158 protein-coding genes and 1 pseudogene (1 of these 159 only partly in view) are annotated in these 230,686 nt (G+C 71.6%); 76 read left to right on the top strand and 83 right to left on the bottom strand.

The window, feature by feature from the left end; all coding sequences use genetic code 11:
- Positions 1–623, top strand: the 3' portion of a protein-coding gene (locus NQZ70_RS42740) for a hypothetical protein (RefSeq protein WP_272826765.1). It extends 181 nt beyond the left edge of the window; the window shows 623 of its 804 coding nt (coding positions 182–804); its start codon lies beyond the left edge, outside the window; its stop codon occupies positions 621–623.
- A gap of 128 nt (positions 624–751) precedes the next feature.
- Here the strand turns inward: NQZ70_RS42740 and NQZ70_RS42735 are convergent, their stop codons facing one another.
- The gene (locus NQZ70_RS42735; protein WP_129579344.1) at positions 752–2,164 is read right to left on the bottom strand and encodes a DUF4331 domain-containing protein; all 1,413 of its coding nucleotides are present in this window, start codon (positions 2,162–2,164) and stop codon (positions 752–754) included.
- 32 nt (positions 2,165–2,196) lie between these two features.
- Positions 2,197–3,276 carry a hypothetical protein gene (locus tag NQZ70_RS42730; protein WP_237244573.1) on the bottom strand — a complete coding sequence of 360 codons (1,080 nt, stop codon included), beginning with the start codon at positions 3,274–3,276 and terminating at the stop codon, positions 2,197–2,199.
- 276 nt (positions 3,277–3,552) lie between these two features.
- Here NQZ70_RS42730 and kbl point away from each other — a divergent pair, with 276 nt between their 5' ends.
- Positions 3,553–4,743, top strand: coding sequence for a glycine C-acetyltransferase (gene kbl / locus NQZ70_RS42725; RefSeq protein ID WP_129579343.1), 1,191 nt, complete (start codon positions 3,553–3,555; stop codon positions 4,741–4,743).
- 5 nt (positions 4,744–4,748) lie between these two features.
- Here kbl and NQZ70_RS42720 read toward each other — a convergent pair whose 3' ends face one another.
- The 4 genes from NQZ70_RS42720 to NQZ70_RS42705 form a co-directional block, all read right to left on the bottom strand.
- Complete coding sequence (locus NQZ70_RS42720) at positions 4,749–5,918, bottom strand: zinc-binding dehydrogenase (protein ID WP_129579342.1); 1,170 nt, start codon at positions 5,916–5,918, stop codon at positions 4,749–4,751.
- Between the two features lie 137 nt (positions 5,919–6,055).
- Positions 6,056–6,721: a hypothetical protein gene (locus tag NQZ70_RS42715; RefSeq protein ID WP_165374449.1), complete on the bottom strand. Its 666-nt coding sequence runs from the start codon at positions 6,719–6,721 to the stop codon at positions 6,056–6,058.
- Positions 6,722–6,835: 114 nt separating this feature from the next.
- Positions 6,836–8,290 carry a signal peptidase I gene (gene lepB / locus NQZ70_RS42710; RefSeq protein WP_129579341.1) on the bottom strand — a complete coding sequence of 485 codons (1,455 nt, stop codon included), beginning with the start codon at positions 8,288–8,290 and terminating at the stop codon, positions 6,836–6,838.
- A gap of 235 nt (positions 8,291–8,525) precedes the next feature.
- Positions 8,526–9,599, bottom strand: coding sequence for a hypothetical protein (locus NQZ70_RS42705; RefSeq protein WP_165374448.1), 1,074 nt, complete (start codon positions 9,597–9,599; stop codon positions 8,526–8,528).
- 118 nt (positions 9,600–9,717) lie between these two features.
- Here NQZ70_RS42705 and NQZ70_RS42700 point away from each other — a divergent pair, with 118 nt between their 5' ends.
- From NQZ70_RS42700 to NQZ70_RS42685, 4 genes are all read left to right on the top strand, one after another.
- Positions 9,718–10,716 (top strand): NAD(P)H-dependent glycerol-3-phosphate dehydrogenase, encoded by a 999-nt coding sequence (locus NQZ70_RS42700; protein WP_129579339.1) that lies wholly within the window; start codon positions 9,718–9,720, stop codon positions 10,714–10,716.
- A 93-nt stretch (positions 10,717–10,809) separates the two neighbouring features.
- Positions 10,810–11,874, top strand: a complete 1,065-nt coding sequence (locus tag NQZ70_RS42695) for a hypothetical protein (protein WP_129579338.1) — start codon at positions 10,810–10,812, stop codon at positions 11,872–11,874.
- Positions 11,875–11,924: 50 nt separating this feature from the next.
- Positions 11,925–13,868 carry a sigma 54-interacting transcriptional regulator gene (locus tag NQZ70_RS42690; protein ID WP_129579337.1) on the top strand — a complete coding sequence of 648 codons (1,944 nt, stop codon included), beginning with the start codon at positions 11,925–11,927 and terminating at the stop codon, positions 13,866–13,868.
- A complete protein-coding gene (locus NQZ70_RS42685; RefSeq protein WP_129579336.1) occupies positions 13,868–16,327 on the top strand; it encodes an endonuclease MutS2 in 2,460 nt (819 codons plus the stop codon). Before NQZ70_RS42690 ends, NQZ70_RS42685 begins: the two co-directional genes overlap by 1 nt.
- A gap of 70 nt (positions 16,328–16,397) precedes the next feature.
- On the opposite strand, the gene nusB is transcribed toward NQZ70_RS42685, so the two are convergent.
- The 8 genes from nusB to NQZ70_RS42645 all read right to left on the bottom strand — a co-directional run bounded on the left by nusB (position 16,398) and on the right by NQZ70_RS42645 (position 25,994).
- Positions 16,398–16,820 carry a transcription antitermination factor NusB gene (gene nusB / locus NQZ70_RS42680; protein ID WP_020740334.1) on the bottom strand — a complete coding sequence of 141 codons (423 nt, stop codon included), beginning with the start codon at positions 16,818–16,820 and terminating at the stop codon, positions 16,398–16,400.
- Positions 16,821–16,836: 16 nt separating this feature from the next.
- Positions 16,837–17,346, bottom strand: coding sequence for a 6,7-dimethyl-8-ribityllumazine synthase (gene ribE / locus NQZ70_RS42675; protein ID WP_129579335.1), 510 nt, complete (start codon positions 17,344–17,346; stop codon positions 16,837–16,839).
- Between the two features lie 109 nt (positions 17,347–17,455).
- Positions 17,456–18,643, bottom strand: a complete 1,188-nt coding sequence (gene ribB / locus NQZ70_RS42670) for a 3,4-dihydroxy-2-butanone-4-phosphate synthase (protein ID WP_237244571.1) — start codon at positions 18,641–18,643, stop codon at positions 17,456–17,458.
- A gap of 37 nt (positions 18,644–18,680) precedes the next feature.
- The gene (locus NQZ70_RS42665; protein WP_129579334.1) at positions 18,681–19,424 is read right to left on the bottom strand and encodes a riboflavin synthase; all 744 of its coding nucleotides are present in this window, start codon (positions 19,422–19,424) and stop codon (positions 18,681–18,683) included.
- A gap of 17 nt (positions 19,425–19,441) precedes the next feature.
- On the bottom strand, positions 19,442–19,804 hold the full coding sequence (locus NQZ70_RS42660) for a PilZ domain-containing protein (protein WP_020740330.1): 363 nt from the start codon (positions 19,802–19,804) through the stop codon (positions 19,442–19,444).
- 6 nt (positions 19,805–19,810) lie between these two features.
- Positions 19,811–22,507 carry an Rne/Rng family ribonuclease gene (locus NQZ70_RS42655; protein ID WP_129581912.1) on the bottom strand — a complete coding sequence of 899 codons (2,697 nt, stop codon included), beginning with the start codon at positions 22,505–22,507 and terminating at the stop codon, positions 19,811–19,813.
- A gap of 1,060 nt (positions 22,508–23,567) precedes the next feature.
- Positions 23,568–24,107: a hypothetical protein gene (locus NQZ70_RS42650; RefSeq protein ID WP_165374446.1), complete on the bottom strand. Its 540-nt coding sequence runs from the start codon at positions 24,105–24,107 to the stop codon at positions 23,568–23,570.
- 321 nt (positions 24,108–24,428) lie between these two features.
- Positions 24,429–25,994 carry an acyl-CoA carboxylase subunit beta gene (locus NQZ70_RS42645; protein WP_129579333.1) on the bottom strand — a complete coding sequence of 522 codons (1,566 nt, stop codon included), beginning with the start codon at positions 25,992–25,994 and terminating at the stop codon, positions 24,429–24,431.
- A 694-nt stretch (positions 25,995–26,688) separates the two neighbouring features.
- Here NQZ70_RS42645 and NQZ70_RS42640 point away from each other — a divergent pair.
- Positions 26,689–29,436: a bifunctional serine/threonine-protein kinase/formylglycine-generating enzyme family protein gene (locus NQZ70_RS42640; RefSeq protein WP_129579332.1), complete on the top strand. Its 2,748-nt coding sequence runs from the start codon at positions 26,689–26,691 to the stop codon at positions 29,434–29,436.
- 9 nt (positions 29,437–29,445) lie between these two features.
- Here the strand turns inward: NQZ70_RS42640 and NQZ70_RS42635 are convergent, their stop codons facing one another.
- From NQZ70_RS42635 to pyrH, 3 genes are all read right to left on the bottom strand, one after another.
- Positions 29,446–30,681: a KamA family radical SAM protein gene (locus NQZ70_RS42635; protein ID WP_129579331.1), complete on the bottom strand. Its 1,236-nt coding sequence runs from the start codon at positions 30,679–30,681 to the stop codon at positions 29,446–29,448.
- Positions 30,668–31,729 carry a peptidylprolyl isomerase gene (locus tag NQZ70_RS42630; protein WP_237244570.1) on the bottom strand — a complete coding sequence of 354 codons (1,062 nt, stop codon included), beginning with the start codon at positions 31,727–31,729 and terminating at the stop codon, positions 30,668–30,670. Before NQZ70_RS42630 ends, NQZ70_RS42635 begins: the two co-directional genes overlap by 14 nt.
- Positions 31,730–31,865: 136 nt before the next feature.
- Positions 31,866–32,627 carry a UMP kinase gene (pyrH, locus tag NQZ70_RS42625; RefSeq protein WP_237244569.1) on the bottom strand — a complete coding sequence of 254 codons (762 nt, stop codon included), beginning with the start codon at positions 32,625–32,627 and terminating at the stop codon, positions 31,866–31,868.
- A 167-nt stretch (positions 32,628–32,794) separates the two neighbouring features.
- Here pyrH and rpoZ point away from each other — a divergent pair, with 167 nt between their 5' ends.
- Together rpoZ and NQZ70_RS42615 are read left to right on the top strand one after the other, a co-directional pair.
- The gene (gene rpoZ / locus NQZ70_RS42620) at positions 32,795–33,037 is read left to right on the top strand and encodes a DNA-directed RNA polymerase subunit omega (protein WP_044966694.1); all 243 of its coding nucleotides are present in this window, start codon (positions 32,795–32,797) and stop codon (positions 33,035–33,037) included.
- Positions 33,038–33,142: 105 nt separating this feature from the next.
- On the top strand, positions 33,143–34,012 hold the full coding sequence (locus NQZ70_RS42615) for a bifunctional 2-polyprenyl-6-hydroxyphenol methylase/3-demethylubiquinol 3-O-methyltransferase UbiG (protein ID WP_129579329.1): 870 nt from the start codon (positions 33,143–33,145) through the stop codon (positions 34,010–34,012).
- A 191-nt stretch (positions 34,013–34,203) separates the two neighbouring features.
- Here NQZ70_RS42615 and NQZ70_RS42610 read toward each other — a convergent pair whose 3' ends face one another.
- Positions 34,204–34,941: a metallophosphoesterase gene (locus tag NQZ70_RS42610; protein WP_020740319.1), complete on the bottom strand. Its 738-nt coding sequence runs from the start codon at positions 34,939–34,941 to the stop codon at positions 34,204–34,206.
- Between the two features lie 370 nt (positions 34,942–35,311).
- Here NQZ70_RS42610 and NQZ70_RS42605 point away from each other — a divergent pair, with 370 nt between their 5' ends.
- Together NQZ70_RS42605 and tssM are read left to right on the top strand one after the other, a co-directional pair.
- Positions 35,312–35,995 carry a hypothetical protein gene (locus NQZ70_RS42605; RefSeq protein WP_237244568.1) on the top strand — a complete coding sequence of 228 codons (684 nt, stop codon included), beginning with the start codon at positions 35,312–35,314 and terminating at the stop codon, positions 35,993–35,995.
- A gap of 78 nt (positions 35,996–36,073) precedes the next feature.
- Positions 36,074–39,031 carry a type VI secretion system membrane subunit TssM gene (tssM, locus tag NQZ70_RS42600; RefSeq protein ID WP_237244567.1) on the top strand — a complete coding sequence of 986 codons (2,958 nt, stop codon included), beginning with the start codon at positions 36,074–36,076 and terminating at the stop codon, positions 39,029–39,031.
- A gap of 10 nt (positions 39,032–39,041) precedes the next feature.
- On the opposite strand, the gene rimI is transcribed toward tssM, so the two are convergent.
- From rimI to NQZ70_RS42570, 6 genes are all read right to left on the bottom strand, one after another.
- Positions 39,042–39,566 carry a ribosomal protein S18-alanine N-acetyltransferase gene (rimI, locus tag NQZ70_RS42595; RefSeq protein ID WP_129579328.1) on the bottom strand — a complete coding sequence of 175 codons (525 nt, stop codon included), beginning with the start codon at positions 39,564–39,566 and terminating at the stop codon, positions 39,042–39,044.
- Positions 39,563–40,756 (bottom strand): vWA domain-containing protein, encoded by a 1,194-nt coding sequence (locus NQZ70_RS42590; protein ID WP_129579327.1) that lies wholly within the window; start codon positions 40,754–40,756, stop codon positions 39,563–39,565. The genes rimI and NQZ70_RS42590 overlap by 4 nt, the downstream gene beginning before the upstream one ends.
- A gap of 64 nt (positions 40,757–40,820) precedes the next feature.
- Positions 40,821–42,101, bottom strand: a complete 1,281-nt coding sequence (alr, locus tag NQZ70_RS42585; RefSeq protein WP_237244566.1) for an alanine racemase — start codon at positions 42,099–42,101, stop codon at positions 40,821–40,823.
- 98 nt (positions 42,102–42,199) lie between these two features.
- Complete coding sequence (locus NQZ70_RS42580; protein ID WP_129579326.1) at positions 42,200–42,745, bottom strand: hypothetical protein; 546 nt, start codon at positions 42,743–42,745, stop codon at positions 42,200–42,202.
- Between the two features lie 390 nt (positions 42,746–43,135).
- Positions 43,136–43,726, bottom strand: coding sequence for an ATP/GTP-binding protein (locus NQZ70_RS42575; protein ID WP_020740311.1), 591 nt, complete (start codon positions 43,724–43,726; stop codon positions 43,136–43,138).
- Positions 43,727–43,737: 11 nt separating this feature from the next.
- Positions 43,738–44,220, bottom strand: coding sequence for a roadblock/LC7 domain-containing protein (locus tag NQZ70_RS42570; protein WP_012239856.1), 483 nt, complete (start codon positions 44,218–44,220; stop codon positions 43,738–43,740).
- A gap of 731 nt (positions 44,221–44,951) precedes the next feature.
- Between NQZ70_RS42570 and NQZ70_RS42565 the strand changes: the two genes are divergently transcribed.
- The 4 genes from NQZ70_RS42565 (at position 44,952) to NQZ70_RS42550 (ending at position 52,487) form a co-directional block, all read left to right on the top strand.
- Positions 44,952–48,800, top strand: a complete 3,849-nt coding sequence (locus NQZ70_RS42565) for a DUF3857 domain-containing protein (RefSeq protein WP_237244565.1) — start codon at positions 44,952–44,954, stop codon at positions 48,798–48,800.
- Positions 48,801–48,992: 192 nt separating this feature from the next.
- Entirely contained in the window at positions 48,993–49,190 is a 198-nt protein-coding gene (gene rpmI / locus NQZ70_RS42560; RefSeq protein ID WP_020740309.1) for a 50S ribosomal protein L35, read from the top strand.
- A 26-nt stretch (positions 49,191–49,216) separates the two neighbouring features.
- The gene (gene rplT, locus NQZ70_RS42555) at positions 49,217–49,576 is read left to right on the top strand and encodes a 50S ribosomal protein L20 (protein ID WP_020740308.1); all 360 of its coding nucleotides are present in this window, start codon (positions 49,217–49,219) and stop codon (positions 49,574–49,576) included.
- A 1,426-nt stretch (positions 49,577–51,002) separates the two neighbouring features.
- A complete protein-coding gene (locus NQZ70_RS42550; RefSeq protein WP_165374445.1) occupies positions 51,003–52,487 on the top strand; it encodes an RNA polymerase sigma factor RpoD/SigA in 1,485 nt (494 codons plus the stop codon).
- A 162-nt stretch (positions 52,488–52,649) separates the two neighbouring features.
- Here the strand turns inward: NQZ70_RS42550 and dacB are convergent, their stop codons facing one another.
- Positions 52,650–54,224, bottom strand: coding sequence for a D-alanyl-D-alanine carboxypeptidase/D-alanyl-D-alanine-endopeptidase (gene dacB / locus NQZ70_RS42545; protein WP_129579323.1), 1,575 nt, complete (start codon positions 54,222–54,224; stop codon positions 52,650–52,652).
- Between the two features lie 158 nt (positions 54,225–54,382).
- On the opposite strand from dacB, the gene NQZ70_RS42540 reads away from it, so the two are divergent.
- Complete coding sequence (locus tag NQZ70_RS42540) at positions 54,383–54,898, top strand: hypothetical protein (RefSeq protein WP_129579322.1); 516 nt, start codon at positions 54,383–54,385, stop codon at positions 54,896–54,898.
- The gene (locus tag NQZ70_RS42535; RefSeq protein ID WP_129579321.1) at positions 54,895–55,368 is read left to right on the top strand and encodes a hypothetical protein; all 474 of its coding nucleotides are present in this window, start codon (positions 54,895–54,897) and stop codon (positions 55,366–55,368) included. Before NQZ70_RS42540 ends, NQZ70_RS42535 begins: the two co-directional genes overlap by 4 nt.
- A 38-nt stretch (positions 55,369–55,406) precedes the next feature.
- On the opposite strand, the gene NQZ70_RS42530 is transcribed toward NQZ70_RS42535, so the two are convergent.
- Complete coding sequence (locus tag NQZ70_RS42530) at positions 55,407–56,306, bottom strand: fumarylacetoacetate hydrolase family protein (RefSeq protein ID WP_237244564.1); 900 nt, start codon at positions 56,304–56,306, stop codon at positions 55,407–55,409.
- A gap of 444 nt (positions 56,307–56,750) precedes the next feature.
- On the opposite strand from NQZ70_RS42530, the gene NQZ70_RS42525 reads away from it, so the two are divergent.
- Positions 56,751–58,436 (top strand): CTP synthase, encoded by a 1,686-nt coding sequence (locus NQZ70_RS42525; RefSeq protein ID WP_129579320.1) that lies wholly within the window; start codon positions 56,751–56,753, stop codon positions 58,434–58,436.
- A gap of 164 nt (positions 58,437–58,600) precedes the next feature.
- Here the strand turns inward: NQZ70_RS42525 and NQZ70_RS42520 are convergent, their stop codons facing one another.
- Positions 58,601–59,485 carry an acyl-CoA desaturase gene (locus NQZ70_RS42520; RefSeq protein ID WP_129579319.1) on the bottom strand — a complete coding sequence of 295 codons (885 nt, stop codon included), beginning with the start codon at positions 59,483–59,485 and terminating at the stop codon, positions 58,601–58,603.
- 208 nt (positions 59,486–59,693) lie between these two features.
- Positions 59,694–60,686, bottom strand: coding sequence for a diacylglycerol kinase family protein (locus NQZ70_RS42515; RefSeq protein WP_129579318.1), 993 nt, complete (start codon positions 60,684–60,686; stop codon positions 59,694–59,696).
- A gap of 95 nt (positions 60,687–60,781) precedes the next feature.
- On the opposite strand from NQZ70_RS42515, the gene NQZ70_RS42510 reads away from it, so the two are divergent.
- Positions 60,782–62,104 carry a hypothetical protein gene (locus NQZ70_RS42510; RefSeq protein ID WP_129579317.1) on the top strand — a complete coding sequence of 441 codons (1,323 nt, stop codon included), beginning with the start codon at positions 60,782–60,784 and terminating at the stop codon, positions 62,102–62,104.
- A gap of 36 nt (positions 62,105–62,140) precedes the next feature.
- Here NQZ70_RS42510 and NQZ70_RS42505 read toward each other — a convergent pair whose 3' ends face one another.
- From NQZ70_RS42505 to NQZ70_RS42495, 3 genes are all read right to left on the bottom strand, one after another.
- Positions 62,141–64,012, bottom strand: a complete 1,872-nt coding sequence (locus tag NQZ70_RS42505; RefSeq protein WP_129579316.1) for a hypothetical protein — start codon at positions 64,010–64,012, stop codon at positions 62,141–62,143.
- 68 nt (positions 64,013–64,080) lie between these two features.
- Entirely contained in the window at positions 64,081–64,608 is a 528-nt protein-coding gene (locus NQZ70_RS42500) for a peroxiredoxin (protein WP_020740296.1), read from the bottom strand.
- A gap of 145 nt (positions 64,609–64,753) precedes the next feature.
- The gene (locus tag NQZ70_RS42495) at positions 64,754–65,281 is read right to left on the bottom strand and encodes a TlpA disulfide reductase family protein (protein WP_129579315.1); all 528 of its coding nucleotides are present in this window, start codon (positions 65,279–65,281) and stop codon (positions 64,754–64,756) included.
- A 350-nt stretch (positions 65,282–65,631) separates the two neighbouring features.
- Here NQZ70_RS42495 and NQZ70_RS42490 point away from each other — a divergent pair, with 350 nt between their 5' ends.
- From NQZ70_RS42490 to NQZ70_RS42480, 3 genes are all read left to right on the top strand, one after another.
- A complete protein-coding gene (locus tag NQZ70_RS42490; protein ID WP_165374443.1) occupies positions 65,632–66,939 on the top strand; it encodes a hypothetical protein in 1,308 nt (435 codons plus the stop codon).
- A gap of 144 nt (positions 66,940–67,083) precedes the next feature.
- Positions 67,084–68,184 carry an Mrp/NBP35 family ATP-binding protein gene (locus NQZ70_RS42485; protein ID WP_129579314.1) on the top strand — a complete coding sequence of 367 codons (1,101 nt, stop codon included), beginning with the start codon at positions 67,084–67,086 and terminating at the stop codon, positions 68,182–68,184.
- Positions 68,185–68,312: 128 nt separating this feature from the next.
- On the top strand, positions 68,313–70,391 hold the full coding sequence (locus tag NQZ70_RS42480) for a S1 RNA-binding domain-containing protein (protein WP_129579313.1): 2,079 nt from the start codon (positions 68,313–68,315) through the stop codon (positions 70,389–70,391).
- A gap of 78 nt (positions 70,392–70,469) precedes the next feature.
- Here the strand turns inward: NQZ70_RS42480 and NQZ70_RS42475 are convergent, their stop codons facing one another.
- The 4 genes from NQZ70_RS42475 to NQZ70_RS42460 are packed head-to-tail and all read right to left on the bottom strand — an operon-like array spanning position 70,470 to position 75,174.
- Positions 70,470–71,702: an ABC transporter permease gene (locus NQZ70_RS42475; RefSeq protein ID WP_129579312.1), complete on the bottom strand. Its 1,233-nt coding sequence runs from the start codon at positions 71,700–71,702 to the stop codon at positions 70,470–70,472.
- Positions 71,699–72,919, bottom strand: a complete 1,221-nt coding sequence (locus NQZ70_RS42470) for an ABC transporter permease (protein ID WP_129579311.1) — start codon at positions 72,917–72,919, stop codon at positions 71,699–71,701. The genes NQZ70_RS42475 and NQZ70_RS42470 overlap by 4 nt, the downstream gene beginning before the upstream one ends.
- Positions 72,916–73,713: an ABC transporter ATP-binding protein gene (locus NQZ70_RS42465; RefSeq protein WP_061628280.1), complete on the bottom strand. Its 798-nt coding sequence runs from the start codon at positions 73,711–73,713 to the stop codon at positions 72,916–72,918. The genes NQZ70_RS42470 and NQZ70_RS42465 overlap by 4 nt, the downstream gene beginning before the upstream one ends.
- A 6-nt stretch (positions 73,714–73,719) precedes the next feature.
- Complete coding sequence (locus tag NQZ70_RS42460) at positions 73,720–75,174, bottom strand: efflux RND transporter periplasmic adaptor subunit (protein ID WP_237244563.1); 1,455 nt, start codon at positions 75,172–75,174, stop codon at positions 73,720–73,722.
- Positions 75,175–75,234: 60 nt separating this feature from the next.
- On the opposite strand from NQZ70_RS42460, the gene NQZ70_RS42455 reads away from it, so the two are divergent.
- From NQZ70_RS42455 to NQZ70_RS42425, 7 genes are all read left to right on the top strand, one after another.
- Positions 75,235–75,876: a peptidylprolyl isomerase gene (locus NQZ70_RS42455; RefSeq protein WP_237244562.1), complete on the top strand. Its 642-nt coding sequence runs from the start codon at positions 75,235–75,237 to the stop codon at positions 75,874–75,876.
- A gap of 40 nt (positions 75,877–75,916) precedes the next feature.
- On the top strand, positions 75,917–76,147 hold the full coding sequence (locus NQZ70_RS42450; RefSeq protein ID WP_129579310.1) for a hypothetical protein: 231 nt from the start codon (positions 75,917–75,919) through the stop codon (positions 76,145–76,147).
- Complete coding sequence (locus tag NQZ70_RS42445) at positions 76,144–76,446, top strand: DUF1844 domain-containing protein (protein ID WP_061628276.1); 303 nt, start codon at positions 76,144–76,146, stop codon at positions 76,444–76,446. The genes NQZ70_RS42450 and NQZ70_RS42445 overlap by 4 nt, the downstream gene beginning before the upstream one ends.
- A complete protein-coding gene (locus NQZ70_RS42440; protein ID WP_237244561.1) occupies positions 76,443–77,594 on the top strand; it encodes a S1C family serine protease in 1,152 nt (383 codons plus the stop codon). Before NQZ70_RS42445 ends, NQZ70_RS42440 begins: the two co-directional genes overlap by 4 nt.
- A 113-nt stretch (positions 77,595–77,707) precedes the next feature.
- Positions 77,708–78,514, top strand: coding sequence for a sigma-70 family RNA polymerase sigma factor (locus NQZ70_RS42435; RefSeq protein ID WP_237244560.1), 807 nt, complete (start codon positions 77,708–77,710; stop codon positions 78,512–78,514).
- Positions 78,511–79,215: an anti-sigma factor gene (locus tag NQZ70_RS42430; RefSeq protein WP_129579309.1), complete on the top strand. Its 705-nt coding sequence runs from the start codon at positions 78,511–78,513 to the stop codon at positions 79,213–79,215. The genes NQZ70_RS42435 and NQZ70_RS42430 overlap by 4 nt, the downstream gene beginning before the upstream one ends.
- On the top strand, positions 79,215–79,733 hold the full coding sequence (locus NQZ70_RS42425) for a hypothetical protein (RefSeq protein WP_237244559.1): 519 nt from the start codon (positions 79,215–79,217) through the stop codon (positions 79,731–79,733). Before NQZ70_RS42430 ends, NQZ70_RS42425 begins: the two co-directional genes overlap by 1 nt.
- A 22-nt stretch (positions 79,734–79,755) precedes the next feature.
- Here the strand turns inward: NQZ70_RS42425 and NQZ70_RS42420 are convergent, their stop codons facing one another.
- The 7 genes from NQZ70_RS42420 to NQZ70_RS42390 all read right to left on the bottom strand — a co-directional run bounded on the left by NQZ70_RS42420 (position 79,756) and on the right by NQZ70_RS42390 (position 91,099).
- The gene (locus NQZ70_RS42420) at positions 79,756–80,916 is read right to left on the bottom strand and encodes a sensor histidine kinase (RefSeq protein ID WP_237244558.1); all 1,161 of its coding nucleotides are present in this window, start codon (positions 80,914–80,916) and stop codon (positions 79,756–79,758) included.
- A 35-nt stretch (positions 80,917–80,951) separates the two neighbouring features.
- Entirely contained in the window at positions 80,952–82,979 is a 2,028-nt protein-coding gene (locus NQZ70_RS42415; protein WP_237244557.1) for a PAS domain S-box protein, read from the bottom strand.
- A 133-nt stretch (positions 82,980–83,112) separates the two neighbouring features.
- Complete coding sequence (gene ruvB / locus NQZ70_RS42410) at positions 83,113–84,135, bottom strand: Holliday junction branch migration DNA helicase RuvB (RefSeq protein ID WP_129579307.1); 1,023 nt, start codon at positions 84,133–84,135, stop codon at positions 83,113–83,115.
- A 92-nt stretch (positions 84,136–84,227) separates the two neighbouring features.
- On the bottom strand, positions 84,228–86,147 hold the full coding sequence (locus NQZ70_RS42405; RefSeq protein ID WP_129579306.1) for a HAMP domain-containing sensor histidine kinase: 1,920 nt from the start codon (positions 86,145–86,147) through the stop codon (positions 84,228–84,230).
- Complete coding sequence (locus NQZ70_RS42400) at positions 86,144–87,706, bottom strand: HAMP domain-containing sensor histidine kinase (RefSeq protein WP_237244556.1); 1,563 nt, start codon at positions 87,704–87,706, stop codon at positions 86,144–86,146. The genes NQZ70_RS42405 and NQZ70_RS42400 overlap by 4 nt, the downstream gene beginning before the upstream one ends.
- Positions 87,707–87,786: 80 nt before the next feature.
- Positions 87,787–88,362, bottom strand: coding sequence for a GNAT family N-acetyltransferase (locus NQZ70_RS42395; protein ID WP_129579305.1), 576 nt, complete (start codon positions 88,360–88,362; stop codon positions 87,787–87,789).
- A 4-nt stretch (positions 88,363–88,366) separates the two neighbouring features.
- Positions 88,367–91,099, bottom strand: coding sequence for a serine/threonine-protein kinase (locus NQZ70_RS42390; protein WP_129579304.1), 2,733 nt, complete (start codon positions 91,097–91,099; stop codon positions 88,367–88,369).
- Between the two features lie 663 nt (positions 91,100–91,762).
- Between NQZ70_RS42390 and NQZ70_RS42385 the strand changes: the two genes are divergently transcribed.
- From NQZ70_RS42385 to NQZ70_RS42375, 3 genes are all read left to right on the top strand, one after another.
- The gene (locus NQZ70_RS42385; RefSeq protein WP_129579303.1) at positions 91,763–92,101 is read left to right on the top strand and encodes a P-II family nitrogen regulator; all 339 of its coding nucleotides are present in this window, start codon (positions 91,763–91,765) and stop codon (positions 92,099–92,101) included.
- Positions 92,102–92,242: 141 nt separating this feature from the next.
- Positions 92,243–93,655, top strand: coding sequence for a type I glutamate--ammonia ligase (gene glnA / locus NQZ70_RS42380; RefSeq protein ID WP_129579302.1), 1,413 nt, complete (start codon positions 92,243–92,245; stop codon positions 93,653–93,655).
- Between the two features lie 345 nt (positions 93,656–94,000).
- Complete coding sequence (locus tag NQZ70_RS42375) at positions 94,001–95,080, top strand: serine/threonine-protein kinase (protein ID WP_165374442.1); 1,080 nt, start codon at positions 94,001–94,003, stop codon at positions 95,078–95,080.
- Positions 95,081–95,212: 132 nt separating this feature from the next.
- Here the strand turns inward: NQZ70_RS42375 and NQZ70_RS42370 are convergent, their stop codons facing one another.
- Complete coding sequence (locus tag NQZ70_RS42370) at positions 95,213–96,985, bottom strand: permease (RefSeq protein WP_129579300.1); 1,773 nt, start codon at positions 96,983–96,985, stop codon at positions 95,213–95,215.
- A 242-nt stretch (positions 96,986–97,227) separates the two neighbouring features.
- Positions 97,228–97,680 (bottom strand): Fur family transcriptional regulator, encoded by a 453-nt coding sequence (locus NQZ70_RS42365; RefSeq protein WP_020740272.1) that lies wholly within the window; start codon positions 97,678–97,680, stop codon positions 97,228–97,230.
- 780 nt (positions 97,681–98,460) lie between these two features.
- Between NQZ70_RS42365 and NQZ70_RS42360 the strand changes: the two genes are divergently transcribed.
- Entirely contained in the window at positions 98,461–99,378 is a 918-nt protein-coding gene (locus NQZ70_RS42360; protein WP_165374441.1) for a zinc metalloprotease, read from the top strand.
- An 86-nt stretch (positions 99,379–99,464) separates the two neighbouring features.
- Here NQZ70_RS42360 and NQZ70_RS42355 read toward each other — a convergent pair whose 3' ends face one another.
- The 6 genes from NQZ70_RS42355 to NQZ70_RS42330 all read right to left on the bottom strand — a co-directional run bounded on the left by NQZ70_RS42355 (position 99,465) and on the right by NQZ70_RS42330 (position 105,780).
- Positions 99,465–100,226 carry a hypothetical protein gene (locus NQZ70_RS42355; RefSeq protein ID WP_237244555.1) on the bottom strand — a complete coding sequence of 254 codons (762 nt, stop codon included), beginning with the start codon at positions 100,224–100,226 and terminating at the stop codon, positions 99,465–99,467.
- A 400-nt stretch (positions 100,227–100,626) separates the two neighbouring features.
- Complete coding sequence (locus NQZ70_RS42350) at positions 100,627–101,463, bottom strand: type II CAAX prenyl endopeptidase Rce1 family protein (RefSeq protein ID WP_129579298.1); 837 nt, start codon at positions 101,461–101,463, stop codon at positions 100,627–100,629.
- A complete protein-coding gene (locus NQZ70_RS42345; protein WP_165374440.1) occupies positions 101,445–102,605 on the bottom strand; it encodes a peptidase MA family metallohydrolase in 1,161 nt (386 codons plus the stop codon). Before NQZ70_RS42345 ends, NQZ70_RS42350 begins: the two co-directional genes overlap by 19 nt.
- The gene (locus tag NQZ70_RS42340) at positions 102,602–103,564 is read right to left on the bottom strand and encodes a hypothetical protein (RefSeq protein WP_237244554.1); all 963 of its coding nucleotides are present in this window, start codon (positions 103,562–103,564) and stop codon (positions 102,602–102,604) included. Before NQZ70_RS42340 ends, NQZ70_RS42345 begins: the two co-directional genes overlap by 4 nt.
- A gap of 58 nt (positions 103,565–103,622) precedes the next feature.
- The gene (locus NQZ70_RS42335; protein WP_129579297.1) at positions 103,623–104,615 is read right to left on the bottom strand and encodes an NAD(P)-dependent oxidoreductase; all 993 of its coding nucleotides are present in this window, start codon (positions 104,613–104,615) and stop codon (positions 103,623–103,625) included.
- A gap of 28 nt (positions 104,616–104,643) precedes the next feature.
- Positions 104,644–105,780 carry a hypothetical protein gene (locus NQZ70_RS42330; protein ID WP_129579296.1) on the bottom strand — a complete coding sequence of 379 codons (1,137 nt, stop codon included), beginning with the start codon at positions 105,778–105,780 and terminating at the stop codon, positions 104,644–104,646.
- A gap of 153 nt (positions 105,781–105,933) precedes the next feature.
- Between NQZ70_RS42330 and NQZ70_RS42325 the strand changes: the two genes are divergently transcribed.
- On the top strand, positions 105,934–108,177 hold the full coding sequence (locus tag NQZ70_RS42325) for a cyclic nucleotide-binding domain-containing protein (RefSeq protein WP_129579295.1): 2,244 nt from the start codon (positions 105,934–105,936) through the stop codon (positions 108,175–108,177).
- A gap of 12 nt (positions 108,178–108,189) precedes the next feature.
- On the opposite strand, the gene NQZ70_RS42320 is transcribed toward NQZ70_RS42325, so the two are convergent.
- Positions 108,190–109,791, bottom strand: a complete 1,602-nt coding sequence (locus NQZ70_RS42320; protein ID WP_129579294.1) for a serine/threonine-protein kinase — start codon at positions 109,789–109,791, stop codon at positions 108,190–108,192.
- Positions 109,792–109,876: 85 nt separating this feature from the next.
- Positions 109,877–110,911 carry a serine/threonine-protein kinase gene (locus NQZ70_RS42315; RefSeq protein WP_237244553.1) on the bottom strand — a complete coding sequence of 345 codons (1,035 nt, stop codon included), beginning with the start codon at positions 110,909–110,911 and terminating at the stop codon, positions 109,877–109,879.
- A 340-nt stretch (positions 110,912–111,251) separates the two neighbouring features.
- Here NQZ70_RS42315 and NQZ70_RS42310 point away from each other — a divergent pair, with 340 nt between their 5' ends.
- Entirely contained in the window at positions 111,252–111,962 is a 711-nt protein-coding gene (locus tag NQZ70_RS42310; protein WP_129579292.1) for a helix-turn-helix domain-containing protein, read from the top strand.
- A gap of 97 nt (positions 111,963–112,059) precedes the next feature.
- Here NQZ70_RS42310 and NQZ70_RS53590 read toward each other — a convergent pair whose 3' ends face one another.
- Entirely contained in the window at positions 112,060–112,566 is a 507-nt protein-coding gene (locus tag NQZ70_RS53590; RefSeq protein WP_129579291.1) for a hypothetical protein, read from the bottom strand.
- Positions 112,567–113,260: 694 nt separating this feature from the next.
- On the opposite strand from NQZ70_RS53590, the gene NQZ70_RS42300 reads away from it, so the two are divergent.
- Positions 113,261–114,814: a hypothetical protein gene (locus tag NQZ70_RS42300; RefSeq protein ID WP_129579290.1), complete on the top strand. Its 1,554-nt coding sequence runs from the start codon at positions 113,261–113,263 to the stop codon at positions 114,812–114,814.
- A 24-nt stretch (positions 114,815–114,838) separates the two neighbouring features.
- On the opposite strand, the gene NQZ70_RS42295 is transcribed toward NQZ70_RS42300, so the two are convergent.
- Complete coding sequence (locus NQZ70_RS42295) at positions 114,839–116,596, bottom strand: PE-PGRS family protein (protein ID WP_129579289.1); 1,758 nt, start codon at positions 116,594–116,596, stop codon at positions 114,839–114,841.
- Between the two features lie 286 nt (positions 116,597–116,882).
- Here NQZ70_RS42295 and NQZ70_RS42290 point away from each other — a divergent pair, with 286 nt between their 5' ends.
- The 4 genes from NQZ70_RS42290 to NQZ70_RS42275 all read left to right on the top strand — a co-directional run bounded on the left by NQZ70_RS42290 (position 116,883) and on the right by NQZ70_RS42275 (position 125,782).
- On the top strand, positions 116,883–118,010 hold the full coding sequence (locus tag NQZ70_RS42290) for a vWA domain-containing protein (protein ID WP_129579288.1): 1,128 nt from the start codon (positions 116,883–116,885) through the stop codon (positions 118,008–118,010).
- A gap of 419 nt (positions 118,011–118,429) precedes the next feature.
- Positions 118,430–120,796 carry a hypothetical protein gene (locus tag NQZ70_RS42285; RefSeq protein ID WP_129579287.1) on the top strand — a complete coding sequence of 789 codons (2,367 nt, stop codon included), beginning with the start codon at positions 118,430–118,432 and terminating at the stop codon, positions 120,794–120,796.
- 88 nt (positions 120,797–120,884) lie between these two features.
- Positions 120,885–124,949, top strand: coding sequence for a hypothetical protein (locus NQZ70_RS42280; RefSeq protein WP_129579286.1), 4,065 nt, complete (start codon positions 120,885–120,887; stop codon positions 124,947–124,949).
- Positions 124,950–125,041: 92 nt separating this feature from the next.
- Positions 125,042–125,782 carry a Crp/Fnr family transcriptional regulator gene (locus NQZ70_RS42275; RefSeq protein WP_129579285.1) on the top strand — a complete coding sequence of 247 codons (741 nt, stop codon included), beginning with the start codon at positions 125,042–125,044 and terminating at the stop codon, positions 125,780–125,782.
- A gap of 31 nt (positions 125,783–125,813) precedes the next feature.
- On the opposite strand, the gene NQZ70_RS42270 is transcribed toward NQZ70_RS42275, so the two are convergent.
- Positions 125,814–125,990 (bottom strand): hypothetical protein, encoded by a 177-nt coding sequence (locus tag NQZ70_RS42270; protein ID WP_165374438.1) that lies wholly within the window; start codon positions 125,988–125,990, stop codon positions 125,814–125,816.
- On the opposite strand from NQZ70_RS42270, the gene NQZ70_RS42265 reads away from it, so the two are divergent.
- From NQZ70_RS42265 to NQZ70_RS42250, 4 genes are all read left to right on the top strand, one after another.
- Positions 125,989–126,297 carry a hypothetical protein gene (locus tag NQZ70_RS42265; RefSeq protein WP_129579284.1) on the top strand — a complete coding sequence of 103 codons (309 nt, stop codon included), beginning with the start codon at positions 125,989–125,991 and terminating at the stop codon, positions 126,295–126,297. The two genes, NQZ70_RS42270 and NQZ70_RS42265, sit on opposite strands and share 2 nt — an antisense overlap.
- Before the next feature lie 138 nt (positions 126,298–126,435).
- Positions 126,436–126,816, top strand: coding sequence for a dihydroneopterin aldolase (locus tag NQZ70_RS42260; RefSeq protein ID WP_129579283.1), 381 nt, complete (start codon positions 126,436–126,438; stop codon positions 126,814–126,816).
- Between the two features lie 43 nt (positions 126,817–126,859).
- Positions 126,860–127,579 carry a molybdopterin-dependent oxidoreductase gene (locus NQZ70_RS42255; RefSeq protein WP_129579282.1) on the top strand — a complete coding sequence of 240 codons (720 nt, stop codon included), beginning with the start codon at positions 126,860–126,862 and terminating at the stop codon, positions 127,577–127,579.
- A gap of 38 nt (positions 127,580–127,617) precedes the next feature.
- On the top strand, positions 127,618–128,007 hold the full coding sequence (locus tag NQZ70_RS42250) for a YidH family protein (RefSeq protein WP_129579281.1): 390 nt from the start codon (positions 127,618–127,620) through the stop codon (positions 128,005–128,007).
- 588 nt (positions 128,008–128,595) lie between these two features.
- Here NQZ70_RS42250 and NQZ70_RS42245 read toward each other — a convergent pair.
- The 6 genes from NQZ70_RS42245 to NQZ70_RS42220 all read right to left on the bottom strand — a co-directional run bounded on the left by NQZ70_RS42245 (position 128,596) and on the right by NQZ70_RS42220 (position 136,903).
- Complete coding sequence (locus NQZ70_RS42245; RefSeq protein ID WP_129579280.1) at positions 128,596–129,354, bottom strand: hypothetical protein; 759 nt, start codon at positions 129,352–129,354, stop codon at positions 128,596–128,598.
- Between the two features lie 800 nt (positions 129,355–130,154).
- The gene (locus NQZ70_RS42240) at positions 130,155–133,997 is read right to left on the bottom strand and encodes a YhaN family protein (protein ID WP_237244552.1); all 3,843 of its coding nucleotides are present in this window, start codon (positions 133,995–133,997) and stop codon (positions 130,155–130,157) included.
- 122 nt (positions 133,998–134,119) lie between these two features.
- Complete coding sequence (locus NQZ70_RS42235) at positions 134,120–135,151, bottom strand: MvdD family ATP-grasp ribosomal peptide maturase (protein ID WP_129579279.1); 1,032 nt, start codon at positions 135,149–135,151, stop codon at positions 134,120–134,122.
- Positions 135,148–136,146: an MvdC family ATP-grasp ribosomal peptide maturase gene (locus NQZ70_RS42230; protein WP_129579278.1), complete on the bottom strand. Its 999-nt coding sequence runs from the start codon at positions 136,144–136,146 to the stop codon at positions 135,148–135,150. The genes NQZ70_RS42235 and NQZ70_RS42230 overlap by 4 nt, the downstream gene beginning before the upstream one ends.
- Before the next feature lie 34 nt (positions 136,147–136,180).
- Positions 136,181–136,408, bottom strand: a complete 228-nt coding sequence (locus NQZ70_RS42225; protein WP_129579277.1) for a microviridin/marinostatin family tricyclic proteinase inhibitor — start codon at positions 136,406–136,408, stop codon at positions 136,181–136,183.
- A gap of 282 nt (positions 136,409–136,690) precedes the next feature.
- A complete protein-coding gene (locus tag NQZ70_RS42220) occupies positions 136,691–136,903 on the bottom strand; it encodes a microviridin/marinostatin family tricyclic proteinase inhibitor (protein WP_129579276.1) in 213 nt (70 codons plus the stop codon).
- Positions 136,904–137,071: 168 nt separating this feature from the next.
- Between NQZ70_RS42220 and NQZ70_RS42215 the strand changes: the two genes are divergently transcribed.
- The 5 genes from NQZ70_RS42215 (at position 137,072) to NQZ70_RS42195 (ending at position 147,782) form a co-directional block, all read left to right on the top strand.
- Positions 137,072–138,238 carry an HlyD family secretion protein gene (locus NQZ70_RS42215; protein WP_129579275.1) on the top strand — a complete coding sequence of 389 codons (1,167 nt, stop codon included), beginning with the start codon at positions 137,072–137,074 and terminating at the stop codon, positions 138,236–138,238.
- Positions 138,235–141,123, top strand: coding sequence for an ATP-binding cassette domain-containing protein (locus NQZ70_RS42210; RefSeq protein WP_272826712.1), 2,889 nt, complete (start codon positions 138,235–138,237; stop codon positions 141,121–141,123). The genes NQZ70_RS42215 and NQZ70_RS42210 overlap by 4 nt, the downstream gene beginning before the upstream one ends.
- Entirely contained in the window at positions 141,120–143,459 is a 2,340-nt protein-coding gene (locus NQZ70_RS42205; protein WP_129579274.1) for an ATP-binding cassette domain-containing protein, read from the top strand. The genes NQZ70_RS42210 and NQZ70_RS42205 overlap by 4 nt, the downstream gene beginning before the upstream one ends.
- Before the next feature lie 311 nt (positions 143,460–143,770).
- Positions 143,771–145,720, top strand: coding sequence for a malto-oligosyltrehalose trehalohydrolase (treZ, locus tag NQZ70_RS42200; RefSeq protein WP_129579273.1), 1,950 nt, complete (start codon positions 143,771–143,773; stop codon positions 145,718–145,720).
- Positions 145,710–147,782 carry an amylo-alpha-1,6-glucosidase gene (locus tag NQZ70_RS42195; RefSeq protein WP_129579272.1) on the top strand — a complete coding sequence of 691 codons (2,073 nt, stop codon included), beginning with the start codon at positions 145,710–145,712 and terminating at the stop codon, positions 147,780–147,782. Before treZ ends, NQZ70_RS42195 begins: the two co-directional genes overlap by 11 nt.
- A gap of 62 nt (positions 147,783–147,844) precedes the next feature.
- Here NQZ70_RS42195 and NQZ70_RS42190 read toward each other — a convergent pair whose 3' ends face one another.
- Entirely contained in the window at positions 147,845–149,062 is a 1,218-nt protein-coding gene (locus NQZ70_RS42190; protein WP_237244549.1) for a cytochrome P450, read from the bottom strand.
- A 230-nt stretch (positions 149,063–149,292) separates the two neighbouring features.
- Positions 149,293–150,552, bottom strand: a complete 1,260-nt coding sequence (locus tag NQZ70_RS42185) for a DNA repair exonuclease (protein ID WP_129579270.1) — start codon at positions 150,550–150,552, stop codon at positions 149,293–149,295.
- 202 nt (positions 150,553–150,754) lie between these two features.
- Between NQZ70_RS42185 and NQZ70_RS42180 the strand changes: the two genes are divergently transcribed.
- On the top strand, positions 150,755–152,044 hold the full coding sequence (locus NQZ70_RS42180; protein ID WP_129579269.1) for an NTP/NDP exchange transporter: 1,290 nt from the start codon (positions 150,755–150,757) through the stop codon (positions 152,042–152,044).
- Positions 152,045–152,664: 620 nt separating this feature from the next.
- Here the strand turns inward: NQZ70_RS42180 and tnpC are convergent.
- The 5 genes and pseudogenes from tnpC to NQZ70_RS42155 all read right to left on the bottom strand — a co-directional run.
- Positions 152,665–154,707, bottom strand: coding sequence for an IS66 family transposase (tnpC, locus tag NQZ70_RS42175; protein ID WP_165374004.1), 2,043 nt, complete (start codon positions 154,705–154,707; stop codon positions 152,665–152,667).
- A gap of 257 nt (positions 154,708–154,964) precedes the next feature.
- Complete coding sequence (tnpB, locus tag NQZ70_RS42170; protein ID WP_165374362.1) at positions 154,965–155,309, bottom strand: IS66 family insertion sequence element accessory protein TnpB; 345 nt, start codon at positions 155,307–155,309, stop codon at positions 154,965–154,967.
- Complete coding sequence (locus NQZ70_RS42165) at positions 155,306–155,719, bottom strand: helix-turn-helix domain-containing protein (RefSeq protein ID WP_129575099.1); 414 nt, start codon at positions 155,717–155,719, stop codon at positions 155,306–155,308. The genes tnpB and NQZ70_RS42165 overlap by 4 nt, the downstream gene beginning before the upstream one ends.
- Positions 155,720–156,128: 409 nt before the next feature.
- Positions 156,129–156,632: a hypothetical protein gene (locus tag NQZ70_RS42160; RefSeq protein WP_165374437.1), complete on the bottom strand. Its 504-nt coding sequence runs from the start codon at positions 156,630–156,632 to the stop codon at positions 156,129–156,131.
- Positions 156,633–157,730: 1,098 nt separating this feature from the next.
- A pseudogene (locus NQZ70_RS42155) lies at positions 157,731–158,231 on the bottom strand (oxidoreductase); the annotation flags it as partial.
- On the opposite strand from NQZ70_RS42155, the gene NQZ70_RS42150 reads away from it, so the two are divergent.
- A complete protein-coding gene (locus NQZ70_RS42150; protein ID WP_129579268.1) occupies positions 158,131–158,970 on the top strand; it encodes a LysR substrate-binding domain-containing protein in 840 nt (279 codons plus the stop codon). The pseudogene NQZ70_RS42155 and the gene NQZ70_RS42150 overlap by 101 nt on opposite strands.
- A gap of 83 nt (positions 158,971–159,053) precedes the next feature.
- Here NQZ70_RS42150 and NQZ70_RS42145 read toward each other — a convergent pair whose 3' ends face one another.
- Positions 159,054–176,837, bottom strand: a complete 17,784-nt coding sequence (locus NQZ70_RS42145; RefSeq protein WP_129579267.1) for a hypothetical protein — start codon at positions 176,835–176,837, stop codon at positions 159,054–159,056.
- A gap of 1,657 nt (positions 176,838–178,494) precedes the next feature.
- Between NQZ70_RS42145 and NQZ70_RS42140 the strand changes: the two genes are divergently transcribed.
- From NQZ70_RS42140 to NQZ70_RS42130, 3 genes are all read left to right on the top strand, one after another.
- On the top strand, positions 178,495–178,689 hold the full coding sequence (locus NQZ70_RS42140) for a hypothetical protein (RefSeq protein ID WP_129579263.1): 195 nt from the start codon (positions 178,495–178,497) through the stop codon (positions 178,687–178,689).
- A gap of 12 nt (positions 178,690–178,701) precedes the next feature.
- A complete protein-coding gene (locus tag NQZ70_RS42135; protein ID WP_129579262.1) occupies positions 178,702–178,980 on the top strand; it encodes a hypothetical protein in 279 nt (92 codons plus the stop codon).
- A gap of 410 nt (positions 178,981–179,390) precedes the next feature.
- Positions 179,391–180,512, top strand: a complete 1,122-nt coding sequence (locus tag NQZ70_RS42130) for a DUF4419 domain-containing protein (protein WP_129579261.1) — start codon at positions 179,391–179,393, stop codon at positions 180,510–180,512.
- A 66-nt stretch (positions 180,513–180,578) separates the two neighbouring features.
- On the opposite strand, the gene NQZ70_RS42125 is transcribed toward NQZ70_RS42130, so the two are convergent.
- Positions 180,579–182,906 (bottom strand): AAA family ATPase, encoded by a 2,328-nt coding sequence (locus NQZ70_RS42125; RefSeq protein WP_129579260.1) that lies wholly within the window; start codon positions 182,904–182,906, stop codon positions 180,579–180,581.
- A gap of 354 nt (positions 182,907–183,260) precedes the next feature.
- Here NQZ70_RS42125 and NQZ70_RS42120 point away from each other — a divergent pair, with 354 nt between their 5' ends.
- Positions 183,261–184,994, top strand: coding sequence for an MYXO-CTERM sorting domain-containing protein (locus NQZ70_RS42120; RefSeq protein WP_272826706.1), 1,734 nt, complete (start codon positions 183,261–183,263; stop codon positions 184,992–184,994).
- Between the two features lie 21 nt (positions 184,995–185,015).
- Here the strand turns inward: NQZ70_RS42120 and NQZ70_RS42115 are convergent, their stop codons facing one another.
- A complete protein-coding gene (locus tag NQZ70_RS42115; RefSeq protein WP_129579258.1) occupies positions 185,016–185,576 on the bottom strand; it encodes a hypothetical protein in 561 nt (186 codons plus the stop codon).
- Between the two features lie 272 nt (positions 185,577–185,848).
- Between NQZ70_RS42115 and NQZ70_RS42110 the strand changes: the two genes are divergently transcribed.
- A complete protein-coding gene (locus tag NQZ70_RS42110; protein WP_237244547.1) occupies positions 185,849–188,329 on the top strand; it encodes a PAS domain-containing protein in 2,481 nt (826 codons plus the stop codon).
- A 55-nt stretch (positions 188,330–188,384) separates the two neighbouring features.
- Here NQZ70_RS42110 and NQZ70_RS42105 read toward each other — a convergent pair whose 3' ends face one another.
- On the bottom strand, positions 188,385–189,530 hold the full coding sequence (locus NQZ70_RS42105) for a BON domain-containing protein (RefSeq protein ID WP_165374436.1): 1,146 nt from the start codon (positions 189,528–189,530) through the stop codon (positions 188,385–188,387).
- Positions 189,531–189,815: 285 nt separating this feature from the next.
- Here NQZ70_RS42105 and NQZ70_RS42100 point away from each other — a divergent pair, with 285 nt between their 5' ends.
- Positions 189,816–189,944, top strand: a complete 129-nt coding sequence (locus NQZ70_RS42100; protein WP_257792746.1) for a hypothetical protein — start codon at positions 189,816–189,818, stop codon at positions 189,942–189,944.
- A 187-nt stretch (positions 189,945–190,131) separates the two neighbouring features.
- Here the strand turns inward: NQZ70_RS42100 and argF are convergent, their stop codons facing one another.
- The 3 genes from argF to NQZ70_RS42085 all read right to left on the bottom strand — a co-directional run bounded on the left by argF (position 190,132) and on the right by NQZ70_RS42085 (position 193,527).
- On the bottom strand, positions 190,132–191,067 hold the full coding sequence (gene argF, locus NQZ70_RS42095) for an ornithine carbamoyltransferase (RefSeq protein WP_129579255.1): 936 nt from the start codon (positions 191,065–191,067) through the stop codon (positions 190,132–190,134).
- A gap of 164 nt (positions 191,068–191,231) precedes the next feature.
- Entirely contained in the window at positions 191,232–192,251 is a 1,020-nt protein-coding gene (rtcA, locus tag NQZ70_RS42090; protein ID WP_129579254.1) for an RNA 3'-terminal phosphate cyclase, read from the bottom strand.
- Positions 192,252–192,300: 49 nt separating this feature from the next.
- Positions 192,301–193,527: an RtcB family protein gene (locus tag NQZ70_RS42085; RefSeq protein WP_129579253.1), complete on the bottom strand. Its 1,227-nt coding sequence runs from the start codon at positions 193,525–193,527 to the stop codon at positions 192,301–192,303.
- Between the two features lie 222 nt (positions 193,528–193,749).
- On the opposite strand from NQZ70_RS42085, the gene rtcR reads away from it, so the two are divergent.
- From rtcR to NQZ70_RS42055, 6 genes are all read left to right on the top strand, one after another.
- Complete coding sequence (rtcR, locus tag NQZ70_RS42080; RefSeq protein WP_129579252.1) at positions 193,750–195,381, top strand: RNA repair transcriptional activator RtcR; 1,632 nt, start codon at positions 193,750–193,752, stop codon at positions 195,379–195,381.
- A gap of 50 nt (positions 195,382–195,431) precedes the next feature.
- Positions 195,432–196,499, top strand: a complete 1,068-nt coding sequence (locus tag NQZ70_RS42075; protein ID WP_129579251.1) for a ChaN family lipoprotein — start codon at positions 195,432–195,434, stop codon at positions 196,497–196,499.
- A gap of 389 nt (positions 196,500–196,888) precedes the next feature.
- Positions 196,889–197,692 (top strand): hypothetical protein, encoded by an 804-nt coding sequence (locus NQZ70_RS42070; RefSeq protein ID WP_129581893.1) that lies wholly within the window; start codon positions 196,889–196,891, stop codon positions 197,690–197,692.
- A 338-nt stretch (positions 197,693–198,030) separates the two neighbouring features.
- Positions 198,031–199,344: a GDSL-type esterase/lipase family protein gene (locus NQZ70_RS42065; protein WP_129579250.1), complete on the top strand. Its 1,314-nt coding sequence runs from the start codon at positions 198,031–198,033 to the stop codon at positions 199,342–199,344.
- Positions 199,345–199,479: 135 nt separating this feature from the next.
- Positions 199,480–200,073 (top strand): TIGR00725 family protein, encoded by a 594-nt coding sequence (locus NQZ70_RS42060; protein WP_129579249.1) that lies wholly within the window; start codon positions 199,480–199,482, stop codon positions 200,071–200,073.
- 223 nt (positions 200,074–200,296) lie between these two features.
- Positions 200,297–202,177 carry a serine/threonine-protein kinase gene (locus NQZ70_RS42055; RefSeq protein WP_129579248.1) on the top strand — a complete coding sequence of 627 codons (1,881 nt, stop codon included), beginning with the start codon at positions 200,297–200,299 and terminating at the stop codon, positions 202,175–202,177.
- A 54-nt stretch (positions 202,178–202,231) separates the two neighbouring features.
- Here NQZ70_RS42055 and NQZ70_RS42050 read toward each other — a convergent pair whose 3' ends face one another.
- From NQZ70_RS42050 to NQZ70_RS42040, 3 genes are all read right to left on the bottom strand, one after another.
- The gene (locus tag NQZ70_RS42050; protein ID WP_129579247.1) at positions 202,232–203,011 is read right to left on the bottom strand and encodes a DNA polymerase beta superfamily protein; all 780 of its coding nucleotides are present in this window, start codon (positions 203,009–203,011) and stop codon (positions 202,232–202,234) included.
- The gene (locus NQZ70_RS42045; RefSeq protein WP_129579246.1) at positions 203,008–204,309 is read right to left on the bottom strand and encodes a DNA polymerase beta superfamily protein; all 1,302 of its coding nucleotides are present in this window, start codon (positions 204,307–204,309) and stop codon (positions 203,008–203,010) included. Before NQZ70_RS42045 ends, NQZ70_RS42050 begins: the two co-directional genes overlap by 4 nt.
- Positions 204,310–204,559: 250 nt before the next feature.
- Positions 204,560–205,579: a hypothetical protein gene (locus NQZ70_RS42040; RefSeq protein WP_129579245.1), complete on the bottom strand. Its 1,020-nt coding sequence runs from the start codon at positions 205,577–205,579 to the stop codon at positions 204,560–204,562.
- A gap of 203 nt (positions 205,580–205,782) precedes the next feature.
- Here NQZ70_RS42040 and NQZ70_RS42035 point away from each other — a divergent pair, with 203 nt between their 5' ends.
- From NQZ70_RS42035 to NQZ70_RS41995, 9 genes are all read left to right on the top strand, one after another.
- A complete protein-coding gene (locus NQZ70_RS42035) occupies positions 205,783–206,541 on the top strand; it encodes a hypothetical protein (RefSeq protein ID WP_129579244.1) in 759 nt (252 codons plus the stop codon).
- Positions 206,542–206,880: 339 nt separating this feature from the next.
- Positions 206,881–208,020: a PAS domain-containing protein gene (locus NQZ70_RS42030; RefSeq protein ID WP_237244545.1), complete on the top strand. Its 1,140-nt coding sequence runs from the start codon at positions 206,881–206,883 to the stop codon at positions 208,018–208,020.
- 287 nt (positions 208,021–208,307) lie between these two features.
- Entirely contained in the window at positions 208,308–208,958 is a 651-nt protein-coding gene (locus NQZ70_RS42025; RefSeq protein ID WP_237244544.1) for a hypothetical protein, read from the top strand.
- A 202-nt stretch (positions 208,959–209,160) separates the two neighbouring features.
- Positions 209,161–209,460, top strand: coding sequence for a hypothetical protein (locus NQZ70_RS42020; RefSeq protein WP_129579242.1), 300 nt, complete (start codon positions 209,161–209,163; stop codon positions 209,458–209,460).
- A gap of 59 nt (positions 209,461–209,519) precedes the next feature.
- The gene (locus tag NQZ70_RS42015; protein WP_237244543.1) at positions 209,520–210,221 is read left to right on the top strand and encodes a phytanoyl-CoA dioxygenase family protein; all 702 of its coding nucleotides are present in this window, start codon (positions 209,520–209,522) and stop codon (positions 210,219–210,221) included.
- 394 nt (positions 210,222–210,615) lie between these two features.
- Complete coding sequence (locus tag NQZ70_RS42010) at positions 210,616–211,902, top strand: pectinesterase family protein (RefSeq protein WP_207217620.1); 1,287 nt, start codon at positions 210,616–210,618, stop codon at positions 211,900–211,902.
- Positions 211,903–211,941: 39 nt separating this feature from the next.
- Positions 211,942–214,668, top strand: a complete 2,727-nt coding sequence (locus NQZ70_RS42005; protein ID WP_129579241.1) for a hypothetical protein — start codon at positions 211,942–211,944, stop codon at positions 214,666–214,668.
- A 78-nt stretch (positions 214,669–214,746) separates the two neighbouring features.
- The gene (locus tag NQZ70_RS42000) at positions 214,747–215,619 is read left to right on the top strand and encodes a DNA-formamidopyrimidine glycosylase family protein (RefSeq protein ID WP_129579240.1); all 873 of its coding nucleotides are present in this window, start codon (positions 214,747–214,749) and stop codon (positions 215,617–215,619) included.
- A 171-nt stretch (positions 215,620–215,790) separates the two neighbouring features.
- Positions 215,791–217,077, top strand: coding sequence for a thrombospondin type 3 repeat-containing protein (locus tag NQZ70_RS41995; RefSeq protein WP_165374434.1), 1,287 nt, complete (start codon positions 215,791–215,793; stop codon positions 217,075–217,077).
- A 56-nt stretch (positions 217,078–217,133) separates the two neighbouring features.
- Here NQZ70_RS41995 and NQZ70_RS41990 read toward each other — a convergent pair whose 3' ends face one another.
- The 3 genes from NQZ70_RS41990 to NQZ70_RS41980 are packed head-to-tail and all read right to left on the bottom strand — an operon-like array spanning position 217,134 to position 220,440.
- Positions 217,134–218,360: a kelch repeat-containing protein gene (locus NQZ70_RS41990; RefSeq protein WP_129579238.1), complete on the bottom strand. Its 1,227-nt coding sequence runs from the start codon at positions 218,358–218,360 to the stop codon at positions 217,134–217,136.
- Positions 218,264–219,499 carry a hypothetical protein gene (locus NQZ70_RS41985; RefSeq protein ID WP_129579237.1) on the bottom strand — a complete coding sequence of 412 codons (1,236 nt, stop codon included), beginning with the start codon at positions 219,497–219,499 and terminating at the stop codon, positions 218,264–218,266. Before NQZ70_RS41985 ends, NQZ70_RS41990 begins: the two co-directional genes overlap by 97 nt.
- Positions 219,496–220,440, bottom strand: a complete 945-nt coding sequence (locus NQZ70_RS41980; RefSeq protein WP_129579236.1) for a PEGA domain-containing protein — start codon at positions 220,438–220,440, stop codon at positions 219,496–219,498. The genes NQZ70_RS41985 and NQZ70_RS41980 overlap by 4 nt, the downstream gene beginning before the upstream one ends.
- 72 nt (positions 220,441–220,512) lie before the next feature.
- Between NQZ70_RS41980 and NQZ70_RS41975 the strand changes: the two genes are divergently transcribed.
- Positions 220,513–222,102, top strand: coding sequence for an IS1182 family transposase (locus NQZ70_RS41975; RefSeq protein ID WP_129572542.1), 1,590 nt, complete (start codon positions 220,513–220,515; stop codon positions 222,100–222,102).
- Between the two features lie 219 nt (positions 222,103–222,321).
- Here the strand turns inward: NQZ70_RS41975 and NQZ70_RS41970 are convergent, their stop codons facing one another.
- Positions 222,322–223,845: a serine/threonine-protein kinase gene (locus NQZ70_RS41970; protein ID WP_129579235.1), complete on the bottom strand. Its 1,524-nt coding sequence runs from the start codon at positions 223,843–223,845 to the stop codon at positions 222,322–222,324.
- Positions 223,846–224,652: 807 nt separating this feature from the next.
- Between NQZ70_RS41970 and NQZ70_RS41965 the strand changes: the two genes are divergently transcribed.
- The 3 genes from NQZ70_RS41965 to NQZ70_RS41955 are packed head-to-tail and all read left to right on the top strand — an operon-like array spanning position 224,653 to position 229,082.
- Positions 224,653–225,462 (top strand): cyanophycinase, encoded by an 810-nt coding sequence (locus NQZ70_RS41965; protein WP_129579234.1) that lies wholly within the window; start codon positions 224,653–224,655, stop codon positions 225,460–225,462.
- Positions 225,463–225,486: 24 nt separating this feature from the next.
- The gene (gene cphA, locus NQZ70_RS41960) at positions 225,487–228,171 is read left to right on the top strand and encodes a cyanophycin synthetase (protein ID WP_129579233.1); all 2,685 of its coding nucleotides are present in this window, start codon (positions 225,487–225,489) and stop codon (positions 228,169–228,171) included.
- Positions 228,171–229,082 (top strand): cyanophycinase, encoded by a 912-nt coding sequence (locus NQZ70_RS41955; protein ID WP_237244541.1) that lies wholly within the window; start codon positions 228,171–228,173, stop codon positions 229,080–229,082. Before cphA ends, NQZ70_RS41955 begins: the two co-directional genes overlap by 1 nt.
- An 84-nt stretch (positions 229,083–229,166) precedes the next feature.
- Here the strand turns inward: NQZ70_RS41955 and NQZ70_RS41950 are convergent, their stop codons facing one another.
- On the bottom strand, positions 229,167–230,351 hold the full coding sequence (locus tag NQZ70_RS41950; protein WP_129579232.1) for a hypothetical protein: 1,185 nt from the start codon (positions 230,349–230,351) through the stop codon (positions 229,167–229,169).
- Between the last annotated feature and the right edge of the window lie 335 nt (positions 230,352–230,686).

Here is a 230,686-nt window from a genome sequence, read left to right as displayed (position 1 = left end):
CGTCCTCGCCGGACACGGGCTCCTCACCGAGCGGTTCCTCGCCGAGCGGCTCCTCACCGACGCCGCCCGCCGACACCCCGGTCGGCGACGAGATCGCCCCCGTCTACCCGAAGGCCGAGGGCGCGCCGGATCCGCTCGCGGCGCGGCTGTGCGAGGCGCTGCACGCGCTCCCCGCGCGGCGCAAGGCGGCGTGCTGCGGCGGCGGTCCGGGCTTCCATGCCGGCGCGGAGTGCGCGCGCGCGCTGAGCTTCGCGCTCCGCGCGAAGGCCGTGACTTTGTCGACCGATGCGGTCGGCCGCTGCGTCGAGGCGATGGCGCGATCGCTCGAGGGGTGCGACTGGGTCGCTCCGGTCGCCGCCCCGGTTCCATCGGCGTGCGAGGGGATCGTCCGGGGCGCGCTCGGCGAGGGGGCGCGGTGCCGGTCGTCGCTCGAGTGCGCGGACGGGCTGCGTTGCGACGGCGTCGGACCCACCGACGCGGGCATCTGCCGCGCCCCGCGCGCCGCGGGCCCGTGCGGCCTCTCCGTCGACGCGCTGGCCGCGGTCACCCGCCAGACGCGCTACGCCGAGGCGCACCCCGAGTGCCGCGGCCGCTGCGCCGGGCGCGCGTGCGCGGCGCCGTGACGCGCGCGGCGCCGTGACGCGCGCGGCGCCGTGACGCGCGCGGCGCCGTGACGCGCGCGGCGCCGTGACACACGCGGCGCCGTGACCGCGCGGCGTCGTGACGGGCGCGCGGCGCCGCGACGGCCGGCTCAGGGCCGGAAATGCCCCTGGGTCGCGCCTTCCCAGGCGGTCGCGAGGTACGGGAACGCCGGCAGGAACCGCGCGTCGTTCGCCGCGACCCCGTCGCCGGCCGTCGCCCCGGGCGCGCCGGTCAGGAGCAGCGTGAGCACGGCGTCGGTGACGTCGGTCTGCTCATGATCCGCGCCGGGCACCAGCGCGCGGCCGTTCGGAAAGGCCGACGGCATGCCCAGATCGATCCGGAGCACGTCGCCGACCGTCTCCAGGTTGTGCCCCCCGAGGCGCGCAGGCTTCAGGTTGAACAGATCGATGAGGTCGGTCCGGTTCTGCTTCAGCGCCTCGGGATCGAACCCCGCGAGCGGCTGGCCGGCCCGGTAAAGGCCGGCGAACTCGGCGTCGCGCACCAGGATCGGGTTCAGGAAGTACGCCCCGAAGTTGGCGAGGTCGTCGCGCGGGTGCGCGCGGTTGTACTTGTCCTTGTCCTGCAGGCCGATGATCCAGGTGTTGACGAGCGGCAGGCCGACCCGCGACACCTGCACCCACGGCCCCAGGCCGTCCTCCTTGCCGTTCGCGCGCAGGATCCGCACCTTGCGCCGGCTCGCGGAGGCCCAGACGCCGAGCGTCTGCCGGTCGCTCGGCCCCGGCGTCGGCGCCGACCCACCGTTGACCACCGCGAGCGGGATCTCGAGCGCGAGCGCGTAGACGTTGAAGCCGGCGAGGTTGTCGCGCCCGGCGCACGACGGGTTCGGCGCCGCGAGGAGCGGGCACAGCCCCGCCAGGTCGAACGCGCGGCCGAGGTCGGCGTAGAAGCCGTCGTCGCGCGGCCCGGCCCAGGCGCGCCCCTCGCCGCCGGCCATCTGCTTGAGGAACTTCGAGGACGTCGCGAAGGCAGGGTAGCCGCCGCCGGTGATCTGGTAGGCGAGCTGGTTCGTCCGCCTCCCGATGTTCGGCGGCGCGACCGGCGCGTCGGCCAGGATGACCTTCGACGCTCCGCCCTCGATCTTCGTGATGGTGTACGTCTGCTCCGCGCCGGCGAGCTGCGCGAAGAACTCGTTGCCGCCGCTCGGCGCCGGCGTGAGCCCCGCCGGATCGGCCGCCCGGTACGGCGTGGTCGAGAACCGGAACTGGTAGGTCAGCGCGTCCTCGAGGCTCGACGGCCCGCGGGCGATGTGCACCTCGTAGAGCACGTCGTCCGAGAAGCCGTGGAAATTCGGCCCGCCGGCGGGCTCCTCGAGCGGGATGTAGCTCGCGAGGATCACGAGGTTCGCGCCCTCGACCCACGCGTAGAGATCGGTGTTGTCGGCGGCCGGATCCCCGGCGATCGCCGGCGCCTCGCGGTGGCTCGACGCGGCGGCGAGGCCGGGTGCGCTGAGCGCGGCGCACGCCGCGATGGCGGCGGCGACGCGCGACGGTCGGTGGATCATGCGTGCGGGTCCTCCCATCGCTCCTCTGCGGCTCACGGCCCGAGCAGGAACACCGAGCCCTGCTCCTGGGCCTTGTGATCGACGAACGCGAAGACGTCGGCGCCCTTCGCCCGGTGCAGCCCGCCGGGCTCGTCGTGGCCCGGGGCGCCGGTGGGCGTCGCCGAGCGCGCCCCGGACGCCACCTCGATCCGCACGACCTCGTCGGCGCCTCGGGCCACGTCGCGCGCGAGCACGAGCAGCGCCGCGTCGTCGCGCGTCAGCGCGAGCCCGCACGGATAGCCGACGTGGAGCCCGGTCGCGAACGCGCTCGCGAAGCCGTCCTCGATCCGGAAGATCGTCGCCGTCCGGTCGGGGCTCGCGAGGGTGTCGCACACGAACACGGCGCCCCCGTCGGCGACGGCGACCCCGCTCGGATCGACCAGCGGGCTCCCCGTGGCGATCGCGGAGGCCTCGCCGCCGCGCGCCGGCAGGGCGAACACGCCGGGCTGGCCGCCCTCGCGATCGCGCCCCGAGAACACGATCCGCTCCTCGCCGTCCGCGCCCCGGACGATCTCGAGGCCGCGCGCGCGCATCCCCTCGCCGCCGCGGACCGGCGCGACGGCGCCGCCGGGCACGTCGATCGCGAAGAGCGCGCCCGCGTCGAGCGCGCCCGCGTCGTCGAGCGCCGCGCTGCCCGCGCCCGGATCGGCCACGAAGAGCCGGCCGCCGTCCGCGCTCGCCGCGATCCCGAGCGGCGCGACGAAGGGCGGTCCGACCGCGATCTCGGTGGAGCCCGCGCCGCCGCGCGCGCTGGTCCTGAAGACGCCGGCCCTGCCGTCCGCGTCGATCCCGGTGAAGTACACGTACGCCGCGCCCGCGTCCGGCGTCGCGTCGAACGCGATCGCCGGGGCGAGCGTCGAGATCGCGTAGGGAGCATCGCCGCCTGCGCCCCCCCCGCCGCCCGCACCGCTCGTCGTGGTCGCGCCCACCGTGCCCGCGGCGGAGCCCGCGATGGTCCGTCCCGGCGCGTCCTCTGCGCGGCTGCAACCCGGGTTGCCCGCGGCGGCCGACAGCGACGCGACGGCGCACAGCACGCCGGCGCTCCGCCGGAAGTCCCCCCTGGCTTCCGTCATGCCTGCTCCTCCCGGCGGCGCTCGTGCGCCCGGCGCGTCGGCGCACGCACGCGCGCGCCGCGCGGCGATCGCGCGGCGCCGAACGCGGCCGTTCTGCCACGGCGCTCCGGGATCGAGTAGGCCTCTGCCGCGCCGCGCGCGACAAAGGCGCGCGCACCCTGCCTCTCGTGTCCGGGTCCGCCCGCCGGCGCTCAGGCCGGCGAGCAGCGCCGCGCGGCAGGACCGTACGGCGTTCCCCCGTCGACCCGCTGAGAGCCCCGTTTTATAAAGACATCCATGTTCGATGTCGCTCGGTCATTGTACGCACGGGCGTTGGAGGACATCCGTGCGGCGGGTCTCTACAAGGAAGAGCGGATCCTCGCGACGCCGCAGGGGCCGGCGATCCGGACCGAGGGGGGCGCCTCGGTCCTCAATTTCTGCGCGAACAACTACCTTGGCCTGTCGTCGCACCCGGCCGTGATCGGCGCGGCGAAGCAGGCGCTCGACTCGCACGGCTTCGGCCTCTCCAGCGTCCGCTTCATCTGCGGCACGCAGGACCTGCACCGCCGGCTGGAGTCAAGGATTGCCCGCTTCTTCGGCACCGAGGACGCGATCCTCTACTCGTCCTGCTTCGACGCGAACGGCGGCCTGTTCGAGACGCTCCTCGGCGAGGAGGACGCCGTCATCTCGGACGCGCTGAACCACGCCTCGATCATCGACGGCATCCGCCTCTGCAAGGCCGAGCGGCACCGCTACCCGAACGGGGACATGGCCGCCCTCGAGGACATCCTCCGCAAGACGAAGGGCAAGCGGCTCCGGCTCATCGCCACCGACGGCGTGTTCTCGATGGATGGATACCTGGCCAAGCTCGATACCATCTGCGATCTCGCCGACAAGTACCGCGCGATGGTGATGGTCGACGACTCGCACGCGACCGGGTTCATCGGGCCGACGGGGCGCGGGACCGCGGAGCTCTGCGGGGTCATGCACCGGGTCGACGTGATCACCTCCACCCTGGGCAAGGCGCTCGGCGGGGCGAGCGGCGGCTTCACCACCGGCCGGCAGGAGATCGTCGACCTGCTCCGGCAGCGCTCGCGGCCGTACCTGTTCTCCAACACGCTCGCGCCCGCGATCGCCGGCGCGTCGATCGCCGTGTTCGACCTCATCGACGCCGAGCCCTCGCTGCGCCAGCAGGTGATGGAGAACGCGCGCCGCTTCCGGCAGGGGATCACGCAGGCCGGGTTCACCGTCAAGCCGGGCATCCACCCGATCGTGCCCATCATGCTGGGCGAGGCGCGGCTCGCGAACGAGATGGCGAAGGCGCTCCTCGCCGAGGGCATCTACGTCATCGGCTTCTCCTACCCCGTCGTGCCGAAGGGCGAGGCCCGCATCCGGGTGCAGCTCTCCGCCGCGCACGAGCCCGCGCACATCGATCGGGCGATCGAGGCCTTCCGCGAGGTCGGCCGGCAGCTCGGCGTCGTCGGCTGACCGGCTCAGTACCGGAGGATCACCTTGGGGTGGTTCGAGATCGCCTCCTGGAAGGCCGCCGGGTCGTAGTCGTTGAAATCGAACACCGTCTCCTGGCCCCGGTTCAGGATGACCTCCCAGATGAGGTCGTGGATGTTCGGATCGCGCGACTCGAGCAGGTGGCGCGTGATGTGCCACGTCTCGAACATGCGGCGGCCGATCACGCTGTGGAGGCTGATGCCGTCGACGATGAGGCGATCGAAGTTCTCGATCACCGCGTCGCCGCTCTTCAGGCCGAAGAGGATCACGTCGCCCCCGCGCCTCGCCGCGTGGATCGCGTTGTTCACGCTGCTGTTCACGCCGCTCATCTCGAGCACGACGTCGACGCCGACCCCGTCCGTCAGCTTGCGCACCCGCTCCGTCAGCTCGGGATCGCTCGCGTGTGGCCGCTCGGGGCTCGCCCGGTGCGGGCGCAGGACCACGTCGGCGCCCAGGCGGCGGGCCATCTCGGCGTTCCGCTCGAGCGGCTCGACGCCGATGATGTAGATGGCCCCCATCGCGCGCGCGATCGCGACCGCGAACAGGCCGATGGTGCCGCAGCCGAAGATGGCCACGCGCTTGCCGCGGAGGTTCACCTTGGTGCACGCGTGCACGGCGTTGCCGAACGGCTCCTGCACCGCGGCGACCTCCGGCCGGATCCTCGCGATGTCCGTGCGCCACAGGTTCTTCGCCGGCAGCTTGACGAGCTCGGCGAAGCAGCCATCCTCGCTGATCCCGATGATCTTGTCGTCGGCGCACACGTGGGTGTCGCCGACGCGGCACTGGTAGCAGGCGCCGCAGGCGATGTGGCTCTCGGTCGACACGATGTCGCCGACCTCCAGCCCGAAGGTCCGCCGCGCGTCGCTCCCGAGGTCGACGACCCGGCCGAGCAGCTCGTGGCCGATCGTGCGCGTCGCCTTCCGGTCGCGATCGAGCGACTTGAAGATCATGTCCTTGAAGGCGCCGCGGAACCAGATGCCGCGATCCGAGCCGCAGAAGCCCGTCATGATCGGCTTCACCAGGACGCTCGCGCGATCGTGGTAGTCCTTCGCCTCGTTGATCGCCGGGCGCTCGACCTCGTCCTTCGACAGCCCGACGGTGGACTCCCACGGCTGCTTCTCGCGGTTGTACGTCAGCGCCCACATCGTGTCGCTCATGCACCAGGCTCCTGTCTGGAGGTTCGAGGCGCACGCAGCTGGCGCTCGGGCGCCTCGGGCCTGTGTAGCGTGGCGCGCGAACGAGCGAGCGCCCATCAGAAAATTGCGCTCGGGCTGCTCACCCCGTCGGCACAATCCTACGGCTTCTTCAGGATGATCTTGCGCCGCGCGCCGCCGTCCGCCGCGCCCGCGTCGGGGGTGGTGCCGGAGCCGGTCGCCCCCGCGTCGGCGCCGCCGGTCGTCCCCGCGTCGGGGGTGGTGCTGGAGCCGGTCGCCCCCGCGTCGGGGGTGGTGCCGGAGCCGGTCGTCCCCGCGTCGGTGCCCGTGCCCCCGGCGGTCGGTGCGCCCGCGTCGGCCGTCTTGGGCGCAGCGGACGCGGACGCCGCCGCCGGGCGGGGCTCGGCGTCGGTCACGGCCGTCGCGCGGCTGTCGGTCACCTTGAGCTCGATCCACCCCAGCGTGGGCTGGCCCCCGCTCTGGAAGGCCACGAGCATCCAGTCCTGGTAGCTCGCCTTGAGGTCGACGACCGCGCCGCTGTCGAGCCGCGCGAGCTCCTTCGACGTGGCGTCCGCCGACTGGTACACGGCGAACTGCTGCGCCAGGCGCCGGCGCCCGGGCTGGGGCTCCATGGTCGGGTACGTGGCCACGTACCCGACGAGGTCCGTCGCCGCGGGCGCCACCGGGGGCGCCGAGGCCGCCGAGGTCGCTGCACTCGTCGTCGAGGCCTCCTCCCTGCTGCACCCGGCTCCAGCGAGCAAGCTGCCCGCGAGCACCAGGTTCCACATCTCGACCGCACGTGCCATCGTCTCCTCCGTCGCCTCGGGCCGGGGGACGCGCTGCGTCGGCCCGAGGGCCGGGGCAACGTACACGACCGCCGCAGGGAGCGCAGCTCCCCACGCTCGCCCGTTTTGGCGGCCTCAGCGCTTGGATTGCCCGCGCGCGGGCGCGGGCGGCGGGGTCGTCTCGGAGACGGGCGGCCGCTCGCGCAGGCACTTGTCGAGGCCGTCCTGCAGCGTCGCCTCGTGCGCGCCGGGGAGCTTCGGGCGGCCCATCACGTTCACGAAGAGGCGATCCTGCGCGATGCCGCCGCCCGGCCCGAAGCTCATCCACACGAACATCGCGCGCCCCTTGATGTTCTCGAAGGGCACGCCCGCGCCGAGCCCGCCGCGCCAGCTGCGCGAGTCGTGGCTGTTGTTGCGGTTGTCGCCCATCACCCACGCCTCGTCGGCGGCCACCTTGAAGGGGCCCTGGAGCATGCCGCAGATGCCGCCCCGGCACGTGGAGCCCGGCGTGCAGTCGTCGTTCGCGACGCACATCGTCTCGTCGGGGTTCGTGTCGTAGAGCGTGAAGTACGACTTCTCCCCGAGGAACTCGACGAACAGCTCCGCCTGCCGGCCCTCGTAGCGGTAGGGGCCGACGTGACAGTGGGGGACGAGCCAGCCGTTGAGGATGGGGCGGCCGTTGATGGCCTCCAGCGTGTCGCCCGGGATGGCGATCGTCCGCTTGATGAAGTCCTGCTCCTTGTTCTCCGGGAACTTGAACACCATCACGTCGCCCCGCGACGGCGGCAGGCGAGGGAAGAGGCGCTGGTCGGTCCAGGGGATGAGCGGGCCGTAGGTGAACTTGTTGACGAAGATGTGGTCGCCGACCATGAGGGTCGGGATCATCGAGCCGCTCGGGATCTTGAACGCCTCGACGACGAAGGCGCGCAGGATGAGCGCCACGGCGACGGCGATGCCGATCGACTCGGCGTACTCGCGCATCTCGCCCTTGCGCCAGCGGCCGAGGTGCTCGCCGACCGTGCGATCGGCGCGGCTGAGGGCGGCGTCGAACTCGTCGGCGTCGAACGTCTCGGCGCTCATCGCGCGCTCGAGGGCGGCGATCGCCTGCATCACCTGCTCGCGCTCGCCGCTCGTCAGCTCGCGCTCGACCTCGCGCTTCCGGCTGCGCAGGATCCGGTGCGCCTCCTCGAGGAGCGCCGCGGCGTCCTCGAAGCGGGCGCGCACCTTCGGCGGGATGTCCCGGCGGCCGCCGACGCCGATCGCCGACGCGAACGGCAGCTCGTAGCGGAACCGCCAGAGGATCATCGCGAAGATCGTGAAGAGCACGATACCCGCCGGGATCTGCTGCTCGGCGACGAAGACGCGGAGCGGCTGGGTGCTCCCGCTCTCGGACGACGGGGTGAGCAGCCAGACGTTCACGACCGCGAGCGCGAACGGCACGAGGCAGATCCACACGAGGTGGAACAGGAAGCGCAGCACCCGGCCGTCCCGGCCGCCCGGCGGAGGGGAGCCGCCGGCCCCCCGCGCATCAGCGCCTCCGGTCGCCTTGGCCGCGCTGACGCGGGGCTCCGAGCTCGAGCTACCCCTCATCGGGGATCGAAACTCCGAGCTTGCGGGCCGATTGGCCGCGACCGACGGGACGCTCTGGGGTTGTTCATCGGGGCGCGGCGGCAAGAGAGAGCTTATGTATACGCCGACCCTCGCCGCGGCAAGTGCGCAGGCGCGGCGGGCGGCGAGCGGTCCGTCGTCGCCGGCCGCGTTACCGTCCGAGCCGCCGGCGCTGGCGTCCGCGCCGTCGGCCCTCCCGTCCGCGTCGCCGCCGCCGTCACGGCGCGTCCCCAGTCTCGACGGCGTAGCTCACCAGGGCGGCCCGGTCGTCGCGGGCGTACGTCGTCGGCTGCGTCCGCCCAGCGGTGTTCGTGTTGTCGATGACCAGGTAGTACTGCCCCTGGGGCAGCGGCACCGTCCGCCGCCAGGGGGCGCCGGAGTACACCGGCTCGTCGAGCAGGGGCGCCGCGGAGAGCGGCGGCGGCGCGGCCTGCGTCAGGTACGCCTGGAGCCACTGCTCACCGGCGGTCCGGGGCACGAGGATCACGTCCACGCCCGGCGCGCCGTCGACGGCGACCGTGAGCGTCATGGCCTCGCCGCTGTCCGTGATCTCCAGCGGGCCGATGTAATCGCGCTGGCCCTGGTGCACCTCGGTGCGCTCGTTCGCCAGGAGCAGCCGGCCGTTGTCGCGCCGCGCGTAGGGGGCCTGGGGCCGCTGCCCCTTCTCGATGATGCCGAGGCCGAACTGCACCGCGCCGTCGTCGTCACGGATGACCGTGAACCCCCGGGCGATCTCGGTCTTCACGAGCTGGGCGCCGAGCGCGTTGGCGTACGCGCTGCCCTGGGCCAACGACACGCCGCCGAGCGAGATCGCGGCGGGCTGCTCGATGAGCTTGGTCGTGAAGCTCGCCGCCGTGGTCGACCGCTGACGGAAGTACACGTACATCGTGTCGCCATCCATCAGGAAGTCGTGATCGTACTCGACGGCCGCGCTCGCATCGAAGCTCATGCGCTTGGTCAGGTTCGTCCAGACCACGCCGCTGCCGCCGAACTGGAGGAAGAGGTTGCCGTTCGCGAGCTCCTGGGCGACGCAGGTGCCCGGGTAGAACCGGCCGGTCACCGGATCCTCGTCGCGGAGGCGCAGCGGCACGCTCCGCTTCCGCATCTCGCTGCAGAGCTGGCTCGTCGCGAAGGACAGGATCGCCCTGCGGAGCGACAGGTTTCCCGGATCGTTGACGACGCCCGGCATGACGCCGAGCGCGCCCTGGCCGCACGCGCCGCCCACCGTCCCGAGCACGGAGAGGCAGAGCGCGAGGCCGAGCGCGCGCAGCGCGGCGGTGCGGAAGAGCATGGGCGCAGCATAGTCGAAATGCCGGCGGATCGAGCGGCGCGCCGCGTGCGTCCGCCCAGCCGGGCGCGCGGGGCACGCCGCTTTCGGCCCGGCGCGCCGGTGGTGGTAGGGTCGCTCCATGGCGAACGTCGCAGTGATCGGGGCCGGGGCCTGGGGGACGGCGCTGGCGAAGTTGCTGGCGGACAAGGGCAACCCCACCGCGCTCTGGGCGCACCAGGGGGAGCTGGCCGAGCGCATCGAGCGCGAGCGCCAGAACACCCGCTACCTGCCCGGCGTGGAGCTGCCCGGGAGCCTGCGCGCGACGGGCGATCTCGACGGCGCGCTCCGCGACGCGGAGCTCGTCGTCGTGGTCGTGCCGTCGCACGCGCTGCGGGAGGTGGTCCGCGAGGCCAGGCGCCACATCCCGGAGGGCGCGCTCGTCTGCAGCGCGACGAAGGGCATCGAGAACGACTCGCTGATGCTGATGAGCGAGGTGCTCGTCGACGAGCTCGGGCGCGAGGCCGAGCCGCGGCTGTCGTACCTGTCGGGCCCGAGCTTCGCGCGGGAGGTGGCGGCCGGCCAGCCCACCACCGTGGTGGTCGCGGGCAGGAGCCCGCGGGAGACGCACGCGGTGCAGCGCATGCTCGCGACGGATCGGTTCCGGGTCTACTCGTCCGATGACGTCGTGGGCGTCGAGGTGGGCGGCGCCCTCAAGAACGTCGTCGCCATCGCGGCCGGCATCTGCGACGGCCTCGGCCTCGGCCACAACGCGCGCGCCGGGCTCATCACGCGCGGCCTCGCGGAGATCGGCCGCATGGCGGCGGCGAAGGGGGCGAACCCGCTCACGCTGGCGGGGCTCTCCGGGATGGGCGACCTGGTGCTCACGTGCACGGGCGAGCTGTCGCGCAACCGCACCGTCGGGATCGAGATGGGCAGGGGACGGAAGCTCGAGGAGATCCTCGAGGGCCTCGGGCACGTCGCCGAGGGGGTGAAGACGGCGAAGAGCGCGTACGACCTCGCGGACAAGCTGGGCGTGAGCGCGCCGATCACGGTCGAGGTGTACCGCATGCTCTACGAGGGAAAGCCGCCGCCGCAGGCCGTCGTCGACCTCATGACCCGCGCGCTGACGAAGGAGTGAGAAAGAGCGAGGCGCGGGGGCGGCTCGGGGGAAGGCGCTTTCTCGCGCCGCGCGCGCGCCTCGCCGTGCGCGAGCGTGTAAAGTGGCGGCGCGATGCACACGCGACCTCTCGTGAGTCTCCTCTCCGCGATCCTCATGTCGAGCGTCAGCTGGACGGCCTCTGCCCAGTACGGCGCGTCGCCCTACGGTCAGCAGGGCGGCGCGTACGGGGGCCAGTACGGCGCGCCGTATGGAGGTCAATACGGCGCGCCGTACGGCGGCTACGCCTATACGCCGCCGAAGAGCCAGCCCAAGTCGACGCCGCTCGAGGTAGGCTATCTCTACGCCACGTCCGTGGCCTACGGCGTGGGGACCGGCATCTGGTTCGACGCGCTCGTCGGCATCGACGATCCCGGGGTGCAGTTCATCGCGCCCGCGCTCCTCGGCGTCGCGGCGCCCGTCGGGGTCTACTTCCTCGACTCGCCGCCGATGCCGCGCGGCATGCCGTCCGCGATCGCCACCGGCATGGTGATCGGCGCGGGCGAGGGGCTCGGCGTCGCCTCCTACCAGTACGTCAGCGCGCGCAAGGGCGAGGAGTGGGGCTTCCTCGGGCTCGCCACCTCCGAGGTGATCGGCTCCACCGTCGGCGGCGCGCTGGGCTGGGGCTTTTACCATCTGCTCCGGCCCAAGCCGCAGACCAACATGCTCATCGCCTCGGGCGCGGTGTGGGGCTCCCTCGTCGGCAGCGCGTTCGGGGCCGCCGCCAGCAACGGCGGCTGGAGCGAGGCGAACGACAGCATCTCGCTCGGGGGGCTGATCGGGTTCAACGTCGCGACCGCGGGCGCCGTCGGCCTGTCGATCGCCTGGACGCCCTCGTGGAATCAGCTCGCGTGGATGTGGGGCGGCCTCGGCATCGGCACGGTGGTGTCGCTGCCCATCTACTTCGCGTACATCGGCAGCGATCACGACCCGCGCCGCGGCCTCATCGCCCAGGGCGCGGCGGGCACCCTCGGCATCGTGGCGGGCGCCTTGTTCCTCGGGAAGCCGGAGCCGCGCGGCGAGGTCGCCCTGGACGAGCCGGAGGAGCGCGGCGATCCCCCGTTCGCGCGCGTGCTCGGCGGCGGCATGGTGCCTTACCAGGGCGGCATGGGCGCCGTCGTCATCGGAGAGCTCTGGTAAGCCGCGGTGCGCAGGCCAACACGGCTGCATGGGGCCGCGGCGCGCCTGCTATGCTGCTGGCGATGCCGACCCTGAAGTATTTCGCCTCCGAGGGCGCGCCACGCCTGTACAGCGTCCACAAGCCGGTCACGACGATCGGCAAGGCGCTCGGAAACGACGTCGCGGTCGCGGGGGCCGGGGTGCTGGAGCATCACGCGCAGATCGTGTTCGACGGGCGCGACTTCGTGCTCGAGGAGTGCGAGCGCGACGGCGAGATCGCGATCAACGGCAAGAAGAAGCGGCGCGCGCGGCTGGTGCACGGCGACCGGCTCCAGCTCGGCTCGATCGAGATCGGGTTCTCGATGTTCGCCGAGGCGCCGACGGTCCAGGAGCGGCTCCCCGCGTGCGACGGCGAGGCGGAGCGGCCCGCGCCGGCGCAGGGCTCGTCGGAGCTCGCGGGCGTCCGCAAGCTGTTCGCGTTCAGCGAGAAGCTCATCAACCGGCGCAGCGTCGACGAGCTCCTCGAGGCGATGCTCGACGACGTCATCGAGCTGACCCACGCCGACAAGGGCTTCCTGCTGCTCCTCGAGGGCGCGGAGGCGGCGGCCGACACGGCGGTCCGCGGCGGCGCCCCGGCCGCGGCCACGGCCGGCGACCGCAAGCTCGCGGTGCGCGCGTCGCGCAACATCCGCAAGGAGGCCATCACCGACGCCGCCGGGGGGATCTCGGACAGCATCGTGCGGCAGGTCATCTCCTCGGGCCGCCCCGTGATCGTCTCCGACGCGCTCGCCGACACGCAGTTCGGCCGGAGCGACAGCGTCATCGCGATGAAGCTCTCCAGCGTGATGTGCGCGCCGCTCCTGTCGCAGGGCCAGATCATCGGCGCGCTCTACGTCGGCAACGACAAGATCAAGCACCTCTTCGATCGCGCCCAGCTCGACCTGCTCAGCATCTTCGCGTCCCAGGCCTCGCTCATCCTCCAGAACGCGATGCTCCTGAACGCCCTCCGGGCCGACAAGGCCAAGCTCGTCGCCGAGCTGCACGACAAGAAGTTCGGCGAGATCATCGGCGCCTGCCCGTCGATGCTCGAGGTGTTCCGCAAGCTGCAGAAGGTCGCGGCGACCGACATCAGCGTGCTCATCACGGGGGAGACGGGGACCGGGAAGGAGCTCATCGCGAGGGAGCTGCACCGGCGCAGCCCGCGCGAGGGCGGCCCCTTCGTCACCATCAACTGCGGCGCGATCCCCGAGAACCTCATCGAGAGCGAGCTCTTCGGCCACGTGAAGGGCGCCTTCACCGGCGCCATCGCCAGCCGCCCGGGCAAGTTCCAGGTCGCCGACAAGGGCACGCTGTTCCTCGACGAGATCGGCGAGCTCCCGCTGAACCTCCAGGTGAAGCTCCTCCGCGCCCTCCAGGAGCGGGTGGTCTTCCGCGTCGGCGACTCGAAGCCCGAGAAGGTCGACATCCGCATCGTCGCCGCCACGAACCGCAACCTCGAGGACGAGATCCGCGCCGGCAACTTCCGGGAGGATCTCTACTACCGGCTCAACGTCGTGAACCTGTGGCTCCCGCCGCTGCGCGAGCGGGGCGACGACGTGCTGATCATCGCCAAGGTCCTGCTCTCGAAGTACGCGGACGAGCTCGGCAGCCCCGTGCGCGGCTTCAGCCCGGCCGCCCTCGCCGCGATCAAGAAGTACTCCTGGCCGGGCAACATCCGGCAGCTCGAGAACCGCATCAAGAAGGCGCTGGTCCTCTGCGATCAGGCGCTCCTCGCGGTGGAGGATCTCGATCTCGGCCCCGGCGCCGAGACGGCGATCATGCCGCTCGAGAAGGCCAAGGAGGAGTTCCAGCGGCGGTACGTGCTGGAGGCGCTCGAGCGCAACAACGGCAACCGCACGCAGACCGCCCGCGACCTCGGCGTCGACCCGCGCACCATCTTCCGCTACCTCGAGAAGGAGCAGAACCCGATGCCGAGCGGGGCCGGCGGCGTGGCCCGCGATCCGACCGAAGCGTGATGGAATACAACCCCGAAGGGCCCTTCGCAGATCCCTGTCCGACCAAGACCCGCGCCGATCTGGAGTGGGACCGCATCCTCGAGGCGCTCGCGGAGCGCTGCGCGTCGCGCGCCGGCAAGCGGCTCGCGCGGGCCCTGCCGTTCGCGTCGACGCGCGCCGAGGCGATGACGGTGCTCGCGGAGGTGCGCGAGGCGGTCGAGCTCGCCCGGACCGGGGAGCCGGTGCCGGCGCGCGACGTCGCGGAGCTCGAGGACGCGCTCGACCGGGCGCGCATCGGCGCGTCGCTCGCCAACGAGGAGCTCCGCGCCGTGCTCGGCCTGCTCGAGGCCGCCCGGACCGCGCGGCAGTACCTGCAGGGCCGGCGCCAGATCGCGCCCGCGCTCTACGCGGCGTGCGCGACGAACCCGGAGCTCGACGCCGTGGCGCGCGAGCTCGCGTCGGCCTTCGATCCGGACGGCACGCTCTCGGATCGCGCCTCGCCCCGCCTGGAGGCGCTGCGCGCGGAGCGGCGCGCGGTGCGCGATCGGCTCGTCCGCCGCCTCGAGGACCTGATCAACAAGCACGAGGACATCCTCCAGGACCGCTACTGGACCGAGCGCGACGGGCGCTACGTGCTCCCGGTGCGGTCCGACGCGCACGAGCGCTTCCCCGGCATCGTCCACGCGACCAGCGCGAGCGGCGCCACCGTGTTCGTCGAGCCCCGGGTGCTCGTCGAGACCGGCAACCGGATGAAGATGGTCGACGCCGAGGTCGCGCGCGAGGAGCAGGCGATCTACGCGGCGCTCACCGCCCGCGTGGCCGAGGACATCGAGAGCGTCGCGGCCGCCGCCCGCGCGCTGGCCCACGCCGACGTGCGCGCCGCCGCCGCGCGGCTCGCGAAGGACCTCGACCTCACCTTCCCGGAGGTCCCCGAGGGCGCCTTCGCCGTGGATCGCGGCGCCTCCGAGGCCGCGGCGCGCCCGACCTCCATCGAGCTCGTCGGCGGCCGCCATCCGCTCCTCGCGCTCGACGGCGTGAAGGTGGTCCCGAGCGATCTCTCGATGAGCGCGGGCCGCGCGATGATCGTCTCCGGGCCGAACGCCGGCGGCAAGACGGTGGCCCTGAAGACGCTCGGCCTCGCGGCCCTGATGATCCGCGCGGGCCTGCCGGTCGCGGCGCGGGAGGGCTCGCGGGTCGCGCTCTTCGACGTCGTGCTGACCGACGTCGGCGACGACCAGAACCTCCACAAGAACCTGTCGACCTTCAGCGCCCACGTGAAGAACCTCGGGCGCATCCTCGGCGAGACGCGCCCCGGCGCGCTCGTCCTGCTCGACGAGCTCGCCGGCGGCACCGATCCGCGCGAGGGCGAGGCGCTCGCCGCGGCCGTGCTCGACTCGCTCTGCGCGCGCGGCGGCACCGTCGTCTGCACCACGCACTACGAGGGCCTCAAGGCGCTCGCGCTCGGCGATCAGCGCTTCGAGAACGCCTCGGTCGGCTTCGATCTCGCCACCATGAGCCCGACCTTCCGGCTCGTCGTCGGCGTGCCCGGCGCCTCGAGCGCGCTCGCCGTCGCGCGTCGGTTCGGCATCCCGGGCACCGTGCTCGAGCGGGCCGAGCGCTTCCTCACGAAGGAGGCGGTCACCTTCGAGCAGATGGTCGAGAAGCTCGCCGCCGAGCGCCGCGCGCTCGAGCTCGCGCGCGAGGACGCCGAGCGCGAGGCGGCCGCCTCGCGGGCGAAGCGGCGCGAGCTGGAGAGCGAGATCGAGCGGCTCCGGGACAAGGAGCGCGGCGTGCTCACGCGGGAGGGGGAGGCGCTGCTCGCCAGCCTGCGGCGCGCGCGCGAGGACCTCAAGGCGGCGCAGTCGCGGCTGCGCGGCAAGCCCACCGAGGAGGACCTGCGGGCGGCCGCGCGCGCCATGGATGCGGTGGGGCAGAAGACGTCGATCGGCGGCGAGCTCGAGCTCCGCCCGAAGGACGAGCCGCCGGCGCGGCCGGCGGTCGATCCGGCGGCCATCCGCGTCGGCGCGCGCGTCTACGTGCCCCGCCTGCGGGCCGAGGCCGAGGTGGTCGAGGTCCTCTCGGGCGGCCAGCTGCGGGTCGCCGCCGGCGCGCTCAAGCTCACGACCTCGATCGCCGAGCTGCGCGGCGCCGGCGCGCCGCCGGCGGCCCCGGCGCCGCCGCAGCGCCGCGTCGACCTGGACGCGGCGGCGGACCCCGACGTGCCGATCCAGACGGCGGACAACACCGTGGATCTCCGCGGCCTGCGCGCGCACGAGGCGGTCGCGATGGCCGAGCAGTTCCTCGACCGCTCGCTCGGCGCGGGCCGCCGGGTCACGTTCTTCGTCCACGGGCACGGCACGGGCGCCCTGCGCGACGCCGTCCGCGAGGCGCTGCGCGGGAGCCCCTACGTGGCGCGCATCCGCCCGGGCGGCCCCAGCGAGGGCGGCGACGGCGTGACGGTCGCGTGGCTGAAGTGGTGAGCGGCCGTCGCCGCGGCGCTCAGCGGGCCGCGGCGCTCAGCTGGCCGCGGCGCCCAGCTGGCCGCGGCGCTCAGCGATCCCGGTCGATGCGGCCGAGGTTCTCGGCAACCCGGTCGAGCACGCCGTTCACGAAGGCGCCGCTCTCCTCGCTGCCGTAGCGCTTCGCGAGCTCGACCGCCTCGTCGAGGATGACCGCGCGGGGCACCTCCGGGTGCTTCATGAGCTCCCACGCGCCGAGCCGGAGCACGTTGCGGTCGACCCGCGCCATCCGCTCGAGGCGCCAATTCGTGCTCGCCTTGCGGATCGCCTCGTCCACGGCCGCGAGGTCCTTGGCGACGCCGTGCACCACCTCGTCCGCGTAGGCGCGCCCCTCTGGATCCCCCGGCGTCTCGCGCCAGAAGGTCGCGACCACGCGGGACGCCGGGTTCCCGCCGGCCTCCAACGCGAACAGCATCTGCAAGGCCGCCTCGCGGCCTGTCGAACGCGCACCCATCGCTCAGAACCTTCGTCTACAGGCCGGCGGCGTCCAGCGACGCGCCGAGCGAGAGCATCTCGATCGCGCTGACCGCGGCCTCCCACCCCTTATTGCCATGCTTCGTGCCGGCGCGCTCGATCGCCTGCTCGATCGAGTCGGTCGTGAGGACTCCGAACGTGACCGGCACCCCGGTCTGGAGCGACACCGTCGCGATCCCCTTCGTGACCTCGGCCGCCACGTAGTCGAAATGCGGCGTCGAGCCCCGGATGACGGCGCCCAGGGTGATGATCGCGTCGACGCTCTTCTTGTGCGCGAGCCGCCCCACGATGGTGGGCATCTCCCACGCGCCCGGGACGCGCACGATGGAGGTCCGCTCGAGCGCGCCGCCGTGTCGCGCGATGGCGTCGAGCGCGCCCTCGACCAGGCGGTCGACGATGAAGTGGTTGAAGCGGCTCGCCACCACCGCGAAGCGCGCCCCCGGCGGGACCACCAGGTTGCCTTCGATCACCCTCGCCTGTGCCTGCCCGACCGCTTGATCTGCCATCCGCCGTTCCTCTCTCTCGCCGCGCTGGGTGCGCGGCCTTCGCGCTCGCGATCCTCGTCCGAGCGCCCTTGCTCTCCGCGCGACCCGGCGCGCCAGCGCACCTCGCGCGTCAGGCTTCGCCCTTCATCGACACGAGCGGCACCCGCTCGGTCACGGTGAGCCCGAACCCGGTGATCCCGACGATCTTCGGCTGGCTGTTCGTGAGGAGCCGGATCTGGTGCACCCCGAGGTCCGCCAGGACCTGCGCGCCGAGGCCGAACTCCCGCAGCGTCGACGGCTGCTGCGTCCGCACGACGGGGGCGCTCTCGTCGGGGCCGGGGCCCTTCAGCTGCTCCAGCTCGCGGCCCAGGTCCCCGCGCGACGGGATGTAGACGACCACCCCGACGCCGGCGCCCTCGATCGCGAGCAGCGCCTCGCGCAGGTTCGAGCCGCCGTCGAAGGGCGTCGAGCTGAAGAGGTCCGCGATGGTCGAGCCGGAGTGCACGCGGCAGAGGATGGGCTCCTGCGTCGCGACCACGCCCTTCGTGAGGGCGAGGAACTGCCGCTGCTCGTTGATCACCTCGTAGACGTACGCGGTCCACTCCGTGCCCGTGAGGTCGAGCCGCAGCGTCCGGTCGCTCACGCGGCGGACCAGGCGCTCCGTCTGGAGCCGGTACTGGATGAGGTCCGCGACCGTCACGATCAGGAGGCCGTGCTTCGCGGCGAACACCTCGAGGTCCGGCATGCGGGCCATGCTGCCGTCGTCGTTCATGATCTCGCAGATCACGCCCGCCGGCCGCAGCCCGGCGAGCCGCGCGAGATCCACGGACCCCTCGGTCTGGCCCGTCCGCACGAGCACGCCCCCGCGGCGCGCCTTCAGCGGGAACACGTGCCCCGGCGTGACGAGATCCTCGGGTTTCGCGTCGCGCGCGCTCGCGACCCGGATCGTGTGCGCCCGATCGGCGGCGCTGATCCCGGTCGTCACCCCGGTGCGCGCCTCGATGCTCACGGTGAAGGCGGTGCCGAGCGGCGGCCCGTTGCGCCCGGGCGCCGACATCATCGGCAGCTCGAGGCGCGCGACCTGCTCCTCGTCGAGGGCGAGGCAGATGAGGCCGCGCCCGTGCATCGCCATGAAGTTGATCGCCTCGGGGGTCACCGCCTCCGCCGCCATGCAGAGGTCGCCCTCGTTCTCTCGGTCCTCGTCGTCGACCAGGATCACCATCTTGCTGGAGCGGATGTGGTCCAGCGCGGTGTTCACGCGGTCGAGGACCGCCTTGTCGATGGTCAGCCGGTGAGGCATCGGACCCCCGGAGGTCATGTCGTGGCCGAGCTTGCCGCTCGAGGCTGACAGGGCCTCACCAGAATCCCCCCGCGCGCAGCTTTGCGAGGAGTCGTTCGTCGTGATCCGCATTCTCTCCCGTATTTCCACGCTCTTCGTCGCGCTCGGCAGAGGCATCGCCGTCGCGCGCGTCCCTGCTCGAGAGGCTCTGCAAGCCGGCGATCGACGCGACCTGGAGCGTCCGCGCCACGTAGCGCGCGAGCACGTCAACTTCAAGGTTGACGGCCGCGCCCGAGCGGAGCTCGCCGAGGAGAGTCCGGCCGATGGTGTGCGGCACCAGCATCACATCGAACCACGTCTCCGCGGAGCCCGGCGCGGACACGGCGTTGAGCGTGAGGCTCGCGCCGTCGACGGCGATCGAGCCCTTGGGAGCGAGGAATGGCGCGAGATCGGTCGGCGCGCTCACCCGCATGCGGAGCGCGTCGCCGGCGCGCGATTGCTCGACGACGCGGCCGAGCCCGTCGACGTGGCCCAGCACCACGTGCCCGCCCATGCGGGCGCCGAGCGGCGTCGCCCGCTCGAGGTGGACGCGCGCGCCGACCGAGAGCGCGCCGAGCGTGGTGCGGGCGAGGGTCTCGGAGGACATGTCGCACTCGAACCCGCCGGGCGCGATGCGATCGACGGTGAGGCAGGCGCCGTTCACGCTCACCGACTCGCCGAGCGTCAGCGGCCCGAGGCTCGCCTCGATGAGGGCGCGGGCCACGGCGCCGCCGCTCCGGCGGCGGAGGACCCCGATCGTCTCGATAAGCCCGGTGAACATCGCCGCAGCCCCTCTGCCTATTCCTTCGAGGCGCGGTGCCCCTGGCTCGTCAGGAGCTTGTCGATGAGCCCCTGCGAGTAGCTCGACAGCTCGGTGAAGACGACCCCCATCCCCTGCGGATCGTCGTGCACGCGCACGACCTCGCCGACGCCCTCGATCGTCTCGATGTCGTCCATGATCACGGTGAACCGCAGGTTCACCTTCGTCCCGACGGCGAGCGGCGTCTTCGACCGCACGAACACGCCGGTGCGCGAGATGTTCGTCACGTACTCGTTGATGAACGCGTCATAGGACTCGAACTCCTTGTTGATGGTGACGCGCTCTTCCCTGCGTCCCGTCTTCGCGTCGATGCTCTCCGGAGAACCCTGATCGTCCGCCATGGCGCCTTACCTGCCTTGCAGATCGAACTGCTCGAGGTGGTACTCCTTTCGGGGCACGAGATCGATCCGGCGCTGGAACAGCCGCTCCGCCTCCTGCACGGCGATGCGCTCGTCGTTCTTCAGGAGGTCGATCACGGCCGGATGCGCGTTCACCACGACCGAGTAGCCGGGCAGGTTCATCCGCTCGCGCCGGATCTGCCGCAGGATCTCGTACGCGACGGTCTGCTTCGATTGCAGCTGGCCCGTCCCGTCGCAGTAGAAGCACGGCTCGAGGATGGTGCGCCCGAGGCTCTCGCGCGTCCGCTTCCGGGTCATCTCGATGAGGCCGAGATCGGAGATCCGGTTCAGCGTGGTCTTCGCCTTGTCCTTGGCGAGCAGCTCCTCGAGGCGGCGGCGCACCTTCTCGCGGTTCTGGGCGCGCTCCATGTCGATGAGGTCGAGGATGATCAGCCCGCCGATGTTGCGGAACCTGAGCTGATAGGCGATCTCCTCGACCGCCTCCATGTTCGTGGTCAGGATCGTCTCCTCGAGGTCCTTCGACCCCTTGCCGACGAACCGCCCGGTGTTCACGTCGATCGCGGTGAGCGCCTCGGCCTGATCGATGATCAGGTGCCCGCCCGACGGGAGCGGGACCTTCCGCGACAGCGCGCGCTGGATCTCGTCCTCGATGCCGTACGCGTCGAAGATCGGCTCGGCCCCCTCGTAGAGCTCCACCGCGTCGGCGCGCTCGGGCATGAACATCTCGACGAAGCGCCGCAGCCGGATGTACTCCTCGCGGTCGTCGATCACGATCTTCTCGATGTCGTCGGTGAAGAGGTCGCGGGCGGTCTTCAGCACGAGGTCGAGCTCGGTGTAGAGCACCGCCGGCGCCCTCACGCCGCTCTCGCGCTTCTTCGCCACCTCGCCCCAGAGGCGCACGAGGTAGCCGACGTCGGCCTTGAGCTGCTTCTTCGTGAGGCCCTCGGCGAGCGTGCGCACGATGAGCCCACCCTGCGGCGGCTTCATCGCCTCGATGGCGTCGCGCAGCCGGGAGCGTTCTTTCTCCGAGCCGATGCGCTTGGAGATCCCGATGTGATCGACCGTCGGCAGGTACACGACGTAGCGGCCGGGGAGGGAGATGTGGCTCGTGACCCTGGCGCCCTTCGTCCCGATGGGCTCCTTCGAGACCTGGACGATGACCTCCTGCCCTTCGCGGACGACCTCGCGGATGGGGGTCGATTTCGAGATGCGCGGCGGCTCGTTCTGCCAGCTGCGCGCGCTCTGCTGGCCGCGCGCGGCGCTCTTGCCCTTGCCGTCCCGCGCCTGCTCGCGCCCGCGCTCTCGCGTCCGCTGCTCGCCGCGCCCGCGCTGCTCGCGATCGCGTCCGTCGCGTCCGCCCTGCTGTCCACGTCCGCCCCGGTCGCGGGGTTCACGGCCCTCGCGGGGTTCGCGTCCCTCGCGGGGTTCGCGTCCCTCGCGGGTTTCGCGGCCCTCGCGGGTTTCGCGTCCCTCGCGGGTTTCGCGTCCCTCGCGGGGCGCCTCGCGCGCTTCCGTGGCGACGGCCCCCTCGGGCGCGGCGCTGCTCCCCTCGAGGTTGGCGCGCCGGTCGCGCGTTCGTCCCGAGCGGCGCACGCGCGCCTCGCGCCGCCCGCGTGCGCGCCCGTTGCGCGCCCGCGCTGCCGGCGGCACCTCGTCGCCCGGCGCTTCGGGCGCTGCTTTCGCGACGGCGCCCTCGGCGGCTGGCGACGCGCCCGCCTCCTGCCCGGACGGCCACTCGCCGGAGGCGCGCGCAGCGGGCTCCGCGGACGCGGTCTCTGCGGCGGCTTCCGTCTCCCCGCGATCCGCGGCGTCGCTCGTCGCCTCTTGGCGCTCCTCGGCCGCGCTCCACACGTCGGCGGCGTCCTCCGGCGGCGGCGAGGCCGGCTCGACGTCGTAGGCGGGCGTGTCGAGCTCGTCGTCGTCCTCGGCCTCGGCTTCCTCCGGCCCAGCGTCGTCGGGTCCTGACTCCTCCGGACCGGCCTCGTCGACGTCGCTGCCGCTGCCTGCCGCGACCAGCTCCTCGTCGTCGTCGTCCGCGCCGTCGTGCTCGTGTCCGCCGTCGAGCCCCGGCACCGGCTCGTCGTCGGCCTCGTCGAGGGTCACCATCGAGCCCACGCCGGCGAACGCCTGGCCGGAGGGGCTTCCGAGCACGTCGAGCGCCGTGGGCAGCTCGATCGGCACGTCGCTCGTTTCGTCGAGCGGGCTGTCCGCCTCGAGCGGGCTCTCGGCCTCGAACCCTTCATCGGCCCCGAAATCCGCCCCTTCGTGGGGCTCGTGGTGTTCGGCTGCCGCGTCGGGGCCCTCGGGCGCGGCCTCCTCTGCGCCGGATAGCTCGTGAACCTCGCTTTCTTCAGGCCCGGGCGCCTCGCTGGCGCGCGCGGCGCGGCCTCGGGAGGAGGCGCGCTCCTCTTCGGCAGGACGGCGGTGCCCAGCCAGGTATGCCTCGAAGTCGTCGGGCCGGATGAGGTCCTCGACGTGCAGGAAGGCGGCTCGCTCGAGCCCCACGTCGATGAACGCGGCCTGCATCCCGGGCAATACGCGGCTGACCTTGCCGAGGTAGATGTTTCCGAGCGTCCCCTTGGAGCTCTCCCGCTCGAGATGCAGCTCAGCGATGATCCCATTTTCGATCAGCGCGACGCGTGTCTCGCGGATGTCCACATTGATGACGAGAAGGTTCTTTCCCATGTCGGATGCCGCACATCGGCGGCGCCGCCAAGCGTTACCACGGGTTGCCCGAGCCATGAAGGCGCAACCCGGCGCGCGCTGCGCGATTGAGGGCGTCGGGGGGTCGCAGGTCGCCGAGGTGGTCCGGCCGCCAGCACGTGAGCTACCTCGCGTATCCGCGGCGACGCCCCGAGGCGCGGCGGCGGCTGCTGCCGGCCCCGGGGCGCGGCGGCGCCTGGGGCCGGACCAGCCCTGGCCGGGGGGCGCCGGACCGCGTAGCGGCGCCGGCTGAGGCGCCGGCGGCGGTGGAACGGGGGCCCCAACCTGGGACGGGGCCCCAACCTGGGACGGGGCCCCAACCCGGGACGGCGGGGCCCCAACCTGGGACGGGGCCCCAACCTGGGACGGGGCCCCAACCTGGGACGGGGCCCCAACCTGGGACGGGGCCCCAACCTGGGACGGGGCCCCAACCTGGGACGGGGCCCCAACCTGGGACGGGCGCCCCAACCCGGGACGGCGGGGCCCCAACCCCGGACGGGCGCCCCGCAACTGGGACGGCGGGGCCCCAACCTGGGACGGGCGCCCCAACCCCGGATGGCGGCGCCCCGACCTGGGACGGCGAGGCCCCAATCTGGGACGGGCGCCCCAACCCCGGACGGCGGGGCCCCAACCTGGGACGGGCCGCCCCAACCCCGGACGGGCGCCCCCGCCCCAACCCCGGACGGGCGCCCCCGCCCCAACCCCGGACGGGCGCCCCCGCCCCAACCCCGGACGGGTATTCCCAGCCGCGAGCGGCCGGCTCTTGCGCGGCCTCCGACCGCCCCCGTCCTCTCGTCCCCCCCGGCATCCTGCCGCCGTCGCCTGCCGTGCTGCCTCGCGCCCCGCCCCCCGCGCCGCATGGTCCCGTCCGGCCCAGGCGAGCCCCGCGCCGAGCGCGCCTGTCTCGCGAATGCAGCCACAGCAGATTCCACGCAGGCTGCAGAGCCCGGGCGACGCCCGCCGTGCCGGCGGCCGTACAAAAGGCCGAAGGGGGCGGCCATCGGACGCCCCCTTCGGAGATGACCTGCTGCTGGTCAGCGCCTCACATCGCGCACAGCGGCTCTTCGGATGCTCCGCAGCTATCGGCGCACTCCTGGCAGATCGTGCATTGGATCAGGGCGTCGAAGGCCTCCACGCCGTTCGCGTGATCCGTCCGGCACCCCTCGATGCACGTCTCCGGCTCTGCCTCGTCGCTGCACTTATCGACACACTGCGCGAGCTTCAAACAACCGCCTTGTTCTCTGTCGCTCACGCAGCTGTCGAGGGCCTCTTTGCACGGCCCATCCGTGGCGCACTTGTAGCAGCCCGAATTGTCGCTGCGGCCGCACTCGTCCGTCGTGTCATCACACGTCGGGATCCCTGTCGAGGAAGAGCTCGCGGCGCCCGCGCCTCCATCGCCGCCCGAACCGCCGCCGCCGGCCTCGCCGCCGTTGCCGCCGTTGCCGCCGCTGGTGCCGGAGCCGCCGCTCCCGTTGCTGCTGCTGGTGGTGGTGCCGGTGTTCGGCGGGTCGGTGTTGTCGTCACCGCACGCCACGAGGGCGCAACCGGAAATCAAAAACGCAGCGAATACCCAAGATTTCATGCTCAATACCTCCACAGAACCCAGCCGACCCCTCATTCGTATACTCGGCGACCCCCCAACGCTCGGTATGCCCGCCAAACCACCCGTCCTCCTGCAACCGGCCCCCGGGTGCGCTTGTGCAGATCGTTGGTCAGAGAGAAGCATCGCGCGTGGAGAGCAAAGAAAAACAGCCACGCAAGTTGTTTTTACACGCTTGGGATCGGCCGCGCAACGGCGTCGCTCGATCCGGCTCCCTCCTTCCAAGGCGTTCTAAGCGGTTTTGCAGGCCGATCTCTCGCTGAGCCGGGCTCTCGTGGGGCTCCCCGTCGCCCCAAAATTCTACTAAAGCGGGATGTTTCCGTGTTTCTTCGCTGGGTTCTTGTCCCGCTTGTCGCGCAGGAGGTCGAGGGCCCGCGCCAGCCGAATGCGGAGCATCCGAGGGTAGATCACCTCGTCTATGAAGCCGAGCTCGGCCGCCTTGTACGGGCTCGCGACGTTCGTCTTGTAGTCCTCGACGAAGCGTGCGCGGGCGGCGGCCGGGTCCGCCGCCTGCTGGATCTCCCTGCCGTAGACGATGTTCACCGCGCCCTCGGGGCCCATGAGCGCGATCTCGGCCGTCGGGAAGGCGAGGTTGTAATCGGCCCGGATGTGCTTGGACGCCATCACGTCGTAGGCGCCGCCGTAGGCCTTGCGCGCGATCACCGTGATCTTGGGCACCGTGGCCTCGGCGAACGCATAGAGCAGCTTCGCTCCATGCGCGATGATCCCCCCATATTCCTGGTCGAGCCCCGGGAGGAAGCCGGGGACGTCCACGAGCGTGACGAGCGGGACATTGAAGCAGTCGCAGAACCGGACGAAGCGCGCCGCCTTGATGCTGGCCTTGATGTCCAGGCAGCCGGCGAGCACCTGGGGCTGGTTCGCGACCACCCCGACGGGCGCGCCCCCGATCCGGGCGAGCCCGACCACGATGTTCTGCGCATAGCGCGCGTGGATCTCGAGGAAGCGGCCGTCGTCGATCACGGCGCGCACGAGCCGCCTGACGTCGTACGGCCCGGGCGGCTCGATCGGGATCATCGTGTCGAGCTCCGGCACCTCCCGGTCGACGGGATCGATCGCGGCGCGGCGCGGCGGAGCCTCGGTGTTGTTCGAGGGCAGGAACGAGAGCAGCTCGCGGACCTGCGCGAGCGCCGCCCGGTCGTCGGGAGCGGTGAGGTGGCATAGGCCGCTCCTGGCGGCGTGGGCGGCGGCGCCGCCGAGGTCTTCCGCGGTGACGTCCTCGTTGGTCACCGCCTTGATGATCTCGGGGCCGTTGACGAACATGGTGCTCGTCCGCTCGGTCATCAGGATGAGGTCGGTGATGGCGGGCGAGTAGACGGCGCCGCCGGCGCACGGCCCGAGGATCGCGCTGATCTGGGGGACGACCCCGCTCGCGAGCGTGTTGCGGAGGAAGATGTCGGCGTACCCGGCGAGCGACTCGAGCCCCTCCTGAACCCGCGCGCCGCCCGAGTCGTTCAGCGCGATGACGGGGGCGCCCACCTTCATCGCGAGGTCCATCACCTTGCAGATCTTCGAGGCGTACGCGCCGGAGAGCGAGCCGTCGAAGACCGTGAAGTCCTGCGCGAACACCACGACCTTGCGCCCGTCGACCAGGCCCCAGCCGGTCACGACGCCGTCGCCGAGGACCTTCCGCTCGTCCATGCCGAAGTCGGCGCACCGGTGGACCACGAACCGGTCGATCTCGACGAACGATCCCGGATCGAGGAGCAGGTCGATGCGTTCCCGCGCGGAGAGCTTGCCGGCCTCGTGCTGCTTGGCGACGCGATCGCTCCCGCCCCCCTCGAGCGCGCGGCGGTTCATCTCGTCGAGACGAGCGAGCGCCGGACGCCCCAGGGCCGCCGAATCAGCCATGCCGCGCCCTACCACGGCTCCCCCCGGGGATCGAAACACCGTCGCGCGACAGCGGGCCAGCGCGGCGGCGGGCGGGCATGAGTGCGGAGCGGCGGAGCGGCGCGACCGCGGCGGCGGACGGCGCCGCGGGGGACGGGCCCACCCGCTGGTACGACAACGACGACAATGGGCGAGGTCGTCGGAAATGTGCCCGACGTGCGGGAGGCGCGAGCCGGCGGCAAGCACGCGAGGGGCGGCGAGGGGCGGGGCACGAGGCGCGAACCGCGGAGACGCGCGGGACATGCGACGAAAAATGACCGGGCCCGGACGCCATCCGCCCTACTCTCTTGCACAGGCGAGGGGACACCACGTAACCTGGGCAGCGCCCATTTATCGCTGGTAAATGCAGGAATTTCCGACACATAGAGTCTGTGAGGACCGGGGCGCGCGGGCGGCCTTCGCCGCTCCGGCCCTGCCGCGTCGCGACTTCCAACGGGGCAGCTCGGGCCGGCGTGGCAGCAGAGCGGTCGCCTGCCACGGCGGCTGACGTGCGCCGCCTCGTGGGACGCGCACCGAGCGGCGGCACCGGCAGCCCTGCATCCGCCGCGGGAGCGCTGCGCCCTCGCGGCGCGCGCCGCCTTGCGCTCAGCGGTCCCAGCGTGGCCTTCCGCCTCGCGTCGCGCGGTGAGATCGTTTCGGACGAGAGGTCGCTCGAGTGAAGCTCGCTCAGACTCGCGAGGCTCGTGCCCTGGCCGTCGCCGCCGTGGCGCGAGGGCTCATCGAGCCCAACGCCCTTTGGGACATGGCCTGCCGATGGACCCTCGGCGGCGCGTCGACGCCCCAGGAGCTCTTCGAGGGGATCCTCACGCCGGAGCAGCTGGCAACGCTGCCGGAGCTGCTCGCGCAGGAGGGGCGCAGCCCGTCGGCCGCGCGCGCCCTCGCGCCGCAGTTCGAGGATCCGGACGCGCTGCGCTTCGACACGCAGCGGGAGATCGATCTGCCCGGAGAGGAGGTGGTGGCCGATTTCCCGACGCTCGCGACCTCCGCCACGCGCGCCGTGAACGCCGGCGGCAGCCGCTACGAGGTCGGCGAGGCGCTCGGGGCCGGGGGCGCCGGGAAGGTGGTGAAGGCGCGCGACCGGGAGATCGGGCGCGTGGTGGCGCTGAAGACGCTGAAGCCCGGGGCCGAGGCGGACTCCGCGGTGGGCAACCGCTTCCTGACCGAGGCGCGCATCACGGCCCAGCTCGAGCACCCGAACATCATCCCGGTCTACGACCTGGGCACGCTGCCGAACGGCCAGCCCTACTACTCGATGCGGGTCGTCAAGCGGCAGAGCCTGCAAAACGTGCTGACGAACCCCGAGCTCCGCAAGCAGTGGCCGCTCGTCCGGCTCATCGGCGCGTTCGTGCAGATCTCGCGGGCGCTCGCCTACGCGCACCGGCGAGGCGTCGCGCACCGCGACATCAAGCCGGAGAACGTGCTGCTCGGCGACTACGGCGAGGTGTACCTCGGCGACTGGGGCAACGCGAAGCTGCTCTCGAGGGCGGAGGTGAGCGAGCCGATCAGCATCGACCCGGGCGGGCAGGACTTCGGCCGGAAGCGGCACGAGGCGGTCGCGAGCGCGCTCTCGGGCACGCCCGGGTACATCGCGCCGGAGCAGATCCGCGGGGATCAGAAGCGGATCGATCACCGCGCGGACATCTTCGCGCTCGGCGTGGTGCTCTACGAGATCCTCACCGGCGAGCACCCGTTCGACGCGCCGACCGTGCTCGCTGTGATCCTCGCCACGCAGACGCGCGACCCCAAGCCGCCGCGCTCGATCTCGCCGAGCTGCCCGCTCCTGCTCGAGGACCTCTGCCTGGCGATGCTCGCGAAGGATCCCGATCAGCGGCCGCCGACCGCCGACCGCGTCGCGGCGGAGGCCGAGGCGTTCCTCGAGGGCGCCAAGGAGCGGATGCGCCGCCGCGAGGAGGCGATCAAGCTCTGCGAGCTCGCCAAGGCCCCGCTCGAGCGCGACCGGCGGCTCGACGGCGAGCGCGAGCGGCTCGTCGAGGAGGCGCGGCGGCTGCTCAAGGACGTGAAGGAGTACGAGCCGATCGAGCGCAAGCGGGCCGGCTGGCAGCTCGAGGACAGGGCGGCCGGGGTCGAGCGCGAGCAGGCGCGCGCCGCGGCCGAGGCGATCGATCTCTACACGAAGGCGCTGGCGTACGATCCGGACCTGGTCGAGGCGCGCGCCGGGCTCGCGGACCTCTACTGGTCGCGCGCGGTGCGGGCGGACCAGGAGCACCAGCACGCGGCGCGCATCTACCACGAGGCGCTCGTCGCGGAGTTCGACGTGGGCCGCTACGCCGCGCTGCTCACCGCCGACGCGGTCCTCTCGGTCGACTCGTCGCCGCCGGGCGCCAGCGTCCTCGCGTACCGGTACGTCGAGAAGGACCGCATCCTCGTGGCGAGCGACGAGCGCGCCCTCGGCCGCACCCCGCTCCGCGAGGTGCACCTCAAGCCGGGCAGCTACCTCTTCGTCCTGAAGCGCGCCGGCTACCGGGACGTGCGCTACCCGCTGCTGCTCAAGCGGGGCACCCACCACCGCGTCGAGGTGAACCTCTACACCGACGCGGAGATCGGCGAGGGGTTCGTCTACATCCCCGGCGGGACGTTCATCGCCGGCGGCGACGCGCAGGCCTACGATCCGCTCCGCCGCGCCGAGCTCCACGTCCCCGACGTCGCGATCGCGAAGTTCCCCGTCACCTTCCGCGAGTACTGCGAGTTCTTGAACGAGCTCGAGACGCGCGATCTCGATCTCGCGCTCAAGCGCGCGCCGCACGGGACGCGCGGCTCCGAGGGCTACGTCGCGCGGCCGGCCAGCGGCGGCGGGTGGGAGCCGCTGCCCACCGTGGTCGAGGGCGACGCGCAGAAGCGGTTCCCGGCCGAGGAGGGGCACCTCTGGAACCTGCCCGTCATCCTCATCGACTGGTTCGACGCCGTGGCCTACTGCCGCTTCCGGAGCGAGCGCGACGGGATCGAGGTCCGGCTCCCCACCGAGCTCGAGTGGGAGAAGGCGGCGCGCGGGACCGACGGCCGGTTCTACCCGTGGGGGGATCATTTCGATCCCACGTTCTGCCTGATGCGCTCGTCGCGGCCTTTCCTCGCGCAGCCGGAGCCGGTCGGGACGTTCCCCATCGACACCTCGCCCTACGGCGTGCGTGACATGGCGGGCGGCGTGCGCGAGTGGGTCGCCGACGTGAACGGCGAGAAATCGTGGGCGGAGACGTCGCGCGAGATCGAGTCGACCGCCGACGCCGGCAGCGACGCGCCGCCGTGGCGCATCGCCCGCTCGGGGAGCTGGGCCGCGGACTCGCAGCAGTGCAGGAGCGCGTCGCGCACCCGCTTCTTCGGGGTCACGCGGGCCCTGAACCTGTCGTTCCGGATCGCGAAGCCGCTCTCGCGCGGCCCGGGCCGCTGAGCGGGCGGCTCAGCCGTCGGGCTGCGGCGGGGGGTCGACGTACTCGACCTCGACGCCGCGGTGGGTGCGGAGCACGGTGCGCCCGGGCCGGCGATCGACGACGTAGTCGGGGCCGACGGGCACCTTGCCCATCCCGCCCGGGGTGTCGACGATCAGCTTCGGCAGCGCGATGCCGGTGAGCCGTCCCTGGAGCTGCTCCATGAGGGAGATGCCGGCCGCGAGCGGCGTGCGCAGGTGCGCCGTGCCGCGCACGGGGTCCATCTGGAGCAGGTAGTACGGGCGCACGCGCCAGCGCACGAGCCCCCGGAAGAGCGCGGCCAGCGTCGTCGCGTCGTCGTTGATGCCGCGCAGCAGCACGGTCTGGTTCATCACGGGGAAGCCGTTGTCCACCAGCCGCTTGCAGGCGCGCTCGGCGGCGGGCGTGAGCTCCTTCGGGTGGTTGAAGTGCGTCATCACCCAGAGCGGATGGTGCGGCCTGAGCGCGCGCACGAGCTCCGCGGTGATGCGCTGCGGCAGCGTGACCGGCACGCGCGTGGCGATGCGGATCGTCTCGACGCTCGGGATCTGCCGCAGCCGGGCGATCAGCCGCACGATGCGGTCCGTCGAGACGGCCAGCGGATCGCCGCCGCTCACGATGACGTCGCGCACCTCCGGGTGCGCGTCGAGGTAGGCCATGGCCGGCGCGAGGCGCTCGAGCGCCACCGCGCCGCCGCCGTCGCCGACCATGCGCGAGCGGGTGCAGAACCGGCAGTACACCGCGCAGCGATCGGTCGCGAGCAGCAGCGCGCGATCCGGGTACCGCTGCACGAGGTGGGGCGCGACCTCGTGCGCGACCTCGCCGAGAGGATCGACCAGATCTCCGGGCACCTCGGCGGCCTCGTCGGCGAGCGGCACGCACTGACGGCGGATCGGGCACGCGGGGTCGCTCTTGTCGCAGAGGCTCAGGTAATACGGGGTGACGCGGATGGGCAGCCCGGCCTTCTCGGCGCGCCGCGCGCCCGCGAGCTCGTCCGGCGTGAGCGACAGCGCCCCGTGCAGCTCGTCGGCGCTCGAGAGCGCGTGGCGCAGCTGCCATGTCCAGTCGCTATGGCGCGCCCTCGCGCGGGCCGGTCGCGCGCCCTGCTGATCGCCCGCGGCGGGCGCCGCGGGGCGCTCCGGCGGCGCGACGGCGCGGGCGCCAGCGCCGTCGTCGCTGGGCCGCCGGGTGAGCTGCGCCGGGGCGACGAGCGCGCTACTTGCCCGCATCGCTCGACGGGGGCGCGGCGCCGCCGGCCTGCTCCGGCTGCGGCGCGCTGGGCTTCGCGGGATCGGGCTGCGGCGCGCTCCCGGGCTGCGTGAGCTGCTGCGGCAGCTTCACCGAGGAGAGCGCCGCGTCGTTGATCTCGACGGGGAACTTCTTCCGCAGCTCGTCCTCGAGGGCGCGCTCCTGCTCCTGCATCTTCTGCTGGAGGAGCGCGACGCGGATCGAGCGCTCGGCCTCCGCGAGCGCGCGCCGGTGCCCGCCCGTGAGCCCGCTCAGGCGGACGACGTAGAACCGGCCGTCGGCCTCGACGAGCTCGTCGCTGACGGCCCCCACGCTGGCGATCCGGAAGACGGCCGCGCGGACCGGCTCCGGGACCTGCGGGTGGGCGCCGCGCGGATCGCCGGGCGGGCTGACGATGCCGAGCTCGCCCGCGAGATCGAGCGGCGGCGCCTTGCTCTTGTCCTTCGGCGCGCTGAGCGAGTGCTTGAGGAAGAGCTCTCCCCACGCGCTGCTGCTCCCGGCCTTCTGCGCCTCCTTGAGGACCTTCTCCCCGAGCGCCCTGTCGCCGACCACGATGGCGGAGACGCGCCTTCGCTCGGGCTCGCTGAACTTGTCGGCGTTCGCCTCGTAGTACGCGCGCACCTCGGACGCCGGGATGTCGGCCGGCGCGGGCAGGCCCTTGCGCGCCTGGGCGATCATCGCCTCGCGGAGGATCTGCCGGATCGCGTCCTCGACCGCGGCCTCCTTGTCGAGGCCGCGGCGCTTCGCTTCCAGCGCGAGCAGCTCCGCGTCGATGATCTCGCTGAGCAGCTCGCGGCGCCGCTCCTTCGTCTGGTAGCGGAGCCGATCGAACTGGTCCATTCGCTCCAGCGTCCTGCCGAAGTCGCCGAGGGTGATCACCCGGTCGCCGACCTTCGCGAGCGCGCGCGCCGACTGCTCGGCGCTGAGCCCGAGGACCGGCTCCCCCGCGTCCGCCGGGACCTGGAGGGCGGGCTCATCGCAGCTCGCGACGAGCGCGGCGAGCGAGATGGCGAGCAGGGGTCGGCGCACCGGAGCTCGGATCATTGCTGGCTCGGGGTCTAGCACGGTTTCCTCGCGGCTCGAGGGCGCGCCGGCCTGGCTCGCGCCGGCGGGCGCCTCGGTTCGTCGCCCGCGGCGGGGCGCTGCGGGCCGATCGAGCGCGCGCTCAGTCGACGATCGTGCCGATCTCCTCGCCCCTGCACACGCGGAGGATGTTGCCGCGGGTCATGAGCTTGAAGACGCGGATGGGCATCTTGTTCTCGCGGCAGAGGGTGACCGCGGTCGAGTCCATGACCCCGATCCTGTCGGCGAGGAAGCGGTCGTAGCTCAGGTGCGCGAACATCTGCGCGCCCTCGTGGCGCACGGGATCGCGGTCGTAGATGCCCTCGACCTTGGTCGCCTTGAACAGCGCCTGCGCCTGGATCTCCATCGCCCGCAGCGCCGCCGCCGTGTCGGTCGAGAAGAACGGGTTGCCCGTGCCCGCGGCGAAGATGACGATGCTGCCCTTCTCCAGGTGACGCATCGCCCTGCGGCGGATGTACGGCTCGGCGACCTGCCGGATCTCGATCGCGGTCATGACGCGCGTCGGCACGCCCGTCTTCTCGAGCGCGTCCTGCAGGGCGAGCGCGTTGATGACGGTGGCGAGCATGCCCATGTAGTCGCTCTGGGAGCGGTCCATGCCCGCGCTCGCGCCCTTCAGCCCGCGGAAGATGTTGCCTCCGCCCACGACGATCCCGATCTGCACCCCCATCCGCTGGAGCTCGGCGATCTCGCCGGCCACGTGGTGGAGCGTCTCGGGGCGTATGCCGAACCCGCCTTCTTGGCCGCAGAGCGCCTCGCCGCTCAGCTTGAGGACGATGCGACGGTATTTCAGCCCTGGGGCCGGACGGGGGGGAGGGGGAAGGAGGGAATCCTGCTCAGCGGCCACGGGGGCACCTCGTAGCCGGGACCTGCGTCGAGGGCAACGAGCAACGTGCGCCGCCGACGGGCGAGCGGAGCGATGCGGCAGCGCGCCGCGGCGCCGCAGAGCCGCGGAGCCGCCGAGCGGCATGTACCTTGCGCTGGCCGGAGCAGGGCGCTACTCTCGGCCCCCCTATGGCGCGTGTGACTGTGGAAGACTGCCTCGAGCGCGAGGAAAACCGTTTCGCTCTCGTCGTGCTTGCGGCCAACCGGACGCGGCAGCTCATGAAGGGCTCGGACGCCCTCGTGAAGACGAAGAACAAGCCTGCCGTGACCAGCCTTCGGGAGATCGCGGCGGGCAAGGTGCACTTCCACCGGAGCTCCCACGAGGTCGTGTCCGAGTGGCTCCAGCAGATGAACGCTGGCGGCCAGCGCTGAGGGCGCATCGGGCGAGCGTGCTCTCATGACGCACGCCTCCGTCGGCCCGGCTTCTCGGGGCGCTCCCGCCCGAGTGCCAGCGCTGCGCTCGATCCGTTGCTTCCTATGAAAGGTGCGGCCACGCCCAGGTCGAAGCGGCCTTCGCGCTCCGGCCAGCGTCGCGATCCGGAGCTCGATGCCGGGACGTCGGCCCACTACGAGGACCCGGCGTACTACGCGAAGACGTACGCGCGCCGGCAGGACGACGTCCGCTACTACGTCGATCTCGCCGTGGCGTCCGGTGGGCCGGTGCTCGAGTACGGCTGCGGCAACGGGCGGATCACGCTGCCCGTCGCGAGGGCGGGGGTCCGGATCACGGGCGTGGATCTGTCGGCGCCGATGCTCGGCGATCTGCGCGCGCAGCTCGGGCGGGAGCCGCGCGGCGTCTCGTCTCGCGTGAGCGTCCGGCGAGGGGACATGCGGGCGCTGCGGCTCGGGCGCCGCTTTCCGCTCGTGATCTGCCCCTTCAACGCGTTCCTGCACCTGTACACGCGCCCGGACGTCGAGCGCTTCCTCGCGCGGGCGCGCGAGCACCTGACGCCGCGGGGCGAGCTCGTCTTCGATGTGTCCATGCCCGAGCCGGCTGAGCTCGCGCGCGATCCGGATCGCGCCTACGCCACGCCGCGCTTCCGGTATCCCGACAAGGACGGCCCTGGCACGGTCGTCCGGTACACGGAGCGGTTCGACTACGACAAGGTCCGGCAGCTCCTGTTCGTGTCCATGGAGTTTTCGCCCGTCGACGGCGGCGAGCGCTGGATGACGCCGCTCGCCCATCGTCAGTTCTACCCGCAGGAGCTCGAGGCCTTGCTCCACTACAACGGCTTCGAGATCACGGCGCTCCGCAGCGACTTCTCCGCAGCGCCGCCCGACAACCAGACGAGCATGCTGCTCTATCACTGCCGGCCCCGGCGCTCTGTTCGCCCCGGCCGCGCTTGAGCGCCGAGCGGCCGCGACGCGGACGGGCGTCCAAGGGAAGACCAGGACCGCAGGTCAGCGCCAGAGCCATGCGCGATCCCGCCTCGCGGCGGCGCCGGGTCGCCGTCGCACGAGCGCACGCCGGACGTGGCAGCCGCGCGCGTCTACCAGATCGAGGGCCGCGCGCGTCGCGCGCGGATCGCGCGTCGCTCTCAGACCCCGATGTAGAGCCGGTGGGCGAAGTTGCGCTCGAGCTTGGCGCGCAGCACCTTCTCCGCCGCCGTCTCGATGTCGTACTCGACGCGCTTGAACTCGAAGCGCTTCGTCTCGCTGTCGTAGATCGTGTAGCTCGCGCGGTTGTCGTAGTCCCGCGGCTGTCCGACCGACCCGACGCTCACGATGTACTTGCGCCCCTGCTCGAGCTGGAAGTCCACCGCCGGGAGCTCCTCGACGCTGTTCGGCGTGAGCGCGAACACCTTGCAGAGGTGGGAGTGGCCGATCAACGTGATGTGACCGAGCTCGTTCCACATGGGGAGGCACTCGCGCGCCTGCTCGGGGGCGAAGATGTACTCGAACTCCTCGAGCCGGACGGGCGACCCGTGGCAGAGGTCGACGTTGATGTCCGTCAACTTCTCCTGGTACGTCAGGCTCCGGAGCCACGCGGCGTTCTCGGAGGAGAGCATCGCCGCGTGCGTGTCGAGCGCCTGCCGGGCAGCCTCGTAGTAGTACGAGTAGTCCATCCGACCTGCGACGGCCGCATCGTGGTTGCCGAGGATCGTCTTCTTGGCCACCTTCCGGACGAGGTCGGCGCACTCATTCGGCGAGCCGCCGTAACCGACCGTGTCCCCGAGGCAGTAATAGACGTCGATGCGTTCGTGGCGGTAGGACTCGAGCACAGCGCTGAGCGCCTCGTAGTTGGCGTGCGTATCGCTGAAGATCCCGAGTCTCATTTCGACGCGAGGGCGGAGCTTAGCACGATGGCCTCGACTTCCGTTAGGAATTCAAACCCGAATCCACGGCCGGGCTGGTCAGGGCGGGGCTCAGGGCGACCGGCTTTCCGGAGCAGCTTCGGCGGCCCATGCTTCCGCTGCGCCGGCACCCCCTTCGAGCTGGAGTGGGGGCCGGCGGCGTTCCATCCCAACGATCCGAACGATCCGACCCGACGACCCCGGCCTGACGACCCCGACAATCCTGAAGAAGTCACAGGAGCTGTCTGGATCGTTGCGACCACCGAGCCTGCGGAGGCGCTTGCTGAGTCGCTCCCAGCACGACCACGTTGACGAGCGGCCACCCGCACCGGAGAAGGATAGCGTGGAGCCCATGGATACCAAACAGAACGGTGCAGGGTCCTCTCCGATTTCTCCGGAGCGGCCGGCCGAGCCCGCTCCGTCCGCTGCAGCTGTCGCGCCGCCGCCGCCGGCCGTGGAGGATCTCGCCGAGGGGTGCGTGCGGTTCGTGGAGCGCGCTCTGGGTGTACGGCTTGACTATCGGCCGGAGACCCTGCCCGTGCTCGACCACTACCTGGAGCAGGCGCGTGGGGCGACGTCGGAGAGGGTCGAGGCGTTGCCGGTGGTCGCTCACATGGCGGGCGTGTACTTCGGCGAGGTCATCCGGCGCCGGCACGCGTCGTGGTGGCGCATGGACGGCGAGGACCCGACCTACTGGCAGCTGGAGTTCGAGTCCGTCTACCTCGCGTTCAGCCCGGTGCTCTTCATCCGGGAGGCGCTCACGCGCGGCCGCGCCGGCGAGGCCGCGCGCGACCTGGCCGAGGACTCGCTGAGCGGCGATCCGGCGGCGCTCGAGCTGGAGGAGGAGGACCGCGAGGCGGTCGCCGCCAGGCTCGCGGAGCTGCCGCAGGTCTCCGAGGACGAGTACTACGCCCCGTCGACGCGGCTCGAGGTGATCGACATCGCCATGGACGCGATCCGCTCGCGCCGGCTCGCGGCCGGCGAGGAGACGGACGCCGCGCTCGAGCCGGGCGACTACGAGCGCGGCGACGGCTGATCCCGGTGTCGCCGCGCGCGAGCGGCGCTCCCGCGCGCGGCGGCGTCACGAGGCGCGCCGCCGATCGCCGCGCGGCGCGTGGGACGTGCTCAGGAGGCGGCGACCGGTGATATCGTCGCCGTCGTGTTGTGGGTCTTCTTCGGGCTGTTGCTCCTCATCTCGTGGGCGGCGTACTTCACCTTCGGGCTGTCCACCGCGGTCCCGATCGCGACGAGCGTCGTCATCGCGCTCTCCGCGGTCGCGCTCTTCGTGTTCCGCCGCGTCAAGGCGGGCCGCGCCGCGTCTGCCCTGGAGCGGGCGATCGTCCAGCAGGGGGCGCAGCAGGCGCTCAACGCGCGGCCCGAGCGGCGCGCCGAGATCCAGGAGCTCCAGCGGCAGGTCCAGGGCGGCATCAGCGCGCTGAAGACCTCGAAGCTCGGCAAGGGCAAGAAGCACGGCAGCGCCGCGCTCTACTCGCTGCCCTGGTACGTCATCATCGGCCCGCCGGGGGCGGGGAAGACGACGGCGCTGAAGCACTCCGGCCTGGTCTTCCCCTACGCGCACCCGAGCAACGGCGGCGGCGTACGCGGCGTCGGCGGGACGCGGAACTGCGACTGGTGGTTCACCAACGAGGCGATCCTCCTCGACACTGCGGGGCGCTACACGACCGAGCAGGACGACCACGACGAGTGGATCGCGTTCCTGCAGATGCTCCTCAAGCACCGCGCCCGCCGTCCGCTCAACGGCATCCTCGTCGCCGTGAGCGTGACGGACGTCATCGACGCGAGCGAGCAGCACATCGAGCAGATGGGGAAGAAGCTCCGGGCGCGCATCGACGAGGTCATGACGCAGCTCCACATGGTGCTGCCCGTCTACCTCCTGTTCACCAAGTGCGATCTCATCGCGGGCTTCTCGGAGTTCTTCGGCGACATGCGCAAGAGCGACCGCGCCCAGGCGTGGGGGGCGACGTTCAAGCTGAGCGCGGACAAGGTCGACCCGGGGAGGCTCTTCGACGCCGAGTTCGACGCCCTGGCGAAGCAGATCCACGGCCGCGCGCTGAAGCGGCTCGTCATGGAGCGCAGCCGGGAGGTGCGCGAGCGCGTCTACCAGTTCCCGCTCGAGTTCTCGGGCATCCGCCGGAACCTCTCCGATCTGGTCTCGACCGTCTTCATGGTCAACGCGTTCCAGGGCACGCCCATCTTCCGCGGCTTCTACTTCACGAGCGGCACGCAAGAGGGCAGGCCGCTCGACCGTGTGCTCCAGCGCATGGGCCAGGCCATGGGCATCCGCACGCACGAGGCGGCGGCTCAGCAGAACGTGGAGTCGAAGAGCTACTTCCTCCACGACGTGTTCATGAACGTCGTCTTCCCGGACGGCGACATCGCCGCGAGGAGCGCGAGCGAGATCCGGCGCCAGCGCATCGTGCGCGGCGCGATCAGCGCGGCGGCCGCGACCCTCGGGGTCATCCTCGCGATCCCGAGCGTGGTGTCGTTCGGCAACAACCGCGAGTTCCTGCGCGCGGTCGAGGCCGACGCGCGCGCCGTGAGCGCGCTCCGGTGGGAGGACACGCGGCCGCTCTCGGACAAGCTCGCCGCCCTCAGGCCCGCGCTGGATCGGCTGCAAGAGATCGACAGGGCGCGCGAGGAGGGGCCGCCGGACGGGATGGGCTGGACGATGTTCCAGGGCGAGACGGTCTACCCCCCGCTCTTGCACGTCTACGTCGCGAGCCTCCAGAACGGCTTCGTGATCCCGTGCAAGCAGCGGCTCGAGGACCGCCTCAAGCTCGCGAAGGGAGACCACTACCTGCGCGAGCGGAACGACCTCAAGCTGTACCTGATGCTGAGCGACGTCGAGCACCTCGACGTCAACTGGGCCAAGGACAGGCTCACCTCGCTCTGGGCCGAGGTGCTCCGGCCGACGTCGAACCTCAACGAGAGCGACCTGAAGAAGCAGCTCGAGCCGCACGTCAGGTACTACCTGTCGCTCATCAAGCAGAAGAGGGTCACGCCTGTCGCGCCCAAGGCGGAGCTGGTCGCCAGCGTGCGCGCGACGCTGCAGGCCGTGCCGGTGCGGAAGCGCTACTACGACTTCTTCGTCAACTCGATCATCGAGGAGAAGTACGACGAGACGGGCGACAACAGCCGCGCGAACCGCAAGTACCCGCCGCTCACGCTGGCCGACATGTTCGCCGACCGCGCCGACGTGCTGAAGGTCATCAGCAGCAAGCAATTCGCCAAGGAGAAGCGCTGGAAAGAGGTCGACGGTCCGTACACCGAGAGGGGGCACTTCGAGGTGCTCGACAAGATCAGCCAAGGCGCCGATCTCTTGAGGGCAGAGGAGTGGGTCGTGCCGCTCGCGCCCGGAGAGAGCGCCGCGATCGACAAGGATCTGGACGGCCTCGCGGCCGACTACGACGCCCGGTACATCGCGCAGTGGACCGACTGGATGGCGGACCTGACCGTGCGGATGCCGGCCAACCTCAAGGAGGCGAAGGAGCTCTACATGGAGCTCGCCAAGCCGGACTACCCGTACCTCCGCATCCTCCGCGCGCTCGAGGACAACACGCAGTGGAAGCGGGATCGCAGCGCGATCGAGGACTCGGGCTTGCTCAAGCTAGGGAAGCAGCGCGTCGAGAGGAAGATCGAGCAGAAGACGAGGTTCAAGGTCCCCATCGACGTAAAGCTCATCCGGAACCGCCCGAGCCCGGTCCCGGACGAGTTCAAGCGGACCGTCGAGTTCGGCGTTCCCACTGCGCCGAGCGGCTCCGCGCCCATCACGGACACGCCGCTGGCGCGGTACATCTCGCTGCTCAGCTCCCTCCGCGACGAGATCCAGCGGCTCGAGGATGTGAACCCCAACGTCGACGCGCGCCTCATGGCCGAGCGGCTGGTCGAGGCGATACGGCAGGCGGACGCCCTCCTCCAGCCCTTCGACGAGCGGGCCAAGACGCTGCTCCGGCCGCTCTTGCTGACCCCGCTTCAGGTGGTGGCCGCGCGGCTGCCGCCGCTCTCGGCTACCTCCCGCTTTCCCACGGCGCCTTCGGCCGCGCCGCGCTGAGCGGCGCCGCTCAGACCTCGATGCGGATCTCGTCGCGGCCTGGCTCCACCGCGCCGGTCGCGGGGTCGAACGTGAGGACCATCTCGACCGCGTCCTCGCCGTTGTCGCTGTAGTACCGGGGGCGCACGCCCATCGCCGTGAAGCCGAGCTTCCGGTAGAGCCGGATCGCCGCCCGATTGGACCGGCGCACCTCGAGCAGGACCAGCCGCACGCGCTGCTCCTGCGCGTACTCGAGCGAGCGGCGCATCAGCGCCGTCGCGAGCCCGCGCCGCCGCGCGGTCGGGCAGGTGGCGACGTTGAGCACGTGCAGCTCGTCGGCCACGTGCCACGCGATCAGGAAGGCGAGCGCGCGCCGCTCCTCGCGCGCGACCCAGCACCGCGTCCAAGGGCGGCGCAGCTCCTCTCGCGCGGAGAACTGCGGCACGTCGAAGGCCGCGGACGCGACCGCGTCGATCTCGTCGAGCGAGGCGTCGTCGGCGGACTCGGCCGTCAGCTGGCTCAGCGAGGGCGCGCTCTTCGCCGCGTCGCGCCTCACCTCGCCACCTCCGTGGGGCAGCCGGAGACGATCTGCACCTGCCCGACCCGCCCGCTCTTGAGCTTCTGGCACGCGTCCCCGAGGAGCTCGACGACCGCGGGGGACTTCCAGCGCCAGCCGTCCTCCGGGTCGTACGGGACCAGCTCTTCGTCCAGGTAGACGTTGGTCTGCCCGTCCTCGGGCGGCGGGTCGACGAGGTCGAACTCGCAGGAGACGACGATGCTGGCGATCTTCGAGAGGACGTTGCCGAGCGTGTCGAGGTCGTCCACCTTGAAATAGAAGGGGCTCACGAACTGCGCCGTGCCGCCCGCGAGCGCCATCTGGTCGAGGACGTCTCCGTAGAACTCGCTCCCCGGGATGCCGACGACGTAGACCTCGATCCCGCTCGCCGCGAGCCGCTCGATCGCGGCGACCGTATCGTCGCGGTCGAGGCACCCTCCTGGCCCCGAGAGGCCTGACGGCGTGCAGCAGTTCTCCTGCGGGCATTGTTGCTCGATGTTGGCGATGCACTCCTCGGCGCCGCACGTCGCGGCGCTGTTGCAGTTCGGGCCGCCGTCGGTCGCGAGCACGACGATCGTCTTGCCCGGGAGCTCCACGAGGCTCGGCGTGAGCGCCGCGAGCGTCGCCGCGGTAGGCGTCCCGCCGAGCGGATCGACGCGCGTCGCCGAGCGGAACCTCGACGTCGTGGCGCCTTCCTGCGAGGCGGCGAAGGGATCCCCCGGCGTGACGGGGAACACCTCGCCGCCGGGCTTGCACGGCGCATCGGCGGTGGCGTCCAGCGGGAACACGGCGGCGCCGACGTTGATCAGCGGGCCCAGGTTGCGCACGAGGTCGACCGCCGATTCGCGCACCCTGTCGTAGCGGGTCGCGCGCGACGAGGCAGGGCTGAGCATGCTGCCCGACGCGTCGAGGACGAAGTAGAGGTTCGGCGCCTCGGCGATCGTCACCTCGTGGATCTGGTTGCCGCAGAGCCCACCCGCGTCCACGGGCGGCGGCCCGCTCGAGCCCCCGGGTCCGGGGTCGAACTCGTCCTCCGGCTCCTGCGCGCCCTGGCCGCCGCCGTTGCGTGGACGCTGCTCCTGGCCTTCGTCTTCGCAGGCGGACAGCGCCGCGCCGCCGAGCGCGAACACGGCCGCGAGGCCGCAGAGCATGCCGTGGACGCCGGCGCGCTGCTTCACGGCCGTCTTCATGGAGAGCAGCGTACCACGCCCGTTCGCACCGGCAGCGCCGGCGCGGGCGGCGCCGCGCGCGAGCTCAGGGCTCTCGGTAGAACCTGGGCACGCGGCGAGAGATGCTCGTCAGCACCTCCCAGGCGATCGTCCCCGTCAGACCGGCGATCTCTTCCGCGCTGATCGTGGCGCGCCCGAGCGGGCCGTCCTGTGTCCCGAGGAACACCACCTCGTCGCCCACGCGGGCTCCCGGCACGTCCGTCACGTCGAGCATCGTGAGATCCATCGACACGGCGCCCGCGATCGGCGCGCGCTGACCGCGCACGAGGGCCGCCCCGCGGTTCGACAGCTGGCGGCTCAGGCCGTCGGCGTACCCCATCGGCACGGTCGCCACGACGCTCTCCCGCGGCGCCTGCCAGGTGTGGCCGTAGCCGATCCTGTCGCCCCTCGCGATCGTGCGGAGCGCGACGATCTCGCTGCGCACCCGGATCACCGGTTTGAGATCGGGCGCGAGCCCCGGGCACGGCGAGATGCCGAACAGCGCGACCCCGGGTCGAACGACGTCGAGCCACGCGGCGGGGAGGCGCAGCATGGCCGCGCTGTTCGACGCGTGCCGGACCCGCGGCGCGAGGCCGAAGCTCTTCGCCCGCTGCTCGATCTCCTCGAAGCGCCTCATCTGCTCGATCGTCACGCCGAGATCGTCGGCGTCCGCGCAGGCGAGGTGGGTCATGAGCCCGTCGAGCCTCACCTCCGGGTGCTTGGCGAGCATCGCGAACACCGCCTCGATCTCCGAGCTCGCGGCGCCGAGCCGACCCATGCCGGTGTCCACCTTCAGGTGCACGCCGACGCGGCCGCGCTGCTCGAGCCGCACCACGTTCGCGAGGCGCTCGATCTGCCCGGCGTCGTAGACGACGGGCACGAGATCGCGCGCCATGATCTCCTCGAACCCCTCGCGGCGGGGGCCGTAGTAGCCGCCCATGACGAGGATGGGCAGCCGGATGCCGGCGTCCCGCAGCTCGATGGCCTCCTCCAGGAGCGCGACGCACAGACCGGGGATCCCGGTGCGCTCGAGCGTCCTCGCGACGGCCGGCGCGCCGTGCCCGTAGGCGTCGGCCTTCAGCACGCCCCAGATCTGCGGCCGCTTCGCGCCGGTCAGCGCGCGCTCCAGGACCCGCAGGTTGTGCCGCAGGTGGGCGAGGTTCACCTCCGCGCGGGTCGGCCGCACCGCGTCCGCTGGCGCCGCTCGGCGCGGCCGCAGGACCCGCACCGGGCCGGGGCTCGCTCCGAGCCCTTCGGCGGGCGACGCCGTGCCGTTGCGATCGGGAGTCGTGCTGCTGAGCTCTGTGGGCGCGTGCGAAGCGGACATCGTGTACGCGGATAGCCCTACGCTCGATCGAGGGTCAAGATTCCAGGCCATCTTGGTGCGACAAGGTGAGGCATGTTCGCAGAGCGCAGCGCCGCCGGTCAGAAGCAGCCGCGCATGCACCGCGTGTACTTGCCGGAGCACCCCTTCTCGCAGCCGGCGGTCCTGCAGTCCTGCAGGCACCCCTTCCAGCTCGCCTCGCACGCCGCGCTGCACTCCGCCCCCGGCGGCGCTGCGTCTTCGGCGGAGCTCGGCGCCGCGTCGGAGGCGCCGGCGTCCGCCTCCTCCGCGGGCGCGGCCACGTCGGTGGTCAGGAGCCTGGGCGGCGGGGCGAGCGCGCTCGTCGGCTCCGGCACGGCGGGAGCCCGGCTGCTGGGCGGGCTCCACTCGCCTTCGTCGAAGTCGCTGGCGTGGCTCAGCTGCCTCGCGCGGAGCGCGGCGTACTCGACGCGATCGCGCGTCTGCCCGAACGTGTAGAACTGGAGCCACTCGTCCCAACACGCGCGCCGCAGCGTCGGCTTGACGTCGGCCAGCGAGTCGAGCGCCATGCAGTGCTCGAAGCGTACGTCCCCCTCGTAGACCGCGTTGATGCTCGCGCCGCACGCGGTCACCGAGGCGGCGAGGCAGAGGAGGGTCCTGAACCGCACGAGCTACGAACACCGATAGCAGAAAAGCTCGGCCCCGGTGTGACCCCTGGCTCGCCGCCTCTGGTACCGCGCGGGTCGTCGGGCCGAGGTGCTCTCCGGTTGAACTTTGCCCTGCGATGCCGTACCTTGCCGCCCCTTCGCACCGGCGGCGGCGGCACGACGCCTCCGCGCCGGGCGCCTCAACGGAGCCTGTCCATGTTCCTCATGCTGTCGAAAGGTCCTCGGAAGACCACGCGCTCCAAGTCGAAGCGCTACCGGTCCAAGCTGAAGGCGAAGAACCGCAACCGGCGGAACCGCATCTACCAGCGCGCCTGATGGTTGCAGCGAGCGCGAGCGGGCCCTCACGCCTCGCTCGCCGCGCTGTGCTTCGCTCGTGGGGCTGCCCCTTGCTTAGGGGCCGCCCTTTTTCAGCTCGGTCAGCACCAGCTTCGCGACCGCCTTGAGCGTGTCGAACACGCCGACGCCGGTCCGCGCGACGCCCTCGAAGTCGGGGACGTTGGTCGGGTTGAGCAGCGCCCGGAGCTCCTCGACGGTGCCGATCTCCGGCAGGTCCCGCTTGTTGTACTGGATGACGTACGGGATCTTGTCGAGCGAGTAGCCCTGCTCGGCCAGGTTCGTGCGGAGGTTCTCCACCGACTCCTGGTTCGCCTCGATGCGACCGAGCTGCGAGTCCGCCACGAAGACCACGCCGTCGACGCCCTTCAGGATGAGCTTGCGGCTCGCGTCGTAGAAGACCTGCCCCGGCACCGTGTACAGGTGGAACCGCGTCTTGAAGCCGCGGATCTCGCCCAGCGCGAGCGGGAGGAAGTCGAAGAAGAGTGTCCGGTCGGTCTCGGTGGCGAGGGAGATCATCTTCCCCTTCGCGTCCGGGTTGGTGCGCTCATAGATGTACTGCAGGTTCGTCGTCTTGCCGCAGAGACCCGGGCCGTAATAGACGATCTTGCAGTTGATCTCGCGCGCCATGTAATTGATGAAGCTCATCGACCGCGCTCCTAGTCGTTGAAGAGGTTGTCGATGTCCTCGTCGGTGATCTCGGCGAACGGCGAGTCGGCGCCCGGCTCCTGCACCTTCTTGAGCAGCGCTTCGAAGATGTGGTTGAGCTCCTCGCTCGCCTTTCGCACCCGGAGCCTCACCAACCCGAGGCTCGACTTTGAGTCGAAGATCACCACGAGGATGACGCGGTTCCCGACCAGCTGGATGTGGATGTTCGCCTTCTCACCCTCGTGGAACTGAGTGGCGAACTCGTTCTCCTTGAGGAGCTTCGCCATGCCGCCCGTGGCGGCGATGTTCCCCGCCGTCAGCGAGGCGAGCGACGTGGTGTCGAGGTTGTCGACGTCCCCGCTCGCGGCGATCAGTTGCCCGTTCTTGTCAACGATGAAGACGACCTTCGCATTGGCGTCCTTGACGAGGCGATCCACCACGCTCTGGATCTGATTGAATTCCTCCTCGTACATCACCATCTGAGGGTTGACCATCGTTCCTCCGCCAGCGCTCTCGCGATGGGGCCCTGGGCATTGCGGGCTCTGTAGCCCTTGTCATCACCGGGCGCCGCACGTGCGGTCCCCGACCATCGTCATCCAACCGGCTTCCCGCTGTGCGGGTCTGCCTTACCACCGGTACCACGTTCGCGGCGCCACGCTCGCTGCCTGGGGCTTGCATGATCGGTTCGCGGCGCGCAGTGCCGCTGCTCCTCGACCGTGCGCCCGTACATCTTGGGACGTTTCTATCCGAAGCAGGTGCGGCGGAGCAAGGCGGCCCTTTCTGGAAGTTGGAGGATCGCGCAGCGGGGCCCCTCCGAGCGCTGCTCGAGGTCGACGGACCTCGCTCCCACCCCTGCCCCCGTCGGCCCCCGGTTCCGGTGCTTTCCAGGCGCCGCTCCGCGGCTGCAGGTCGGGCGACCTTATCGTCTAAATATATGAATTAAAAGACTTTTTTGATGACCAAGGGGCGCGGCGGGCCGACGGCCGGACCGCCGCTGCGCCCTGGTCCGGGCCTGCTGGCCGCGGGCGCGCCGACCAGCGCTCCTGTGTGCTGGGCAGAAGGTCCGGAAAATTCCTGGGATCAGCGCGGGCGGCGCGGCGGGCTCATGAACGCGCTCCTCGACGTGCGAGATCCCGGGATCGCCGCCTGCGGGCGCGCTTTGCTGGCCGTGAGCGTCAGCGCTTGACCTGGGCCGCTTCGTCGCCTGTGCGGGCGAGGCTTGCGCTTGACCGATGGCTTCGGCCACGGGATAGCGCCGTGGATGCGTGACGTGCTCAACCGGACCGAGCCCCGTGGAGTCGAGCTCGACGCGGGGACGACGAGGAAGCGCTTCTCCTGCGCGTTCGCCGCGGGGGCGGCGGCCCTGGCGTGCGCCGCGTCGATCGGCTCGGATGCTCGCGCGGAGCTCGGCGCGGTCCACCCCGAGGTGCTCGCCGCGCACGCGGCCGTCCGCGCCGCAAGGGGTCCGGAGGTCTACGGCGCGCTGCGCGAGCTCTGGCGCACATGGGACCGCGCCGATCCGACGCAGGTCGAGGAGGCGATCGCGTCGATCGCGGAGAGCGGCGCGACCAGCGCGCCTGCCCGCGTCTACGCGGAGCTCCTCTCGGCGTACGCGCGCAGGCGGCGGGGCGATCTCGACGGCGCGGTCACGAAGGTCCAACGGCTCGGGTTCATCGGTCGCTGGGCGACGATCGGCCCGTTCGACAACGAGAACAAGGGGGGCTTCGATCGCGCATTCGGGCCCGAGGAAGAGCTCGATCAGCCGATCGTGGCGGGCAGGACGTACGACGGCAAGGCGCGGGCGGTCCGCTGGCGCGTGCCGCCCGAGGCGCCGCAATACGGGTGGTTCGATTTCGGCGATTTCATCCGGCCGGTGGAGGGCGTCTGCGGCTACGCGACGACGTTCGTGCGCGCGAAGCCAGGGACGCGCGCGCCTCGGCCGATCTCGGTCTGGGTCGGCGCGGACGGCGCCTTCAAGCTGTTCTGGAACGGCGAGAAGGTCCTCGCCGATCCGGGGTACCGCGAGCTCGACATCGATCGGTTCGCCGCGCTGGTGTCGCTGAAGCCGGGCTACAACCGCCTGACGATCAAGGTCTGCGGAGGTGCGTCGGCGCCCAAGTTCGCGCTCCGCATCGGCGACGAGAAGGGGGCTCCGGATCTCGATCTGGAGGTGACCTCCGACGTCGGGACGCAGGTGACGGCGCCTCAGGGGCAAGCGGGCGGCGCCAGGCGGCCGGGCGACGCGCGGGCGCAGGCTGGAGCGCCGGCCTCGGGCGCGACGCTCGCCGCGCGTGCGCTCGCCGTCGAGGGGCCCATGCAGGCGTTCGAGCGCGCCGCGGGCGCGGCCCGGCCGTCGCCTGCGCTGCTGGAGGCGTTCGCGCGCTACCTGATGCTCACCGGAGGCGACGCCGAGGGCGAGCACAGGGCGCGCGATCTCGCGCGCCGCTCCGCCGAGGCCGAGCCGAGCGTGCGCCGCTACCTGCTCGCGGGCCAGCTCTCGGAGGACAGGAACCAGCAGCGCGCGTGGATCGAGCGCGCCGCTCTGCTCGCGGGCCGCGGGCGCGAGGACGTCGACGTCCTGCTCGCCCAGGCGCGCCTCGCGCAGACGAGCCCGAACTGGCGGGAAGCGGCCCCCATCTACGAGCGCATCCTGGCCGCAGACCCCGACCACGTCATCGCTACCCTCGGGCTCGTCGACCTCTACGTGGAGGCGGGGCTGAAGCGCACCGCCCTCGCCACGCTGGAGCGAGCGCTGTCGCGCCAGCCGAGCAGCGTCTCGTTGCTCCGCGCGTCGGCGGCGCAGCTCCGCGCCCTCGGCCGCGACACGGAGGCCGCCGAGATGGAGGCGCGCTACGCGGCGCTGCGCTTCGACGACTCGAGCTTCTTGCACCAGCAGGTCGAGCTCGCGGTGGCGCGGCGCGATCCTGCCGGCGCAGAGCGCTGGATCGAGCGCTTCCTCCGCAGCGAGCCCGACTCGGTCTGGGCCCGGTCGGTCGCGGCGCGCACGTACCGGGCGCTCGGTCAGGGTGATCGCGCCCTCGCCGCCCATCAGCGCGCGCTCGCCATGGCGCCGGAGGACATCGGCACGCTGCGCGCGCTCTCGGATCTCTACGGTGAGGAGGGCAACCGGGAAGCGCAGCTCGAGATGCTGCAGCAGATCCTGGCGATCAGCCCTCAGGCGAAGGACGTGCGCGAGTACATCGAGCACATCGAGCCGCCGAAGCCGCGCGCTGACGAGGCCTACGCCTGGGCGCCGGACCGCTTCCTCCCGATGCGGCGCAGCGCTGACCGGCAGTATCCCAAGCGCACGCTCCGCAGCCTGACGGTCACCACCGTCTTCCCGAACGGCCTCGCCAGCCGCTTCCGTCAGGTGGTCTTCCAGCCGCTCACGGACGAGGCCGCGGCGAGCGCCCGGCAGTACGCGTTCGAGTACCAGGCCGATCGCCAGACCGTGAGCCTCCGGGCCGCGAAGGTCTACCGGGCCGACGGCAAGGTCGACGGGGCGATCGAGAGCGGCGAGGCGGGCGCGAACAACCCGGCGCTCGCGATGTACACCTCGGCGCGCACGTTCTACGTCAGCTTCCCGCGGCTCAACGCCGGCGACGTCGTCGAGCTGCGCTACCGCATCGACGACGTCAGCCCTCGCAACGAGATCGCCGATCACTTCGGCGAGATCGAGTACCTCCAGAGCGACGAGCCGATCGCCAGCAGCGAGTACGTGCTGATCACGCCGAAGGCGAAGCCGTTCCACGTCTTCGCGTCCCCGCTGCCAGGCCTTGTGCGTGAGACCAAGGAAGACGCCGAACGGCGCATCTTCCGCTTCTCCGCCGCCTCGGTCCCGGCGGTCGCCCCCGAGCCGGCGATGCCCGCGTGGTCCGAGATCCTCGCGCATGTCCACGTCTCGACGTTCAGGAGCTGGGACGAGGTCGGCTCCTGGTACTGGGGCCTCGCGCGGGAGCAGTTCGATGTGGACGACGAGGTGCGCAAGCGGGTGCGCGAGATCACGAAGGGCCTCAGCGACGATCTGAGCAAGGTCCGCGCGATCTACAAGTACGCGACCGAGACGCGCTACGTGGCGCTCGAGTTCGGCATCGAAGGCATCCGCCCGAGGAGGTGCGCCCAGACGCTCGCTCGCGGCTGGGGTGACTGCAAGGACAAGGCGACGCTGATCGTGACGATGCTCCGCGAGGTCGGCATCCCGGCGACGATCGTGCTCGTACGCACCCGCATGCGAGGCGGCATCGAGCCGGAGCCCGCGAGCCTCGCGCCGTTCGACCACGCGATCGCGTACGTGCCCTCGCTCGACCTCTACCTCGACGGAACGGCGGAGCACTCCGGCTCGACCGAGCTGCCGATCATGGATCGTGGCGCGATCGCGCTTCAGATCAACGAGGGCAAGCCGAAGCTCGTTCGCCTCCCGGAGCCCCCGCCGGGAGCTTCCGTCGTGCAGCGGAACGTCGACATCGCGCTCGGGGCCGACGGGTCAGCCCAGCTCGGGGTCGACGTCCAGGTGGCCGGCGCGTTCGCGCCGGAGTGGCGGACCCGCTACATGGCCGATGGGACGCGCCGCGATCGGGCAGGTCGGGACCTCGCCGTGGACTTCGGGACGGTCGAGCTGGCTCCCGGCAAGGCGGGCGTCGAGGTGAACGACCTCGAGGACATCGAGCAACCGGTGAGGCTGCGGGCGAGGGGAAAGGCCGTCGCGCTCGCTCGCCGGGAGGGCGACAGCCTGTCGATTCCCGCCGTCCCCGCCCAGCGCCTCGCCACGGAGTTCGCCTCCCTGTCGGTACGCACCCGCGACGTGATCATCCCTGCGCTCACCACGCGCCGGGATGAGTGGTCGATCCGCCTCCCTGCGGGGTGGCGCGTCACCAGGGCGCCGCTGCCCCAGGACGTGGACACCCCCTTCGGCAAGTTCTCCATCTCGGTCGAGCAGTCCGCGGGGAAGGTCGTCGTTCGCAGCCAGATCTCCCTCACCAAGTCCCGGATCAAGCCGTCCGAGTACATGGAGTTCAGGATGTTCTGCGAGACCGCTGACCGTGCGTTCGGCCAGCGGGTCGTGCTCGGCAAGTGAGCGACCGCCGAACCATGCCCGACCCCTAGCAGTTCATCGACGGCCGGCTCCGGCCCCCGCCTTGGCCTTGACAATCTTGCGGCGGGTCGCCATAAAGCGCCCCCTCTACGCATCCCTGCGGCACAGAACAGCCGCTCCGGTGGTTCGGAGCGGTGGCCGCTGGGAGCGATAGGCACTCGGATCGAGGGCGTCATGCCGAAGATGAAGACGAACCGCGCCGCGGCCAAGCGGTTCAAGGTGACCGGCTCCGGCCGGATTCGCCGCAGCAAGAGCGGTCTCAACCACTGCATGCAGGAGAAGAGCAAGAAGCGCCTGCGTCGTCTCCGCAAGAACGACATGGTCGATTCGGCGATGGAGAAGCGCGTCAAGCTGCTTCTTCCCTACGGCTGACCCTGGATCAGTGAGGTAGAGCTCCGATGCCGCGTGTAAAAAGAGGGTTCAAGGCCCGTCGCCGTCGCAACCGCGTCCTCAATCAGACCGAGGGCTACTTCCTCGGCCGGAAGAACCGCTTCCGCCAGGCGGTCGAGGTCCTGCGTCACGCCTGGGAGTACGGCTACATCAGCCGCAAGCTCAAGAAGCGGGATTTCCGTCGTCTCTGGATTACTCGGATCAACGCCGCCGCGCGCCTGAATGGCACGACCTACTCCCGCCTCGTCAGCGGGCTCAAGAAGGCGGGCATCGCGCTCGATCGGAAGATCCTGTCGGAGATCGCGATCCACGACCCCGCGTCGTTCGGTGCCGTGGCGAAGCTCGCCGCGCCCTCGTCGGCCAGGTGACGGTTCCGGGCGGTCTGCACGCTCATCCGGCCGCACCTTCCTGAGTCGGTCGAGCCTGCCAGACCGCCGCATCTGGCGCTGTGAATCTCAAAAGTGTAACATTTTTCACATCAAGCTGCCTGGTGAAGCAGGCTGCCCTGGCACCGCCCCTGTGGGCTGGAGATCCAGATCCGTCTTCATGGTGGGTGAAGGCAAGCCGCTGTCCGTTTGTGGTACGAACAGCTCTGCCGTTCTTGTCCGGTGAGGCGAATCGGTACCGAACGGATGCACAGTGTGCACATCGTGCACGCCGGCTACGCATCTTTGATGGCACCCTATGACCCTGCTGCCAGGGTCATCCGAGACCCAGCTCGCAGAGCTTCGACGGCTCCAGCGCTGGAACGTCGTCCTCGCGACGGGCGCTTCGCACCCTCGGGGCCGGAGGAGCCTAAGGCTGTTCCCGGCCCTTCTCCCTGGGGTCACACGTAGCTGCGAATTCCGCTGCGCCTGATCCGCCGCCTGGAAATACTAACTTTCCAGGTGATCTGTCGGGAAAAATAACCTTCTCCGCCTTCGGCTGTCGGGTGAGGGCTCGACATTGGCATCGGGAGGCCCAGGTTCAGGAAACATCGAAGCTCACTGACAGGACGGCCTCAACGGTCGGGTCCGGCCCTCTAAGGGCCGGAAAGGATAGCATATTCCCTTGCCCGTGCCGCGAGGTCGACCCTGCCACGCCCATGGGAGGCCGGCGAGCTCGATGTGTCCCCAAGGAGACAGGTTGCCGATGTTGTTGCGTCCCCGAAAGCGTACCCAGCCATGCAGTTCGGCTCGGTCGCAGCGAAATGTTTCGCTCGACACGACACGGACGGCACCTTCCACTCTACATACCGCACCCAGGGCGAGCTCTCAAACGGGAGAACACGGAACGCACGCTAAAAAAGGCACTGTTCTTGCTTCTGGAGTTGGGCTGCCATCGGGAGCCGGCTCGAGAGCATCACTCTGCAAGAGCAGGTCTGCCTCAGGCGAGAAGAGTTCGACCGGAATCAAAAGAAAGCACCAGCGGTTGCCGGTTTCAACAGGGGCTCCTTCGGTCAGCTCCTGCTCCCTGTTTGGCACGAAATCGTCTCGCTCGCCGTCGAAAGGTGGCGAGGCATTTCAATCTCGCAAGGTCAGCCGTTTAGAAGTGAACGCCGACACAAAGACCAAGATGAGCACGTCGACCGCCCGCCGTCCAGAAACTGCGCGGAGAAACGCCAAGTCCTCTGCTGTAGGTACCTCTGCGCGGCTCGCGGCATCCAAGAGCTCGCAGGGAGCCGAGACCGCATCGGCTCCCCGGCGGGCGGCATCGCAGACCACCGATCCGGGGGTCTCCGATGTCGAAGAATTCGGGGACAGCCAGTCGCCGCGCTCGCACTTTCAAGGAGCTACCACCGTGGAGGGAGCCGCCATGAGGTCGACCAAGAGCAACGCCACTGTAGTGAAGGGCGACCCGCTCGCTCAGGGTGGGACGGCCACGCCGGAAATCGCGGCCCTCAGCCTTCTGGAAGACGACCAGACGGAGGAGACCGTCGTGCGACCCCGCCCGGCGGAGATCCTCGACGAGGATCGGTCGGCTGACTTCATGGATCTGGACCTCGGACCGCTCGATCGGCTGCCGCAGCCCGAGCGGGCGAGGAACCAGGATCGGGAGCTGAAGGATGTCGAGGACGGCGGGGGCGACTCGATGCTCGCCCGCTACTTCCGCGACATGGCGCTGCACCCCGTGATGGGGCCGGACGAGGAGCTCGACACCGCGCGCGCAGTCGAGCGCACCGAGGTGGACCACTGGGTGGCCCTCCTCTCGTACCTGCCAGCGGCCGAGCACATCCTCACCGCGCTCGAGGAGGACGTCGCCAAGGCCGGCGAGGACGAGGTGAAGGCTCCGCAGATCGCGGAGATGCAGAAGCTCGTCCGCCTGGCGAAGAAGCAGAAGGGGAAGCTCCTGCCCGAGCAGGAGAAGCCGTGGACCCAGCTCTCCGAGGAGCTCGCTGCGGCCGTCCGGCTGCCGGACTCGGATCGCCTCTGGATGGCGCGGGCCTTCACCATCGCGCGCGATCTCGTGCGCGAGCCGGACTTCGAGGACGACGTGAGCGACCCCGAGGAGACGCGTCCCACGCGGCCGAGGCTCCCGATGTCCAGCTCCTACCGCCGGTACCTCGATCGGGTCGAGCGGAGCTTCCAGGCGCAGCACGACGCGAAGAACCGCTTCGTGAAGGCCAACCTGCGGCTCGTCGTGTCGATCGCGCGCCGCTACAACCGCGGGCGTCTGCCGCTCATCGACCTGATCCAGGAGGGCAACATCGGGCTGATGAAGGCGGTCGAGCGCTTCGACCACAGCCGCGGCTACCGCTTCTCGACCTACGCGTCCTGGTGGATCAGGCATGCGATCAGCCGCGCGCTGGCCGACAAGGGCCGCGCGGTCCGCATCCCGGTCCACATGCTCGACACGTACAACCGCGTGGCGCGGGCGACGCAGGCGATCATCGCGCGCACGGGGCACGAGCCGACGATCGAGGAGCTCGAGAAGGAGACGGGGGTCCCGCGCGAGAAGCTCGACAAGGTGAAGGACTTCTACGCGGAGACGCCGTTCTCTCTCGACCGCCCGGTCGGCGACGAGGACGGGCGGAAGTTCATCGACTTCCTCCAGGAGGAGAACGCGCTGTCGCCGTTCGATCACCTGGCGAACAGGAAGTGGAGCGACGAGGTCCGACGGCTCCTGACCACCCTCACGCCGATCGAGTCGCGGATCATCCGCTGGCGCTTCGGTCTCGACGATGAGGATGAGCTCACGCTCAAGGAGATCGGCGACAAGTACAACCTGTCGCGCGAGCGCATCCGCCAGCTCCAGGAGCAGGCGCTCGGTAAGATCCGGAAGCAGATGCGCGACTACTGAGCGACGAGCTCAGCAGGTGAGACGATGCGGCCGCGCAGCGCAATGCTGCGCGGCCGCGCTGCTCGAGCCGCCGGATCCCGACCGTCCGTGCGGCGCGTCGAGGCGAGCGGGGCTCGGGAGCTCGCCTCGGCAGCGACGTGACGGCAGCGGCGGGCCGCGACCTCACGGCGCGCGTGCATCCCGCCAGAGCTCGTCGGCGAGCGCTCCGACGAAGTCATCGATGACCCTCCGCACCGGATCGATCTTCCCCGGGACTTCCGCGACCAGGACGGCGAAGGCGATCGGGGATCGGCCGGGCGGCGGGAGGATGTAGCCGGAGAGGGCCACGACCGAGGCGAGCGTCCCCGTCTTGGCCCGGATGGCGCGCTCCTTCGACCACCCGCGGAAGCGGCCGCGCAAGGTCCCGTCCACGCCGCCGATCGCGAGCTGCGCGGTGAAGTCCGCGCCGAGCGCCGGATCGAGGAAAGCGGCGCGGAGCAGCCGGACGATGGCCTCTGGCGACGCGCGGGCCGCGTCGAACAAGCCGGAGCCGTTCCGCAGGACGACGCCCTCTGTGAAGGCGTCGAGCTCGCCGAGCGTCTCGCCGACCAGCGTCGCCGCAGCCTCGGCCGTGCCGGGGCGCCCGCGCTTCTCGGCGGCGAGCGTCTTGAAGATCGTCTCTGCGTAGAAGTTGTCGCTGTCCTTCCCGAGGGCAGCGAGGAGCTCGCCGAGAGGCGCCGAGCGGTGAGCCACGAGGAGCCGCTTCTGACGCTCGCCGCCGAGCCGCACCTCTCCGGAGACCTCGACGCCCACTTCCTGCAGCATCTCCTTGAGCGTGTAGGCCACGAGGAGGCGCGGATCGTCGACGCGCCTCGCCACGCTCACCGCGCGGCCGCCCTCCGGGACGTGCCCGCTGAGGTGCGCGACGAGGCGCTGTCCGCTCGGCTCGAGCCGGACGCCGATCCGCTCTGGTGTGTCGCGCTTCGCGGTGGTCACGGCGCCACGGAGCACCACGAAGCCCGGGGGATCGATCGCCACGGAAGCGGGCTGGCCTGCCTTGGATGGCCGCACCGTGAAGAGCAGGGCGTTCGCGTTCAGCGATGCCGCCGCGACGGGGGCGCGGAAAGCCGCCCACTCGTCCGGCTGCTGCTCGAACGCTGGAGGCACGAAGCGCGCGTCGAAGTAGCCCTGATCGATCGCGATCGCCGCGACCTTGCGGACGCCGGCCGCGCGCAGGTCGCGCGCCATCTCCCAGAGATCGCGCGTCCTGAGCGACGGATCTCCCGAACCCCGGAGCACGAGCTCGGCGACGCTTCCGTTCGACGCGTCCCCGTAAAGGCCGGTCAGGTAGCGGTAGCCCGGGCCGAGCAGGCGCAGCGCAGCGGCCGCGGTGAAGAGCTTCGCGTTGGACGCAGGGTTGTACAGGCCGCGCTCGTCGACGGCGGCGAGGGTCGCTCCGCTCGCGACGTCGAGCGCGAGCACGCCGACCCGCCCCCCCGCGCGGCGCACGTCGGCGGCGAGCTTCTCGACCTGCTCCCGAGCACGGCCAGGGTCGAATTTTCGAGGCCCAAGCGCGCCGAGCGTCGAGCGGGGGGCGCTCGGGTCCTCGGGTACGTCGAGCGTGGGCTTCGCGGTGCGGGTCGAGCGCTCCGCGGGAGCCGCGCCGCCGTCGAGCGGCTGCGAGCCGCCGGGGCGGGCGAGGATCGACGAGAGCACGAGCGCGACCACGGAGAGGGCGCGGTGGGGGTGTCGAGGCATGACGGCTCTCCGGCTCTACAATGTCTCCGCCGCGGGCGCCTCCTCTGGTCGACCGCTCGGCGCGGGGGGGCGATGCTTCTCGGAGTTGTCCTCGCAAAGGAGAGCTTGCTAGGGTGCGCGCAGGCACTCCTTCACGCTCTGTTCGAAGGGAGGACACCGTGTCCCAGCAGCATTCGACCCGCGCGCTCTTGCCGCTCATCATCGTCGCGGCGGCGGCATGCTCCGGCGCCAAGCCCAAGCAGGCAGGGGAAGACTACAACTTCGACCAGGCATATACCGGCGAGGCCGCACCGGCCGAGACGGGCAGCTCCGACGCCGCCGAGGCGAGCGCGCCCTCGGACAGCGGCGGCGGGCTCAACGCCGACCAGAAGAAGCAGATGGAGATCGCGCTGCGGCGCGGCGGCGACAAGGCGGCGAACTGCGCCGAGGTCGTGCCCAACGCGCCGACCGGCGAGGGCGAGGTCAAGGTCGTGTTCGACGGCCAGAAGGGGCGCGTGACCGACGTGCTGGTCGGACCGCCGTTCGCAGGGACGCCCGCCGAAGCGTGCGTCAAGCGCGCCTTCGTCGGAGAGATCGTGCTGCCGTTCGAAGGCGAGCCGCTCGAGGTCCCCTACACGGTGAAGCTGCCGTCGAAGAAGTCCGGCTCCGCGTCCTCCGGCACGAAGGCCCCATGAAGAGCGTCGCCCTCGCCGTCGCCGCTGCGCTCGCGCTCTCCGCGGCTTCCGCCGGCGCGGAGGAGCCAGCGGCGCCTCCGCGGTACCCGCCGTCGTCGGCGCGCGCGAAGGTCATCGTCGGCGGGGTGGCCGTGACGGCGCTCTCCTATGGTGCGGCGTTCCTGGCCGCGACCTCGTGGCCCGAGGTGCCCGGGTCGAGCGAGCTGAAGATCCCCGTCGCGGGCCCCTGGATGGCGCTCGCCAAGAACGGCTGCGCCCCGGATGATCCGGACTGCGGGGCGAAGCTGTATCTGCGCGGGGCGCTCACCGTCGTCGGCGGGCTCGCGCAGCTCGCTGGCCTCGGCCTCGTCGCCGAGGGCATCTTCATGACCACGGAGGCGCGCTCTGTGCAGCCCGCAGCGGTCACGGTGCGGCCGGCCCCGGTGATCACCGCGACCGGCATGGGCGTCGGCGTCGTCGGCACGTTCTGATCCACGGAGGACCACGCCTCGGCGATGCGCCGGCGCGCTCACCCGCGGCGCCACGGCAACGGGGCAGGGCCGCGGACCGGCTTCCCGCTCAGTCGTCCGATGCGCTCGATCATCAGCTCCACGCTGGCTCCGTAAGGCACGGGCTGGCCGGCGCTCCCGCCGAAGACCCGTCCTGCTCCGACCACGTCGCCCGCGCGCAGCTCGACGTGGTTGCTGATGTACGCGACGGATTCGACCAGCGAGAAGGCCCACTCGCCGATGCGAGAGCAGGGGCGCGACTCGGCGCCGACGCGTACCTTGGTCCGCAGGACCTCGACCGGGCCGAGCTCGTCGGGCGTGACCAGCACCGGACCGAGCTGCGTCGCGAAGTCCCTCGCTTCCGACGGCGGAAGCCCGCACGCCAGCGAGCGCGCTTCCAGGCCCCGCGCGGTCCAGTCGTTCAGCACGGTGTACCCCGCGATCGCGCGCTCCACATCGTCCGGCGTGGCGTGCCGCAGATCCTCGCCGAGGAGCGCCGCCAGGTTCAGCTCGTAGTCGGGCTCGTCCTCGAGCGCGGGGAAGGGGATCGCTGCCTCATGCCCGAGCAGCGCGCGGCTGTTGCCGAACCGGTACCAGGGGCGCTCCGCGCCGTGCGCATAAGGGCCGAGCTGGATGTACGCCGCGCGATCCGTGGCGCAGGGCGGCAGCCAGAGGACGGTGGACGGGTGCAGCTCCGTCGAGGAGGGGCGATCTCCGCTGAGGAGCCGATCGTCCAGCGCGTGGAGGCCGGCGCAGCGGAGCGCCACCACGCGCGTGTGAAAGTCGGACACGCCGCGGAGCTCCGCGAGCTTCGTCCCGAAGTGGCGCTCGAGCTCCGCGACGTCGTAGAGCGCGCCGTCCCGTTCCAGCGCGACGATCGGGGTGGACGTCGCGAGCTGGAGCACGTGGGCGATTCTCATGGCGTGGCCAGGTCGCGGAGAGCCGGCGGAGCGTATCATCCCGGTCCGCCGAAGCCCCGGGCCGACGGAGCCCCCGCGCCCGCGGCCGCGGTCGGGCCGATCCGGAGGGGTCCGGCCCCTTCTTGGGAGATCGGATTGCCCTTTGCATTGACGAGCTGAGAGAGCGGCCTAGAATGCCGGCGGATTCAGAGCGGCATCACGTCGCGCAGGCTTGCCTCGAGCTCATCCGGTTGCAGACGGGCTCGCACGGTAGGTCAGGTTCTGTTGCCGGCGCGGGCTCCCCTTCGCGGGGATTCCTCCGGCTTCGGTCCTGTTGACGGGGCCGTGCGGCTTGTAAGCCGGGCAAGGTATTTGCCGTGGACAGCCGAACCTCGCGGCGCTCACCTTTGAGCGCCGCCGAGGAACTGGTTACAGGCGCGCACACGGCGCAGCGGAGCGATGGTCATGAGCAAGCGGACCAAATTCGTCTTCGTCACAGGCGGAGTCGTATCGTCGATCGGCAAGGGACTGGCCGCGGCCTCGATCGGGGCGCTGATGGAGTCCCGTGGGTTGAAGGTCACCCACCTCAAGCTGGACCCGTACATCAATGTCGATCCCGGCACGATGTCGCCCTACCAGCACGGCGAGGTCTTCGTCACGGACGACGGCGCCGAGACCGACCTGGATCTGGGGCACTACGAGCGCTTCACGCTCGCCCGGATGACGAGGCAGAACAACTTCACCACGGGCCGCGTCTACGAGGCGGTCATCTCGAAAGAGCGCCGCGGCGAGTATCTCGGGGCGACGGTGCAGGTGATCCCGCACGTCACGGACGAGATCAAGCTCCGCATCCGCTCCGCGGCGGATGGGGCCGACGTGGCGATCGTGGAGGTCGGCGGAACCGTGGGCGACATCGAGTCGCTCCCGTTCATCGAGGCGATCCGCCAGCTCAAGGTGGAGTCGGGCGCGCAGAACGCCATCTCGGTGCACGTCACGCTCGTGCCGTTCATCGCGACGGCGGGCGAGCTGAAGACGAAGCCCACCCAGCACTCGGTCAAGGAGATGCGCGAGATCGGCATCCAGCCGGACATCCTGCTCTGCCGCTGCGATCGGCCGCTCCCGCGCAGCATGAAGGAGAAGATCTCCCTCTTCTCGAACGTCGCCGTCGATTGCGTGATCGCGGCCGTCGACGTCGACTGCATCTACGAGCTCCCGCTGGTCCTCCACGCCGAGGGGATCGACGAGAAGATCACGGAGCTGCTCAACATCTGGGCGAGGCAGCCGGACCTGTCGTCCTGGCAACGCATCGTCGAGCGGTTCAAGAAGCCGTCTCGCGGCATCGTGAAGATCGGCGTCGTCGGCAAGTACGTGCACCTGCGCGACTCCTACAAGTCGCTCCACGAGGCGCTCGTCCACGGCGGGCTCCACAACGACGTGCGGGTCGAGCTCGAGTACATCGACTCCGAGCAGATCGAGGCGCGCGGCGCGCCCGAGCTGCTGTCGAACCTCGACGCGATCCTCGTGCCCGGCGGCTTCGGGGATCGTGGGACCGAGGGGAAGATCGAGGCCATCCGGTACGCGCGCGAGGAGAAGATCCCGTTCTTCGGGATCTGCCTCGGCATGCAGCTCGCGGTCGTCGAGTTCGCGCGGCACGTCTGCGGCATGGCGGGAGCGAACTCCGTGGAGTTCGATCGGAACGCTCCCTACCCGGTGATCGATCTGATGCCCGACCAGAAGGGGGTCGTCGAGAAGGGCGGGACGATGCGCCTCGGCGCGTACCCGTGCGTGCTGGACAAGGGCTCGGTCGCCGCGGAGGCGTACGGGCAGACGAGCATCAGCGAGCGGCACCGCCACCGGTACGAGGTGGCCAACAAGTACCGCGAGGCGATGGTACAGAAGGGGCTCGTGCTCTCTGGAACGTCGCCCGATCAGCGGCTCGTCGAGATGATCGAGCTGCGCGAACACCCGTACTTCATGGGCTGTCAGTTCCACCCCGAGTTCAAGAGCCGCCCCCACAGCGCGCACCCGCTCTTCGCTCGGTTCGTCCGCGCCGGTCTGGAGCGCCAGCGCGAGCGCAGCAAGGCCGAGAAGCCGAAGCCCGGCGATTCCGCCACCGCTCACAGCCAGCAAGCTGTCTCGTCGGTGAATTAGTCAGCGTCCCACGCCGGAGATCCGCAGCGGATCTCCGGTCGCCGCATCTCTGCAGATGCGCGGCGATGGCGCTGGTGATCGAGCGGGCTGTCGCGAGCGCTCCCGGCGAAGGCTGACCAAGAGCCTCCGACCGGGAGAGGTTCGATGCCGAGCGGTGTGGGCGGTCAGACGTCGCCGAGGCTCGGCCGGCCCAGCGGCGGGGCGTCGAGCGGCTCGACCGGCGCGGCCTGAGGGGCGAGGAGCGGCGAGCGCTCGCCGACCTCCTTGATCAGGTTCCGCTGCAGCACGTGCGCCGGCGCCGTCCTGAGGTCCCAGATCAGGCCGAGCTTCTCCATCCCGCGCAGGATGTAGAAGCTGACGTCGATCTCCCACCAGAAGAAGCCCTGGTTCGCGCTGCTCATGTAGTGGTGGTGGTTGTTGTGCCAGCCCTCGCCGAGCGTGATCAGCGCGAGCCAGAAGTTGTTGCGGCTCGTGTCGGTCGTCGCGTAGCGCCGCGAGCCGAACACGTGCGCGAGCGAGTTGATCGTGAACGTGCCGTGCATGAGGGCGCACGTCGACACGACGTAGCCCCACAGGAAAGCATCGTAACCGCCCAGCGCGAAGAGCAGCGCGATCATGCCGAGCGGCCCGACCACGTGGTAGCGATCCAACCAGCGGAGCTCAGGGAAGCCCGCGAAGTCAGGGATCCGCTTCAGATCCAGCTCCTCGTGCTCGCGGCCGAGCCACCAGCCGATGTGCGCGTACCAGAACCCCCGACGGAGCGGGCTGTGAACGTCGCGCTCCGTGTCCGAGTACTTGTGATGGACGCGGTGCGTGCCCCCCCACCACAGCGGGCCCTTCTGCGTCGCCGTGGTCCCGAGCAGCGCGAGGAGGAACTGGAGGCCACGGCTCGTCCTGTAGCTCCGGTGCGAGAAGTACCGGTGGTAGACCGCCGTGATCGCGAACATCCGGACGAAGTACGTCGCCGCAGCGAGCGCCGCGAGCTTCCACGTGGCGCCTCGGACGATGGCGACCACGGTGCCCACGTGGATCGCGACGATCCCCAGCACGTTGAAGACCTGACCTAAGCCCGGGCCAGGCTTCGGTACGACGACTCGTGTGGGGCTCGATGCAGGGGCTTGCGTGATGGTTTCCAAGGTGCATGGAGCATCGAGCACGCCCGTCACTGGGGTTCACGACGCCGGTCATGATTCCGTCACGCAACGCTCCGCCCGGCACCCGGTGGATCGAGCGCACATCGCCGGCGAGCGCGCGGGCTCAGGGACGCAGGGTCAGGACGTCGACGGCCGGACCGGCGGAGATCCGGATCTCGCTCGCCCGGAGGGGATCTCCGTCGAGGATATAGGGGCCGTCGCCGGGGGCTGGCGCGCCGGGCACAGCGTCGAACCGGACCGTGAAATCGCGGACGAGATCGTCGAAGTGATCCCGACCGCCGATCCGCCGCCCCGCGAGGACGAGCGGGGCGCGCGGGCCCAGCTCCCGGGGGGGAAGCGCGCTGGCGACGAGGTGCGGGCGCTCGAGATCCTCACCGGCCCGGTAGGTGACCCGCATGTGGATGCCGAGATCGCGCACCACGGACGAGCAGACGAGCGACCAGGCGCGCGGGGCGAGCCGCCGCCCCTCCACCTCGATCGTGCAGGGCAGCGGTTCGAGCACGCGCCGCGCGTAAGAGCCGCCGTAGAACGACTCGATGAAGACCCGCGACACGATGCGCGCGGCGGCGCCGTATCCGTCTCCTCCGCGCTCGTAGTAGACATCGAAGAAGCTGGCCACGAGCCCGGTGCCGAAGATGAAGCCGATGCGCTCCTCGACGCCACCGCCGCGCGCCGTCGCTCGCGCGCGCAAGGTGGGCCGACGGACAATCCCGGGGAGGGCGGCGCCACCGCGAAGGCTGCGAGCTTCGTGGATGATCCGCTCGAGGAGCACGGCCGGATCGCCCGTCATGCCCCAGTTGCGCGCGACGGTCGCCACGGTCCCGCCGGGCAGCAGGACGAGGGGCGGCAAGGAGCGCTCGCCGAAGGCGCGGGCGAGCGCCGTGACGCCCGCCATGAAGCTGCCGTCTCCGCCGGAGAGCGCGACCAGATCCGTGCCACGCCGCGCGATCCGGTCGCAGACCTCCGCGAGCTCCGCGACGTTCGAGGTCGGATGGAGCTCCGCAGCGCCAGCGCAGGCGGCCGACATGCGGTCGATGAGCGAAGGCTTCGCCCGGTACCGGCGCGCTGTGGTGTTGACGATGACGTCGATACGCATGGTGCCGGGGCGTGTGCGCCGTATAGAACGGATTCCCCGGGTGGTCGAGCCGAAGGGGCTTCGAGCGCGAACTTCGGCGCGGTAAGAGTCGCCTCATGCACCGCGCGCTCCCCGGGTCGATCCTCGCCGGCCTCCTGTCGCTCGCCGCGGTCGTCGGCTGCGCGAGCTCGGCCTCGATGCGCGCGGCCGAGGCGGGCAGGTTCGACGAGCTGCGCCGCGCGCTCCACGACGAGCTGCGCCGCGGTGCGCTCGACAGCGACGACGCGCGCGCGATCGCCCGAGCGGTCGCGGAGGGGGAGATCGCGCGCGCGACGCCGCCGTCCGGGGTCGATCTCCTGCGCGAGCTCCGGACCTGCGCGCGTCCGCTGGAGGACGCGCTCGCCGAGCGCGCCGCGGGCTCGGACGCGGTCGCGACAGCCGCAGCGATGATCCTCCTCGAGGCAGGGCTCACCGAGCCAGAGCGCGCGAAGCTGTACGCAAACGACGCGGGGGCGGGGAGGTCCCCTGACAAGAACGCGGCGCTCCGCGCGCTGGAGGCGCGGGCCCTCGTCGCAGCCGAGGACGGCGCGGCGCGGCGCGCGCGGATGCTCGACGGAGATCAGGACGTGCGCGTCTCGGCGCTCCGCGCCGCGATCGCGGCGGCGGACCCGAGCGACCGAGGTGCGCTGCTCGAAGCGGCGCGCCTCGACCCGTACCCGCTCGCGCGGACGCTCGCGATCCGCGCCGCCGGCGCGCTCGGCGGTCGAGAGGTCGTGCTGGCGTTGCGCGATCTCTGGACCCTCTCGGATGAACCCGGGCGTGAAGCGATCGCCGAGGTGTGGGCCGCGCCGCGCGCGATCGACGCCGGCGGGCGCGCGCAGCTCCTCTGGGCGATCTCCACCCAGCGCGGCGCGCCCGCGATCGCCGCCGCGCGCGGGCTGGTGCGCGCCGGCGGCGACGGCGCCGGGGAAGCCGTCGCCGTCCTTGTCAGCGCGATCCGCACCAGCCAGACGAGGGACCGCGTCTACGCCATCCTCTCCGCGCCGCTCGAGGATCCCACGGTGCGATCCGCGCTCCTCGAGGCGCGGGACGATCCGGATGACGCCGTCGCCTTCGCCGTCCATGCCCGCCACGTCGCTGCCCCGCCGCACCTCATCGCCGCGCGCGAGCGCGCCGCCGCGAGCGCGTGGCTGACGAAGCTCGCCACGGGCACGTCGACCCGCGCGGTGCTCGCGCGGGGCGTCCTCGCCCGCGCGGGCGTCAGGTCCGTCGTGCCGCTCCTGGAGCGCGATCTCCAGTCCCGGGAGATCCCGGTCCGCGAGGCGGCCGGCGTCGGCCTGGTCGATCTCGGCGAGATCCCGCGCGCTGCCCCGCTGGTCGCCGACGCCGATCCCCGGGTCAGGAGCGCGGTGGCCTGCGCGATCCTCAGCGCGTCCTGACCGCCGCCGGTGGCCGCGCGCGGCGCGCTCGTCCGCTCAGAACCTCGAGACGAGCTCGAGCCGCGCGCCCTCGAACGGCGGGAAGGTCCGGCACACGCCGGAGACGCAGCGCAGTCCCCCGCGCCGCTGGCCGACGAAGAGCTGCGCCGTGTCGACGATCTGATCGAGCGCCGTCCTCCTCGAGCCGGATTTCCATTGCAGCCCCCCGCTGAAGAAGTGGCAGAGCTCGCCGTCCTTGCCGGGCGCGCAACCAGGTTGAGACGTGTACTCGTAGCCGAAAATTGCTGCCAGGTGAGGCGACCACTGGAGCGCGAGGTAGTTGTCCCCTTCGACCCAGGACGACTCGAAATTCTCTGGCCTGTAGCGGCGGCGGCTGTTGCCCTGCACCTGGACAGAGAACGCGCCGGCGAGGTGCTTCACGATGTCGTAGCGGACGTAGCCCTCGCTGTAGAAGGTGCGTTCCGGCTCGGCCTCGTCGGAGTGTCGAGCTCCGGCCCACGCGCGCACGTGCGAGCGGCTGCGGTCGAAGTGGAGCTCGGTGCCTGCCGCGACGTCCCACGTGTCGGTGCGGTTCGCGTCGTCCTCGATGCAGCCCTCGCTCGCCTTCTCCGTGAAGCTCACGTAACGACCGACCCAGGCGTACACGGCCAGGCTCCGGTCGAAGCGGTAGTCGACCCGCCCGCGCCCGCCCGTCACGCAGACGTTCGGCGAGCCGATCGGCTCGACGTAGACGGGCTCCGCCGTGGGAGGTTGGTTGTACGCGAGGCCCTTGTACTCGGGCGCGCTGAAGCCGGGGTTCAGCGGGTCGACATCGATGTTGGCCAAGAGCGACGCGAAGCGGCGATAGTGCTTCCCCTCGAGCGACACGGCGACCGGCCCGCTGCGGGCGTTCGCCGACGCGTAGATCGCGTAGCCTGGCCGGACGCGCTGGCCCTCTTCCGTTCGGCCCGGCTGGCCGGCCACCTCGACGTACACGTCCCCGTGCTCCGCGATGGAGGGGACGCCGATCGAGCCGCTGAACGTGCCTAGTTCGCCGCGGAGGAGCGCTCCGTTCGCGGCGAGGTGCACGCCCTTCACGGCCACCTCCAGGCTTCCGCCGAGCACGGTGTCCTCGACGTAGTTCGGCTGCGCCTCCGCGACGTTCCTGACCGGGCGCGGATTCCCCTGCGGGTCCACGGTCGACTCGTGCGTGATCAGGTCGCCCGCGCTGTCCGCGTCGGGGAACCCGAAGAAGAGCGGTGACCCGGAACCGTGCAGCCGCCTGCCGCTCGCGCTGTCGATGCGCAGCGGGTTCAGCTGCCCGGCGAAGGCCGTGGCCTTGAGCCGGAGCAGCGTGAAATCGTGCTCGAGCGCGAGCCTGCCGCCTCGGACCGTCGTGTCGATGGCCAGCTCGTCCATCTTGCGCACGCTGAAGACCAGGCCGCGCCCGAGCTGGGCGTAGAAATCACCCGCCGTCGCCTCGATGCCTGGCTGCGTGTAGGTCACCCAGAGCTTCGCCGGATAGACCGTGTTCCGGTACCGCGAGTGGAGCTCCCGCCTGGCGTCGTTGAGCTCGAACAAGACCTCATCGTGCAGGATCTTCTGCTGCAGGTCGAAGCTGGTCGCCGACGGCGTGCCGACATAGAAGGCGGCGTCGATCCGGGCGCCGAGCTGAAGACGCCACCAGCTGATCTGCGCGTCCAGCCGGTCGAGGATCTCGCCGTAGTGGTCGTCGAGGTAGCGCGACGCGTAGCGAGGATCGTCGTTTCGGTTGTCGAAGTGGTACACCGCGGCCGCGGTGTTCACGACGTCGACGGCCATCGGCTGGCCGCCGACGTCCTGGAAATCGACCGCCGCCGCGGAGCCGGCGGCGAGGAGGAGGGACGCTGCGGGCAGACCGGCGACGGCGGCGTGGAGCAGGGAACGCACCTCGGTTTCCTACCACGGACCTACCGCCCGTGGAGCCCAGCGCGGCGCCGGGCGCGAGCCCTCCGCGCCTACGGCTGGCCGAGCGCCTTCTCGACGTGCTCGGCGAGCAGCGCCTCGTCGCCGGGCTGGTACCCGCCGCGCTTGTGAAGAATCGAGCCGTCTCGGCCGATGAGCACGGAGAACGGGAGCTCGCGCTTCGGGTTGTACTTGGCGGCCACGGTCGTCTCCTCGTCGAGGAGCACGGGGAAAATCATCTCTCTGTCGTGCGCCGTGCTGCTCACCTGCGCGCGGGACTCCGGTCCATCGAGGGATACGGCGAGCACGACGAACCCCTTGTCCTTGTGCTTCTTGTAGAGCTCGACGATGTGGGGCATCTCCGCCAAGCACGGATCGCAGGTGGTCGACCAGAAGTCGATCAATACGACGCTCTTGCCGGCGTAGTCCGAGAGCCTGACGGTCTTGCCGTCCAGGGCGGGGAGCGAGAAGTCCGGCGCAGGGCTCGCCGCCGGGCCGCCAGAGGCGGCGCCGCACGAAGTGGTCGCGAGGCCGAGGACAGTGAACGCCAGCGAGAGCGCGCAGCGGGTAATTCGGTTCATCGAGGGCTTCCGTCGCGGAGGGCCGGCCTGAGCGGCCGACCGGCTTGAGGTCTCAACGTTGCGGACGCCGCGAGAGGCGCCCTGACAGGTTCTCCCGCGGGCGCGCCGAACGGTGGCTCGGCGGCGCGCCCGCGCGGCGGTTCGTTCAGAGCTCGCCGTTCATGATCTTCTCGAACTTCCGCCAGAAACTGCTGTCCTCCGCGGGCACGCCGGAGACGACCTCGATGATGGTCATGTCCTTCGTCCTGACCAGCATGTTCGCCGGGAACGCATCGGCCTGGAAGAGCGCGCCGAGCTTGTACGAAGGGTCGATCGCCGACGGGTACTGCACGTCGTACGTGGTCGTCCAGCGGTACAGGTCGCGCGGCACCGCGGGCTCACCCGGGTTCCTCCCGTCGGCGAGCTGGACCAGGAACTCGCCGCCGAGCGGTTGATACTTCTCGTAAAGCCTGGGCAGGACGGACTCCGCCTCGATCTTGCAGGGGCCGCACCACACGGACGAGACGTCGATCAGCAGCACCTTCGGCTTCGGCTCGCCGGCGCCGTAGGGCGAGCCCTCGGGAAAGACATCCTCCCCGGTCGGGTTGTAGAAGTCGGCGAGCTGAATGGGCTGCATCGTGTCTTTGTGTTCGGCGGCGTTGGCGTACCCGACGAACTGATAATTCGCGATCACCCGGTCGGGGCTGATCCCATACGGCCCAGCCGGATATTGAGCAGCGTTGGCCGCAGGCTGACCCGTCCCTTCGGGAAAAGGAGGAGCCGGGATGGGATCCTCTTCTCCCCCGCAGCCGACGAGCCCCAGGGCTGCGACGACGCCAAGGCCCATCCAAACGAGAACTGCGTCCATTCGCATGATGCCACCGCCTGAAGTATGGTGTAGGAGTGCTCATTCTTCTGGGCGGCACGGGGGGCGTCAAGGGCAACCTTGTCGCCGCCGCTTCGCTCGGGGGCTCGTTTCCGCAATCTCCGGCCAGGCCCGCCGTGCCTGCCCCGATCCGCGGGTGTTTCCCGCGCTGAGGTCCTATGCAGCAGGTTGTCGCCTCTCACAGCGCCCGTCGGCCCCGTCTCCGTCGTATCCACGCCTTCCTGACGCTGGGCTTCCTGGCGAGCGGGGCGGCCCTCGCGATCGGCGCCTGCTCGTCGTCGGACGCGCCGCGGGACGAATGCTTCGGAGGCGTCGTCGTCAACGGCGTCTGTGAGGGCAAGTGCAGGCCGGAGCTCTGCCTGGCGGGCAACACCTGCGTCGGAAACCGCTGCGTGCTCGAGTGCGGCAGCCACCTCGAGTGCACCCCGGGTCTCCAGGACTGTGTGCCCGCCGTGGAAGACGACACAGAAGCCAAGATTTCCGTTTGTAGGCCGAACGGGAAAATGGTGGGTTTTGGGGCACCGTGTCCGTTCGGTTTCGAATGCGGGCACTTCGGGCGCTGCCCCGACGACACGCCGTGCGACCCGATGCAGTGCAACGGTAATCCCGGCGAGTGCCAGCGCGACGCCGTGGCATGCGGCGACAACCCCGCCTGCACCGCCGGCAAGTGCGGCGACGGCAGCTACTGTTTCATCCCGACCTGCGCTCCCGACCAGTGCACCCCGCTCGGCCTGGAGTGCCTCGGCAAGGGAGAGGGCGACGCCGAGGCGTACTGCACGCAGCCGCATTGCGAGAGCGACGCCGACTGCCCCGGCGGCTTCGAGTGCGCCGTGACCCGCGATGCTCACGCGATCTGCGGCACCGACAAGGGGAATAGCAGCTTCTGCGGCGAGACCGACGAGGAGTGCATCGACCCCTCCACGTTCGGCGAAGGCAACACCTATGAGGAGGGCTCGCTCTGCCTGCTGCGCAAGACCTGCGTCAAGCGCACGCAGTGCGCGCCGTGCAGCTCCGATCTCGACTGCTCGCTCGTCCTGGGGCAGCGCTGCGTCACGATCGGCGGCGAGAGCCGGTGCGCCAGGTCGTGCAGCGAGGACTCCGACTGCGACCTCGACTACAGGTGCGACGGCGACGTGTGCAAGCCGCGGTTCGACCGCTGCGTCGGCGATCCCGGCGGCTTCTGCCATCCGTGCCGCAACGACACCGACTGCGGCGACGCGGACTCCACGATGGAGTGCGCCACCACGCTGCGCGGCCAGCGCGTTTGCCTCGACGCGGCGCTCCCCATCCGGTGCACCCAGGAGAACGCGGACGAGGTCTGCCCGAAGTCGCCCAGCGGGCTCCCCGGCGCGTGCGTGTGCGTCGAAACGAACGCGAGCAGGGAGTGCGTGGACTCGCGGTGCTACCTGCCGTCGCGCCAGCTCGACCCGAGCGACCCGCAGTCCGTGGTCACCTCCTGCTGGTGACGGGGCCGGCCGGACGCGGGGTGGCCGGTGCGCCGCCCGCGGCGAGGCGAAGGCGAGGCGAAGGCGAGGCGAAATCGAGCGGTCGCGAGCGTGGCGCGCTCGCCGGTTGACGGGAATCCGGAGCGGTCCTAACTCCTTCGCCCCATGCCCATCACGAAGGATGCCGCGCTCGCCGCGCTGGCAAAGGTCATCGCGCCGGATCTCCAGCGCCCGCTCACAGACCTCGGGCGCGTCCGGGAGCTCTCGATCGAGGGCGAGGCCGTCTCGCTCACCGTCGAGCTGACCAGCTACTTCAAGCAGCGGCTCGCCGCGGACATCGAGGCGGCGCTGAAGGGCGCCGGCGCGAAGGACGTCCGGATCGCGTGGGACGTCGCCGTCCCGAAGCGCACCATCCTCCCGGACGACCCGTCGCCGGGCGTGCGCAACATCGTCCTCGTGATGAGCGGCAAGGGCGGCGTCGGCAAGAGCACGGTCGCCGCCAACCTGACGCTGGCGCTGAGCCGCGAGGGGGCCAAGGTCGGCCTGCTCGACGCGGACATGTACGGGCCGAGCGTCCCGACCATGCTCGGGGTGATGGGCCGCCCGACCTCCGCCGACGGCCAGAAATTCCTGCCGCTCGAGCGCTTCGGCGTGAAGCTCATGTCGATCGGCTTCCTGCTGGAGGATCCGAGGTCAGCCGTCGTCTGGCGCGGCCCGATGCTCCAGAACGCGCTGCTCCAGTTCATGCGCGATGTGGAGTGGGGTGAGCTCGACTACCTGGTGCTGGATCTGCCGCCCGGGACCGGTGACATCGCGCTGACGATCTCCCAGAAAATGAGGACCACGGGCGCGATCGTCGTGACGACGCCGCAGGAGGTGGCCCTCCAGGACGTGTACAAATCGGTCTCCATGGCCCAGAAGGTCGGGATCGCCCTGCTCGGAGTGGTCGAGAACGAGAGCTACTTCGTGTGCGACGGGTGCAGCAAGCGGCACGAGCTCTTCGGGGCCGGCGGCGGGCAGAAGATCGCCGAGTTCGCCGAGGCGCCGCTGCTCGGCCAGATCCCGATGGACCCCGCCATCCGGGAGTGGGGCGACGCCGGCACGCCGGTCGTTCAGGCTGCCCCGGCCAGCCCGATCGCGCGCGCGTTCCTGGATGTGGCGGAGCGGCTGGCCGGCCAGATCAGCGCCCACAACCTCGCGAGCGGGGGCGGCCTGCGCATCGACCGGAGCGGGGGGACGAACAAGCACCTGCCCATCATGCGGTAGGCTCTCGCGTAAACGTCCCGGGTACGTTATGGTTCCGGCCCCTTCCCCCCAATTGAACCGAGGGGGCCGCTGGAGAGAACGCGAGCACGTTTCGCCCCCATCGGCATGCGTTGTCGCGCGAGGCGCGGATGAATACCCACGAAAATACCACCACGCCGGCGGACGCGCCGGCAGCTCCGGCCGACCAGGGCGGCGCGCTCGAGGCGTCGAACGCGGCGCCCGAGCAAGCAGCCCAGGCTCATGAAGCGGGGTCCACCGCCCCGCACGAGGCGAGCGGCGCGTCCGGCGGAGAAACCCCGCCGCAGGCGAGCTCGACCCAGCCCGAGGCAGAACCGGCCGCAGCGGCACCCGCCGCCCCGGTGAGCGCTGCCGACGACGACGACTGGGAAGAGCAGCCCGGCGACGACATCGGCAACCGCGTCCCCGGCCTGCCGCGGGATGACATCGGCAACCGCAAGCCGGGGGCCCCCCAGGGCCAGGGCAGGCGGGGCGCTCCGGCGGGCGGGAAGCCCGCGCAGGGCGCGAAGCCAGCCCAAGGCGGGAAGCCCGCGCAAGGCGCGAGGCCCGCGCCGGCGGGAGAAGCGGGCGCGGCCGCAGAGGCGGAAGGGGGCGCTGGAAAGAAGCGCCGCCGTCGCCGCCGCCGCAAGGGCGCGGAGGAGGCCGGTCAGCCGGGCGCCGAGGCGGCCGACGCCGCGGCCGAGGCCAGCGATGCCGAGGCGGCCGATGCTGGCGACGAGGAAGGCGAGGAGGAGCAGGCGGCCGACGAGGCGGGGGGACAGCCCCAGCCCGGAGGCGAGAAGCGCAAGCGGCGCAAGGGGCAGGGAGCGCCGCCGCCGCGCGAGCGCCCGGCCTTCAGCATCGGCGAAGAGGTGTTCGGCAAAGTCAGCAAGATCACTGACCACGCCATCTGGATCGACATCGCCGGGAAGGCCACGGGGCTCTTCGACCGCCGCGAGATCCTCGATGAAGAGCCGCCCGTCGAGGGCGATCAGTTCATCGCGACGGTGGCGAGCACCGGCGTGCGCGGGGGCATGCTCCTCCTGTCGAGGGCGCCGGTGCAGCTCGATCAGGCGCGTGCGCGCGCCGAGGCCGCGCTCCAGAGCGGCGAGCCGATCGAAGGGTTCGTGACCGGGGCGGTGAAGGGCGGGCTCGAGGTCGACCTCGGCGGCCTCCGCGCCTTCGCGCCGGCGTCGCACGTCGATCTGCGCCACGGCGCCGACCTCAACTACCTCGTGGGGCAGCGGCTCGATTTCATCGTGACGCAGTTCGCGAAGAAGGGGCGCGACATCGTCGTGTCCCGCCGCAAGATGCTCGAGGAGGAGAGCCGGAAGGCGCGCACCGAGGCGCTCACGTCGATCGAGCCCGGCTCGCTGCACAAGGGCGTGGTGCGCAAGGTCGTCGCGTGGGGCGTGTTCGTCGCGCTCCCCGACGCCGGCGGCGTCGAGGGGTTGGTCCACATGAGCGAGGCGAGCCACGACCGTGGCGCCAAGCTGGCCGACCTGTTCAAGCCGGGCGCGGAGATCGACGTGAAGGTCCTGCGCGTCGACGACAAGGGCAAGCTCTGGCTGAGCCGCAAGGCCGCCACGGTCGATCCTTGGGACGCGGTGAAGGACAAGTACGCGGTGGGCTCGCGCCACAAGGGCAAGATCGCCCGCCTGCAGCCGTTCGGTGCGTTCGTCGAGCTCGAGCCGGGCATCGATGGGCTCATCCACACGGCCGACCTCTCGATGAAGCCGATCCAGCACCCGAGCGAGGTGGTGAAGGTCGACGACGAGGTCGACGTGGTCGTCGCGAGCTGCGACCCGGCGGGCCGGCGGATCGGGCTCCACCCCGCCCCGCCCGAGGGCGAGGAGAGCGAGCCGCGCCAGCGCGTGCAGCAGGGCAGGGCGGTGAAGGTGGCCGTCACGCAGGTGACCGAAGGGGGGCTCGTCGTCCGGGTGCTCGGCACGACGGGGCGAGCGGCCCGCGGCTTCATCCCGGCCGGCCACACCGGCACGCAGCGCGGCACCGACCTGCGCAAGGAGTTCCCCATCGGGACCCAGTTCGACGCGAAGGTCATCGAGGTGGATCCGCGCCGGGGAGAGGCCAAGCTGTCGATCCGCGCCCTCAAGGAAGACGCCGAGAAGCAGGCGTACCAGCAGTACCGCGCCGGCGTCGCGCGCGAGGCCAAGTTCGGCACCTTCGCCGACCTCATGAAGAAGAGCTGATCCCGGGAGGCGCGCGCCGCCTGCGCGGCCGCGCCCCCGCCTCCCTCCGGCCGCCGAGGCGGTCCGCAGGGGTTCGCGCTACTCGCGCCCGAGCGCGTTCACGGGATCCATGCGCGCGGCCCGTCGCGCCGGGAAGAACCCGAAGACGATCCCGATCGCCGTGCTCACCCCGAGCGCGACGCCGAGCGCCGTCGGCTCGAGCCTCATCGGCCAGCCGAGGGCGGTCGAGAACCCGAGGATGACGCCGTACCCGAGCGCGCTGCCGACGATGCCGCCCAGCGTGGCGAGCACGAGCGCCTCGAGCAGGAACTGAAGCAGGATGTCGATCTCCCGGGCGCCGATGGCCATCCGGATGCCGATCTCGCGGGTGCGCTCGGTGACCGACACCAGCATGATGTTCATGACGCCGATGCCGCCGACGACGAGCGACACCGCCGCGATGCTGACGAGCAGCGCCGAGAGCGCCGCGAAGATCGCGTCCTGCATGGCCTGGAACTCCGCCTGGCTCCGGACGGCGAAGTCGTCCTCCTCGCCCTCGTCGATGCGGTGCCGCTGGCGGAGGATCGCCTCGGCCTGCTGCTTGGCGCGCTCGGACGTCTCCGCGGACGTCGAGCTCAGGAGGATCGCGTGCACTTCCCCGGGCCGCGTGGCGACGACGTGCGATCGCATCGTGGTGATGGGCATCAGCACGATGTCGTCCTGGCTCTGCCCGAAGGGCGACGCCCCCTTCTCCTCCAGGACCCCGAGCACGCGGTAGGTCTGTCGGCCGATCCGCACCATCCGGCCGATCGGATCGAGCGACCCGAACAGGTCGCGCGCGGTCTGGGCGCCGATGACGACGACCTTCTCGGAGAGGTTCTCCGAGGCGGGGCTCCACGGCTCTCCCCGCGCCACCTTCCAGCTCCGGATCTCGAAGTAGTTGAGGCGGGTGCCGACGAGCGTCGGGCTCGAGTTCTGGCCCTCGTAGATGACCTGGGCGCTCGACCTGAGGAACGGCGCCGCGATCCGGATGCTCGTCGACTCGCGCACGAGCGCCTGGCCATCGAGCTCCGAGAGCCGGACGCCGGTGGTGCTGCGGACGCCCGAGGCGCGCGCGGAGCGCGCGAAGACGATGAGCGAGTTGGAGCCGAGGTTCGAGATCTGCGCGTTCACGTTGGCGCGCGCGCCGCTCGCCAGCGCGGTGACCGTGACCACGGCCGCGACGCCGATCGTGATCCCCAGGATCGTGAGCCCCGCGCGGAGCTTGTTCCGGCGGACGGCGCGCAGCGCGATCACGATCGCCGACAGGACGCGGGTGAGCGTCGACCTCATTCGTGCCTCAGGGCGGTGATCGGGTCCTGGCGCGCGGCGCGGCGCGCCGGGAAGAACCCGAAGACGACCCCGATCGTCGCGCTCGTCCCCACCGCGACGACGACCGCGCTGGCCGGCAACGTCATGCTCCAGCCGAGCGCCGCGGCGAAGAGCTGGATGACGACGAGCCCCGCGCCGAGCCCCATCACGCCGCCGATGAGCGACAGCGTGATGGCCTCGACCAGGAACTGGACCAGGATGTCGCCCTCGGAGGCGCCGATCGCCATGCGGATGCCGATCTCGCGCGTCCGCTCGGTGACGCTGACCAGCATGATGTTCATGACGCCGATCCCGCCGACGAGGAGCGACACCGCGGCGATCGACGACAGGAGCATCGTCAGGGTGTCCAGGATCCGCTCCTGCGACGCCCGGAACTCCGCCTGCGTGCGGATCACGAAATCCGGCTCGCCCTCGGGGTCGATCTCGTGGCGCTGCCGGAGGATCCTGTCGATCTGCTCGACCGCGCGATCGACGGTCCGCTCGCTGGTCGCGGCCGCGACGAGCATCTGCACCCTGCCCGGCGCGCTCGGCACGACGCGCGACCGGAAGCTGCCGATCGGCATGAGCAGCCGGTCGTCCTGGTCCTCGCCGAACGGCGATTGCCCCTTCTTCTCGAGCACCCCGATGACCCGGAACGGGTGCTTGCCGATCCGGACGTACTGCCCCACGGCCTCGCCGGAGCCGAACAGGTTCTCCCGGACGGTCTCGCCGATCACGCAGACCTTCGTCTTGAGCTGCTCGTCCGACTCAGTCCAGCCGTCGCCCTTGGCGACGCGGTAGGAGAGGATCGTGAGGTAGCTCCGCGTCACGCCCATGACCTGGGTCGCGACGTTGGCCTCTCCGGCCACGATCTGCGTCGACGTGGAGCTGAACGGGCTCAGCGCGGTGACGCTGGTCGACTCCTTCAGGATCGCGAGCCCGTCGGCCTCCGACATCCGCACGACCTCGCGGCGCTTCAGCCCGGAGGCCTGCGTCGACTGCGGGAAGATGTAGACCGAGCTCGCGCCCAGGCCCGAGATCTCGCCCAGGACGCGGTTGCGTACGCCCGTCCCGAGCGCCACCACGATCACCACGGCCGCGACCCCGATCAGGATGCCGAGCACCGTGAGGGCGGCGCGGAGCTTCGAGCGGACGATGGCGCGCAGGGCGATGCGGATGGCGGCAAGGTAGCCCCTCACGGCGCCTGCTCGTCGAGCTCCGCCCCGGAGGGCGGCAGCGCGGCCAGGGCCACCGCCGCGTCGACGGGGCGCTCGTTCCTGAGATCGCTGCGGACCTCGCCGTCGCGCATCGTGATCACGCGGCTCGCGCAGGCGGCGATGTCCGGCTCGTGGGTCACGAGGACGATGGTGATCCCTTCCAGGTTGAGCCGCTGCAGGAGCCCGAGCACCTCGTAGCTCGTGCGGGTGTCGAGGTTGCCCGTGGGCTCGTCGGCGAGGAGCAGCGGCGGGGAGGTGACGAGCGCTCGCGCGATGGCGACGCGCTGCTGCTGGCCACCCGAGAGCTGGTTCGGGGTGTGGTGCAGGCGCTCGGCCAGCCCCACCGCGCTGAGCGCCTCGAGCGCGCGCCCGCGCCGCTCCGCCGCGCCGACGCCCCGGTAGACGAGCGGCAGCTCCACGTTCTCGAGCGCCGTGGTGCGCGGCAGCAGGTTGAAGCCCTGGAAGACGAACCCGATGAGGCGATTCCTCACGATCGCGCGCGCGTCGTTGCTGCGCCGGGTCACGTCGAGCCCGTCCAGCCGGTACGTGCCTCGGGTCGGCCGATCGAGGCACCCGATGATGTTCATCAGGGTGCTCTTGCCCGAGCCGCTCTGCCCGACGATGGCGACGAAGTCGCCGTGCTGGATGGTCAGATCCACGTGGCGGAGCGCCCTCACGACGACCGCCTCGGTCGTGTAGTCCTTGCCGACGCTCGAGAGCTCGATGAGCGGCTCGTCTCGGAGCACCGCGGCGACGGCCTGGCTCTGGGGCAGCATCGCGCCTCAGAACAGCCGGGGGCCGCGCCCCCTGCCGCCCGTGGATGGACCGTCGTTCTCGTCGATGACGAGCTTGACCGGCCCGAGATCGGTGAGCAGCGCGGTGAAGATGCCGTCGGTGATCCCGACGTCGACGACGCGCGGCTCGATCTTCTCCGCGCCCGGCGTGGCGTCGGTCAGCACGTAGACGCGGCCCTTCTTCGGCGGGAGCGGCTCGAGGGGCGGCGCCTTGATCTCCTTGCCGTCCTTGTCCCGCTCCGGGGCCGGCTTGAACCGCAGCGCCGCGTTCGGCAGCCGCCGCACCCCCTTGGCCTCGGAGGACCGGATGCTGACCGTGGCCGTCATGCCCGGCCGCAGCTTGACGTCCGGGTTGTCGACCTCGACGACCGCCGCGTACGTCACGACGCCGGACTGGTTGAGCGGGCTGTAGCGCACCTGGCTCACCGTCCCCCGGAACGTCTCGCCCGGAAAGGCGTCGACGCTGACGTCCGCCTCGATGCCCTCGCGGAGCCGCCCCACGTCCGCCTCGTCGATGTCGGCGAGCACGCGCATCTTGCGCAGATCCTGGGCGATCACGAAGAGCGTGGGCGCCTGGAAGCTCGCCGCCACGGTCTGCCCGGGATCGATCGCGCGGCTGATGACGACCCCGTCGATGGGCGAAAAGATGCGCGTGTACTGGAGGTTCGTCGTGGAGGAGCGGAGCACCGCCCTGAGCTGCGCCACCTGCGCCTTCGCGGCCGCGAGGTCGGCGAGCGCCACGTCGTAGGCGCCCTGCGCCGTGTCGAGATCGGCCTGTGAGCCCACCCCCTCCGCGACCATCTTCTTCGCGCGTTCGAGCCGCTGCTTGGCGGTCCCCAGCGAGGCCTCGGAGCGCACGACGCTCGCGTTGGCCGCCTCGAGCTGCGCCTGGTTGGAGTCGATCTGCGCCCCGAAGAGCGTCGGATCGATCTCGGCCAGCACGTCGCCGGCCTTCACGATGCTGTTGAAGTCCACGTAAACCTTGGTGATTCGCCCCGAGACCTGCGCGCCGACCTGCACCTCGGTGAGCGGTTTGACCTGCCCCGTCGACTGCACCACCTCGATCACGTCGCCCGTCGTGATGTCGCCCGTGACGTAGCGGGGCGGCGGCGGTGGGCTCGTCCGGATCCTCCACACGACGATCCCCGCGACGAGCGCGGCGACAATCGCCAAGACGCCGAGCCGCCCGAGCCAGCGCCTCGTCCCCACCCGCGCGAGCTCCTGCTCCAGGCTCTCCCGCCCGCGGCCGGGAGGCGGTCCAGCCGCGCGCGGGCCCTGGGCCGACGCGCCGCCGCGCGGGGGAGGCGCTGCCGAGGCCGGTCGGGTCCCGCCCGGCTGCGCCTCCTCGGGGCGGACGCGCTCCGCTTCCGGGGTGGCCTGCGTCGCAGGGGCCGACGCGTCGAGAGGGTCGCGACCGGTCGCCCGAGCCATGGAATCGGCCATCGGACGTCCTCATAGCATGCCGCTGCGCGGGCGCGGCTCGCTTGAAACCGCGGAAGCGCCATGGCAGACCAACCGCCGCCTATGGAGTCGCTGCCCATCGCAACGGACACGGTCGTCACGCTGTCCTACGTCCTGTTCAACGAAAACGGTGAGGCGGTGGACCAGGCGTCGACCGCGGAGCCGCTCATTTACGTGCACGGCTATGCCCAGATCGTGCCTGGCCTGGAGCGCGCCCTGGAGGGCCTGCGCGCCGGCGAGCAGCGCGAGATCACCGTCGAGCCGGCAGAGGCGTTCGGCGAGCGCGAGGACTCCGGCGTCTTCGAGGTCGACAAGGCCGATTTCCCCGACGCGGGCGAGGTCGAGGTCGGCGACGAGTTCGTCGCCCAGGGGCCGGACGGAGAGCCGGTCGCGCTCCGGGTGGTCGACATCCTCCCCGACGGTTTCCGGGTCGACACGAACCACCCGCTGGCAGGCCAGAAGGTGCGCTTCCAGGTCCAGGTGAGCGATGTGCGCGCCGCCAGCGAGGAGGAGATCGCGCAGGCTCAAGCCGAGCTGGAAGAGCGCATCGAGGAGTCCGAGAGCGGGTGCTGCGGCCACGATCACGACCATGACCACGATCACGGCCATGACCACGAGCACGGCCATCCTCACGAGCACGGCCATGGAGAGGTGCTCGTGACGCTCTCGAAGAAGTCGTCCTAAGCCCGCCGCGAACGGGCGGGTTGTCCGAGGAGATCACATCATGACCGTAGGTGAGAAGGGCAAGCTGACGGAGCTGCAGCTCGACCGCCGGGTGCGCGAGCGCCTCCTGGCGAGCGGTACGCTCAGCGCTGCGACCATCGAGACGCACCTCGCGAGCTTGCCGGACGTGGAAGAGCAGGCCGAGACGATCGCGGTCGATCAGCCGGCGCTCGGCGGAGCAGCGCACGCGCCGCGGGTCGAGCCTGAGCTCGACGACGAAGGGTCCGAGTGAGCGACGCGAAGGAACAGGAGGATCTCCCTCCGGCCGGGGGCCCCCCGGAGCTGCCGACGCTCGACTTCTCGACGTTCGTGCTGTCGATCATCGGCTCCGCGTACGTGCACCTGGGCGACGCGCCCAGCCCTGACGGCAGGGAAGAGCAGAACTTGGTCCTCGCGCATCAGGACATCGATCTGCTCTCCCTGCTCCAGGAGAAGACCAAGGGGAACCTCACGGGTGACGAGGAACGCCTGCTCGAGCAGGCGCTCTACGATCTGCGGATGCGCTACCTCGAGGTCTCGAAACGCTCGTGACCGCCGGCGTCAGGGCTCTTTCGTGGGTCCTCCTCGCCTGGCTGGTCGCCGCGTGCAGCAAGGCCTCTCCCGGCCACTCTTCCGGCGCGAACAGCTCCGCCGTCCCTCCGGGCGCCGTGCCGGTGGTCAGCCTCCCCCCGTCTCCTCCTACGCCGTCGCCTCCTCCGATCGTCCGCTCCGAGGGCATGCCCGGCTCCTTCGCGCCGCTCGCGCGCAGGGCCGACCCAGCCGTCGCCACGGTCAAGGCCCGCGTCGAGCGGCAGCAGCACCCGGGCGGCCGCCGCCGCACGGTCGCCGAGGGGCTCGGGACGGCCTTCGTCTACGACCCCGAGGGCTTCCTGCTGACGAACAACCACGTCATCGAGGGCGCGACGGACATCCTCGTGAGCTTCGTCGACGGACGCGACATCAAGGCGACCGTCGTCGGCCGCGACAAGCACACGGACGTCGCCGTGCTGAAGGTCGAGGAGAAGGGGCTCCCGTCGCTGCCGCTGGGCGACTCGGACACCATCGAGGTCGGCGACTGGGTGGTCGCGATCGGCAACCCTTTCGGCCTCTCCCACACGGTCTCGGCGGGCATCCTCTCGGCCAAGGGCCGCACCCGGGACGACGTGAAGGGGCTCGACCCGAGCGGCTATTTCAACTTCCTCCAGACGGACGCGAGCATCAACCCGGGCAACTCCGGCGGCCCGCTCCTGAACCTCAAGGGCGAGGTGGTCGGCATCAACGCGGCCGTGCGCGCCAACGCGAACAACATCGGGTTCGCGATCCCGATCAACATGGTGCGGCAGCTCCTGCCGATGCTGCTGCGCGACGGGAAGATCCGCCGGAGCCAGGTCGGGGTGATCGTCGATGTCCTCAACTCGATCGAGGCGGGGCGGCTCAAGCGGCCGGATCGGAAGGGGGCGTGGGTGAAGACCGTGGTGGCTGGGGGGCCCGCGGACCGGGCCGGCATCGCGCCGGACGACGTGATCATCGGCTTCGAGGGAAAGCCGATTTCCGACCCGAACGAGCTCAGGTGGATGGCCAGCATCGCCGGCGTGAACAAGGTCGTTACGCTCCGCGTCGCGCGGCTCGAGCGGGTCTTCGATGTGCGCCTCACGCTTGGCGAGCTCCCCGAGCTCAACGAGGAGACCGATGAGCCGTGAGCCGGGCGACCCCGACCTTGTGCCCGGCACGCCCGCCGGCCGCCGCGCGCCCGGCCGGGGCATCCGCCGCGCGACGTTCCTCGTCCCCCAGCCCTCTCAGGTAAGCTGACCCCGTGGCCTCTCTACCTTCCTCCCCGGACGAGCTCGAGCCGGTCGCTCCTCCCGGCCATCCCGGCGACGCGCCGGGCGACATCGAGGGCGACGTCCTGCCCGCGGGGGGCGACCACCGCGGAGCGCAGCAGCTCCACGCGCGCCTGAATAGCGCTTCCGCCCGTGCGTCCAATCGCGAGGCGCGACGGCGGGAAGCGGAGGAAGATCGTGAGCTCATCGAGCGGGCGCAGAAGGGGGACCAGGCGGCGTTCCGCTCGCTCGTGGAGCGGCACCAGCGCCGGGCGTTCGCGATCGCGATGGGGCTCGTCCGCGACGAGAACGACGCGCGCGAGCTCGTGCAGGACGCGTTTCTCCGCGTCTACAAGGGGCTCGGCTCCTTTCAGGGCGGCTCCTCGTTTTTTACCTGGCTTTACCGGATCGTCACCAACCTGGCGATCGACCTCATGCGCAAGCCGGGGCGCCGCGACCTCGAGCTCCAGGAAAACCAGGCAGCTGAAGAGCAGTCCGACTTCCCGCTCGTCGCCCGGATCGACGGCGCGGACCCCCTCAACGTCGTCCGCCGCCGGGAGATCGCCGGGCGCATCCAGGCCGCGCTCGACGCGCTGCCGCCTTACCACCGAGGCGTGATCCTGATGCGGGAGGTCGAGGGCATGTCCTACGAGGAGATGGCGCAGGCGATGGGGGTCTCGAAGGGGACGATCATGAGCCGCCTGTTCCACGCCCGTCAGAAGCTTCAGCGCGCCCTCGCTGACTGCTACGCGGAGGAAGAGGGCAAGGGAGCCGCAGAGGACCCGGAGGAGATCGCGTGAGCACCGCCAACAGCAGCAAGGCGAATCACGGGGATGCGAGCGCCCCGCCGACGGATCTGGAGCTGATGCTCTATGTCGACGGTGAGCTCGATGAGGCGCGCCACCGGCAGGTGGAGGAGTATGTGCTCCACGATCCGCGCTGCCGAGCGAAGGTCGCAGGGCTCGTCACCGCAGCCGACATGATCCGGGACAGCGCGCTCGCCTCCAGCGCGGCCGACGGCATCGCCGACGGGGTCATGGCGAAGATCCTCGAAGGGCAGGGGGCGGTCGCGAAGGCCAACGGAGGCGCTGTCGTGCAGCCGCTCGCGGCGTCGCCGCCGGCCGCTCCGCCGCGCGCGCGGGCGCGGCTGCAGGGATCGCCGGCCAACGACAACGCGCGCGGGATCTTCGCGCTGACGGCGCTCGCCGTAGCCGCGGCCGCCGCGATGATGGTCTGGGGCCGGACCGACGTGGAGGCGCCGAGCGCGGCGCTGACCGCGACGGCGCCCTCCGCGGAGCTCGCCCCGCCGCCCGCCGCACCGACGCACGAGCCCGTCGCCGCGCCCACCGCCGAGGGCGAGATCGAGCCGGGCGTCGAGATCGCCGCGGTCGACTTCGGGGCGCGCATGGGATCGATCTTCTACGTTCCGCGGGAGGCCGCGGCCTCAGGCCCGACGACCACGGTGGTTTGGCTCTCCGATGAGGGTCCGGGAGGACAGTGATGAGATTTCTTGCGAGTGCGATCACCGCGATCATGGTCCTGGCGCTCGGCGTGAGCCCTTCCCCCGCCGTCGCGCAAGGCAAGGCGCCGACCCCCGCCCCGGCGGCGCCGTCCGACGCCGCGATCACGACCGAGGTCGTGGTCCTCCACGCGACGAACGACGGATCCGGCATCGATCCGAAGATCGGCAAGATGCCCGAGCTCGGGAAGCCGCCGTTCTCGGCGTACAACAGCTACAAGCTCCTCGATCGGCTGAAGATCAGCCTGCAGAAGGGCAAGCCGACCACCACGAAGCTGCCGAACGGCAGCGTCCTCATGGTGTCGCTGAAGGACGTGGTGGCCGCGAAGAAGCAGGACGAGCCGAAGCGCTTCGTCGTCAGCGCGAGCATCCAGAAGCCAGGCGGCAACACGTTCCTGCCGCTGCTCGAGGTGAACGCAAAGGCGGGCGAGAATTTCTTCGTGGCGGGTCAGCAGCACCAGGGCGGCGTGCTCGTGCTCGGCATCAAGGTCGCGCCCTGAGCCGAGGGCGCTCGGCTCCCGCTCAGCGGCGGCCCGAGGACGGCAGCGCGACGGGCAGGTCGAGGTAGAAGGCCGTCCCGCGCGGGGCGCACGCCTCCGCGCGGATGCTGCCGCCGTGCGAGGCGACGATGTTCCTGACGATGCTCAGGCCGAGCCCGGTGCCGCTCCCGTCGGTCTTGGTCGTGAAGAAGGGGTCGAAGATCCTCGGCAGGTGCTCGACGTCGATCCCGTGCCCCTCGTCCTGGATGGTCACCGTGATGTAGCCGTCCTCCGGCGACATCGCGGTGGTGATGCCGAGACAGCCGCCGTGCTCGTGCATCGCGTGCGCGGCGTTCGTGAACAGGTTGACGAACACCTGCGTCAGCGGGTCGATGACGCCCCGCACGGGAGGTATCTCGCCGAAGCATCGCTCGACGGTGACGCCGGTCTGGTCGAGCAGGTGCTCGCAGAAGACCAGCGCGCGCTCGATGATGTCGTGGAGGGAGACGGCGCCCGGCTTCTCCGTGGACGGCCGCGCGTAGGTGATGAGGTCGCGCGAGAAGCGGAGGATGCGGTCCGCCGCCTCGTTGATCCGCGCGAGCCGCTCGATGTCCGAGGGATCGAAGCCGCTGCGCTCGCCCTTGCGGCGCAGGTACTCGGAGTAGGCGAGGATCGAGGTGAGCGGGTTGTTGAGCTCGTGCACCACGCCGGCGGCCATCTTCCCGAGGGAGGCCAGCTTCTCGGCCTGGATGACCTGGGCGCGCAGCGACTCGTGCGCGCGCGCCTCGCGGAGCGAGGCGCCCAGGGTGAGCACGAGCCGGTCGACCAGCGCCTGGATCGGCGCGCTGTCGAGGTGCCCGGCGTCGTCGGCCGCGATGTGCATCGTCGAGCGCCCTTCGGGCTCGATGGCCGCGACGCGCTCGAAGGCGAACTCCGGGAGGAGCCGCGCCGGATCGCGGCCGTCGTCGCGGCGCGGGCGCGGCGATACCCGGACGACCACCTGCGCGCCCGTCGCGCCCGGGATGTACACGCCGAGACCGCAGCCGGGGAGCATCTTCGCGGCTGCGCCGAGCAGCGCCGAGGCGCGCTGCTCGGCGGAAGCGGACGGATCCAGCTCGCTCGACGCGATCAGCAGGTTGTCGATCCACTCGAGCGGGAGGTCCCGGGTGAGGGGCTTTCGAAGCGTGACGGGAGCGTCGGACAACGGCCGCTTCCCCAGGCGCTCCGCGCTCCTCCCGCTCACCCGATCACCCTGTTCGGGTCGTCGCCGCTCGACCGGTCGAGATCGATGATCTTCGCGGCGCCGACGTAGGATTTCGTCTCATAGCGGGTGATCTTGCCGATCTTGCGGACGATCTCCGCCATCCGCTCGGCCTCGCTGCGGATCGTGGCCGCCGCCCCCTTGATGGGGGACGCGTCGTCGATCCGGCGGCAGATCAGCTCGGCGTAGCCGAGCACGCTGGTGAGGGGCTGGTTCAGCTCGTGCGCGGCCGCGCCCGCGAGCTCCGCGATGATGGCCTGCTTCTCGCGAGCGCGGAGCTCCTCCTGCGCCTCGGTGAGGCGGGCCTCCATCCGCATCCGCTCGCGCAGGTCGGTGAAGATGCCGACGGAGCCGACCGGGACGCCGTTCTCGAAGATCAACGCCGCCGAGAGGTGCACCGGGATGCGCGACCCGTCCTTGGCGAGGACCTCGGTCCGGTAGCCCTCGAGCCGGCCGGGGCCGCCGTGCTCCTTCGCGTGGATGAGCCTCATGATCTGCTCGGCGTTGTGGTCGGGGTAGAGCGCGCGGACGTTCATCGCGCCGACGACCTCCTTCGCGTCATAGCCGTAGATCCGCTCGGCGGCGCGGTTGAAGAGCAGGACGACGCCCTCCATGTTGGCCGAGACGATCGCGTCGACGGAGCTCTCGATGACCCGCTCCAAGAACTCCTTTGTCTTGGTGAGCTCCGCCTCGGTGGCGCGCTCCGTGGTGACGTCGCGGAAGCTGACCAGGACGGCGCCGCTCTCCTCCCGGAGGACGCTGCTGAAGCTGAAGCTCAGGATGAGCTTCTCGTGCTCGGGCTCGCCCCGCCTCACGGTGAAGTCCACCATGTGCGGGAACGACCCCTTGGCGAAGCCGGCCCGGATCTCCTCGAGGAGCGGGTGCTCGCGAGGGTCGACGAGGTCGGCCAGGTTCGCCTTCTCGAGGTCCTCCGCCGTGCGCCCGGTGATCGCCTGGGCGCGCGGGTTGGAGAAGAGGATGTGGCCGTCGGGATCGACGACGATGATGCCGTCCGCCGTCGAGTGGAAGAAGTCGGCGTAGCGCTGGAGCGCCTTGAGCCGGCGCTCCGCCTCGAACCGGGCGAAGGTGCTCTGCTGCGTCTGATCGCGGAGCGACTGCAGGATGCGCGCGTTGCGCAGGGCGATCGCCGTGGCGCTCGCGACCGTGCGCGCGAGCGAGAGCTCGTGCGCGTGGGGGGCCACCGGCTGCCGCCCGCGCAGGAAGAGCACGCCGAGCGGCTTGTCCTCGAACAAGATCGGCAGGAGGGCGAGCGAGCGGAACGCGTTCTCCGGGAGCTCGGCGCGCACGATGTCGAACAGCGGGTGCGCCTTGGCGTCGTCGATCACGAGCACGTCGCCCGTGCGCATGACGCGCTGGATCTCCGGGTACTTCCCGAGATCGATCGGCAGATCGCGGAGCTCCTTGTCGTCGCTCGCGGCGACCACGTAGCCGACGTCGCCCGAGTCGCGCACGAGCACGATGCTGCAGCGGTCGACGCGCGCCACCTCGGCGATGCGGCGCACGACCGTGAAGAGGATGTTCCGGAAGTCGAGCGTCGAGGAGAGCGCCTGCGTCAGCTCGAGGACGACCTTCGCGTCGTGCTCCTTGCGCGCGAGCGCGTCGACGTAGTCGCGGATCCGGAGCTGCCCGCGGATGCGGGCGATGAGCTCGGCCGGGCGAAACGGCTTGCGGATGAAGTCGTCCGCGCCGAGCTCGAAGGCGCGGGCGACCTCCTCGTCCGCGTCGAGCGCCGTCAGCACGACGACCGGGACGTCCTGCGTGCGGCGATCGTCCCGTACGGCGCTGAGGACCACGTAGCCGTCCGGAGGCGGCATCACCAGATCGAGCAGCACGAGCGCGGGCACGCTCGCCTTAAGCCAGGCGAGCGCCTCCGCGCCCGAGGTGACGGCGACGGTCTCGATGCCCGCGTCGGCCAGCGCGTGCAGCAGCATCTGCCGGCTGACGGCGTCGTCATCCACGACGAGCACAGGATCACGGCGAGACACACCGCAAGCTTATCGATTCCACGCTGGAGCGATGAGAGAATTCCGGATCACGGCGCAACGCCGGCGCGCTCACCAAGCGTGGGGACGACGCGTGGCGGCGCGGCGCATCGGGGCGCCGCGCGCGCGGCGCGGGTCACGAGAAGAGATCCCCCTGCTTCGACGCGGGAGCCGCGACGCCCAGGTGCTCGTACGCGCGGCGGGTCGCGATCCTGCCCCGGGGCGTGCGGCCGAGGAAGCCCTGCTGCAGCAGGAACGGTTCGTACACGTCCTCGATAGTGTCGCGCGGCTCACTGAGCGCCGCGGCCAGGGTGTCGACGCCCACAGGGCCGCCGTCGTAGTGATCGATGATGACGCGCAGCAGCCTGCGGTCCATCTCGTCGAGGCCGGCCGCGTCGATCTCGAGCCGCTCCGAGGTCTTGCGCGCGATCGCCATGGTGATCGCGCCGTCGCCGAGCACCTCGGCGAAGTCGCGCACCCGGCGCAGGAGGCGGTTGGCGACGCGAGGGGTACCCCGCGAACGCGCGGCGATCTCGCGCGCTCCCCCGGCGTCGATCGGCACGTCGAGCAGGCCGGCGCTGCGCTGCACGATGCGCTCGAGCTCCTCGACGGGGTAGAAATCGAGGCGGACGACGTGGCCGAACCGCGACAGCAGCGGCGCGGTGAGCAGCCCGGTGCGGGTGGTGGCGCCGACGAGCGTGAACGGCTTCAGCGCGAGCTGGATCGTCGTCGCGTACGGGCCGTCGCCGGTCATGATGTCGATCTTGAACGACTCGATCGCGGGGTAGAGGCTCTCCTCGACCGCCGGCGTGAGCCGGTGGATCTCGTCGATGAAGAGCACGTCGTTGCGCTCCAGCTTGGTGAGCAGCCCGGCCAGCGCGCCCTTGTGCTCGATCGCCGGCCCGCTCGTGACGTGGAGGGTGACGCCCATCTCGCGGGCGAGGATGTGGGCGAGCGTCGTCTTGCCGAGCCCGGGCGGACCGCAGAAGAGCATGTGGTCCAGCGGCTCGTGCCGGCGGCGCGCGGCCTCGACGAAGACCTTCAGGTTCTCCGTGTGCTTGGCCTGGCCGACGTACTCGGCGAGCGAGGCAGGCCGGAAGAGGCGGTCGAAGCGATCGTCGTCGCCTGTCTCGGCAGGAGAGAGCGCCCGTTCAGGCATGCCCCGGGAGTACCGCGGGCGGAGGGCGAAGGGAAGCGATCCCGCGCGCGGAAGGAGCGTGGATCGCGCGCCGCCGGCGGCCGCGGGCGAGGTCAGCCGAGCGCGGGGACCGATGACAGGCGAGGGCGGCGCGGCGGCGGGACGCGCGGCAGACGCGCGCGGCAGAGCGGGCGGCCGTCCGGGGCGCCGTCCACCTCGAGCGAGCCGCCGTGGAGCTCGATCACCGAGCGCGCGTGGCTGAGGCCGAGGGTCAGGCCGCGCCCGCGCGCCGTGGTCTGCCGGCTGAACAGCGCCTCCAGCTCGTCGGGCGGCACGTCGCGGCTGCCGTACTCGATGTCGATGCGGACCTCGCTGTTGAACTCGCCCGCCATCGTCGCGGTGAGGCGCACGAGGCGCGCGGACGGGTCGGCCGCGCCGGTCCTGAGCGCGTGCGCCACGATGACGGCGATCGCGCGCGTCGCGTACGCCTGATCGACCGGGATCAGCGGCAGCGTGTCGCCGACCTCCACGACGACCTCCCCGTCGGCGTCGCTCGCGAGCTCGCGCGCCTTGCGGATCGCGCCCGCGATGAGCGCGCCGACGGACGTCGGCTGAGGCTCGAGCGTGAGCTGGCCGGCCTCGACGCGCGCGGCGTCGAGGATCGACTCGATGAGGCCGAGGAGCTCGCGGCCGCGCGTCGAGATGAGCTCCAGGCTCTCGCGCTGGGCGGCGGTCAGGTCCTCCTGGCCCACGAGCTCGGCGAACCCGAGGATCGCGTTCAGCGGGCTCTTGAGGTCGTGGCTCACGCTCGCGAACAGGAGGCCGCGCATGCGCTGCGCCGCCTCGCGAGCCTCGAGCGCGCGCTCCTGCGCCGCGGCGAAGACGCGGAAGCGCTCGGCGAGATCCTCGATCGCGTGCCCGAGCCGGGCGACGACGGCGAACCGGGCGGGGCGGGCGATCTGCGTGGCGCCGCGGAGCACGCTGTCCGTGCCGAGCAGGCGCACCTGCTTCGTGGCGTGCACGAGATCGGCGGCGAGGACGCGGCCGAACAGGTTGCCGAGCACGCCGGCGACCAGCACCGCGAGCAGCGCGACGAGCGCGCCCCAGATCGCGGCGGAGGGCTCGAGGTCGGCCGAGAACCGGATGTTGGCGCAGCCGCCGTCGAGCGGCGTGATCACGGCGATCTGACCGTCGGCCTCGCGGCCGAAGGAGGGCTCCGCGCTCACGCAGTCGTGCTGCACGCGCGCGAGGAACCCGTACTCCGCCGCGGCGGCCACGACGTCGTTGCGATCGGCCTCCGCGATGGCCCCGAGCGACGGATCGAGCGCCGTCCGCGCGATGAGCCCCGCGGTCGTGCGCCGGCTCCGCTCGATGAACGTCTGGAGGTGCGCGTTCGCGATCAGCACCGCCCCGACGCCGACGAGCAGCACCGGCGCGGCGACGGCGAGGAGCAGCTTGTAGGTGACCCGCCGGCGCGGCGTCTGGTAAAACTCGGCCGTCTCGAGCAAGGCGCCGATCGCCTCGACCGGGCTGATCTCGAAGAGGCTGAACGTCGTGGCACGCGTCAACACGTAGTGCGGGATCGCGGACGCGCAGAGGATCGTGATCGCGAGGATGAGCAGGCTGACCGCCCGGCCGTCGTCGAGCTTCTCCGGCCTGATCCCCGGGATCATCGTGAGGCTCGAGATCGTCGAGCTCGCCAGCACGAACCGCAGCGCCAAGGACGGCGGCAGCTCGGCGAACCGCTCGAGCTCCTCGTGATCGATGTCGCGCGAGCCGATCATGAGCGACCGCAGCAGGTTCCGGTGCGTGCGCAGCCGGAGCAGCGTCAGCAGCGTGGTCGCGACGATCGCGGCGAGCGCGATCTTGGCGCCGACCGAGAGCACGCTCGCGGCGACGTCCTGCTCCAGGATGAGCAGCTTCGGCGCGAGCGCCGCGATCGCCCCGAACGCGGCGACGCCGACGAGCGCCTGGCGGACGAGCACGCGCCGCGCGAAGTGGATCGCGTCGTCCCTCATGCGCTCTTCGTTCATGCGATCCTCCCTCCTGGCCGGCCGCTGCCCGGCTCGCTCACGGGCGTCACCGCCGCGTCCGGCGCGGGCGGCTGGACCTGCGCGGGCTGGGGGGGCGGGGCGACCCAGAGCGGCAGGGTGATCGTGAAGGTCGAGCCCCGCCCGAGCTCGCTCTCCAGCTGGATCGTCCCGCCGTGCATCATCACGAGGCGCCGCGCGATCGAGAGCCCGAGCCCCGTCCCGGCCCGGCGAGAGCGCACGTCGCCGGTCTGCCGGTACTCCTCGAAGACCGCCGACGTCTCCTCCGGCGGGATGCCGGGGCCGGTGTCCTGGACGGCGATGGTCGCGTAGCGGCCGCGCGCCGCGATGTGGACCGCCACCGAGCCGCGCGCCGTGAACTTGACGGCGTTCGAGACGAGGTTCGTCAGGATCTGCCGCACCCTCCGCGGATCGGCGTGCGCGAGGAGGCCGTGGTCCCCGGTGACGCGCAGCTGGATGGGCTTGTCGCGCGCCGCGGCGGACGCCTCCCGCATGACCTGATCGACGAGCACGCGGAGGTTGACGGCGCGGCGGGAGAGCTGGAGCTTGCCCGTCTCGAGCGCCGACAGATCGAGGATGTCGTCGATGAGCGTGCGCAGGTGCTCGCCGCTCTGCCGGATGACGGACAGCGCCTCGCGCGCGTCCTGGCTGAGCGGCCCGTCGACCTCGCTCTCGAGCACGTGCGCGAACCCGAGGATGGCGTTGAGCGGCGTGCGCAGCTCGTGGCTGAGCCCCGCGAGGAACGCCGAGCGCTCGCGGTCCATCGCGGACGCCTGCTGGAGATCCGCCCGGTAGGAGCGCTCCGCCGCCGCGAAGCGGGTGATCAGCAGGTTGAAGGCCGCCGTCAGGAGGCCCACCTGGTCGAGCGACCTGATCGGCACCGGCTCGGTCTGGATGAGGTCGGTGCTCGACGCGCTCCGGCCGTGGCCGTGCGCCATCGCGGTGATGCGCTCGCGCAGGTAGTCGACGTCATCGCGCGCCGCCTTGGTGAACGAGAGCGCGACCGCGACCGCCACGCCGAGCAGCAGCGTCGTGAGCGCCGCGACCGCGTTGCCGAGGGCGAGCGAGTCGGGCGGCGGGCTCGGCGCCGAGACGAAGGTGATCACCGAGAGGTGGGACAGCGGCGGGCGGAGCGGGCGCGCCGCGAACCGGACGCGGCCGAGCGAGGTCGTCTCCTCGCCCTTGCCCCGCGTGAGCATCTGGAAGATGTCGGCCTTGGCCGGCGCGCCGAAGCTCTCGTTCACCAGCACATGGCCGTTCTGCTCGACGAGCAGGATCTCCGACCCGGTCCGCCGCGCCGCCTGCCCGAGGACCTCGGTCCGCTCGGCGTCGGCGGTCCCATGGAGCCGCGCCGCGAGCGTCGCGGCCAGCACCTCCGCGCGCAGGCTCGCGGCCTGATCGCTCATCCTGGCGAGCTGGCGGATGCCGATCAGCGCGATCGCCACCGCCGTGGCGATCCCCACGACGATCACGATCGCGGGCGCGAGCGGCACGAGCGGCATCGTGCCGCGAGGCCAGCGGAGGAGGCGACGGCGAGCCACGGCGAGGGCAGGATGCTAGCGCGCTTCGGGCGGCGGACGGGCCGCCTCGGGCGCCCCGAGCGCGATGGGGCTTACCCGCCTCACCTGGGGTCGGTCGCCAGGAGCGCGAAGACGGAGTGGTCGAGCCAGCGGCCGTCGCACCACTCGGCCTGCCGGGCGATGCCCTCGAAGCGAAAGCCGAGCCGACCGATGACCGCGAGGGAGGCGTGGTTGTCCGTGGCGGCCGCGACCCGCACCCGGTGCGCGCCCATGTGGCCGAACGCGAACGCGAGCGCGGCCTTCGCCGCCTCGGTCATCAGGCCGCGCCCGGTCGCTTCCTTGCGCAGCCAGTACCCGAGCTCGCAGGAGCGGTGCAGGTGCACGCACGACTCGAGCCCGACCACCCCGGCGAGCGTGCGGTGCGCGCGCTCGCGGATGACGAAGCGCAGCGCCCTGCCGTGATCCCAGTCGGCCGCGCACGCCTCGGCGAAGCGCACGCTCGCGGCCGGATCCGTGTGGAACTGCACCCACGGCAGCCAGCGCTGGAGCGTCGCGCGCGAGCCGCTGACCGCGAGCCAGAGCTCCGGTCCGTCCGACGGGTCGATCGGCACGAGGAGCAGCCGCTCGGTCTCGATGGGACGGGCGCGGACCTCGCTTCGAGGTGGGAGGATGAGCATGGGGTCACCGGCACTGGATGCGAGCGGCGTAGGGCTCGAGATGACCCGCCTCGTAGTCGAGCCAGGCGACATACCACTCTCCGGGCTTCGCGCCGGGGCTGATCGATGGCGCCGGCTGATCGCCGCTGACGCGAGCGAACTTCGTGGGCGCGCCGATGCCGTCGCGGTTGATCGATGCGGTCAGCATGCGGCCCTGCTCGAACCAGACGAGCTGGGCCTGACCGCTCGGCGCGATCGCGACCGACGGGCGCGCGCCGGTCTTCGAGAACCTCTTGCGCCAGAGCGGCTGCCCCTTGGCCGGATCGATGTACGCAGCCGACGCGCCCCCGATCGGCGCCTCGCCGTGCCAGACGACGAAGCAGCCGGCCGCGCCGCAGGCGAGCGAGGGGCTGTCGCTGCGGGCCCGGTCGCTGTTCACGAGCGACAGCTCGCCGAGCGCGCGATCGGCCCGCTTGCCGGGCGCGGCCGGCGGGAGCCCCTTGTCGGCGTTCGCGAGCGGCAGGCGCATGTACTGGATGACCCGCATCGGATCGCGATCGAAGCGGAAGGCGAGGTGCATCACGTCGCTCGTCACCGCGATCGAGGGCAAGCGGACGCGCGGCTTCGACGGGCCCGTCGGCGTCACGTCCGTGAGCCGGATGATCTCGCCGACCGGATCGAGGTTCGGCGAGAGGCGGCGCATGAAGAGGTCCTCGGAGGAGGCGTTGTCCCCGTCGTCCGACCACGCGATCACGAAGCCCTCGGAGGCGCGCGCGAGCGAGGGCCAGGAGTTCCCCCCGCGAGGGAAGCGGGCGACCATCATCGCGGGGCCGTCGATCCGGCCGCTGGCGTCGAGCCAGCGCACGTACACGCCGGCCTCCGGCCCCTTGCCGTCCCAGTACGTGAGCACCAGCCGATCGCCGGCGGTGGTCAGCTCGGGGCGCCCGATGGCGCGGCCCTCGGGCGTCACGTCGAGCGCGGGGGACGACGGGCGCATCGCGCTGTCGAGCGCCGCCGTGTACGCGTGCTCGGTGCCCTCGTGCGAGTCCGTCCAGGTGATCACCGCGCCGCGCGGCCCGAGCGCGATCGAGGGCCGGCTGGCGCCGATGGCGCGGCCGCCCTCGCGCACGAGATCGTGCGTGCGCGGCCGGGCGAGCCCGGTGAGCTGGCAGGGCGCCTTGCCGCTCGCGTCCTTCAGGGCGACCTGCACGTGCTCGATCAACGTCCGAGGCACGGGGTGGTTGCCCTTCTCCTGAGCGTCCCTCAGCAACCGGAGCGAGGCCTTGAGATCGCCGGCGGCGATCGACTCCTGCGCCTGCGCGACGAGCGGCGGCCACTGCAGGCCCGGCGGCTCGGGCTGGGCGTCGGCGCGCGCCGGCACGGCGGCGGCCGCCGACGCGGAGGACGAAGGCGCGCTGACGACCGGCGGCGGCGCGGCGCTCGACGAGACGGGCGGCAGCGCCGTCGGCTTGAGGAACTGGCGGTAGCCCGCGTACGCGGCGCCCGCGGCGAGCACGAGCACGCCGAAGACGACGAGCGCGCGACCGGCGCCGCCGCGCCTCGGCGGCGAGCGCTGCGCGAGCGGATCGGACACCGAGGCCTCGCCCGAGCCCCCGGAGAACGTGATCTGCTGCCCCGCGCCCTGGCTCACGCGCCCGGCCGGCGTGCCGCCCGGTGAGCTCGAGAAGTCCAGCCCGGCGAACGGATCCATCCCGCGCTCCGCCGGGCCCGAGGGGACGGTGCGCCGCGCTTCGTTGGGGGTCACACGGACGACCCCCGGCGGATCGAACGTCACGTCGGCCGGCGGGTCGCCGCCGGTCGGCAGGAGCCCCGCCTGCGACGGCTCCGCGCCGCGCGGGGGCGTCGGCTGCGCGACGCCGAGCGCGATCGAGAGCTCGTCGGCGAACTCCTTCGCGGTCTGGAAGCGGCGATCGATCGAGCGGTCGAGCGCCTTCTCGAACCACGCGGTGAAGCTCGGCGGCAGATCCGGGCGGAGCGCCGAGGGCTGCGGCAGCGGCGCGTTCGCGATCTGCGCGAACGTCATCGCGACGCCCTGCTCGGTCTGCCAGACGGTGCGGCCGGTGAGGCACTCGTAGGTGATGCAGCCGAGCGCCCAGAGGTCGGCGCGATGATCGACCGCTCCCTGTCCGCGCACCTGCTCCGGGCTCATGTACGCCGGCGTTCCGAAGACCGCGCCCTCGCGGGTGAGGCGCGCCTGCGCGTCGCCGCCGTCGACGGGCGCGTAGAACTTCGCGAGCCCGAAATCGAGGATCTTCGCGCAGAGCCGGCCCTCCTCGTCCTTCGTGAGGAAGATGTTCTCCGGCTTGAGGTCGCGGTGGACGATCGAGGCGGCGTGCGCCTTGGTGAGCCCTCGACACACCTGGGAGACCACCGTGACGGTGGTCTCGGGGTCGAGGTACCTGACCACGGTCATGCGCTCGTAGAGCGACTCGCCTTCCAGGAGCTCGAGCACGAGGAAGGGCCGCCCGTCGTCGAGCTTGCCGGAGTCGTAGACGTCGCAGATGAACGGGCTGCGGATCGACGCGGCGGCCCGGGCCTCGCGGAGGAAGCGCTCGACCACAACGGCGGAGGTCGTCAGCTCCTGTGCGAGCACCTTGATCGCGACGCGCTTGCCGATGTCGATGTGCTCGGCCTCGTACACGGCAGCCATGCCGCCGCGCCCGATCTCGCGTGTGATGCGGTATTTTCCGGCGAGGACCGTGCCTACCGGGATCTTCGCTTTGTTCGGCAAAGCCATCAGGCAGGGCTGTCCCGCGACTGGATTCGCCAGCGGAGACTATTCGAGCCGCGTCGCAAGAACAAGGCGAGCGCGGGGGGACCCGTCCGGGAGGGGGGAGCCACCCCTCGGGGGCGCCGTGGAGGCGGGCTCTGCCATCCCCGGATGGAGCCGGGGGGGTGGGTCCGTGCCGGCCCGGGCAAGGAGGAGGGGGCGGACCCCCCACCCCGGGCACCTCGGCGAGGGGAGCGGGCGCGCTCCCGCTCCGGGGCCCTCCTCGGGCTCCTCGGGGCCGGTCCCGGGAGCGCTGAAAAAAGTAAGCGGGCTTTGATTTCCGGAGGCCGGAACCACTTTTCTCACGCACGCGCAGTGCGCGAAACATTCCGGAAACATGAGCTTGAGTACACCAGCCTGGACCTCGGGTTGCTGCGCCAGCGCCCGGGGTGAAGGATCGCCGATCCAGCTCTGCTGGATGGGCCCCTGAGTCGTTGACAAGCGTCGGGGCAATGCTCGGCAGGCCGGGCGGACCCCGTCACGGATCGGAGGCCGGGCGGCGCCCGGCACATCGACGGGAGGCCGCCGGCGGAGGCGTCCCCCCTTTACCGGCTCTGCTCCGGCGGGGCTTTTCGGGTGAGCGTCCGGGATTTTACCCCGGCGGGCGCCCGGTCACCACAGGCGTGCGCAATGAAAAAGGTCGAGGCGATCATCAAGCCGTTCAAGCTCGACGAGGTCAAGGACGCCCTCGCCGAGGTCGGGATTCAGGGCATGACGGTGACCGAGGTAAAGGGCTTCGGTCGGACCGGCGGCAAGAAGGAGGTCTATCGAGGGTCGGCGTATGTCGTCGACTTCGTCCCGAAGGTGAAGGTCGACATCGTCGTGCCGGACAGCCTGGTCGGCGACGTGATCGACGCCATCGAGAAGAGCGCCAAGACGGGTCGGATCGGCGACGGCAAGATCTTCGTCGTCCCCGTCGAGGAGGCCGTGCGGATCCGCACGGGGGAGCGCGGCGAGGACGCCATCTAGGCGAGCCGCGGGCAGAGCGTCACAGGGCATTCGCGGCGGGTCGCAGGCTCGACAACCCAGGCAGCTAGCAGCCAGCAGGAGCCCGCGCGCCGTAGAATCACATCCAGCGAGAGCAGCGAGTCAGCGAGGAAAGAGAAGATCATGAAGGCCAAAGATGTCGTCGCGTTTGCGAAGGAAAACGACGTAAAATTTGTCGATCTCAAGTTCATCGATCTGCCCGGCATCTGGCAGCACACGACCGTCCCGGCGTCCCGTCTGAACGAGGACATCTTCGAGGAGGGGATCGGCTTCGACGGCTCCTCGGTGCGCGGGTGGCAGCCGATCAACGCGAGCGACATGCTGATGACGCCCGATCCGTCGACGGCGAAGCTCGACCCCTTCCACGCCCAGAAGACGCTCAGCCTGATCTGCAAGATCAGCGACCCCGTCACCGGCCAGCCCTACGGCCGCGACCCCCGTTACATCGCCCAGAAGGCGGAGAACCACCTCCGCCAGAGCGGCATCGCTGACACGACCTACTTCGGGCCCGAGGCCGAGTTCTTCATCTTCGACTCGATCCGCTACGAGAGCTCGCCGCGCGGCGCCTTCTACGAGATCGACAGCGACGAGGCGGTCTGGAACACCGGCAAGGCCGGCCCGAACCTCGGCCACAAGATCCGGTCGAAGGAGGGCTACTTCCCCGTTCCGCCGACCGACACGCTCGCGGATCTGCGCGCCGACATGATGACCACGCTGATCGAGACCGGCATCGCGGTCGAGGTCGGCCACCACGAGGTGGCGTCGGCCGGGCAGTGCGAGATCGGCATCAAGTTCTCGACGCTGACCGCGATGGCCGACAACCTCATGTGGTTCAAGTACGTCATCAAGAACGTCGGCCGCAAGCACGGCAAGTCGGTGACGTTCATGCCGAAGCCGCTCTTCGGCGACAACGGCAGCGGCATGCACTGCCACCAGTCGCTCTGGAAGGAGGGCAAGCCGCTCTTCGCCGGCGACGGCTACGCCGGGCTGTCCGACACGGGCCTCTGGTACATCGGCGGCATCCTGAAGCACGCGAAGTCGATCGCCGCGCTCACCAACCCGACGACGAACAGCTACCGCCGGCTCGTCCCGGGCTACGAGGCGCCCGTGAACCTCGCGTACTCGAGCCGCAACCGCTCGGCCTCGATCCGCATCCCGCTGCCGCCCGGCAACAGCCCGAAGGGCCGCCGCATCGAGGTCCGCTTCCCGGACGCGAGCTGCAATCCGTACCTCGCCTTCGCGGCGATGATGATGGCCGGCCTCGACGGCATCCAGAACCGGATCGACCCGGGCGACCCGCTCGACAAGGACATCTACGCGCTCTCGCCCGAGGAGCTCAAGGAAGTGCCGCACATGCCGGGCTCGCTCGACGAGGCGCTCAGCGCCCTCGAGCGCGACCACGAGTTCCTCCTCCGCGGCGACGTCTTCACCCGCGACATCATCAAGACCTGGATCGACTACAAGCGCGAGCGCGAGGTCGACGCGATCCGGCTCCGCCCGGTCCCGCACGAGTTCTTCCTCTACTACGACGTCTGATCGCCCCCGCGCGAGGGGCAGCGCAGGGTCCGGCGCACGGGAGACCGCGCTGTGACCCTCGCTGCCCGCGCTCTTCATCGCTCGCCGCCCCGTTCGTCGAGCGCCGGTGACGCCGAGGAGAGGCGCCGCGGCGCCTCGAAGTACTTTTCCGTCCATCGCTGCGGCCCCTCGGGGCGCGAAGCCGGCCGCCGTCTCCGCGCCTCGCGAACTTTTGCTTCCTGCTGGACCGAGCGGCCCGCGGTACCGCTCGCCCATGCGCCGGGTTATCCTCCGACCCGTCTCTGTTGTAGGTCGGGGGTAAGGCATCCCCTCCCGGAGCTTCCCCGGAGACACCTCGGCGCAGCAGTGAACCCCGGCGATCTCATCCAGTCTCGCTACCGGCTCGTGAAGCTCCTGGGCCGAGGCGCCAGCGGGTCGGTGTGGGCCGCGAAGAACGAGCTCATCGATCGTGACGTGGCGCTCAAGGTGATGCGCCCCGAGGTGGCCGAGGACGCCGTCGCGCTCCAGCGCTTCTTCAACGAGGCGAAGGCGAGCGGGCGCGTGCGGAGCCCCAGCATCGTCGAGATCCTCGACCTCGGTCAGGCCGAGGACGGCTCGCCGTTCCTCGTGTTCGAGCTGCTCGTCGGCGAGGGGCTCGACGAGTGGCTGCGCCGCGAGCACACGATCGAGCCGGAGACGCTCGTCGAGATCTTCATCGGCCTCGCGCGGGCGCTCGACATGGCGCACCAGCAGGGGATCATCCACCGCGATCTCAAGCCCGCGAACATCTACGTGCACAGGAACCACCTGGGCGAGCTCGTGGGGAAGATCCTCGACTTCGGGATCAGCAAGGTGCTGGAGAGAGAGCACAACTTCGCGCTGACCCACACGGGCTGCGTCGTCGGCTCGCCGGCCTACATGTCGCCGGAGCAGGCCGCGGGGCGCGAGGACCTCGACGGCCGCGCCGACATCTGGTCGCTGGGCGTCGTCATGTACGAGGCGCTGACCGGGACGCTCCCGCACCAGGCGCCGAATTACAACGCGCTCATGGTCCGCATCCTGAGCAAGGACTGCGATCCGATCGCCTCGCGCAGGCCTGGGCTCCCGCCGCGCCTCTGCCGCATCGTCGACGCCTGCCTCCGGCGCGAGCGCGACGATCGGAGCGCCTCGGCGGGCGTGCTCGCGAAGGAGCTCGAGGCCGTGCTCCGCGAGCTGCGCGCCGCGCGCTTCCGGGGGCAGCGGGGGCGGCGCGCCTCGGACGTCGTGCTGGGCGACACCCTCGCGCCGGAGAGCGCCGCGATGCGCGGCGGCGGCGCGGTCGGGACGCTGGGGCGGCTCGTGCAGCACGGCAGGCGGCTGCCGCCGGCCATGCTCGTCGCGGCGGGGCTCGCCGTCGTGTTCTGGGCGATGGTGCTCGTGCTCCTCGGCAGGTACTGGACCCGCTGAGCGGCGCCACTCGGCCGCGGTCCCCTGCCACCGCGAGTGGCGCTCCCGCGCCGACCAGCGGCGGGCTGCGCGCGGGCCGGCCGCGCGCTGCGCGCGGCGTTTCGTAGAACGAAGGGTCGCGCGCGCTCGGCGTCAGATGCGCGGCGCGCTGGTGCTCGCGGCGGGCGGGTGCGCGCGGCGGTCGCCCGGCGCGCCGTGCGCGTCGCAGCGATGCGCGTGCGCGTGCGCGTCGGTCGCGTGCGGCTCCGCCGGCCCGGGCGCAGGCGCGTCGCCGTCGCCGAGCATGCTGGCGAACCACGCGCGAGGCCCGAGCCGCGCGAAGCTCGAGAGCAGGAGCGCGCCGAGCGCCGCCGCGCACATCCACGCGATCGGGGCGTGCTCGCGGGCGGCGAGGCCGTGGAGCTCAGGGACCGCGGCGGCGGGGACGAGCGCGTTCGCGACGAGGCCGATTGCGACGGCGAGGACGACGCTGGAGACCGCGAAGGCGGCGGCGGCGCGCGCGCCGAGCGACCGCTTCAGCGCGGCGAGCGCCGCGGCGCTGGTCGAGGGCCCCGCCACGAGGAGCGCGACCGCCGCGCCGACCGAGAGCCCCTTGTGGACCATCACGGCGGCGAGCGGCGCCGCGCCCTGCGCGCACACGTAGACGGGCGTCGCGACGAGGGCGCTCACCACGACGCCGGCCGGCGCGCCGAGCGCGCGCGCGGCGGCCGGATCGAGCGTCGCCTCGAGGACGGCGGCGAGCACGAGGCCGACGAGGTACCACGCGGCCACGCGGTCGAGCGCCGGACCGGCGGCCTCGGCGGCGGCGGCGCGGAGCCGCGCGCCCAGCGACGCGGCAGCGCCCGCGACGCCGGCCGGCGCGCTGTTGCGCGGCGCCGCGCCGGGAGCCCCGGACGCCCTGGCGACGAGGAGCGCGAGCAGCACGGCGAGGAGGGCGCTGCCCGCGACGCGCGCCGCTGTGAGCGGCAGGCCGAGCAGCCGCAGCGACAGCAGCGCGCCGCCCACGTCGAGCGCGGGCGCGAACGCGGCGAGGGAGACCATCGCGGCGACCGGAGCGCCGCCGCGCGGCCGTCCGGTCGCGCGACGCGGGAGGAACGCGCGCAGGAGCCCCGCCGCGGCGAGCCCTGCGAGCATCGCGGGCGCCGTCGCGACGAACAGCGAGCCCAGCGACTCGGCGATCGACAGCTCGGACCCGTGGGCGTGCCCGAAGACGCTCTCCTCGCCGGGGAGCGCGAGCGCGGCGCAGAGCCCCGAGACGAAGGCGACGGCGCTCGCGGCGCGCGCCGTCTGGCTCCGGGGCGGCGCCTCGTGCGTGTGGACGACGAGCCGCAGGAGGACGCCGAGGCCGAGCGCGATGAACACCTCGAGCGACGCGTGCGGGAGGCTGTCCATGAGGCGCTGCCCGAGGAGGGCGCCGAGGAGCGTGAGCACCCCGAGCAGACCGAGGCGCAGGGCGAGCTGCCGCCACCCCCAGGCGGGCAGGAAGCGCGCCGCGAGCGACAGCCCCTCGGGGAGCCGATGCACGAGCACGGCGCTCGCGATGAGCAGCCCGTCTGCGCCGCCGTCGACCGCGGCCGCGGCCAGCGCGAGCCCGGCGCCGTCGAGCAACCCGTGGACGGCGAGCGCCGAGAACGCGATCTCCCGGCCCAGGACCTCGCCGGTGTCGCGCCGCCGGTGCTCCGTGAGCGAGAGCGCGACGTACCCGAGCGCCGTCCAGAGGACCGCCTGCGGCCCGATCTCCTCGACCGCGTGCGGGAGGTGGCGCGCGAGGACCAGGGTGGGGACGAGCCCGAGCGTCAGCCCGTCGAGCGCCGACATCGGCAGCGCCCTTCGCCGGCCGAGCGCCACGAGGAGCGGCCCCGTGGCGAGGCCGACGATCGACAGGGCGACGGCGAGCGCGAGCATGGGCGCGGGGGCTATGCCCGAGCCACGGACCCCAATCAACATCAAATTGATGTTGCAATCGAGATGCAATGATCCGTCGCATCCCCGCAGGCGGCGCGTTTCGCGCGCCTCGGGCTCGCCACGCAGCTCCGGCAGGCCTGAGCTCAGGGCTGCCGCGCGGCGCCGCAGGCTCCGGCTCGGACGGGCGCGCGGCTCAGCCCGGCGCGCGGCTCAGGGCTGCCGCGCGACCCCGCGCGCACGGCTCAGGGCTGCACGCACCGGTCGCAGCGGCCCTTGATCTGGATCTGGAGACCCTTGCGGCGCAGCGCACGGGGCGCGCCGCGCGCCGCCTTGATCTCGATGCTCTCGTCGGGGAGGCAGAGTACATCTCCGCACGTATCGCACATGAAGTGCGGGTGCTCGTCCTTCGCGTGCTCACCGCTGCCCTCCCGCAGCTCGAACCGCCACAGGTGGTCGCCCATGTCGGTGCGGCGCACGAGCCCCGCATTCGTGAGATCGATCAGGTTCCGGTAGATGGTGGCGCGATCCCACCCCTTGGGGGCGAGCTCGGCCGCGAGCTCGGCGTGGCTGACGGGCGTGCGCGAGCGGCCCAGGCTCTGCAGCACGGCGATGCGCGGCGAGGTGGCTCGTAGGCCGGTCGCCCGGATCTGCTCGCGGAGCTGCTCCGCGGACTGACCTGCTTTTGTACGCGCCATGCGAGACATCTACCGTCGCCAGGACAGTACTGCAATCGGGATGCACGGAGCTCGCCGGACGCGCGCCCCCGGCAGCCGCGGGGGCGAGCGAGATCGCCCGATCGCCGCGCGGCTCGTCCGCCGCGCCCGCGCTGGGCGAGGCCGCCGCCGAAGGACCACCAGGCCCGGCGAGCGCGCCCTCTCCCGCCGCGGCCGCGGGCTCCCGCCGCGGCCGCGGGCGCGCGCGCGCCGCGCAGCCCGGAGCGAGCCGGCGCAGCGAGCGCGGCCGTGGGCCCGAGGTCGAGAAGATGGCAGATGGCGAGTTGGACAACCTCGTGGGGTCTCGATTCGAGCGTGGCTCAAACTGCACAGGCCAGGCGGATGAGCCGCGGCGCGGTGTCCTCAGAAGGCTTTTCGAAACCTGGGTGAGCTCCCCGAGCCTGCTGCTGAATACGCAGAGGACATGGAACGGGCGGAACCGCCATCGTCCCGGTCGTTGCGTCTGGTCTCGACTCGAGGGCCGCTCCTGGAAAGCGCCGATCTCGCCGCGTGCTCCATAATGGAGCGATCGCTCCATGTTGGAGCAGCCGAGGTGTCGCTCCGCGCGTGTCGTTGCGCCGCGTCATCGGGGCGCGCGCTCGAGGGACCCGCTGGCGTTCGTCGAGATGACGCAAGATGACCAAGACGTGGAATCTCACCATGTCGTCGTGCGTGAAATCAGCCCTTTTGGAATTGAACTGATTGTCATCGCGGATATATATTCCTGCTTCCTTTGCGGGGCCTGAACCAAGGAGAATGTCCATGCGAGCTCGGACGTGTGCGGAAGTACTTGCCTTAGTCTTGATCGCTGGCTTGAGCGCCGCCGCGTGCAACGGCGAACCCTCGGCCCCGGCGGAGCAGGAAGCGCCGGCCGTCGTCGACGCCGAGCCCGAGCAGGTGGAGGCCGCGCCGGCTCCCCTCCGGCGCAGCTGCGCGACCGTCGAGCTGAGCGAGGCTGAGAGGGATGCGGTCGACCAGTTCGTCCGCAGCCGGGTGGCGGCCGGATTCACTGCGGATGCGCCCGTCGAGATCCCCGTGCACTTCCACGTCATCAACAAGGGAACGGGTATACGGAACGGCGACGTGCCCGATTCCATGATCAACGACCAGATCGCGGTGCTCAACGACGCTTACGCGACCACGCGCTTCAGCTTCGTTCTGGCCTCGGTCGACCGGACCACGAACGCGACCTGGTACACCATGTCGCTCGGCTCCGCGGCCGAACGGCAGGCCAAGACGGCGCTCCGCAAGGGGGGGCCCGACCACCTCAACCTCTACACCGCCAACCTGGGCGGCGGTCTACTCGGCTGGGCGACGTTCCCCAAGGACTACGCGGCGAAGCCGAGCGACGACGGCGTCGTCATCCTGTACTCCTCGTTGCCGGGCGGCAGCGCGGCGCCGTACAACCTGGGAGATACCGGGACGCATGAGGTCGGTCACTGGCTCGGCCTCTACCACACCTTCCAGGGCGGCTGCAGCGCCAAGGGCGGTGACGGGATCGACGACACCGAACCTGAGCGCAGCGCCGCGTATGGCTGCCCGATGAGCCGCGACACCTGCAGGGGCGGCGGGCTCGACCCGATCACGAACTTCATGGATTACACCGACGATGCGTGCATGGACTCGTTCACCGCGGGCCAGACTGCTCGCATGTCGGCGCTCTGGGACGCGTATCGTTGAACAGGAGATGATGTGGGAGCGCAGCCGGCGAGCGGCGGAGGGCTCCGCCGCTCGCCGGCTGGCGAGGCGCGATCGTCAGAGGACGATCACGCCGACTTGATCTGCGTCCGGCCCTCGAAGCGCTGGCTCTCGGGGAGGATGCGGGGCGCGGGCTTGGGCTGCGCCGCGCTCGCGCCGTCGTCGCCCTGCGCGAGGCGCTGCTGGCGGCGGGTGCCGGCCTGGACACCGAAGTAGACGCCGAGGAACGTCACGAGACCCCAGCCGAGCAGGCCGGCGGCGATGAGGCCGGTCTGGCGCGAGGCGTCGCTCCCGAGCTGGCTCATCTCCTCCATCGGCGCCGACAGCTTGCTCACCTCCTGCATCGGCTCGCGCAGCGTCGCGACCTGCTCCATCGGCTGCCTCAGCCCGGCGACGTCGCGCATCGGAGCGTTCAGGGCGGCGACGTCGCGCATCGGAGCGTTCAGGGCGGCGACGTCCTCGAGCGGGGCGCGGATGCCCGCGAGGCTCTCGTTCATCGCCGCGATCGTCGCCTTCATCTCGCTCAGCCGGTCCATCGACTGCTCGAGGCTCGCGGTCGCCCGCAGGCTCTGCTGCATCGCGTCCATCGACCCCTTGAGCTCGGCCAGCCGCTCCATCGCCTCCTGCATCTCGGCGACCTTCTCCATCGGCTGGCGCAGCTCGGCCAGCCGATCGAGGCTCTGCTGCGAGTCCCGCAGCGTCCGATTCGAATCCTCGATCGTCGACCGCGTGCGCCTCATCTCCTCGGTGGTCGCCTGGATGGAGCGCGTGTTCGTGTCGACCATCGTCGCCATGCCGCAGCCCGTCGACGCGAGAACGAGCAGCGTCACCGGCGCAATCTGACGGATTCCCTTCCAATGCATATCCGATCGTTGATGCCGCGAAGGCGTCGCGTCAACGTGCATTTGACGCGGTGCGCTGAAATATGACATAGCCGTGTCCGGGTGGTGAGGCGCTGTGCGATGGTGCGCAGGGCGTTACACGGGTTTCGCAGCGGCGCGGCCCGTCCTCGCACGGTGCTGTGAACTGTCGGTGTCGGTTCGGCGGACGTTGGCGCGCCGAGCGCCGGAAGTTGGATGAGGGAGATGAGGGAGAGGTCGAGCGCCCGGACAGCGGCGCTCGCGGCGCCGCGAGCGCCGCTGTCCGGGGCTTCAACGCGGGCGAGGGGCGTCTCATGCCGGCGCGGCGAGCGTCAGGGAGGGCCCGGCGGCGGCCGCGGGGCGGGGGCGCTCACGGCGCCGGGCGGCGAGGGCGGGGCGCGCCGGCGCGCAGGACGAGCGCGGCCAGGACCGCGAGCGCGGCCGCGGCGAGCCAGGCAGGCCGGCCGAAGGCCCGCGCCCCCGCCGCGAGGGCGCCGTCGACCCACGTGACGTCGAGCAGGGAGCCGCGCAGGCCCGCGCCCGCGAGCGCGGTGAAGCTCGCGTGGGCGGCGATCGGCGCGAACGCGCCGCGGCTGCGCAGGAAGAGCGCCGCGGCGAGCGCGCCGAGCGCCGCGGCGAGGGCGAAGCTCGACGCGGTCGCGCCCGGCGCGAGCCCGAGGGCGGCGCCGTGCGCGAGGGCGGAGAAGGCGATCGCGTAGCGGCTCGAGATGCCGGCGCGCGCCGCGGTGGCGAACGGAATGCCGGTGAGCAGGAGCTCGTCGCGGACGGCGAGGGCGACCGCGCGCGCCACGGCGAAGCCGAAGCTCGCCGAGGGCGCGCCAGCGTCGACGGTCGCCCAGCCGAGGAGCGCGGAGACGCCGAGCGTCAGCAGCACGGCGAGGGCGCCCAGCGCCGCGCCGAGCCCGACGCGGCGGGCGAGGCGCGCGCGGCGGCCCGGGCCCTCCGGCTCCAGCGGGTCGATCCACTGCACGCCCGCCCGCGACGCGACAAGGTCCGCGACGACGGCGCCGGCGAGCGCCGCGGCGAGCGGGCTGGACGACAGGAGCGCGGAGACGATCTGCAAGGCGGCGGCGAGGCCGACGAGCCACGCCGCGCCGAGCGCGAGCTCGACCAGGCGGCGCCGCGGCTGGGCGCGGCCGGGCCGGGGGCGGCCTTCTTCCGCGGCGTTCAGTGGAGCGTGTGCCACTGGCCGTTGTGCTCCACCTTCGGGACGTCCGTGTCGCCGTCCCCGTCGCTGCGATGCCGGGCGCCCAGGGTGGCCACGAGCTGGGCCGTGGACGGGCGCGAGGACCGGTGGCGCAGCTCCTCCGCCTCGCGCGCCGCGCGGAGCCGCCGGCGCGGCGCCGGCGGCGGCAGCGACCTGCGGGCGCGGAGCCGCTGCACGGCCAGCTTGCCCGCCACGACCAGCGCGACCAGCAGCAGCGAGCCGGCCAGCACCGGGACGAAGCCGTAGCGGCGCGCGACGTCGGCGCGCCACGCGAGCTCGAGCTCGCGGCCGGTGGAGGCGTACGCGGCCTCGAGCGCGGCCTCGAGCGGGATCCCGGCGCGCACATCCTCGAGGGCGCGCGTGAAGCGCTGCCGGCGCTCGACCTCGACGAGGTAGCGGACGACGTCGGCCGCCTGCGCGTGAGCCAGGGAGCCGGCCGTGTCCTCGGCGTCCGAGAGGCTCGCCTCGAGCTCGTCGAGCGGGAGGAGGCGCCCCCGGAGCGCGGCGATGGAGAGCCGCTGCGCGCGGCGGGCGACGCCGTCGCCGGCGGCGTGGGCGGCGAACCCCTCGTGGAACCAGCGCGGGATCGGGGCGCCGCCCGTCGCCTCGTCGAGGGCCAGGTGCGCGAGCGCGTGGCGGAAGGCGCTCTCGAGATCGGGCGCGTCGACGCCGAGCCGCGGGGCGTCGCTCAGGACGGCGAGCCGCAGCGCGCCGAAGGAGACGGCGGTCGCCGGGCCCGCGACGCCGCCGGGGACGAGCCGGCCGAGCTCGGCCGGGGAGGCGGCGATCCGGACCTTCACCGGGGCGACGAGCGCCTCGCGGCCGAGCAGGGCGCCGAGCTCGGCGCGGACGGCGTCGGCTCGGGAGAACAAGGGGCGGACGCGATCGCGGGTCGACGGGTGGTAGGCGAGCTCGATCCAGCCGAGATCCTGGGTGAGGTACTCCGGCGGGGACGGCGGGACGGAGGGAGCGGCAGCGCCGCTCTCCACCGCGGCGGGCGCGTCGTAGACGCGGGGCGCGGCGCTGGCGGCGCGCGAGGGCGCGGCGGCGAGCGCGAGGCACAGGAGCGCGGTGAGTCGCAGCCCCAACGCCGCCGAGCTGCGCCGGCCGGAGCGCGTCATGGAGCGATCCGACCCCGGAGGTGCACGGTGTCGCCGTCGCCGTCGCTCGTCTGGGCGAGCACGAGCACCACGATGCCGGTCGCGACCACGCCCGCGAGCGGACCCCAGAACCAGGGCGAGCTCCACATCGAGCGCTGCGCCGGCGCGCCCTGGTCGCCCGCCGGCGCCTTCGACGCCGTCAGGTCGACGCCCGCGCGAGGGCCCACGGGGCCGCGCTGCGGCGCTGCGTGGGCGGACGCGGGCGGCGCTGCGGCGCGATCGGTCGCGCCTGCCGCGCGGGCGTCGCCGGCGAGCAGCGCGCGGACGGCCGCGCCCGCGCCGGGCCAGTCGAACGTCGCAGCGGCGGGGGCGGCCGCGCCGTCTGCGGTCGTCGCGGCGGGGGCGGCCGCGCCGCCCGCAGCGCGCTGGACCGTCGCGCCGAGCTCGAGCGGCGCGTAGCTCGCGCCCGCGACCCGGAGCACGCGGGCCACGGGGTGGCCGTGCGCCGTGGTCACCGCCACGACGAGCGCCGCGCCCGCGCCCGCGCCGAGCGACGCGAGCAGGCTGCGCGCGACCGGCTCGGACTCGGCGCGACCGGCGGAGCGGCGCACCTCGGCGAGCTCCTTCACGGCGGCCGGCGCGTCGGGCCGCGGCGGATCGCCGGTGAGCACCTGCGCGGCCGCCTCGTCGATGGGCGGGCGCAGCGCGGGGTCGCGGTAGAGCGCGCGCGCGAGCGCTCGAGCGGCCTCGGCGCTCGCATCGTCCACTGCCACGACGACGGCGCCGCGCAGGGCCGACCGGGGCGCCGCGGCGCTCGGCGCGGCGCCCGATGGGGCCTCCGCCGCCGCGGCGCCGCCGTCGCGCGGCGCGTGCGGCGCGGCGGCGCCGCCGCCAGGCGGATCGTCGGCCAGCGCCGGCGCGGCCGCCAGGCCGAGCGCCATCGCGACGAGGCCCGGGGCAGCCGGCGGACAGCGGGACATGCGTTTACCGTACGGAGGCCGCGGGCGAGCGTCAAACGGCGCGCGGCGCGGCGTCACGTCACAGCCAGCCGTGCTCGCGGTACCAGGCGACCGCCCTGCGCGTCCCCTCGGCCCATCCCACCTGCGGCTCCCAGCCGAGCTCGCGGCGGGCGTCGCCCGAGTCGCAGACCCAGTGCGACGCGGCGAGCTCGTTCAGCTTGTCGCGCGTCAGCATCACGGGCTTGCCGGTGAGGCGGCCGATCCCCTCGCTCGCGAGCGCCGCGCCCCGCATGAGCGGGAACGGCACGCCGAAGCGGACGAGCGCCCGCGCGCCGAGCGCCGCCTCGACGTGCGCCAGCATGTCGCGCCACACGTACACGCTGCCGTCGTCGATGAAGTAGGCCCGGCCGCTCGGCACGTCGGCCTCGAGCGCGCGGATGCACGCGGCGGCAGCGTCCGAGGCGTAGATGACGCTGAGCGTGTTCGTGCCGTCGCCGAGCATCGGGAGGAAGCGGCGCGCGACGCTCTGGAAGAACGCGAACGACTCCTGATCGCGCGGGCCGTAGATCATCGGGGGGCGCAGGACGACGACGGGTAGCGCGTCCTTCTCCGCGAGGACCAGCCGCTCGGCCTCGAGCTTCGAGCGCCCATAGCGCGTCACTGGGGACGGGCGCGCGTCGGCGAGGACGGGGCGCCCGTCGAGGCTCGGGCCGATGGCGGCGAGGCTCGAGACGAACACGAACCGCTTCATGGACGGCGCGGCCTTCGCGGCGTCGAGCATGTTCCGCGTGCCGCCGACGTTGACCCGGAAGAACTCCGCCTCGTCGCGCGCCTTGACCAGCCCGGCCGAGTGCACGATCGCGTCGACGCCCGGCGCGCCCATGACCGCGCGGCGGACGCTCTCCGCGTCCTCGATGGCGCCGTACGCGAGCTCGACGCCGCGCAGCGACGACAGGAATTTCGTGCTCGACGAGCGCCGCACGAGGGCCACCACGCTGTGCCCCTTCTGCACGAGCTGCTCGGCGACGTGCGAGCCGAGGAACCCGCTCGCGCCCGTGACCAGCACCCTCATCGATCCGCTCCTCCCGCGCCCCTGTCGATCAGAGCGCCCGCTCGTAGACCCGGTACTTCTTGTAGAGCCGGCCGCCCATCAGCCGGATGCCCGCGTTGATGGCGGCGTTGTCCTCCAGCGTCCACCCGAGCTCCCCGCCCGTCATGCCGAGCAGTTGCGCCGCGCGGTTCATCTCGACGTAGAGGAAGGCGCTGAGCCCGGCGTAGCGCCGCACGTGGCGCCACTTCTTGCGGATGCCGAGCACGACGAGGCGCCCTCTCTTGGGGCCGCGCACGCGCAGCCGCCACAGCAGCTTGAAGATCCCGGTCGGGAGGAGCTTGCCGTGGAAGTCCTTGATCAGGTCGTTGAGGTCGGGCAGCCCGAGCGACACGGCGGCCGGCTCGCCGTCGATGAACGTGAGCCTCGTGAGCTCGGGCAGCAGGATGAGCCGCACGTCGTCCGCCCACTTGACGAGCTCCTTCTCGGTCATCGGGACGAAGCCCCAGTTGTCGCTCCAGGCGTCGTTGAAGACGTCCATGAGGATGCGGATGTCGCGGAGCAGGTTCTTCGGATCGCCGCAGCGCGTGTGCACCTCGGGCATCTCCAGGATCTCGGCGTGGGCCTTCTGCGCCCGGGCGGGGATGTCGCCGACCTCGTAGCGCCACGCGTAGAGGTCCTTCACCTTCTCGAGCCCCGCGGCCTCGATGAGCCGGCCCTGGTGCGGCCGGTGGTAGGGCATCATCAGCACCGCCGGGTGCTCGAAGCCCTCGATGAGGCAGCCGATCTCCTCGTTGATCGAGAGCGAGTAGGGCCCCCGCATGCGCTTCATCCCGCGCGCGCGCAGCCAGCCCGCGGCCTCGGCGAGCAGCGCCTGCGCCGTCTCGGCGTCGTCGATGGAATCGAAGAAGCCGAACATGCCCGTCTCGTCGCGGTGGACCCGGAGGTGCTCGTGGTCGACCTGCGCGGTGATCCGCCCCGCCGGCCGTCCGTCCTTGTACGCCACCCAGGCCGTGCCCTCGGCGTGCTCGAAGAACGGGTTCTTCTTCTTGTCGAGCCGATCGGAGATGTCCAAGTCGAGCGGCCGGATATAGTTGGGCTCACCCTCGTAGACCGTGTCGACCACGTTGATGAAGTCCTTGAGGACCTTCTTGTCGCCCTTCCGAAGCTCGCGGATCTCGATGGCCATACGGCGCAAGCCCGTACCTTCCGGGGCGCGGCGCCGCAAGGGGATCGCGCGGGCGCGGGCCGGCGCTGATCGCAGCGCGCGGCGCGCGCGGAGCCGGTAAGCTCTCGCGGAGGGCGGCTGTCCGGCCTCCCCGGCAACTCAGGTGGACGCACCATGATGACCCCGAAGGAGTTCCAGAGGCAGTTCAAGCGGCTGCTGATGAGCCGCGTTGAAGGCATGGATTGGGAGGACAAGCTCGCCCGGGTCCGCCAGTACCTGCGGCAGCTCGAGGCGCGCCAGAGCCCGGAGGAAGAGTCGGCCGAGCTCTCGCCGTCGCTGGAGCTCATCCCGTTCGAGCCGGGCAAGCGGCCGGTCGACGAGGCGCTCTACCCGGGGCACGGGTGCAGCGAGCGCGTCGGCTGCATCAACACCTCGGGCGACCCGTCGGAGCTCGGCGACGAGGTGTGGCTGCTCTACCGGCTGCGCGACCTCTACGCGTTCGTCGCGCCCTTCGAGCGATCGTTCGAGGTGACCCTGTCGGCGTGGTTCCTCCCGGCGAGCCCCGGCGAAGGCGAGCCGTGCCCGGTGCCCGGCATCTTCGACCTGCCGCTCAGCCCGCAGATGGTCTCGACGTCGTCCTACCCGGTCCCGATGCTCGAGCCCGCGCCGTGGAACTCGTTCCACCAGACGGTCTACGTCGCCACCATCGCCCCGGCGCGGCAGCTCGTGCCGCACCCCCCGGGCGAGGACACCGGCGGCGGCTATCACTGGATCGACCTGCCCGAGTCGTTCCGGCGGCGCATCACCGACGGCGCCGATCCGTTCACCTTCGCGAGCCTGTTCCGGCAGCAGCTCCGGGTCGAGATCAAGCTCAGCGAGGCGGGCAGGACGGTCTCCTCCGAGTCGACGGACATCGAGATCTTCGACACCGGCCGCTTCGGCTCGCTCTACGCGCGCCTGCTCGACCGGCTCGTCAAGGCGGACACCGAGCTCCAGCAGCAGGCGCTCGGGATCGACGAGCTCCACGTCGGCTACCACCCGTGGTTCCCCGTGCTCACCATCGGCATGGACAAGGCCCTCCTGTACCTCCGGGCCATCCATCAGGACCTCGAGCAGCACCGGCGCAACCTCCCGGACCCCCGGTGGCTCCTCCGGGTGGGGCTCTACCTCGAGCTGCTCACGTGCCTCGGCATCTTCGAGGCGGTGAAGGATCAGTACCCGGACATGCTCTCTCCGGGGGAGCGCGAGGCCTTCGAGCGCGGCGAGGCGTTCGCGCCCATCCGCGCCGCGGTCGACGTCGGGGCGTGGAAGCAGGTCTGGGAGCTGCGGCACATCGCGCCGCGCGCCGCCGGCTTCTTCGCGGCGGGTCCGGTGAGCCTGACGAACCTGATGCGCAAGCAGAAGGCCACGCTCGCCTTCCTGCACGCCCACCACGCCGACCTGCAGAAGGCGATCGAGCTCGCCGGCCCCAACCTGTGGAACGCGCAGGAGACGTGGCACCGGGTGTTCCGCGACGCGGAGCGGGCGGTGCTCAAGAACAGCGTGCTCGCGTTCCCGGAGCTCGCGCACCTCGACCCGCGGTGGCGCGACTTCGCGCTCTGGCACCAGCGCGGCGACGTGCGGCTGTTCGGGCTCAGCCTCATGCCCGAGGCGCTGACCGCGCTCTTCGGCGATCAGGACGGCATCTTCCCCGCCGCGTGCCGGCAGTACCGCAGGTCGATGAACGACGTGGCCCGCTGGGCCGCCGAGCGGCACCTCATGGACTACACGGGCGACGAGTGCATCCCGCGGAACGCGAGCCTGCTCGAGGCGTACATGGAGAAGAACCCGTCGCTGCTCGCCGCGCTGCAGCGGCGCGACGGCTACGGGGCCGCAGCGTCGATCGAGCTCGACGAGCCGAGCAAGGCGCCGCGGGAGGCGAGCGCCGAGGACATCATGACGCTGCTCCGGAGGACGCCGGTCTTCAAGCCGCTGCTCGATCGCGAGCTCCGCAAGCTCGCCACGAAGGTGCGCCGGGTCGAGTACGGCCCGCTCGACCGGATCGTGCTGCAGGGGCAGCGGGACTCGTCGATGTTCGTGGTCGCGTCCGGCGCGGTCGAGGTCCTGGTGCGGCACCCGGACGGGCAGGACTCGACGGTGGCGGCGCTCGAGAAGGGCGCCGTCTTCGGGGAGTTCGCGCTGCTCACGGGCGAGGAGCGCACCGCGACGGTGCGCGCCGTCGACGAGGTGGTGCTCTACCAGATCACGAAGGAGGCGCTGCAGCCGATCATCGAGGCGCGCCCGCAGCTCGTGATCGAGCTCAGCCTGCTCATGGCCTCGCGCCAGGCCCACCTTCGCGACGCGGCCGAGCGCTACAACGAGGCCGAGGAGAAGGTGCGGAGCCTCGCCGGGCGCATCCGGCGGTTCGTCCTCGGCTGAGCGCGGGGGCGCTCAGCCCTTCAGGAGCCACGCGAGGGCGTCGGCCTCCGCGGTGAAGAACGAGTACTCGGGCAGCCCCATGGCGGCCGACAGGCGGGAGATCTGCATCTTCGAGAGCGCGCTGTTCACGAGGTTCGCCGCCTTGCGCATGCCGTGCTCGACCGCGTACGCCATGGTCTGCTCGACATAGGGGCTCACGTCGGGCTTCTGCGGCGGGAAGTCCGCGATGTCGGCGAGCACGTACCAGGGCTTCCCGAGCTTGAGCAGCGTCGCGGCCTTCTGGCGGAAGTCGTCGAGGTACGCCTTGCCCTCCTCGACGTCCCAGAACCCCCACACCTTCACGTGGAGGACCCCCGTCGTCGTGTCGGCCCGGACGTGGAACCGCCGCTGCCCGGCGCGCTCGCGCCGCGACGTGGGATCGGACTTCCTCGACGGCTCGCCGGTGGAGGAGCTCGTCCGGCCCGGCGCCTCCGACGGCCGGGACCGGGGCTCCGGGGCCCTCGACGCGGGCGGCGGCGAGGGGGGCGAGAGCGGGGTGCGGCGCGACGGCGGCGTCTTGGACAGCTCGGGCACGGTGACGGTCGGCACGTCGGCGAAGCCCGCCGACTTGCCGGGCCGCGAGGGCTGCGTCGGGTCGGTGGGGCTCGGGTTCACGCTCGGGCTCGGGCGCGGCGACGGCGGATCGGGCAGGAGCACGACGCGCGACGCCCGCGGGAGCGGCACCTCGAGCGCGGCGGCGAGCGCGCCCACCGCGGTGGACGCGCGGTCGAAGCGGTCCTCGGGCTTGAGCGCCGTGGCCTTGAAGAACCAGCCGTCGAACGCGCTCGGCAGCGTGATGGCGCGCCGGCGCGCCGCGCGAACGCTGGGCGACTCCATCGCCCCGCGCAGCAGCTCGGCCGCGAGCAGGTACGGCGACGGGATCGCCTCGGCCTCCTGGGACCAGTACGACTCGCCGACGAGGAGCGCGTACGCGACGTGCCCGAGCGCGTACATGTCGGCGCGCGGGCCGACGTTGCGCTCGGCCCGGATCTGCTCGGGCGCCATGTACACGGGCGTGCCGAGCATCTGCCGGGTCAGCGTGGAGGCGTGGTGCTGCTCGATGACCTTGGCGATCCCGAAGTCGAGGATCTTCACGCACGGCGAGCCGTCGTCGCGGACCGTGACGAACAGGTTGTCCGGCTTGAGGTCGCGGTGGACGATGTTCGCCGCGTGCGTCTTGTCGAGCGCGAGCGCGGCCTGGAACAGGTAGATCGCGACGTCCTCGGGGGGGAGGGAGCCGCGCTTCTTGAGGAGGCTGCCGAGCTCCTCGCCGCGGAGCAGCTCCATGACGATGAACGGCGTGCCTGTCTCGTCGTCGACCCCGGCGTCCGAGGTCCGGACGATGTGGTCGCTCTCGATGATGCCGGTGATGCGGGCCTCGAGGGCGAAGCGGGCGCGCAGCTCCTCGCTGTCGAGGAGGCTGGGCAGCATCACCTTGAGCGCGCGGCGCGCCGCGGTGACGTCGTCCATCACCTCGTAGACGGCGCCCATGCCGCCCGCCTTGATGACGCGCAGCACCTGATAGCGATCGCGAAACCGCGTATTCGGCTGCAGCAGACCGGGCGAGGAGCTCATCCTGCGGCCCTCGATTGAGACATGGTCCGGAACACGCTACCAGCGCGGCTTCCTGCGTCGCAAGGCGCACGGGTAGGGAACGTGCTCACCGCGGGATCGCGCCGCCGTCCGTCTCGGCCTCGGCCCGAGCGGCGCGGTCGAGGAGCGGCTCCAGCGCGCTCCAGAGGGCGCGGACGTCCTGGAAGCGCTCCTCCGGGACGACGGCGAGCGCCCGGGCCACCCAGGCGTCCACCTCGGGCGGCAGATCCGGCCGGAAGGCGTGCAGGCTCGGGCGTGGGCCGCGCGCGGCCGCGAGCAGGATGTCGACCCGGCTCGCCCCGGCGAACGGGACGCGGCCCGCGAGCGCGCGGAAGAGCACCGCGCCGAGCGAGTAGATGTCGATCCGGTGGTCGATCTCCTGGGGCCGGCCCTTCCAGACCTCGGGCGCGATGTAGCTGGGCGAGCCCGGGATCGCCCCCTCGCGGGTGAGGGGGTCGGCCTGCATCACCTTGACAAGCCCGAAATCAAGCAAACGCACGCATCCCCGGGTCGCTGCCCCACGATCGGCCGGCGCGCCGTCGCCCGCAGCACGGGTCGGGTCGCCGGCCGGGGGGCCGTCGTGAATCGCGTGTCCTGGATTACTTTCATGGCGAGGCGAGGGTGAAGAGGGCGGGCCGCTTGCGTCGCTGTCGAGGACGAAGATGTTCGCGGGCTTCAGGTCGCGGTGGACGATGCCGCGGGCGTGCGCGGCGTCGAGCGTGTCGATGATCGGACGGAAGAGCTCGCGGAGCCGGGCGAGGGGGAGCCGCTGCTTCTGCGCCTCGAGCCGGCGCAGCGTCGTCTCGAGGTCGCTGCCCTTCAGGAACTCCATCACGATGTAGAGCGTGCCGTCGGGGGCCTCGCTGAAGGCGAAGACCTGCGTCGCGCTGGTGTCGGAGAGCGTGCCCATGGCGCTGGCCTCGCGCCGCATGCGGGCTTTCAGGGCGGGATCGCTGGAGAACTCGGGCTTCAGGTACTTGACCGCCACGTGCGTGCCGGTCTCTTGGTCCAGGGCGCGGTAGACGACGCCATGGCCTCCCTGGCCGACCACCTCGAGCAGCCTGTATCGGCCGTCGATCACGTCATCGATGTCGTGGTCCATCGGCAAGTCCTCGCTGTTCCGAGCGCGCTGCGCCAGCATGCCCGCGGAACGAGCTCAGGTTGTAGCCGCTCCGGCGCCCTGGCGGTAGGGACGGTTGGATGGCGGCCCGGGCCGGCGGCCGCGCGCGGGGCGGGAGGGCGCGCGGGGGAGGGAGGGCGAGCCAGCTGGGGAGGCGAGCGCACCCGAGAGAAAATGCGACAGGGACATTGCGTGCGGCCTCAGGCATCATCCTAGGAGTCACGGAAATCACCTGATGACGCTTACAGTCGTTGCGCCGAAGTGACGAACTTGGCTGTGTTGCTGGCTTTGTGTTTCCGTGTAGAGTGGCGCCCATATCGATATGAGATCCGTCCGACAGAACAGCGATCTTCCCCCGGTGAGCGGCGCGCTGCCGGTCGCGCTCGACGTGCAGCAGGCCAAGCCCGGCGCGCGCGATCCGGAGCTGGACGAGTCGTGGACGTATGAGGTCGCCCACCCCGACTCGCCGGCCGATCTCACGGCTGTGGTCGGGGAGAACCTCCGGCGGCTCCGCACGCGGCGCGGGCTCTCTCTGGAGCGGCTCTCCAGGGTCTCGGGCGTCAGCCGTGCCATGCTGGGACAGGTCGAGCTCGGCCGCAGCGCGCCCACGATCAACGTCGTGTGGAAGATCGCCCGTGCGCTCGGCGTGCCGTTCTCGGCGCTCGTCAGCAATCGCTCGTCCAGCGGGCCGATGCTGCTGCGCGGGGATCGCGCGAAGCGGCTGACGTCTCACGACGGAAAGTTCACGTCGCGCGCGCTCTTCCCGTTCGATGCGCCGAGAACGGTCGAGTTCTACGAGCTGCACCTGGCCCCGCTGGGCATCGAGAACGCCGATCCCCACCCGCCCGGCACGATGGAAAACATCGTGGTGAGCCAGGGGACGGTCGAGATCAGCGTCGACGGACAGCGGTTCCTGCTCGCGACCGGCGATGCGCTCGTGTTCCAGGCGGACGTCCCGCACGTCTACCGCAATCCGGCGAACGTCGACTCGTTGATGTACCTGGTGATGACCTACTCGCTGTCGGCGCCTTGAGGGCGGACATCCCCCCGGGGGGATGGAGGGGACGATAAAAAACGCCGGCGGTCGCCGGCGTTCTTTTGCTTCAAGAAAGAAAGGCCTGGTGGCGGTGCTACTTGGTCATGACGGACATGCCCATCATCATGGGCATCCCGCCGCACATCATCATCATGGGCATCCCGGCCGACATCATCCTCGTCATGGCCTCGCAGCGCTCCTTGAGCATGTCCATGGACATGCCCTCGGCCGGCATCAACTTGCAGGTCATCCCGTCCTTCGTCATCTCACAGGACATCTTGCACATCATCGGCGTGCCCATGCCCATCATGTTGGGCATCATGCCCATTCCCATCATGCTGGGCATCATCGGCATGCCCATTCCCATCATGCTGGGCATCATCGGCATGCCCATTCCCATCATGCTGGGCATCATGCCCATTCCCATCATGTTGGACATCATCGGCATGCCCATCATGGGCATCATCGGCATGCCCATCATGCTGGGCATCATGCCCATACCCATGCCGGGCATCATTGATGCGCCAGCGGTCATCTCCGGCGTCGACATCATCGGGGTCATCGTCTGCGGCATCATGGGCATCTGCATCGCGGTGGTCATGGGGGGGCCTTCCTGTCTTCGGCGCTGGTCGCAGCCGGGGAGCCGTTCTAGCCGGCCTTCGTGCGCGAGCAACGCGTTCACATGGGCCGCCCGTCACTTTGCTCCAGTCTAGCGGAGGCGCCTCCACGGCCTTGGAGGCGCGGGCGTCCCGAACGGACGAGCGTCCGCTATGACGACGGGCCGCTCCTCCTGGGCTGCGCTCTCGAGGTGCGTCCTGGCAAGACAGGGATCGTACGGCGGACACGACGGCTCGACGGCCGTCGAGCGCGACGATGCGGGCGCGAGCTGGGCCGGGTGGCCTGCTCCGGCGCCGGTGCCTCCCCACCTCCGCTTCGCCCGTCACTGCGGCTGACACGGAGGCCCCATGGGTTCATCCGCTGCGCGCACCGCGTGAGTGACGGCGCCCGCCGACGACAATCGCGTTCTCCGAGACCGTGAGCGCCGTCGATGACCCGCATGAACCGCCTGCGCCTGTTGCGGTGCGCGCGCGAGCGACGGCAGTCGCTCGGGCCTGCCGCGGGCGCTCCGACCGGTCCACCCGCCGCGACGCCGTCGGGACCGGAACTGGAAGAGGCCCGCTCGGTGCTCGGCGGAGATGCGGCGCGAGGATGCCTTGCGGCGCGAGCCAGCGGGGCTCGTGTGCGACTTGCTTCACGCTTGACGGGCGTTGGAACTTGGGGCCCCATGCGACATCATGCGCCACGCTTCGCCTTCTCCTCCCCTCGTTCGCGCCCTCGGCGTGCTCGGTCTGGGGGCCCTCCTGGGCACTGCTTCGTGTGCTCAGGTCCTGGGCCTCGGCGAGTTCGAGGACTGCGACGAAGATTCCTGCTCAGGAACACTCTGGGCGAAGAGCTTCGGGAGCCATGAGTTCGTCTTTCCCGAGAGTGCTCGGCTCGACTCGAAGGGAAACATCCTCCTCGCGGGGAGCTTTCTGGGTACCACGGATTTCGGCGGCCCGCCGCTGATATCATCTCGGATGGCGTTCTTTCTCGCCAAGCTGAAGCCGGACGGTAGCCATGCCTTCAGTCGATGGCTGTGGGTGAAAAACTTGGATGGTGCATATGGATCGCGCCTTTCGGTGTTGCCTGACGATAGCGTCGTCTTGTCGGGCTTCTACGAGGAAGCGATCGAGTTCGATACTGGTGACATCATCGCGGCGCCCACTCCCGATGAGGATGGTTGCTTCGTGGCCAGATTCACGCCCGACAACAAACTGCTCTGGCGGCACAACTTGTTCACGGGGAAGGGGCTCCTCCTCGTCCTCGATTCGGCGACCACGTCCGAGGGTGACGTCGTCCTGGTCGGCTCTTTCAATCGTGAGGTCAGCCTGGGTTCGTCCAACCTGACGACAGCATCGTCGAAGGACGCCTTCGTCGTGAAGTTGGACGGCGAGACGGGTAATGTCCTGTGGAGCTTTCAGCTGGGCGACCCAGAAGACACGACAGCGACGAGGTCCATCGAGGCCAAGGCGGTGGCGGTGGATCCCGGCGGCAACATCGTCGTGGGGGGCCGGTTCACGGGATTCACGGAGCACGGCTTCGACGAGAGCTATGCCCCGAGCCCGTCGGGGGCTGGCGCCTTCGTGCTCAAGCTCTTGCCCACAGGTAAGATGGATTGGACGGTTCTTCTCCAAGGAGAGGGTGATGCCTGGGTGACCGACATCGACGTCGATGCGCGAGGGGACATCGTCGCGGCCGGGGCTCTCGCCGGAGGGATCGCTGTCGAAACCCGCGGGGTCCGAGGCGCCCAGCAGACCACCGGGCCGGCAGACTCTGATATCCTGCTCGTGAAGCTCTCGTCCGCGGGGAGCCGCTTACGGTCGTTGAGATTCGGGGATGATTCGCCTCAAATCGTTATGGATCCCAAGTTGAGTGTTGGAAGAGACGTCGAGTCCATGTCGCCTTTGGGGGTTCACGTCGCCGTCGACACCGCAGGAGACATCGTGGTCGGCGCCGGAGTCGCAGGCACGGTTGACTTCGGGGGCGGGCCGCTCGGCGGCAGACAGGACCGGGACTGGACGATCGCGAAGCTGAGCGCCGGCGGCGCGCACCTCTGGAGCAGGCGTTTCGGTGATCCTGCGGCAGGGCAAGCGGTGGTCGGCATCGACACGGATCCGGGGACGAAGGCCCTCGTGGCCGTCGGGCTCAACGACGGCACGCTGAACTTTGGCAATGAGGTGAAGGTCGTGGCTCCGGGCGAGCTCAGCGCTGTCGTGACGAAGATCGACCTGGGACGGGTCGGGAGATAGCTTCTCGAGCTCGGCGGAGCTTGGTCAGTTGATCTGCAGATTCGGCTTCGCCGTGCCGTTCTGCCCTTCGCCCGCGGCGCCGCCGCTCGGGTTTGTGCCGCCAATGCCGCCGAACCCGGCGGTGCCGGTCGTGCAGCTGTTGTCGTCGAACGTGAAGGTGACGGTCCCGGATCGCGCCAGGCAGGCGCTCGGACCGCCCCCGCCACCCGCGCCCGGGCCGCCGTCGCCGCCGTTGCCACCCCGGCCGCCGGTGCCGCCGTTCGCGGCGTCATCGGGACCGGCGCCGCCATTGCCGCCGTTCCCCCCGAGCTGTCGCGCTCCGCCGTTGCCGCCGCGGCCGCCGTTGCCGCCCTTTCCGCTCGTGATCTTGTTGTCGGTGACGACCACCCGTCCGGCCGCCGCGAAGACTCCAAAGCTTCCGCCCCCACCTCGGCCGGCCTGGCCGGCGCGGCCGCCGAGCCCGCCGCATCCGCCGCTGCCGCCACCGCCGCCGCGATCGTTATAGCCGATCGCGCACGTGCCGCCGCCGCCGCCGCCTGCGCCGCCGCCGCCGCCGCCGTTCGTTCCCGGTTGCCCATTGGTGCCGTTCGCAGGCTGGTAGGCGCCCGAGGCGATGGTGCCGAGCGTCGGGCCCCCCGTCCCCGGCGTCCCCTGCGACCCCGCCATGCCCGGCGCGCCATTCTGTCCTGGATATTCGGAATTCAGGCAGTTGTGCGAGGGGCCTCCCGCACCGCCGGCCGCACCCTGGCTGCCCGGATGGCCCGCCGCTCCGTTGGCACTGCCATGTCCGCCATACCCGCCTCTCCCGCCAGGCTCGTCGCACACGGGCGCTGGGCCGGCATTCCCAAGGCCGCTGCAGTCGTTGCAGCCCACCTCTCCCGCGTTCCCCCCTGGCGCCGTCCCCGCCGTGTGCGCCGCCCCGTTCGTTCCCGCGGAGCCGTCCTGGCCGTCGTCCACGTCGATGATGTTGTACCGCACGAAGAGCTGCGCGAGCCCGCCGCCCAGGCGCACTCCATAGGTGCTCGCGCCGGGTGACGTCGCCTTCAACGCCTCGATCGTGATGCCCTCGATGTGCGTCGGCTGCTCGATCGACGGCGCGTGGAACACCGTGCCTGGCGCGCGCACCGTCGTCGTCACCGCGGAGGTCCTGCGGAACTTGAAGTCAGGGTCGTTGTGGTCGAACCCGCCATAGATGCTGATGCCGGACACGACCGTGACGGCCTCCTCGTACAGCTCGCCGGAGAGACAGACCGCCGGCACCGCGCTCTCCTGCGCCACCTGGATCGCCGTGGCGATCGTCTGCACCGGGGCCGTGCGCGTCCCGCTGTTGGCGTCGTCCCCGATGCTGGCCGAGACGTAGACGCACCGCTCCACGAGCCCGTCGCCGCCATCGCAGTTGGCGTCCACGAAATCACCGTCGATCGGATCCTCGGTCGTCGAGGTCGGCGTACACGCGTATTCACAGCCGCACTCGCCGGTGAGCGGGTTGCCGTCGATATCGTGCGTGCCCGGGAGGCACCCCATCGCGCAAGGGTCGGTGACCTCGCCCCCGCCGCCCCCGTCTCCGCTGCCCGCCTCCCCGCCCGCGCCACCTTCGCCCCCGCCCGCGCCGCCGTCACCGCCCGCGCCGCTCGTGACAGCCGCGCTGCTGCTCGATGACGTCGTCGTTGCGCTGCTCGCGGTCGGCGCTCCGCCCGATCCGGAACCGCCGCCGGTGCCCGAGACCGGCCCGATGGGACCGTCGATCGAGCTGCTCTCGGCGCAGCCGAGCGCGGAGAGCATCGCAAGCACAGAAGCCGTTCCGAGGAGGGAGCGCACGCGCATGCTTAATTCTGCACCTTCGCGCGCTTTTCGGAAAGACTTTGTCACGCTGGCGGTAATCACCCCACGCGCCCCATGGCCCCATCGCGCCGTGCCGCACGCACCGACACCGCCGTGCCGCGCTGCGCCGCCGCGAGCCAGCTCACGATCCAGCGATTCGCCCCTCGCGCCCGCCACCGACTCCGGTAGTCTGGGTCTGCGCTCCTGCGCCGCCTCCGCGCCGTCCCTGCCGTACGCCAGCACGCCCATGCGCCTCGAACCGCTCCACCGACTCTCGCTCGCCTCCCTGCTCGGGCTCGCTGCAGCCGCCGGGCTCCACGGCGCCTGCGCCCCGGATTCGGGGATCGGCGCGGCGTCGTCCTCGTCGGAAGGGGCCGGCTCGGGCGGAGACCTCGATCCGGATGGAGGGCTGTTGAGCGACGCACCCATCGATACCCGCCCCGACCCGGACGCCGCCTGCGGGCTCGTCACCGAGGAGGCGATCGCCGTCCCCCTCAATCTCTACATCATGATGGACAAATCCTCCTCCATGGAGGGAGGCAAGTGGGATAGCGCGAAGGTCGGCCTGACCGCGTTCGTCAACAACGCGCGGTTCGCCGGCGTGCGCGTGGCGCTGCGCTTCTTCCCGCGCGCCGCGGACGCCGTGCCGGCGTGTGACCAAAACGCCTACAAGCCGCCGCTCGTCCCGTTCGGTCCGCTCCCGGACAACGCGGGCGCGATCGTGGACGCCATCGAGGACGAGTCGCCGGACGGACTGAGCACGCCCATCTACCCGGCGCTGGGCGGCGCGCTGCTCGAGGGCATCGAGATGGCGCAGAACCACCCCGGAGAGGCCTCCGCGGTGCTGCTCGTCACCGACGGGAAGCCGCAGGGGCCCGCGGCCCAGTGCGGCGGCGCGAACCCGGAGGACCCGGCCGCCATCGCGGCCCTCGCGGCGGCGGGCGCGCGCTATCGACCGCCGGTGCGCACCTTCGTGATCGGGCTGCCGGGCGTCGACCAGAGCATCGCCAACCAGATCGCGGCTGCAGGCGGCACCGACGCCGCGGTCCTCGTCGCGTCGACGAACATCGCCGTCGAGTTCCAGAGCGCGCTCGCGAAGGTGACGGGGCAGGCGCTCCCGTGCGAGTACGAGGTCCCGTCCGAGGTGGCTGGCGGGCAGATCGCATTCAACGACGTCAACGTCCTGTTCGGGCTCGACGGCGCGCCGCAGGAGATCCTGCCGCAGAGCCCCGGCTGCGACGGTCCAGGCTGGCGCTACGACAACCCGAGCTCGCCCACGGCGCTCGTGCTGTGCCCCGATACCTGCGGCGCCGCGAGGAACGCGTCCGTCGCGAAGATCCAGATCCTCCTCGGCTGCGAGACCGTGCTCCGCTGACCGCCTGGCCGCCCTTGCCCGAGCCCGCTCGTCGTCGGAGCGATGCTGGTCACCAGATGCTCGTCACGTGATCGAGATGAGGAACGTTGAGCCGCCGAGGCGACGAGGCGCCAAGAAGTCGACTTCCCGGGTCCTTTCGGTGCATTGGCAATGTCGAGCCCGGTCGTTTGCAACCGGACATCGCAGCGCCGCCCACGACGCGCGCGTGTCATGACGCACGCGTGTAATGGAGATGACAACGGGAGCGACGAACGAGGTTGGGGAACACGGGGTCGAGGAAGACGCAGAGCGTCATGGGCGACGCCGCCGAGCTTCGAGGCGGGGGTGGGGGGGCGCGGGGCGGGCGCCAGGCGCCTCCTTGCAACTCTGCACGGCGCTTTGTGGACTCCCGGCCCCCAGCGCCGTAAGAGGACGGGACCATGACGACGGAGTCCCCCCTCGCCGCCGCCGGCTCGCCGCGGCACGCCGCCCCCGCTGCGCTCCACCCCGCGCTGGTGCTGAGCGCATACCTCGAGCCGCTCGTGCGCGGCCGGCGGGTCGCGGTCCTGGGTGACGCCACCATCGGCCTCGCCGACCGGCTGCTCCAGCGCGGCGCGCGCCTCGTCCACGCCTACGATCCGGACGCCGCGCGCGTCGCGGAGAAGCTCGCGCGATCGGCGCCCGGCCGGCAGCCGCACCCGAGCTTCGCCGTATTCGACGGCGATCTCGGCGTGCGCGACGGCGCCTTCGACACCCTCGTCATCCCCGACCTCTCGATCTTCGCCGACCCGGCCGAGACCCTCCGGCGCGCCCGCCGCCTCACCGCCGCGAGCGGCACCGCCGTGATCGCGTCGCCGAACCCGGACGTCGCCCGCGGCCTGCTCCCCGCGGGCGCGCGGCGCGGCGCGGCGCCCGGCTACTACGCGCTCTACGACCTCGTGGCGCTCCAGTTCAAGCAGGTGCGGATGGTCGGCCAGGCGCCGTTCGTCGGCTACACGGTCGCGGAGTTCGCGCCGAAGGGCGAGCCCGAGGTGAGCGTGGACACGTCGATCCTCGACGGCTCGGAGGAGCCGGAGTGGTTCATCGCCGTGGCCGGCGAGCGCCTGCCGCGGCTCGACGCGTTCGCCGTCATCGAGCTGCCGTTCGCCGACTTCCCGGTCGCGGCCGCGGGCCCCTCGGCCGAGGCGCTCACCGAGGCCGAGGGCCGCGCGGAGCGGCTCGGGGGCGAGCTCGCCGCGCTGCGCACCCGGCACCAGCGCGACCGCGAGGACGCGGGGGCCCGCGCCGAGAGCGCGATCGCCACGGCCGCGCGCCTCGCCGAGGCGGAGGCCGAGATCGAGGCGCGGGGGGCGCGCCTTCGGGACGTCGAGGCGAGGGCGGGCGACGCCCACGTCCGGGCCGAGCGCCTGGCGCACCAGATCCGCGACATGGAGGAGGAGCTCCGCAGCCAGCGCGACCGCGCGACCCGGCTCGCCAAGCAGCTCGACGACGAGAAGCGGGTGCGGACCAAGGTCGAGCTGGAGCTCGGCATGATCCGCAACAAGCCGGAGATCGCCGGCGCCCGCGACCGCCTCGACGCCGCGACGGCCGAGCTCGAGGGCGCGCGCGCCAGGATCGCCGAGCTCGAGGCGAGGCCCGCCGTCGCGGCGCCGGACCCGGCGCTCGCGGCGCGCGTGGAGGAGCTCGAGGCGGCCGCGGCGGGGGCGCGGCGGGAGCTCTCGAAGATCACGGCGGACCGGGACGCCGCGCGCAGGCGCGCGCAGGAGAGCGAGCGCGCGCTGGAGGAGGCGCGGCGCGCGGCGGCGAAGCACGAGGAGATCGAGGCCGCCCGGGCCGAGCTCGCGCGCGAGCGCGACCGGCTCAAGGAGCGCGTGGATCGGCTCGAGCGGGAGAACCGCGCGCTGGAGGAGCAGCGGAGCGCCCTCGACGCCCGCCGGCAGCTGCTGGAGGCGCGGATCGTCGAGCTCGAGCAGCGCGTCGTCACCCTGGAGCAGCGGGCCGCGGAGCTGGAGAAGCGCGACGCCGGCGAGGCGGCCGCCGCCGAGATCGCGAGCCTCGAGACGGCGCTCCGCGACCGGGGCCACGTGATCGCGTCGCTCAAGGCGCAGCTACTCGAGAGCGAGCGCGTGGGCAAGGAGCTCGTCGACGAGCTCGGGACGGTCTTCACGTCGGGCACGGCCGAGCCCGGCGGACCGGGCCAGACCACGGGCGGCGGGCCGGGCGGGGCGCCCCCGGGGAACGGCGGGCAGGGCGACGCCGTGGAGGCGCTGCGGCAGCAGCTCGACGCGCTGGCGCGGAGCGCCGCCGCGAGCGAGGCCGACCTGCGCGCCGCGAGCTGGAAGATCGCGCAGCTCGAGCGCGAGCTGTCCGAGTCGCGCGATACGGCCGGCGCGCCCCAGGCGCTCCACGAGGAGCTCGAGCAGGCGCTCGTCGCCGCGCAGGCGGAGATCGCGTCGCTGCGCCGGGCGGCGGAGCGCGAGGAGGCCGCCGCGGCGCGCCAGGATGTGGGTGTGGGCGCGGCGGGCGAGGCGCGCCAGGATGCGAGCGCGGCGCCCGAGGACGCCGGCGAGGCGCGCCACGATGGGAGCGCGGCGCGCGAAGAGGTGGGCGCGGCGCACGACGACGTGGCCGGGGCGCGCCAGGATGCGAGCGCGGCGCACGACGACGTGGCCGGGGCGCGCCAGGATGCGAGCGCGGCGCGCGACGACGTGGCCGGGGCGCGCGAGGAGCTGGGCGTGCCGCCCGAGGTGATCGAGCAGGCGGTGCTCCTTCAGCAAGTCGCCAGCGCTGTCGAAGCGGGGGTGTGAGCGCGGACGCAGCGGGCCGCGGCCCGCCCGACCCGCGTGACGCGGGGCACCTGTGCGCACGCAGTCGGTCGCGCTAAGGACCGAGCCGATGCGCGCACCTCGCCCCCTCTCCTCGCTCCTCCGGCTCGCCGGCGCCGCCACCCTGGCCCTCGCGCTCGGCGCCTGCAGCGCGGCCACCGCGCCCCGCGCGCCGGACCCCATCGCCTCGCTCCGCGACGCGGGCGCGCGCTCGACCGACGGCGAGGTCGTCGGCCGCTGGCTGCTCGGGGAGCTCCTCGTCCCGGGCGGCACGCCCGCGGGCGTCGCGGCGGCGCGCAAGCGCCTCGACGGGATCGGGGCGAAGTCCATGCTCGCGTCGCTCGGGCGCGCGATCGACGACGAGGCGCACGGCCGCAACGCGCGCGCGGCGGCGGCGTACCTCGAGGCGCTCGACGCGGCGAGGGTGAGCGCGCACCCCGACGCCCCCCTCGTGGGCTGGTTCGCCGCCAACCACCTCCTCGGGCTGCGCTCCAGCGTCGTCGGCCTCTGGAAGAAGTCGCGCGAGGTCGTCCTGCGCGCGATCGACCGCCCCGGCAACCTCGGCTGGCGCGCGCGGGGCGAGCTCGTCGAGTGGTGGAGCATCGAGGGGCTGCCCGAGGAGGCGGCCGCCGCGGCGCGCTCGGACGGCGCCGGCGGCCCCGGGGCCGCGCCCGCCGCGTCGCTCATCGATGTCGCCGCGCGCCGCTACGGGTGCATCGAGAGCGCCCGCTTCGCCGGCCCGTTCGGCCACCTCGCCGAGAGCGACCACCGCGTGCGCTACGAGGCGGAGCGCGCCGGCCCCTGGCCGCCCGTGTTCCCGCGCGATCCCCGCCGCGCCGACCCGCCGCGCGTGCTCGGCGCCGAGCGCCGCGGCTGCCAGCTCTCCGCGGTCGCGCCCGACGCGCGCGGCCAGGGCAGGGCCAGGGGCATCTTCTACGTCGAGACCTTCGTCGACCTGCCCGCCGAGCGCGAGATGATCATCGCGGTCCAGGGCGCCTTCGCCATCCTCGTGGACGACGTCGAGGTGCTGACGCGCGACATGAAGCAGTGGGGGATCTGGCCCAGGTTCGGCGCGCGCCTGCGCCTCGGCCCGGGCCGCCACCGCATCCTCGCCCGCGTCGGGAGCGGCGAGACCTCCATCCGGCTGCTCGCGCCGGACGGCACGCCCCTCGGCGTGGCCACGTCCGCCGATCCGACGCCCCCGTACTCGCTCTTCCCGCCCGAGGTCCTCCCGGATCCCAACCCCATCGAGCCGTTCCTCGACGCGCTCGGGGTGCCACCGCAGCCCGCGCCGAAGGTGGCGCGCGCGCTCGGGCTCCGCGGCGCGCCGCGCCCCGAGCGCGACGTGAACGACCCGATCTCCCGCTACCTCGCCGCGACCATCGCGCACCTCGAGGGCCAGGACGACGTGAGCGCGGTGCTGATCGAGCCGCTCGTGGCCGATCCGGCGCGCGCCACCGGCCCCGCGCTCGCGGCGCAGGCCGTCTTCCTCGAGAAGGACCCGATCTTCCCGCCGTCCGACGGCCGCGACCTCGTGAAGGACGTGCGCGCCCGCGCCGCGGCGAAGGACCCGGAGCTCTGGTACCCCCGCTTCTGGCTCGCGCTCGAGGAGGCCGACAAGATGGGCCTGTCCGAGGTGACCCGCACGGTCGAGGCGCTGGCCGACCGGTTCCGCGAGGTGCCCGACCTCCTGAAGACGCTCGCCGCGATGTACTCGCGGCTCGGCTGGCGCGTCGAGCAGGTCCGCACCGTGAAGGAGGCCGCCGCGCGCTTCCCGGACGACGTCGAGGTGCTGGGCGCGCTCCTCCGCATCCACGACGCCGACGGGCACGTCGCGCAGGCGGACGAGCTCGCCGCCCGCATCCGGGGGCTCGACCCCGACGCGGAGATCGAGCTGGAGCGGGCGATCGATCGGCGCGACTACGCGGCGGCCATCCAGGAGCTCCAGCGCCTCGGCGCCGTCCGCCGGGACCGCAAGGACATCGCGCTGCGCATCGCCGACCTCCTGACCCGCGCCGGCAAGCGCGCCGAGTCGTTCGAGCAGCTCGAGCGCGCGCTCGCGAGGTCGCCGGACGACGCGGACGCGCGCCTCGCGCTCGCCGACGCGCGCTTCGCCCGGGGGGAGCGCGACGCGCTCCAGAAGGCGCTCATCGAGGCGATCCGGACGGGCTCCGACACCTCGAGCCTGCGCGACGCGATCGAGCTGCTCGACGGCACGACGGAGCTCAGCCCCTACCGGCTCGACGGGAGGCGGGTGATCGCCGAGCACGAGGCCTCGGGCGAGGTCATGCCGGGCACGGCAGCGCGCGTGCTCGACTACGCGGCCCTGTGGATCCACGAGGACGGCTCGGCGCGGATGCTCCAGCACGAGATCATCCGGATCCAGTCGCGCGAGGCGATCCAGGAGCACGCCGAGCAGCGCGTGCCCGACGGGCTCGTGCTCAAGCTGCGCACGGTCAAGCGCGACGGGTCGATCCACGAGCCGGAGTTCATCCAGGACAAGCCGACCGTGACGATGCCGCACCTCGAGGTCGGCGATTACATCGAGGTGGAGAACCTGTTCGTCCTGCGCGGCGACGGCCAGGGCGGCCTCACGTTCCAGGGCCCGCGCTGGTTCTTCCGCGAGGAGAAGGTCCCCTACTGGCGGAGCGAGTTCATCATCGTGTCGCCGAAGAGCCGGCCCCTCGACGTGGAGGTCTCCGGCCCGGTGCCCGCCCCGGAGATCGTCGAGTCCGGCGCGCTCGTCACCCGCCGCTACCGCGTCGACAAGAGCCCCGCGCTCCCCGAGGAGCCGGCGAGCGCGCCGATGGCGGAGTTCCTGCCGAACGTCCGCGTCGGCTGGGGCATCACCGTGGCGGACACGATCGCGCGCATGGTCGACGCGGCCGCCGACGAGACGCCGCGCGACCCGCGGCTCGTGCGCATCGCGCGGTCGATCGCGCGGACGCCGATCGCGCCGGGCGCCTCGGGCGCGGCCGCCGGCGGCGGCGCGGCGGGGAAGGCCGCCGCCCGCGGCGGCGCGGCGGGGAAGGCCGCCGCCCGCGGCGGCGCGGCGGGCGGCGAGGCCGGCGCGGCGGCGCCGTCGAAGGACGAGCAGGCGCGCCGGATCTACCGGTGGGTGCTCGCCAACGTGGAGGCGGGGCGCGAGAACGACGGCCGCCGCGTGGTCATCGGCAAGAGCGGCAACCGGACCGAGGCGTTCCTCTACCTGTGCCGTCTGGTCGGGATCGACGCGGGCTACGGCGTCGTGAGCGACCGGCTCGCGCCGCCGCCGCGTGGCCCCATGAGCGAGGCCGAGACGTGGAGCGCGCTCGCGGTGCGCGTCGACACCGGCGAGAAGCCCGGCGCGAGCGCGGCCCGCTGGATGTTCGTGCGCGACAAGTTCGCGCCGTACGGCTACCTGCCGAGCTCCCTCCGCGGGCAGCCGGCGATCGTGCTGCGGCCCGGGGCGCCGCGCGAGGTGACGCCCTCGTCCGGCGCGCACGACGGCGTGGTCACCGAGGGCGTCGCCGAGGTGGCCCGGGACGGCTCGGCGTCGCTGTCGATCGAGCAGCGCTACGAGGGCAAGCTCGCGATCGCGCTGCGCTCGGCGCTGGAGTCGCTCCCCGACGCGCAGCTCAGGGACGCGGTCGAGTCGCGGCTCCTGCCGCAGATGGTGCCGGGGGCGCGGCTCCAGGAGATCCAGGTGAAGGAGCTGACCGAGATCGACCGGCCGCTCACCCTGAAGATGAAGATCTCGGCCGCGAGCTTCGCGCGCGCGCAGGGCCCGGAGCTCGTGCTCTCGCCGCCCTTCGGCGTGCGCGTGGCCAGCCTCGCCAGCCTGCCGGTCCGGGAGACGCCGCTCTACCTGTCCGAGCAGATCGCGACCCGATCGGAGGTGCGGCTCCGCGTCAAGCTGCCCCCGGGCGCGCGCGTGGCCACGCGGCTCGCTCCGTTTGCGGCGGACGACGACGGGCGCACCGTGCGGGTGAACGATCGCCTCGACGGCGGCGCGCTGCTCCTCGATCGCTTCCTGGAGCTGCCCGCGGGCCGCGTGCAACCGGACGCGTACCCGCGCTTTCAGCAGTTCGCCCGCGCGGCGGACGGCGCGCTCGACCGGGACATCGTCGTGCTGCTCGACCGCGACGGACGCTGATCTCGGCGCCCGCGCGCCCACCTCGATCGCCCCGGTCCCGGGGATTCCTGTGTGCCAACGTACGCAGTATGGATTACGCTTTTGCTCTACCCGTGAGCGATCTGGATTCCCAGTACGCGCCGGATACCGGGCGCCAGCCGACCGATCCCGTGAAGGCGCGGGTGGCGCGCGCCTTCCGGCTCTCCTCGCTGTTCGCGCACGTCGACCGCGCGGTGCGCGACGCGGTCACCGACGCCGCCGTGCTCGAGGTGGTGGCGTCCGACGCGGCGATCTTCGAGCAGGGCGCCCCTGCGGACACGCTCGTGGTGCTCGGCCGGGGCCGGGCGCGCGTCGAGCGCATCAACGAGGCGGGCGCCGCGTTCCCGCTCAGCTACCGCGGCACGGGCGACGTGCTCGGCGAGTCGTGCCTCGGCGGGCTGGAGACGCGGACGGAGCGCGCCGTCGCGATGGACGAGGCCGAGGTGGTCCGCGTGCCGCTCGCGCTCATCCGCGAGCTCTGCGCCCAGCACCCGGGGTTCGGGGGGGCGGTGTTCGCGCTCCTTGTCGCGCGGCAGCGCGAGACCGAGGACCGGATCGAGTCGATGCTGTTCAAGAACGTGGGCGGGAGGCTGGCCGAGTTCCTCCTGCACGCGGCGGAGCGCTGGGGCGTGCCGACGCCGCGGGGGATGCTGATCTCGGCGCCGATCACGCACGCGGAGATCGCGCAGGTGATCGGCTCGACGCGGGAGACGGTGACGCTGACGCTGGGCGCGCTGCGGAAGGAGGGGGTGCTCGACGTGGCCGGGCGGCGGCTCATCGTGAAGGATCGCGAGGCGCTCGCCCGGAAGCGGTAGGGGACGCGGCTCGCGCCGGCGCGCGGCGCCGCTATGCGCGGATGGCGTCGGAGGTGGCGCGAGCGGCGAGATGTTCGGTCATGTCGCGCTGGACATGCGCGCTGGCGCGCGGCTGCTCGCGCCCTCGCGCGCGCCGTTCCCTGTTGACGTGGCGCACGAAGCGCCGATACGCCTTCGCGAGTCGACCTCGCAGGAAAGGATTGCTCATGCCGAAGCTCAGCTCCGGAACAGCCATCGCCGTCGCGTTTCTCTTCGGTTGCTCCGCGTCGTACGTGGCGCCGCGCTTCCTGGTGCCGCCGGTGCACGCGGGGAGCGATCCGCCCCGGTGGGAGGTGCGGTGCGTGGACGCCGAGACGGCGCAGGTCAGCGACGCCCAGGTCCTCGAGGTGACGAGCGCGTCCGGGTGGAACCCGGTCCTCAAGCGGTTCGGGCAGGAGGGCTGGGAGCCGGTGCAGTTCCTGCGCAGCGAGCTCGCCGCGAAGATCGACGCCGTGTGCTTCAAGCGGCCTCTCTGACCGGGCCCGGGGCGCGCGCGCGGCCGCCGCGCGCGCCTACGTCGAGCGGCGCGTCGGGAGGGCCGCCGCGAGCGGGCGAGCCCGCGGCCGCGCAACCTTCGGCGGAAGCCGGCCGGAAGGCGTGCTAGGGGGGCGCGGATGGAGTCTGCGATCCAGACGTACCGGATCCGCCTCGACGGCATCCGCTTTCGCGCCAAGCACGGCGTGTCCCGCGCCGAGCGCGACTTGCCCCAGGATTTCGTGGTGTGCCTGGAGGTGGAGCTCCCGGTCGCCTTGTTGCCCCGCGCCGACGCGCGAGCGCGGGTGTTCGATTACGACAAGCTGGCGAACCTGGTCGTCGAGGCGGGCACGAGCGCCTCGTACAAGCTGCTCGAGACGCTCGCCCAGAGGATCATCGAGCGCGTGCTCGACGACACGCCGGCCCTCGGGATCACCGTTCAGGTGAAGAAGTTCGGCCCCCCGACGTCGGTGTCGGTGGACGCGGCCTCGGTGGAGCTCTCGGGGCGCAAGGGCGGCTGAGCGCGGGCTTGCGGGCGCGTCGGGCGGTCGCCATGGTCAAGCCATGGAGGACGACGCTGGGCGGCGGACGAGGTCGTTGATCGAGCGCAAGCAGGCGTTCGCCGAGCGGCAGGCGGCGCGCGGCAAGGGCGTCTTCGCCGGGGTGGCGCCGATGGGCAGCGGGCCGCCGAACCGGCACGGGATGCCGAGGCTGCCGGTGGGGCAGCGCGAGGTGAAGAAATGGCCGGTGCTCGATCTCGGCGACACGCCGGACATCCCGACCGAGCGCTGGCAGCTCCGGGTCGACGGGCTGTGCGAGGCGCCGCGGACCTACTCCTGGGACGAGTTCATGGATCTGCCGCAGACGCTCGACGTCTCGGACTTTCACTGCGTGACCACCTGGAGCCGCATGGACAACCGCTGGGTCGGCGTCCGGTTCGCCGATCTCGCCGAGCGCGCGCGCCCGCTCCCGGAGGCGCGCTTCGTGCTGATCGAGGCGAGCGATATCGCGCCCGGCACGCAGACCCCGTACACGACGAACCTCGCGCTCGAGGAGGCGATGCTGCCGGACGCCCTGCTCGTGCACACCTGGGAGGGCAAGCCGCTGCCGCGCGAGCACGGCGGCCCGGTGCGGATGATCACGCCTCAGCTCTACGCCTGGAAGGGCGCGAAGTGGATCAAGCGGATCACGTTCAGCGCGGTGGATCGGCCTGGGTTCTGGGAGGTCCGCGGCTATTCGAACACGGCGTATCCGTGGTTCGACGACCGGTACAGCCGGGAGTGAGCGGCTGTCGCGCGGTGCGGTGAGGAGGGCGGTCGGCCATGCCCGGTGAGGAGAGCGCGAAGCGGACGGAGGCCTATGCGCGGGAGCACCTGGCCAATGAGCGCACGCACCTCGCCTATGTGCGCACGGCGATCGCGCTGCTCAGCTTCGGCATCACGCTCAACAGGTTCAGCCTGTACTTCCTGGAGGCGGCGCCTGGGGCCGCGCAGGTGGGATCGCGGTCGATGCTGCGGGAGGTCGTCGGCCTCGGCGCTGGGATGGTCCTGCTCGGGATGGCGCTGATGGCGTGGGCCGCGGTGCGGTACCTGCGGGCGTACAGCGATATCGAGCGCGGGGCTTACCGGCCCGACAGGACGGCGATCCTGATCTTCACGGCCGCGATCTTCCTGATCGGCGCGGCGAGCATCGCCTGGCTGTTCACGTCGTGACGCGGGAGGGGCGGAGCCTCTCCGCGCGATCTGAACAAGGGCGCACGCTCGGGGGTATGGCGCGCGGGAGATGGCCTGTCGGCGGCGTCCAGGGCTTCCACCGACAGGCTCGTTCTGGTGCGGGGACCCATCGCCCGGACGTGGGGTTCCGGAGTGCTCCTTCAGGTCCGTCGCTCGCCGAGGAAATCCGCACCTGTGCGAAGCAACATCCGTTATCGTATGACCTCGCCCGCCGGCCCGCAGGGCCTGCCCGCAGCCCCCCGTGTTGCCCGCCGGCCCTCGCGCTGCGCCCCTGAGCCCCGCGCCTCCTCGCCCCGGGCCGCGGCCGGCTCTCGTCGCCGGCGGCTTCGGCTGGCCGCCACCCTGGCGGCGATCGGCGGCGTGATGCTCGTTGGTGCAGAGAAGAAGGACGATGCGGGCACTCCGCCGCGCTCGCCGCAGGGCCGAACCGCCGCTTCCGGCTGAGGCGGCCGCAGTGCCAAGGAGTCGGCCGCGGCCCATGAGCTCCAGGTCATCCGACGCGCGATGTACGAGCCTCCCGAAGGTCGCGCTCGGCGCGGCGTGGGCGGTCTCCCTCCGGCGACCATTTCATTCGCTCATCAGGTCATCTGGATCTGGAACGTCGATCCTGCTTGCCACGTCTTTCGGAAGGCTCCCGTAGACGGCCTCCGAGAGAGGAGAGTTCAGAATCTCGTCGAGCGCGCCCTTCCGCTTTGCAGCGAGGAGCTTGTCGTATGAGTAGTCGGCCATTAGACCTTCGGACAGCTCCCGGTTCCATGCCCAGAGAAAGCGTGAGCCCACCATGCGCACGAATCCGATCTCGAGGAGTGCCGCGATGTGGCTGCGTCCGCTGAGTTTCCCTTTCGCACCGCGCCGCTCGTCTGCCATGGGCCAGGGATCGACGAGCATCAGAACTGGCGCATCCATCATGGCCAAGGATGCGGCAGCGGCTTGCATGAGATGCGTCGATTCAACGCCTCTTACTGCCTCGACATGGCGCAAGATCGTGATGCGCTGCGCAGTCGTGAGGGACGGAGCAGAGTCGAAAACCTGTTCGCACGAACGCACTTCGCGAATGAGAGCCTCGACGTACCGCACGACGTCGCCATCGAGGGCATCTGCTTCGTTCCAAATCTGCAAATCGCTCTCGACCGCCCAATCCTGAGAAATCCTGTATCCGTCCGCCTCGCCGAGGGTCTTGAGTCGATCGCCATCTTCCTCGTCGGTCGCCAGTTTGTAGTGGAACGTCGCAATGTGCGGCCAATCTTCATCGTACCTCCAGGCCTCACCTTGACTCAGAAATTGAAGCCCGGACTCGAGAACGACTGTTTCTGCAGCTCGCAGCATCGGATCCCTCTTCTTCCATAAGCGCCGCCCTGCTCAGAGCTCCCTAGTCGAGAGCGCCCGCTCGAGCCAGGTCGGGATGGCGTCCAGCCGAAGCATTCCCGCAAGTTCCGTTAAGCTGCGGTGCCATTCGGCTCGGTCGTCGTCACGATCGAGGTCGAGATCATCAATCCCATCTCTGTTCCCTTGCGCCCCTTGCGCCCTTGCGGTCTCTCTTTTTGTGCATGCCGTGCCCTTCCGGCTTGCTCCTCGACGGCTCCGGCGGGGCCGCAACCTGGCTGACTTTCAACCTGTCCGTTGTTCTAGCCGAAACCCGAATGCCTGTAATCGGTCGAGTTCGTGACCGACGCGGTCAAGGAACGTCCGCTTCTTGGCGACCAGATGGCACCAACTGCGGCGGCCCGGATTGACGCGGCGGTGCGCGTCGAGGGGACCGATCCGCAGGAACTCGCCCTGGCCTCCGCGAAGGCCGAGGTCACCACCCGCGCCCGAGGAGATCGTGCGGACCGCGCGAGATCCTCGCGGTGCACGGCATGCCCGGCACCGACGAGGAGTAGGATCGATGGGACGGAGGGAGCGACGAGGAGTCGGCGCCCGCGCTCGTCGTCGAGGTGCACTCCCCGCGCGGGCCCGACCGACTGAGGGCCCAGCACGACAAGTTCGAGGAGTGCGAGCGCTTCGGTGTGCGTCGGCACTGGATGGTATGCTCCGAGATGGAGATGATCGACCATTTCCTCCTGGGACCGGACGACCGCCGGGCGCCTCTAAGCAACGACGGCTGGCGCACCGATCCGAGTGGCCCCTCACCGCAGCCGGTGCTCGCGCAGCGCCTCGGCCGGCACCGCCTCGCGCGCGAGCTCGCAGAGCCGCGCGTGGTGCGTGAAGAACAGCACCTGCGTCGTCGCCGTCAGCTCGCCGAGCACCGCGAGGGCCGCTCGGGCGCGGTCGTCGTCGAAATGGATCAGGAGATCGTCCAGGATGAGCGGCATTGGCTCGCCCGTCCGGGCGTGGTGCTCCAGGCTCGCGAGGCGCAGCGCGAGGTAGAGCTGGTCGCGCGTGCCGTCGCTCAGGCCGGTCACGTCCACCTCGCGCTGCACCGGCGCCTTCGCGGGCTCCGCCGCCGCGTCCGCCGCCGCCGGCGCCGGCGGGGCCGCGCGGACGCAGCGGAGGATCGCCTGCTCGCTCTCGTCGTAACCCACCCGCAGGCCGGCGAAGGCGCCCAGCGTCAGGCGATGGAAGAGCGCGCTCGCGCGCGCCAGGATCGGCCCCTGGTTGCGCTCGCGGTAGCGCTCGATCTCCCGCTCGAGCAGCACCGCCGCGAGGCGCGCCCGCACGTAGCGGCGCACCTCGCCGCGCAGGTGCGAGAGGCAGATCTGCGCCTCCACCGCGGCCTCCGCCGCGCCCACCGTCGCCCGGAGCTGCTCGCGCTCCTGCTCCAGGCTCCCGAGCGCCCGATCGATCCGCCGCCGCTCGTCCTCCAGCGCCGCGAGCCGCTGCTCCGCGCGGTCGAGCTCGAGCGTGAGCGCGTCCCGCTCCACCCCCGAGGTCTCCTGCTCCAGCGCCGCGACGCCCGCGCCCTCGCCCGCCTCGAGGAGCTTGCCTTCGTTCTCGACGAGGTCGCGGTCGAGCCGGCGCGCCTCGCGCGAGCGCTCCTCCGCCAGCGACAGCGCCGCGAGGTCGGCGGCGACGTCGCCCGTGCGCGCGACGCCCGCCGCCTCGAACAGCTTCGCGAGGCGCGCCTCGGCGGCCGCGCGCCGCGCCTCCTGCTGGTCCCGCTCGCGGCGCTTCTCGGCCAGGCGCTCCTCGATCTCGCCGCGCTCGCGGAGGTCGGCGCGCGCCTTGTGGTGGCGCTTGATCAGCTGATCGGCGGCCTGATCCGCGGGCAGCTCGGCCAGGTCCGGCGCGTGCCGGGCCGCGAGCGCGGCGACGTCGGCCGAGAACGTCCGGGCGTCGCGCTCCATCCCGAGCACCCGGCGGCGCTCGTGGGCCGCGCTGTCCACCTTGCGGAACAGCGCGTCGAGCTCGTCGAGGATCGCCGTGGCCTCGTCCGCGGACGCGTCGCCGGGCAGCCCGAGCGCCCGCACCCGCTCCGCCCAGTCGGCCCGCCACGCCTCGAGCGCGCGCGCGTGCTCCGCCCGTTCCCGCTCGAGGTCCTCGCGCTCGCGCTCGAGCTCCTTGCGCTCCCGCGCGAGCTCGCGGCGCTCGCGGGCCGCGCCCTCGATGGCCGCCAGCTCCTGCTCCGCCGCCTCGACGAGCGCCGGGAGGCGCGCGGCCGCGCCCTCCAGCGGCCCGGCGGGGCCGGCGCCCGCGCCGCCAGCGTCCCCGCGCGCGCCGCCCGACGCGGCGCGCGCGCCCTGGATCGCCGCGTGGAGCTCGGCCGCGTGGGCCTGCATCCGCGCCCGCAGCGCCTCGGCCTCCGCCTCCACCGCGCGCAGCCGGTCGACCGTGGCGGTCAGGCCCGCGTAGCGGCCGAGCCAGCCGCGCATCTCCTCGGGCGAGCGCGGCGCGACGCCCGCCGGCCGCCACAGCTCGACCCACGCGGCCTCGGCCTCCTCCGCGCGGCGCGCCAGCGCGGCGCGCTCCGCGGCGAGCTGCGCCTGATCCGCCTCGGCCCGCGCCTTGTCCGCGAGCAGCCGCGCCAGGCGGGCGACCCGGTCGGCCTCGCGGCGCAGCCGATCGGCCAGGGCGTCCGCGACGCGGACCAGCTCGGCATACTCGTCGGCCTTGCCGCGCGCGGCCGCGTCGCCCGACGCGCCGAGCGCCGGCCTGCGCCCCGCCCCGGGCGAGGCGGCCACGTCCGCGCCGAGGTCGAACAGCGTGGCGGTGTGGATCGCCGCCGCGGCGCGGGCGCTCCCCTTGGCCTGGAGGGCGCGCAGCAGCGCCTTGAAGGCGGCGTCGCGGCGCTCGCGCGCCTCGGCGAGGTCGGCCTCCGTGGGCACCGCGCCGGCGCGCTGCAGGGCGTCGATCTCGCGCGCGCTCTCGCGCAGGCGCGCCTCGACCTCGGCCGCGCGCTCGGCGAGCCGCTCCCGCTCGCGCGCGATGGCGCCCCACTGCGCCGCCGCCTGGTCGACCGTCTCGGGGAGCGGGACGGGCAGGGCGCTCGCCTCGGCGGCGGAGAGCGGGCGCCTCGCCGGAGCGGCAGCGTCGCCGGCCGCGCCGTCGTCGTCGAGGCGCGCCGGCGCGCCGAGCCCGAGCCGGTGGCGCTGCGCGTCGGCCTCGCGGGCGAGCTGCGCCGCCGCGGCGGCGGCCTCGCGGAGGCGGTGCTCGAGGTCGCCCTGCTTCTGCGCGCGCGAGAGCGCGCCCCGGAGCGGGGCGGGGTCCTCGCTCGGCGGCAGCTCGGCGAGCCGGCGCGCGCACGCGTCGCGCCGCGCGCGGTTCGCCGCGAGCAGCCGCTCCACCTCGCGCGGCTTGGCCTCGACCGCGCCGCGCTCGCGGGCGAGCTTCTTGATGCGCGCCTCGGTGGCGACGTCGACGCGCATCGCCTCGAGCCGCTCGGGCTCGGCGCCGCCGACGAGCGAGGCGTCCCGCCCGAGCCTGCGGAGGATCGCGCGCGCCTCCTCCTCGATGCCGTGGAGCTCCGCCCGGACCCGCGGCAGGTCGACGGCGGCCTTACGGTGGCTCCCCAGCCGGGTCACGAGGCCGTCGATCGCGCCCGGATCGAGCTCGGCGAGCGACGCGGGGACGTGCAGCGCGGCGTGGCGGGCCTCGAGCTCCTCGATGTCGGCGCGGAGCCGCGCCGCCTGCTCGGCCGCGTCGGCGGCGCGCTCCTGCGCATCCTCGCGATCCCGCTGCGCGCCCTCGGGCAGGAGGACGACGTCGCCGAGGGCGGCCCGCCGGCCGAGGATCGCGCGCCGCGCCTCGAGCAGCGGGAGCACCCGGAGCGCGCGCCGGAGCCGCTTGTCGGTCGCCCGGAGCGCGCGGAGCTCCGCGTCGACGCGCTCCTGCTCGGCCTTGGCCTCGTCGATCTCCTGCCGCTTGCGCGTCCAGTCCGCGGGCGGCCGCGCGGCGGCCTTGGCGCGGCTCCTGGACTCCTCGAACGCCTTGATCGCCTCGTTGAGCGGGCGGGTCCTCGCCTGGGGCGTGAAGATCTCGTCCGCCTCCTGGCGCAGCGTGGTCAGCAGCTGCTGCAGCCCCGGCCCGCCGAGCCCCGCGCCGAACAGGCTCTGGCCGACGTCGCCCTTGCCCTGGAGCAGCGCCTCGGCGCCCTGCCGGAGCGTGTCGTGATCCAGCCCGAAGGAGGTGCGGAACAGCTCCTCCGTCACGCCGCCGAGAAGCGGCGCGAGCGCCCCGTCGTCGAGGGGGTTGTCGTCCGGGTCGCGGAGCGTCTTCACGCGCCCCTTGCGGCGGACGAACGCGAGCGCCGCGTCCCCCCTGCCCGCGAGCCGCCCGCCGACGCGGAGATCGGTGTTGTGGTGCAGGTGGGCGTCGGGCGTGATGTGCGGGATGCCGTAGAGCAGGCCGCGGATCGCCCGGAGCGCGGTGCTCTTGCCGGCCTCGTTGGGGCCGTAGATGACGTGCAGGCCCGGCGACGGCGAGGAGAGGTCGAGCCGGAGATCCGTGAAGGGGCCGAACGCGAGGAGGTGGAGCTCTAGGATCTTCACGAGGTCGCCGACCAGGGGCGGTGCCCTCCCCTGAACGGATAGCAAGTGCGAAACCTCCGCGCGATGTCAAGGCGCTCCTCGCGGCGCGGCCGTCGGAGCCGCCGGAGAGGGCAGGCGGGGTCCGCTGGAGAGGACAGGCGGTCGGCGCTTTACGCTGTACGTCCGGCTCAGCGGGGCTGCGTCACGGGGGCGTGCAGGAAGGCGCTCCACGAGCCGCGGCGCGGCGCCTTGCCGAGCAGCACCTCGGCGAGCGCCTCGCTGATCGGGAGGCCGGGGCTCCGCTCCAGCCAGAAGAACTCGCCGACGGGGTTGACCTCGAGGAAGACGTGCCGGCCGTCCGGCGTGCGGAGGATGTCGAGGGCGCCGTAGTTGAGGCCGAGCTGATCCATCAGCCGGAGCACCCCGGTCTCGACGTCGGGCGGGAGCGCGTCCTTGCGCCACGCGTCGATGAGCTCGAGCCCCTGCCGCCGCCAGTCGACCTCGGCGCCGGGCGCCGCCTCCGGATCGATCGAGGCCGCGAACACGCGCTCGCCCACGACCGTCACCCGCAGCTCGCGCGCCTTCGGGATCCTCTCCTGGAACGTCATCGGGCAGAGCGAGAGCCCCCGCATGTCCGCGAGATCCTCGTCCCGGAGGGCGTTCGTGAAGACCACGTGCTCCTCGCCGCCGCGGTAGACGGCGAACGACGAGAGCATCTTGGCGACCACCCCGCCCGGGCAGGTCGCGGCGAAGGCCCGCGCCGCCTCGGCGTCGTTGGTCGTGAGCGTGCGCGGCGTGTCGAGGCCGACCTCGCGGGCGATGTCGAGCTGCACCTGCTTGTTCGACGCGAAGCGCACCGCCGGCAGGGGGTCGACCTGCGGCACGCGGAGCGCCGACAGCAGGCCCTCCACGGTCTGCTTCGCCTCCTGGACCGACGCGCTCCGGAGCTGCGGGTCCATCGACGCGGGCAGCCCGCGGCCGAAGGCGACCCGGCGATACCAGACGGCGGTCACGTCGCCGAGATCGAGCTCGCCGCCGCCGGCGCCCGTGCGCAGCGTGGAGCGGCCCGCCCCGGGCCCCGCGGCGAGCGCGAGCCGCGCCCCCTGCGGGAAAGCGTCGGTGTCGAAGCGGAAGGCCCGGCCCCCCAGCCGCTCGATCGCGGCGGCGACGCGGGCGATGCACTCGTTGTCTTCGCTGTGCGTGATGATGAGGACGGTCACGGGTTCTCCGTCGGAGCGAGCAGCGCCTCCGCCAGCGCGTCGGCGATCGGCAGGCCGAGGTCCCGCTCCAGCATGCCCCACTCGCCGGCGGGGTTGATCTCGAGAAAGACGTGCTCCCCCTCGGGCGTCCGGATGAGGTCGACGGCCCCGAAGGCGAGCCCGAGGGCGCCGAGGAGCGCGCCGAGCCGCTCCTCGACGTCGCGCGGGAGCGCGTCCTGCTCCCACGCGATGCCGGCGGCGCTGACGTCCGGGTGGCGCCAGTCGACGGCGATCGACTCGTAGCGGGAGGCGTCGAGCGCGCCGGGGAAGCACCGGCCGCCGACGCACGCGACGCGCAGCTCGCGCGCCTTGGGGATGCGCTCCTGGAAGACCATCGGGCTCTGGCGCAGGCCGGAGAGGGCGTCGAGGTCGGCCGCCGTGACGGCGTGCGTGAAGACGAACGGCCCGCCGCCCGAGAGGCTCGTCGAGAAGGGCGTGAGCATCTTGGCGACCACGTTCCCGCCGAGGCGCGCGAAGAAGGCGCGGGCCTCGGCCGCGTCGTTCGTCACCAGCGTCTCGGGGATGCGCAGGCCGACCGACGCGGCCGCCGCGAGCTGGCGCAGCTTGTCCTGGGCGCGCTCCTCGGCCGCCGGCTCGTTGATCCACCGCCGCGCGGGGAGCCCGCGCAGCCAGCCGGCCAGCGCCGCCATCGACTCGCGCACGCAGGCGGCGCGGTACGCCTCGGGGACGCCCTCGCCGAGGTTCGGCGCCCAGACGCGCCGGAGCCAGACCGCGGCGATCTCGTCCCCGCCGAGCGCGGCCCCGGCGCCCTCCAGGCGGCGGCGCACGCCGCCGGCCCCGAGCGCCGTCGAGAGGGCGATGTCGCGAGGGAACCGGTCGACGTTCAGGCGAACGGGGCGGGCGCCGCGCCGTCGCAGCGCCTCCGCCACGCGCTCGACCCCGAAGTCGTCCTGTGAATGCGAGACCAGGAGGACGCGCTCGCCCGCGGTCGTCACGTCGGGTTGCCTCTCTCGCGCGGGCCCGGGCGGCTCATACGCCGGAGTCGTCGCCGTCCGACGGGTACTTCAGCGTGGTGTAGATGGGCGGCCCGCAGTCCTCATCGCTGTCCGAGGGGTACTTCTTCGTCGCGGCGCCCCCGCCGGCTTTGACGCCGGTCCGGACGCGCTTCTGATCCTCCAGGAAACGGGCGAAGAAGGGCACCGCCTCGGCGGCCTCCTGCTCCTGCTGCTCGGGCTCACGGAGATCGACATCAGCCATGGGATACCTCCAGATCGGGACGGCGGCGCCGTCGAGGATAAGAGAGCCAATTAAACGAGCAACCAGGCGGGCAGGCAAGCCCGCGGGCACCCTGATAACGATGGCTGCGACCGATTCCGCTGCTGCGGTCGTCTTTCAGTCGCGGGGTGCTCGGCTGTGTTGAATATTGTTAAAGTTCGTTGCGCTGGGGTGCGTGTCGTCGAGCCTGGTCGCGTGTCGTCGAGCCTGGTTACGCGGCGCCTCGATCGCGTGATCTGCGGCGCGCGGCACGCGGCGCGCGGATCACTTCACGCCCAGATCTTCGTCGTTGTCGGAGGGGAACTTGAGGGTGACGGCCTCGCCGCCGCCAATATCCTCACCGTCCGAGGGGAACTTCAGCGTCGTAACACACCCGCCGGCTTTGACGCCGGTCCGGACGCGCTTCTGATCTTCCAGGAAGCGAGCGAAGAAGGGCACCTGCTCGGTCTGCTCGGGATCACGATCGATATCAGCCATGGGAAACCTCCAGAGTGGATGTACTGCCACGCGGCGGAGCCGCCGTGGACAGGATGGAGTCGACCGGCCCGCTGCGCACGTTAAGTTTTGCGATGCTCATCGCCTCGCCCGGGCGATGAGCGTGACTTCCTGACCCTGCTTCGCTCGTGTACCTTTGCAGAGCCACCCATGCCCGCCGGGTTCTCACGCTCGATTCACGCGATCGCCACCGACGGCCACCGCGGCTCGATCGCCGGCGTCGCGATCGGCGCGGTCCTGCTCTCCGCCTGGCTCGCGTGGTTCTTCCTCGCGCGCGTCGGGCGGTACGAGACCAGCGTGAGCGCCCGCCTCGAGGTGGGCCAGGCGGCGCACCGCGTCGAGGCGCCGCTCGGCGGGAAGGTGGCCGCGGTCCACCTCGCCCTCGGGGCCGAGGTCGCCGCGGGAGACGTCCTCATCGAGCTCGACGTGGAGCCGCTCCGCCGCGAGATCGACGACAAGCAGGCCCGGCTCGCGGCGATCGCGGGGCAGATGGGGCCGCTCCGGGCCGAGATCGCGGCGCGGGGGCGGGCGCTGCGCGACGGGGAGGAGGCGGCGCGCGCGCACGTCGACGAGGCGAAGGCGCGGCTGCGGGAGGCCGAGGCGGGCGCGCGGTTCCAGGAGATCGAGGCGGAGCGGGCCGTGCGCCTGCGCCAGGACGGGCTCGTGTCCGAGGCCGAGGCGGCGCGGCTCGCGGCCGACGCGCAGTCGAGGCGCTCGGCGACCGAGGCGCTCGACCGCGCCGCCGCGCGCGCCTACGTCGAGCGGCGCGCCGGGCAGAGCGAGCAGCAGGCCGAGCTCGCGCGGCTCGACCGCGAGGCCGCCACCCTCGAGGGGGAGCGGCTCGTGCTGGAGGCGGCGATCAAGGGGCTGCTCGCCGAGATCGACCGGCGCAAGATCCGCTCGCCGATCGACGGGCGCGTCGGCGAGATCGCGGTGCTGCGGGCCGGGTCCTTCGTGCGCGAAGGGGACGTCGTGGCCGCCGTCGTGCCGCCCGGCGAGCTCCGGGTGATCGCGGAGTTCCCGCCCGCCTCCGTCGGGCGGATCCGCGCGGGGCAGGAGGGGCGCCTGCGCCTCGACGCGTTCCCGTGGACCGAGTACGGCACCCTGTCCACCACCGTCGACCGCGTCGCCAGCGAGGCGCAGGAGGGCCGCATCCGCGTGGAGCTCGGCGTGCGGTCCGATCCGGCGTCGCCGATCCCGATGCAGCACGGGCTCCCCGGGAGCGTCGTCATCGAGACCGAGCGCGTCTCGCCGGCCTCGCTCGTGCTGCGCGCCGCGGGGCAGATCGTGAGGGTCCGCGGCGGAGCGGGCGGGTGAAGGAGGGGACGACGAGCGCCGATCCCCGATCCGCGCCGGAGCGATCAGCGAACCCCCGTCGCCGCGCCTCGAGCCCGGAGCGGCGGCTCCTCGCGCCGGAGGTCGTGCAGACCTCGGCGATGGATTGCGGGCCGGCCACGCTCAAGTGCGTGCTCGAGGGCTTCGGCATCGGCGTGAGCTACGGCCGCCTGCGCGAGGCCTGCCAGACCGACGTCGACGGCACCTCCATCGACACCCTGGAGGACCTCGCGGGGCAGCTCGGGCTCGTGGCCCAGCAGATCCTCGTCCCGGCCGAGCACGTGCTGCTCGACGAGGCGCAGGCGCTGCCCGCCCTGGCGATCGTTCGGCAGTCGGCCGGGCCGCTCCACGTGGTCGTGCTCTGGCGACGGCACGGCGGCCTCGTGCAGGTGATGGACCCGGCCACGGGGCGCCGCTGGCTCACGCGACGGCAGCTCGAGGGCGAGCTCTACCAGCACGAGCTGCCCCTGTCCGCGGCGGACTTCCGCGACTGGGCGGCGAGCGACGGCTTCACGCGGCCGCTCGGGCGCCGGCTCGCCTGGCTCGGCGCGGGGGCGCAGCCGCTCGAGGCGGCGCTCTCGGAGCCGGGGTGGCGCGCGATCGCGGCGCTCGACGCCGGCGCGCGCCTGGTCACGTCGCTCGTGCGCTCCGGCGGCCTGGGCCGCGGTCGCGAGGCCGCGCGCGTGCTGGGCGCGCTGCTCGAGCAGGGGCCCGAGGCCGCGCGGGAGCAGATGATCCCGCCCACCTTCTGGACGGCGCACCCGATGCCGGCCGGCCCGCGCGGCGAGGATCGGGTCGTCGCGCGGGGCGCCGTGCTCGTGCGGATCCGCGGGCGGCGCCCGACGAGCCACGCCCGCGCCGCCGCTGCGCGCGGCGGCGCGCCGCGGGCCGCCGCGGCCGCGCCGTCGCCCCCCGGCGAGGCGAGCCCGAGCGCCGAGGCGCGCCTCCCCCCCGACGTCGCCGCCGCCCTCGCGGAGCGCCCGACAAGGCCCGCGCGCGAGCTGCTCCGGATGATCCGCGAGGACGGGCTGCTGACCCCCGCCGTGCTCGCCGGCGCGCTCGCGCTCAGCGTCGCGACGGTGGTGCTGGAGAGCCTCCTCTTCCGCGGGCTGCTCCAGATCTCGAACGATCTCGCGCTGTTCGAGCAGCGCCTCGCCGCCATCGGCGCCCTCGCCATGTTCCTCGCGGTGGAGCTCGCCATCGATCTCTCGCTGACCACCGGGGTGATCCGGCTCGGGCGGCACCTCGAGGTGCGGCTGCGGATGGCGTTCCTCGCGAAGATCCCGCGCATCGGCGATCGCTACTTCCACAGCCGCCCGGCCTCCGACATGGCGCAGCGCGGCCACAGCCTGCACGTGCTCCGCGCCCTGCCGGCGTTCGGCGGGCAGATCGCGCGCTCTGCGCTCGATCTCGCGGTCACCACGGCCGCGATCGTCTGGATCGATCCCGCGAGCGCGCGCCTCGCCGTGCCGTGCGCCGCGCTCGCGCTGGCGCTGCCGTTCGCGGGCAACCGCGTCCTCGTCGAGCGGGACCTGCGCGTCCGCACCCACGCCGGCGCGCTCACGAGCTTCTACCTCGACGCGCTCCTCGGCCTCGTGCCGATCCGGGCGCACGCGGCGGAGCGGGCCGTGCGGCGGCAGCACGCGGGCCTGCTCGGGGAGTGGGCGCTCGCCGGCCGCGCGCTGCTCCGCGCGGCCCTCGCCGTCGACGGGGCGCAGGCGCTGCTCGGCTTCGCGCTCGCCGCGTGGATCCTCGGCGACTTCCTCGCCCGCGGGGGCGCGCTCTCGCGGGCGCTCCTGCTCTTCTACTGGGCGCTCGCGCTGCCGGCGATCGGGCAGGCGCTCGCGGGCGCGCTGCTCCAGTACCCGGCGCAGCGCAACACGGCGCTGCGCCTGCTCGAGCCGCTCGGCGCGCCGGAGGAGCCGCGCGCCCGCGGCGCGTCCGGCGCGGCGCCGCCGGCGCGCGGCTCCTCCGGCGCCGAGGGCGCGGGCTGCGCGATCGCCTTCGAGCGGGTGCGCATCCAGGCCGCCGGCCACGTGATCCTCGACGGGGTCGATCTCCGGATCGCGGCGGGCAGCCACGTGGCGATCGTGGGGGCCTCGGGCGCGGGCAAGTCGAGCCTCGTCGGGGTGCTGCTCGGGTGGCACCGGGCGAGCGAGGGCAGGGTGCTCGTCGACGGCCGCCCGCTCGACGGCGAGCGGCTCCACGCCCTGCGCGAGGAGACCGCGTGGGTCGACCCGGCGGTGCAGATCTGGAACCGCTCGTTCCTCGACAACCTCCGCTACGGCGCGCCCGACGACGCGGCCGACTTCGGCGCCGTCGTCGAGGAGGCCGAGCTGCGCGAGGTGCTGGAGCGGCTGCCCGAAGGGCAGAAGACCCTGCTCGGCGAGGGCGGAGGGCTCGTCTCCGGCGGCGAGGGGCAGCGCGTGCGCTTCGGCCGGGCGATGCTGCGGAGCGAGGCGCGGCTCGCGATCCTCGACGAGCCGTTCCGCGGCCTCGACCGGGAGCGCCGCCGCGCGCTGCTCGCCCGGGCGCGGCGGCGCTTTCGTCGCGCGACGCTCCTCTGCGTCACCCACGACGTCGGCGAGACGCGCGCGTTCGAGCGCGTGCTCGTCGTGGACGGCGGGCGCGTGGTCGAGGACGGGGCGCCCGCCGAGCTCGCGGCGCGCCCCGGCTCGCGCTACCGCGCGCTGCTGGACGCCGAGGCGGCCGTGCAGCGAGGGCTCTGGTCGAGCGGCGGGTGGCGCCGGCTGAAGGTCGTGCGCGGGCGCATCGCCGGAGCGGCGGCGGAGGGCGCGGCGGCGCCGGCCGAGGCCGCGGCAGCGGCGGTGGAGGCCACGGCAGCGCCGGAGGGCGAGCGGAGGTGACGGCCGAGGCGCAACACGGGTGGGGAGCCGAGCCGGACGGCGCGCAGGCGCGACGCGGCCGGGGCGCTCGGCCGGGCGAGGCGGCCGACGCGCTCGGCGCCCTCGAGTGGCCGGCGGAGCGCCTCGGCGACGCGCTCGAGGCGCTCGCGCTGCAGGGCGGCCTCCGCCCGCGCGCGGTCGCGGCGCCCATCCCCACCGCCGGGCACCTCCGCAGCGCGGACGCGCTCGGCGCGTGGATCGATCAGGCCGCGGGCTACCTCGGCGTCGAGGCGGAGCCGATCGCGGCGCGCTACGACGAGGTCGGCGACGCGCTCCTGCGCGTCGCGCCCGCGCTCGTGTGGCTGCGCGGCGGCGAGGCGCAGCGCTTCCTCGCCGTCGTGGGGCGCAGCGGGCAGGCCCTCTCGGTGCTCCGCGCCGACCGCTCCACCGCCCGCGTGCCGGTCGAGGCGGTCCTCCGCCGCGTCGCCCGCCCGCTCGAGGCGCAGGTGCTCCCGGAGGTCGATCGCGTCCTCGAGCGCGCGGGCGTGCGGCCGCGGCGGCGCGCCCGCGCGCGGCAGGCCCTGCTCCGCGAGCGGCTCGGGCCCGTGGTCCTCGACGGCATCTGGAGCCTGCGCCCGCCGCCCGGCGCCTCGTTCGGGCGGCAGCTCGCGGCCGCGCGGATCCCGCGCCGCCTCCTCGGCCTGCTGGCCGCCCACGCGTCGGCCTACACGCTCTGGATCCTGGTGTGGACGACGGTGGGGCGCAGCATCCTCGACGACCACCTCGACGAGGGGTGGCTCTACGCCGGGGCGCTGCTGCTCGCGACGGTGGTCCCGCTGCGCCAGCTCATGGCGTGGCTGTCCGGCGTGGTCGCGATCGACGCCAGCGCGCTGATCAAGCAGCGCCTGCTCGCGGGCGCGCTCGCGCTCGACGCCGAGGAGGTGCGCAGCGAGGGCGCGGGCCGCTTCCTCGGGCGCGTGATCGAGTCCGAGGCGATCGAGGCGCTCGCGATGGGCGGCGGCGTCGGGGCCGTCGCGTCGGCGTTCGAGCTCGCGGCGGCGGCGGTCGTGCTCGCCCAGGGCGCGGCGGGCGCGCTCCACGCGCTCCTGCTCGTCGCCTGGGCGGCCCTGGTCGTCGCGCTCTGCGCGCGGTTCTACCGGCGCCGCGCGCGCTGGACCGCCGCGCGGCTCGCGATGACCCACGACCTCATCGAGCGCCTGGTCGGCCACCGGACCCGCCTCGCCCAGGAGCGGAGCGGCCGCTGGCACCACGGCGAGGACGAGGCGCTCTCCCAGTACCTCGCGCGCTCGCGCGAGCTCGACCGGAGCCAGATCGAGATCGGCGCGCTGATGCCGCGCGGCTGGCTCATCGCGGGGATCGCCGGCCTCCTGCCGCCGTTCCTCGCGGGCTCCGGCTCGACCGCGGCGTACGCGGTGGCGCTCGGCGGCGTCCTGCTCGCGAGCCGCGCGCTCCAGGGCCTGTCGGCCGGCCTGTCGAGCCTCGCCAGCGCGGCGATCGCGTGGGAGCAGGTCTCCACGCTCTTCGAGGCGGCCGCCCGCGGCGGGGCACCGCCGCCGCCCCTGCCGCCCGACGCGGGGCGCACGCCGCCCGGCGCGGGGCGCACGCCGCCCGGCGCGGGGCGCACGCCGCCCGGCGCGGGGCGCACGCCGCCCGGCGCGGGGCGCACGCCGCCCGGCGCGCCGGAGGGCGCGGGCAGCGCGGGGGACGCCGAGCGCCGCGCGCCCGCGGCGGTCCTGGAGGCGCACGAGCTGTCGTTCCGGCACAAGGGCAGGCCTCGCCCCGCGGTGGTCGACGCCTCGCTGCGGATCGCCGCGGGCGACCGCATCCTGCTCGAGGGGCCCTCGGGGGGAGGGAAGTCGACGCTGAGCGCGCTGCTCTCGGGGCTGCGCGCGCCCGACGCCGGGCTGCTCCTCTTGAACGGGCTCGATCGCCACATGCTGGGCGCCGCCGCGTGGCGCCGCCGCGTGGCCGCCGCGCCGCAGTTCCACGAGAACTACGTCCTCGGCGGGACGTTCGCGTACAACCTGCTGATGGGCAGGCGCTGGCCGCCGAGGCCCGACGATCTCGCCGAGGCCGAGGAGGTCTGCCGCGAGCTCGGCCTCGGCGAGCTGCTCGGCCGGATGCCCGCCGGGCTGGAGCAGGTGGTGGGCGAGACGGGCTGGCAGCTCTCGCACGGCGAGCGGAGCCGGCTCTACATCGCGCGCGCGCTCCTCCAGGGCGCCGAGGTCGTCGTGCTCGACGAGAGCTTCGCGGCGCTCGACCCCGAGACGCTGGAGCAGGCGCTGCGCTGCGTGCTCCGGCGCGCGCGCACGCTCGTGGTCATCGCGCACCCGTGACCGCGGAGGCGCGGCGGGCGAAGTCCGCTCCTCTCGGCGCTCGCTCGATGAGGCGAATCGAAAATGCCCTCCTCATCGGAGCCCGCCAGCATGGGTGAGGCACGCGCGCGCTCCAGGACCGCTCGATCATGCAATGCAGGCCAGTTCGTCTGTGCCGTCTCTCATCGTCGGTCGATCCCCGATTCCTCTCAGGCGACTCCGTAAGGCGCTATCGCTCGTCAGGTGAGCCAGGTAAACAGGACCGCTGCAAAGGGGACCGTCGAGCCTATCGGTGCTGGACGTCACGTGTGTTGCGCTTAGAATGTAACTCAATGCCGGAGAAGACGGAAAGACGGTTGCCTGTCGGCGCAGAGGTGCTCGCCGGGACCGGAAAAGGAGCGCACTTCCGCGTCTGGGCGCCCGCCCGGCGCCGGGTCGAGGTCGTCCTGGAGGCCGGGCCGGGGAGCGGTGAGACCGCCCTGCTGCGGCCCGAGGAGGGCGGTTACTTCGCGGCGCTCGTCCCGGCCGCGGCGGCCGGCACCCGCTACCGGTTCCGGCTCGACGACGACGAGAAGCTCTATCCCGATCCCGCCTCGCGCTCGCAGCCGGAGGGGCCGCACGGGCCCTCCGAGGTGATCGACCCCGCCGCGTTCGCGTGGAGCGACGCGGGCTTCCCGGGCGCCGGGCTCAAGGGGCAAGTCGTCTACGAGATGCACGTCGGCACCTTCACCCGGGAGGGCACCTGGGAGTCCGCCGCGCGCGAGCTGCCCGAGCTCGCCCGGATCGGCATCTCCTTGATCGAGCTGCTCCCGGTGAACGAGGTCCCCGGCCGGTTCAACTGGGGGTACGACGGCGTGGACCTCTTCGCGCCGACGCGCCTCTACGGCAGCCCCGACGATTTCCGCCGCTTCGTCGACGCGGCGCACCGCGTCGGGATCGGGGTGATCCTCGATGTCGTCTACAACCACCTCGGCCCGGACGGCAACTACCTCGGCCAGTTCTCCAAGGACTACTTCACCGATCGCCACAAGACCGACTGGGGCGCGGCCATCAACTTCGACGGCCCGCGATCCGAGGCGGTGAGGGAGTTCTTCCTCGCGAACGCCGGCTACTGGATCGAGGAGTACCACCTCGACGGCCTGCGGCTCGACGCGACCCAGAACATCTACGACGGCTCGAAGGACCACATCCTCGCCGCGATCGCGCGCCGCGTCCGGGAGGCCGCGAAGGGCAAGGAGACGTTCATCGTGGCCGAGAACGAGTCCCAGGAAGAGTGGCTGATCCGCGCGCCGGAGCGGGGCGGCTATGGGCTCGACGCCATCTGGAACGACGATTTCCACCACAGCGCCAAGGTGGCGCTCACCGGCCACAGCGAGGCCTACTACACGGATCACGAGGGCTCCCCGCAGGAGCTCATCTCCGCCGTCAAGCGGGGGTTCCTCTTCCAGGGGCAGCGCTACAAGTGGCAGAAGCAGCGGCGAGGGACCCCTGCGCTCGACGTGGATCCGGCCCGCTTCGTCCTCTTCCTGGAGAACCACGATCAGGTCGCCAACACGGCGAAGGGCGAGCGGCTCTATCACCTCACCTGCCCGGGGAAGTTCCGGGCGATGTCGGCGCTCCTCCTGCTCGCCCCGGGGACGCCCATGCTCTTTCAAGGGCAGGAGTTCGGGTCGTCGGCGCCGTTCCTCTTCTTCGCGGACCACAACCGCGATCTGGCGCCGCTCGTGCGCAAGGGGAGGGCGGAGTTCTTGGCGCAGTTCCCCTCCTGCGCCGCGCCCGAGGTCGTCTCGCGGCTCGACGCCCCCGACGACCCGCGGACCTTCGAGCGCTGCAAGCTCGACTTCTCCGAGCGCCAGCGCAACGCCGGCATCTACGCCCTCCACGAGGACCTGATCGCGCTCCGCCGGCGCGATCCCGTGATCCGGGCCCAGCGCCCGCGCGGCGTCGACGGGGCCGTCCTCTCGGGCCACGCGTTCCTCCTCCGCTACTTCGGCGACGACGGCGACGACCGTCTGCTCCTCGTCAACCTCGGGCGGGACATCCATCGAGGGTCCTTGCCGGAGCCGCTCTTCGCCCCGCCGCCGGGGCGCCGCTGGGAGACGTTGTGGTCCAGCGAATCCCCTCGTTACGGGGGACAAGGCAGTCCACCTGTCATCACCGAGGATGGCGTCCACATCCCGGGCGACGCGGCGATCCTCCTGCACCCCGTGGTCGGGACGCCGGTGCCCGAGAAGACGAGCGCCAACCCTCGCCCAGAGGAGCCCAAAAAGCATGTACGCTGACGAGATCTGCCGGATGATGGTCTGGTCCCGGGGCACCGGCCCCGCCTCGCACGACGACGCCGAGCACGGGGCGGACCCGCTCACGCGGGAATGGCTCGTCACGAACGGCCTCGGCGGCTACGCGTCAGGCACCATCTCCGGCGCGGTGACCCGTCGCTTCCACGGACTCTTGATCTCCGCGCTGCCGGCCCCCCTCGGCCGCACCATGATGCTCAGCGATCTGTCGACCCGGGTCATCACCTCGGACGGCAAGGTGGTTCAGGTGGGCGGTCAGGAGCCCTGGCTCGACGACAGCGCCGCGCAGGTCATCGACCTCGCCGAGTTCCGCCTGGAGGCCGGGCTCCCGGTGTGGCGCTACGAGGGCGCCGGGATGGCGTTCGAGCGGCGCCTCCTCCTGCCCCACGGGCAGAACACGGTCCACGTCACGTACACGCTCCTCGAGGGCGAAGGGCCGGTCCAGATCGAGCTCCAGCCGTGGGTGAACTTCCGCCCGCACGAGGGCGCGCTCGACCGGCCGGTCGCGGGCCCTTACGCGCTCACCGTGATCGAGGATCGCTACGAGCTCGCCTCGCCGAGCGACCTGCCGCCGCTCCGGCTCAAGGTCCAGGGCGCCCGGGCCGAGTTCAGGATCGACAGCGCCCGCCTGCGCAACGTGCGCTACCGGATCGAGCAGAGCCGCGGGTACGACGCGGTCGGCGAGTTCTACAGCCCCGGCCGCTTCGGCCTCGAGCTCCCCGTCTCCGGCAGCGTGACCCTCGTCGCGTCGACCGAGCCCTGGGAGACGATCAACGCGCTCTCCACGGAGGAGGTGCAGCGCGCCGAGCGCAAGCGCCGCACCCGGCTCCTGCTCGCCGCGGCGCCCGAGGTCCGCTCCGGGCCGCCGGCGGAGCTCATCCTCGGGGCGGATCAGTTCCTCATCACCCCCGCGGGCCGCGTCGAGGACGCCGCCCGCGCGCGGGCCGCCGGGGACGAGGTGCGCACCGTCATCGCGGGCTATCACTGGTTCACCGACTGGGGGCGGGACACCATGATCAGCCTCGAGGGGCTGACGCTCGTCACCGGGCGTCACACCGAGGCGGGCTACATCCTGCGCACGTTCGCCCATTACGTGAAGGACGGGCTCATCCCCAACATGTTCCCGGAGGGCAAGAATGACGGGCTCTACCACACCGCCGACGCCACCCTCTGGTTCTTCCACGCGCTCGATCGCTACCTGACCTACACCGGCGATCGCGAGACGCTCCGGCTCGTGCTCCCGACGTTGATCGATATCGTCGAGCACCACACCCGCGGGACGCGCTTCGGGATCGGCGTCGACCCGAAGGACGGCCTCGTCCGTCAAGGGGAAGAGGGCTATCAGCTGACCTGGATGGACGCCAAGGTCGGCGATTACGTGGTCACCCCCCGCCGCGGGAAGGCGGTGGAGATCAACGCGCTCTGGTACAACGCCCTGCGCCTCATCGAGCGCTGGGTGCGCGAGTCCGAGGGCGACGATGCGGCGCGGCGCTACGGCGGGGCCGCCGAGCAGGTCAAGGCCTCGTTCAACCGGCGCTTCTGGTCCGACGAGCTGGGCTATCTCTACGACGTGCTCGACGGCGAGCAGGGGGACGACGACGCCTTCCGGCCCAACCAGATCTTCGCGATCTCGCTGCCGCACCCGGTCCTCGACGCCGCCCGCTGGAAGGGGATCGTCGATCAGGTGAAGGCGCGGCTCTGGACGCCCGTGGGCCTCAGGTCGCTCGCCCCGGGGCACCCCGATTACAAGCCGAAGTACTTCGGCGATCTCCGCGCGCGGGACATGGCCTATCACCAGGGCACCGTGTGGGGGTGGCTCATGGGCCCCTTCATCGACGCCTGGCTGAAGGTGTATCCCGCCGATCTCGCCGGGGCGCGGAGCCTGCTCGAGGGCTTCACCCCGCACCTCGACGAGGCCTGCGCCGGGTCGATCAGCGAGATCTTCGACGCCGAGCCGCCGTTCACGCCCCGCGGGTGCGTCGCCCAGGCGTGGAGCGTGGCCGAGGTGCTCCGGGCCTACGCCCGGACGGCCCGCTCGGCGGGCTGAGCGCCGGCCCCCCCCGCGCCGAGAGGTCCCGGGGCGGTGGAGCGCTGTTCGTTCGCCGCCCCTCAGAACATCACGGGCACCGCCGCCGGGCCGCGGATCAGGGACCACTCGCTCCATTCGATCTCGTCCGGCGAGACGTCGAGCTCGAGCCTCGGGAGCCTCCGGAAGAGCGTCGAGAGGGCGATGGCGGCCTCGAGCCGCGCGAGCGTCGCGCCCAGGCAGAAGTGGATCCCGCTCCCGAAGGCGAGGTGCCGGTTCGGCGAGCGGCCGATGTCGAAGCGATCCGGCTCCGGAAAGTGCGCCGGATCCCGGTTCGCGGCCAGGAGCCCCGCCACGACCCCTTCTCCCGCTGGCACGCGCACGCCGAGCAGCTCGATGTCCTCGAGCGGCCAGCGGACCGTCGAGAGCTCGGCCGGGCCCTCGCAGCGCAGCATCTCCTCGACCGCGGAGCCGATGAGCCCGGGATCCTGCTCGAGCCGCCGTCGCTCCTCGGGGTGCGAGAACAGGAGGAGCGCGCCGCTGGCGATGAGGTGCACCGTGGTCTCGTGGCCGGCGACGAGCAGCAGGAACACCGTGCTCGAGACCTCTTCTGGGCTGAGCTTGTGCTCCTGCTCCTCGGCGAGCAGGAGCTCGCTGATCAGGTCGTCGCCCGGAGCCTTGCGGCGCTCCGCGAAGAGCGCCTGGAGGTACGCCGCCAGCTCCTCCGTCGTGCGCTGCGCGCGCTCCAGGAGCACGCGATCGATCGAGGGGGCGAGGAGGATCTTGGTCCACCGGCGGAACTGGTCGCGATCCTCGAGGGGGAGGCCGAGGAGCTCGGCGATGACCGCGATGGGGAGCAGAAACGCGAAATCGGCCACGAGCTCCATGCGACGCCGGTCCACCGCCGCGTCGATGAGCTCGCCCGTGATCGCCTGGATGCGCGGGCGGAGACCCTCCATCGCCCTCGCCGAGAAGGCCCGCTGGAGGAGACCCCTGAGCCGCGTGTGATCCGGCGGATCGGCGTCGAGCATGTGCCGATCCAGCATGATCGAGCGCTCGCCGAGCGGGCGGTAACGATCGCGCACCTCGACGGGGAGCTTGCGGAAATCCCGGATCAAGCGAGGATCCTTGAGGAGCTCCACGCAGTCGTCGTAGCGCGTGGCCGTCCAGATAGGCACGTCGAGGCGAGGGTGGATGAGGCGATGCATGCGCCCCGCGGCCCGCATGCGCGCGTAGATGGAGTGCGGCTCGGCGCGGCCCCTCGGACGGAACAGCTCCGGAAAAGCGCTCTGGTCGATCATGACTCCCCCGTCCATGACTCCCCCGTCCCGTCGCGTCCGGCTGTCCGAGGCGATGCTCGCGTGCGCGGGGCGCGTCAGGAGGAGTGCATGATGGAGATCGGTGTGCCGTCAAGCCGCGCGGGCCGTGGTCACGCGCGGCCGGGCGGCGCGCGTAAAGTGCGATAAGTTGCGGAAATTATTGAATTTTATGCCTTCGCGGCCGGCTCCGACCCAGGCCGCCGCGCCGGCGCTCACGGCGCGTCGCCGGCGCCGAGCAGCCGCGAGATCAGCGTGTGCTCCACGTCGTCGAGCGCCTCGCGCAGGTACGCCGGGTCGTCGAGGCGGATGGCGTCGTCGCCCTCGCGCGCCTCGGCGGGGAGCTTGTTCTTGAGGCTCGCGAACTCGCGCAGCAGCGAGGAGAGGCCCGCCTCGTCGTCGCGCAGCCCGCGCAGCGACCGCGTGAGCTGGCCGATGGCGTCGTCCCGCTCCTCGAGCGCGCCCACCTCGAGCGGGGCCAGCGTCCGGGAGAGCACGCGCTCGATCCAGAGCCCGCCGCCGAGGTCGTTGGCGATCGCGCGGATCTGCCCCGTCCAGCGCTCGAAGTCGGCGCGGAGCGCGGCGTGGGCCGGCGTCGCGCCGCACAGGATCACCCGCGCGGCCAGCGTGCGCCCGTCCGCCTCGGCGAGGCGCTGCTCGAGCTGCTCGCGCGTCAGATCCACGATGTCGTCGGCGCTCGCGGCCGGGGAGAGATCGACCTCGCAGGCGCACCAGCGGACCACGTCGAGGGGGCGGTGCTCGACCGAGGCGATGCGGCCCTCGTCCACCGTGACGAGGAGGGCGCCCTTCTCGCCGGTCTCGCGGGCGTGGCGGCCCTGGAGGTTGCCGGAAAAGGCGATGTACGGATCCTCCGAGAGCACCTCCCGCGTGTGCACGTGGCCGAGCGCCCAGTAGTCGTATCGCTTGCCGACGAGGGTGTTCAGGCTGCAAGGAGCGTAGTTGTCGTGGCCCTCGCGGCCGCCCAGGCAGGTGTGGAGCAGCCCGATGTTGAACAGGCCCGCCAGCGCGTCCGGGTAGCCGGCGGCGAGATCGTCGGTGACCGCCTTTGTCGCGAAGCTCTGCCCGTGCACCGCGACCCCGAGCCGCTCGAAGACGACCGTCTCGGGGCTCTTCGGGTCGAGCCGGCGGGCGTTCTCGGGGAGCTCCAGGTGACGCGTGATGTGGCTCTCGGCGTCGTGATTGCCGCTCAGGAGCACCACGTCCACCCGGGCGGCGCGCAGCCGGGAGAGCTGCGCGGCGAAGAACAGGCCCGTGCTGTAGTCCCTCCAGTCGCCGTCGTAGATGTCGCCGGCGAGGAGCAGGAGGTCGACCTCCTCGGTGAGGCAGAGGCTCACGAGGTTCTCGAGCGCGCGGCGGGTGGCGCCGCGGATCTGCTCGACCGGGGCGCCGGGGTAACGGTCGAGGCCGCGGAGGGGGCTGTCGATGTGGAGGTCGGCGGCGTGGACGAACTTCATGGGCTGCGCGGCCCGAGCTTAGCCGCTCCGCGCCGGGAGCGCTGCTCATCCGATGAGGTTCGCGCCCGCGGGCGGCCGGCGCCGGCGGGCGCCTTGACGCGCGGGGCGGGCTGTCGTGCAGTGGTCGTCCGATGCCGCGCCCGCCGTCACGCCTCACGCCGACCGCGGAGCGACGCCTCGCCGGGGGGAGGGCGTCGAACCGTTGAGCACGGCGGCCGCGCTGCTCCGGCGGGTCTGCGACGTGAAGGAAGGCGAGGTCTCCGCGCTGCTCTGGAGCTTCGCGTACTTCTTCTGCGTCCTCTGCAGCTATTACATCCTGCGGCCCGTCCGTGAGGAGATGGGCATCTCGGGCGGCATGGACAAGCTGCCATGGCTGTTCACGGCGGTGTTCGCGACGATGCTCGCGGCCGTGCCGGCCTTCTCCGCGCTCGTGGCGCGGCTGCCGCGGCGGCGGTTCATCCCGATCGTCTATCGCTTCTTCGCGTCGAACCTCCTCGTCTTCTTCGGGCTGCTCGCGCTCGACGCGCCGCGCGCCACGGTGGGGAAGGTGTTCTATGTCTGGCTGAGCGTCTTCAACCTGTTCGTCGTGTCGGTGTTCTGGGGGTTCATGGCGGACGTCTGGCGCAGCGAGCAAGGCAAGCGCCTCTTCGGCGTCATCGCCGCCGGCGGCAGCGCCGGCGCGCTCGTCGGCTCGCTCGTCACGGCCGCGCAGGCGCGGCAGATCGGGACCGCGAACCTCCTCCTCCTGTCGGCGGCGCTGCTCGAGCTCGCCGTGCTCTGCGTGACGCGGCTGAACCGCCTCGCCGGCCGGCTCGCCGGCGATGCGGCGCCGCCCGAGGCGAGCGCCGCGGAGGAGCGCATCGGCGGGGGCGCGCTCCGCGGGGTGACGCTCGTCCTCGGGTCGCCGTACCTCCTCGGGATCTGCGCGCAGACGCTCTTTTTATCGATCACCGCGACGGTGCTCTACTTCGAGCAGGCGCGGATCGTCGCCGCCGAATCGATGGATCCCGCGCGGCGGACCGCGATGTTCGCCTCCATCGATCTCACCGTGAACGTGATCACCATCGTCGTGCAGGTGCTCGTGACCGGCAGGCTCATGACGCGGGTGGGCCTCGGGGTCGCGCTCGCGGTGGTGCCGGTGGTCACGGGCGTCGGGTTCCTCGCGCTGGCGGCGCGGCCGACCCTCTCGATGATCGCCGGCTTCCAGGGGCTCCGGCGGGCGATCCACTACGCGGTGGACCGGCCGGCGCGGGAGATCCTGTTCACGGTGGTCGCGCGAGAGGAGAAGTACAAGGCGAAGAGCTTCATCGACACCGTGGCGTTCCGGGGCGGGGACGCCGCGAGCGCGTGGGCGCTGTCGGGGCTGTCGGCGCTCGGGGTGAAGGCGGCGGGGCTGTCGCTCCTGATGGTGCCGGTCGCGGGGGGGTGGGTGCTGCTGAGCCGCTACCTGGCGAGGCGGCAGGCGGAGCGCGCGCGAGGGGAGGGGGGATGAGGGGGGCGCGGGTTTCGTGGGTCGGATATCCCGCCAGGAAAAACGGCCGATGACGAGCGGTCGCTGGAAACAATAGCAGTTTTGATAGTTTCCGCCGTAGCCGCTCCGCAGAGCGCGTTCTGAAGCGTGCTTGTGGAAGGCGGCCACGTGCGTAGAGTCGCGGTGCGATGACGAAGCGACGGAGCGGGGAGGAGGGAGTCGAAGTCCCGAGCCTGACGACGGCGGTGCTGAAGCTGTCCGCGCCGCATGTCGCGTGGCAAGGCCGCGAGGACGCCCCCGCCCGCGCGAAGGGGCGCCCGCGTGGCGCGGCCGGGCAGGAGGAGCGCGCGGGATCTGCCGAGGCCACAGGCGTGCGGCGCCGCAAGAGCGCCGCCCAGCCGTCCGCGGACGAGGTGGGCGAACGGCGGCCGACCCGAGGCGCGGACAAGCAGCGCCGAAGCGAAGCGACCCGAAGGCGCCCCGCGAAGACGAGCTCGACGGTGGCGGGACGAAGCGACGACAGCACCGGCTCGACGCGCCGACGCACCTCGGCGCGGACGCGGAAAGGACGCGCGCCTGACTCGGCCGCTCCGGACGCGACGAGCGCTGTGGGCGCGACGGAAGCGGACGACGCGGCGCGATCAGCGGTCGCGGAAGGCGAGCCGCGAGCCGGTGATCCGAGCCAGGTCCAGGTACTTGAGCCGCCCCTCGGCGATGAGGCGTTGTCGCGTCGCGACCCAGTTGTTGGGACTCAGGTCGAGGATGCGACTGAGCGGATAGCTGGGAGCCACGGTCAGGATCTCCTGCAAGTACAGCTCGGGGTCGAGCCCGTGCATCTGGCAGGTCGCGATGAGCGACGTGATGGCACACGCCCGGACAGCATGCTCGTCGCTGCCGTGGAAGAGCCAGTTGCGCCGCCCCTTGACGACGCGGCGCAGAGCCCTCTCACTGGCATTGTTGTGGATGGGGATCTCCCCGTTGGAGAGGAACTCGCAGAGCGCCTCCCTCTGGTTGTGCAGGTAGACCAGCCCTTCGCGCAACGGCGAATGCTCCGGGACGACCTGCCGCTGCGCCTCGACCCAGGCGAAGAGCTTCTCAATCAGCGGTGCGGACTCGCGCTGCCGGAGCTCGAGACGCTCGTCCGGGCTGCACAGGGCGCATTCCTCCTCGACGCGGAAGAGCGCCTGGATGGCCTGGAGCGCGAACGCCGCCTCCGTGCCCGCCCCGGCCTTGAACGCCTTGAAGAAGCGCCTTCGTGCATGGCTCCAGCAGCCGGCCTCGCGCGCTTTGCCCGGCCCGAACAGCACGTTGTGGTTGGCCGAGGCATCGGCGACGAGCGTCCCCTGGTAGCCGCCGAAGAGCTTCGCGACGGTGGGGCCGTCGTACGTCGGTGTATAGCGAAACAGCACCCCATCGCCCGGCGCGACCAGGACGAAGACATGCCCATAGCGGTGCTTGTCCTTGGCCCGGATGGCGGTGCCCGTCGCATCCATGGCGAACCACGACCGCGAGAGCGCGTTGCTCCACATGGCATCGGCGATGCGCATCGCGATGCCACCGCAATCGTACTGCCAGCGTGTCATGTTGCCGCGGCCGATGCGGAAGCCGTGGCGATCCGACTCCACCTCTTGCCGGTAGTAGGGCATGTGGTAGTCGAGCTTGTGGACGAACAGGTGGGCCAAGAGGCTCGGGTCAGCAAGGCACCTGTCGATCGGGCGCTCCGGCAGCGCGGCGATCTTCACCGGTCCGCCGCTGTCCTGCGCAGCATCCGACTCGGGCGTGTAGCGTACGAGGACGCCGTCGACGAAGGGGCTTTGCTTGAAGCCCGTGTCCGCGGGGATCCCCAGGAGCTCGTGCTCTCGCACGAGCAGCGGCTCGTCCAGCTCGTGCGTGAAGGCCGGTCCACCGGCTGGCGAAGGAGCCGGCTCCTCTTCAGCTCCGCTGCTCGCCGCCGGTGCCTCCGCCTTGGCCACGTACTTGGGGCGACGCGTGACGATCTCGATGGGGCCGCCACGCCGGTAGCCGATGACCGAGCTGTCTTCGGCGCCCACACGCTCGAAGCGCTCGATGCCTTTGAGCAGCACCTCCGGCGGCAGCGACTCGATGACCACCCTCGGGATGACACCGATGCGACGGCGCCCGTGCTCGTGGCGCTTGGCTCGCTTGCCACCTCCGGGATCCGAGCCGGAGGAGGACTCTGCCGCCGCCACGCGCTCCGGCGCGCTCGCGGGGCCCGGCGGCTGGTTGCTACCGTCGCTCGGGTCCGCATCGGGCGAGGCGCAGTGCTCGGTCTGCGACGAAGCTGGAGCCGGACAGGCGCCTGGCGCGCCGGCCAGCGAAAGCCGCAGCTGGTCAGGCGAGACCTGCTCGGAGACGTGTCGCCGGAACCCGATCTCCAAGGTCCGAATCGTCTCCTGCAGCTGTTGATTGTACGCCTTGAGCGACTCGACAGTGCGAGCGAGCTCGTGGGCCTGCTGCTCCGCCGTCGAGAGCTCGGCCAGCCTCGCCTCGAGCTCCTGCACCCGCCGGAGCAGCGCGTCGACCGCCGACCCGGGGTCGGCGGGGCTCCCCTGGGCTTGTCCCCTGGCCTGGAGGTAGCCGAGCACGAGCGCCGCACCGTCAAGGCGCTCTGGCTCCGCCGACTGCGGCAGCGCGGTCTCACCGGATCGTGTCGTCGAGGTCAAGGCGCGCCATGGATGCCCCCTCCGCTTGCCCTTGACAAGTACCTTATGCAGCCGACTTGTCGCTACTTTCGATGAGAATCTCTCGCCGAAGACGGGAATGCAGGGCAGTCGTGGTGCGCCATCGGCGCCGCGCTCCCGCGAGGTCTTCGGGCGCGATGCAGCTCGCGCCCTGCTCCATCCCCGCATCCGGCTGCGCCGGCCGCCATCGGGCCGCGCTGGCGCCGGCAGCGTGGTGAACGAGCGCCGGCGCAGACGCCTCAGTGGACCAGCCGGCGGCGGCTTGCCAGCTCTTCCACGGGTAGACCGGCGAGCAGCTGCGCGAAGTCCTGTGCTGACAGCTCGATACACTTGCCGTCGGCCTCGGTGAACGAGGGCAGAGCAAACGCACCCTTCGAGAGACGCTTATACAGAATCGTATATCCGTTGCGGTCCCACCAAAGTGCTTTTAGCCGGTTGCGCCTCCTGTTGAGGAACAAGAACAGCGCGCCACTGGCCGGGTCCAGGCACAGCACCTGCCGGGTGATCGCGGCGAGCCGGTCGAATGCGCCACGCAAGTCCACTGGACCGACCGCCAGATAGACGGCTATCGTCGCGGGGGTCACCGTCCCCTCCGCAGCGCTTCGATCGCATCCACGAGGTCGCGCGCGCCTATCCCACATACCTGCATCCGCGTCCCATCGGCAAATGCGACGTTGAGCCGCACAGGCGGCGCTTCTCGGCGCTCCGGGCGCACCACGACGGGGAGAAACGGAACATGCTGAGCCGCATGGGTGGCTCTTGGCAACGCACCCTCCTCTGCGCGCTCACCGCCAGCTACCCATCGGTCGACGGTCATCTTGTGGACACCGAGCTCCGTGGCGATCTCGGTCGGCGTCGCCCCCGCGAGGGAACGCTCCTTGGCGTACGCCTCGGCTCGCTCCCGCAGCTCGCTCGGGTACTTCCCACGGCTCTTCTGCTCTCGATACCTCGACATCTCTGCACGCAGCTGCACCAGCTCCCTGCTTCCTGGCATCGCTCGCTCCTCTTCGCTCGGCGAGGGCGCGGCCCTCATCAGACGTCGCGTAGCGTGCAACCGAAGCTGGCTAGGGAAAAGACGCGGTCCGCGGAGCGGCTACTTTCCGCCTGTCTCGCCGCCGAGGGCGGCCCCGGTGTGGCCGGGCGGAGCGCCCTTCGCCACCGCGTCGCCCGCGGTGAAGGGCCGGCGGCATCACCGATCGGGGTCGGCGCCTGGCCCGGCGGCAGAGCGCCGAGCGAATCTCCTTCGCTCGCCGCCCCGCTGCCGAGCCCTTCGATGCGCTGCCGCCTGTGTCGGGATCGTGCCTGCGTCCCCGCACCTTGCCGGCCGAACGACCGCCGTTCTGCCGCGGTCCGCGCCGCCGAGCGGAGCGAGGCGGCGCGGACCGCCGGTCAGCAACGGCGAGTTAGCCACCTGTCTCAAGGACTGCGCCCTCCAGAACGCCGCGATCCACGCGCCACGAGCGTCCACATGCCTGGCAGACGAGAGCTCCTTCCACGGCACGGAAGCGCGCCGCGCTGACGCGACAGTGCGGACAGGTCATGGGCTGCTCGAACACGGCCCACACCTTTCTCGCCGACACCCACCGTTCGAGCTGACCTGGGTCCTCGGGTTGGACATCCTGGGTCGCCTCTCTGCAGAACACGAGGATGCGCCGAGGCTCTTCGAAGAGCCAGAGCCAGCGGTCGGACCTGCTCTCCCCGATCCGGATCTTCCTGAGCTGCTCGGTGTTCAAAGAGAAGCGCGCGGACGGCGAGCCAAGATGAGAGCGGCACAAAGCGTACAGCGTAGGTGCGGCGAGCTTCGGCCAATACGACAGCGGTCCCCGACTGAGTCCGAAGTCCACCACGAAGCCGCCTTGGGAGATGCTCACGTCGGCCTGCTCTGGTGCCAAGATGATCGTGGCCATCTTCCGCACCTCGGGAACGTCCACCGCATGGACGGCACCGCGTAGCACTGCGCGCGATCGTTCAAAGGCCGTCCCTGGGTTCAAGTCTTCGGGGAGCATGGTCATGTGTGGCTGACGGCTGCCCGGTTTGCTGCCGGGTGGACTGCCGAGCGGAGCGAGGCTGCCCGCATGGTCAGCCGCACCGGGGTGTTAGACCGGCTCACCGCGCCTCGCAAGCTGTTCCAGCAAGTCAGCTCGATCGTCCGATCTGCCGAGAATCAACACCCGCGACCTCGCAACGGCGGGCGGCGTCGTCGATAGCAGCGGCAGGTTAACCGACGCGCTCGCCGAGCACCACCCCGACGTCGTCGGGCAGGTTGCCCGATGGAGGAGTCACCGCCTGGATCTGTGCCTCGACCGCCGCCTGCACATTGCCTGTGCGGGCGCGAGCGCCGAGGGGCGCCCACGACGCGTGCTTCAGGAGGCCGGCGGTTGCGACCAGGAGGCGCCCCGTGAGCGGCCGGCGGGGATGCCGACGGGGCTGCGCACGCCGCTACCGGCCAGCGGGTTCCGAATCTGCCCCGAAGTCAGGTCGACCAGCCCGTCCGGCTCGATGACGAGCGCGCCCGAGTCCCCCACGCTGGCCCCCCCCAGAACTCGCCTTAAGTGCCACTGGAATCCACCGCGTGCGTTTCACGGGCGTGCCATGCGAACGTCATCGTCGACTGGCAGGATGCGCTCATTCCGTATGAGCAAGATGACGCTGTATACGAGCGACGACGAAACGCACCAGCCCGAGGGCGAGCCCTGCTGGACGGCGCTCGTCGACTACGATCCTCGAGATCGGGACAGCGTGCGCAGGGCGCGAGAAGCGGTGAGGGACCATTTTTCGCTCACATACCTGCCGGTCGTGTGCAGCGAGCCAGAGCCGAGCTGGCTGGAGAACCTGCTCGGAGCCATCCAATCAAGATTCCCCGCGCAGCGACGAAGGCGCGTACCGTCGCGTGCTTGGTGACGCCCAGCTCCTTCAAGGGAAGACACGCTGCGGCGAGCGCGCGTGTGTCCAGGCTCGCTCTGCAACACTTCGAGCTGCTGCGGGCCTGAGCCCGGCGGCGGGCTTCAGGAGGCCGCGCCCGCGCTCGCTCCCACGCCGTCCAGGGCCGCCATCGCCTCGTCGGGCAGCTCCAGCGCGGCGGCGGCGAGGTTCTCGCGCAGGTGAGCCACCGACGAGGTGCCGGGGATCAGCAGGATGTTCGGCGCGCGCCGCAGCAGCCACGCGAGGGCGACCTGCATGGGCGTGGCGCCCAGGCCGCGGGCCACGTCGGAGAGCAAGGACGACTGCAGCGGCGTGAAGCCGCCGAGCGGGAAAAAGGGAACATAGGCGATGCCCTCCCTGGCGAGGTCGTCGATCAGGGCGTCGTCGGCCCGGTGCGCCAGGTTGTACTGGTTCTGCACGCAGACGATGTCGCAGATCCGCCGCCCCTCCGCGACCTGGGCGGGCGTGACATTGCTGAGCCCGATGTGGCGCACGAGCCCCCGACGCTGGAGCTCGGCCAGGGCGCTGAGCGGCGCCTCGATCGAGCCCTCGGCCGGACCGTGCACGCTGAACATGACGCGCAGCGTCGCGCCCACGGAAGCCGGGGCGCGGCTGCTCGACCGCCTGGTGCCGGCGCTGGGCGAAGTGGCCGCCGCGGTGGACGTGGTGAACGGCTTCCGTGATCGGCCGGCGGGCACGCTGCGGCTGAACGTGCCGATCAGCGCCGCCCGCCTGGTGCTGCCGGACATCATCCCGGCGTTCCTCGCCGCCTATCCCGAGATCCAGCTGGAGGTGGTCGCGGAGGACGCCTTCATCGACGTGCTGGCGGCCGGCTGCGACGCCGGCATCCGCTACGACGAGCGGCTGGAGCAGGACATGATCACCGTCCCCATCGGCCCGCGCATCCAGCGCTCCGCGACCGCCGCGGCGCCCGCCTACCTGGATCGGCGCGGCCGCCCGGAACACCCGCGCGATCTGCTGCAGCACGCCTGCATGCGCGGCCGCTTCAGCAGCGGCCGGATGATCACCTGGGAGTTCGAACGCGACGGCGAGGTGGTGCGGGTCGACCCGGCGGGACCGCTGCTGGTCAGCGCGGGCGCCGCCATCGACCTGGCGGTGGATGCGGCGATCGCTGGCGTCGGCGTCATCCAGCTGTTCGAGGATTGGCTGCGCCCGCACCTGGACAGCGGCGCGCTGGAGCCGGTGCTCGAGCCTTGGTGGCAGAGCTTCTCGGGGCCGTTCCTCTATTATCCGGGACGCCGGCTCGTCCCCGCGCCGCTGCGCGCCTTCATCGAATTCGTGAGGACATCCGCGAACCGGTGATTCAAGCGGACTTCATGGCCATCAGTGAGCTGGCAGTGAGCTGGCTCGGTAACAGCGCCAAGGCTCCGGCTTAAACGGGCGAGCTAACGGACGCACGTGCAGGTGGAGTGCTCGGAATCGGGCGAGTCCTTGCCTTGCTCGCCGCCCCTGTCGACGACCTTCGCGTCCATGCCGAGCTGCTGCAAGAGCTCGGTCACGAGCGCGATCGCCTCCTGCTTCTCCGCCTGCGTGCGCGGGGAGGACCAATCGCGGCTCTTCGCGACCAGCGTCCGCACCAGGGCGTCGATCTCCGCCGGGATGGTCTCCGTGTCGACAGTCGGCGCGTCCGTCGCTCGCGGGGTCTCTTGGCCCTGTGTCGTGTCGGAGGCGCCGTTCCAGGGGCTGAACGAGCCGAGCTGGTCGGCCGGATCCTCGCCCTCGGGCCGGGTAGCACCGTTGGTAGCGGCGGAGCTGGACGGGGTGCTCGGGAGAGGTGCCAGCGCCGTGCCGACGATCCTCGCGGCCGTGGCCTCGGCCGCCGCGTCCGGCCCGTCGGCCGCGTCGTCGACGCGCTCGAAGGTGAACAGGTAGCCGCGGTTCCGGCGCTGGGCGGCCGCGCGCGGGTCGGCGTCGGAGACCCTGCGGTCGTCGCGTACCTGCCACTGCCCCGTCGCTGCGTTGCGCGTCGTCGCGGTGTAGTGCCCCGCGTCCCTCGTCTGCCCGTGGTGATTGACGACCACGTTCAGTCGGTACCATCGGTCGTTGACCCTGAGCCACTCGGGGACGTCGATCTCGCTCTCGTTCTCCCCGTCCCCGCGTTGCAGAGCAATCGTGATCGCCCGAGGCGTGTTGTTGGTCGAATCGACGAGGAGCTGCCTCGATGGACTGCCCGTCACCGCTCGGCCCTGGCGCACGGCGGCCACGTCGTCCATGGTGCTCGCGCCGAAATGGGCGTCGAGCGCCTGCTGCAGGGTGCGGCTGCCGTTGACCAGCGGGCTGAGCACGACGTCGGGCTGCGTCGAGTCCCATACGAGGTTGTCGTCGAGCGAGGTGCGATCTCCCAGCGCTTCACCCGTCTCGCTCAGCTTGACCTCCCTCCAGTCGGTCCGCTGCCTCTGGGCCAGGGTCACGCCGGCGGTGTCGAGGCTCGCTCTCTCAAAGAGGCGTCTGAAGAGGACCTCGCTGGGGTCCTGCTGCGTCGTTCTGGACGACGCACCGAGCACGCCAGTGTCGCGCAGGACCTCGTCGAGCGCCTGCATCGTCTCCGCTCCGACGAGCGTGCCGGCCCGGATCTGCTCGAGGATCGGGCGCACCGCGGCGCGGAGCCGGGGGCCTGCGGCGTCGAGGTCCTCGCCGTCGCGCGGCGCGAACAGATCGTAGTAGGCGTCGGTGAGCGCGAGCATCGTGAGGCCGGCCGACAGGAAGCAGCTGTTGCCGATGTTGTGGACGCCGGTCTCCGCCGGCGGGGGGGACACCGCCGCTGGCGCGATGTTGCGGCGGTCGTGGGCGTAGCTGGTGAGGAGGTGCGCCGTGCCGTCCGGCCTGACCCGCGCGATGGCTTTGTTCGCGCCGTGCCAGAGCACGACGTTTGTCGCGCCGGTCTCGTCGGTGCGCGTCTCGATGGCGGTGGCGTTGCGGACCACGTCGCGCGCGGCATCGAGGTAACGCCGCACGACGTCCGCCTGTGACACGGCCTCCAGCTCCGCCGGCGCCAGGAAGTCGGCGGCGTGCTTGGCGGAGTGGTAGGCGGCGGTGCTCGTCGACTCGAATTGCAGCTGGTCGGCCGCCGCCGCGAGCCTCTCCTGCAGATTGCCACCCTCGCCGAGCGTGGTGTCGCCCACGGCGCCGGCCTCCTGCGCCGCCTGCAGCTGCGCCTGCCAGAGAGCATCGACGTCGGCGCCGCTCAGGTTGTCCTGCATCGAGGCGACGTAGAACTCGAAGCGCTCGACGAACTCGTTGAAGCTCCTGGCACCGTCCAGCGCGAATTCGGCCGCCGGACGGCGCAGATCCGGTCGCGCTTCGCCGCTCACCAGGTCATAGAGCCGCAGCAGCGCGTCGTGCCGCATCTGGCCGTTCTCGGCGAAGAGCTCGATCGAGGTGGGGTCTTTGATGCCGGCGTCGATGAGGAAGGGCACGACCAGGTCGAGCTGCGGCTGGAAGCGCAGCCGCTCCTGGCCGCGTTGCGAGCCGGACAGGTCGACGGTGGCCTGGTCCTTGGAAGACCAGGGGATCCCGTCGTTCAGGTTCTTGACGAGCATGAGCAGCTTGCCGAGCTGCCCGCGGCCATGGAGCTCTCGCAGCCGCTCGCGGTGCAGCTTGACCTGCCCGCCGAGCTCGATCAGGTCGCCGGTCATCGTGAACTCGATGCCTGCGTCCTCGATGAGCTCCTCGGCGGCCGGTACGAAGTCGCTGCTGTTGCTGTGGAGCTGCTCGTCGAACCGCCACGGCTGCGGGCCGCGGTAGTAGTCGCCGTCGATCGGCGGATGGCCCGGCTGGCCGGTGTCCGAGAAGCCGTTCTTCTTCTTGTCCCACGTGGCCTTTCCGCCGCGGTCGCGCCAGCGGTAGACGTGGTAGTGCGGCGCGTTGTGGCCTGCCTGGTTGTGGTCGCTCAGGTCCACGTCGATGATGACGCGCTCCTCCGCTTGCCCCGGCTGCTGCGGCGGCAGCAGGGCGTGGAAGCGGTATTGATAGATCCGGCCGGTCGCGAGATCGATCTTCATCTCCGGCGCCCCCAGCGGGTAATCCCTGGCGTCGTCGTCGGGGGTGTCGCGCCAGCGCGGCAGGATGTCGTGCTCGTAGGCGAGGCTCTCGTCGTCGAAGCGGCCGGCCACCTCGTCGGGGATGAGCTCGCGGATCGCGCCCGGGGAGAAGCCGAGCACCTCCATGGTCTCGATCAGCTGATCCGGCGACTTCACGCGCATCTGGTGCAGGAGCAGCGACTTGTCGCGCAGCGGCGCCTCGCGCTCCTTCATCGACGCGAGGATGCTCTCGGCGTTGTCGAGCAGCGCGTGGAGGATCTCGGGATCGAGCGCGTAGCCGCGCTGGTAGAACTTGAGCGCGCGGCCGAGGTTCCACGGCGCCTGGCGCAGGTGCTCGACGACCGCGCTCTGCCGGTCCTCGACCGACGCCGGTGGGCCGGGATCGGCGACGAAGCGCAGCCTGCCGAGGAGCTGATCCTCGATGCCGCCGATCGGGTCGACCACGAAGCCGTTCTCGTCGACGTAGATCGCGTTCATGCGGAAGTCGCGCTTCAGCGCGTCGGCCATGACGTCGAACGGGACCAGCGCGCTGGCGCTGTCGCCGGCGGTGATGTCCACCACGTTGTCGCCGCTCCCGACCTGGAGCAGGCGCAGATTGGGGACGGTGCTGACGGAGAGGAACCTCAACGAGGGGTGGCTCTGCAGCGCCTCCTCGAGCATCCACATGGGCATGTTCGTCTTGAGATCGACGTCCCTGGGCTCGATGCCGCTGAGGGCGTCGCGCACCGCGCCTCCGACGATATAGACGTCGAAGCCGTAGGTATTGATGAGCGCGATCAGGTCATGGACATGGTGGGTGGCTCCGACCGGGGTGTCGAGGAGGGACGCGCCGATGGGCGGGCTCGGGTCGGGCGCGGCGCCGTCGGTCGTCGTGTTCGGTGACCTCTTCTGGGCGAGGATCGCATGAGTCTTGAGCTCACGGTCCATGAGCCGCGGGCGGAAATAAGAAGTTCCTCCGGAGTTCTCCTCCACGAATTTGTCGAACGGCTTCTCGCCGCGCTTCGCCGCGTCAATCCCGGCGAAGTCCAGGAGCGGCGTCAGGATGCCGTTATCGTTGGTGGCGAAATGAGGCACCGCGGGCGCGCCGCCCTCGCTGGCGCGCTCGGAGAAGAAGGCGTCGGCGAGCATGCTGCGGTCGGCGCTTCCCTTCTTCTCCCCGACCGACTTCTTCGTCAGCTCATCGAACCCCTGGTCGTACTCGTCCATGTCGCCGCGCTGGCCGCGGTCGCGCCGGATGCCGTACCAGGGGATCGTCGTTGTCCCATCGGACGTGGTGAACGTGCTTCCGAGGATGTCGTCGTGCTGGAACAGCTCTCCGATATTGATGTTGGCGAGGCGCAGGTCCGTGATCTTCTCCTTGCGGATCAACGACTCCAGCTGATCGCGGATGTCCCTCCTGGCGGGCGACAGCTGGTCGCGCGGCGTCAAGAGATCTTCGACCAGGTTGGAGTCGACCACCAGCGAGGTCGACGTGAGCGGCGGCGACAGCGCCGGGTCCGAGAGGCGCTCGGCGTGGCGGACCAGGTGCTCGATGATCCCGCGGGTGTTGGCGACCTTGCCCTTGTCCATGGCGCGCGCGAGCATGCCGGCGAACGCGCGCTGGCCGATCGATCGCTCGACGATCTTGAGCTCGTCGCTGGTGACCCAGCGTCCCTCCTTGCCCCGCTTGGCGACCGCCTGCGGTGCCTCCTCGTCGCGCGTCGGCGGTGGCGGAGGGTCGCGCAGGGCCGGGAGATCGACGCCCGGCATCTTCTCGAGCGAGTCGAGGGCGCCAAGCGCCTTGGCGACGTCGAAGGCCAGCCTGCGCTTCTCGCCTGTGTACGGCTCAAGCACCTTCTTGAACCACTTCAGCGCGTTCTTGCTCTCGCGAGAGCTGTCCTTCGCGCTCAGGAACAGCGCGAGCGAATTCAAGCTCAACGACTCCTCTGCCAGGAGCTCGCTGAGCGCGCGCTGCACCGTGCCGTCGGTGAAGCGCTCGAGCAGCTTATCCTGCAGCCCCTTGTACTGCGGCATACCCCAGATCCACTCGGGGATGGACTGCTCCGCAGGCGTGTTGCGAGCGGGCTTCTTGAAATTGCCCTGCTTCTGCGGTTTGCGCTGCTTCTTCTCGTGCTTCTGCGGATCTGGGGGGGGGGCGTGCTGTGGGGCGCTCGGCTCCGCCGCGGCGGGAGGCGCCTTGCCGTCCTTCTCGGCGTCGTTGCCTCGGCTGATCGTACGGCGGCCCTGGTCCCGCTTGAGCGTGCGCACGACGAGCTCGACGTGCGCTGCGAGCTGCTGCTGCAGCTCGCCGGGGGGCAGGCGGCCCACGCCGGGGTGGAACAGCAGCCACTTCTCGACGATCTCCTCGGCGAGCCGCTTTGCGGCGGGCAGCTCGATGGGCAGGATGTCCAGGATCTGCGGGAGGAGCCTCGCTCCGATGGTGTCGTCGACGAGGCGCATCACCTCGTTGAGGTGCTGCTGTGGGACGCGCTCCTGGAGGGCTCGGTACAGCCCTGACGAGTTGCGCTGGACGCTCCCGGGATCGAGGCTGGCCCCGTCCTGCTTCGCGGGAGCTCCCGCGAGCAGGTCGGCCGTGTCCGCGCCGTCGTGCGCGGTCCCGGACGGTTCGCGCGATGCGAGGTGCGCCGGAGCCCTCTGCTCGGCGGAGGTGTCGAGAGCCGGGGGGTAGGTTCCGAGGGTGACCACCTCGAAGAGCCTCGGCATGTCGGCCTTGGGCACCCGGATGGGGAACGACTGCCCCCACGACTGGACGGGCACGATGAAGGCGTCGCCGTCGACCGTGATCTCGCCGTCGATCGCGAAATGGTGCCGGCTCTCGGCTTCGCCCTTGCGGAGCGGCGCGACGGTCGCGGGAGCGTGAGGCTTCGCGTCGCCGCCGTCGCGGTGCCGCTTCGCCGCTTCCCAGAGCGCCTTGCCGTTCGCGATGGTCGCCACGGCGAACCCTGCTCGATCCGTGCGCCCGAGCGTCTCGTTGATGCGCGTGACGTCGCTCTCGGAGAGCCCGCCGCTCTTGACCGTGACCTCCGCCCCGAGCGCGTCGCTCATGAGGGATGCGATCGAGCTCGCCGAGAGGAGCATATCGCCCTGCGCCGCCGCGACGCCGGGCTGCTTGGCGCCGTCGGTTCGCTTCCCGTGCTGCGCGACGGCGTCCTGTCCGAGGAGCTCGACCAGGCCTCGGGAGAGCAGGTGGTCGAGGAGGTGGCGATCCAGCTGTTGCCGGTCCGTCGCTTTTGTCAGGCCGCCGCGCTTCGCCCCGGCCGTCTTGAGCCCGTTGACGAGCGGCCGCGTCGGGGCCGGGCCGAGGGCGCGCGGGATCTCTCCGGTCATCACGCGCCGGAGGATGTCGAGGTCTTCGCTGAGCGCCGCCCTGCCCGGATTCGGCTGCGCGCCGAGCTCGCGGGCCCCGGGCGCCTGAGCGAGCCGGCCGAGCAGCCGGCCGGTGAACAGCGCGACGACCAGGTGCGAGGTGGTGGCGAGATCGCCCTTCAGCATCGTGTAGAGGGCGCTGCTCACGCCGCAGCTGCTGAAGGCGGATTGCGACAGCGACGCGGGGTTCTCGATGAGCTCGCGCAGCCTGTCCACGATCGCGCGGTCGACGTTCAGCGACTCGAGCAGGCCTGCCAGGCTGTTCGCGGCCTGCTGTCTGACTTCGTCGTTCGCCGGGCCGGACCACGCGCGGCTCTGTTCTTCGAGCGAGCTGACCAGCTCGTCGAGCGTCCTGCCTTGGCGCTGTGAGCTCGGCTCGACCTGCGCGCCGTCGGCGTGCGGCCGCGCATCGGCGGCGACGTTCTCGCCGTCCAAGGTGGGGTTATAGCCTGCCAGCACGCTCGCCGGCGCTTTGGGGCGCTGCGCGGTGTCCGTCGGGGCATCACCGGGCTCGTTGTCCGAGCGCTGCCGGCCATCCTGGAGCTCTTGAGACGGCTGGGTGCGGGGGCCGAGGAGCTCGTGGAGCGCGTCTTTCCCTCGTTGCTTCAGGTCCTGCTCGAAGCTGTCGGCGCGGGCCTTGAGGGTCGTGGCCCAGTCGCCGCCGAGCTTGCCGAGGTCGACGGTGCGCGCGTTCTTGGTGCTCTCGTCGCCGATCTTGTCCTGTTTGAGGCCGCCGACGCTGGAGATGGGATTGGCGGTCTTCTCGGTGGAGCGCCAGTTGTGGACGTAGCCGACGGTGCTGGGCGCGCCCGGGCCGGTGGTCTCCATGCCGATCTGGAGCGCGCCGGGCCTGCCCGGCTTGGGCGGTCGGTAGCCGATGAACATGTGGCCGTGGGCGCCGTCGGGCAGGATGACGTCGCCGTTGAAGTCCTTGAGGCCGAGTCCGCCGACGGCGAGGTTGATGCCGTAGAGCTCGGTGTCATCGAGCTTGGCGAGGAGGGCGGCGCCCTGGCCGCCCTGCTCCTTGAACTTGCCATCTCCGAGCGCGACGTGGTGGGTGCCGACGAAGCGCTTGAACACGCCGGGCTTGGGCTTGCCGTTCTTGTCGGTGATGCCGAGGTGCTCCGTGAGCGCGTACGGCGCGCTGCCGGCGGGGATCTGGACGTTGACGCGGCCGCCGTGAGACAGGAGCTTGGCGACGGGCGTGTCGTCGACCGGGACATAGCTCTTGGAGGTGCCGTCGTAGATCTCGGCGCCTTCCTGGAGCAGGTGGAAGATGTTCTTGAGCACCTCGAGCGACTGCCCGTGCCGCTCGACGACCTCGTCCTTCGAGAGCTGCTTGCCCTTGGTGAAGGTCAGGGAGTTGACGAGCGTCTTCGGGGCCAGCACGGCGCCCTTGTCGATGGCCTCGGTGGCCGCGTCGTTGGGCTCGGTGTACTCGAGGGTCTTCGACCATTCCTCCACGATGCCCTGGTCGATGAGCCTCTTGAGCTCCTCTCGCCTGGCCGCATCGGTCGTGTGCCTCGCCTCCATGGACAGGGCGACCGCCGCGGGCGGGGTGCCCTCGAAGCGCTTGCCGGCCTCGCCGCCGTTCATCTGGCGCGAGACGTAGCTGGCGAGCACGACCTTGCTCGCCTTGTGGAGCTTGTGGAAGCCGCGGAACCGCTCGGGGTTTTTGCTTGGATCGTCCGACAGGTACTGCTCGATCTGCTCGTGCGTGAGCATGCCCGAGGCGTTGAGCCAGCTCTGCCCCTGGGGGGTGGAGGAGAGCTGCTCGAAGGCGCTCCACTCGGCGTCGCTGAGCAGCGGCCCCTTGGGGAAGCGCCCTCCGAGCCGCTCCTTGGCCGTCGCGGGATCGGGGGGGAAGCCGCTGCTGCCCAGCGGGCCCTGGATCGCGAAGAGGCCGTGCTTGGCCCGATCACGGCTCATCATGCCGGTGTCGGTGCGCCAGAGGGTGTTCTTGACGGCCTTGTCGACGATCCAGGTGACCTCCTCGACGGGGGTGGAGGTCTCCGGATCCGGCGCTCTCTCCGACGGCGGCTCCTCCTCGATCTCGTCGAGCTGCGCTTGCGGGTCGGCCGCCGCATCTCCGCTGCTCGAAGCGGGGTTGTACCCGGCCAGCATGTCCGCCGGGGCATCACCGGGCTCGTTGTCCGAGCGTTGCCGGCTGTCCTGGAGCTCTTGGGGCGGCTGGGTGCGGGGGCCGAGGAGCTCGTGGAGCGCGTCTTTTCCTCGCTGCTTCAGGTCCTGCTCGAAGCTGTCGGCGCGGGCCTTGAGGGTCGTGGCCCAGTCGCCGCCGAGCTTGCCGAGGTCGACGGTGCGGGCGTTCTTGGTGCTCTCGTCGCCGATCTTGTCCTGCTTGAGCCCACCGACGCTGGAAATGGGATTGGCGGTCTTCTCGGTGGAGCGCCAGTTGTGGACGTAGCCGACGGTGCTGGGCGCGCCCGGGCCGGTGGTCTCGAGGCCGATCTGGAGCGCGCCGGGCCTGCCCGGCTTGGGCGGGCGGTAGCCGATGAACAGGTGGCCGTGGGCGCCGTCGGGCAGGATGACATCGCCGTTGAAGTCCTTGAGGCCGAGTCCGCCGACGGCGAGGTTGATGCCGTAGAGCTCGGTGTCGTCGAGCTTGGCGAGGATGGCGGCGCCCTGGCCGCCCTGCTCCTTGAACTTGCCCTTGCCGAGCGCGACGTGGTGTGTCCCGAAGGCGCGCTTGAACACGCCGGGCGCGGGGTTGCCGTGCTCGTCGGTGATGCCGAGGTGCTCCGTGAGCGCGTACGGAGCGCTGCCGGGGGGGATCTGGATGTTGACGCGGCCGCCGTGCGACAGGAGCTTGGCGACGGGCACGTCGTCGACCGGGACATGGCTCTTGGAGGTGCCGTCGTAGATCTCGGCGCCTGCCTGGAGCAGGTGGAAGACGTTCTTGAGCACCTCGAGCGACTGTCCGTGCCTGTCGACGACCTCGTCCTTCGAGAGCTTCTTGCCCTCCTTCGGGTCGAGCACGGCGCCCTTGTCGATGGCGGTGCTCGCATCGTCGTTGGGCTCGGTGTGCTCGAGGGTCTTCGACCACTCTTCCACGATGCCCTGGTCGATGAGCCTCTTGAGCTCCTCTCGCCTGGTCGAGTCGGTCGTGTGCCTGGCCTCCATGGACAGGGCGACTGCCGCGGGCGGGGTGCCCTCGAAGCGCTTGCCGGCCTCGCCGCCGCTCATCTGGCGCGAGACGTAGCTGGCGAGCACGACCTTGCTCGCCTTGTGGAGCTGGTGGAAGCCGCGGAACCGCTCGGGGTTGTCGCTCGGGTCGCTCGACAGGTACTGCTCGATCTCATCGTGCGTGAGCATGCCGGAGGCGTTGAGCCAGCTCCGTCCTTCGGGGGTGGAGGAGAGCTGCTCGAAGGCGCTCCACTCGGCGTCGCTGAGCAGCGGCCCCTTGGGGAAGCGCCCGCCGATCTGCGTCTTGGCCTCCCCGGGATCGCGCGGGAGGCCGCCGCTGGTCAGCTGGGCGGCGAGCTTGGGGAGACCGCGCTTGGCCAGCTCGCGCTTCACGATGCCCGTATCGGGCCGCCAGAGGGTGTTCTTGACGGCCTTGTCGACGATCCAGGTCACCTCCTCGACGGGGGTGGAGGTCTCCGGATCCGGCGCTCTCTCCGACGGCGGCTCCGGCTCCTCCTCGATCTCGTCGAACTGCTCTTGCGGGTCGGCCGCCGCATCCCCGCTGCTCGAAGCGGGGTTGTACCCGGCCAGCATGTCCGCCGGGTCATCACCGGGCTCGTTGTCCGAGCGCTGCTGGCTGTCCTGGAGCTCCTGGGGCGGCTGGGTGCGGGGGCCGAGGAGCTCGTGGAGCGCGTCTTTGCCCTTTTCCGCCAGCTCTTGCTCGAACCGCTCAGCGCGGTCCTTGAGGGTCTTGGCCCAGTCGCCGCCGAGCTTGCCGAGGTCGACGGTGCGTGCGTTCTTGGTGCTCTCGTCGCCGATCTTGTCCTGCTTGAGGCCGCCGACGCTGGAGATGGGATTGGCGGTCTTCTCGGTGGAGCGCCAGTTGTGGACGTAGCCGACGGTGCTCGGGGCGCCCGGGCCAGTGGTCTCCATGCCGATCTGGAGCGCGCCGGGCCTGCCCGGCTTGGGCGGGCGGTAGCCGATGAACATGTGGCCGTGGGCGCCGTCGGGCAGGATGACGTCGCCGTTGAAGTCCTTGAGGCCGAGTCCGCCGACGGCGAGGTTGATGCCGTAGAGCTCGGTGTCATCGAGCTTGGCGAGGAGGGCGGCGCCCTGGCCGCCCTGCTCCTTGAACTTGCCATCTCCGAGCGCGACGTGGTGGGTGCCGACGAAGCGCTTGAACACGCCGGGCTTGGGCTTGCCGTTCTTGTCGGTGATGCCGAGGTGCTCCGTGAGCGCGTACGGCGCGCTGCCGGCGGGGATCTGGACGTTGACGCGGCCGCCGTGCGACAGGAGCTTGGCGACGGGCGTGTCGTCGACCGGGACATAGCTCTTGGAGGTGCCGTCGTAGATCTCGGCGCCTTCCTGGAGCAGGTGGAAGACGTTCTTGAGCACCTCGAGCGACTGCCCGTGCCGCTCGACGACCTGGTCCTTCGAGAGCTGCTTGCCCTTGGTGAAGGTCAGGGAGTTGACGAGCGTCTTCGGGGCCAGCACGGCGCCCTTGCCGATGGCCTCGGTGGCCGCGTCGTTGGGCTCGGTGTACTCGAGGGTCTTCGACCATTCCTCCACGATGCCCTGGTCGATGAGCCTCTTGAGCTCCTCTCGCCTGGCCGCATCGGTCGTGTGCCTGGCCTCCATGGACAGGGCGACCGCCGCGGGCGGGGTGCCCTCGAAGCGCTTGCCGGCCTCGCCGCCGTTCATCTGGCGCGAGACGTAGCTGGCGAGCACGACCTTGCTCGCTTTGTGGAGCTTGTGGAAGCCGCGGAACCGCTCGGGGTTTTTGCTTGGGTCGTCCGACAGGTACTGCTCGATCTGCTCGTGCGTGAGCATGCCCGAGGCGTTGAGCCAGCTCTGCCCCTGGGGGGTGGAGGAGAGCTGCTCGAAGGCGCTCCACTCGGCGTCGCTGAGCAGCGGGCCCTTGGGGAAGCGCCCTCCGAGCCGCTCCTTGGCCGTCGTGGGGTCGGGGGGGAAGCCGCTGTTGCCCAGCGGGCCCTGGATCGCGAAGAGACCGTGCTTGGCCCGATCACGGCTCATCATGCCGGTGTCGGTGCGCCAGAGGGTGTTCTTGACGGCCTTGTCGACGATCCAGGTCACCTCCTCGACGGGGGTGGAGGTCTCCGGATCCGGCGCTCTCTCCGACGGCGGCTCTTCCTCGATCTCGTCGAGCTGCGATTGCGGGTCGGCCGCCGCATCTCCGCTGCTCGAGTCTGGGCCATACCCTGCCTGCAGTTCCGCCAGAGCTTGCACTTGAGCGGAGGCGGTCGGGGACGGCGCTCGCGGCGGGAGAGCGGTGCCGTAGGTGATTGCCGCGAAGACCTCCGGCATGTCCTCCTTGTTCACCCGCACGGGGAAGGTGCGTCCCCAGGACTGGAGCGGCACGAGGAAGGAGTCGCCTTGGTCGGTGATCGGCCCGTCGATCGGGGCATGGTGGGGCGCGATCGTGGCGGGCTCGCCGAGCTGCGCGACGTCGCCGGGAGCGTGAGGAGCCGTGGAGCTGGCCTCATGCTGCTTCGCCGCGCTCCAGAGCGCCTTGCCGTCCTTCACGGTGGCGATCGCAAACCCTGCCTTGTCTGTCTGCTGCAGGGCCTCATTGATGTGCGCGACGTCGTAGTCTCCGGGGGAGCTGCCGGTGATGACGGTGGCGTTCGCACCGAGCGCTGAGTTGAAGAGGCTCGCGACGGAGTTCGCCGAGGCCAGCAGATCGCCCTGTGCCGCGACGACGCCGGGCTGACGGGCGCCGTCGGTCTGCTGCTCGAGCTCCGCGAGGGCGTCGGGGCCGAGCATCTCGACGAGGCCGCGGGCGAGCAGATGGTCGAGGAGGTGGCGCTCCAGCGCCGCTCGGTCCGTGTCCTTCTTCAGCCTGTCGCGCTTGGCCTTGGCGGTCCGGAGGCCGTTGACGAGCGGCCTTGTCGGAGCCGGGCCGAGCGCTTGCGGGACATCTCCTGTCATCACGCGCCGGACGAGGTCCAGGCTGTCGCTGAGCGCCCCCGTGCCCGAGCCCTGCGGTCGGGAGGAGCCGGCCGCAGGGGAATCCGCGAACTTGCCGAGCGGCTTGCCGGTGAAGAGCGCCGCGACCAGGTGGGAGGTGGTGGCGAGATCGTTCTTCAGCGTCGGGTAGAGGATGCCGGTGAGCGCGCAGTTGGTGAAGGCAGACTGCGAGAGCGAGGCGGGATTCTGGATGAGCTCGCGCAGCCTGTCGATGACCGAAGGGCGCACGTTCTGTCGCTGGAGCAGCCCGGTCAGGAGCCGTATGGCGTCCTTCTTGTTCTCGTCGGTGGCCGGTTGCGACCATGCGCGGCTCTGCTTGTCCAGCTCGTCGAGCAGCTCGTCGAGCGTTTTGCCTGAGTTCTGGGCGCTTGGCTCGATCTTGGCAGTGCCTCCGGCGCTGGCCGGCGTGGGGGAGGGGGTCGCGCCCGGCGCTGCGGCTCCGGCGAGCGCATCGCCCGAGCGGCCCACGCCGTCGTCCTGGAGCTCCTGAGGCGGCTGAGTGCGGGGGCCGAGGAGCTCGTGGAGCGCGTCTTTGCCCTTTTCCGCCAGCTCTTGCTCGAACTGCTCGGCGCGGTCCTTGAGGGTCGTGGCCCAGTCGCCCCCGAGCTTGCCGAGGTCGACGGTGCGCGCGTTCTTGGTGCTCTCGTCGCCGATCTTGTCCTGCTTGAGCCCACCGACGCTGGAGATGGGGTTGGCGGTCTTCTCGGTGGAGCGCCAGTTGTGGACGTAGCCGACGGTGCTGGGCGCGCCCGGGCCGGTGGTCTCGAGGCCGATCTGGAGCGCGCCGGGCCTGCCCGGCTTGGGCGGGCGATAGCCGATGAACAGGTGGCCGTGAGCGCCGTCGGGCAGGATGACGTCGCCGTTGAAGTCCTTGAGGCCGAGTCCACCGACGGCGAGGTTGATGCCGTAGAGCTCGGTGTCGTCGAGCTTGGCGAGGATGGCGGCGCCCTGGCCGCCCTGCTCCTTGAACTTGCCCTTGCCGAGCGCGACGTGGTGTGTCCCGAAGGCGCGCTTGAACACGCCGGGCGCGGGGTTGCCGTGCTCGTCGGTGATGCCGAGGTGCTCCGTGAGCGCGTACGGAGCGCTGCCGGGGGGGATCTGGATGTTGACGCGGCCGCCGTGCGACAGGAGCTTGGCGACGGGCGTGTCGTCGACCGGGACATGGCTCTTGGAGGTGCCGTCGTAGATCTCGGCGCCTGCCTGGAGCAGGTGGAAGACGTTCTTGAGCACCTCGAGCGACTGTCCGTGCCTGTCGACGACCTCGTCCTTCGAGAGCTTCTTGCCCTCCTTCGGGTCGAGCACGGCGCCCTTGTCGATGGCCTCGGTGGCCGCATCGTTGGGCTCGGTGTGCTCGAGGGTCTTCGACCATTCCTCCACGATGCCCTGGTCGATGAGCCGCTTGAGCTCTTCTCGCCTGGTCGAATCGGTCGTGTGCCTGGCCTCCATGGACAGGGCGACTGCCGCCGGAGGCGTGCCCTCGAAGCGCTTGCCGTGCTCGTCGCCGTTCATCTGGCGCGAGACGTAGCTGGCGAGCACGACCTTGCTCGCCTTGTGGAGCTGGTGGAAGCCGCGGAACCGCTCGGGGTTGTCGCTCGGGTCGCTCGACAGGTACTGCTCGACCTCATCGTGCGTGAGCATGCCGGAGGCGTTGAGCCAGCTCCGTCCTTCGGGGGTGGAGGAGAGCTGCTCGAAGGCGCTCCACTCGGCGTCGCTGAGCAGCGGTCCCTTGGGGAAGCGCCCGCCGATCTGCGTCTTGGCCTCCCCGGGATCGCGCGGGAGGCCGCCGCTGGTCAGCTGCGCGGCGATCGTGGGGAGGCCGCGCTTCGCCTTCTCGCGGCTCATGAGCCCCGTGTCGGGCCGCCAGAGGGTCTTCTTGACGGCCTTGTCGACGATCCAGGTCACCTCCTCGACGGGGGTGGAGGTCTCCGGATCCGGCGCTCTCTCCGACGGCGGCTCCGGCTCTTCCTCGATCTCGTTGGTCTGCGCCTGTGGGGCGGCTGTCTCAGCCCTGCTGTCCGCAGCGGGGTTGTACCCTGCCAGCGTGTTCACCGACGCATCACCGGGCGGCGGCTCGCGTCGCTCGCTGTTCCGCGGTTCCTGCTCGGGTCCTCCCGACCGCTGCTGGGCGTCCTGGAGCTCCTGAGGCGGCTGGGTGCGGGGGCCGAGGAGCTCGTGGAGCGCGTCTTTGCCCTTCTCCGCCAGCTCTTGCTCGAACCGCTCGGCGCGGTCCTTGAGGGTCTTGGCCCAGTCGCCCCCGAGCTTGCCGAGGTCGACGGTGCGGGCGTTCTTGGTGCTCTCGTCGCCGATCTTGTCCTGTTTGAGGCCGCCGACGCTGGAGATGGGATTGGCGGTCTTCTCGGTGGAGCGCCAGTTGTGGACGTAGCCGACGGTGCTGGGCGCGCCCGGGCCGGTGGTCTCCATGCCGATCTGGAGCGCGCCGGGCCTGCCCGGCTTGGGCGGTCGGTAGCCGATGAACATGTGGCCGTGGGCGCCGTCGGGCAGGATGACGTCGCCGTTGAAGTCCTTGAGGCCGAGTCCGCCGACGGCGAGGTTGATGCCGTAGAGCTCGGTGTCATCGAGCTTGGCGAGGAGGGCGGCGCCCTGGCCGCCCTGCTCCTTGAACTTGCCATCTCCGAGCGCGACGTGGTGGGTGCCGACGAAGCGCTTGAACACGCCGGGCTTGGGCTTGCCGTTCTTGTCGGTGATGCCGAGGTGCTCCGTGAGCGCGTACGGCGCGCTGCCCGCAGGGATCTGGACGTTGACGCGGCCGCCGTGCGACAGGAGCTTGGCGACAGGCGTGTCGTCGACCGGGACATAGCTCTTGGAGGTGCCGTCGTAGATCTCGGCGCCTTCCTGGAGCAGGTGGAAGACGTTCTTGAGCACCTCGAGCGACTGCCCGTGCCGCTCGACGACCTCGTCCTTCGAGAGCTGCTTGCCCTTGGTGAAGGTCAGGGAGTTGACGAGCGTCTTCGGGGCCAGCACGGCGCCCTTGCCGATGGCCTCGGTGGCCGCGTCGTTGGGCTCGGTGTACTCGAGGGTCTTCGACCATTCCTCCACGATGCCCTGGTCGATGAGCCTCTTGAGCTCCTCTCGCCTGGCCGCATCGGTCGTGTGCCTGGCCTCCATGGACAGGGCCACTGCCGCGGGCGGGGTGCCCTCGAAGCGCTTGCCGGCCTCGCCGCCGTTCATCTGGCGCGAGACGTAGCTGGCGAGCACGACCTTGCTCGCCTTGTGGAGCTTGTGGAAGCCGCGGAACCGCTCGGGGTTCTTGCTCGGATCGTCCGACAGGTACTGCTCGATCTGCTCGTGCGTGAGCATGCCCGAGGCGTTGAGCCAGCTCTGCCCCTGGGGGGTGGAGGAGAGCTGCTCGAAGGCGCTCCACTCGGCGTCGCTGAGCAGCGGCCCCTTGGGGAAGCGCCCTCCGAGCCGCTCCTTGGCCGTCGTGGGGTCGGGGGGGAAGCCGCTGCTGCCCAGCGGGCCCTGGATCGCGAAGAGGCCGTGCTTGGCCCGATCACGGCTCATCATGCCGGTGTCGGTGCGCCAGAGGGTGTTCTTGACGGCCTTGTCGACGATCCAGGTCACCTGCTCGACGGGGGTGGAGGTCTCCGGATCCGGCGCTCTCTCCGACGGCGGCTCCTCCTCGATCTCGTCGAGCTGCGCTTGCGGGTCGGCCGCTGCATCCCCGCTGCTCGCAGCGGGGTTGTACCCGGCCAGCATGTCTGCGGGGTCGCTGGTCTTGCCCTCACCGAGCTGTTTCGGGTCGTCCGCGCTCGCCGCTTTCTCCGAGGAGGGGTCGCGGACGATCTTTCGCTCCGGCCGGGGCTGGCCAGGTCTCTCCGGCGCCTTCCCTGGAGCGCTTTGCGTCGTTCCAGCTTCCGGGCGAGGACTCGAGGCCTCCGGCGTCTTGGCCGTCATCTGCTCCGGTGCATCACCGGGCATCTCGCGGGGCTCGTTGCCCTTGGGGGCTTGCTCGGCCCCGCGCTGCCGCTGATCCGAGCGGCCCTGCCCGGGGTCCTCCGCGCCTCGCTTCGGGTCGGACGCGGCGTCGCCCGGCGGAGCGCGGCGATCGCCGGCACGCGAGCCTCGCTCGGATCGATCCGACCCGTCGGACGACTCGTCGTCGGCCCCGTCGGACGACTCGTCGTCGGCCCCGTCGGACGACGCGTCGGAGGCGTGCGGCGCGGTATCCTCGGTGTCCGGCGGCGGAATGTCGCGCGGGCCGACGAGATTCTTGATCGCCTCTGTCGGGTTTTCCTTCGCGTCTTGCTCGAACTGGTCCGCTCGGCCCTCGAGGGTCCCTCTCCAATCGTCCCCGAGCTTGCGCAGGTCCACGGTGCGGGCGTTCTTGCCCTTCTCGTCGCCGATCTTGTCCTGCTTGAGTCCGCCGACGCTGGAGATGGGGTTGGCGGTCTTCTCGGTGGAGAGCCAGTTGTGGACGTAGCCGACGGTGCTGGGCGCGCCCGGGCCGGTGGTCTCGAGGCCGATCTGGAGCGCGCCAGGCCTGCCCGGCTTGGGCGGGCGGTAGCCGATGAACAGGTGGCCGTGAGCGCCGTCGGGCAGGATGACGTCGCCGTTGAAGTCCTTGAGGCCGAGCCCGCCGATGGCGAGGTTCATGCCGTAGAGCTCGGTGTCGTCGAGCTTGGACTTCACCATGGCGACGCGTCCGCCCTCCTCCTTGAATTTGCGCTTGCCGAGCGCGACGTGGTGCGTCCCGTAGTCGCGCTTGAACACGCCGGTCTTGGGATTGCCTTTCTCGTCGGTGATGCCGATGAACTCCGTCAGCGCGTAGGGCGGGCTGCCCGCGGGGATCTGGATGTTGACGCGGCCGCCGTGCGACAGGAGCTTGGCGACCGGCACGTCCTGGAGCGGGACATGGCTCTTCGAGCCGGCGTCGTAGATCTCGGCGCCGGCCTGGAGCAGGTGGAAGGTGTTCTTGAGCACCTCGATCGACTGCCGGTGCCGGTCGAGCGCCTCGTCCTTCGAGAGCGACTTGGGCTCTGCGCGCGTCAAGGTGTCCTTGACCGTCTTCGGAGCCAGCACGGCGCCCTTGTCCATGGCCGTGTTCGCGTCGTCGTTGGGCTCGGTATGCTCGAACGTCTTGGCCCATTCCTTGGCGATGCCCTGATCGATCTGCTTCTTGAGCTCGTCCCTCCTCGCCGGGTCGGTCGTGTGCCTCGCCTCCATGGACAGGGCCACCGCCGCCGGAGGCGTGCCCTCGAAGCGCTTGCCGTCCTCGCCGCCCTTCATCTGGCGCGAGACGTAGCTCGCCATGACGACCTTGCTCGGCTTGTGGAGCTTGTGGAAGCCGCGGAACTTCTCGGGGTTGTCGTTCGACAGGTACTCCTCGATCTGGTCGTGCGGGAGCATGCCCGAGGCTTTGAGCCAGGTCTGTCCCTCCGGGGTCGAGGAGAGCTGCTTGAAGGCGTCCCACTCGGCGTCGCTGAACAGCGTTCCCTTGGGAAAGCGCTTCCCGATCTTCTTCTTCGCGTTCACGGGGTTGGTGGGGAAGCCGCCGTGGCTCAGCGCGTCGCCGAGCTTCGGGAGGGCTCGCTTCGCCTCTCTGCGGCTTCGTTTCCCCGTGGGAGTCCTCCACTTGCTAATCTTGACGGCCTTGGCCGCGATCCACGTCACCTCGCCGTCCTGCGCTAGGGCAGTCGTGGTGGACGAGCTTCCCGGCTGCGGTCCCGGGCGATCGCGCCCCGGCTGTTGGGAGCCCTGCCCCGCGGGCGGTGACTTCGAGCCCGAGGGGCTGGTGGGCGTCTCCTGCGCGGCGGAAGCGGGCTTTTGCGTGGGGGAGCTCTTGCCGCCGGTCTCGGTGGTCTTGGGGGAGGTCTGAGCTGACGTGCTGTCCTTGGGGACGACCTCCTTGGGGGCGACCTCCTTGGGGGCGACCTCCTTGGGGGCGACCTCCTTCGGTGGCGCCGTTGGGGACGTCTCGCCGGGCTTGGGGGGTGAGCCTCCCTGCGTGGCCGCGGGCGTGCCCTGGGCGGCGGAAGCGGGCTTTTGCGTGGGGGAGCTCTTGCCGCCGGTCTCGGTGGTCTTGGGGGAGGTCTGAGCTGACGTGCTGTCCTTGGGGACGACCTCCTTGGGGGCGACCTCCTTGGGGGCGACCTCCTTGGGGACGACCTCCTTGGGGGCGACCTCCTTGGGGGGCGTCGTTGGAGACGTCTCGCCGGGCTTGGGGGGTGAGCCTCCCTGCGTGGTCGCGGGCGTGCCCTGGGCGGCGGAAGCGGGCTTTTGCGTGGGGGAGCTCTTGCCGCCGGTCTCGGTGGCCTTGGGGGAGGTCTGAGCTGACGTGCTGTCCTTGGGGACGACCTCCTTGGGGGCGACCTCCTTGGGGACGACCTCCTTGGGGGGCGTCGTTGGAGACGTCTCGCCGGGCTTGGGGGGTGAGCCTCCCTGCGTGGTCGCGGGCGTGCCCTGGGCGGCGGAAGCGGGCTTTTGCGTGGGGGAGCTCTTGCCGCCGGTCTCGGTGGCCTTGGGGGAGGTCTGCGCTGACGTGCTGTCCTTGGGGACGACCTCCTTGGGGGCGACCTCCTTGGGGGCGACCTCCTTCGGTGGCGCCGTTGGGGACGTCTCGCCGGGCTTGGGGGGTGAGCCTCCCTGCGTGGTCGCGGGCGTGCCCTGGGCGGCGGAAGCGGGCTTTTGCGTGGGGGAGCTCTTGCCGCCGGTCTCGGTGGCCTTGGGGGAGGTCTGAGCGGACGTGCTGTCCTTGGGGGCGACCTCCTTCGGGGGCGCCGTCGGGGACGTCTCGCCGGCCTTGGGCGACGTACCTCCCTGCGTCGTCGCGCTGGTGTTCCCCTGGGAAGCATTGCCCGGGAGCTGTGATGATGGCTTTGCGGGTGACGTGGAGCCCTGAGGAAGGCCGCTGTTGTTGGAGGGAGCGGATTGAGGCCTGACCGGGGGGGTCTGGGTGGCCTGAGGCGGATTGGCCGAGCTGCCGAGATTCGGAGGTGGCGTGTTGGGGCGTGGCGTGGAGCCCTGGGGAATGCCGCCGCCGGCAGGCGAGGATTGAGGCCTGACCGGGGGGGTCTGGGTGGCCTGAGGCAGATTGGCCGAGCTGCCGAGATTCGGAGGTGGCGTGTTGGGGCGTGGCGTGGAGCCCTGGGGAATGCCGCCGCCGGCAGGCGAGGATTGAGGCCTGACCGGGGTCTGGGTGGCCAGAGGCGGATTGGCCGAGCTGCCGAGATTCGGAGGCGGCGTGTTGGGGCGTGGCGTGGAGCCCTGGGGAATGCCGCCGCCGGCAGGCGAGGATTGAGGCCTGACGGGGGGCTGCGGAGCTCCAGCGGTGGCAGGGGGCGTTCTGGAGCCGGGGAGCTCAGGGGACTGCGACCCGTCGCTGCCCGGCATCACACTCTGGTTCGGAGGCACGTTGACCGGAGAGGCCGGCGGCCTGGGTGCTGCCGTGGGCGAGCTCGGCGCGGTGGTGGGCGCCTGTCCGACATTGGGGCTGTTGTTGCCGGTCGTCGTGCTCCCGAACTGACTTCCCGAAGCCGTGGTCGTCGTGGTCGTCGGGCCGGGCGAGTTCGTTTGGCTCACGGTCTTGCGCGTGACGGGATCCCAGCCGGAGAAGGCGCCCGGCTTCGGGGTCGGCTTCGGGGCCGCGGCCTGGTTCACGGCGTCGGGCACGGCCGTGCTGCTGGACGGGGTGCTGCTGCTGGTCGAGGGGTGGGTGAAACGGCCTGAGCCCTTGATCTGGTTGCCCAGCCCCGACCGGACCCCGGTGGCTGGCGACGTCGAACGGCTCCGCGAGGACCTCATGAGCCATGATTGACGCGAAAATCATGCGTTGCCAAGCGCCTCGCCCCCGCGCCTCGCGGCGGGATACCCCGCGCCATGGCATCCTGCTCCGCCCGCTGCGCACCGCTTCGGCGCCGCGCCTGGATCGGCGAGCCCCGCGCCTCGGATCCGCAACGGCTCGCCCCATTGCGGCGCTCGCCCGTCGAAACGCCGCCGCGGATCCCGGCATGCGTTCAGGCGGCGCGCGACAGGCCCCTCGATTGCGGTCACCCCGCCGACCAGGTAATCTATCTCTCGAATGCATCCGCCGGCGCGACGATTGTGCTGTAATATTCCGCGACCGTGGACGAGGCGAGTTGTTTCGCGCGGCGCTCTTGTGTACGAGGTTGGAGCGGCAGCGCTGGCCCATGAAGCCGTCGCGCAGGGCCAGGAGAGCGAGGATCCATGAGCATCACGACCATCGCCGTCACCGACTTCGGGCCTGCGACGGCGCCGCTGCCCGCGTTCGACGAGGAATCGACGGTGCAGAGCCTGCTCGTCTCTCCCGTCGAGGCCGCCTACCGCCATCGCCTGCCCCTCGTCGGGCGCACGGACGTGCACCCGCTCGTCCAGGCGGCGTACATGGCCTTCACCCAGCGCTACCCCCTCGTGCTCTCGCCCGACGTGATCTGGTTCTGCCTGGCCCGGGGGTTCACGCTCCACGTCGCCGCGAACGAGGAGCAGCGGCGCCAGGTCCTCCTCGAGGACGCCGACTTCGAGCTGAGGATCGACCGGCCGGATTTCACGCTCGGTCAGGTGAACCCGTGGCCCGTCGCGTTCTCGGATTTCTCCGCCCAGATCGCCGCGCGGGTCGGCAAGCTGCGGGAGCTCGTGACAGCCAGCTTCTCGACCACGGGACCGGTGGAGCGCGTGGCGTCGGAGCTCACGGTCATGACGCCGTTCGTGCCGCACTTCGAGTGGCAGCCGCCCTTCCCCGCGGACATGAGCTTTCCGAACCCCGGAATCCCGCGCATCTACCTGCTCGGCACGGCGGACGACTGGCGCTGGGTGCGCCACCGCGCGGCGGCGTTCGCCCCGTTCGGCGCGGAGCGCTGGACTCACGTCCTCCTGCCGGTGCTCGACCAGATCGTCGCCGCGGCGGAGGGCCGTCAGGATCCGGCGTTCTGGCGCGCCTTCTTCCGCTACGAGAACGCCGCGGACGAGCTCACCGGGTGGATCCACGTGCTCTTCCCCTACCTGCGCGCCTGGCCCGCCGACCACTTCGTTCCGAACACGGTCCTCGACGGCTGGCTCGAGCGGTGGCGGGCCGCGGAGGCCCGGCGCAACCCGCTCGCCGCGCTGGCGAAGCCGGAGGGGCCCGGGTTCGCTCGGCTCCCGCCCGGGCTGACCAGCGCGCCCTTGCGGTTCATCGACGAGCAGCGCCAGGAGCACGCCATGGAGTTCGTCAGCGGTCTCATCGGCGTCACGCAGGACCAGCACTCGCTCGCGCTCATCCCGGAGTTCGTGTGGGCCGTCGTGCACGGAGAGCCCGAGCCCGCGGCCGAACCGCCCGCCGAAGCGCGCTGAGCGGGGCGGCGGCCGCTCGGCGAGCGCCGCGCCCGCCCCGTCGCAGCCGCGCCCCGAAGCTCCGCGCTACGTGAACCGCAGCGCGAGCCCGGCCGTCCCGCCCTCGACCACGATCTCCCGGTCCCTGCACCCCGGATCTTCCGCCATGCGCGCCGCGATCGGCGTGATCACCCGCTCCTCGATCACCCGCTTGAGCGGCCGCGCCCCGCGCCTCGGATCGAACCCCGCGTCGGCCAGCCAGGCCCGCGCCTCGGGCAGGACGCGGAGCCTCAGGTTGCGCCGCACGAGCCCGGTGCGCGCCTCGGCCTTGGCCAGCTCGAGATCCACGATCCTGAGCACGCTGTCCCGCCCGAGATTCCGGAACTGCACCACGTGGTCGATGCGGTTCACGAGCTCCGGCCGGAAGTGCTCGCGCACGCTCGCCGGCGCGGCGCGCCGCGGGCCCGCCGCCGCCGGCGCGCCGCGCTCGGCGTCGCCGAAGCCGACCGGCGGCCGATCGGCGACGCCGAGGTTCGAGGTCATCACGATGAGCGCCATCCGGAAATCGACGTGGCGCCCGTCCTCGTCCGTCAGCCGGCCCTCGCCCAGGATCCCGAGCAAGAGGTCGAACACCTCGCGGTGGGCCTTCTCGATCTCGTCGAGGAGCACGAGCGACAGCGGCTCCTGCCGCACGCGCTGCGCGAGCGTCGTCGCGCCCGGCCCCGCCTCGAGCAGCCGCGCCGACGAGCCGGGGAGCCGGTACTCGCTCATGTCGAGCCGGATCATCCGCCCCTCGTCGCCGAACATCGACCGCGTGAGCTCCTTCGCGAGCTCCGTCTTGCCCACGCCCGTCGGGCCGACGAAGAGCAGCGTGCCGCACGGGCGCTCGGGGTCGTTCATGCCCGCCTTGAAGCGCGCGAGCACCCGCGCCGCGGTGTCGCACGCCTCGTCCTGCCCGATCACGCGCCCCTTGAGCCCGCGCGCGATGGCCTCGGCGCTCGCGGGGATCTCGTCGGCGATGAGCTCGATCGGCAGCCCCGAGTGGCGCGCGTAGGCCTCGGACACGTCCCGCGGGTAGAGCACGCGGCCAGCGTCCGCGCCCGCCCGCGCCTCCGCGCCCGCCCGCGCGCCGGCCTCCTGCGTGAGCCAGTCGAAGAAGCGGAACGCCTTGCCGGGGAAGAGCACGTCGCGCCGGAACATCGCGAGGTGCTGGACCAGCCGCTTCTTGCCCGCCGGGTGCAGCCGGACGCGCGCGTCCTTCCGCGCCTCGTACTCCGCGAGCAGCGCCGGCACCGCGGCCGGATCGGGCTCGCGCAGCCGGACGACCTGGAAGCACGCGACGAGCGAGGCCGCGCGGCGCTGGCACGCCTCGAGCTCCGGCTCGGTGCACTCCGCGATGAGGCTCACCTCGCCGCCCCGGAGCGCCGGCAGGAGCACGTCGCCGATCGACGCGCCGTCCGGCTGCGGGCGGAGCAGCGGCAAGAGCGCGCCGACGTGCAGGAGATCCCCTTCGTGCGACAGCTCGTCCACGAGCTTCAGACACCGCGCCTGCCACATGCCGAGATACGTCATCCCGGCGAGCAGCCGGTCGGCCGAGGTGCTGAACAGGCCCGGCGACCGCGCGCGCGCCTTGTCCCTGCGCCACGCCGCGAACCGCCGCGCCAGCCGGTAAACCCAGGTCGTCTTGCCGACCCCCGGGCCGCCCACCAGCAGGATCGACGGCAGCGGCGCGCCCTTCGCGGCGTCGAGCCCCGGGAGCGCCCGCTCCAGCTCGTCCGAGTCGCCCACGGCGAGCGGGAGCCGCTGGCGCGCGGCCTTCTCGACCAGATCCTCGGCGACCGCGCGCAGCGTGGGGCGCTCGTCCGCCGCGCGCCGGCTGGAGCCCTCGGCGCGCGATGGCAGGCGCGGCGACCAGGGGCGCACGGTCTCGTCTCCCTCGCGGCGGAACTCGAAGAGCGACCGCGGCGACTCGCCGAGCAGCGCGCTCGTGACGAGCTGGCGGAGCACGTCGGGCGCAATCGAGAGATCCTCCAGGACCACGGACCAGCCGAAGCGCGGGAGCATCACCCGATATCCGCCCTCGGCGAGCTTGCTCGCGAGGTAGGTGAGCCGCAGCGGGATGCGGCGCCGGCCGACGACGGCCGCGCGCTTGACGGTGGTCTGCGGGTGAACGTCGACGCCGAGCGTGCGCACCTCGAACGGCTCGTCCCACAGATAGCGATCGAGATCGTCCTCGCCCGTCGCCACCCGCGCGTGCAGCTCCACCTCGAGCTTGCGCAGCACGTCCTCCTCGGAGGCGCCATAAGCGGACGGCGCCGGCCGATCGAAGACGAATGCCCACGTGCGCAGGAGGATGGCGGTGAAGCGGCCGTCGTGGTGGGCGATGAGATAGACGCGGAGCGATTTCTTGGTCATATGGCGGCAACGCTCAGGCGCAGCCGGAGCTCGCCAGCCTACCACACCCCGCCCCCGCGCCGGCGAGACGCCGAGACGACGCTGTCCGCGCTCCGCCGCAACTCCCCCCCGCCGCGCCGCGGGATGGCGTCAAGATGGCTGTTGCCTTCCAGGCCAGGCGAGGCCGCCGAAACACGCCTGACAGCCAGCTCGACTGCGTGCACCGTAGTGACAGCATGCGTCAAAACAGGCGCGCGCGACGATGCGGGATCAACTGGGCTGCAACATTCCGATGGTGCGGAGCTATGGAATCATCTACCCCCAGCGCTCACGAGGGGGTGTACAGTGACGCACATGCCGCAAAAGCCTTATCTCATGGTATCTCGCCGACGCGCGGTTCGAGCCGCGCTCTCTTTGTCCCTCTCGCTCGCGCCGCTCGCGGGGGCTGTACCCGCGAGCGCCGCGGTGGAGCAGCTGGACGGCACGAGGCTCCCCACGCCGGTCAGGGAGGCCGAGCTCGGCCTCGTGCGGGGCCGCGGGTTCCCGGAGAACGCCGTCACGCTCGACGGGCTCTTCATGTACCGGGGGGAGGACATCGATCCCGTGGCGGACGCGAGCACGGAGCCGGGCGTCTTCTCGCCGCTCTGCGGGTTCACGGGAGAGCTGGTGCTGCGCGGGGGCGGGTGCAAGGTCGCGTTCGGCTGGTACAACGCGACGGCGAGCGGCACGCGCCCGCCGGACAACCAGATCTACGAGCTGATCCCCGCGGACACGTCCGTGGCGTTCCGGTGCGAGGACAACGACTTCTGCCCGCTGGCCACGATGATGACGACCCAGGCGGGGCAGCACGATTGGACGCCGACCCAGTTCTCGGCGGCCGACATCCGCAACGACCCGCGGTACCAGGGCGGTCTGGTCGGCTTCGCGCTCATCGGCAAGGCCGGCACCTACTGCACGCAGACGAAGTTCTCGCAGCGCGAGCTGAACACGGTCTGCACGAGCTGCACGCCGAACGAGCCGTGGGTGACGACGCTGATCTACACGTCGACCGCCACGCCCGACGCGTTCTATGTCGCCTTCGAGGACCTGCCCGTGACCCCGACGAGCTGGAAGGGGAGCCAGGGCGGGTACGAGAACGACGGCGACTTCAACGACTTCGTCTATTACATCACGGGAGTGACCTGCCAGGGCGGCGGCCAGATCTGCGACACGGGGCTGCAGGGCGCGTGCGCCGTGGGCAGGACGGGGTGCGCGACCGAGGGCGAGACCGAGTGCCTGAGGGTCCTCGAGCCCGGCGAGCAGAGCGAGCGCTGCGACAACATCGACAACGACTGCGACGGCGAGGTCGACAACGGCGAGGGGCTCTGCTCGGACGGCCTCGTGTGCAACCGCGGCTCGTGCGTGCCGTACTGCGGCCGCGGCGAGGTCGTCTGCGACCAGGGCTTCGTCTGCGAGGAGGGCCTCTGCGTGGAGCAGGCGTGCGTGGGCGTGGCGTGCGAGGGCGGCCAGGTCTGTGTCGGCGGCACCTGCGTGGGCGGGTGCGACGGCGTCATCTGCCCGGCGAACCAGGAGTGCCAGCTCGGGCGGTGCGTGGATCTCTGCGCCCAGATCGAGTGCGAGGACGGCGCGGTCTGCGAGCGCGGCATCTGCCAGTCGAACTGCGGCTGCCGCACCTGCCCCGCCGGCAAGACGTGCGCGGCGGACGGCCGCTGCGTCGACTCCGGCTGCGAGGGCGTGACCTGCGCTGAAGGGCAGCTCTGCATCGGCGGGAGCTGCACCGACGCGTGCGCGGGCGTCGTCTGCCCCGGCAACGCGCCGTGCGCCCGCGGGTTCTGCGGCGATCCGCCGGTCAACGGCGGCGTCACGGCCTCGAGCGGGGGCCAGGACGGAGGCGGCCTGTTCCTGGACGAGCCGCCGGATCTGACCTCCGGCGCCGGCGCTGGCGCGGGCGCGGGCGGCGGGGACGGCGGCTTCGTTCCCAAGCCCGACTCGTCCTGCGCCTGCCGCGCGGGCGCGACGTCCGAGGGCTCGCCGGCCCGGGTCGGCCTCCTCGGCCTCGGCCTCCTGCTCCTCGCCGGCCGCCGGCGCCGTTCGCGCGCCGCGCTGTAGAGGCCGCGCGGCGCGCCCCCGTCACCAGGCGGCGCGCGCCGCCATCGCGGCGACGAGGCCCGCCACGACCGCCGCCAGGAACCACGCGAGGCGCGCGCCGGGGGGCTCGCGCCCCGCGGCGCCGGCGGGCAGCGGGAACACCACCGACCGCACCCGCCGGGACTCCGCGTCGACCAGGAGCACGCCGTCGACGTCGAACGCGAGCCGGTACTCGAGCAGCTGCCGCCGCGTCGCGGGCGTATCGATGCGCGGCGCGAGCCGGCCTGTCTTCACCTCGGCGACATACCGCCTCTGGCCGTGCGCCACGAGGTAGTCGGCGCGGAGCCCGACGGTGATCGGCTCGCCGTCGATCTGGACTCCATAGGAGACCGCGACCTGCCGGCCAACGATGGTGTACCCGAGCTCGCGGAGGAGCGCCTCGGCGCGCGCCTCCCCCGCGGCGCCCTGCTCCCGGCAGCGCTCGAGCCGGCGCCGCTGCCGGGCGCTCCGCCACGCGAGCCGGAGCGTCTGGACCAGCCCGAAGAAGAGCGCCGCGCCGGCCACGGCCAGGAGGAGCTCCGGCGGTATGTCGCGGAATTCCACGCAGCGTGCGTTTGCGCAGGAATCCGGATCTTGGGCCAAGTTTTGTGCGCGCGGTTGTCCTCGGCCCGGCTGGCGCGCATGTCCGCACGCTCCTATTACAGTTTCACAAGAGGTATACCGCCTGCTCGCGCTCTGCCGTGGCTGCGCCGTGCGCCGAGCGTGCCCGGCTGGTCCGGTCAGGGATGCACATCCACCATTGGCGAGAGTTCCCGTATTATCCGGCCGAGGCCCGTTCCTCCGTGATCGATCTCGAGAGCAGACCTCGGTCGCAAGTGCGTGTGCTGACCGAGGTCGGCCGCGCGCTCGCGGTGGCGCGCTCCGCGCGCGAGATCCAGGAGACCGTCCTCTCGGCGGCGCGGCAGCTGAGCGGCGCCGGCAGGGCCGTGTTGATCCTGAACGACGACGAGGAGCGGCCGGTCGTCCGGTCCTCGCTGGGGCTCGACCCGGCGCTGTTCGCCGAGCTCCGCGGCCGCCCGCTGCCGAGCTTCGACGAGGGGGTCACGCGCGCGTTGCACGGCTCGGCCCATGTCGTCGCCGCCCCCTTGATCCTCCGCGACCGCGTCTCTGGCGTGCTCGCGGTCGAGCGCTTCCGCCAGGCCTCGGACGAGGATGCCTGGGTGCTCGCGGCGCTCGCCGATCAGGCCGCGGTGGCGCTCGCCAGCGCGGGCGGGCAGGCGCATCCCGTGCCCTCGCCCGCGGCCCGGGGCGCGGCGGGCGAGGGGGCTGGCGAGGCCGCCGCGGGCGAGCTCGACGCGCGCGTGGAGGTGGACATACAGCGCGAGCGCTATCGCCTCCTCGCGCGAGCGGTCAAGGACCCGATCTGGGACTGGGATCTCCGGACGGACCAGGTCGAGCGCAACGAGACGTTTCATGAGGTCTTCCGCTACGCTCCCGAGCAGACGGCGCCCACGGGCGCCTGGTGGTTCGGCCGCCTGCTGCCCGAGGATCGCGATCGCGTGGCGCGCGGCTTCGAGGAGCTCCTCCGCGGCAGCGGCGACAGCTGGTCGGACCAATACCGCATCTACCGCGGCGACGGCTCCGTCGCCCACGTGTTCGATCGCGGGTCCGTGCTCCGCGACGCGCGCGGCGAGGCGATCCGCATGGTCGGGTTGACGGTCGACCTGAGCGAGCGGTTCCGGATCGAGAGCGCGCTCCAGGATCGAGAGGAGCGGCTCCGGCTCGCCACGTGGGCGGCGGACGTGGGCACGTGGAGGATCGACCTCACGACCCTCTTCGATACGAGGGACGCGAGCCTGAACCGCATCCTCGGCCTGGAAGAGCGCGAGACGACGCAGCCGATGGACGACTGGCTGAGCCGCGTGCACCCGGAGGACCGCGACGCGGTGGTCGCGGCGCACGGGCGGGCCCTCCGGGAGCAGCACGTCTACGACATCATCCATCGCGTCGTCCGCCCCGACGGGGCGATCCGGTGGGTCCACGACCGCGGACGGCTCATCAGCGATCGGGGCGGCTCCCCGCTGTTCTTGACGGGCGCCGTCGTCGACATCACCGAGCTGAAGCAGCTCGAGCGAGAGCGCGCGGACCTGCTCCGCCGCGAGCAGCAGGCGCTCGCCCAGTCGGAGGAGGATCGCCTCCGGGCCGAGGACGCGAACCGCATGAAGGACGAGTTCCTCGCGACGGTCTCGCACGAGCTGCGGACGCCGCTCACCGCGATCCTGGGCTGGGCGCGGCTGATCAAGGAGCGGGAGCTCGGCCCGGACCGCGTCAAGCAAGGCATGGCGGCGATCGAGCGGAACGCCCACGCGCAGGCGCAGATCGTCGATGACATCCTCACGGTCTCCCGGATCATCACCGGCAAGCTGCGGCTGAACACGGTCGCGGTCGATCTCGCGGCCGTCGTCGAGGCCGCCGTGGACACCCTCACGCCCACGGCGAGGGCGAAGGACATCGAGATCTGCGTCGAGCTCGACGACGCGCCCGGCGCGATGAGCGGCGACCCGGATCGCCTCCAGCAGGTCATGTGGAATCTGCTCTCCAACGCGGTCAAGTTCACCCCGAAGCGAGGTCGGGTGACGGTCCGGGTGGGCCGGAGCGACGCGCAGCAGGTCGTGATTGCGGTCACCGACAACGGCAAGGGCATCGCCGGGTCGTTCCTGCCGTACGTCTTCGACCGCTTTCGCCAGGGCGACTCCTCGCCGACGAGGGCGCACGGCGGCCTCGGCCTGGGGCTCGCCATCGTCCGTCACCTCGTCGAGCTGCACGGGGGCACGGTGGAAGCGGAGAGCCAGGGCGAGGGCCGCGGCGCCACGTTCACGGTGACGCTCCCCCTGAACGCGGCGCCCTCCAGCGCGCGCGAGGAGCCGCCGCCCGCGCCGTGGCGCGTCGCGCTCGAGGAGGGGGAGCGGGCGGCGCTCTCCGGCCTCCACGTCCTCCTCGTCGACGACGAGCCGGACGCCCGCGAGATGATCGCGTTCCTGCTGGAGGGGGCGGGCGCGCAGGTCACCACGGCGGGCTCGATGGGCGAGGCCATGGGCGTCCTGGAGCGGCTGAGGCCCGATGTGCTGGTGAGCGACATCGGCATGCCGGGGGAGAGCGGCTACACGCTGATACAGCAGGTGCGCGCGGCGGGCCGGGACGAGATCCGGGGGATCCCCGCGGTGGCCCTGACCGCCTATGCGCGGATCGAGGACCAGAGGAGGGCGCTCTCGGCCGGCTTCCAGAAGCACGTCGCGAAGCCGATCGACCCCGCCGGCCTGGTGAAGGTGGTCGCGGAGCTCGCCGGCCGGCCGTGAGCCGGCGAGGCCCTGCGCCCCGCGCTGGCCCTGCCGTCGCGGCTGCCGGGCGGGGTCAGCGATGGGCGACGTCGTTCGCCATGGGGCGAGACGCGCTCTGCTGCGCGCCCGTCGAGGCCGTCGAGCCGGCCATGCCGGTCGTCGCGGTCGTCGCGGTCGTCGTCTCGGTGGCCCGCTTGACGCGGATCTGGTTGTGCACGTCCTCCACGCCGCGGACGTTCTCGGCGATCTGCTCGATGAGGCGCCTGTGGTGGCGCTCGCTCACCGTGCCCTCCAGCGTGACCTCGTTGTTCTGCACACGGACGGTGACCTCGCTGACATCGATATCGTCGCGATCCGAGAGCAGCTCGCAGACGTCCTCGCGGATGCGCTCGTCGGACCGCTTGTAGCCCTTGGGCCCGCGGCCGAGGGCGCTGCGCACGCGCTCTCCGATGTTGCTCAGCGCGCCGCTGACGTTCTGCATCGCGGAGCGGCCCGCGTCGCGGACCGTGCGAACGAAGTCCTGGCCGTACTCGTGGTCCTGGTCGCGGCCCCAGCCGCGGCTCTCGTCGCGGCCGTAGGGGCCGCCGAAGCTGCGGTTGTAGTCGCCGCGGTAGTCGCGGCCGTACCCGCCGCCGAAGCTGCCCTCGTGCTCGCCGCGGTAGTCGCGGCCATAGCCGCCGCCGAAGCTGCGGTTGTAATCGCCGCCGACGCCGCGGTTGTAGTCGCCGCCGAAGCTGCGATTGTAGTCGCCGCCGAAGCTGCCCTCGTGCTCGCCGCGGTAGTCGCGGCCAGCCCCGCCGCCGAAGCTCCTGTTGTAGTCGCCGCCGGAGCCGCGGCTATACTCGCCGCGGTAGTCGCGGCCGTACCCGCCGCCGAAGCTCCTGTTGTAGTCGCGGTCGAAGCCGCGGTCGCGACTGGAGAAGCGGCCCTGGTCGTAGGTGTGCTCGCCGCCATAGCCGCGCTGCATCGCGCGCCCGTAGTCGCGGTCCTGGTCGTAGCCCGAGGTGCGGTGCTCGTCACGCGACCAGCTGCGCTCCGGGAAGCTGCCCCGGGGATGGCCGTAGCGCTCGTCCCAGCCTCCGCCCTGCCCCTGGCGCTCGTCCCACCTGCTGCCTTGTGCCTGGCGCTCGTCCCAGCTCCCGCTGCCCTGTCCGTAGCGCTCGTCCCAGCCGCGCTCGTCTCGGCCGTAATCCATGTCCCTGTCGAATCGATTTCGCATGGCGCTAACTCCTTCGTTGCGTTGTGAAACAACGTCAAATGTGGCTCGACCACGCGTCGCGACGCTGCTCACAGCGACCCTGGCACAGCTCATCGCGTGGACCACCACAGTGGAGCGCACCGGCCCGAGTCGCAATCGGGGAGAACCCTTCGTTGTTCCCCGGGGCGATCCCGAAACGAGCGATGTGGTCTCAAGCACAGATGAGATCGCCCATCGCGGGTACATCGTGCGGTATCGGGTGAGACCACATGGCCGCTGCGAGATTGCCCACCAGAGTCCGGCGGCGTGTTCACCACGAACGAACTCACCGCGTGCACCATCGAACCATCGATCGAGCAGATCATTCCGCGCACGCCGCCCGGCTGGGGGCAGCGCGTCGATCGCAGCAGCGCGTCGATCGCAGCAGCGCGTTAAAGCGCCGCGTCGGAGGGGCTGCGCACGAGCTCGCCTGTCGCGTGCGTCGAATCTAGGGCTGTTCCTGACTGCTTATTGCGCCGGCGCCCCGATCATGATCGAGAGGGGGAGGTCTAGATTGCATTCCGGTGCTCTCTTCGTCTGAGGCACCGTCTGAGGGCGGTCTGATTCCCGCCTGGTCCGAGCCTCAGGCCAGCTCGACGCCGAGCAGCCAGAGCATCAGCGCCTTCTGCACGTGCAGCCGGTTCTCGGCCTGGTCCCACACGCGCGAGCGCGGCCCTTCCAGCGTCTCGTCGTCGATCTCCTCGCCCCGGTGCGCCGGCAGGCAGTGGAGCACGATCGCGTGCGGCGCGGCCTTGCCCATCACCCCCGCGTCCACGGTCCAGCCGGCGAACGCGGCGCGGCGCCGCTCCGCCTCGCCCTCCTGGCCCATGCTCGCCCACACGTCCGTGTTCACCACGTCCGCCCCCGTCGCGCCCTCGCGCGGGTCGTTCACGAGGGTGACGTGGCCTGTCGCCCGCGCCCGCGCGACCTCGTCCGCGGGCGGCATGTACCCCTCGGGCCCGGCGAGCACGAGGTGGAAGTCGAAGAGCGGCGCCGCCTCGAGCCACGAGCGCGCCATGTTGCTCGAGCAGTCGCCGAGGAACGCGATGCGCCGGCCGGCGATACCGCTCCTGTCCCCGCCCGCCGCGAGCGCCTCCTCGATCGTGAAGATGTCGCTGAGCACCTGCACCGGGTGCCCGTCGTCCGAGAGCGCGTTGATCACCGGCACGCTCGCCTCCGCCATCTCGAGCAGGCGCGCGGTCGACGAGGTGCGGAACGCGATCGCGTCGCAGTACCGGGCGAGCACGCGGGCCGTGTCGCGGATCGGCTCGCCGCGCGCGAGCTGGCTGCCCTGGGTGCTCAGCACGACCGGCTGGGCGCCGAGCTGCGCGATCCCGACCTCGAACGACACGCGCGTGCGCGTGCTCGCCTTCTCCAGCACGACCGCGATCGACCTGCCGGCGAGCAGCGTCGCGCGCCGCCCCTTCGGCTCCTCCTTCAGGCGCGCGGCGAGCCTGAGCACGCGGTGCGCTTCGGCCAGGGTCATGTCCGTGATCTTGAGGTAGTCGCGCTTCGCCATCGTCTCGCCTTCCGCGTCGCTGCCGTCCGGGCGCGCGCCCTCCCGCCGCGGAGGAGCCCGCGACGAGCGCGCCGCGCGCCCGCCGTGATGTGGCACGACCGGGACGCCGCCGTCAATCGCGCTCGGGCGCGGCGACCGATGTCGTCTGTCGAGCCGCCCGGCGCTCAACGCCCGATTTCGATATGCCACCCATGCTCGGAGATCTGCTCCACCGACGCGCGGATCCCGAGGAGATCTCGCAGCAGCCCGAGGTGGGTCGTCGTGTGCGACGACGGGCGGACGGTCCGGAAGGCGCCGCGCCCCGCGAGCGCGATGGGCAAGAGCAGCTGATCGGCCAGGTGCTCGCCCACCGGCACGCCGGCCGCGAGGTAATCGCGCGCCTCCTCGGCGGCCTTCGTGGCGACCGACTCCGCGCGCACGCCCTTCTCGCCGAACCCGGTGAACACCTCGGTCACGTGCTCGCTCTCGACGGCGATCGCGATCACGTTGCCCGGGCCGTGCCCGCCCGTCAGCACGCTCGGCTTGAAGCAGGCCGGCTCCCAGCCGAGCACCGCCGCCGCCGCGTCGAGCTCGCGCATCGCGACGGAGCTCGGGAGGTTCGACACCGTCGCCACCGCCCTCCGGCCGCGGATCTCCCCGCGCGAGAGCAGCTCGAGCGGCGCGAGCGCGGGCGAGGGCGCGATCGAGACGCGGGCGAGCCCGCCGCCCGCCGGATAGAAGCCGGGCGTCACCAGCGTGGCGGTGACGTCCGGCCCCATCCGCCGCACGAGCGGCAGGTAGGCGAGGTCCAGGAAATCGAACGGCGGCGCCATGGGGTTGTGCGTGCCGCCCTCGAGCGTGAGCGTCGACGGCGCGGGCGCGCGGAGCAGCGCCGGCAGGACGGTCTGCAGCACGAGCGTCGTGCTCCCCGCGCTGCCGACGCGGAACGTGTGCTCGCCGGGCACGATCGCCGTCGGCCGGAAGACGATCTCCTGCGAGCCGAGCGCGGCGCCCGACACCTCGGCGCGGCCGACCTGCGCGGCGGCCTGCACCGAGGTGAGGTGCTGCCGCATCAGCCCCGGGCGCGCGCGGCCCTTGCGGATCGAGGTGATCCGGACAGGCGTCTGCGTGATCAGCGAGAGGCAGAGCGTCGTGCGGAGGATCTGGCCGCCTCCCTCTCCGACGGATCCATCGATGGTCAGCATGGCAGTCGACTCTCCCTGGACGAGCGATACCACGACCCCGGGCCGCGGCTCACCCCTTCACGCACACGACCTGCCGCAGCGTGTGGACGATCTCGACGAGGTCCCGCTGCGCCCGCATCACGTCGTCGATCGGCTTATACGCGGCCGGCGTCTCGTCGATCACGGCCTCGTCCTTGCGGCACTCGACGCCGGCGGTCGCGGCCTCGTGCTCGGCGACGGTGACGCGGCGGCGCGCCTCGGTCCGCGACATCACGCGGCCCGCGCCGTGGCTCGAGCTGCAGAAGCTCTCCGGGTTGCCGAGCCCGCGGACGATGAACGAGCGCGCGCCCATGCTGCCCGGGATGATCCCGAGATCGCCCGCCCGCGCGCGCACGGCGCCCTTGCGCGTCACGAGGACGTCCTTTCCGTAGTGGTGCTCGCGCGCCACGTAGTTGTGGTGGCAGTTCACCGCCTCGACGGCCGCGTCGAAGGGCGGCAGCTCGCCCGACGCGCGGAGCGCGCCCACCACCTGCGCCATCATCAGCTCCCGGTTCACGGCCGCGAAGTCCTGCGCCCACGACACCGCCTGCATGTAGTCGTGGTAATGCCTCGTCCCCTCCGGCAGGTAGGCGAGGTTCGCGTCGGGCAGGTTCACGAAGAAGCGCCTCATCTCCTGCTTGGCGAGCTCGATGAAGTAGCTCCCGACGCGGTTGCCGACCCCGCGCGACCCGCTGTGCAGCATCACCCAGACGCGGTCGTCCTCGTCGAGGCAGAGCTCGATGAAGTGGTTGCCGGTCCCGAGCGTGCCGAGGTGCTCGATGGCCGAGCCGCGCCCGAGGCGCGGGTGCTTCTCGACGATCTGCCGGTACCGCGGCTCGAGCGCGGCCCACGCCTCGAGCTGGGCCGGCGGGGGCGAGCGCCACGCGCCGCGGTCGTTCTTCCCGCCGTTGTCGGTGCGGCCGTGCGGCACCGCCCCCTCGATGGCGGTCCGGAGCCCGCGCAGCGAGTCCGGCAGGTCCGACGCGCGGAGGCTCGTGCGCGCCGCCATCATCCCGCAGCCGATGTCGACGCCGACGGCCGCCGGGATGACCGCGCCGTGCGTCGCGACGACGCTCCCCACCGTCGCGCCGATGCCCTGGTGGGCGTCGGGCATCACGGCGATCCACTTGTGGATGAACGGCAGCGCGGCGATGTTCTTGAGCTGCGCCTCGGCGGCGGGCTCGAACGGCACGCCGACCGTCCACGCCTTGATGGGCACGCCCGAGTCCGTGGGGATGACGTTGTAGCTTCGCTCCATGGCAAGATCTCCGGGAAGGGGGCGAGCCGTCCGGCGCGCGCCCCGGGGTTCGGTGACGTTGGGTCACGCCTGGGTTGTTGGTTCAGGCGTTCCGGTCCTCTGGTGTTCCGGCGTCCCCGTGTTCCCGCATACCGCACGGCGCGTGCCACCCGAAATCCCGGCGATCGCGGGGCGCTGGCCGCGGCGCTTATCTGCGTGTATAAAGCCTCTAGAGAACATTATATGACGCGCAAATCCACGGTGGTCCTCGGCATGCTCGGCCCGACGCTGGACACCGGCAAGACGCCGGAGCGCTGGTCGCGGTGGCGTCCGAGCGTGGCGCTCTGCCAGCACGAGGACCTGATCGTCGACCGGTTCGAGCTGCTGTACCAGCGCCGGTTCGACGGCCTGGCCGGGACGGTGATGGGCGACGTGCGGCACGTCTCGCCGGAGACGGACATCCGCGGTCACGTGATCGAGGTGGACGACCCGTGGGACTTCGAGGCGGTGTACGGCGCGCTGCACGACTTCGCGCGGGCGTACCCGTTCGCGCCGGACCGGGAGGAGTACCTCATCCACATCACGACGGGCACGCACGTCGCGCAGATCTGCCTGTTTCTGCTCACGGAGTCGCGTTACCTCCCCGGCCGGCTCATCCAGACGTCGCCGCCGAAGCGCGACCGGGCGGAGCTCGCGGCCGGGTCGTTCACGATCATCGATCTCGATCTCTCGAAGTACGATCGCATCGCCTCGCGCTTCCAGAAGGAGCAGCGCGAGGGGGTGTCGTTCTTGAAGAGCGGTATCGACACGCGCAACGCGGCGTACAACCGGCTGATCGAGCGGATCGAGCACGTGGCGATCGCGTCGCGCGCGCCGATCTTGCTCATGGGCCCGACGGGGGCGGGCAAATCGCAGCTCGCGCGGAAGATCTACGATCTCAAGAAGGGTCGCCGGCAGGTGAGCGGCGATTTCGTGGATCTGAACTGCGCGACGATCCGCGGCGACGGGGCCATGTCGTCGCTGTTCGGGCACACGAAGGGCGCGTTCACGGGCGCGCTCAAGGATCGCCCGGGCCTGCTCCGCAAGGCGCACGAGGGGGTGCTGTTCCTCGACGAGATCGGCGAGCTCGGCGCGGACGAGCAGGCGATGCTGCTGCGCGCGATCGAGGAGAAGGCGTTCTTGCCGGTCGGCTCGGACCGCGAGGTGCGGAGCGAGTTCCAGCTCCTGGCGGGCACGAACCGCGATCTGTCGCTGGAGGTCGCGGCGGGGCGCTTCCGGGAGGATCTCCTGGCGCGGATCAACCTGTGGACCTTCCGGCTGCCGGGGCTCAGGGAGCGGGTCGAGGACATCGAGCCGAACCTCGATTACGAGCTCGACGCGTCGGCGCGGCTGCTCGGCGTGAGGATCACGATGAGCCGCGATGCGCGCGAGCGGTTCCTCCGGTTCGCGACGTCGCGGGAGGCGCTGTGGCCCGGCAACTTCCGCGACTTCAACGCGGCCGTGACGCGGATGGCGACGCTCGCGCCCGGGGGGCGCATCGGGCTGCCGATCGTGGAGGAGGAGATCGCGCGGCTGGCCGAGGCGTGGCGGCGGGCGCCGGCGGCGGCGGGCGCGGGAGCGGGGGAGGGCGGGGAGGACCTCTTGGTCGCGGCGCTCGGCGCTCGGCGCGCGGCGGCGCTCGATCCGTTCGACCGGGTGCAGCTCGCCGAGGTGCTGCGGGTATTGAAGAGCGCGCGGTCGCTGTCGGAGGCGGGGCGGGTGCTGTTCGCCGCGTCGCGGGCGAAGAAGAAGAGCGTCAACGACGCGGACCGGCTGCGGAAGTACCTGGCGCGGTTCGAGATCGACTGGAGCGAGGTGGTGGCGGAGGGCGGGTAGGGGGAAGCGCGCGATCGAGCTGCTACGCTGGCGCGGCCACAGGAACGACCATGCCGACAACGAAGCTGATGTGCTCGCTCCACGCCGCCCCACGCTCTCCGCTGCCGCGCGCGCGCCGTCTCGCAAGCGTCGCTTGCGCGGCGGCGCTGCTCGCCTGTTCGCCTGCGCCGCCCGCGCGCGCTCCGGCCGCGCCGAGCGGCGGCGCTGCGCCCGCGGAGGCGCCGCCGGGCGAAGCGGAGCCGTGGCGGTCGACGCTCGATCGCGATCACGCGCTCGTCGGCAAGCTGTGGGACGTGAAGGCCGGCGCGTTCGTCGACGTCGCGGCGCTCTCGCCGCGGCTCGCCGCCGCGCGGTTCGTGCTGCTCGGCGAGCGGCACGACAACCCGGACCACCACCGGCTCCAGGCGCGCGTGCTGGAGCAGGTGGCGGCAGGAGGGCGGCGCCCGCGGGTGGTGTTCGAGATGCTCGAGGCGCAGCAGCAGTCGGCGATCGAGGGCTACGCGGCGGCGCGGCGAGACGCCGTCGGCTTCGGCGCGTGGATCGGCTGGGAGAAGACGAGCTGGCCGCCCTATTCGGAGTACCTGCCGATCTTCGACGTCGCCTTTCGCTTCGGGTTGCCGATCGTGGGCGGCAACGTGGCGCAGGACGAGGCGCGTGTGCTCGCGCGGCAAGGCCTTCAGGGCGTCTCGTCCGAGCGGGCGGCCGCGCTGCGGCTCGAGCAGCCGCTCCCGGCCGCCGAGCAGGCGTCGCTGGAGCAGGAGCTCCGCGACTCGCACTGCGGGCACCTGCCCGAGCGGCTGATCCCGACGATGGCGCTCGCGCAACGCGCGCGCGACGCGCAGCTGGCGCAGGCCATGGCGCGCGCGGAGGCCGGCGGCGCCGTGCTGATCGCCGGCGCGGGGCACGCGCGGCGCGACCGCGGCGTGCCGTACTGGCTATCGCTCGAGGCGCCTGGAGCGGAGGTGCTGAGCCTGGCGTTCGTGCAGGTGCAGCGCGGCCTGAAGGAGCCGGCCCGGTACGCCGCGCAGCTCTCGACGGCGACGCTGCCGTTCGATTTCGTGTGGTTCACGCCGCGCGTGTCGGACGGGGATCCGTGCGCCGCCTTCCGGGCGCGCTGACGGCGCCTTCCGCCGCGACGGAGCCTGGCGTGAGAGGGCCGCGCGGCGGCAGCCCATGATCCGTGCAGCCTCCGGCTGGCGACGGCTCTCTACCGGTCACATGTCCCGGCGCATCGGTCACGCGGCGCGTGCCCCGCGCAGCATCGAGGCCTGGCTGCAGGCCTGGGGCGAGGCGCCGTCGGACACGCGGCGTGACGGATTTGCGAGGGGGCCCGGAATTGATGGGGTGGGAGGCGGCTGCGCGGCTCGTGCGGGATCCACTGCGCGAGCCAGGCAAGCCGCTTGAACAACCATCATGACCGCAACTGCCCGAGAGTCTACCGATGCCCTCAATTGCCCATGAAGCCCTGGTAGAGCTGTTCAAAAATCGGCCGACGCTCGCTGCCGAGATGCTGCAAAGCGCGCTCGGCCAGCGGATCCCCACCTTCCAGGAAGCGCGTGTCGAGTCCTCGGATCTGACCGAGATTGTTCCCTCGGACCGCCGGGCGGATCTGGTCGTCGTGCTCGTGGGGGCGCAGCAGCGGCCCGCGATGGGGATCGTCGTCGAGGTCCAGCTCGGCGTGGATCCGGACAAGCCCTACGTGTGGCCAGTGTACATGGCGCAGACGAGGGCCCAGCATCGCTGCCCGACCCGGCTGCTGGTCGTGACCACCGATCCTGCGATGGCGCGGTGGTGCTCGCGGCCCATCCACACGGGCCATCCGGGCTGGACGCTGAGGCCGCTCGTGCTCGGGCCTGAGGGCGTCCCGGTCGTCACCGACGCCCAGCAGGCCAAGGCCGCGCCCGAGGTGGTCGTGCTCTCGGCGATGGCGCACGGGCACAGCGGCGTGGGGGAGGCGATCGGCGTGGCGTTCCTGGCGGCGGCTGCCGGCCTCGACGAGGAGCGACGCGCTGTCTACGGAGATCTGGTGCTATCCTCGATGAACGAGGCGGCGAGGCGGACGTTGGAGGCGATGATGAAGAGCGGATACGTGTTCCAGAGTGAATTCGCGCGCAGTTACGTGGCGAAGGGAAAGATCGAGGCCAAGGCGCAAGATGTGCTCGCCATTCTCGAAGCGCGTGGCATGGACATCCCCGCGGAGGTGCGAGAGCGCGTCCTCGCGAGCACCGATCTGGCCGAGCTGGACCGGTGGATCCGCCGGGCTGCGGTCGTCGGTGACGCCTGGGAGTTGCTCGTCACGACCGGCGCCTGAGCACGCGCCGCAGGCCTCCGCCAGCTGCCGGGTCGTTTGGACCCGGCGCCGAAGGGGGTTGCGCTTCAAGCTCGCTCCCCGCCCGCTCCACGGCTCACCCGCCACCCCGCGCGCATCGCCGCCCATCAAGCCGTGCCAACCTCGCGACGAGCGTTGTTGTTGTGGCTTTACCGCTACAGTGGATAGTTGCGCCCCGCGGGCACCGATCGGGGTCCCCGGCCACAGTCTCACGACCCGCCACGCTTTACCGGTTCATCTTATTGATGGCGATGGTCGCGTCCGCTGTTGATCGTGGCGCCACGATGCCCCAGAGTGCCCGGCCCTGGAGGTCAGTTTCGATGGCTTTGCGTTCATTCCAACAGTCAGCCTTCCTGGTTCTTGCGCTTGGGACGGTCGCGCTCCTGCCGGCCTGCTCGGACGATGACGGCGGCGCGTCCGCGAGCTCCGGGGGGACGGGGGGCGCGTCCGCGAGCTCCGGGAGCTCGGGGAGCACCTCCGCCCAGGGAAGCGGCGGCGCTGGAGGCGGCACCGGCGGCTCCGGGAGCACGGGTGACGGCGGCAGCGGCGGCAGCGGCGGCGACGGCGGCGACGGCGGCGGCCCCGACGCGCCGGGGATCACGCCCAACCCCATCATCTCGCGTGGCAAGCCTGCCTTCGCCTCGAGGGGAACGGCGTCGGTCATCAACGACGGCAAGTACAGGTCGGCGGGGACCTGGATCGCGGGCAAGCCCACCGCGGGCGCGCCGGCCTGGATCGCCATCCAGGTCGGCGACGGGTACGAGCGGCTGCTCCTGAGCTGGACGGCCTCGTACAACTACAACTACACGGACGTGCAATACGGGGCGCCGGGCGCCTACCGCGTGGAGACGTCGAGCGACTCCACGGACGGCTCGGACGGCACCTGGAAGAGCGTCGCCGAGGTGACCGACAACCCGGTCCGCACGCGCGCTCACAGCTTCGATTTCAGCGGCCAGAGCTGGGTCCGGCTCGTCGTGACCGCGGCCCCCGCGACGTCCGACGACACCGGCGTCCAGCTCGACGAGATCGACGTGCACGACATCTCGAACGGCGCGGAGGACACGTGGTTCTTCCTCGGCGACAGCATCACGGCGTTCGCCTACGACCGCGACACGCCGGCCACGCAGCCGAGCTTCGCGGAGAACGTGCACGCAGCGCACGCGTCCAACTACCCCGCGATGATCAACGGCGGCATCGGCGGCGAGCTCACGAGGAGCACGGACCGCCCCAGCGCGCTCGATCGCATCGATGACGTCCTGGCGATGAACCCCGATTACCACTTCTTCGCCATCGGCTACGGCACCAACGACTCGTGGGACCAGACCGACCCGAGCACCTTCAAGTCGAACCTGCAGGAGCTCATCGACAAGATCCAGGCGGCGGGCCGCGTCCCGGTGCTCGCGCGCATCCCGTTCTCGCCCGACGGCCACCACGACGCGGTCGGCGTGTTCAACCAGGCAATCGACGAGCTCACGGCCGAAAACGCCCTCACTCCAGGGCCGGATCTGTATGCGTGGTTCGAGGACCACCCCGAGCAGCTGACCGACAAGGTGCACCCGGATCCCGCCGGGCGCGTCGCCATGAACAAGCTCTGGGCCGAGGCCGTGGACGGCCTCTACTCCGGCCAGCAGTAGGGCGCGGCGCCGACACGGCCGGCGCGCCGAGGTGAGCGCTCTTGCCACGCTGCGCGGGAAGCGACAGGATGCGCCTCGCGACCGGGCCGAGCGCCACGTGACGCGTCGTCCCGCGGGCGCCGGAGCGGAGCCGTGATGGACGACGATCGGGAAGAGGAGGACACGAAGCGGGACATCGCTCCCTACGTGCCGCGCCGCCCCGTGATGGCGGTGATCGGCAACGGCCTCGCGCTGGACGCGGCGACCGAGGCAGTGTGCGTCGAGCTCGGTCGCCGCGCCGTCGAGGCGGGGTTCCGGCTGGTGACCGGCGGGCTCGGGGGCGTGATGGCCGCCGTGTCGCGCGGCGGGCGCGAGGCGGCGACCTGGCGCGACGGCGACATCGTGGGGCTCCTGCCCGGGTACGAGGCGTCCGCGGCCAACCCGTACGTGGACATCGTCATTCCGACCGGAATGCAGATCGGGCGCAACATCCTGGTCGTCGCGGCGGCGGACGTCGTCGTGGTGGTCGGCGGGGGCGCGGGCACGCTGAGCGAGATCGCCGTCGCCTGGCAGCTCGGCAAGCCGATGCTCGCGCTCGCGACGAGCGGCGGCTGGGCGAGGCAGCTCGCCGGAGGACGCGTGGACGACCGGCGCTCGGATCGCATCGCGTCGGTCGCGACCGCGGAAGAGGCGGTCGCGGCGGCGTGGGACGTCGCGGGCCGCGGCCGCGCCGGCGGCGGCCGGGCCTGAGCCACCTCCGCGGGAGCGCGCGCCGAGCGCAGGTGACGGCGAGCACCCTGGCGGCAGCGCGCACGAGGTGATCTCGCTGGAGCGCGGGGCGGGCGTCTCCTGCGAGCGGGGAGCGGGCCGCGATCCGCGAGGGTCGATGAGCGGAGAGGGCCAGTGATTCCGGGCCATCGCGGCGCGGGCGGTCGAGCCGGCCGCGAGGCGGCCCGTGCTAGGCTCGGCGCCGATGTCGGAAGCGGAAGAGGAAGAGATCCGGCGGCTGAGCGCCCGCGTCGGGACGACCCTCCACGGCAAGTGGCGGCTCGACGCGCTGATCGGGGCGGGCGGAATGGCGGCCGTCTACGCGGCCACCCATCACGTGGGGCACCGCGTGGCCATCAAGATCCTGCACCCGGAGGGCGCCGTGTCCCGCGAGCTCCGCGCCCGCTTCGAGCAGGAGGCGCTCGCCGCCACGCGGCTCGGCCACCCGGCCGCGGTGCAGGTCCTCGACATCGACGTGACCGAGCAGGGAGAGCCGTTCCTGGTGATGGAGCTGCTCGAGGGCGAGAGCCTGCGCGAGCGCGCGTTGCGGCTCGGCAGCGTCCCGATGCCCGAGATCCTCGCCCACGTGGACACGCTGCTCGAGGTCCTCCGGGCCGCGCACGACGCCGGGATCGTCCACCGGGACATCAAGCCGGACAACCTCTTCGTGACGCGCGACGGGCGGCTCAAGGTGCTCGATTTCGGGATCGCGCGCATGAAGCAGGGCGGCGCCGGCCTGAAGACGCGGACGGGCGCGGTGCTGGGCACGACGAGCTACATGGCGCCGGAGCAGATCCTGGGGAGGGACGTGGACGGGCGGGCCGACCTCTATGCGGTGGGCGCGACGATGTTCACGCTGCTCGCGAACCGGCGGCTCCACGACGCGGACGGGCTCACCGAGGGAGAGCTCCTCATCAAGATGAGCACGACGCCGGCGCCGCCGCTCTCGACCGTGGCGCTGGGCGTGGATCCGCGGGTCGCGCGGGTCGTGGACCGCGCGCTCGCCTTCCAGGTCGAGCGGCGCTACCCGAACGCGCAAACGATGCTCGCCGACGTGCGCGCCGTGCGCCGGGGCGAGGAGCCCCCCTTCGCGACGGCGGGGGCGGCCGAGGGCGACGCGCGCACGCGCGCGCACGGCAGGGGCATCCCGGGCGGACCGCCGGTGGGCGCGGCTTCGCTGGGCGCGAGCTCGCCGGCGCTGTATCCCGGGGCGGGCGCGGCTTCGCTGAGCGCGAGCGCGCCGGGGATGTACCCGGGAGCGGGCCCGCCATCGCTGGGCGCGAGCGCGCCGGGGATGTACCCGGGAGCGGGCCCGCCATCGCTGGGCGCGAGCGTGCCGGGGATGTACCCGGGAGCGGGCCCGCCATCGCTGAGCGCGAGCGCGCCGGGGATGGTTCCAGGTGCGGGCGCGCCGCGTGCACCGCAGCTCGCCGTCGTCGGCGCGGTCGCGGTGCTCCTCTTCTGCGTGGGCATCGGGGCGGTGCTGCTGCTCTGGCCCTCCCGCGACGAGGGCGCCCGGGAAGGCGCGGCGCCGGCCTCCGTGTCCCTGAAGGACATCCCGCAGGCCCAGAGCTCGGTGGCGCCCGCGGTCAGCGCCGCCAGCTGCGCGCCGGGCATGCCGTGCACCTGCGGGGGCGGCAGCCCGGGAAACGCGCCGAAGAGGTGCGAGCTCACGTGCGGTGAGGCGTCCGGCTGCAGGCCGAGCTGCTCCGACCGCGACGTCTGCGAGAGCCGCTGCGCCGGAGACTGCCAGTCCTCCTGCGCGAAGAGCAAGGCGTGCGACACGAGGTGCGCGGACAACTGCTCTGTCGACTGCCGCAACGCGGACACCTGCCAGGCCACCTGCGGCGCACGCTGCTCGTATACCTGCGAGGACGTGGGCAAGTGTTTTCCGGTCGTGGGAGACGGGAGCGTCGTGAGGTGCAACCGGGTCGGAGGGTGCGAGGTGACCTGCACGGGCTCGTGCGCCGTATCGTGCTCGAATACCGGGGGATCATGCCCGGTGACGTGCCAGGGGCAGGGGCCCGCGGTGAAGTGCCGCGACGGGCGCAAGGCGTGCGGCGACGGCTGCTCGCTGCCGCGGTGAGGCGGCGCTCGCCGAGCGACCTCCGCGACAGATCCTGGGATGTCCCGCCGCGCCTCACAGCCGCGCCCTGCGCAGCGCGAGCAGCCAGTCGTTGAGCTCGTCCTGGTTGGGCGGCTCCTCCGGCAGCACGGCGCGATCGTGGGCCGCCTCCAGGGTCGTGAAGGCCCGGGAGATCTGCTCTGCCCAGCGCGCGGCGGTATCGGGGGCGAGCGCCGTCTTCTCGCCGGCGCGCTTCTGGTCGACCAGCTCGCGCGCGGCGCTGAAGCCATAGAGATCGAGGAGCGCGGTCACGTCGGTGACGATCTCGCCTGTCCGGAGCGCGTGGGCGCCGGTCAACGTGGTCCTGAGGACGTAGAGGAGCTTCTTCGCCGAGGTGCGGCCGCCCGACTCCCAGGCGCGGAGCTGGCTCGTGGCGAAGCCGACGTAATGGCGGAAGATCCGGCGCGACAGCGCGGCGGCGACGAGCGGGCGGAGCGAGGCGAGGTCGGGGGCGACGTGGAGCTGGAGGGGGCCGAGGATCCGCTCGATGTAGTTGCCGTTGCCCTGGAGGACGCCGAGGAGGACGGGGTGGATCTCGTTCGATGTGTAGTCGATCTCGACGCCCTCGATGACCTCCATCCGCGCGGGGCTCGCGCTGCTGCGGAGCAGGCCGAGCAGCTTCTCGGTGGGCTCGACGTGCACCGCCTTGAGATCGAGGTCGCTGTCGGGCGAGGGGAAGCCATAGGCATGCGCGCCGCTCAAGGCGATGACGAGGTGCGGCCGCTTGGCCTCCTCCTCGGCGATGACGCGCGCCGCGACCTCCTGCTGCTTTGCCTCGAGCACCTGCGTGTTCATCCCTCGTCCTTTCCTTCGGCGCTGCCGCGCGCCGGGCCCGGGTCTCCCTCGTCCCAGACCGCGACCGGCGCGGGGGGAGCGTCCTTGCCGAGCGGGCCCGGCTCCGCCGAGAGGTGCCGCCGGGCGACCTCCTCGCGGACGCGCCGGAGGAGCGCGTCCGCGCGGGGCACGTCGGGGTGCGGCGGCAGCTTCGTGGCGAGCCGCGCGGCCTCCAGCTCGGGGGTCATCGACTCGGCGAGCTCGATGGTCCGGTCGAGGGGCCAGGCGCCGGTCTTGATGGCGAGGAGCGCCTCGCGGAGGTCGCCTTGCACGACCAGGTCGACCTCGCCGTCGCGCAGCCAGCGGATCGCGGTGGCGATGAGGCGAACCAGGTTGTAGGCGTTCTTGGGGCGGAGGTCGCGGGCGGGGTCGATCGAGGTCCGGCCCTCGCGGGCGAAGGCGGCGAGCGAGGCGAAGTCGCGCGCGGGCAGCAGGCCCTGGTCGTGGAGCGAGCGGTAGAGCTGCTTGACGTACTCCTTCGCCTGGAGCTCCCGGTCCGCCTCGGTCGGCGCGGCGCGGGGGCTGATGGCGGCGAGCTTCCGGGCGACGTCGTCGAGGGAGAGCGAGGGCTCGTCGGCGAGCCAGTCGAGCACCCGTTCCCGGTGCTCGGCGAGCCGGTGCGCTTGCGAGAGCCGCTTGAGCTGCGAGAGGGCGTAGCGGCCGAAGCTGCCGTAGATGGCGGAGGAGACGAACGACTCGCGCGCGGCGAGGAGCCAGGCGCCGATCTCGTCGCGAGGCTCGGCGGTGCGGACGAAGAGGAGCTCGAGGGTGTTCGGGTCGGCGCGGAGGGCCTGGCGGATGGCCTTCTCGATCTCCCAGTACGACGCGCTGCCGTCGGCGCTCACGAGGTCGGTGGGCGGCTCGGCGAGGCCGGTGGTCCAGGGGAAGGGGAGCGCGAAGACGCCGCGTCGGTCGGTGTCGGACCCCTCGCTCGCGAGGCCCCAGGCGCGTGAGCCCACGACGGCCTCGAGGACCACGGCGGGCCGGAGGGCGTCCCAGGCGGCGCTCCGCCGCTCGGCGTGCCGCACCTGGCCGGCCTTGCGCGGGACGAGCTCGTCGCGGCGGTAGCGGACGACGCCGATGCCGATGAGCATCACGTCGAGCTCCGCGCCGGCCGAGCCGACGACGCGCCCGACGGCGCCCTGGGGGATGCGGCGCTCGCCGAGGAGGCGGTCAACCCGGGTGGTCACCTCGGTGCCGTGGGGAAGAGGGACGGCGAGCGGATCGAGGTGGGTGAGGCCGCGCAAGCGGAGCTCCATGAGCGGACGCTACCACGTGAGCGGCGACTCGACCCAGGTTGGCACGGCGACCTGCGACCCGACCCAGGTTGAGCGGCCCGACCCAGGGTTGGGCGATCAGCGTTGCGAAACAACCTGGTCAAGGTAGCGGGGGTAGCATCGGTAGTAACCCCATACTACCCAGGTTGGGGTAGTACAGCCGTCCACCAGCGCCGACCGCCTGCCGGCCGCCACCCATGGCATGCGCGCCTCGTCTGGGTCGAGCCTCGGATCATCGCTCGACCAGCAGCACCGGCCTGCCCGAGAGGGCGAGCGTCACCTTGCCGTCGCGCGCGTCGGCTGATGTCTGCGCGCCGTCCCATGCATGGACATCGAACCCCGATGACGTCGCGAGCTCGACGTTCGCCGACGCATCCTCCGTGTCGTTCGGCGTCGCGGCCCAGAGGGCGATGCGGCGTTTGCCTCCCTTCTCGAACACCACACCTCGCGCGTCCCGTGGCAGCGCGAGCTCCTTCGTCGCGCCGTCATCGTAGGACGCGCCGAAGAGCACTTCGTTGAGCGTCGTGTATGCTTTGCCGAGGTCGGTCTTGGTCGCCTGATCCACGCTCGTGAGCGCGCCGACGTCATTGTAAAGTCCCATGTGCCCAAACACATCGTCGCTCCCCTCCTCGCCGTTGGACAGAATGAACCAGTCGACGCCGCCGATGCCGTGTGCCTGCGCCAGCGTCATCACCTTGATGAGGTAGTTGCGCGCATACTCCGGGCTCCCGACCTCCGGGTACGCCGGCGTGGGCGCGAGCGGCGCGCCGCTCTCCGAGACGTTCCACCCCTCCACCTGCACGCCGGCTTCGGCGAGCGCCGCGGCAAAAGCGTCCTTCGATGCGAGGAGGTCGTCGACGGACGCGTCCGAGCTCTTCGGGCTGAAGATCGGGTAATAGTGGAAGTCGACGACGTCGATGTAGGCGCCGCCCTTCTCCGGGTAACTCGGCGTGATCGCCCCGCCCTCGGGATTGTCGGTGTAGCGCAGGATGGCCGAGAGGAACGCCGGGTATCCGATGCCCCCCGTCGCGATCCGCGCGCTCGGATCCGCTTTGCGCGCGGCCTCCTTCGTGACGCGCAACATCCTTATGTAATCAAATATCGATCCGTTGAACCGGGGGAGATCGGCGGCCTTCGGCGGCTCGTGAGCTCCTCCACCCGCGTTCGTAGCCACATCGAGCGTCCGGTTGTTGCGCAGGACGGTGGCGCCGAGCCCGCTCTCCGCGAGCGCGTCCTCGGTGGCCTGGTTCACCGATTCGCGCGCGGCGATGGCACAAGATGGCTGAGCCAACTTGTGCCACGGTCGCTGGAGGCCCATGGTGGCGAGCGCGGATCTCCCGCAATTTCAGGTTGGTTCGCGAATTGCTCCTGGCAGTGGTCGTACTCGGGACCGCGGCAGACCGCGGCACACGCGACTGCTGGTCCCGAGCGGTAGCTTGTTGGGAGGCTAGAAGAATGATGAAGACGTTCAGGGGATTTGGGGCGCTCGCGGTGGCCGGTATGGCGCTCGTGGCCGGGCTCGGCGGTTGCACCGCGCAGGCTGGCGATGACGAAGACGTGTTCGGCTCGATCAGCTTGCCGCTCGCGGCGGAGGCGCCGTCCGGAGCGCAGTATCGGCTGCGCAATGCCACGTTCGAGATCCGGAGCGGTTACTATTACTACTACGAGGACGAGAACGTCGGCGTCGGCGTCGTCACCAGCGGCGGCGGTGCCTCGTATCCCGGCAACCTTGTCTTGACGGTCAATAGCGAGGACGAAGATCCCGACGCGAGCTCCATCCTCGTCGATCTCGAGCAGGGCTCGTACAACGTCACCCTGCTGCCGGGCTGGACCTTCGAGAAGGTCCAAGGCGGGACCGTAACGCCGGTGGAGGCCACGCTGCTGTCGTCGCAGACGGTCTACACCTACGTCTCGCCGCACTCGACGACCTGGGCTCAGTATCAGTTCGGTATCGGGGACCGCGCGCTGTGGCTCAACGGCAAGCTGAACATCAACATCGACGTCTACGAAGACCCGAGCGAATACTACTACTACGGCGAAGGGGGCGCCGGCGGCGCGGGTGGCTTCGAGACCTCGACCGTCGGCGTGGGCGGCTCCTGGCCGGGGACCGGCGGCGCGGGTGGCTTTGAGACCTCGACCGTCGGCGTGGGCGGCTCCTGGCCGGGGACCGGCGGCGCGGGTGGCTATGCCGGGGCCGGTGGCGGCTCGCCCTGACGCGACGGCTCCCCCCGCGGCAGCGGCGATCGACGCCGGCCCGGAACGCTCAGCGACGCCGCTGGCCGCCCTCGGGAGCTCTGCCCCTCTCGAGCTCGTCCCTGGCTTCGAGAGCCCCTAGGCCCGAGGCGCCGCTGCTCGTCGCGCGGAGCCGGGTCCCCCCGGCGCCGTGCCCCGCGCACGTTGTCGGACGAGCAGGGGCGCCGTGTTCAGAAGTGGTCTCCGCGCCCGCGCAGCCCTCCATCGGGGCTTGATCTGCCAACGGGGCCCAGGGTTACGCTGGCGCGTAGCCGAGCCGCCGGCACCCGGCGGACGGCGCTCCTGACGATGAGGGAACACGTGCACACGCTCGCCCGATCGCCGCTCGCGGTGGTCGAGTACGGCCTGGATCTCGCGATCACGGAATGGAACGAGAGCGCCGCGCGGCAGCTCGGCGTGCCGAGGCAGGAAGCCGTCGGCCGATCCATCGCCGAGCTGCTCCCCACGCCCGAGGACGAGGGCGTATGGCGGCGCCTGCTCGACGAGGACAGCGGCGAACGGCGCCTGCGCCACCCCCGGAGCGACGGCGGCCACGTCGCGTGTGCGTGGGCTCACCACCGCGTGCTCGATCCCCGCGGAGCGTCGGCCGGCGTGCTGTGCATCGGCCGCGACGTGACCTCCGAGGTCGAGGCGTCCCGGCGAAACGCCGAGCAGCAGGCGATCCTCCGCGCCCTCGTCGACAACCTCAGGATCATCGTCTGGGCCTCCGATGGCCGCGGCGTGTTCACCTACCTGGACGGCAAGGGCCTCTCGGCGACGGGCGTGAAGCCTGGCCAGCTCGTCGGACGGAGCGTCTTCGACGTCTACAAGGAGCACGAGACCGAGGGGTTGCGCCGCGCCCTGCGCGGCGAGCAGCTCCACATCATCTCGGAGGTCAACGGCAAGCCCCTCGAGAACTGGTTCGTCCCGATCGAGGACGAGCGCGGCGAGGTGGGCGCCGTGGTCGGCATCACCCTCGATCTCACCGAGTCGCGGCGCGCGGAGCTGGAGCTCCGCGATCGGCTCGCCTTGATTGAGCGGCAGCAGCTGGTCATCCGCCAGCTCTCGACCCCCATCCTCCAGGTCTGGAACGGCGTGCTGGCGCTCCCGATGATCGGCGTGGTCGACAGCGCGAGGACCGCGGAGGTGATGGACAGCCTGCTCCAGGCCGTCGTGCGCATCCAGGCCCGCTTCGCGCTCCTCGACCTGACCGGGGTCGAGGCGGTCGACACGAAGACCGCGAGCTACCTCGTCGATCTCGTCCGCGCGATCCGGCTCCTCGGCGCCGAGGGGATCATCACCGGGATCCGGCCGAGCGTCGCCCAGACCGTCGTCTCGCTCGGGCTCGATCTCGCCGAGATCACGACGCTCTCCGACCTCCAGGCGGGCCTCAAGCACTGCATCGGGCGCATGGTGGGCGAGGAGCGAGCGCGCGGCGGAAGGCCGCTCCGCGAGCGGTGAGCGGCCCCGCCTGGGAGGGCGCGCTCGACCCAGGTTGAAGGGGCCAGCGACACCCGGTTCCTTCCCGGGCGCCGCGCCGTGGGACGGCAGGCGCCCGCCGTCCGTCGCGAGAGCTCCGGCGACGACGACCGCCCCACGGCGGCGACGGCAGCGCTGCGCGCATCGCCCTCTCGCGGACGGCTGGCCCGCGCGTTCACCATCGCTCGTTGTCCTTTTCATTCACCACGGAGAAGTGTCATGCAGCTTCGTTCGATCCTCTCGTTTGCTCTTCCGCTCCTGCTTGCCGCGTGCGGCGCCGTTACTTCGTGCGGGGTCGAGGCCCCGATTTCCTCCTCGAAGGGGGGATCGAGGCCGAGGCCGGGCAAACGATCGACGTGGGCGACGAGCGGCTGAGCCGCGTCATGTTCGCCCGGCTCGTGCGCAAGGGCGGCGGGGTCCGCGAGGTCGCGCACGGGCCCGTGGCCAGCTATCAGCTCAGGACGCCCCTCGTCGCGGGGGACTCGCTCTGTCACGGCGGGTTCGTCGGCTACTGGATCGAGCTCCAGCAACTCGGCATCGCGCCCCATCTCAGCGCGTGCCGCAGCGAGTTCCAGAACGAGGGCCTCACGGCGCGCAACGACGAGCTCGGCCTGGACGTGCGCCTGTCCCACGCATGGGACCTCCCCGTGATCACCCTCTGCGTCGGCGTGGATCTCGGCCTCGCCGTCATGAGGCAGCGCTTCGAGACGTTCGGGCGCGCGCCCGAACGCCGCGGCCTCGCAGGCGCCTTCGGCGCCGGCGCCGGCGTCACCGTCGACCTCGTCCGAGGGCTTTACCTCCACCTCGAAGGGGGAGCACAGACGTACGTCCTCAAGCAGCGACGCGTGGGCAGCGAGGAGGCCGAGATGGCCCCTTCGTTGGCCGCGCGGCTCCGGGCGGGCATCGGCGTGAGCCTCTGACGTGCATTGACAGCGGCCTCGGTCCGGCGAATACTGCGCCTATCGGGCTGCTCCGAGCCCGGCTCCTCGCCTGCCGCCGGCACGGCTCGCGCGAGGCGCGAAGAGGGCGCTGCCCTTCGGGGTCCTGGCTCGTGATGCTGCCGCTCTTCCGTCGGTGCCGGCCGACAAGGATCGATCTCGGCAGATCACCTGGACAGGCCCGATGGGGAACCGTCACCACCACAAGAAGCTGCGCGCGGACGTTCGGGCCAGGATGGCCAGGACCGGCGAGAGCTACCAGAGGGCCCTCGCGCGGATCCTCGACGAGCGCTCCGCGCCGGCGCCCGCGCGCGGCGTCGATCTCGTGCCGATCGAGTACTTCGGCGCGCCGGCCGCGCTCGCGACGTTCGAGATCGCGGGGCGGCTCGCGTGCCTCGTCGTCTCGAGCTCCCATCGTCCGCGGCCGTTTCCCCACGACCCCCTCGTCGCGCTGGCGATGCGTGGGCCTCGGACCGTCCATTGAGTGATCTTCGCGAGCTCGATCGCCGCGAGGTCATGATGAACACGTCAACGAGAGATCGAGTGGACGCCTTCCGCGCGCGCGGCTTCTTCGTCGTGCCCGCCTTCCTCGACGCCGAGGGCCGCGCCGAGCTCCGTCGCGCGTGCGACGCCGCGCTCCTTCGCACACGAGCGCTCTCCCAGGAGACGGGTCACTCGACCCCGAGGATCTCGCTCCTCACCGACGGCATCGTCGGCTTCCAGGACGACCCGCGCGCGCTTGAGCTCATCGCCGCGTTCGTCGGCTCCCCGCGCGTCTGCGAGCTGCTCTCCGGTCTCGCGCGTCCGAAGGAGGGAGACACGCCGCGCCTGAAGGACGCACACTACTACCACGAGCAGACCAGGCGCGACTGGGACGGGGACTGGCATCGAGATAGCCAGCTCGGCCAGCCCGATCCGGAGATCGAGCGCGCAGTCGTCGCGACGACGACATCGGTGCACTTCCGGGTGGCGCTCGAAGACGACGACCGGCTCGAGATCGTCCCCGGCTCCCACGCCCGCTGGGACACCCCGCACGAGCTCCGGATCCGGCGCGGCGCCGATCGGACCACGCCGGACATGCCGAACGCCGTGCGCGTCGCCCTGCGCACCGGGGATGCGTGCGTCTTTCACGCGTGGTCCATTCACCGCGCGACCTACCTCCGCGAGCCTCCGCGCCGCACGCTCGACGCCCTCTACGCCTTCGGCCGTCCAACCGTGCGCCGCTGGGCGCCGCCGCGGACATGAGACGCGCCGCGACTCGCGCCGGCGGCGCTGTCACGCGCGGCTGTAAACTGTGTCAACCCGGAGTGGACACGGCGGGCGGGCCCGCGCGGCGTAGCGCCGCGTGGTGTGTGTCTTGCAGCGCCAGAGCTCCTCTCAACCTCAGAGCTCCTCTCAACCTCGGCAAAGGCAAGGTCGAACGGTGGACATGACCGGCAATTCCCGTCGGATGCTCTCGCTCCCTCTCGTGCTCGTCGCGCTCGGCCTCTCCGCGTGCGGCGGCGACGATTCGGGCGGCGGGGGCCCGGCAGACGCATCTTCCTCGGGTGGAGGTCCAGCCACTCCGGGCGCCTCCAGCAGCTCGTCCTCCGGCGGAGCCACCGGCGCTGGCGGCTCGTCGGACGGGGGCGCTGGCCCCGTGAGCAGCTCCACGGGCGACATGACCGGATCGGGCGGCTCGGGCGCGGGCGGCTCTGGCGCGGGTGGCTCCGGCGCGGGCGGCTCCGGCGCGGGCGGCTCCGGCGCGGGCGGCGCCGGCGCGGGCGGCGCCGGCGCGGGCGGCTCGGGCGCAGGCGGCTCCGCGCCAAGCACCGCGACCCGACCGCAGCTCACGAGCGCGCAGGCGGCGAGCCATACCGTCCTGAAGCACCTCGAGAAGGCCGGCGACCTCGCGTCGGGTCTCGTGACCGACCGCTGGGATCCCACCGCGGGCGCCGGCGACGTCGGCGGCTTCACGCCCAGGTACACGGTCGCCGCGAGCGGGGGCACCCACAGGACGGTGCAGTCCGCGATCGACGCGGCGGTGGCCGCCGGCGGGACGAGCCGCATCTACATCGAGGTCGCGGCCGGCGCTTACCGCGAGGTGGTCTGTGTGCCGGCGTCGGCCCCGCCGATCACGCTGTACGGCAAGAGCTCCGACGCCAGCCGGACGGTCATCGCGTACGACAACTACAACGGCAAGACCAAGCGGGCGGGCTCGCCCGCCAATCCCTGCAACCCGAACCTGAGCGGGACGACCTACGGGACCAGCGGCAGCGCGACCTTCGCCGCCTACGCCGACGATTTTCGGGCCAAGAACCTCACCATCGCGAACGACACCGACGAGCGCGCCGTCTCCGGCGGCACGCAGGCCGTCGCGCTGATGACGCAGGCCGACCGGCTGATCTTCGAGAACGTGCGCCTGCTCGGCAATCAAGACACGCTCTACGTCAAGACGCCGAACGCAGGGACGGTGTCGCGCGCGTACTTCAAGGGCTGCCACGTGGAGGGCGACGTGGACTTCATCTTCGGACGCGGCACCTTCGTGCTCGACGGCTGCACGATCAGGTACCTGACCGCGCGGCAGGGCAACAAGGGCGGGTACATCGTCGCTCCCAGCACGGATGCCCGCAACGACCACGGCATCCTCATCATCGACAGCGAGCTGACCGCCGAGGCCGGCACGCCGGCCGGGCTCGTCTACCTCGGCCGGGCCTGGGACGAGGGGCAGAACGACCTCGCGACGTACGCCGCGAGCGTCGCGAGCGGCGTCTATCCGAACGGCCACGCGATCCTCCGAAACTCGACCCTCGGCCCCCACATCCGCGCGGAGGCTCCCTGGCACGCCTCGACCGTCGATCGCCCCTACAGCTCCACGGCGGGCACCTACCCCGCGAACCGCTTCTACGAGCACGCCAACGCCGGTCCGGGCAGCGCGGCGCCCTGAGCGGCCGCGCGAGGGCGCCTTTCCTCTATCCTCGCGCCCATGGCGCCCCGCCAGCCCCTGCTCCTCCGCCTCGCCGGCGGGCTCGAGACCCGCCCCGTCAAGGCCGCGCTCTCGCTCCTGATCCTCGTCTCGGTCCTGCCCGTCCCGGGCCTCGAAGACGAGCTCCGCCCGTACTTCCTGGGGATCTTCGGCGTCGAGCTCCTCCTCCGGGCCGTCCTCCTGCGGCAGCGCGGGCGCGAGCGATCGCGCCTCGACGTCCTGCTCTTCGCCTTCGACGTCATCGCCTGGCTCAGCTTCCTGCCGCTCGAGCGGCTCCTCGACGCGCACGCGGCCCACGCCCTGCCGGTGCTGCGGCTCTCGCGGCTCTTCTTGCTCCTGCGCTTCACGCGCGAGATCGCGATCGACCTCTACGCGATCATGACCCGGCGCGAGCTGCTCGAGCAGTTCGGGCTCGTCACGCTGGCCGTCTGGGGGCTCGCGTTCGGCGCCTCCGTGCTGCTCAGCCACCTCGCGATCTCCCACGACTACGACGGCCGCGGCCCGGTCCCCGACACCACGTTCTTCGACCGGATCTGGTGGTCCTTCCGGCAGCTGGAGAGCGCCGACAACCTCGTCGCGAACCTCCACGTGCACCCCGTCGTCGCGGTCCTGTCGCTCGGCCTCACGGTGGTGGGCGTCTTCATCACGTCGTTCATCATCGGCATCGGCGCCAACGTGGTCGATCAGGTCGTGCGCGCGGCGCGGCGGCGGCCGGTCGGCTACGCCGGGCACGCGCTCGTGATCGGGCCGGTCCACGAGGCGGAGATGCTGGTGCAGGAGTTCGTCCGGCTGTACGAGCGCCACCGGGCGCTGCGCAGCATCCGGCTCTCGGAGCTCTGGGTGTGGCTCGTCCGCCGCGGTCCGCCGCCGACCCGGCACGCGCTGCCGCGGATGGCGCTCCTCGGCACGGAGGACGACCCGCCGGCGTACCTCTACGCGCCGAGGATGCGCTGGGTGGCCTACCGCAAGGGGGACAGCGCGCAGCCCGAGGCGCTCGAGCTCGTCGGCGCCACCGGCGCGAAGCGGGCGCTGATCCTCGCGCGGCCCGACGCCGGTCCCGACGCGGACGCCGTGACGGCGATGGCCCTCTCCTCGTTCCGGACGCAGAACCGGCGCGGCCACGTGTTCGTCGAGGTGCAGGAGAGCAAGAACCGCGATCTCCTCCAGGCGGTGGGCGGGCCGGGGACCTATCCGCTCGACATGCAGCGGTTCCTCGGCTTCTTCCTGTGCCAGCACCTGATCACGCCGGGCGTGGAGGCGCTCTACACCGACCTCATGACCGCCGATGGGTCGGAGTTCTACACGCACATCTTCCTCGGCGAGGAGGCGGTCCGGACCGTCGCCGCGCTCGGCGAGGGGCCGGGCGGCGAGATCTCGTTCTCGCGCATGGCGCGCGCGGCCTGCCAGAGCAACGTCATCCTCGCCGGCGTCTTCCTCGGCGACGCGGCGCCGGAGCGCCGCGCGGGCGAGCTCGTGTCGACGGAGGGGCTCGTGCAGTGGCTGAACCCGCTGCTCGACCCGCCCGAGGGGTCGCCGGCGTGGGCGCTCGGCGCGCGGGCCGGCCGGGTGCCGGCGCGGCGGCTCCGGGGGCTCATCGGCGTGTCGGCCACCTACGCGCCGCTCCGGCGCTACGGGCGAGAGCTGCTGATGGGCCGGGGGATCGCGCCCGCCGAGGCGGCGAACGGCGCGGGGGCGCGCGCGGACGGCGCGGGGGCGGCGGCGAACGACGCAGGGCCGACGGACGGCGCGGGGGCGACGCGGGCGTGGGCTGCGACGCTCTCGCAGCGCCGCAGCCGCCTCGATCGGGTGCTGATCGTCGGGTACAGCCCCGCGCTGCCGTCGCTCTTGCACGCGCTCGCGCAGTTCGTCCCGGGGATCGAGGTGACGCTGGTCCTCGGCGAGCGCGGCGACGAGCGGATGCCGCTCGCCGATCGGCTCGCCTCGCTCGGCGTCACGCCCGCGCCGGACGGCGCGCCGCCGGGCCAGGACGGGGCCAAGCTCGCGCTTCCGCGCGGCGGCAGCGCCACGGTGCACACGCAGCACGGGCACGACCTCGCGTCGCTCGCGGTGCGCTGCGCGGCGCGCGGGGCGCCGGCCTCCGCCGCGGTGTTCCTGAGCGAGCCCGAGGGGCTCGACCGCGACGCGCGCACGGCGATGCGGCTCATCCGCTTCGCGCGGGCGCTGGAGAGCGGCGAGCTCGCGCACGGCGCGCGGCTGCACGTGCTCGCGGAGTTCTCCTCGGTGGCCAAGGGCGAGCACGTCCGGAGCCTCCTCGACGCCGGCAAGTGCGGCTTCGCCGGGCCCGATCGGCTGCGGCTCAGCCTCGTCAGCACCGAGCGCATCAAGAACTATTTCATGGTCCACAGCGCCTTCGTGCCGGGAGTAACGACCCTTTACGATGAGCTCCTCGGCGAGGGCGGGCAGGACCTCGTGCGCGTCGAGGCGCCGCCGTCCGGCCGCGGGGAGCGGGCGAACGGCGCGATCGCCTTCGAGGAGCTCCGGGCGGCGCTCGAGCCTCGGGGCGTGATCCCGATGGCGCTGGAGCTCGACGACGGCGCCGTGCTCCTGAACCCGGAGCCGGGGCCTGCCCTCGCGGCGGCGCGGATCCGCGCCGTGTACGCGCTCGCGCGCGGCCGGGATCTCGCGGCCCACGGCGATCGGCAGGCGGAGGAGGGCGAGGGGCGGGAGGCCGCGCGCGGCGAGCAGGCTCCGCGGATCAGCGCCTGAGCCGCTCGCCGCCTCATTTCTTTCCGCCAGGCCCGAGGTCGCGCGCGATCTCCGCGGCGAGATGGGTATCCTGGGCTCGTGCCGGAGCGACCCGACCTGGAGTACGTCGTCCCGATCCTCGCGCGCGAGCTCGCGGGCGCGACCGTGGCCGCGGCCCGGGCCGACAGTCCGGTGGTGCTGCGCGTCCTGCTCCCGGAGCGCCTCGACGCGCTCCTGCCGGGCGCGGAGATCCGGCGCGTGGCGCGGCGGGCGCACGCCGTGGTCTTCGAGCTCGCCGGGGCGCGGGCGCTCGATCTCGTGGTCGCCCCGATGCTGGCCGGGCGATTCTCGATCACGCTGCCCGGAGAGACGCGGATCCCGACCGATCTCGCGTTCTCGCTGGCCCTGAAGGACGGGCGCGAGCTCAGGGTCCGCGACGAGGTGCAGATGAGCAAGATCTACGTGCTCGCGCGGGGCGAGTTCGACAAGATCCCCGGGCTCGAGCGCGTGGGCCTCGACGTCCTCGATCCGCAGGTGTTCACGCAGGACGCGTTCCGCACGGCCGCGTGCGGGCGGCGCGGCCTGGTCAAGGACTTCCTGATGGACAAGGCGGCGCTCGACTCCCTGGGGAACGCGTACGCCGACGAGGTGCTCTTCGAGGCGCAGATCCACCCGAAGGCCACGGTCAAGGGCCTCTCCGAGGCGGAGCTCGATCGCCTGCACGCGGCGATCGCCCGTGTCCTCGGCGACGCGACCCGGACCATCGCCCGGCGGGCGCCGGCGCTCGACGAGAAGCTCCGCGACTTCCTCAAGGTCCGCGGGCGCCCGGGCCAGCCGTGCCCGCGCTGCGGCGACAAGCTCCGCCGCGCGAGCCTCCACGGCTACGACGCGATCTACTGTCCGACCTGCCAGCCCGAGGAGGGGAAGGGCGCGGCCGCGGAGCTCCGCCGCGCCAAGCGCACGCCGGGGTGAGGCGGGTTGGCGGCGGCGCGCGAGGTCGCGCGAGGAGAGGCGCTCATGATGCCGTCATGCGATGGTCGCGTGCTCGTCCTTCGGAGTCGCGGTCGTCGATATATCCCTGCTGCGGCAAGCGCTGCTGCCGCGGTGGTGACCTGCAAAGAGCGACCTGGTAATCTGCGGGGGATGAAGCGCCTGGCCGTGTTTTCGGTCGTCGCCGCGGGCGCGCTGCTGTCCTCCGCGGCAGCGCACGCCGTACCCCCGAGCGGCAGCATCGCCTTGAACCAGCTCGATCCGACGCCACCCGGAGATGCGTTCTTCGGCGTGGCTTCTCCGACCATTGGAGGGCACCTCGTGCCGCGGGGCGTTCTGATGCTCGACCATTCGAGGAGCCCTCTCTCGCTCTCCTCGCACTCTGTGTCGGGGGACGTCGTCGGCTCACAGACGTTCCTGCACCTCGCCGGCTCGCTCGCGCTGTGGGATCGCCTGCTGGTCTCGCTGCTCATGCCCATCGCCGTCAGCCAGGACGGCGATAGCCCCTCCGTGGGAAGCACGACGTTCAGCTCCCCTCGGACGGCGCAAGCAGGCGACCTGCGCCTCGGGGCGCGGGTTCGTCTGATCGGCGAGGATCAGGACGTGTTCCAGCTCGGTATCGGCGTCTCTGCCCACTTCCCGACTGGGCCATCCAACTCGTACGTCGGAGAGGGCGCGGTGCGGCTGTCTCCGAGCCTGCTGGTGGGCGGCCGCGTGCGCCGGGTGATGTGGAGCGCGGGGCTCGGCATGGTCGCGCGCGCCTCCTCCAATCCTGCGTCTCTCACGACCGGCGGCGGGATCGGGGTCCTGTTGCTCGACAGCCGGCTGCACGTGGGGGCGGAGCTCTTTACGTCAACGTTGTTGCAACAAGGTGCTTTTCACGTGACGGAGCAGCGAAGGATCCCGCTCGACCTGTTCAGCACGGGCGCCGAGCTGCTCCTCGGCGCGAGGGGGCGGGTCTACAACGACGTCCTGCTTGGTGTCGCGGCCGGGCCCGGCCTCACCACGGCGATCGGGAACCCGGCCTTTCGCTTCATCGGCAGCGTCAGCTGGTCGCCGGCAGTTGCTCCGCAGCCCAGGCGCGCTCAGGACCCGGATGAGGACGGCATCCTCGACACGGCAGACGCGTGCCCGTACGCGTTCGGTCCACGGAGCGACGACCCGAAGAGACACGGCTGCCCGCGGTGGGATCTCGATGAGGACGGCGTGGACGATCTGGACGACGCGTGTCCCGACGCGTGGGGCGTGAAGAGCGAGGACAAGACGAAGAACGGCTGCCCTTTGGAGCTACCCAGCCTGGACCGAGACGGCGACGGGATCTCCGATGCAGAGGACGCGTGCCCCGACGAGAAGGGCGAGCCGCTCAAGGGCGACGCGGCGAAACGTGGTTGCCCCGTGACGGAGCAGGCTCCAGACAGCGGCGAGGATCCGTACCAGTAGGTGAGGTGGGTTGGAGCATGAGGTGAAGCTGGTGGGGTGAAGGCCAGCTGCCGTGCCTAGCTGCAGCGCGACGGCGCTCGCCTCCCGGCTGAGCGCCTGGCCGCGAGGAGCATCAGCAGGAGCGCCCATGGCGAGCCGCCGGCCGACGGCGACGTCCCGCACCCGTCCTGCGTGACGCCGGGGGATTTCACGCAACCGCCGCCCTGGAACTCGACCGCGCTCGCGGCGGCGGGGTTGTGTCCGGGCGGTTCTGCCGGTCCCGGCACGATATCGCCGCCGCCCTCGCCGCACCCGCGGTTCTGACCAGAGGTCGTTGCATCGCAGGGTGCATAGATCATCGAATTCGCTGCCAACTCGAGACGCGGGGTGCCAATCAAATCGACTGAGCCTCCGCCAACCAGCAGGACACGGTTCTCCTTCTCCTCCTCCTCCTCGAGCAGCGTGGCCGTCTGGCCTGCCAGCGAATGAGGCGTCATGATGATGTATCCTGTGCCCTTGTCGGGATCGTAGATCTCGGCAGGTGCGCTCGTTCCTTGTGGGGTGAATCCTCCCGTTACGAGCACCTGACCATTTTCGAGCAATGTCGCGGTATGAAGGGAGCGCGCGATCTGCAGCTTGCTCTTTTGCGGCTCCCAGCCATTCTGTGGATCGAAGATCTCGATCGAGTCGAGGATGGATTCTTTTAGATCATCTATGCTGTAATGTACATAGAGGCCTCTGTTTTGAAGCGTCTGCCCGCCCATGACGAGCACTCTGCCGTCCTTCAATCTTACGGCGGTGTGGAAGGCTCGCTCATGGTTGAGAGAAGGTGCTGCTTCAACCAAAACCGAACCTTCGTTTTGGTGGTTCGCTGATCGAACGAATGATATGATCTCGGAGGTGTTCAGCACAGATTTGCTGCTCTGCCCTCCTGCGATCAGCACCCTGCCATCGCCGAGCACCGTCGCCGTGTGACCCGCCCGAGGGGTGTTCAGGTTCGGCTGCCCCGCCAGTGAACTATCGAAGCTTCCTTCGAGAAACACGTCGATTGCGTCGGTTACTTCTCCATAGTCGTCGGCGAACCCGCCGGCGATGACCACTGCGCCACTTCCTACATCAGAGGCGGTATGCATGTAGCGCGGTGGGTTCAGTGCGTTCTCGAAGGAGCTAACGACATGAAAGTCATTGTCGAGCAGCAGAGCGTCGTTCAGCGGTTCGTGTCCAGTATGGCCGCCGGCCAAGAGGACTTGACCATTGACAAGCGTCGCCGTGTGCCCCGCTCGACCCAGGTAGCCGCGATCCATGTTGTCGGGTTCGTGTTGGAACCACTCTTTTTACCCCGCTTGAAGACCTCTAGCAGTTCAGTCGTTTTGGGGTTCGCTTCGGGGGAAGACTCTTTGAATCCACCAACGACAAGGACGTCGCCATTGTCGAGCCGCGTCGCGGTATGCAGCCACCTTGGCGAGTCGAGAGGGTTCGTCTCAATCCATGGGCTCGACGCAACCGTCTGTACCGGAACACTGCATGCCGTGACGGACGACCACGGCGCCGTTGAGTTGACCGCTCGCGTCTTCCTCGGGCATTGTTCGGTCACAGGCGCCTGAACAATGCCGAGCAGCTCGCCGGACATCACCTGCCTGCACACCCCGAATTTCAAAGTGACCGAATCGTCATTGCGTCCGTCGTCGTCCTCGTCGTCGTCGTTGACCCTGACAACGATCTCCGCGTCCATGGGGATATAGCATAGATCGCTTGGGCAAAATCCTTGTCCTCTGGTGAGAAACGCCAGGTTTATGTCGTGGATTGTGGCGCCGATCTCTTTGTTTAGTTTGACCCTGCACTCATTCTCGAAGAGATACACCGGTGCAAACTTCGCCTGCTGAAAGCACTTCGCTGGGGCCAGGCAGTCGTCCAGAAAGAGACCGTCGTTCGGGTAGATCTCCTGAGCCAGCACGGGCTCGTCCGCGCTCATGGGTACGCATTCCCCGTACCCATTGCATGTCTTATTGTTCTTCTTCTCCGGATCGCACTTGTCGGATGTGTCTTCGTAGCAGAGAATGGATACATCGATATGCGCGCGAGTCACCAGATTGTCCCGGACCTGCCGGACCACCGGGTCGAGCCTTACCCGTAGCTCTTCCCCCTTGAGTGCCTTGACGTGAATTTGCACATTGCGGTGCTCGCCGGACGGCGGGAGGACGCCGATGGTCGCCGGAAGGCGCAGGGAGCCCTCCTCTGCAGGGTCGAGAAGGTACAACTCGTGGTGTACGGTCTCGACGCCGCTCTTGATCTCGACGTCCAACCTGTCGATGTCCTTCGGGATGGCCAGATCCGTGCTGATGTCGATGATCAGCTCGCCCGGCGCGAGGCACGAGGACGCGCCCGCCGCCACCAAGCACACGAGCGCCTCTTGTACATAGGTCAGATACGAACGCCGCCTCATCGCACACCCCCGAACGAGAGCTGCACCGTCCCCGGTGGGATGCTTCCCATCACCGCAGGCTCGCGCTCGAATATCAGGGCCGCGCCGAGCACGGCCGTCCCTGCGAGCGCGACCCCGCCGAGAGTCCAGAGCCATGCGGGAGGCCCCGACGCCTGCGACGCGTCCAGCTTCACCGTGATGTTTCGCGTCTGAGCATCCTTGAACAGCACCTCCGACTGGTGCGCGATGAACCCAGGCGCCGTGATCCGGAGCGTGTGTCCCCCGCTCGGCAGCCAACCTTCCCACATGGCCTTGCCCAGCACCTTGCCGTCGAGCGCGATGAGGTCGTTGGGGCCCGCTCGCACGATGAGCCGGCCTCGATGGTACTCCTTCTCGAGTCGAACCATCAGGCTCACGTCCGCGCCGCCCTCGAACCGCTGTGTGTGGATGTGCTCCTTGAAGCCCGGCTTGCTGATGCGAATCCTGCGCATGCCCATGTCGACCAGCGCCGGCTCCTGGAGCGGTGTCGTCCCAACCAGCTCGTCGTCGATGAACACCGTCGCTCCAGGCTCCCGCGTCTCGATGCGCACGCGGTCCACGTACTTCTGCGCATCCGCCTCGACGCTGCGGGCCTGCTCGCGATCCTGCTCGTTCAAGAGCGCGTTCTGGCTCGCGCGGATCTGCCTCATCAAGAGGAGCACGCGCTTGTAGCGAGCGAGGTCCCGCTCGCATATCGCGATGTTCCAGAGCAAGCGCGGATCGCTCGACAGATCGTACGCCCGCTCGAACTTGATCCGTGCGTTCGCGTAGTCCTTCAGCTGGTAAAGGGTCTTGCCGGCTTCATACTCGACCTTGGCGGACCCGGTGAGGCTGCTGGCAAGCGGTGGGGGGGCGACCGTCGCGCCCTGAGGCGCCGCCGCCGTGGTCGGCCTAGAGCACCGATCAGGTTGATTTTGTGACAATCCCCGGCGCTTCGATGGAAGGCTCGACCGTCTCGCCGGGCCATGATCTCGTCCGCGGCCGGAGGTTCACGGATGGAACGATGGTCGCCGCCGGTGGAGCTGTCGCGGCAGGAGCAGTCGCTGATGAAGCGGCTGACACGCGTGAGAGCCCTGTTCGGCTTTCTCAGGCTGCACCGGCACGAGCTGTTTGATGAGACGTTCCAGGAGCAGCTGGAGGGCATGTACCGGATGACGGGGGCAGGCGAGCCGCCGCATCCGCCGGCGCTGATGTGCATGGTCACGCTGCTCCAGGGCTACGTCGGCGCATCCGATGCCGAGGCGGTGGAGCTGTCCGTCGTCGACCTGCGCTGGCAGATGGTGCTCGGCTGTCTGGGTGCGGCCACGCCTCCGTTCTCGCAGGGCGCGCTGCAGGCGTTCCGGGAGCGGATGGTAGCGCACGAGATGGACCGAGTGCTGCTGGAGCGGACCGTGGCGCTCGTTCGGTCCGGCGCGATGACGGAGGGCGAGAGGCGTGCGGTGTCCAAAGCGCTGCGCGTGGCCATCGACAGCCGCCCTTTAGCGGGGGCCGGGCGGGTTGAGGACACGATCAACCTGCTCGGCCATGCTGCGCGCAGCATCGTCGGCGTCGTGTCGAAGATCACCGGGCGTCCTGCCGAGGAGATCTGCCGCAAGGCGGGCATCCCGCTGCTTCTGGCGCCCAGCATCAAGGCCGGGCTCGACCTCGACTGGAGCGACCCGAAGCAGAAAGCGGCGGCGGTCCAGATCCTGGAGCGGCAGGTCTCGTCGCTGCAGCAGTGGGTGGACCGGCATCTGGACGACGTCGTCGAGCAGCCACTTCGCACCTATCTTGATGCGCTCACACAGGTTCGAAACCAGGACCTGGAAACAGCCGAGGATGGCACGATTCGCATCCGGCAAGGCGTTGCGCCCGACCGCCGTGTCTCCATTGAGGATGTCGAGATGCGCCACGGCCGCAAAAGCCGCTCGAAGCGGTTCGACGGCTACAAGGAACACATCGCACGCGACCTTGACCTTCCCGTCATCGTCGCCTGCGCCGTCACACCAGCGAATCGGCCTGAAGAAGAGGGCGCCGCGCCGCTCGCCGAGGACGTCCAGCATCAGGGGCTACGTCTGGTCGAGCTTCACATCGATCGCGCCTACGTGAACAGCCCGGTCGTTGACGACGTGCTCCGCGCGGGCGGCCAGGTGTTCTCGAAACCTTGGGGCCAGCGGGCTCGCAGCCCCGGTTTGTTCAGCAAGCGCGACTTCAAGATCGACCTGCGCGCCAAGACGATCACGTGTCCGGCAGGACAGGTCGAGGTATTCGAACCGGGCGACACGGTCGAGTTTGATCCTGAGGAGTGCGGCGCGTGCCCTCTGCGAGCTAAGTGCACCCAGGCCGCTTCCGGACGAGGTCGGACGGTATCGATCGCCAAGGACGAAGCCCTGCAGCGCAAGTTCCGGAAGCTGCAGCAGACCGGGCCGGGGCGCGAGGTGCTCCGGCAGCGGACAGCTGTGGAGCATGCGCTCGCCCACATCGCAGCGCGGAAAGGACACAGCGCGCGCTACATCGGCGCCAGGAGAAACCTGTTCGACCTCCGCCGCGCAGCGGCGATCCAAAACCTCGAAGCGGCCCAGCGGCTGATGCAGGAGGCGGCGTAAACCATTGGAATTAGATGGTTTTCAACATGTTCGGCGCTCTAGGCGGGGGTGCCTGGTGCTGCGCCGCCGTCACGCTCGGTTGCAGGCAGAGCGTCATGAGAGCAAGCATTGCGAGGGGTGGCTTCTTTGCGGAAATCCGTGCCATGTTGAACGCCGGCCTCGTTCTCGTGTTCTTGCAGTTGCGACATCGCTAGGATCATCAGCGTGACATCGTCCCCATCAATGCACGATCATGTGGACGAGCCCACCTTTCGCGGCTCCGGAGTCCGTTCGCTCTTGCGCGGTCGATTCACCCGGCGCGAGTTCGTCAGGTTTAGGCTGAGACGTACCAGGTCCGCTTGGGTTCTTGGCGGCGGGGCGCTTGAACGCCGCGCCAGTGGCCGCCGCGGAGGTTGCCGACGCGGACGGCGCGGGGTCTGCGGGAAGCGCCTCCCGAATCGGCTCCCGCATCGGCGGCAGAGAGGGAATGGACTGCGGAGCGGGGATCTGCTCGTCGCCGGTCGGAGCCGGAGCAGCAGCCGCAGCAACCGACGCAGCCGGAGGAGCAGGCGCCTCGCTCTGCATTGGGACGGTCCTCATCAAAGTGACGACGATCGCGACCCCAGCCGCTGCGGAGAACGCGACGAGCGCCCTCAACCATCGCGGTACGTCATGAGCAATCTCCCGCGCGAACGTCAACCTCGCCGACGGCGAGAGGGGAGCGGCCCCGGGCGGACCGTCCGACGGTGTCGGCGTGGCGACCGGCGGCGCTGCGGGCGCACCGAGCGTGCGCGCAATCCGCTCGGCGGAAGCGAGCGCGGAAGCAGACCCGTAGGGCGCAATCGCCGCCGCGAGCTCAGCGACGTTCTGGAAGCGCAGCGCTGGATCCCTCTCCAAACACTGAAGAATGGCGGCCTCGAGCGCCGCGGGCACGTCGCTCCGGAAGGCCGAGAGCAAGGGCGGCATCTCGGTGCTGATGAGCATCAACACCAGCTGGGGGAGCGTGCTGGCGGCGAACGGGACGCGCCCGGAGAGCAGCTGATAGATGATGGCCCCAAGCGACCAGATATCGGTCCGATGGTCGACCGTTCGTGTCGAACGAAACTGCTCGGGCGACATGTAAAGCGGCGACCCCAGGATCGTGGTCGTGCTCGTGAGCCCCATGTCCGGTCCTGTCCCCACCGCGCTGGGAACCTCCTTGGAAATGCCGAAGTCGAGCACCTTGATGATCGGGCTTCCGTCGGCGCTCGTCGATATGAACAGGTTGGCTGGCTTGAGATCGCGATGGATGATGCCGTTCGCGTGGGCTTCCGCGATCGCCTCGGCGGCCTGAAGCACGTAGTCGATCACCTCGACGATGCCGAGCTGCCCGCGCTTCTTGAGCAGGTCGGATAGATCCGATCCATCGAGGTACTCCATGACCATGTAGGGGGTCCCCGTCGGGAGCTGGTCCACGTCCACCACCCGTGCGACGTGATGGCTGCTGAGCCGCGCGACCGCCCGGGCCTCCCGGCGAAAGCGCGCCAGCTGCTCGGCCCGGGCTTGGCTGAGCAAGAACTTGATCGCGACACGTCGCCCGAGCTGGAGCTGCTCGGCCGCGACAACCACGCCCATACCGCCGCGGCCCAGGACTCTCTCGATGCGGTACTTGCCGGCGAGCACCTCGCCTTGCGCCACAGGTACACCGTCCGCAGCGACGGCGACGTCCCCAGGGCCTTCATCACCCGCCGCCGCTTGCGGCGGCGAAGAACGTTCGGTTGTCATGCTGGCATGACATTCTATCCGATCCGCTACGACGAAAGAAGCGCCTGTCGCGCACCGCCCTGCGTGGAAAAGCGGTACCAGCGCGCGCTGTGCGGACCGCGCCGGCGGGAGCGGCGATCATGGCATTCGTGAATGGTTTCGTTTGGTTAGATCGAGGGAGATGCGCTCGGCCTCCGCGGCCTCATCGCGCCGACCTCATCCGAATGGCGCGGCACCGGGCGGCGCAGCACATCCCGTGCCGTCCGGGAGCTGTCGATGGTCGTCGCAAGCTCATGTGCCACGTGGTCGGCCGCTCCGCCTGACCCAAGCTCGCCGGCGGTGAGGCACGTCGGCGGTACCCCTGCGTGCCTCCATCGCGACCTCCGTCGCGGCGCCATGAAAGAGTCATCTGTCTCCCCTTCTCCAGGTTTCATTCATCTGTGCCGTCTGTGCCTCTATGGTTCATCTCTCTCTATCTCTCTCCTCATCCGGGACGCTGGCGACGAGCACGCACCTGGAAAGCGCTTTTGCGAAGCAGCTGGACCCTGACGAGCGGTCGATGACGCGCGCACACCGCGAGCGCGCCCGACCGGCCGGACCGAGCCCCGCCGTCGAGCCGAGGCTGACGGGCTCATCCAATCCCCGCCCGCCAAGACGCTTCACGCAGCCGCCGACCAGAGCGCCAGCCTCAGCTGAAGCGGAGAGGGGCAAACGACCACCCTGTGGCAATTTGCCATGGTGCAGATCGAGCCACCTCATCGAAACACGCGCGAAACGAGGCATCGTCTGCCTGGCCCAGGGGTTGCGAGGACGGATGAGCTCCTGGACATGGTCCCCGCGACGAGCTTTCCGCGCCTGTTGGCCATCGGCGGCGCCGAGGACAAGGAGGGGGAGCGCGCCATCTTGCGCGAGTTCGTGCGCCTCGCGGGCGGTCAGGGCGCCTGCATCGTGATCATCCCCTCGGCCAGCGAGACGCCCGAGGTGGTCGGCGAGCTCTACCAGCACATCTTCCAGCAACTCGGGGCGTCGGAGGTCACCGTGCTCACCATCGCTGCCCGCGACGACGCGCGCGACGAGGCGGCCATGCGGCAGATCGAGCGGGCGACCGGCACCTTCTTCACGGGCGGCGATCAGCTCCGGATCATGAACCGACTCGGTGGCACCGGGGTCGACACGATGCTCCACCGGCGCTGCGCGGAGGGGATGGTCGTCGGGGGCACGAGCGCCGGCGCCGCGGTCATGTCGTCGACGATGATCGTCGAGGGCGAGACCCGCTCCCCGCGGGCGGGCGCGGTGCGCACCGGCCCGGGCCTCGAGCTCCTGCCCGGCGTCATCATCGATCAGCACTTCGCCCAGCGCGGCCGCATCGGCCGGCTCCTCTCCGTCATCGGGCTGTTCCCCCACTACCTCGGCGTCGGCATCGACGAGGACACCGCAATCGCCGTCGAGGGACACCGCGCCTCCGTGATCGGGAGCGGCGCCGTCACCATCGTCGACGCCGGCTGCGCCTCCTTCAACGACGCCGTGGACACCGGACCGGGAGGCTGCATCACGCTCTCCGGGGTCACCCTGCACTCGCTCCCTCACGGACGGAGCTTCGATCTGCTCGAGAGAAGACCGATCATCGCTGCTGACTGACACCCACACAGCCGAGCTAGACCCATGCGCATCATCGCCATCCGCACGCTCCACGGGCCGAACGTGTTCGCCAGCTGGCCAGTCCTCCGCATGACCCTCGATCTCGAGGACCTCGCCGATACGAGCAGCGCCGAGGTGCCCGGCTTCGTCGACCGGCTGCTCGCCCTCCTGCCGGGCCTCGGCGAGCACCACTGCTCGCGCGGCAAGCCGGGCGGCTTCGTCGAGCGGCTCCGGGAAGGCACCTACTGGGGCCACATCATCGAGCACGTCGCGCTGGAGCTGAGCGCGCCGGCGGGCATCGGCGTGACCTACGGCAAGACGGTCTACGCCGGGGCGCCCGGGCTCTACGACGTCGTCGTCGAGTTCGAGAACGAGGCCGCCATGCGGCTCCTGCTCGAGGCGGCCTTCGAGCTCGTCGCCGCCGTGCTCGAGGGCGAGCCGTTCGACGTGGACGCGAAGGTCGAAGAGGCCGCGCGGGTGGCCGAGGAGACGGCGCTCGGGCCGAGCACGCGCGCCGTGGTCAAGGCGGCCGAGGAGCGCGGTATCCCCTGGTCGCGCCTCAACGACGAGAGCCTCCTCGTGTTCGGCTACGGGAAGCACCGGCGCTTCGTGCAGGCCACCACCTGCTCCACCACGAGCACCGTCGCCGTCGAGATCGCCGGCGACAAGCAGCTCACCAAGGAGCTCCTCGAGCGCGCCGGGGTGCCGGCGCCGCGCGGGATCGTGGTGAGGACGGCGGGCGAGGCGGCCCGGGCGCTCGGCGAGCTGCGCGCGCCCGTCGTGGTCAAGCCGCTCGACGGCAACCAGGGCAAGGGCGTGTCGCTGAACCTCTGGACCGAGGCGCAGGTGCGCGAGGCGTTCGAGATCGCCCGCGCCCACCGCCCCCGCGTCCTCGTCGAGGAGATGGTGAGCGGGCGCAACTACCGTGTCCTCGTCGTGAATGGGCGGGTGGTCGCGGCGAGCGAGCGGCTGCCGGCCCACGTGGTGGGCGACGGGCAGCGCACCGTGGCCGAGCTCATCGCCCTGGAGAACGAGAACCCGCTCCGGGCCGACGGGCACAACGGCGTCCTCACGAAGATCGTTGTCGACGACGTGGTGCGCGCCTGCCTCGCCAAGCAGGGGCGCTCCCTCGACGAGGTGCCGGCGCGCGGCGAGCGGTTCCTCCTGCGCGAGAGCGTCAACCTGTCGACCGGCGGCACCGCGCGCGACGTCACCGACGAGATCCACGCCGACACGGCCCACCTCTGCGAGCGCGCGGCGCGGGCCATCGATCTCGATATCTGCGGGATCGACCTCGTGGCCGAGGACATCGCCAAGCCCCTCGGCCGCGGCGCGATCATCGAGCTGAACGCCGCTCCGGGCATCCGCATGCACGAGCACCCGAGCGAGGGGAAGCCGAGGGACGTGGGCGGCGCCATCGTCGAGATGCTCTATCCGCCGGGCGCGCCCTCGCGCATTCCCATCCTCTCGATCACGGGCACCAACGGCAAGACCACGACCACGCGCATGGTGGGGCACATCCTCGGGGCGACGGGCGCCACCGTGGGAATGACCACCACCGAGGGCATCTACGTCGGCGGCCGCTGCATCGAGGCGGGCGACACCACGGGGGCTGGGTCCGCCCGCACGATCCTGTTCGACCCCACCGTGGATGTCGCGGTGCTCGAGACGGCCCGCGGTGGCATCGTCCGGCGGGGGCTCGGCTACGACTGGTCCGACGTCGCGATCATGACCAACATCTCGCCGGATCACCTGGGCCAGGACGGCATCGAGAGCGTCGATGATCTCCTCTGGATCAAGATGGTCGTCGCCGAGCGGGTGCGCGAGGGCGGGACCCTCGTGCTCAACGCGGAGGACCCGCTCCTCGCCGCCATCCCGCAGCACCGCCGCATGACGAACCTGTCGCGAACCATCGTGTTCTTCGCGCTCGATCCGTCGAACGCCGTCCTGCGCGCCCACGTCGCCCAGGGCGGCACGGGCTACGCGCTGAAGAACGGATCCATCGTGGAGCTCAAGGGCACCCGCGAGCGGCACATCGTCGGGGCGGCGGAGATCCCGGCGACCTTCGCGGGCGCGGCGCTCTTCCAGGTCCAGAACGCCATGGCGGCGATCGCCGCGTGCCGCGCCCAGGGGGTGCCGGTCGACACCCTCCAGAGCGCCCTCCGGACCTTCGACGCGTGCGGCAAGAACCGCGGCCGCATGAACCTCTACCAGCTCGACGACAACTACGTGCTCGTCGACTACGGCCACAACCCCGGCGCCTTCCAGGCGACGTGCGCGCTCGCGGCCCAGTGGGAGGGGCGGCGGCTCACGGCCATCGTGAGCCTGCCCGGCGACCGCTCGAACGCGCTGCTCGAGGCGTGCGCCTGCGAGATCGCCAAGGGCGGCTTCCACCGCATCCTCGCCAAGGACGACGGCGACCGTCGGGGCCGCGCGCCCGGGGAGCTCCCGGCGCTCGTGCAGCGGGTCGTGGCGGAGGTGCGGCCCGAGCAGGCGAGCGCGGTCATCCTGGACGAGCACGAGGCCATCGAGCACGCGCTGGCCACCGCGGAGCCGGGCGAGGTCATCGTGCTGTTCACCGAGGAGGCGCCCGCGATGGAAGAGGTGCTCACCCGGATGGGGGCAGTCGCGGTCAACGCGGTGCCCGAGCTCCGGTCCGGGACCCGGCTCCGCTCGCGCCGCCGCGAGGACGCGCTCCTGGCCGTCTGATGCTCGCGCTCATCGAGGGCGGGGAGGCCGTCGCGCCGGAGATGGTCGGAAGCAAAAGGAACGTTGAGGAGCCGGACAGGGATCCTCCGGCGGGCGGGCCGCGCGCGCGGCCGGGCGGCGCGCTGGTGCTCATCGGGGGACACGAAGACAAGGAGGGCGCGCGAGAGATCCTGCGCGACGTGGTGGCGCGCGCCGCCGGGCGACCGATCGTGGTGGCCACGGTCGCGAGCGACGTCGCCGGCGAGCTCTGGGTCGAGTACGAGCGGGTCTTCCGGGCGCTCGGCGCGGCCGAGGTGAGCCACCTCGACATCGCCCAGCGCGGCGACGCCGGCGAGGCGCGCTGGCTGGGGATGCTCGAGGGGGCAGGGTGCGTGTTCTTCACCGGAGGCGATCAGCTCAAGATCACGAGCAAGCTCGGGGGCAGCCGCCTCGCCGACGCGATCTGCGCGGTGTACCGGCGCGGCGGCACCATCGCGGGCACCTCGGCCGGCGCCTCGGTCATGAGCGAGACGATGCTCGTGGGCGGCGCGGGCGAGGAGTCCGCGAAGGTGCGCGGCGCCGTGCGCATGGCGCCCGGCCTCGGGCTGGTGCGCGATCTCCTCGTCGATCAGCACTTCGCCCAGCGCGGCAGGCTCGGCCGCCTGCTCGGCGCCGTGGCCCACAACCCCCGCTTGCTCGGGATCGGCATCGACGAGGACACCGCCGCCGTGATCGAGCCGGATCGCCGCCTGCGCGCGCTGGGAACGGGCGCAGTCTACGTCGTCGACGCGCGCAATCTCAGCCATACGAACATCGGCGAGGAGGAGGGCGACCGCGTGCTCAGCCTCTTCGACGTGCGGCTCCACGTGCTGAGCGCGGGCGACTCGTTCGATCTCGAGAGCGGGCGGCCGGCGTGCGGACAGCCTCGATGATGCCAGGCCGGTCGCGCTTCATCGCCATTTCTACGGTGGTGCCCGCGGGCTGAGCCGCTCGATCGCCTCACCCCCGCTGTGCCCTCAGCGCGCAGCGGCCGGCTGCTCGGCCGGCGGCGCCGTCGCCACCGCGTAGAGGCTGTCGAGGAACAGGGTCATGGTCAGGTACAGCTGCGCTCCGGGGCTGTAGAAGAAGGAAGGGCGCCGTCCGTCCTCCGCCACGGTGGACGCGGTGTTGTCGTAACCGAGCTCGAACCAGGCGATGTCCGCGGCCGGGTAGCTCAGCGACACCCCGAACGTGGTGTACGCCAACGTCGCTGTCGACGAGCCGCGCGGCTCCACGGGCACGCACCCGGTCACGGTCTGGACGCACTCGCCGTCGGACGGCGAATCGCGGAACCCGGCCCCGAGCCCCCATGTCGTGCCGACCGACAGGTCGCCCCAGACGTTGACCCAGAAGCTCAGCCCCGCGGAGAGCCGATCGCGCTCCAGGAAGCGACCCGAGAGCCGCTCGTCGAGGAGCACCTCGCCCGACGGGTCTTGCCGCGGGCGGTGGGCGCCGCCGTGCGCGGGCGTGGTGGCCTGCGAGAACAGGTGTTGCCAGCTGCCGCCGGCCGAGAAGAAGACCCCGTTCAGCCACGCTCCCTCGAGCAGGGGGACGTTCCCGAGAGCGCCGAGCCCGAGCCGCGTGCGCGCGTAGACGCCGATGTGCTGGCTCGCCGCCGACGTCGGAAACAGGACGGCGAGCCGGGGCCCGCCGAGCAGGACGAGGCCCCTGCCGTCCTGAAAGAAGGTGTAGTTGTACGCGGCCTGAAGGGGCAGGTCGGCCAGGGTGACGGCGCCCTCGCCGGGGACATCGCTGTCCGTGAGCTCCAGCGCGAGCGTGACGTCCGTGCCCACCCAGGCCCAGTGCTCCTTCGTGCTCACGAACGAGTACCGAGGAGCGAGCGAGAAGGACATGTCGGCGCGCTCGCCGTCGACCCCGTACAGCTCGCCGCCCAGGCCGAAGACGTCGGTGGTGGCGCTGGTGGTCCAGCCGAACCGGCTCGTGCGAAGCGCGTTGTCGCGCGCGCCGAGGTGGAGCAGCGGCGCCCCGCCCCGGAGCCCCGGCGCCCGCCCGGGACCCTGCTCGACGGGCGCCGGCTCCTCCGGGATCGGGGCGGCCGCCGGCTGGGCGAGCGCCTCGCCGCAGCGATAGACGACCGCCGCGGCGAGCGAGCCCGCGCGAAGCGCTGAGCCTGCGGCGCGACCTGAAGAGTGCCCCGGCATCCGGTGACAGCATACCTCATCGTCCGCTGGAATTGAACAGGCCGCTCCGCGATGTACGGGGCGCCCATCACCGAGGACGACGCCCCGTCGAGGCACATGAGCTCTCCCTTCATGTCCATGAAAAGTTATGCTCTCGATGTCCCAGAGACCGGTATTACAGAGAGGCTGTCCAGCGCCCCGACGCACAGCGATGGGCTCTCGAAGGGACGCGATTTCGGCGCGAGGCGCGCCTCAGGCAACCTGAAAGGGGGAGAGGCTCGGCCGGCGCGCCGGGCGGGCCCGGTGAGCGCGCTGCGTCGATCGAAGTCTCGTACGACTCTCGGTGACATGGCGCG

This window comes from Sorangium sp. So ce836, from assembly GCF_028553905.1.
In the GTDB taxonomy this organism is placed as follows: Bacteria; Myxococcota_A; Polyangia; order Polyangiales; family Polyangiaceae; genus Sorangium; species Sorangium cellulosum_D.
This window is presented reverse-complemented; position numbering and strand designations above follow the sequence as displayed.

Bases quoted from the DNA above. Each gene is read 5' to 3' on its own strand.
- NQZ70_RS41955 (WP_237244541.1), top strand. From the start codon at position 228,171: ATGCTCGCGCTCATCGAGGGCGGGGAGGCCGTCGCGCCGGAGATGGTC.
- cphA (WP_129579233.1), top strand. From the start codon at position 225,487: ATGCGCATCATCGCCATCCGCACGCTCCACGGGCCGAACGTGTTCGCC.
- ribB (WP_237244571.1), bottom strand. From the start codon at position 18,643: ATGACCTCCGGGGGTCCGATGCCTCACCGGCTGACCATCGACAAGGCG.
- rtcR (WP_129579252.1), top strand. From the start codon at position 193,750: ATGACGCGCAAATCCACGGTGGTCCTCGGCATGCTCGGCCCGACGCTG.
- NQZ70_RS42390 (WP_129579304.1), bottom strand. From the start codon at position 91,099: ATGGCTTTGCCGAACAAAGCGAAGATCCCGGTAGGCACGGTCCTCGCC.
- NQZ70_RS42655 (WP_129581912.1), bottom strand. From the start codon at position 22,507: ATGGGAAAGAACCTTCTCGTCATCAATGTGGACATCCGCGAGACACGC.
- NQZ70_RS42730 (WP_237244573.1), bottom strand. From the start codon at position 3,276: ATGACGGAAGCCAGGGGGGACTTCCGGCGGAGCGCCGGCGTGCTGTGC.
- NQZ70_RS42480 (WP_129579313.1), top strand. From the start codon at position 68,313: ATGAATACCCACGAAAATACCACCACGCCGGCGGACGCGCCGGCAGCT.
- glnA (WP_129579302.1), top strand. From the start codon at position 92,243: ATGAAGGCCAAAGATGTCGTCGCGTTTGCGAAGGAAAACGACGTAAAA.
- NQZ70_RS42315 (WP_237244553.1), bottom strand. From the start codon at position 110,911: ATGGACCACGACATCGATGACGTGATCGACGGCCGATACAGGCTGCTC.
- NQZ70_RS42185 (WP_129579270.1), bottom strand. From the start codon at position 150,552: ATGAAGTTCGTCCACGCCGCCGACCTCCACATCGACAGCCCCCTCCGC.
- NQZ70_RS42695 (WP_129579338.1), top strand. From the start codon at position 10,810: ATGCACACGCGACCTCTCGTGAGTCTCCTCTCCGCGATCCTCATGTCG.
- NQZ70_RS42340 (WP_237244554.1), bottom strand. From the start codon at position 103,564: ATGTCCCGCTGTCCGCCGGCTGCCCCGGGCCTCGTCGCGATGGCGCTC.
- NQZ70_RS42245 (WP_129579280.1), bottom strand. From the start codon at position 129,354: ATGCTGCGAGCTGCAGAAACAGTCGTTCTCGAGTCCGGGCTTCAATTT.
- NQZ70_RS42570 (WP_012239856.1), bottom strand. From the start codon at position 44,220: ATGGTCAACCCTCAGATGGTGATGTACGAGGAGGAATTCAATCAGATC.
- NQZ70_RS42120 (WP_272826706.1), top strand. From the start codon at position 183,261: ATGGTATCTCGCCGACGCGCGGTTCGAGCCGCGCTCTCTTTGTCCCTC.
- NQZ70_RS42645 (WP_129579333.1), bottom strand. From the start codon at position 25,994: ATGGCTGATTCGGCGGCCCTGGGGCGTCCGGCGCTCGCTCGTCTCGAC.
- NQZ70_RS42300 (WP_129579290.1), top strand. From the start codon at position 113,261: ATGCGCCACGCTTCGCCTTCTCCTCCCCTCGTTCGCGCCCTCGGCGTG.
- NQZ70_RS42500 (WP_020740296.1), bottom strand. From the start codon at position 64,608: ATGAACCGAATTACCCGCTGCGCGCTCTCGCTGGCGTTCACTGTCCTC.
- NQZ70_RS42705 (WP_165374448.1), bottom strand. From the start codon at position 9,599: ATGCTCTTCCGCACCGCCGCGCTGCGCGCGCTCGGCCTCGCGCTCTGC.
- lepB (WP_129579341.1), bottom strand. From the start codon at position 8,290: ATGAGGGGTAGCTCGAGCTCGGAGCCCCGCGTCAGCGCGGCCAAGGCG.
- NQZ70_RS42285 (WP_129579287.1), top strand. From the start codon at position 118,430: ATGACGACGGAGTCCCCCCTCGCCGCCGCCGGCTCGCCGCGGCACGCC.
- NQZ70_RS42150 (WP_129579268.1), top strand. From the start codon at position 158,131: ATGTGGCGCACGAGCCCCCGACGCTGGAGCTCGGCCAGGGCGCTGAGC.
- NQZ70_RS42665 (WP_129579334.1), bottom strand. From the start codon at position 19,424: ATGTTCACCGGGCTTATCGAGACGATCGGGGTCCTCCGCCGCCGGAGC.
- NQZ70_RS42425 (WP_237244559.1), top strand. From the start codon at position 79,215: ATGAGATTTCTTGCGAGTGCGATCACCGCGATCATGGTCCTGGCGCTC.
- NQZ70_RS42635 (WP_129579331.1), bottom strand. From the start codon at position 30,681: ATGCGGGCAAGTAGCGCGCTCGTCGCCCCGGCGCAGCTCACCCGGCGG.
- rplT (WP_020740308.1), top strand. From the start codon at position 49,217: ATGCCGCGTGTAAAAAGAGGGTTCAAGGCCCGTCGCCGTCGCAACCGC.
- NQZ70_RS42335 (WP_129579297.1), bottom strand. From the start codon at position 104,615: ATGAGGGTGCTGGTCACGGGCGCGAGCGGGTTCCTCGGCTCGCACGTC.
- NQZ70_RS42575 (WP_020740311.1), bottom strand. From the start codon at position 43,726: ATGAGCTTCATCAATTACATGGCGCGCGAGATCAACTGCAAGATCGTC.
- NQZ70_RS42075 (WP_129579251.1), top strand. From the start codon at position 195,432: ATGCCGACAACGAAGCTGATGTGCTCGCTCCACGCCGCCCCACGCTCT.
- alr (WP_237244566.1), bottom strand. From the start codon at position 42,101: ATGTCCGCTTCGCACGCGCCCACAGAGCTCAGCAGCACGACTCCCGAT.
- NQZ70_RS42720 (WP_129579342.1), bottom strand. From the start codon at position 5,918: ATGAGCGACACGATGTGGGCGCTGACGTACAACCGCGAGAAGCAGCCG.
- NQZ70_RS42055 (WP_129579248.1), top strand. From the start codon at position 200,297: ATGTCGGAAGCGGAAGAGGAAGAGATCCGGCGGCTGAGCGCCCGCGTC.
- NQZ70_RS42270 (WP_165374438.1), bottom strand. From the start codon at position 125,990: ATGAGCAATCCTTTCCTGCGAGGTCGACTCGCGAAGGCGTATCGGCGC.
- NQZ70_RS42045 (WP_129579246.1), bottom strand. From the start codon at position 204,309: ATGGAGCTCCGCTTGCGCGGCCTCACCCACCTCGATCCGCTCGCCGTC.
- ribE (WP_129579335.1), bottom strand. From the start codon at position 17,346: ATGGCAGATCAAGCGGTCGGGCAGGCACAGGCGAGGGTGATCGAAGGC.
- NQZ70_RS42395 (WP_129579305.1), bottom strand. From the start codon at position 88,362: ATGCTCATCCTCCCACCTCGAAGCGAGGTCCGCGCCCGTCCCATCGAG.
- NQZ70_RS41965 (WP_129579234.1), top strand. From the start codon at position 224,653: ATGGTCCCCGCGACGAGCTTTCCGCGCCTGTTGGCCATCGGCGGCGCC.
- NQZ70_RS41990 (WP_129579238.1), bottom strand. From the start codon at position 218,360: ATGGATCGCGGCTACCTGGGTCGAGCGGGGCACACGGCGACGCTTGTC.
- NQZ70_RS42005 (WP_129579241.1), top strand. From the start codon at position 211,942: ATGGCGCCCCGCCAGCCCCTGCTCCTCCGCCTCGCCGGCGGGCTCGAG.
- NQZ70_RS41970 (WP_129579235.1), bottom strand. From the start codon at position 223,845: ATGACAACCGAACGTTCTTCGCCGCCGCAAGCGGCGGCGGGTGATGAA.
- nusB (WP_020740334.1), bottom strand. From the start codon at position 16,820: ATGGGTGCGCGTTCGACAGGCCGCGAGGCGGCCTTGCAGATGCTGTTC.
- NQZ70_RS42160 (WP_165374437.1), bottom strand. From the start codon at position 156,632: ATGGCCACGATCATCTTGGCACCAGAGCAGGCCGACGTGAGCATCTCC.
- NQZ70_RS42065 (WP_129579250.1), top strand. From the start codon at position 198,031: ATGGCTTTGCGTTCATTCCAACAGTCAGCCTTCCTGGTTCTTGCGCTT.
- NQZ70_RS42215 (WP_129579275.1), top strand. From the start codon at position 137,072: ATGCCCGCCGGGTTCTCACGCTCGATTCACGCGATCGCCACCGACGGC.
- NQZ70_RS42330 (WP_129579296.1), bottom strand. From the start codon at position 105,780: ATGGCCATCGAGATCCGCGAGCTTCGGAAGGGCGACAAGAAGGTCCTC.
- NQZ70_RS42310 (WP_129579292.1), top strand. From the start codon at position 111,252: ATGAGATCCGTCCGACAGAACAGCGATCTTCCCCCGGTGAGCGGCGCG.
- NQZ70_RS42465 (WP_061628280.1), bottom strand. From the start codon at position 73,713: ATGCTGCCCCAGAGCCAGGCCGTCGCCGCGGTGCTCCGAGACGAGCCG.
- NQZ70_RS42165 (WP_129575099.1), bottom strand. From the start codon at position 155,719: ATGCCAGGAAGCAGGGAGCTGGTGCAGCTGCGTGCAGAGATGTCGAGG.
- NQZ70_RS41950 (WP_129579232.1), bottom strand. From the start codon at position 230,351: ATGCCGGGGCACTCTTCAGGTCGCGCCGCAGGCTCAGCGCTTCGCGCG.
- NQZ70_RS42295 (WP_129579289.1), bottom strand. From the start codon at position 116,596: ATGCTCTCCGCGCTCGGCTGCGCCGAGAGCAGCTCGATCGACGGTCCC.
- NQZ70_RS42060 (WP_129579249.1), top strand. From the start codon at position 199,480: ATGGACGACGATCGGGAAGAGGAGGACACGAAGCGGGACATCGCTCCC.
- NQZ70_RS42610 (WP_020740319.1), bottom strand. From the start codon at position 34,941: ATGAGACTCGGGATCTTCAGCGATACGCACGCCAACTACGAGGCGCTC.
- NQZ70_RS42485 (WP_129579314.1), top strand. From the start codon at position 67,084: ATGCCCATCACGAAGGATGCCGCGCTCGCCGCGCTGGCAAAGGTCATC.
- NQZ70_RS42260 (WP_129579283.1), top strand. From the start codon at position 126,436: ATGGAGTCTGCGATCCAGACGTACCGGATCCGCCTCGACGGCATCCGC.
- NQZ70_RS42035 (WP_129579244.1), top strand. From the start codon at position 205,783: ATGATGAAGACGTTCAGGGGATTTGGGGCGCTCGCGGTGGCCGGTATG.
- NQZ70_RS42225 (WP_129579277.1), bottom strand. From the start codon at position 136,408: ATGGCTGATGTCGATCTCCGTGAGCCCGAGCAGCAGGAGCAGGAGGCC.
- dacB (WP_129579323.1), bottom strand. From the start codon at position 54,224: ATGCCTCGACACCCCCACCGCGCCCTCTCCGTGGTCGCGCTCGTGCTC.
- NQZ70_RS42455 (WP_237244562.1), top strand. From the start codon at position 75,235: ATGGCAGACCAACCGCCGCCTATGGAGTCGCTGCCCATCGCAACGGAC.
- NQZ70_RS42515 (WP_129579318.1), bottom strand. From the start codon at position 60,686: ATGCGTATCGACGTCATCGTCAACACCACAGCGCGCCGGTACCGGGCG.
- NQZ70_RS42070 (WP_129581893.1), top strand. From the start codon at position 196,889: ATGCTGCAAAGCGCGCTCGGCCAGCGGATCCCCACCTTCCAGGAAGCG.
- NQZ70_RS42405 (WP_129579306.1), bottom strand. From the start codon at position 86,147: ATGAACGAAGAGCGCATGAGGGACGACGCGATCCACTTCGCGCGGCGC.
- NQZ70_RS42130 (WP_129579261.1), top strand. From the start codon at position 179,391: ATGAGCATCACGACCATCGCCGTCACCGACTTCGGGCCTGCGACGGCG.
- NQZ70_RS42475 (WP_129579312.1), bottom strand. From the start codon at position 71,702: ATGAGGTCGACGCTCACCCGCGTCCTGTCGGCGATCGTGATCGCGCTG.
- NQZ70_RS42220 (WP_129579276.1), bottom strand. From the start codon at position 136,903: ATGGCTGATATCGATCGTGATCCCGAGCAGACCGAGCAGGTGCCCTTC.
- NQZ70_RS42450 (WP_129579310.1), top strand. From the start codon at position 75,917: ATGACCGTAGGTGAGAAGGGCAAGCTGACGGAGCTGCAGCTCGACCGC.
- NQZ70_RS42690 (WP_129579337.1), top strand. From the start codon at position 11,925: ATGCTGCTGGCGATGCCGACCCTGAAGTATTTCGCCTCCGAGGGCGCG.
- NQZ70_RS42125 (WP_129579260.1), bottom strand. From the start codon at position 182,906: ATGACCAAGAAATCGCTCCGCGTCTATCTCATCGCCCACCACGACGGC.
- NQZ70_RS42660 (WP_020740330.1), bottom strand. From the start codon at position 19,804: ATGGCGGACGATCAGGGTTCTCCGGAGAGCATCGACGCGAAGACGGGA.
- NQZ70_RS42650 (WP_165374446.1), bottom strand. From the start codon at position 24,107: ATGAAATCTTGGGTATTCGCTGCGTTTTTGATTTCCGGTTGCGCCCTC.
- NQZ70_RS53590 (WP_129579291.1), bottom strand. From the start codon at position 112,566: ATGACCACCGCGATGCAGATGCCCATGATGCCGCAGACGATGACCCCG.
- treZ (WP_129579273.1), top strand. From the start codon at position 143,771: ATGCCGGAGAAGACGGAAAGACGGTTGCCTGTCGGCGCAGAGGTGCTC.
- NQZ70_RS42685 (WP_129579336.1), top strand. From the start codon at position 13,868: ATGGAATACAACCCCGAAGGGCCCTTCGCAGATCCCTGTCCGACCAAG.
- NQZ70_RS42085 (WP_129579253.1), bottom strand. From the start codon at position 193,527: ATGGAGCGAAGCTACAACGTCATCCCCACGGACTCGGGCGTGCCCATC.
- rtcA (WP_129579254.1), bottom strand. From the start codon at position 192,251: ATGCTGACCATCGATGGATCCGTCGGAGAGGGAGGCGGCCAGATCCTC.
- NQZ70_RS42605 (WP_237244568.1), top strand. From the start codon at position 35,312: ATGGATACCAAACAGAACGGTGCAGGGTCCTCTCCGATTTCTCCGGAG.
- kbl (WP_129579343.1), top strand. From the start codon at position 3,553: ATGTTCGATGTCGCTCGGTCATTGTACGCACGGGCGTTGGAGGACATC.
- NQZ70_RS42365 (WP_020740272.1), bottom strand. From the start codon at position 97,680: ATGGCGCGTACAAAAGCAGGTCAGTCCGCGGAGCAGCTCCGCGAGCAG.
- NQZ70_RS42385 (WP_129579303.1), top strand. From the start codon at position 91,763: ATGAAAAAGGTCGAGGCGATCATCAAGCCGTTCAAGCTCGACGAGGTC.
- NQZ70_RS42250 (WP_129579281.1), top strand. From the start codon at position 127,618: ATGCCCGGTGAGGAGAGCGCGAAGCGGACGGAGGCCTATGCGCGGGAG.
- NQZ70_RS42190 (WP_237244549.1), bottom strand. From the start codon at position 149,062: ATGATCGACCAGAGCGCTTTTCCGGAGCTGTTCCGTCCGAGGGGCCGC.
- NQZ70_RS42715 (WP_165374449.1), bottom strand. From the start codon at position 6,721: ATGGCACGTGCGGTCGAGATGTGGAACCTGGTGCTCGCGGGCAGCTTG.
- rpmI (WP_020740309.1), top strand. From the start codon at position 48,993: ATGCCGAAGATGAAGACGAACCGCGCCGCGGCCAAGCGGTTCAAGGTG.
- NQZ70_RS42195 (WP_129579272.1), top strand. From the start codon at position 145,710: ATGTACGCTGACGAGATCTGCCGGATGATGGTCTGGTCCCGGGGCACC.
- NQZ70_RS42460 (WP_237244563.1), bottom strand. From the start codon at position 75,174: ATGGCCGATTCCATGGCTCGGGCGACCGGTCGCGACCCTCTCGACGCG.
- NQZ70_RS42345 (WP_165374440.1), bottom strand. From the start codon at position 102,605: ATGACGCGCTCCGGCCGGCGCAGCTCGGCGGCGTTGGGGCTGCGACTC.
- NQZ70_RS42590 (WP_129579327.1), bottom strand. From the start codon at position 40,756: ATGAAGACGGCCGTGAAGCAGCGCGCCGGCGTCCACGGCATGCTCTGC.
- NQZ70_RS42265 (WP_129579284.1), top strand. From the start codon at position 125,989: ATGCCGAAGCTCAGCTCCGGAACAGCCATCGCCGTCGCGTTTCTCTTC.
- NQZ70_RS41975 (WP_129572542.1), top strand. From the start codon at position 220,513: ATGGAACGATGGTCGCCGCCGGTGGAGCTGTCGCGGCAGGAGCAGTCG.
- NQZ70_RS42105 (WP_165374436.1), bottom strand. From the start codon at position 189,530: ATGCGAAATCGATTCGACAGGGACATGGATTACGGCCGAGACGAGCGC.
- NQZ70_RS42535 (WP_129579321.1), top strand. From the start codon at position 54,895: ATGAAGAGCGTCGCCCTCGCCGTCGCCGCTGCGCTCGCGCTCTCCGCG.
- NQZ70_RS42050 (WP_129579247.1), bottom strand. From the start codon at position 203,011: ATGAACACGCAGGTGCTCGAGGCAAAGCAGCAGGAGGTCGCGGCGCGC.
- NQZ70_RS42700 (WP_129579339.1), top strand. From the start codon at position 9,718: ATGGCGAACGTCGCAGTGATCGGGGCCGGGGCCTGGGGGACGGCGCTG.
- NQZ70_RS42525 (WP_129579320.1), top strand. From the start codon at position 56,751: ATGAGCAAGCGGACCAAATTCGTCTTCGTCACAGGCGGAGTCGTATCG.
- NQZ70_RS42530 (WP_237244564.1), bottom strand. From the start codon at position 56,306: ATGAGAATCGCCCACGTGCTCCAGCTCGCGACGTCCACCCCGATCGTC.
- NQZ70_RS42280 (WP_129579286.1), top strand. From the start codon at position 120,885: ATGCGCGCACCTCGCCCCCTCTCCTCGCTCCTCCGGCTCGCCGGCGCC.
- NQZ70_RS42490 (WP_165374443.1), top strand. From the start codon at position 65,632: ATGCAGCAGGTTGTCGCCTCTCACAGCGCCCGTCGGCCCCGTCTCCGT.
- NQZ70_RS42325 (WP_129579295.1), top strand. From the start codon at position 105,934: ATGATGACCCCGAAGGAGTTCCAGAGGCAGTTCAAGCGGCTGCTGATG.
- NQZ70_RS42550 (WP_165374445.1), top strand. From the start codon at position 51,003: ATGAGGTCGACCAAGAGCAACGCCACTGTAGTGAAGGGCGACCCGCTC.
- NQZ70_RS42735 (WP_129579344.1), bottom strand. From the start codon at position 2,164: ATGATCCACCGACCGTCGCGCGTCGCCGCCGCCATCGCGGCGTGCGCC.
- NQZ70_RS42320 (WP_129579294.1), bottom strand. From the start codon at position 109,791: ATGAGCTCCTCGCCCGGTCTGCTGCAGCCGAATACGCGGTTTCGCGAT.
- NQZ70_RS42360 (WP_165374441.1), top strand. From the start codon at position 98,461: ATGCGAGCTCGGACGTGTGCGGAAGTACTTGCCTTAGTCTTGATCGCT.
- NQZ70_RS41995 (WP_165374434.1), top strand. From the start codon at position 215,791: ATGAAGCGCCTGGCCGTGTTTTCGGTCGTCGCCGCGGGCGCGCTGCTG.
- rpoZ (WP_044966694.1), top strand. From the start codon at position 32,795: ATGGCGCGTGTGACTGTGGAAGACTGCCTCGAGCGCGAGGAAAACCGT.
- ruvB (WP_129579307.1), bottom strand. From the start codon at position 84,135: ATGCCTGAACGGGCGCTCTCTCCTGCCGAGACAGGCGACGACGATCGC.
- NQZ70_RS42510 (WP_129579317.1), top strand. From the start codon at position 60,782: ATGCACCGCGCGCTCCCCGGGTCGATCCTCGCCGGCCTCCTGTCGCTC.
- NQZ70_RS42290 (WP_129579288.1), top strand. From the start codon at position 116,883: ATGCGCCTCGAACCGCTCCACCGACTCTCGCTCGCCTCCCTGCTCGGG.
- NQZ70_RS41985 (WP_129579237.1), bottom strand. From the start codon at position 219,499: ATGAGGCGGCGTTCGTATCTGACCTATGTACAAGAGGCGCTCGTGTGC.
- NQZ70_RS42020 (WP_129579242.1), top strand. From the start codon at position 209,161: ATGGGGAACCGTCACCACCACAAGAAGCTGCGCGCGGACGTTCGGGCC.
- NQZ70_RS42615 (WP_129579329.1), top strand. From the start codon at position 33,143: ATGAAAGGTGCGGCCACGCCCAGGTCGAAGCGGCCTTCGCGCTCCGGC.
- NQZ70_RS42370 (WP_129579300.1), bottom strand. From the start codon at position 96,985: ATGCTCGCGCTCGCCGTCGCCCTGTCGATCGTCGGCCTCGCCACGGGG.
- argF (WP_129579255.1), bottom strand. From the start codon at position 191,067: ATGGCGAAGCGCGACTACCTCAAGATCACGGACATGACCCTGGCCGAA.
- NQZ70_RS42255 (WP_129579282.1), top strand. From the start codon at position 126,860: ATGGAGGACGACGCTGGGCGGCGGACGAGGTCGTTGATCGAGCGCAAG.